Genomic DNA, 230,686 nt, shown 5'->3' with positions numbered 1-230,686 from the left:
TGTTGTGGTCATCGTAGCGATCGCGTTCCGGGAGTGGATCATGAAGTGGGTGGGAGGCTTATTCAAAGGGGCCGATACGCAGATCAACCAGCAGACGACCATCGATGGCAGCTCGATCCGTCCATCTGCATCTGCCACTCCTTAAGGGCGATGAAGCGCAGATGCCGGCTGATGGGGAAGAGGAAGTGGATCGAGTCGGAGGAAGGGAGCCTGACGATAGAGGCATCGTTCGTTTACCCGATGATTCTGCTGGCCACCCTTTCCATGATAGGCTTTGCTCTTTTTGCTTACGGCAAAGCGTCCCTTGCCCTCACGGCCGAAACCGCTGCGGAGAGAACGGCTTATGTCTGGGACAATTCCCGAAAGGATTGGGAGACGGGTGCTTCGATCCCTGGGGAGGACGACGGCCTGTACTGGAGAACCTTCGGGGACAGTGTGACGGATCTGTTCGGTCTTACCGGCAGCGGGGGAACCGAATGGTCACTGGGGGATTCCGGGGAAACGCCTACAAGCGGCCCGGCTGGTAAAATGGCAAAAGCCGCTTCCATCTTCCCCCTAGAGGTGACAGGAGAGCTGAGGTTTACCAACAAGTGGGTGGAACGAAAAGTGGAAGCGCGGGTAAAGCAGCCCTTTCATCAGGGAAATCTCTTCCAGCCCTTTGCGGATGGGGATCACTATTCAGCCGAGGCCGCCTCTTATGTCACCGATCCCGTTGACTTTACCCGCAATGTTGATTTGCTGGCCGAATACTCCGGCCGCCTGAAGCAATTTTTCGATTCGGGACGCACGGCCAAGGACATTCTGCTCAGCGGCGAAGAGAAGCCCGCTCTTGTGATCCGCTCCGAGGCGGAAGCGAGCCAGTACATCCGGCGTCTGGTGAACGGGAAGTCGGTGGTCCTGGAGACGGATACCGTGGGACAGAGCCGGAAGATCGATGCCTTGGATGGAGACGGCATCGCCCACGAGGCCAAATACACCGTCAATGAAGCGGATGCCCGCCAGCAGATCCAGAAAGACGTAGAGCTCATCAGACGGGGACTCATTAAAGGGGCGGTCTGGCATTTCTTCCGGCATGCCCGCAAAGGCACGGTTGCCTTATCTCCGGGCCTCCGGCAGGAGCTGGAAAGAAACGGGATCCTGGTCGTTATTCATAATTAAGGAGGTACATCTTGCGTCGCTTTTGGTTCAGCTCTAAAGGATCCGTTTCGGTTTATTTGATCATGATTCTGGTGCCGGTCTTCTTCTTCCACGCCGTCTTGATCGATTTGATCCGTATCAAGCTGGCGGAAAGGGAGACGGAGACGGCCGTTAAGGCCGGGGCGCGTTCTCTCCTATCGGAATATGATTCTTCGTTAAGACCGTACGGCCTGTTCGGAAGAGACCGGGACCAGGAGGCTATGCTGTCTTTGTTTACGGAGGTTTTCCATAATAATCTGTCAACCCCAGCTGACACCTTCTCTTATCTCGGCAATAAAGCCTCGGACGGGGATGGCTACCGGGTGAAAGACCTGTACACGCTGGCGAACCAGGAAGTGTTCCGGTCACAGGTGCTGCAGGATATGAAATACCGGGCACCCGTGGAATTCGGGCTGGAATTTGTCGACAAGTTTAAAAAGAACGGAGTGGACAAAAATCTTGCCGCGGCTTCCGATTTCTCGGAGAACGCCGCCAAGCTGCAGGCAAAAGCCGATGCCGTCGACGAAGCGTTGGATCAGGCATGGGATCAGGCAATCGTCCTGTTAGGGACGGCTAAGGTCGCGAACGGCAAATATGCGGGCAGGCTGTCGGAGCTTTACCGGCTCGCTGGCCTGATCGGTCTGCATACCGTGGAGGAAGTGAGGCAGTCCATTCTGGATACCGAACAGGAGCTGAAAAGGGCAGGGGAGACCCTGCAGGAGCTTAGCCGATCCTTGGAGAGCTCGCAAGCCTCTCTAAAGGAGTGGGCTGCCGAGGCTAAAGAAAATGCCTCCCGGATTGAGGAGATCTCCGCCTCCATTCAATCGGTAGAAGCGAATATCGAGCAAGTCCAGACGGAGATAACGGAGTTTACGGCCAAAAAAGTCGAGCTCCAAAAATTATTGGAGAACCTGTTGAACTATGCCGCTCTCCTGCAAACCTCCAGATGGGAGATTCGTTTGGACTATGAGCAAATGACGGGAGAATATGACCGGCTTGCTGAGAAGCTTATGGAAGCTCAGAAGGTTAACGATGAGCTGCGTGGGGAGAAAGCGAAACTCGTGCAGGAAACGGCATGCCCGGCATCTCCCTGCCCCATTCTCGATATTTACAGCTCGGTACCGGTTCGCAACGACGATTATTTTTCCTTGTACAAAACGGAAGCCGGCAAAATCACGGCGACCTTCAGCGGAATGAAAACCAATTGGGAAAGCACCCTGCTGTTCATTGGGGCGGATTACGAACGTCTCGTGCAAGCGAACGAGGCTCTGGCTAGCCAGGCGGACGCCTTCAAAGCCAGCCAGGGAGCGTTGGAGGAGAAACGGAAGGCGGAAGCCAAATGGCTCAACGGCAGCAAGGAGGAGCAGAAGAAGATCACAAAGGGAGCATTCGGCGAAGCGAGAAAAGCATTGGGAGGATGTGGCCTATGGGGCACCTCGGACCCTTTTACCGGGTACTACCACACCTTGGAGCAGCAGGGGGAGAACGGCACACCTGGTTTGGCTTTCAAGTATTGGAGCTACAACCGGGAGGAAGCTATTGGTCCGGTGGAGGGGGCCTATTCCATTGACGAGAAAGACATTTCGGCAAGGCAGGCTTTATCCATGGCCAAGAGGCTGACGGGGCTCTTGGAGGGCTTCCGCGATGAGCTGTACGTCAATGAATATGCCCTGACACGGTTTACCTTCCGCACGGACCAAGCCGTCAAGACCAGCAGCCGTCCTCTGGACCGACAGGAAGCGGAGTACATTCTGTACGGGCTGAATTCGTGTGCTTCCAACTATTCGGCTGCCTATTCCGAAATGTTCATGCTCCTGTTCTCCATCCGTACCATGGAAGCTCTGGTTGACCCGAAAAAGGAGCTCCTGCAAGCAGGCTCCCCCCTGCTGGTTCTGCTGGCCGCCGCCGCTCAGGGAGCAGGAGAGGCAGTCAGCGATATGAACCGCGTAATCCGCGGGGAAGCCGTGCCTCTTCTTAAGAAGGCTGTGTCTTTAACCGTCGATTACAAAGAAATGCTCCGGCTTTTCTATGTCCTTCACAGCGAGAACGCCCGGATAATGAGCCGCATGCAGGCTTTGATCGAGCTTAACACGGGCAAGGATTTGGCCGGACAGGCGACCTATGTCCAAGCCTCGGGAGAATCGAGCATCAAGCTCTGGTTCCTGCCTGGAATAGCGAGATCGCTTAACCGAACGGGAATCCTTCCCTGCCAGGTTAGGGATGGATGGTGTCAATTCACCGGAACGGCGGTGATGTCCTATTAACCGGTTTAGGCGGGAGCAAGGCGGGGGGATTGTTCTGGAGGCGGCTCTTATCCTGCCCGTCTTCCTCGCGTTCCTTCTTATTCTTAACGGTTTGGTTCAGCTTTCGATTGTGGAGGCCAGTGTGCGCAGTGCGGTGGGCGAAACGGTCAAAGTGACGGCCGCTCATATGGGGCCGGTGGAGACGCTGTATGTTTCCGCCAAAGAAAAGGCCTCCGAAACGAAGCCTGCGATCCTGCTCGGGGAAGTCTTGTCCCGAATTCGCAACGCCCGGGATACAGTCGTCGGTGCCGAGGAATCGGCGGCTAAGTACGAGGAGTGGATACCGGATTCGGTGTTGGCCGTAATCGAGTGGGAGAAAGAACAGCGGGAGCATTGGGAGCAGGAGGGGAAAGACGGGGTGGATCAGGTCATCGACCAAACGGTTACTCCGATGCTGAACAAGGCCTTCAAGCCGGTTGTGCTTCATTACGGAAACCGGAAAATCCTGAAGGAAGAAAATCTCGAAATCGTGAAAATAAGCTTTCCTGAGCTCGGCAATCATGCCCGCGCCGGCTTTGGGATCGAAGTTTCTTACGCCTTCCAGCTGCCGGTTCCTTTTTTTCATAAAACGGTTATGATTCGCAAGAAAGCGTACGAGCGGGTGTGGGTGGGCCAATAAAAGAACACTGGAGAAAGCAGGAGGAATGGAAATGCTGGAATGGGGAATGGCTGCGATGCTTCTGGCGGCCTTCTACACCGATATACGATATTGCAAAATACCAAACTGGCTGTGCGCGGCCGGAATTTTAGCGGGAGGATCCTTTCAGGCTGTTTTTGGCGGCGTGCAGGGAACGCTGCAGGCGGCGGCCGGAATGGCTGCGGGCTTGGCGGTCATGCTTCTTCTGTATTTGCCCGGGGCTATCGGAGCGGGCGACGTTAAGCTTTTTGCAGCGCTTGGAGCCTTTAGCGGACCCGCTTTCGTCATGCAGTGCGCGGTCTATTCCATTTTATATGCAGGGGTCATCGGGGTAGGAATCCTCTTGCGGCGGAAGCTTGTGAAAGAGAAGGTATGGCTGGCTTACAGCGGACTGCTTTCCTTGAGAATGGGCGGAGAAGAGCATAGGTTTTATCCGGAGTCCCGGCAGGAGATGATCCGCTTCCCTTTCATGTATGCGGTCGTACCGGCGGTCCTAACCATTTGCCTGGAGAAGCTGGTATGAGAGAGGGTGTAGCCGAATGAATCCGCTGATGGGGCTGACCTATACCCGGGACCATTCCCAAGGAAGCTACCTGCTGCTGACTAAGGATCCCTTCCTGACGATAGAGGATCTGGTGCCGGTTGAGATGAACATGCTGCAAAATTACCCGATTCCCGGGCTGCTCCCGATCGAATTCGAACAGCTGGACCATTCGATCACCCTCCGGTATAACGTGGCGGTCCGCAGACCGTTATCGTTGTGGAGCCGAACGGACGCCTTTGAAGAGAAAGCCTTCCTCAAGGTCCTGCATGCCGTCTGCCGACAATTGGAGGACAGCAAAATCTACATGCTGAATGAGCAGAGGTATGTGCTGGATCCGGACTATATATTTATAGGAAAAGACGCGGACGACTTGGCCCTTCTCTATCTGCCTCTTAAGGAAAATCCGAGTCCCCTGACCCTCCATCATAAGCTGATTTGCCTGGCCGAAAAGCTGATTTCTCCGCTTAACGGGAGGTCTCTTGCCGCAAAAGCTTGGCTGGACAGCCTGCGGAACGATCCGTTTAACCTGCGGGGGTGCAAGCGTTCTTTGAACGAGGCGCTGGCCGGTTTACAAACCGGGGAAACCCAAACGGAGGGAAGAAAAGACCTTTTCCCGGTCAGCGAGCAGGAACGCATCGTCTCCGTCTCTGAATCTCCCGCATCCTTCGAATTTACAGGACCGGAATGGGAGGGACTTTCCGAGGAGCCGCAGCCGCGGAAAATCACGACAGCCCATAAGCTGTCCGCGGCTTTGGCGGTTACGGTGCCGGCGGTCCTGTGGGGAATGTATGGGACCGCCCCTTCTCCCGGACTGCTTGCGGCCGCCATCGGCTTTACCGCTGCCACGGCAGGGGGCGCCTATGTCCTCTGGAAGAAAGGCGGAGTCAAGCTGCCGCTTCGTAAGCCGAACTGGCCTCTCGCGGATGAATCGGTCGAGCTGCCGCTAGATGCGGGAAGAACTCAAGAGGCTCAGCCGGTTCCGGAGAGGAATCCGCTTTATTCGGCAAAAGGGGATACCCCTCCTTACAACGGGAGAAGTGCCGAAGAGCTTTCCGGCTATTACGACCGGCTTCCCGATAAGACCGTCCTCCTCGGAAAATCCGATGCCACCGTTCTGCTCGCTCCCTATCCGCCCACCGCTTGGTCCCTGCGGCTTGAAATTGACAAGGAGGGAGTGAAGGAGTACACCGAGATGGTTACGGAAACCTTTCGGATCGGCCGGGAGGCCGGAACCGTTCAGCTTCTGCTGGAAACGGCAGGGATCTCCCGCCAGCATGCCGAAATCGTCCGCACGCCGGAGGGTGGTCATCTGGTCCGCGACCTCGGCTCCAAGAATGGAACGCTGCTGAACGGGGAGGTAATGGTCCCCTTCCAAGAGTATGAACTCAAGGATGGGGATTGCCTGGAAATGGCGGGAGTGCGGGTCACACGGACAGACAGCTCTCCGCCTGGTGAAGCAGGCAAAATACAAGTTTCCTAATCCTGTCCGTTGATGATATAATAAGTCGTTAACGAGAGAACACAGAGATAGGAGCAATCGAAACTTACTATGAGCCTTTTAACCGTAGAAGATTTGAGTCACAGCTTTGGCGGACGTGTCCTTTTCAAGAACGTGTCCTTTCGCCTGCTGGCGGGAGAGCATGTGGGCCTGGTGGGCGCCAACGGGGTGGGCAAGTCGACTTTGATGAATATATTGACGGGCCAGCTCCTCAAGGACGAGGGAAAGGTCGAGTGGACGCCTAAGGTTCACTATGGCTATCTGGACCAGCACTCCAAGCTAACCCCCGGTAAAACGATCCGGGACGTGCTGAAGGATGCCTTTCTCCCTCTGTTCGAGCAGGAGAAGGAAATGATGACGATTACCGAGAAGATGGCGGACGCTACACCGGAAGAGCTGGAAAGTCTACTCGAGGAGATGGGCGAAATCCAGGACCGGCTGGAAAACAGCGGATTTTATCTGCTCGACATGAAAGTCGATGAGATGGCGAACGGGCTCGGGCTGGACGCCATCGGCCTGGACCGAGACGTGGCTTCTCTAAGCGGCGGACAGCGGACCAAGGTGCTGCTGGCCAAGCTGCTTCTCGAGAAGCCGACCGTTCTGCTCCTGGATGAGCCGACGAACTATTTGGATGTGGAGCACATTCAATGGCTGACCCAGTACCTGCAGGATTATCCCTACGCGTTCATGCTGATATCCCACGATACGGAATTCATGAACAAGGTTGTCAACGTCATCTACCACCTGGAATTTGCGAAGCTGACCCGGTATTCCGCCAATTATGAGAAATTCCTTACAATGGCGGACATCAACAAGTCCCAGCATATCGACGCCTATGAGAAGCAGCAGGAATACATCAAGAAGCAGGAGGATTTCATCCAGCGGAACAAGGCCCGCTATTCCACCTCCGGCCGTGCCAAGAGCCGTCAGAAGCAGCTTGAGCGAATCGAACGGATCGACCGTCCCGAGGAAGCGCCCAAGCCGACCTTCGCCTTCAAAGAATCCCGGGCGAGCGGACGGATTGTTTTCGAAGCGGAGAATCTGGAGATCGGGTACAACTCTCCCCTTCTGCCCAAGATGAACATGTCGATCGAACGAGGCGAGAAGATCGCCATCGTGGGCTGCAACGGCGTGGGGAAATCGACTCTTCTTAAGACCATCCTGGGCAAAATCCAGCCGTACAGCGGGAAAACTTACCAAGGGGACTTTCTATTCCCGGCATACTTCGAGCAGGAAGTTAAGGGAGCAGGCAATACGCCGATCGATGAAGTATGGAACGAATTCTCCCATCTGAACCAGCATGAGGTTCGCGCGGCGCTTGCCCGCTGCGGGCTGACCAACGAGCACATTACTCGCCCGATGAGCATGCTGAGCGGGGGAGAGCAGGCGAAAGTCCGGCTATGCAAGCTGCTGATGCGGGAGAGCAACTGGCTCCTGTTCGACGAGCCGACGAATCACTTGGATGTGGTGGCAAAGGAGGAGCTCAAGAGAGCTTTGAAGGAATACAAGGGGACGGTTCTTCTGGTCTGCCACGAGCCCGACTTCTACGAAGGCTGGGTATCCCGCGTCTGGGACGTCGAGAAATGGTCGATGGATAAAGACGCGGCAGCCTCCCGTTAATCGTCTTCCGGTTAGCCTTCGCGGGTACGTTTCCCGGCTAACCGGTTCTTTTCTCTCCCATGGGGAGCATTCAGGAAGCCAAAGGAGACCGACCGATGATTACTCATATTGTTTTCTTTCGTTTGAAAGACACGTCCCCGTCCGGGATTGAAACCACCCGCCAGGTTCTGCTAAACATGCAGGGTCAGATCGAGCAGCTCCAGCATCTGGAGGTCGGAGAGGATCTTCTGCATCAAGCGAGATCATACGACCTCGCTTTGATTACGAAGTTTCATTCGTTAGAGGATCTGGACGCGTATCAGGTTCATCCGGTGCATCAGAAGGTAGTGGAGCATATGAAGGAAGCGCTGAGGGAGCCTTCGGTTTGCGTCGATTTCGAGTCGGCTGGCTAGTGAAAGAATCGATCCATAACACGCACTTGTTACGCGGGATAACCGGCGAACAGGGCGTGTTCTTTTTTTCAGGAATTGGAATTATACAAACATTTGACGAATGGGCAAGGTTGAGGTATTATATAGGCATAAAATTCTTACTTACTTTTTTTCCATAACTTATAGAACATGCAAGGAGTGGATTTGTTATGGCTTCGGATAAGAGGAGAAAACTCAGACTGGATATGCTTCAGGAGCTTTATCAATTTCATCTGTCGGAGAGAGGCAAAAAAGCCCTGATTCCCGGCAACCTGGAAGACCGCAATCCGGAGAAGTTCTTTGCTCTGGAGTATTTGGCGGATAAAGGAATGATCCGCTTCAAGGCGGAGGATGGAATGTTTTTTGCGAAGATTACGCATTACGGCATCAATTTCATGAAGTCGCTCAGCTTGGGCAGCGGCGGTCCTCTCAGCATGGCTTAAAGGCATTAAGTCAGCAGGAGAGGTTCCCGTCTGCTTGAAATAGACCGAATTGTCTGAGAACGGGACTTTGACCCACCTTCTTACCCGCTAGCGGCGAAACGATAGCTTTGAAATCCAGTTCAACGAGCTGAGCGTTCGGCGTAGACTGTTACCAAAGCTGGGGCTTGACCACCATAAACCAAAGCATGACCAGCATAAGCACAATGTAGAGCGCAAGACTGAAGCGGAGTTTGTTGACGAGCGCGTCCCGGTTCTCATGGGGCTGCTGAAGCTTGCGAAGGGTCGGAGAGAACGCCCGCGCAATAAAATAAAGAGAACTTACCATAACCACAATGGTGAGAACGACCCAGGAAGTTCCCCAGCTCCATTCTCCCAACCACATGAGCAGAATGCCGGAGACAACCAGAACATGGCCGGCATGCTTGGAAAGGCGTACCGAACCGGCGAAGGTAGGAAGATAATAATTCAATTCTTTCTCGTCGGCCTGCCGAAGCTTGCGGATGAGCGGGATCAGAATGAAGAACGGACCAACGGAAACCAACACGCTGACCACGTGAAGAAATACAAGCAATCGATACAAAGGGACAACCTCCCGGCGTGTTTGAAAAAAACAGGAAAACAGTGTAGTATCCATTAAGGAGAACTACACTGTTTTTGTTGTGTGCAATTCTTAATAGGCTTTACACAGGGCGAAATTCATGAACCCACACGCGTGCATGGGGAATCCACGGCATTCCTTTGTGCATGGATAGAATATATTCCTTGTAGCTGTTGAAATCGTCGAAGCCTTCGGCTTTGGCGTCTTCATCCGTGATCTCGCCAAGCGCCTGGGAGTAAACCTTGTGAACTTCGAACCGGCGTCCCTCGAGCTCCATAATTTCACCGGGATCGGCATAACGGCCGTTTCGGCGGGTGGCGGTTTTGGTTCCATCCAGGACGCGGGCCACATCCTCTTGTACCGTAACCAGACGATCTACGCTGCATGTTTTAGGGGGCAATGCTTCGGACATGACGGAGTTCCTCCTTCAGTTAAATGATTACGATTGGTATTGTACCAAGTTTTGCCCGCAATCGCAAAATAATGAAGGAAAAGGGAGTCGAACAATGAAAGCTTTTGCCGATCCATCTTATGTTCTCGGTTTATTGGAGGACCTCTTGAACATCCCCAGCCCAACGGGATATACAGGGGCCATCATGAAACGGATCGAGGAAGAGGCGGAACGATTGGGTCTATCCTGCGAAAGAACCCCTAAAGGGATGGCCATCCTCACCCTTCCCGGGGAAAGCCAGGAAACGCTCGGTCTTACCGCGCATGTGGACACACTCGGGGCCATGGTCCGCTCTGTCAAGGAGAACGGCAGGCTTCGTCTCACCCCACTCGGGGGGTATGCCATGAGCTCCATCGAGAACGAATATGTCACCATTCACACGAGAAGCGGCGAATCTTATGCCGGGACTGTCCTAACCACCCACCCTTCGGTCCACGTCTTTCCCGATGTCCGGGACCAGAAGAGGGAAGAGGCCAACATGGAAGTTCGCATAGAAGCCGATGTGACTTCCCGCAAGGAAGCGGAAGCCATGGGGATTCGGGTGGGCGACTTCGTGTCCTTCGACCCGCGGGCCCAGCTTCTTGAGAACGGCTGGATCCGGTCCCGCCACCTCGATGACAAAGCGGGGGTCGCTTCGGTGTTCGGGCTTCTTGAAGCGCTGATCCGGATGAAGAAGAAACCGGCCAAGACGCTGAAGGTATTCATCACCAACTATGAAGAGGTCGGACACGGGGCGGGCTGGCTTCCCTCCGAGGTAAACGAGCTCCTCGCCGTCGACATGGGCGCGATGGGGGATGACTTGACGTGTACGGAGAAGCAGGTATCGATCTGCGCCAAGGACTCCTCGGGTCCCTATGACTATGAGATGGTCTCAAAGCTGATCCGTTTAGCGGATCGAGAGGGGCTGGCTTACGCGGTGGATATCTATCCCCAATACAGCTCCGACGCCTCGGCTGCCCTTAGAGGCGGCCAGAATGTGAAAGCGGCTCTGATCGGTCCCGGGGTGCATGCCTCCCATGGAATGGAGCGTACCCATCGGGAAGCGCTGTGGAACACGATTGCTCTGCTTGCGGCCTATGTGCTCGAAGCTTGATTGACCATAATGGAATGACCATCCGGGGGACGGAAGAATGAATATTTTATCAGTGGAACAGGTAACGAAAACCTATGGGGAAAAAGTTCTCTTCGACAGCATCTCGTTTACGGTTTCCGACCGTCAGCGGATCGGCCTTATCGGTGTGAACGGGACCGGCAAATCCTCTCTGCTCCGAATTATCGCGGGGCTCGATTCACCGGATTCCGGAAAGCTCGTCCATGCCAATGATTTTCGTGTGGAGTATTTGGCCCAAAGTCCGGAATTCGAAGAAGGGACCACGGTGCTCGAGCATGTTTTCCGAGGCAGCTCCCCTCTCATGACGGCGCTTCGTTCTTATGAAGAAGCGCTTGTCCGGCTAGAGGCGGAGCCGGGGAACGAGCGCCATCAAGAGGCGCTGTTCCGCGCCCAGCAGCCGATGGATGCTCTGAATGCCTGGGAAGCGAGTACGCAGGCCAAGACGATTCTGACGAAGCTCGGGATAACCGAGTTTCATAAGCCGGTGGCCCAGCTGTCCGGCGGGCAGCGCAAGCGTGTTGCGCTCGCCTCGGCTCTCATCCAGCCGGCGGATCTGCTGATCCTCGACGAGCCCACCAACCATATCGACAACTCTACGGCTATGTGGCTCGAGGAGCAGCTGGCGAAATATCGCGGGGCCCTGCTTCTCGTTACGCACGACCGGTATTTCCTGGACCGGGTGACGAACCGGATCCTCGAAATCAGCCGCGGCCGGCTGTACAGCTATGAAGGGAACTACGGCGTATTTCTTGAGAAGAAAGCCGAGCGCGAGGAGAAGGAGGCGGCGTCCGAGGACAAACGCCAGAATCTCCTCCGCCGCGAGCTCGCCTGGCTGCGGCGCGGGGCCAAGGCCCGTACCACGAAGCAGAAGGCCCGGATTCAGCGAGTGGAGGAGCTGCGCGACCGGGAGGTGGACGGCCCTGCGGAAACGGTCGATATGGCCGTGGGCGCGAGCCGGCTCGGCCGAAAGGTCATCGAAATGAAGGATGTCGGCAAGACGGTCGGCGGCCGGCAGCTGCTCCGGGATTTCAGCTACATCGTCCTCCCGAGGGACCGTGTCGGAATCATCGGACCGAACGGCGCGGGCAAGTCGACGCTACTCAACCTCCTGGCTGGAAAGCTGCAGCCCGACGAGGGGACGATCGAAACCGGCCAGACGGTTAAGCTTGCCTACTACACGCAGGATAACGAAGAGATGGACGAGAAGCTGCGCGTCATCGAATACATCAAGGAAGCCGCCGAGGTCATTCGGACGGCGGACGGGGAAACGATCACCGCTTCGCAAATGCTGGAGAGGTTCCTGTTCAACGGATCGCTGCAGTGGACGCCGATCGCCAAGCTCTCCGGGGGCGAGAGACGCCGCCTGTACCTGCTTCGAACGCTCATGGGCGAACCGAACGTGCTGCTTCTCGATGAGCCGACCAATGATCTGGATATCCAGACGCTGACCATTCTGGAGGATTATCTGGATCATTTTCCGGGCGCGGTTATTACGGTCTCGCACGACCGGTATTTTTTGGACCGGACGGTGGACCATCTGTTTGCCTTCGAGGAGGAGGGACTGGTGGCGTTCTATGGCAACTACTCCGAATACCTGGAGCACAAGGCGATGGAGAGCCAGCAGGAACAGAGCAAGGCGGCGCCGGAAACGGACCGTTCCAAGGGGCGAACGCCCAATGCGAAGGCAGACGTGCCTGTCGATGAACCCTCGGCAGGCGGGGGGCGGGGCCAGAACCGGCCGCGCAAGCTGTCTTTTAAGGAACAGAAGGAATGGAACGAGATCGAATCCGTTATCGCCGGGCTGGAGGAGCGGATCGCCGCACTGAAAGAAGAGATTGAAGCGAGCGCAGCCGATTACGACAAGGTCCGGGAGCTTTACGAGAAAGAACAGAAGGCGAGCGAAGAGCTGGATGCGGCCATGGAAAGATGGACGGAGCTTTCGGAGCTGGTGGAGGAGATAGAAGGAAATTCCCACAAGTAACTCGCTGTGTTATAATGGGTAACCATAATGGAGATAAAGGCGGTTAGACAATGATCAGTACGAGCAATATCACGCTTCGTTACGGAAGCCGTGCTCTTTTTGAGGACGTTAATATTAAATTCACCCCCGGCAACTGCTATGGCTTGATCGGGGCGAACGGAGCGGGGAAATCCACGTTTCTGAAAATTCTCTCCGGGGAGATCGAATCCACCCGGGGCGAGGTTCACATTACACCGGGCGAGCGAATGGCGGTTCTGAAGCAGAACCATTTTGAATATGACGAATACGAAGTGTTGAAGACGGTCATCATGGGGCACGCCAAGCTCTATTCGATTATGGAAGAGAAGGATGCGATCTACTCCAAATCCGACTTTACGGATGAGGACGGAATGAGAGCGGCTGAGCTAGAGGGCGACTTCGCGGAATTGAACGGCTGGGAAGCGGAATCGGATGCGGCGGAGCTCTTGATCGGTCTCGGCATTCCGAAGGCGATGCACGAGCTGAAGATGAAGGAACTGGGCGGGAACGAGAAGGTCCGCGTCCTGCTGGCGCAGGCTCTGTTCGGCAACCCGAACATTCTGCTCCTCGATGAGCCTACGAACCATTTGAACCTGGAATCCATCAACTGGCTGGAGAACTTCCTGGCCAAATTTGACGGCACCGTCATTGTGGTGAGCCACGACCGTCACTTCCTGAACCAAGTTTGTACGCACATCGCAGACATCGATTTCGGCAAAATCCAGCTGTACGTCGGTAACTATGACTTCTGGTATGAGTCCAGCCAGCTGGCCACGAAGCTGTTGACCGACAAGAACAAGAAAATCGAAGAGAAGCGCAAAGAGCTGGAGGAGTTCATCCGCCGGTTCAGCGCGAACGCCTCGAAATCCAAGCAGGCGACCTCGCGTAAGAAAACGCTGGAGAAGCTTACGCTGGAAGACATCAAGCCTTCCTCGAGAAAATATCCTTATATCAACTTTAAAGCCGACCGCGAGGCGGGCAAGCAGCTTCTAACTGTGGAGAACCTGTCCAAGACCGTAGACGGCGAGCCGTTGCTGAACAACGTCAGCTTCACGATTAACAAAGGGGACAAGATTGCCTTCGTCGGGCCGAACGGCCATGCCAAGTCGACGCTGTTCGAGATCCTGATGAAGGAGCAGGAGGCAGACTCCGGGAGCTTCACTTGGGGGGTTACCACGTCCCAGGCTTACTTCCCGATCGACAACTCCAAGTATTTCGACGGGGTGGAGCTGAACCTGATCGACTGGCTGCGCCAATATTCCAAGGAGCAGGACGAATCCTTCCTCCGCGGCTTCCTCGGCCGGATGCTGTTCTCCGGAGAAGAGGCCTTGAAGCAGGCGAGCGTCCTGTCCGGTGGAGAAAAGGTCCGTTGTATGCTTTCGAGAATGATGATGGTGGGGGCGAATGTCCTTATTCTTGATGAGCCGACGAACCATTTGGACCTGGAGTCCATCACGGCTTTGAACAACGGGCTCGTGGATTTCGACGGAACCGTCCTGTTCGTTTCTCATGACCATCAGTTCATTCAGACGATCGCGAACCGGATCATCGAGATTACGCCGAAGGGCTTGATCGACCGCATGATGACGTTCGATGAGTACCTGGAGAACCCGGACGTGCAGAAGCTTCGCCAGGAGATGTATGCATAAGTAAAGGGAATAGGAAGAAAACCCATAAAGGGAAGGGGAAAGAGCTGCGGAGAAAGGCGCCGCGGCTCTTTTCTTTTGCGTTCGAAAAGACTTCGCTGCGGCCTAACCACCGGTAACAAAAAAAGACGGTTACCCGTCTTTTTCGATCCCGAGCCTGGCCATACGGTCTTGCTTATCCTTAAGGAGCAAACTCCCGTAAGTCAGCTTTCACGCGGACGAACCGGCCTGCTCTAGCTGCCGCCTGTCCGGCGGCGCTGGTTGTTGACCTTCTTGGTCATTTGGCTTTTGGCCTTCATATTACCGGCACGCTGCGGGTTGCTGCTGTCGTTCTGCTGCGCTTGCTTCTTCTGGGCGAGCTTGTTGCGCACGGCTTCCGCCAGGCTGATCTTTTTGGGCTCACCCTCCATGTTATCGGGGGTCTTTGATTCCGTCATGTCGACACCTGCCTTGATTGGTATACCTCTTATTTTAACGGCAGCGGGAGGGACAGGCAAGCTGGGAATGCGGAAAAAACAATTATAACGGGGGGACCCAAGAGAAGGCTTGCTATCGGCGTGGGGATGCGAGAAAATATAGGTGATTTGATCCTATTGCCATATAAGGGAAGGATGGAAGCATGTTCGATCCCACCATTTATGAAAACCTTAAGGTGGTAGCGGAGGGAGCGGTCTACGACCTGGATTTGAAGGGCGAGCTCCTTATTTTAGGCCGCAGCGACCGGGTGGAGCTTGCTTCCATGTCCCGTGCCTTTGCCATCCGTTTCCGGCTTCCGGACAAGCCGGAAGCGTCGGCCGAATTTCGGCTGGAGGCGGACACCTACGATTTGTCCGCCGAGATTCTCGAGAAGCGGGAGGCCGTTCCCGGCTGCCGGCTTGAGCTTTTTTTTCAACTTACCGTGAATGAGGTGGAAAGTCAGTGTCTCGCCATCCAGAGTGCCATGAGGGAAATTTGGGGAACGGAATGCCGGATCCGGCAGCAGGTGACCTTCGACTTCGATCATCAGGATAAGGGGTACCGGGTAGAGGCGTCGGTTGACTTCGGGCGCAAATTCGGGGAAGAGGTTATCGGGGACTTACAAAGCCTGCTTGAGCACATGGCGGTCACCCTTCGCCGTTTGGCGGAGCTCACCGGTTAACAGGCTGTGGAAACGGGATGCCCCTTCGTCCGTATACCCTTACTAAGCCAAGGATACCAGCAGGAAGGAGAGCGTGATATGTACCAACGAGACTATATTTTACGCATGATCGAACAAATCACGACCGCCATAGCGACCATTTCCGGTCTTCGCAAGGAACAAAAGCAGCAGCAGGCCTTCGACCTTCTGGAGGAACTGCTAAACCGTCATTTCCGGTTGAATTCCAAACTCCTGACAAGCTTAAGCGAACGGGACATCATCGGCATTCTGCAGAAGGACGGTGTGGTCGAAAGCGAAAAGGTGCTGATTCTCGCGGCTATGCTTAAGGAGGAGGGGGATTTGTATGAGAGCTTGGGCGAGCAGGACCAAGCTTACCTCCGGCACTTGAAGGGGCTGCAGCTGGGGCTTGCCGCTTCCGAGAACAACGTGGAAACGTCGGCTCTCGATTATCATGCGGATATTCAGGCTCTGATCGACCGCCTGCGCACGTATGAGCTTCCTCCTCAGATGAAAGCGCGGTTGTTCGTCTATTATGAGAAGGCAGGGCAGTATGACCAGGCCGAGAACCTGCTCTATGAGCTGCTTCCGCTCAATCCGGAACAAATGCGTGAGATTGGCATCCGCTTCTACGAGAACCTGCTGTTGAAATCTCCGGAGGAGAGAGAGGCAGGAGGTCTTCCGGGAGAAGAGGTGGAGGAAGGTCTGACCGACTGGCTGCAGAAGACGGCGGGAGTGGAATCGGTGTGAGGACTTCGTTATGAAGGAATGGACGCCGAAGGAGCTGGAGCAGGCCTTGTGGCGGCGCGAGGACGCGATTGTGTTCTTCTATACCCCCTTGTGCGGAACCTGTAAGCTGGCCGAACGGATGCTCGGTATTGTCGAGGTCATGCTTGACCGCCTTCCCTTGTCCAAAGCCAACGTCAATTTTCTTCCCGAGAGGGCGGCCCAATGGGAAATTACCTCCATTCCTTGCCTGGTGGTGCTGAAGGAGGGAAAGCCGGTCCATAAGCTGTACGCCATGCATTCCGTGGATGACCTCTACCGTTTCTTAAAGCCTTACCAGAGAGAGTAAGAGGCGGTAGGACCGATTGTTCAAGACGAAGAGCACTCATTTGGAGGAAGGAGGGAATAGAATGGAAGCAGGAACCCGCGTCCATGCCGCCTACAAAACGGGCGAATACATAGGGGAAGTGGTGGAGGTGACTCCCCGTAAAGCAGCGGTTAAGGTGCTGGCCGTCGTGAAGCATCCCGACCAAGGGGATCTTCACCAGCCGACGATGGCGGAGGTGGCGTTCTTTCATCAGAGAAGAGCACTCTCGGAAGGGGAAATTGCGCTTATGCCGCTTGAGTCGGTGCGCCCCTTTGCCGGGAACGTTCCGGATTACAAAAGCTCGCTGCGCGACGCGATCCGAAGGGAAATGGATGCCCTTCAAGGCTTCGTCCGCTATGCCGAAAGATCCTTGGAGGAGCTGCGGCAGCTGAAGAAAGATTATTTTCCGGAAGAATAAAGAGGAGGCCAACCAATGAATGCTCATGAAATTGACTATCGCATTATGGGGAATGAAATGCAGTGCGTGGAGATCGAGCTCGATCCTCAAGAAAGTGTAATAGCGGAAGCGGGGAGCTTCATGATGATGGACGACGGCATTCAAATGCAGACCATCTTCGGCGACGGAAGCTCGGAGAACAAAGGCTTCATGGGCAAGCTGATGGGAGCGGGGAAGCGGCTTCTGACAGGCGAAAGCCTGTTCATGACGGTCTTTACGAACGGGGCCAGCGGCAAGAAAACCGTCACTTTCGCCTCCCCTTATCCCGGCAAAATCATTCCGCTTGACCTGAGCGTTCTCGGCGGCAAAATCGTCTGCCAGAAGGATTCCTTCCTTTGCGCGGCCAAAGGGGTATCCGTAGGCATTGATTTTCAGCGCAAGCTCGGCACGGGCTTCTTCGGGGGAGAGGGCTTTATCATGCAGAAGATCGAAGGAGACGGACTGGCTTTCGTCCACTCCGGCGGGATGGTACTGGAGAAAACGCTGCAGCCGGGCGAAGTCATCCGGATCGATACCGGGTGTCTGGTGGGCATGACGCAGGATGTGGATTATGACATTGAATTCGTCAAGGGAGTCAAAACCGCCTTGTTCGGCGGAGAAGGCCTCTTCTATGCTACCCTTCGCGGACCCGGCAAGGTATGGATCCAGTCCCTTCCGTTCAGCCGGATGGCGGACCGCATCTTCGCCGCTTCCCGAGTGGGCGGGAAGAAAGAGGAAGGAAGCCTCCTGGGCGGAATCGGCAACCTGTTCGACGGTGACTGATTTAATCCGTATACGCCAAAAACCTCCGGAGCCACCGCGTGCGGTTCCGGAGGTTTTTGAGTTGGGCAGAAATAGGGAGCCGCGGCTTACGGTTTCCCGGGGGCGGCCGCAAAGTCCCGAATCATTTGCTCGGTCACCATTCGGCGTGTGGGAATGATGCCTTTCTTGGCCCGTTCGTTGATCTCAGCCGTGACCCGGTTGATTTCGGCAACGGAGAAAGGCTCTCCGCGGCGGCAAAGGTCCAGCGCTTCCTCGATAGACTGTTCCCGTTTCCGGTCCAGTTGGAGAAAAGCTTCAATTTGTTGGTTCTGGCGGCGGGAATGTTCGGAAATGGCATGATGAACGCTCATTCGGTTGCTCCTTTGGGGTCTTTTTGCTAGAAAATAGCGGTGAAAGTTCAGTTAGAACTATGATACTATAGGGTGTATCGGTTGTACAATGGAGCAGAACATTCAACAGGTGAAGGAAGGCTGACAGAGGTGAACTGGGAGCTATTCAGCTTGATTGGAACGATTGCTTTTGCCGTGAGCGGAGCGATTGTTGCCATGGAGGAAGAATATGATATTCTGGGGGTATATGTCCTGGGTCTGGTCACGGCGTTCGGAGGCGGCGTTGTCCGCAACCTTCTGATTGGGGTGCCGGTTACGAGCCTCTGGGAGCAGGGGATGCTCTTCCGGACCGCACTCGTTGCGATGACCTGCGTCTTTCTCCTTCCGGCAGGGTGGATTGCCCGGTGGAAGACGTGGGAGTCGTTCTTCGATGCGATCGGCCTGTCCGCCTTCGCCATTCAGGGGGCTCTATACGCGACACGGATGGGGCATCCGATGAGTGCCGTGATCGTAGCGGCTGTCATGACGGGAATCGGGGGCGGGATTATCCGGGACGTCCTGGCGGGCCGCAAGCCGCTTGTGCTGCGGGATGAGATCTATGCCGTGTGGGCCATTCTGGCAGCGATTGTCGTAGGCCTCGGCGGGGCGGCCATCAGCCCGTTAGGGCTGGGGATGCTTTTCGCGGCCGTCATTATCATGAGGATGCTTTCCGTCTTCTACAAATGGAAGCTGCCGCGGCGGACGCTCCGTCTGTCTCACCCCCCAAGCAAGACCGAGAATCAACAGCTTTAACCGTACAGATAGAAAAGGCGGACAAGGGGTCTAAAATGGGCTGGAGGGATGGAAATGAAAATAGCGGTTTCCGGTGGAACGGGTTTTATCGGCGGTCGTCTGATCCGGCATCTCAAGAATCGGAACCACGAAGTGCTTCTCATTTCCAGACACCCTCGTGAAGAGAAAGACGGAGTAAAGACCGTCACGTGGGACCAGATGCAGCAGTCGCCAAGCCTGCTCGAAGGCGTGGACGCTATCGTTAACCTGGCGGGCGAGTCGATTAACCAGCGCTGGAACGAGGAGGCCAAGAAAAGGATCTTGGACTCCCGACTTACGGCAACCCGGCGCATTGCCGAGCTTGTAGACCGGCTGAAGCGCAAGCCCGCCGTCGTGGTAAACGGCTCGGGCATGTCCATCTACGGAACCTCGGAAACCGGTGACTTTGATGAACGCAGCCCCAAGCATCTGACCGACTTTCTCGCGGAGGTGGTGGAGCAGTGGGAAGAGGCGGCCGATGAAATTCGCGGAACGCGCGTCGTTAAGCTGAGAATCTCCATGGTGCTGGATAATAAGGAAGGAGCGCTTCCTCCCATGATGCTTCCTTACAAAATGGGCGGGGGCGGCCGAATCGCAAGCGGAAGGCAATGGTTCTCATGGATTCACATCGAGGACATGGTGCGGGCGATCGTTTTCTGCCTGGAGAACGAGAGCGTTACCGGTCCTGTCAACGCTTCCGCGCCCTATCCGGTGAGGAACGATGATTTTGGCCGGGCTCTCGGCAAGGCGCTTCACCGCCCGCACTGGTTTCCGGTTCCGGAATTCCTGCTCCGCGCCCTCTTCGGGGAAATGTCGGTGCTGATGGTCCAGGGCCAGCGGGTCAGGCCGAAGGCTCTGCTGGATCACAGATTTTTCTTTCAATACGATACGATAGAGAAGGCGTTAACTGATTTGCTGAAGAAAGACTAGCTTAACCGCTGCAAGGTCGAAAGGGGCATAAGCATGAGCGAATCCCTTGTTTCTAAAGGAAAAGCGCGACGGGATAAAATCCTGAGCGCCTTGAAGCAGAATGGAAGAATTACTGTTCAGGAGGTCGTGGACTGGTTCGACTGCTCGGAAGCGACCGCACGGCGGGACCTGGATTCTCTTGAGAAAACGGAGCCTATCATTCGCACGATTGGAGGCGCCCTATACGACGGCTTCAACTCGGCGAGGGAGGTTTCCTTTACGGAAAGAAAGAACTTTTCCTGGATCGAGAAGGAAGCGGTTGCGGTCAAAGCCGCGTCCCTGATCGAGGAAGGGGATATCATAGGTCTGTCGGGAGGAACCACGACGTTCCTGATCGCCAAGGCCTTGAAGGCGCGGCAGGGAATTACCGTGGTGACCAATGCCGTGAACATTGCCATGGAGCTCGCGGACAACGATTCCATTCAGGTGGTGGTGACCGGAGGAATCATGCGCAACAAAAGCTTCGAGCTCTGCGGACCGTTGGCGGAGAAGATGGTAGAGGGGCTCCATATCGGCAAAATGTTCCTCGGAATCGACGGCATTACGGCGGCTCAGGGGCTGTCTACCTATTCGGAGCTGGAGGCGGAGATAGCCAAGGTGCTCATCCGGCGATCGGCCGAAACGATGGCGGTCTTCGACCACTCCAAGGTCGGCAAGACGTCACTGTTCACCGTAGCTCCTCTGGAGTCCATCACGGCCTGCATCACGGACGCTCCGCTGACGGGAGAACTGGCGGATGCCATGGAGCGGGAAGGGATCGCGGTTCACGTGGCGGAAGCGGCCTACCGGAGCTGACCCGTGCATTGGGGCGTCCTCTGGACGAAAGGTCAGACAGGCTTATGAGACCATTTACAATAGACAAGGGAGGAAGAAAGATGCTGAAATGGAATGGGCATACGCACACCCCCTATTGCCGGCACGGAAGTCCGGCGGATGCGGCTGATTACCTGGAACAGGCGATTCGTCTCGGTTTCGACCGCTACACGTTCAGTGAACATCCTCCTTTGCCACAAGGCTGGGTAGACAACGAGCCGCTGATGCGGGAGCTGGCGATGGATCTTCAGGAGCTCCCCTCGTACATGGATTACGTAGAAGGACTTAAAAGAAGCTACGCCGGTAAAATTGAAGTAACCGTCGGCCTGGAGCTGGACTACCTGCCCGGAAGAACGGATTTCGCCGATGAGTTGATCGCGCCTTATGCCGACCGGCTCGAGGATCTTCTGGTCTCCGTGCACTACTTGCCCGGAAAGGGCGGAATGCGGTGCCTGGATTTTACGCCGGCCGATTTCAGGGAAGGCATTCTGGAATACTATGGCTCGATGGAAAGGGTCGTGGAGGAATACTACGATCATGTCGAGCAGGCGCTGGAATGGGCGGCTTACCTGCCGGTACGCAAACGGCTCGGCCACGTCCAGCTGATCGAGAAATTCCGAGATGCTCTGCCGCCGATCGACGACAGCCAGATGAACGAGAGGTTGACTCGAATCAAGCCTAAGCTATTGGCGAGCGGAATGGGACTCGATGTCAATACGGCGGGGCTTCGTGTGGGGACTTGCGGAAAGGCGTATGTTCCCGTGTGGTTTTTGCAGGATTGCCTTGCTTTCGGGATCGAATGCGTATACGGGTCGGATGCCCACAAACCGGAAGACGCCGGCGCCGGCTGGGATTGGTTTGAGAAGGCCATCGGGCAGTGATAGAGAGAAAGCAGACAAATCCTTGGGTTTTATAAAAGCGCTATAGAAAGAAAAAAGGGTAGAAGAAATTGGCCAACGACTCCACAAAAGGACAATTGTGGAGTCGTGTGGCTTTTTTTGTCTTTTATTAGGCTGTTTCAACATACTTGGAAAAGGTGTAAAGAAAAGTGTTGCGGTTTTTATGGGAAAACGTAAATAACCGTCAAATGAAACCGTTGACAAAAGCGTTTTCATGTAGTTTAATGAAATCAACGCTTCACAATCCCACAAAGAAAACAACATAAAACTTCAAGTGAAGATGTGTTACCCGTGGGTGCAACAAATCCATATCATCGGGAGGTCAGTTGTAAATGAAGAAAGTGAAGAAGACCGGTTTGCTGCTTATGTCCGTGGCATTGGGGGCAACAACGCTGTTGTCCGCCTGCGGCAAAAGTGATACCGCCGCTCCGTCGAACAGCCCGGAAGGCAGCGTCAAGCCGAAGGAGAAAGTGGAGCTTGATTTCTGGACGTTCTGGGGATCGGAAACAAGACGTCCGATTATCGAGAAAATTATCGATGATTTCAACAAGTCTCAAGACCGCATTGTTGTCAAGCATACGTACTACCCGTTCGGCGATATTTGGACCAAAGAGCTGGCCGCGGTGGCAGCCGGCAATCCTCCCGATGTAATCGTCAACGATATTAACGCTACCCCACAACGGGCAAGCAAGAACCAGAACACGAACTTATCCAAATACTTGGCTAAAGACAATATCAAAGACCGGTTCTTCCCGGAACTGTGGAGTACGGTGCTTTACAAGAATGAAGCCTATGCGCTTCCGTTCAATACCGATACCCGCGTGATGTTCTACAACAAGAAGCAGTTCAAGGAAGTAGGGCTGGATCCGGAGAAATTCCCGAACACCTGGGCGGAACTGGAAGAGGCCGCCAAGAAGCTCGACAAGAAGAATGGCGACAAGTATGAGCGGATCGGATATGCCCCTCAATATGCCGGCTTCGACTGGGGAAGCATTGCGATGAACTTCGACAAGGGCATCAACTGGTTCGACAAAGACGGCAAGCCGGTAATCAACGACCAGGCCCATCTGGACGCTATGAACTATGTCTTGAGCTTCACGAACCGCATCGGCCAGAAGAACCTCGACGCCTTCAAGGCGGATTTCGGCAGCAAGCAGGCTAATCCGTTCATCGCCGGTAAAGTTTCCATTTGGCCGGACGTCGGAACGTTCTATACCCAGATCCGCGATTACGGACAGGGAATGGAATTTGGGGTAGCACCGATTCCGGAGAAGGAGCAGGGGTCCGGTCACTGGAGCGTAGGCGGAGGCTTCGTACTGGAGATTCCTAAAGGTGCCAAGCATCCCGACGAATCCTGGGAGTTCATGAAGTACATGACCGACAAATCGGCTCAGCTTTATTGGGCTCAGAAGAACTTCGACAACGTGGCCAACAAGGATGTGTCCAACGATCCTGAGCTGAGCAAGGACCCGGTTTACAAAATGCTCGTGGATAACATGAAAGTAACGAAGGTGTTCCCGGTGCCGCTGAATGCTCCTGACTTCCAGAAGCTTGTCGATCCGCAGCGTGACGCCGCCATGCTGGGCAAGACTCCTCCGAAGGAAGCATTGGACAAAGCTCAAAAAGACGTCGAGAATTTGATCCAACAAAACACGAAGTAACAATCAGGAGGTGGAGCGGTTGAAGGACAGCCGCTCCATCTTTTATAAGGTTAGAAACCTTTAGTAATCTCCCCAACGAATGGAAGGAAGGTGAGTTCTTTGGCTGCCGCAACCAAGCCTAGAAGAGGTTCGCTGGAACGCCGCGAAGCCAGACAGGGCTTCATGTTCGTTTCCCCGTGGATCATCGGGTTTCTCGTATTCACGGCCGGACCGCTGCTGTTTTCCCTGTATGCCAGCTTTACGAACTACGACATCACGTCCCAGATGGACTGGATAGGAACTCGTAATTACCGCAACATGTTCTACCACGATCCGCTGTTCTGGAAATCCCTTAAGAATACCTTGTTCTATGTGGCGTTCAGTGTTCCGCTTACGACCATCGGCTCTCTGCTGCTGGCCGTGGCGTTAAATCAGAAAATCCCCGGAATGAGATATTTCAGGACGGTCTTCTACCTTCCCGCTGTCCTTTCCGGTGTCGCCGTATATATTCTCTGGTCGATGCTGCTTACGCCGGGAACCGGTCTCGTAAACGTCGCCCTTAGCTGGGTGGGGATCGAAGGACCCGCCTGGCTGCAGGATCCCAACTGGACTAAGCCGGCCATCGTTCTCATGAAGCTCTGGGGAGTAGGCGGCGGCATGCTGCTGTATCTCGCCAGTCTTCAAGGGGTGCCGGAGCAGCTGTACGAAGCGGCTGAGCTGGATGGGGCCGGCACCTTCCGCCGGTTCTGGCATATCACCGTTCCGATGATTACCCCGGTTCTGTTCTTCGAGCTGGTGACTCATATCATCGGCGGCTTCCAGATTTTCCAGGAAGGGTATGTCATGTCGCCGGATATGAACTCGCCGGGGTCTCCTATGAATTCGCTTCTATTCTTTAACCTGCATATGTATTTGAAAGCCTTCAAAACGTTCGACATGGGGTATGCCATGGCCATGGCCTGGTTCCTGTTCTTCATCGTTATTATTCTGACCATTATCAACATGGTCCTGTCCAAGTTCTGGGTTCACTATGAAGGGGGGGACAACCGATGAGCACATCGGTCGCGGTTCCGACAGCCAAAACCCAATACTTCCAAAGCCGCCGCCGAAAAGAACGGATCAACAAAACGATTCTGCTTATCGTCTTGTCCGCGTTCGGCGTCATTATCCTTGCTCCGCTGTGGTGGATGGTTTCCACCTCGCTGAAGTCCCTTCAGGAAATCATGCAGTATCCGCCTACGTTCTATCCCAAGGAACTTCATTGGGAGAACTACAAGCTGGCCTGGTCGAAGGGGAATTTTACCCGGTATACGCTGAATACGCTTCTGCTGGCAGGAGTCGGCGTGGTATCCCATGTGGTCTCCAACTCTTTTATCGCTTATGGCTTTGCCAAAATTAAATTTCCGGGGCGGAAGTTCCTTTTCTCCCTGATGCTCGGGACGATGATGATTCCCGGTTTCGTTACGCTGATTCCGCAATACATTCTTTTTTCCAAAATGCATTGGGTGGGAACGTACCTGCCTCTTATGATTCCCGGCTTCTTCGGGGCCGCTTATCAAATCTTCCTGATTCGCCAGTTCTATATGTCCATCCCGAACGACCTGATCGAAGCGGGCAAAATTGACGGCGCGAGTCATTTCTACATCTGGTGGAAGATCATGATTCCGCTTGCCAAGCCGGCTATCGTCGTCATCGCCATCTCCACCTTCCAGGGAGCCTGGAACGACTTCCTTGGCCCCTTGATTTACATCAGCAAGGAATCCATGTTCAACCTGCAGATCGGTCTGCAGGCATTTAAAGGGCAGGAGACTACCCAGTGGCATTATCTGATGGCCGGTTCGCTTATGGTTCTGGCCCCGGTTATCGCTATGTTCTTTATTTTCCAGCGTTACTTTATCGAAGGAATGAACATTTCGGCCGGAACGAAAGGCTGATCCCGGTTCTTCAGCCGGTGTTCAAACCATATAAAAAGGTCCTGAAAAGAGACCCCACCTGGGAGTGCAAGCCTCATGAGTCAACCGTACCGCGTTATTCTTTATCATCATACCCACTGGGACCGCGAATGGTGGGCCACCATGCAGGATTTCCGGATCCGGCTGGTTGAGCTCATCGATGAGCTGTTGGATTCGCTCGAGGCTGACCCGGAGTTCCGCTGCTTCCTGCTCGACGGGCAGACCATCGTCCTGAAGGATTATTTGGAAATCCGCCCGGAGAATCAGGAAAGGCTGCTTGGCCATATCCGTTCCAACCGCATCCAGTGCGGACCCTGGTATATTCTGCCGGACGAGTTTCTTGTCAGCGCCGAGGCTCATATCCGGAATCTGTGGCTCGGGGAGAAAATGGCCGAAAAGCTGGGCTTTACCAACCAGGACATCGGGTATATTCCCGATACGTTCGGCCACATTTCGCAGATGCCCCAAATCCTGCAGGGATTCGGCATCGACAATGCTCTTCTCTGGAGAGGAACCGGCGGGCCGGCCGAAACCTTCAAGCAGGAGTTCCTATGGCAGGCTCCTGATGGAAGCCGGGTGCTGACCTACTGGTTCCCGGACGGGTATTACGTCGTCGACTTCCTGCATTTTGACAACCCGCTCAAAACTTATGAAGAAACCTACGGACGCGTAAGGCGTTCGCTTGAACGCTTTGCGGCACGGGCCACAACATCGAATCTGCTCATGCCTTACGGCGGAGACCACCGGCTGACCGATAAGAGAATGCCGCGTCTAATCAAGCAGATGAATGAGGATTTGAACGATTATGCCCAGTTCGAATTTGGGACGACCAAGGCCTTTATGGACGCCGTAAAAGCGGCCGGTCCCAAGTTGGAGGTACGGCATGGTGAACTGCGTGGCTTCGGGGAGGATCTCCCCCATGTTCTGCCGGGTGTTTTGTCGGCGCGGCTGTATCTGAAGCAGCTGAATTTCCACGGACAGGCCAGCCTGGAGAAGTATGCCGAGCCTTTCTCGGCTCTCGCCTGGAGGGCCGGCAAGCGGTATGAATCGTCTCTTCTCTGGACGTCTTGGGAGCTCTTAATCCAGAATCATCCGCATGACAGCATATGCGGTTGCAGCATCGACCAGGTGCACCGCGAGATGCTGCCACGGTTCGACCAGTCGAAGCAGATTGCCGAAATCGTTACCGAGAAGAGCGTGCAGCACCTGAATGCCCGGATCGACACGAGCGGGCTAGCGGACGGAGAGGAAGCGGTGGTTGTTCACAATCCCCTTGCCTGGACGCGAACGGATACCGCCTGCGTCTGGTTCCTCCGCAGCCGGGGCATTCACCCGCGGACGTACGTGCTCCGCGATGAAGAAGGAAGGGAGGTTCCCTTCCAGGCAGAGGATGCCGAGGGCAGGGTGCCGATGACCGACCAATGGTTCTATACCAATGTGCGGTTCACGGCCCAAGAAGTGCCGCCGCTTGGTTATCGGACCTATCGCCTCGCCGTAAGGGAAAAGCCCCAAGACGACAAGATGACCTATTGGAATGCCATTATGCCTTCGGCCAAGTTCAAAGGAAGTGAGAGGACGACCGATCTTCTTATCGGGGCGGGAGTCTTGGAAAACCGTTTCCTCAAGGTGGAGGCACAGCCGGACGGCAGCCTTAAGGTCACCGACAAAGCATCCGGCCGTGTGTATGAAGGCCTGAACGTGTTCGAGGACGGGGGAGACGCAGGCGACACTTACAACTATGCTTACCCTCTTAATGACATGGTGCTTCGGTCCGACCGCAGTGCGCGGGCTCACGTCTCGGTGGTTGACAGCGGCTATGCCAGCGCGACTTTGAGGATTGATCTCGATTGGGAGCTTCCTCGCGCCATCACAGGCGATCGTCTGAACCGGAGTGCCGACTACGTTCCATTCCGGGTTGCGACCTACGTGACGCTTGCTTCGGAATCCAAACGAATCGATGTCCGCACCGAGTGGGACAACACGGTGCAGGACCATCGGCTGAGGGCGCTGTTCCCGCTCGGTAGTCCGGCAGCCGTTTCCCATGCGGAAAGTCACTTCGACGTAGTCGAACGGCCGGTCGCTATTGCGGAAACGGGACACGGATGGCCGGAAACTTTCGTGCCGCAAAAACCGCAGCAGGGCTTTGTTAGCGTCAACGCGGTAGGCAAAGGCTTGACGGTGGCCAACAAAGGACTGCCCGAATTCGAAGTGCTGGATGACGGGCACACGACGGTAGCCCTGACTCTGCTTCGGGCGGTAGGCTGGCTGTCACGTGAGGATACGCTCGTCCGCCAAGGGGGAGCCGGTCCGCAAAGTCCGACACCGGACGCCCAGTGCCCCGGACGGCATGCCGTGGAATACAGCCTGATTCCTCACGAAGGCGATTGGCTTGAGGCCAAAGCTTATGAACAAGCCTACGAGTATATGACTCCCTTCTATGGTTCGGTCACCGGCCGCCACGAAGGAGAGAAAGCTTGGAAAGAGGGCTTTCTGTCCCTCGAGGGAGACCATACGCTGCTCCTCAGCACCTGCAAGAAGGCGGAGCGCTCGGATGCTCTCGTTCTTCGCTTCTGGAACACGGCGAAGAAGGAAACCTCGGCCCGGGTCCGCTTGACCGAACGGCCGGAAGAGGTAAGGCTGGTTAACCTGAAGGAGGAACCGGCTCCGGAAGGGGAACTGGAGCTGATGGATGACGGAAGCTTCCTGCTCCAAGCCGGGGGAGCTCAGGTGATAACCGTTCAGATCCTGTTTCCCAAGCAGGCGGCAGCAGCCGGAGACATTAGGCAGAAAGGCGGAGAATAGCATGCCCAAGCTCGCTATCATTCATACTACACCGGTAACGGTGGATTCCTTGAAGACCCTCGCGGCGGAGGTGATCGGCGACGTTCAGGTGATCAACTTCGTCGACGACTCCATCCTGCCGGAGCTCTCGGCTAATGGCGGCCAAGTCGAAGATGTAGCGGAACGCTGGCTGCATTACGCCCGATTTGCCGAACAAGCCGGAGCCGATGTCATTCTCAGCGCCTGCTCGTCCGTCGGAGAGCTTGCCGCCCGGGCGGCAAAGAGCTCGAAGGCTCCCGTCCTGAGGATCGACGAGGCCATGGCGGAGGAAGCGGTCAGCCGGGGAACCCGGGTAGGGGTGGCGGCTACCTTGCCGACGACGCTTGCCCCGACCACGGCTCTGATCAAGGCCAAAGGGGAGGAAGCCGGCAAGCCGGTCGTGCTCGTCCCCGTTGTGGCGGAAACGGCCTACCGCAAGCTTATGGAAGGGGACAAGGAAGGACATGACGAGGAGCTGGCCGCCGTCCTGGCTAAGCTGGCTGCCGATACGGACGTGGTCGTGCTGGCCCAGGCTTCCATGGCCCGCGTTCTATCGAAGCTGCCGGAGAAGGACCGGTCCCGGTTTCTCAGCAGTCCCCGCTCCGGAATGGAAAGAGTCAAACAGGTGTTGGAGAAGACGGTACGATGAGCCTGCTCGGGATCGATATCGGAACCACCCACTGCAAAGCGGGGGTGTTCCGGGAGGACGGCAAGGCGGTTCGTATAGCCTCCCGGCCCACGCGTACCCGGCAGGATGGCCTCGGCCGTTATTTCTATGATCCCGGCGAATTATGGGAGACCGCAGCCGCCTGCATCCGTGAGGTGCTGAGGGAGGGAACCCAGGACGTTCAGTCCATCGGGATCGCTTCTATGGCGGAAAGCGGGCTTCTCGTCGATTCCCGGACCGGGACAGCCAAGACGGCGTTTCTTCCCTGGTTCGATTCCCGCTCCATGGATCAGGCGGAGCGGATCGGGAAGGAAGCCGACCCGTACGAGCGTTTCCGAATCACCGGCCTCCGCAGCAGCTACAAAAACGGCCTGGCTAAGCTGCTTTGGCTGAAGGAGCAGGATCCGGACATTCTGAATCATGCCGTCTGGCTCTCCGCCTCCGACTATGCCGCTTTCCGGCTGACGGGAACGATGGCGACGGATTATTCGCTCGCGGGCCGCACCTTCGCTTTCGATATCAACAAGCGGGAATGGGATTCCTCCTGGATTTGCCATTTCGGGCTGAATCCGGACCTCTTTCCAGCGGCGCTTCCTGCCGGAAGCCGGCTGGGATGCGTGCATTCCGGAGCATCGGCCGAAACGGGGCTCCCTCCTGGGACGCCTGTAGCGATAGCCGGCCACGATCACGTATGTGCGGCTCTCGCGGTCGGTGCGGTTCGGGAGGGCGACATGTATGTCTCCGCCGGTACGGCGGAAACGCTCGTCGGCATTCTTCCGGATTCGGAGCTTTCCCAGCGGGAATATGATTCGGGCCTCTCCTACGGCCTTCACGCGGTTCAGGGGCAGCGGTTCTGGATGGGCGGAATCTCGGCGTCCGGAGGCTCGGTCGAATGGCTAAGGGGGCTGCTGGGGGATGACGGCCTCTCTTACCAAGAGCTGATGGGTCTGCTGGAGAGCGGAAGGAAGGAGCCGACCGGCATTCTGTATTTCCCCTATTTGTCGGGAAGCGGCGCCCCCTGGCCGGACGCGGGTGCAAGAGCGGCGTTCGTGGGGCTGACGAAAGCCCACGGAAAGGCGGATCTGCTCCAAGCCGCGCTGGAAGGAACGGCTTATGAGCTGGAGGCCATCCGCCGGTCGGCCGAAAAGACCGGCTGCCCGCCCTTTACAAGGATGACAACCGTCGGAGGCGGAACCCGAAACCGGAGATGGATGCAGATCAAGGCCGATGTGACCGGCTGCCTCATGGAGGTTCCCGCTATCGAGGAGGCCACTCTGCTGGGAGCCTCGCTGACCGCCGCGGCGGGCTGCGGAATCTATTCCGATGAGAGGGAAGCGGCAGCGGCTGTGAAGCCGGAAGCCTTCACCCGTTACAAGGCGGATCCCGAAAGGCACAAGCAATATTTGGACTTATACGAAAAAGGGTATCTAGCCCTGCAACCGGCTCTTCGTCAGTTTTATCATACTTACTAACCTAGCTTTAAGGAGTGATCGGCATGAAATTGCAGAATAAACCCGCCAACGTCATAACCCTCAAGAAAGGGTTGGAACAGGCCGAGAAGGAGGGATACGCCCTCGGTTCCTTTTCTCCCCGTTATACCCCTATGATTGCGGCTGTCCTGCGGGCCGGCCAGAAAGCGAACTCTCCCCTGATCGTTCAGATCTCCAGCAAGGAGCTGGTTCGGTACGGCATTACCCCGAAGGAGTTTGCCGATGAGTTCTACAGCCGCATAGAAGCCGAGAACATCACGGTTCCGGTTGTCCTTCATCTCGACCACACGAAGGACATGGCCGTCATCCGCGACGCTATCGAGGCTGGCTTCACCTCCGTTATGATCGATGCATCCGAGAAGGAGCTTGCGGCGAATATTGCCGATTCCAAGGAAGCAGCGGATTACGCCCACTCCAAGGGAGTTTCCGTCGAAGCGGAATTAGGCATGATCGGAACGACGGATTTCGTGGAGACGGACAAAGACGAGGAATTGTATACGGATCCGAAGGAAGCCGAGCAATTCGTAAGGGAAACGAACGTAGATGCCCTGGCCGTATCCTGCGGGACCGCGCATGGAGTCTACATGGTGAAGCAGCCCAAAATCGACTATGAACGGCTGCAGGCGATCCGGTCCCTCACCCCGGTTCATTTGGTTCTGCATGGGGGATCCGGGGTTCCGGCCGACATGATGGCGAAGGCGATCCGGCTGCCGGGCGGCGGCGTAAGCAAGGTGAACATTGCGACAGACTTGGAGCTTGCCTTTCTCGGTTCCCTTGGACGGGAGGAACGGATGACGAACGAAGAATGCCGGAACCTGCCGGCCGACCAGCTGGAGAAGGGCCGTGCCGCCGTCGAAGCGACGGTTCTGGACAAAATCACGAACTTTTTGGGAAGCAAGAACATGGCGGACCGCTTCGATTTCTAAATCGACCGGTCTTGAAGTTATCTAACCAAAGAAAGCAGGAGTTGATGGAACATGGGGAAGCCGGTTAAGCTGTTTGACCGGTTCTATGTCATCTCGGGCGACAAGCTGTCCCATCCTTGGGATGCCAGCGCCTATTTTATAGCGGGAGAGGACCCTACGCTAATTGATTGCGGCAGCACGAAGGGATATCCGGCGCTTAAAGAGAATTTGGAGGAGCTCGGCTACCGGCCCGGCGACATCCGCCGGGTGCTTGCCACCCATTCGCATTGGGATCATCTATCCGCCATGGCCCTGCTGAAAGAGGAGAGCGACGCTAAGCTTTACATTCATGAAGCCGCGGCCGATGCCGTGGAGCAAGGAGACCCGGTTCGCACGGCGGCTTTCTTGTACGATGAGACCTTCCCGGCCGTCAAAGCGGATGTGAAGCTGGAGCACGGCGACCGGCTGGAGGTCGGAGGCTATGAGATCCACGTCCATCATACGCCGGGTCATACGCCGGGCTGCGTCTCCTTTTGGCTGGAGGTAGGCGGGATGAAACTGCTGATAGCAGGGGACACCCTCTGGGGAGGGTACCATCCCCGGATCGGCTCCTCCCTTGAGGATTGGGAGCGGTCGCTCGATCATTTGCTGACGTTGGATTTTGACGTGATGACAACCGGTCACATCCCGCCGACCCTTGTATTCGACGCGAAAACGAAGGTGGAGGAGGCCCGCCAGCAGCTCGGGGTGTATTTCAACCCTTGGTTCAAGTCCTTTCACTTGAAGTTCCGCTACTGACGTATCAAACGAAGAAAGAGATAACCAATCGATTCGAGAGGAGCACCACCATGCCGCAAAAGAACAACAAACCGAAGCTTCACATGATCGGGAACGCCCACCTCGATCCCGTCTGGTTGTGGCCCTGGCAGGAAGGCTTTCAGGAAACGAAGGCGACCTTCCGTTCGGCGCTGGACCGCATGAAGGAATGTGACGATTTCCTTTTCACTTCGAGCTCGGCCGCGAGCTACGAATGGGTGGAGAACAATGACCCAGCCATGTTCCAGGAGATCAAGGAGCGCATTGCCGAAGGCCGCTGGCAGATCGTCGGGGGTTGGTGGATCCAGCCGGATTGCAATCTGCCGAGCGGGGAGTCGTTCGTTCGCCAGGGCCTGTACGGGCAGCGTTATTTCAAGGAGAAGTTCGGAGTCACGGCTAAGGTCGGGTACAACGTAGACAGCTTCGGGCATTTTGGCATGATGCCGCAGATCCTGAAGAAGAGCGGAATGGATTACTACGTAATGATGCGTCCCATGCCGAATGAAAAAGGGCTGCCCGGCCGCCTGTTCCAATGGGAATCCGACGACGGCTCCCGCGTCCTTACGTTCCGGATCCTATTCGAGTACTGCACATGGGGCAAGGATCTTGAGAAGCATGTCCGCCGCTGCGCAACCGAGCTGAAGGCGCCGTTCGACGAGCTGATGTGTTTCTATGGCGTCGGCAACCATGGCGGCGGGCCCACGAAGGAGAACCTGGAGAGCATCCGGCGGATGCAGAACGATCCGGATCTGCCGGAACTGGTCTTCTCCCAGCCTAATCAGTTCTTCGAGGAAGTGGAAGGCCGCGAATTGCCGTTCCCGGTCGTGCATGACGACCTGCAGCATCACGCGAGCGGCTGTTATGCGGCACACTCCGGGGTAAAGCAGTGGAACCGCAAATCCGAGAACCTCATGATCGCCGCCGAGAAATATTCCTCGGTCGCCCAGTGGACCACGGGTCAGCCGTATCCGGTTGATTTCGGGCGGGCGTGGAAGAACATTCTGTTCAACCAGTTCCATGACATTCTGGCGGGAACGAGCATTGAGTCCGCATATGAGGATGCCCGCAATGAATACGGCGAGGCGATGGCGATTGCGTCCCGCGGCTTGAATTACGCCGTTCAGTCCCTCTCGTGGAACATCGGAATTGAGCAGGAAGAGGGCATGAAGCCGTTCGTGGTGTTCAACCCGCATTCCTGGCAAAGCCGGGTCAACGTAGAGGTGGAGGTAGGCGGATTGAAGGAAGAGCATGTGCTGGTCGACGAAGAAGGCCGTGCTATCCCCTTCCAGCGCGTCCAGCCCGTTGCCACGTCCAATGGACGATACCGCGTAAGCTTCCTGGCGGATCTGCCTCCCCTAGGGTACCGGGTGTACAAGATGACCTTAAATCCAGCGGCTACGAAGCCTTCCGCCACGGCCATCAAGGCCAACGATTATTCGATGGAGAACGAACGGTTCCGCCTTGAGTTTGATCCGAAGACAGGGTGGATCTCCTCTCTGTTCGACAAGAAGGTGAACACGGAGGTGCTCCGCGGGGACGGCGCCAAGCCGGTCGTCATCGAGGACAAGACGGATACGTGGAGCCACAACGTGTTCCATTTCAATAACGTTATCGGGGCCTTTACGGCAACCAGCGTGAAGCTGGTTGAGCATGGTCCGGTGAAATCCGTCATCCGCGTTACGAGCGAATACGGCCGGTCCCGGCTCGTTCAGGACTTCACGATGTACCGCGAGCTCGACCAGATCGACGTGAAGGCCGTCGTCGACTGGCGGGAACAGTTCAAGATGCTCAAGCTGGTATTCCCGGTTAACCTGATCTTCACCAGACAGTCCTACGAGCAGCCGTTCGGTTATATCGAGCGCGAACATAATGGGGAAGAAGAGCCGGGCCAAACCTGGGTCGATTATTCCGGGATTGTCCGGGAAGGCGGCACCGTGTACGGCTTGAGCCTCATGAACGATTCGAAATACAGCTACAGCATCCACAACAAGGAGCTCGCTCTGACGGTGCTAAGAAGCCCTATTTATGCGCATCACGATCCGCTGGTTCCGGACCCGGACGGTCACTATTCCTTCATTGACCAAGGCATCCAGCATTTGAACTATTCCCTTTTTCCGCATGAAGGCGGCTGGGAAACGGCAGGGACCGTGAAACGGGCGGCGGAGCTGAATCAGCGTCCGACGGTCATTATCGAGACTTATCATGAAGGTGAGCTGCCGCAAACGGACTCTTTCCTGTCCATCGACCAAGACAACATCATCATGAGCGCGCTTAAGCAGGCCGAGGACAATGATGACCTCATTCTTCGCTGCTACGAGACAAGCAAGATCGCGACGAAAGCCGTCATTCGCCTTCCCAAGTGGAACCGGACGATCGAAGCGGACTTCGGACCTTGCGAAATCAAGACCTTCCGCATTCCTAAGAATCTTGGCCTCACCGTAACGGAAACCAATCTGCTGGAGTGGTAAGAGAGAGATCAGGAAGGAGGAAGATCCTATGCTGAAGAAGGAAGAGGCCGTCCGGCAGCTGAGGGAAGTCGGCCGCTATATGATGGACCATGAGCTGGCGTGGGGAAACGCGGGGAACATCAGCGCCCGGACAGGGGAAGACCGGTACGTCATTTCGGCAAGCGGCACCTTTCTCGGCGAGCTGGGGGAGGACGATCTTGTCGAGTGCTCCTTCCACGGGGGGGCGACTCTCCCCGGCGCCCGTAAGCCTTCTAAGGAGCAGCCGATGCACAGGGCGGTTTATGAAGCGCGGCCGGACATTCATGCCGTGCTTCATGCCTCCCCTTTTTACAGTACGCTGTTCGCCTGTTCGGCGGCCCAAGTCCCGTCGGATCTGTTCGTGGAAACCATGTATTATCTCGAGAAAACCGCGAGGGTAGCGTATCATCATCCCGGCTCCGAAGCTTTGGGTGAAGCCGTTCGGGAAATGGCGCGGGAAGCGGATATCCTTCTGCTGGAGAATCACGGGGTGCTCGTCTATGATTCGAGCATTCCGGAAGCAAGAATGGCTCTGCAGACGCTGGAAATGGCCTGCCGCATGCTCTTGACGGCCAAAGGCTGCGGCATACCGCTCACTCCGCTCCCCGGAGAAACCGTCCGCGATTTTCTCGATAACGCCGGCTACAAACCCAAAAGGAAGTGGACGTCATGATCGGCATAGCGGCTGATGACGTAACGGGGGCCAATGATATCGGCATCATGTATGCCAAGGCCGGCCTGGTGACGGACGTTTACTCGTACAATGGCCTAGAGCCTTTGGTAATGGCCTCTCACCCGGATGTTCTCGTGCTCGATACCGATTCCCGCTTCTTGCCGGGGAAGACGGCTTACGAGCTTGTCTACCAGGCTGTCAAAGAGCTGGAACAGGCCGGCTGCACCCGGTTCTACAACAAGACCTGTTCCGTTTTCCGCGGCAATATCGGAGCCGAGTTCGACGCCATGCTGGATGCGCTTGGGGAGGACTTCGCGGTAGTGGTGCTCGGCTTTCCCAAAAACGGAAGAACCACGATCGATGGTATCCATTATGTGCGGGGGCGGAAGCTGGAAGACTCCGAGTTCCGGAACGATCCCATGCATCCGATGACCCAATCGAATCTGGCGGAGATTCTCCAGGCGCAGACCCGCCGAAAGGTGGCGGTCCTTTCATATGAGACCATACGCAAAGGACCTGTCGCCCTTCGGGAGGAAATCGGCCGGATGCGGAGTCAGTGCTCTTATCTCATTCTCGATGTGGAGAATCAGCAGTCGCTGGAGGTTATTGCCGAAGCGGTGGAGGATGAAAGGGTCTTGGCTGGAAGCTCGGCCCTGGCCGAGGAGCTGGCTAAGAGGCTTGCGGTTTCCGGCCGGCAGGAGGGTGAGCAGACATTCGAACCGGCACCGATGCGGAAAGAGACAGGGATTCTTTGCACAGCCGGAAGCCTCATGCCCCAAACGGCGGAGCAGATTGCCTTTCTTCAGAAGGAAGGCAATCCGTCCTACAAGCTGGATACCAGGAAGCTGTTCGACCGGCTTCACCGGGAGGAATTGATCGCCTGGTTGACCGAAGCCATCGTTTCGGACCTGCTGACCGGCCGGGATGTGCTGCTGTACTCCGCGAACGAGCCGCAGGAAGTAGCCCTTACCAAAGCGGAAGGGGCCGGGAGAGGGCTTTCCTCAGCCGATGTTTCGCGCCTGGTGTCCACTTCCCTGGCCGAGGTGACGGCGCAAGTTCTGGCCCGGACCGGACAGACCCGCCTCCTGGTGGCGGGAGGAGATACGTCCGCCTCCCTGTGCGCCCGTCTCGGCATCCGGGGAATGAGGGTATGGAAGGAGATCGAGCCCGGTCTTCCCTCCTGTCTTTCCTTAACAGGCGGTTCTCCGCTTTTGCTAGTCTTGAAATCGGGAAGTTTCGGTAAACCGGACTTTTTCAAGCAGGCTTACGCGCATTTAAAGTCGAATTGATATAGGATATACTGGTTAGCAACCAGGTTAATCCCGCATTTATCTTGCAGGAAGGGGGGAGATTACATGATTGTCGTCCAAAGGCGCAACAAAATCAAAGAAATTTTGTTTCAAGAGCGCAGTGTCAAGGTTTCGGATCTCGTCAAAGAATTCCAAGTTTCCGAGGAAACGATCCGCCGGGATCTGAACCGCTTGGAAGAAGAAGGTTTGATCGTCAAAAATTACGGAGGAGCCATCCTTGCGGACGAGCTTCAAGTCGCGATGACCCAGATCCCCCCGCTCAAGCAGCGGCAATTCGAGCATTTTGAAGAGAAGGATGCCATTGGCCGCAAAGCGGCGGAGCTGGTAGGGGAGGGGCAAATCGTTATCCTCGATTCGGGCTCGACAACGTGGTGTGCGGCCCGGCATCTGAAACCGATCCCGCAGCTCATGATTATTACCAACGGATTAAATATAGCGGAGGAATGCAGCACATCCGATGAAGCCTCCATTTACCTGATCGGCGGGAAGCTGATCAAGAAATCCATGAGCCTCGTGGGCCCTCAGGCCGAGGTGGAGATGCAGAAGTACAATGCCCACTACGTGTTTCTGGGCACCTCCGGCATCTCCATGAAGAAAGGGTTCACCTCTTCCGATCTTTATGAAGCGGAGATCAAGCGTGCCATGATCTCTACAGGACAGAAGGTCGTGATTCTGGCGGACCACAGCAAATTCCATCGTCAGGCGCTGCTTTCCTTCAGCAGCTTTGCCGACGTGGATATTCTCATTACCAGTGATTTGACGGATCCCGAGATTCTAAGAGAGATTGAGAGTTTCGGAGTGACGGTAGTGGCCGTTCCGGTCAAGAAGAATGAAATGGCCGAATAATAGGCAAGGGGGTAGAGGAATGGATAACGTTTGGACGAAGCTGGTCCGCAACTATCCGGAGCTGGACGTTTGTTTGTCCGATATCCAAAAAGCGGCGGACACCATCATCCATACTTACCGCCGCGGCGGGATGGTGCTTGTCTGTGGGAACGGGGGAAGTGCCGCGGATAGCGAGCATATCGTCGGAGAACTGATGAAGGGCTTCATGCTGAAAAGACCGGTTGGAGCAGACATGCGGGAGAAGCTGGAGGACGCTTTCCCCGGTGAAGGCGAAGCGCTTGCCGATAACCTTCAAGGGGCTTTGCCCGCGATTTCCCTTGTCAGCCACACGGCGCTCGCCACGGCCTTTGCGAACGACGTAGCACCGGATATGGTTTTTGCGCAGCAGGTGTTCGGGTACGCCCGGCCTGTGGATACGGTCATCGGGATCAGCACCTCCGGCAATTCCTCCAATGTGGTGAAGGCGCTCCAGGTAGCGCGAAGCTTAGGAGCCGCTACGATAGGCATGACCGGAGGCCATGGCGGCCGGATGAAGGAAATCTGCGACACGACGATCTGCGTACCTTATGACAGCACACCGGATGTTCAAGAGCGCCACCTTCCTATCTATCATGCCATCTGCATCGCAGTAGAGGAGGAGTTTTTCGAATCATGACCATCTTGGCGGGTATCGATATTGGAGGAACCAAATGCGCGGTCTGCCTGGGAAGGCTGACGAGTGATGGGGTTACGGTGATCGGTAAACAAGCGTATCCCACTCCCTCCACTCCCGAGTTGGCCATGCAGAGCTTCATCCAAGGCTTGGAAACACTGGCCCTGCAGCACGGCGTGGAACGCTTCGCCTCGATCGGCATCTCCTGCGGAGGCCCGCTCGACAGCCGGAGGGGACGCGTCCTGTCCCCTCCGAATCTTCCGGGCTGGGATGACATCGATGTCATCACTCCGTTGAAGGAACGCTTCGGTGTCCCCGTTGCCGTTCAGAACGATGCCAATGCCGGGGCCTTGGCCGAGTGGAAGTGGGGAGCGGGCAAGGGCTTTAGCAACGTCATTTTCCTGACATTCGGTACCGGCATGGGAGCCGGGCTGATTCTGGACGGCCGCCTGTACTCCGGCACGAATGATATGGCCGGTGAGGTAGGGCACATGCGTCTGGCGGAAGACGGGCCCGTGGGCTTCGGCAAGGCCGGCTCATTCGAAGGCTTCTGCAGCGGAGGAGGAATCGCGAAGCTGGCGCGTTCGATGGCCGAGACGAAGCTGGCCGGAGGGCCCGGGCCGCTTTTTTGTCCGACGAAGGAAGAACTGGACGCCATTACCACGCTGAAGGTGGGACAAGCCGCCCAGCAGGGGGACGTAATGGCTCTGGAGGTTTTCCGTATCGTAGGCCGTCAGCTCGGCCGGGGACTTGCCCTTCTGGTGGACATTCTGAATCCGGAGAGAATCGTGATCGGCAGCATTTACGGGCGGCAGCAGAATCTGCTGGAACCGGTCGCGCTGGAGGAGCTTCGCCGGGAAGCCTTGTCTCATTCGACGGCGGTCTGTGAGGTGGTTCCAGCCGCCTTGCAAGAGAGTATCGGGGATCTTGCCTGCTTATCGGTTGCTCTTAACGTCCTTAATGGTTAAGATGGTTAAGGAATGAACGATAAGGAGGACACCCCATGTATTTCACAGATAAGAACCCGGAAGCGCATCAAGCGCTTTATTCTCAATTGACGGAGCAGTATGATGCCGATGACGGGGCGTTCTCGGCCGCCTGCTATCTCGTCTCCTTACCGGCTGTATACGGTTCGGTTCCAGAGGGGAAAACAGGGAGCAACCCGCTCAGCTGGTATTGGGGGCCGTTTGATCCGGTGCTTGACCGGAGAGGGGAATCCGCTGCCGTCGGGAGTCTCCCGGCGGGACTTAAGCAGCTCGTCCGGGTAGGGGCGGAGCTGTTCGCCGGACGCAGCCTGCATTTCCAACTGGCGGAAGCTCAGAAGGTTTGGTCGGAAGACGAGTATAGGGTATTTGTACAGGCTTTGGTAATTTACAGAGCCGGATGCCCATTTCCCGCAGAATAGGTAAGCACACAGGCGCCCTTCCGCGTTTGACATAGGATATGGTGTGTACACATCAGTCTATGACAATCAAGGGAGAGATCAAGATATGGAAAATTACGGAATGCCAAAACCGATGACGCTTCCGGCGTCGATATCCCCTCTTGCCAATACGCCTGCTCCGCAGGTATCCCCTTCTGCCTATATGCCGAACATGAACATGCCGGCACCTATGGCCGTTTCTCCTGCGGAAATGTACCCGATGGAAATGCATCATTATCATCATCATCAAGTCTACACCTCCGCCGTGACTCCCTGCTATACCGGCGGCGGCTGGGGCGGCTCGATCGGGGTTATTCTGGTGCTTTATATTCTTCTTGTCATCATCCTTACCTCGAGGGCGTTTGTGTAATCTCCGACTCTTCCGCTTCTTAGGGTAAACGAATCTTCTCCGGGCCGCCGGATCACCGGCCGGTCCTCTTTTTGTTGTTTGGCGGGGTTTGGGATTCGGTTCTTTCGTTCAAGCTATAGGAGGATACCCATAACCCCGAAAGGATGATCCTAATGATCAAGCAGTATTTTACCGAATTGAAGCTGGATGACGAGGTCACGTTAAGCGAAGGGCTGCAGCAGCTGGTGGAAGAGGCGGAATCCGCGTTTCGTTCCGAATTCATTGAGGTCACTCATATTGTCAAGCACGACGATCAGCATTATACGGTGGTCGTGAATATTGACTTCGATCTGGAGGATGGGGACGAGGAAGAAGGAGAGGAAGAGGAGGAAGAAGAAGAAGAGGAAGAAGAAGGCGAGGGCGGCAGCAAAAAAGAGGAATAGAAGGGTTCCCCTCCAGGTAGTGTTCGAGCCGCCATGCACCCGCAAGGGCGTGACGCCATGCCGGTAAAATTGAAACGGGCAGGCGCAGCCATTATAATGGTACCAAATGGGGGCTCCTGTTCCCGTTCGAATCGAAATCGACAGGAGGAGACGCATTGAGAATAGGAGTCGTCTCGGATACCCATATGCCGTCCCGTGCCAAAGGGCTTCCCGCGGCCTTGGTTGCCGGGCTGAAAGGGGTCGATCGGATTCTTCATGCCGGTGATTTCACCTCCCCGGATGTGATCGCCATGCTGGAAGAGCTGGCTCCGCTGGATGCCGTTATGGGGAATAACGACGGAGAAGACATTTACCGGCGGTTTGGCCGGCGGAAGGTTCTGGAGCTGGCCGGTTACCGTATCGGCCTCATTCATGGCGACGGATACGGCCGGACAACCGAAGAACGGGCGAGAGCCGCTTTTTCCGAGGATCCGCCCGACGTCATTATCTTCGGACATTCCCATGTCCCCTATAAAGCCGTCGACCAAGGAGTGCTGATGTTCAATCCGGGATCGCCTACCGACAAGCGAAGGCAGCCGGCCTTCTCTTATGGTATTCTGGAACTGGGAGACACCCTTACGGCCGAGCATTATTTCTATACCGATAAATCCTAGAGAGGGGAAACCAACATGGCCAAATGGAAGGAAATCACTACGCTGGAAGAATGGCAGGAGGCCCGCGAACGTTCGGCAGAGCACGGAGTTGTTATCCTGAAGCACAGCACGTCCTGTCCTGTCAGCTTTAACGCCCTGAAGGAATACGACGAGTTTCTGGCAAAAGAGGCGGACGGGGAAATTGAATATCTTCTGGTTAAGGTGATCGAGTCGCGTCCGGTCTCGAACCAAATCGCCGCCGATACGGGCATCACCCATGCTTCTCCCCAGATCATCTATTTGAAGAACAAGGAATCCTACTGGAACACGTCCCACTGGTCCATTACCTCTGAACACATAAATGCGGTTCTAAAATAATCCCGATGGAACGCCGTCCTGCTTCCCAGCAGACGGCGTTCTTTCGGCTTTACAGTTGTTAGCCAGCTATTCGATCGGGGAGAGACCGGTGGAATCCTGGGTCAGAATCCTCATGCGGAAGGCATTTCTCCCCGTTTCGCCCAGCTCGTCCAGGAAGCTGAAATTCGCCCAGGCGCCGACTATGGCCCCCAGACCGGGAACCAGCTGGAGCAGCTTGCGGAGATCGATGGAGTCCCGGTACTCCTGCTGAAGGGCCGTCCAATCGATGGTCTGCAGGTAGCGGTCCCCGGGAGGGAGCGTCTTTACGTAAGCATCCCACTCTTTAATCGTCCGGTAAACACGGATACGGTGGTTCTGCCCCGAGAAGGCAAGCTGAAACACGTGAAGCAGAAAAAGCCGTTCCCGCACATCGGAGGTGTCGTACCCGTAGAGGTGAGCCAGTTCAAAAAGAAATTTCATCTTGATAGCGAGGAGGGCCGGGAAATCCACAAGTCCGAGCACCCACCCGCCGGCGCCCGTACCGGCCCCTTCCGCAGCGGCTATCTTTTGGAAATCGGAGATGAGCTTCCCAGCCCTGCGGTCGCGTTCCTCCAACGACAGGCCGACCAATACTTTTCCCTTTGGGGTCAGCTGGGCGCCGGCGAGGACGGTCCGGACAATGCCCTGAACGGCCGCCGTGAGGGCCTGGTGCACCTTAACCGGAACGATCCGGTTGATTCGGCCGCTGATCGTTTTGGATGTTTTCTCGAGCATACCGGGCGGCTTGTGGAGCGAAGCTTCCCAGCTTTGCAGCTCTAGGGCTACTTTCTTCTCATAGGTCATGCGGATTTCCCCCTTACGTCTTCGTTGCATTATTGAGGTTCAACTCTCTATGTCTTAAATATTGGCCGGTTCTTGTGGTATAATCAAGCGCATCATGATCAAGGAGTCCCCCCGATGAAAAGAATCATTGTCCTTCTTGCCCTTTTGATCCCGGCCGCTTTTGTCTCGCTGTTCTATTTCAGCCGCACCCAGGCGGATTATGAAGGGACGGCCCGAAACGTTCAGGAAGCAACGCTTGATCTGCAAACGAACGAGTCCGCCGTCACTATTCACCTTACGGAGAATACCATCATCGGTTTCAGCCGGAAGGATGCCAAGTGCGCCGCCGAGCTGACTGAGGGAGATCATGTGAAAATATGGGTGAACAACCGGAGTGAGAACCGGGCGGATAAAATCACTATCGTAAGCCGCTGCGGAAGCACTCCCTAAGTGACCTTCAGACAAATGAAACGTCAGAGCGGCGGGGGTCCTCAGCGCCTCGCTGGGCGGCCCCGTCCGGTCAAGGCTGACGCCAAATGCTGGAAAGGTGCCGGAGACGGTCCTACCCCGGTCATTTGTAACGAATAATATGGAAATGATAAGCTAATAACCAACGGAAGGATGACACAGCATGAAGGTAACGGAGAACCCGATCGTCGTCTCCTTGGAGCCCGGTTTAGAAACCGACTATCATCAGCTCATGAAAGAGTATTTCAGCGCGTCCGAGAGGAACAGCCGGGCATCCTCGATTGAGGAGAAGAAGCAAATCATGTCCACCAAGGACAAAATGGCGCTTCTGTGCAACCGCAATCCGGGGAAGCTGGAGGCGTTGAAGTCCATTATTCGCGAGGTCGAGACGGCCAAGGAGAAGCTTCTGATTGTCACCCGCTCCAGTGCGGTCGCTCTGGAGCTATTGACTGAGCTGAAAGAGGAGGAAAACCCGAACCGCACCTTACATATTCATGGCGATCTATCCATCCACCAGGTCAACCAAATGAACGACCGTTTTACCAAAAGCCCTGCATCGCCGGTCCTGATCTTGACCGATACGGTGAATGCCGGCCTGGACCTGACCGCGGCCAATCATCTGGTCCATTACGATTACCCCATCCGCTATTCCGATATGATGCAGCGGAATCACCGGGTGACCCGGCAGACTTCCCATCATACGGAAGCTTCTCTCTATTATTTGATGACCCGGGATTGCATTGACGAGTTCGAATTCCAGGAATGCATGAGGGAAAAGGCCTCGATTCTGGGCGCAGGCACGACAGCCTGATCTATTAGCCGTAAGGCGTCTCCGCCGTAAGTGTGCCTCCCTTTCCACTTTCGTGTACTAATCGAATGAGTACCAAAAAGGACCTCAGCCTCCACATAACCGTGGATCTGCAGGTCCTTTTGTTGAGAAGAGGCTAGTCCCGTCCCGCACGAATGCCTTCGCGTAAGAGCGGCGACCGGGAAAAAGCCGCTCGGCGAAACCCGATCGGCTATCAGCCGTACTAAAGCTTCTGGTCTTCCTCGTTCTCGACGCCGGTAAACGCAGCCGTCAGGTTGTCGATGATTTCGGCTACCGCGTCGGCGACCGGATCGGTCACGGCCTGGTCTTGATGGTCCGGAGGAGTGTTGATTCCTGCCGCCGTATTTGTCGTATCGTTGAAAAAGTCGCTCATCTTCCGCCTCCTAAACAGGGAAATGGGAACAGTCTTTACTATAACCACAGGCGGGGGAGGGCTATTCCCTGGATTTCCATTGAACCTTGCCGTGCATCGTATTATAGTTAAAGTTAATGTTTTGTAAAATCTGGGGAGTCACCCGAAAGGAGGGAGAGTCATGCCTCGGGTCCGGACGGCCTGGAAAAGCCCTTTTGTGTTTTTTACCGTTCTTATGCTTCTCAAAATTTATTTGGCTTCCTTCGTTCTTTTCGGCTTTCAGGATGCCTGGATGCCTCTCGTGACGGGGATTCCTCCGGTTTGGGCCGCCTTCGGACTGGTGGAGTGGCTTTCCTCCCGCCGTAAGCTGCTGAATTACTGGTGGGTCAGTCTGCTGCTGACGTCCGTTTATTTTGCCGCCATCATGTACTATAAATACTACGGCGTGATCGTGACCTACCACGCTCTCCAGATGGCGAACCAGCTCACTCAGGTCAAGGGCAGCGTCACCTCTCTGATGCATCCTTATTACCTGCTCGTCTATGCCGATTTGGTCGTGATGATCGTCCTCTACCTGGCCGGGAGCCGTAGGCGGAGCTGGGAAATGGCTCATCGGACCGAACGATGGAGGAGAGGGCCAGCGGGAGTTCTGCTCCTTTCGCTTCTTGCTTGCTTCGCCCTTATCTGGCCCAATCGTTATAGCATGAATGAGCTCAAGCAAACCCAGCAGATGGGCATTCTCAACTACGAAGTGTTCGCCCTGTTTGATACCCGCAAAAATTGGAACTTCCTTGACGGGAACGAGGAGCTCACGCCGGAAGCCGTTATGGCTTTCAAGGGGGAGGAAACCGCCAGGCCGGAGCAGTATTGGGAGGCCGCGAAGGGGCGGAACGTCATCGTCCTCCAGCTGGAGTCTTTCCAGAATTTCCTTCTCGGACTTAAGATTGACGGCCAGGAGATTACGCCGGTCATGAACAAGCTCATGGGAGAAAGCTTCTACTTTCCTCATGTTTATCAACAGGTTGGCCAGGGGAACACGTCGGATGCGGAGTTCGTGGTCAATACTTCCTTCTTCATTCCGCCTCTCGATGCCGCTGCGCTGGAGTATGCCGATCGCGAGCTGCCCAGCTTGCCCCGTCTCTTCCGGGAGAAGGGCTACCAGGCGTTAACGTTTCATACGAATGACGTGATTTTCTGGAACCGGGGAGAGCTGTATCAAGCGTTAGGGTTTGACCGCTATTACGACAAGGCCTTCTTCGGTGAAGAAGACACGGTTCACTTCGGAGCGTCGGACGAGGTTCTGTACCGAAAGACGGCGGAGGAGCTGGGCCGGCTGAAGGCCGAAGGAAAACCGTTCTACGCCCAGGTGATTTCGATGTCGGCCCACCATCCGTTCAATCTCCCGGAGGAGAAGAAGCGGATTACCCTGCCTGAGCGGTACCACGGATCCTTCGTGGAGGAATACCTCGTCTCGCAAAACTATGCCGATTACGCGATCGGCACGTTTATCGAGGAGCTGAAGAAGCAGGGGCTCTGGGACAACAGCGTCCTCTTTGTATATGGGGATCATCTCGGGCTTCCCTTGTATTCCATGACCAAGACGGACAAAGCCCTTCTCAAAGAAATGACGGGAAGGGAATACGGGTACTCTGATATGATGAACATTCCGCTTATCATTCAGGCCCCTGGCGTGACCGGGCCGAAGCAATGGCCCCAGCTGGGCGGTCAGGTGGATTTTATGCCGACGATTGCGAATCTATCTGGAATCTCACTTGAAGGTCATCCTTATTTTGGGCAGGATTTGCTCAACTCTACGTCCAATCTGCTGCCCCAGCGGTATTATTTGCCTTCCGGCTCTTTCTTTACCGGCACCGCAATTTTTATCCCGGGAAAAGGCTTCGAGGACGGAACGACCTTCCCTCTTCCTTACGCCGATGAGCAAAGCGATCCGCCCACCCAGGAGGAATACCGGAAGGCTCTGGAGCTGCTAGAGCTATCCGATCAATACGTGAACGGGCTGCCGCTTCGAAGCCCGTCCGGCAGCTCCGCTAATCAACAGGACTAACATTGGAGGAGAATTCAGGTGGCACAGCTTTATTTTAAATACGGAACGATGAACAGCGGCAAATCTTTTGAAATTATTAAGGTGGCCCACAATTACGAGGAGCAGGGCAAGCCGGTGCTGATCTATTCCCCGTCGATCAGCGCAAGGGGAGGGGCCGAGCTGGTGGGGTCCCGCGTTGGGTTCAAGAGGGCGGCCTATCCGGTGGACGATCAGACGGATCTGTTTGAAAGCGTGAAAGCGAGGATCGCCGCAGCGGAGCCCAAACGGATTTACTGCGTGCTGGTGGACGAAGCCCAGTTTCTTAAGAAGCATCATGTGCTGGAGCTGACCCGAGTAGTGGATGAATTGAACATTCCGGTGATGGCCTTCGGATTGAAGAACGATTTCCGCAATGAGCTTTTTGAAGGGAGCTACAATCTCCTCGTTCAAGCCGACAAGATCGAGGAAATCAAAACGATCTGCTGGTTTTGCGACCGCAAGGCCACCATGGTCATCCGGTATGTGGACGACCGGCCGGTGCAGGTAGGACAGCAGATCCAAATCGGGGGCAACGAGGACTACAAGCCGGTGTGCCGCCGTTGTTATAACGAGGTGTTCCGGGAAGGAACCGATGCCCCGTGAATGGGCAGCGGGATCCGGTCTGCAAAATTTTTGCTAATGGAGGAATGAAGCTCCTCCCTGAGGGGACATACTAGAGGCAGAGCGTTGGGGCTATGGCCGTGATTCACCACCCAGCTCTTTACGATTCTTATTGGGGATTAGCCAAGCGGTAAGGCAACGGACTTTGACTCCGTCATGCCAAGGTTCGAATCCTTGATCCCCAGCCATCCGAACAGACCAATCCCCGCCTGGGCCAGGCGGGGATTTTTGGCGTTCTCTTATGTCTGCCGCCCGTCGACGGTTAAGGCCAGATGGTCTCCGGCCAATGATTCTGGAGCTTGCGGAGGAGCACGATTTGACCGCCATGGAAGGAATCATGCGTAACCCAGTAGGTCAGGGAATCCCGCAAGGTGTAACCCTCTCCGATAATGGTTTCCAGCTGCTCCTCCGTGACGGTGGTGAGGGCCTCCCGGATCTTGCCGGCAAGCTCGAAGGCTCTGGCCGTCGTTTCCTTCCAGCCGGCTTCATCCTCCGGGTTCCCCGGCTCACCAAACGTCTGGGTGTTGGTGTCGGTTTCCGGAAGGGCGCCTCCGGTCAGCCGGCCCAAAATCCGCTCATTGTAGAAGCTCATGTGATTCACGGTCTGCCAGATGGTGTTGCCGCTGCCGGGAGGAACCCAAGCCGCTTCCTTGGCGCTTACTCCTTCTAGAGCTCTTCTTAGCGGGACGACCCATTCATCCTTATCCCATGTTGAAGTAAACTGCTCCAGAATGACACGGGCAAACTTACTCGGTTCGTTCATCATTCCGCCTCCTTGGTTTGGTTGTAACCATCTTAAACGATAAAGAACGTTACGTCCACAAAATTTTTCCTTTCTGGAGGAGCAGGGGGGAGGGGGCCCGGTTGATTAGAGGAAGGACCGGCCGATATGCTATTATTAAAGTAAAGAGAACGTTTGTAACCATCTTATTAGAAATAAGGAGGTTACTTTTCGGGAGAGCGGAATGGGGACAGCGGGGGATGAGCATGGAGAGACTGTGGATTGATTTTTTGAACAGCGACTGGCATGATTGGAGGGGCTCGGGAAAGTCGGCGGATCGGCTCGACCAGCCGGATTATGTTCTTGCCTTTGCCCGGGATCAAGGGTACGGCCAGCTGGCCTATCCCCTTCCCGAGGAGCTTGCTGACCTGAAATCGCTTAGGGAGCTTCTAAGAAGACAGGCCCTTCGGATGGCCGATGGAAAGAAGCCGGAAGAAGGGATTATGAAGGAGCTCAATCAAGTGCTGGAAAAGGCCGCTTACACCCGCAAGCTGGAGGAGAACGGGGAAGGCGGCTGGCAGGTGGTTTCCGTCCCCGTACAGTCCGGCTGGAAGCACATCAAGGCCGACATCGCGGCTTCGTTTGCCGAGACGATCCGGAACGGGGAGGAATCCCGCATCCGCATCTGCACCAACCCCGACTGCCTGTGGGTGTTCACGGATTTTACCCGCAGCCGGACGAAGCGGTACTGCGATGACAAGTGCTGCGGCAACCTGATGAAGGTTCGGAGATTTCGGGCCCGCCGTAAGGAAGAGTCGGAGAGCTGAAGCATCCGGCCGTTTCTTAGACCACGCACCGGAAAGAAATTCACATTTAAAGGGGATTCTATATGCAGCCGATTGACCCGAAGGAAGTGCAGCGTTATCTCGATGACCATCGGGAACGCGATTTATATATTCATTTGGAGATGACGACAGGAGCCTATGCCGCTCATCTCGACCAAAGCCGGCATCCGGCCGCGACGTTTCTGACCAATGCCGTGATCCGGTATTCGCGCGGTTCCATTTCCGGAAAAACTCCTTACCGGATCGGGCTTAAGACCGCCCAGGGATGGGTTTATTCCGAGGGCCTTACCCACTGGGACGAAGCACGCCGCGGCGATTTGATTCTCGCGGGGCACGATGCCGCAGGGAAGCTGGTTGTCTCCCTTCAGCTGAGCCCCAACCCATTCTAAAACAGAAAAGAGAGAACCATATGGATAAACGTATTCTGGTCGTTCTGCCTCATCCCGATGACGAGGCCTTCGGGGTTTCCGGAACGCTTGCCATGGCTATAGAAGAGGGGACCCAAGTCACCTATGCCTGCCTGACACTCGGGGAAATGGGACGGAACATGGGCATCCCGCCCTTCGCCAACCGGGTGACGCTTCCTCAGATCCGGCGGATCGAGCTGGAGGAATCCTGCCGCGCCATCGGGATCCAGGATTTGCGGATGCTCGGCTTTCACGATAAAATGGTAGAATTCGAAGATCCGGCCGTGGTTCAAGCGGCTGTTACGGCGTTGGTGGAGGAGCTGCGCCCTGAGCTGGTTATTACCTTCTACCCGGGCTTCAGCGTCCATCCCGACCATGACGCAACGGGAGCCGCCGTCATCGGGGCAATCGCCCGCATGCCTGCCGGGAAGAGGCCGACGGTGCACGCCATGGCCTTCTCCTCCAACTGCCGGCAGGTGCTCGGGCCGCCGGATATTGTCCGGGATGTAACGGCCTATCTCCCGCAGAAAATGGCCTCCATTCAAGCCCACCGCTCCCAGTTTCAGGCGGCGGAGCTTCTCGGAAGCAAGGAATTAAGCGAAGAAGAGCTGATCGGACGGTACGGGACCGAGCGCTTCTGGACGTACCGATTCGAGGACGAACACGAATAACCAATTAGGAGGATCCCAATGGATTATGCAGCTTATTTTGCCAAGCATCGTGAAGAGCATCTCGAGGAACTCAAAAGCTGGCTCTCCATTCCCAGCATCTCTGCGCTGTCCGAGCACAAAGAGGATGTGCTGAAAGCGGCGGAATGGCTCGTAGAGGCTCTCAAGAAAGCAGGTCTCGAGAATGTCGGCATTCACCAAACGAACGGGTACCCCGTCGTCTACGCCGATTATTTGCACGCCGAAGGACGCCCTACCGTCTTGGTCTACGGACACTACGACGTGCAGCCGGTCGATCCGCTTCCCTTGTGGAAAACCCCTCCCTTCGAGCCGGATATCCGCGACGGAAAGCTGTTCGCCCGCGGGGCGACGGACGATAAGGGGCAGTTATTCCTTCATATCAAAGCGGTGGAAGCCCTCCTGAAGGAAGAGAAAGACCTGCCGGTCAATATTAAATTCTGCATTGAAGGGGAAGAGGAAATTACCAGCCCCAACCTTCCGTCTTTCTTGGAAGTGAACAAAGAGAAGCTCGCCGCCGATGCCGTTCTCATATCGGACACTTCCCTCGTGGAAGACGGCGTGCCCGCCATCTGCACGGGGCTTCGCGGGCTATGCTCGCTTGATGTCGCAATCCGAACGGCCAACACGGACCTTCATTCCGGCTCGTTCGGAGGCGGTGTCCCCAATGCCCTGCACGCCCTGGTGGAGCTGATGGCCTCCCTGCACGACGAGAGGGGGCGTGTGGCGGTCGACGGATTTTATGACGACGTACCCGAGCTTTCTCCGGTTATGAAAGAGGAGTTCGACAAGCTGAACTTCAAGGAAGACAAGCTGAAAGCGGAGCTCGGCCTGGATGCCTTGTACGGAGAAGAAGGCTACACCTTCGTCGAGCGCATCGGAGCCCGTCCCACGCTGGAGCTGAACGGCATCTACGGAGGCTTTCAAGGAGAAGGCACGAAGACGGTGCTTCCTTGCGAAGCCCATGCCAAAATCACCTGCCGGCTGGTGGGCAAGCAGAATCCGGAAGACATCCTCGATAAAATCGAGCGCCATCTTCTTTCTCATGCCCCAACAGGTGCGCGAGTGTCGGTGGACAAACGGGAAAAAGGGAATCCGTTCTCGATCGACCCGACCGATCACCTTCTTCAGAAAGCGGCGGATGCTTACGAACAGGTTTATGGCAAGCGGGCTGTCTTTACCAAAGACGGAGGCTCCATCCCGATTGTGGAAGCTTTTTCCCGAATCCTTAACGTTCCGGTCGTCCTGATGGGCTTCGGCCTTCCTAACGAGAATCTTCATGCTCCGAACGAGCATTTCAACCTGCACAACTTCGACAAAGGGCTTCTGACCATTGTCGAGTATCTCAAGCGGATATAGCCCTTCCGGCCATAAGGAAATATACCATATACCGGAAAGGAGTTTGCTGATGCCGCAATTGACCTTTCGGGGTGTTCATCCGGACAGGCTGATGCCGGTCAGCTCTTCTCTCGTGGAAGAGCTGGCGGGCATTTGCGGATGCGGACCCGGCGAATTTACTTTGGATGTTCTTTCCATAACCTCCATCGGGAACGGCGGCCTTGTGCCCGTTTATCCGTTCGTGGAAGTGGCCTGGTTCGAGCGCGGGACCGCCGTGCGCGATGCTTTCGCTGCCACGGTTGCGGGTCATCTGCGGGAAGCGGGAGTTCCCGAGATGGAAATCGCGTTTAAGGTCTATGAACCGGATGCCTATTATATCAATGGCGTCACTTGTGCAAAATAAACCAGGAGGAATCACCGGAAGCGGCCGTAAAGTGCAGAAAGGGCCTTGGCGGTCTGCCTCCAGCCGAAATGGCGGACAGCGGTTTTGCGGGCGTTGTGGGACAGCTCGGCTTGAAGGCTGCGGCTGCGGGCCAACCGGATCAGATAGCGCGCAAATTCCTCGGGGTGCGTATACTTGCGGACCAGGTATCCATTGTGCTTATGCTTGACGATCTCCCCGATCCCGCCAATGTCCGAGGCAATGACGGGAATGCCCGTGGCCATCGCCTCCACATTCACGAGGCCAAAGGCTTCATGCTGCTGGGAAGGGCAGACGAAGCAGTCGGCTGCGCCGTAAGCCCGGTGTATGGACCGGTGCGATATTCTCCCGGCGAACACGACCGGCAGCTTCAAGCGGGAAGCCTCCGCCTTCAAGCTCTTCATGTAGGGGGAAGAGCCGCTTCCGACGATGAGAAGCTGCACATCCGGTACCTTTTCCCTCAGGAGGGCGGCTGCCTTCAGGAGCACCGGAACCCCTTTCCGGGGGATAACCCGTCCCGCGAAGAGGATGGTATACGCATCTTTTAGCCCCAATCGGGCTTTAAGCTGTTTTTTGCTCTTTCTGTCCGGGGGATGAAACCGGTCAAGATCGACTCCCAGGTGGACGGTGCGGATCGAAGACCGGCTTGCCGGAAAGCGGTGGCTCAGCCGCTCCTTAAGGGAATCGCTGTTGGCGATGATCAGATCCGCTTTGGCCAGGCAGGCGGCAACAGCTTTGGTTTGGGGCACGAAGGTCAGAGAGTGCAGGAAGAGGGTCACGGGTGTGCCCGGAAACCGCTTTTTCACCTGCGCCATATAGGAAGGACGGTTGTCCACCTGGATGAGGTCGAATTTTTTTTTCTTCAGATTATCCTTCAGGTAGGTAAGAATAGACCTTAGGTACGTTTTGCGGTCTCCGGACGGAATACGTTCAACGGTTACTCTCCCATACCGGCTGACAGCAGGGTAAGCCGAGCTCCGGCGGCTGAGAATCGTAACGTCATGATCACGCGAAAGCTCGCGGGCAATGGACAGCATGCAGATTTCAACCGATCCGCCACCGGGTACCGGTATGGCTTCCGGAGCGATCATAAGGATACGCAGAATGGACACCCCTCTCTACAGGTTTACTATAGCTTTCCTCTTACTCTATGCGGATGGACGGCCGGCCGATAGGGATACTTGAGGGGAGAAGGAAGACTATTTTCAAAGATTGCTAGGTCCATGCATAACGAAACAAAGCCTTGTTTGGAGGGACACCCGTCACATGAATCTCTCATTTTCCTTAACCCGTGCTTTTGTGCTTGGTCTCCTGTCAGCGGCGGGGTTCGCTTTGTTTGCTCTGCTCCTCGGCTATAACCGAATCGCTTGGTTCGATAACCGGATTATTTCCCTTGTGGGAAAGATGGAATCACCAGGAATGACCAGTGTTATGAAGGGCTTTACCTTTATCGGGTACGGCAAAATGGTGCTCCTGCTGTCCCTCACAATCCTCTTTCTCCTGCACCGAGTGTTCAAGCACCGGCGCGAGCTGGTCCTGTTTGGCGTTGTGGTCGTGGGATCGGGGATCCTCAACTTCGTCCTGAAGAGCATTTTCCACCGGGAAAGGCCCACTTTGCACCGCATGATCGAGGAGCCGGGCTTCAGCTTCCCAAGCGGCCACTCCATGGCGGCGTTCGCTCTGTATGGGATCAGCGCCTACTTGCTGTGGCGCCATTTCTCGTCGACCCTCGGAAAAGCCATCCTTATCACCGTGTGCGCTTTTATGATTTTGGCGATCGGAACAAGCCGCATCTATCTCGGTGTTCATTACCCTAGTGATGTGGCGGCCGGTTTTTTGGCCAGCGGGGCGTGGCTCGCCCTGTCCATTTATTACTTCGAGAAGGCGGAGGAGCGGAGAAAAAAACGGATCGGCCAGAGCGGAGCTTAACCGGCTCTGCTCCGTTTTTTGGAAGATGGGGGGAAGGGAAGGATAGGATTGACAATCCTAACTGTATTCATTATAATAACAGTAAGGCGCACGGGAGGAGGGAAGACAGGTGAACAGCGAATTTACCATTGCGGTACACAGTCTCGTTTTCCTGGCTTACCAGCCTGACCGGATGGCCAGCAGCGATCGGATCGCTCACAATGTCAACACCCATCCGTCGCGTGTCCGCAAAGTGATGAGCTGCTTGAGAAAGCAGGGTTATGTTGCCGCCAAGGAAGGGATCGGGGGAGGATTTATTCTGTCCTGCGATCCGGAGGAAGTTACTTTGGCCGAGATTTACCGTGCGACCTCGATGGGGACTTTCAAACCGTCCTGGTGCTCGGGAGACACCGGGGGAGAATGCATGATCGCCTGCAACATGGCGGAAGTCATGGAAGGAATCTTCGGGGAAGCCGAGGAGCAGATGATGAAATTCTTCGAAAGACAGACGATTAACGGTGTTCTCGACAGGGTAAGAACCCTTCAGAAGGAGAGAACCTGATCCTGGGGCGTCCGGCATGAAATCTTATCGCTAGTTAAGCTGCCGGCAGGCTTATGGCGCCTAAACTGTCATCAATTTGATTTCAGTTTGAGGATTATAAAAAAAGCAAGGGGTGAAGGGAATGAGGGAAGAACAGAACCGGGACTGGAAAGCAGGAGATTGGGTAAGCGGAGTATCCACACTGGATGAGTTTTTCATCGGTTATCTTGATTCCGCCTCGGAAGGCCAATTATGGAAGGTATGGGTCACCCAGTCCGATCATGAGTCAATCGTAGGGGAGCGGGTGGAGGCCCGTTCAAGCAAGCTGAAGAAGCTGCCTGAAACCTCCGCCTTGACGGCGGAAGACCGCCGCGCTCTGATGGAATTGGCCTTACTGACACATGATAAGGAATGGTTCCAGGCGCTGGCGGAACAGCAGGAGCAAGCGGCATCACCCGCTGCTGCACCAAGCGCAGGAAAGCGGGGGAACCGGCCCGTTAACCGGTTGTTCGGAACCATTCCCCCCGACACGACTTATTAATCCAGCCGGTGCAAGCCGGCCTAACCCATCCGAAGGAGTGATAGAAATGGCGATTGTTAATATCAGCGACGCACAATTTCAAGAAACCGTTAAAGAAGGGGTCGTTCTGGTCGACTTCTGGGCACCTTGGTGCGGTCCCTGCAAAATGATTGCTCCGATCCTTGAAGAGCTGGACGGCAAAGTCGGAGGCAAGGTGACCATTGCCAAAGTCAACGTGGACGACAACCCGGAGAAGGCTTCGGAATACGGCGTTCAGGGGATTCCGACTTTGAAGCTGTTTAAGGACGGAGTGAATGTCGGCACCTACGTCGGGGTGCGCCCGCTTCACGAGCTGGAAACGGAAATCAACAAACATCTGTAAGCTGGCGACCTGACCGATTTACGGGGCGAGGCTAAAAGGGGACTTCTCCATAGGGAGAGGTCCTTTTATCTGTGCAGGATTAACTTGTTATCCAAGGAAATAATACCTTTGGCGTGAAGCAGGGAACGGGTTGATGGGCGAGAGAAGGAAAATCGAGATGACCGCCGAAGCTTAAGAGACCTGGATTCCTGACCGTACCGATAGGTTAAGAAGGTTGTAGGAGGGATGTTCATGAAAGAATGGAAGCAATATATCGGAGGAGAATGGAAGGAATCCGCCTCGGGCGGGACCTTCTCTGTCTTGAATCCCGCCAGCCTGGAGAAGGTGGCCGAGGTGCCGGACAGCGGGGAGGAAGAAGCCCGCGAAGCGGTGGCGGCGGCGCACCGGGCGTTTCCGGAATGGAGCGGGTTTACCGCTTATGAAAGATCCGAGTATTTGCTCCGCTGGTATGCCTTAATGATCGAGAAGGAAGATATGCTAGCCCGGATCATGACCGAGGAGCAGGGCAAGCCCCTGGCGGAGGCTAGGGGAGAAATCCGGTACGCTGCCAGCTTCCTTCAATGGTACGGGGAGGAAGCCAAGCGAATCTACGGCGATATTATTCCATCCGGCTCAACGGCCAAACGGATGCTTGTCATCCGTCAGCCTGTTGGAGTGGTGGCGGCCATCACCCCGTGGAACTTCCCGGCGGCCATGATCACCCGCAAGGTGGGACCGGCTCTAGCCGCTGGCTGTACTTGCGTCGTGAAGCCGGCGGAGCACACACCCCTCACCGCCCTGATGCTTGCCGAGCTGGCGGAGGAGGCGGGGATTCCGGCAGGAGTGGTGAACGTGGTGACCGGGGATGCCAAAACGATTGGAGATACTTGGCTTGGGGATAAGAGGGTGGCCAAGATCACCTTCACCGGATCCACGGAAGTAGGGAAGATCCTGATGGCATCCGCCGCCAAAACCGTCAAGCGGGTTTCGCTTGAACTCGGGGGCCATGCGCCGGTTATCGTCATGGATGATGCCGATCCGGAGCTGGCTGCGGAACAGACCCTGCTTTCGAAATTCCGCAATGCCGGGCAAACGTGCGTATGCGCCAACCGGATCTATGTCCAGCGAGGCATCCGGGAGGCGTTCGAACGGATCCTGACGGACAAAATCCGTGGGCTTAGAGTGGGCAGCGGATTCGAGGAAGGAGTCGAGATCGGTCCTATGATTAACGAAGCCGGTCTGAACAAAGTGGAGGAGCACGTTCAGGATGCCCTCTCCAAAGGAGCCAGACTTCTTACCGGGGGACAGCGGGCGGAAGGCACCGGATGCCCGGGGTATTTCTACGAGCCCACTCTCTTGACGGGCGTTCAAGCCGGCATGCGGATCCTGCAGGAGGAGACCTTCGGTCCCGTCGCTCCGATTATCGAAGTAGCGGACGAGGAGGACGCCATCCGGCAGGCGAACGACTCCGAATACGGATTGGCCTCCTACGTGTTCACCCGTGACATCAGCCGCGCGGTCCGGATTGCCGAACGTCTTCAATACGGGATCGTCGGAGTGAACGACGGTTTGCCGTCCGCGGCACAGGCCCCCTTCGGTGGGGTCAAGGAAAGCGGCATAGGGCGGGAAGGCGGACGCTATGGACTGGAAGAGTATCTGGAGTACAAATACATTTCGCTTGGCGTATAGGAGAGCAGCTTTGACGCTTAAGCGATGAATAAACCAAAAGCCCGCGCCAGGAAATCCAGGAACGCGGGCTTTTGGCAGGAAAAGGGGGCGCTGGAAGCAGAGAGGCGCTCCCTCTTCCTGTGTACGGGGAGATGTCATGCGGCTAGGCTGCGAGTAAAGCGGTTGGTGCGCTTCCCGTTCTTCGTGTTGCCGAACGGGCTTGACGGAGAAGCTGCGTTTGGACGGCACGTACGGCGGTTCCCGGGGGGACGGCATCCATTTGGGCCAAGTGAACGACACGGTCGACATCTTCGCTGCGGATGGCAGCCGCCAAGGAGCGAAGGAAGGCTTTCATGTCCTCTCCCTCTTCGGAATGCTCAGCCTCCAGGGCCACATCCTCCCGCACCTTGCTGAGGGAGAGCCTGGCGCGGTGAAGCGCGGCCTTGACTGCCCCTTCCGAGGTGTTCAGAAGATGGGAGACCTCCAGGCTGTTATAGCCGTAAACATCTCTCAGCAGGAAGACCACCCGCTGCAAAGGGGATAGATGGTGGACGAGCGAGCGGACCATCGCATCCAGATCGTCAAAGGGCTCCTCGGTGAACGAATCGCTCCGGGTCAGCTGATGCAGGATACGACGGTAAACGGTTTTTCTTCGGCCTTGGTCAATCCACGTATTTTTGGCAATTCTCCTTAGCAGGGCTTCCGGGTTACGGTGAGCGGCCGTTCCTTGGGCAAGCGCCATGGCTTTTATCCACGTGTCCTGAGCCAGGTCCTCGGCATCCCACGTCGATCCGGTAATGGCCAGGCAGTAACGGCTAACAGCAGAATGAAGCTGCTCTAGGCTTTTGTTATCGGCAGGGGCTTCTTCTGCCGGGTTGACGGTCCAATGGATCATGACAAGAACCTCCTGTTCTCCAATATCTTCTATCATAAACGAATAAGCGGCCTTTTAGGATACGGGGTCACCAAAAAAAATCTTCGTTGGATTAGACGCCCCCTTCTTCGTATCTCCTTCCGGTCTTCTTTCGTTTAAGGGGTGAAGAACGATTCCATGCCCCATTAGGCCGTGGAGAAGGAGGAGATCAGCATGACTTATATTCCTTACGTGGTGGAGCAAACCGGTCGGGGAGAAAGATCGTACGATATCTATTCCCGTCTGCTGAAGGACCGGATTGTCTTTCTTGGAGCCGCCATCGACGACCAGGTGGCGAACAGCATCACCGCCCAGCTTCTGTTTCTGGCGGCGGAAGATCCCGAGAAAGAAATTTCGCTTTACATCAACAGCCCCGGGGGCTCTACCTCGGCAGGCTTCGCCATCTATGACACGATGCAGTTTGTGAAGCCGGCGGTACACACGATCTGCACCGGGTTTGCGGCCTCCTTTGCCGCAATCCTGCTCCTGGCGGGAGAGAAGGGCAAACGTTTTGCCCTTCCGAACAGCGAGATCATGATTCACCAGCCACATGGAGGGGCTCAAGGACAGGCAAGCGACATTGCGATCAGCGCGAAGAGGATTCTGAGCATTCGGGCCAAGGCCAATCAGATCACGGCCGAACGGACCGGGCAGCCGCTGGAGAAGGTGGAGCGCGATATGGACCGCGATTATTTCATGTCGGCGGAGGAAGCCAGGGAATACGGGATCATTGACGAGGTCATTACCACCTTGTAACCAGGCGGGATAAGGCGGCTTCCTTACGTCAAGTGCGAAGAGAGTGAAAAGGATGGAACGGCTCGGCGTTTATGGCGGGGCCGTTCTTTTTTGGGCTGCGTGCTATAATAAGCGTAAGAATCAAGGGCTAAGGGGGAAAGGTAAAATGGAATGCCGTACCGGATGCGCCGCTTGCTGCATCGCCATTTCGATCTCATCGCCCATTCCGGGAATGCCGCAAGGAAAGCCGGCAGGCGTCCGATGCGTCCAGCTTACCGAGGATAACCGATGCAAGCTGTTCGGCCGGGAGCAACGTCCCGCCGTTTGCAGGAGCTTGACCGCATCGGTTGAGATGTGCGGAGCGTCCGACGAGGAGGCCTTCCAAATTCTCGCCCAGCTTGAGAGAGCTACGGCTCCGGCGACCCGTTGACGCCAAGCTCACTCGTTATAATAAAGGTCCGTAAATAAGACTTGTCTTTCCGGAAGGAGAATCTTTATGAAACAGGTATCGGTCGGATGTTTAATAACGGACGGGAAAGCGTTCCTGGCCTGTCATTCCACCGGCAATTCCTTCTACGACCTCCCCAAAGGACTTCCGGAGCCCGGGGAGACTCCAATCGAAACCTGCTGCCGGGAAGTCGAGGAGGAAACCGGGTTAACTCCGGACCCGAGCCTGCTTGTGGAGGAAGGGGTCCACGCCTATCTGAAGAACAAAGATCTTCACCTTTTTGTTTGGCCCCAGACTCCTTTGCCGGAGGTGCGCACCCTTCATTGCCGTTCCACCTTTCTCCATCCCAGAACCGGTAAAGCCTTGCCGGAAGTCGACGGGTACAAGCACGTGCTCTTCTCCGAGGCAGACGCTTATATGGCCAAAAGCATGGCAGCCGTTCTCCGAACCTTGAATGGCAGCCGGCTGCTGCCTTAAAAGAGTTTCCTTAAAGGGCCTTACGTGCGGGAGAACATAGTCAGAACCAGCAGGAGCCACTGCCTTACACGGCTTCGGCCCCCATCGGCCCGAACCTCCTCTTCCAGCTCTCCGCGTCTGTTCCTCATGTCCTGCTCCAGTTCGAACGAATTCATTTTCACCGACCTCCTTTTTTCTATATCATAAGCTGGTGAAAGATGAATAAAAATTGTAAAATATCTCTCAAAGACTTCATCTTTTGAGGAGGGGAGGAACGGGCATGATCATCGAGAGCCAATATTTGCTTCTTCGCGGGCATTTTCCGGGGGAGGAAGAGCAATCCGTTACCCTCGAGGGACTGACGGAAATCTTCGAGTGCTCCGGCCGCAACGTCAACCTGATCCTTCGTAAAATGCAGGATCAGAACTGGATAGATTGGCTGCCCGGCCGGGGACGGGGAAACAAATCCCGCATTCGGTTCCGGCTGCGACCGGAATCGCTCGTCCTGCAGATGGCGCGGGACCAGGTGGAGAAAGGCGCTCTTCAGCAGGCCTATGAACTGATGGACCGGTATGAAGGAGTTTACCCTCAGTTGAAAGAGCAGTTCTCAATTTGGCTGACGGCCAAACTAGGGTATCAGACGGTAACCAAGAGCGGCAGTGTGGAGGACGTGCTGCGCATCCCTTTTCAGAAAAGGATCTATTCGCTGGATCCGGCCTGCTTCGCTTATTGCATGGAAGGGCAGATTATCAAGCATGTCTACGACCGGCTGGTCCACTATGATGCGAAGACCGGCACCATCCTTCCCCAACTTTCCTATTATTGGAAGCCGCTCGAGAACGGAGCGGTCGGATGGACCTTCTACCTACGCAAGGGCGTTCTCTTCCACAACGGCAGGGAGTTAACGGCGGAAGATGTGAGATATTCGCTGGAGCGCATTCGCCGGGGAGGGGGAGCTTCGCCGTATAAATGGCTTCTTGAGGATGTCAAATCGATAGAGGTTCTGAGCCGTCACCGAATCCGTATCGAGCTCTACGAGCCGAATCATCTGTTTATGCGGTGCCTCAGCTTTGATCCGGCCTCGATCGTCCCGGCTGACTATTTTGGGGGAGCCTACGACGCCAGCCTCCCGGTCGGAACCGGGCCTTTCCGGGTCATTCAGAATGACGAGAACAAGCTGGTGCTGGAGGTGTGGCCGGACTATTTTTCTACCCGGGCCCATTTGGACCGGATTGAAATGTGGTTTATGCCCTACGATCGGGAAGGTAGCGACTCCCTACAGGAAGACTACCAGCTTCTGCGAAGCTCCTGCGGCGGAGGTTACAAGGGACAGCCCATCACCGATTGGGAGGGGGTGGAGACCGTTCAGCGAGGCTCCCGCCTTCTTGTGTTCAACACGGTTAAGGAAGGACCGTCTCAACGGGAAGCCTTTCGCAAGGCCCTGCATTACGGACTGGACCGGGACCGGCTGATCTCGATGTATGCCGCCGAAGTGGAGCCGGCTTTCGGCTTCGTGCCCGAGCAGTCGCCGAGATTTCCGAATCCTTACAATCCGAAGTTGGCCAAAACCTATTTGGAGGAATCCGGCTGTGCCGGTATGACCATCCGGCTTGGAATATATGCCGGCAGTGAAACGGATGCCCAATGGTTCACGGAGTCCTGCCGGGAGCTGGGCTTGAAAGTGGAAGTAATCGAGCTTCTTGGGAATATAACGAGCAGCGACAACCGGTTGAGTACGGATCTTTTTATCAGCGAGCAGGGGGTAGAGGACGATCTCGCTGTCTCGATGCTGGAGCTGTTCCTTTCGGAGAACGGCTGCTTCCGGATGTTCCTGCATCCGGATATGATGGAGAAAGCCGGTTCCATCATCCGCCGGATGAGACGGGAAACGGCCAAGGAAGCCCAAGAAGCATGCGCCCTTGAACTGACCGAGTGGATCCGGAGCCGGCACGCGGCGATCTTTCTGTTTCACCGCCACCAGCGGACGAGTTATCATCCCTCCTTGAAGGGCCTGCAGCTGAACGCCATTGGCTGGTTCGATTTCCGCGAAGTTTGGTTTGAAACCGGGAAAGCCGCCGGCGAGGACAACGAAGAGCGGCAGGATGCCGTGTATTGGGGAGGAGAAGCGGGATGAAGGAACTAGTGGGACATTGTGTGCTTTGCGGCCGGCCGGTTTACTGTGACAGCGGGTTTCTGGATGGGGTGGTGCGGGACGACGGCAAGGTTCAATGCCGGTCCTGCCCGGAGGAAGAAGAACCCCCGTCCAAGCCGGATGCCCCTAAGGCTCCTTAAGCCGCTAGTCAGCATAAAACAAATCCCCCCGTCCGGATGGACGAGGGGATTTGTTTTTGGCAACACAGGAGTATCGGCGGATAACCGAAAACTCACTTATTGGGAAGAAGGGGTTAGACGGCTTTCGATCATCGTCACCATCCGGTCCGCAAAATGAACGGCGGATTCGAGACCGGACCAAAAGAGCTCCATTTCCGCTTCGATCTCTTCCATCACACTGAAATCGGTGAACAGCTCGTGAAGGAAATGACTGTTGACGATCCGGCTTCCCTCAATGTTGAGCGGGGTAAGCTCGGTTGGGCTGTAGACGGCGTCGTTGACAGGCTGCAGCACCGAAAGAAACTTGTGCTCCCGGCTGATGCGTTCTTGGATGGCCGGATCAAGCGCCGTTTTGAGAAAACGGATAGCCAGCTCCTCTTCCTCTGAAGCGGCCGGGATCATCATTGCGTTGGCGATGAGCAGAGAGGCCTTGCGCTCCCCGAAAGGCATGGAAGCGACCATGGGCTCGAACGGAAGGGTCTCCTTGCGCCATCCGGCCAGCTCGATGGAGGTGGTCAGCACCATTCCCGCTTTCTGACGGATAAAGGCTTCCGAATTGATCAAATACCGGGGAGACAGGGTAGCGATCCGGTAGCGGTACAGCAAATCGTGAATAAAGGTGAGCGTCTTCACGAGGCCCTCCCGGTCGATCGATCCCGTAAAATCGACGCCATTCTGCAAGGCAAGCAGAGGCCAGCGGTTAAGGGAGCAGGAGAGAGTCAAGCCGTATTGGTCAATAATGCCGTCTCCATCCGTATCGATGGTCAGACGCTGGGCGGCTCTCAGAAAATCCTCCTTGGTCCAGTCATGCTTCGGAAGCGGAATATCGTGCTTGTGAAACAGCTTCGGGTTATAGACGAGATAGACCGGCGAGAAGGTAACGGGAATGGCAGGCATCTGCATCCCGGACTCGAAGGTTTTGCGCAGATCCGGATAAATCTCGGGCAGCACATCCTTAAAGGGCTCCCTCAAGTCAAGGAAAGGGCCGGCTTCCTCCATCTCGCTGAATTGGCGGTCCCCCGCGAAGACAATGTCCGCCTGAAGACCGATCTGGCTGCTCGAGCGAATGGATTCCCAGAAGTCGCTTGTCGGAAAGCTCAGGCATTTGACCTCCACATGCGGATTCTGCTTCTCGAATTCTTCGATAATGAAAGGCATGCACGAATCCATGAAATGGGACGGAGAGGTCGCCAGGATGCGCAGAACCTTTTTGTTGGACGGTTCGATGGCCAGGTCGGGGGAAACGATGGTTCCTTGACCGACCTTCTTGACGATCAAGCCTTCCTTCAGCAGCTCCTCCAGCGATTTGCGCACGGACGTGCGGCTCATGGCGTAGTGGCGGCACAACTCGTTCTCGGACATCAGAAACTGCCCGGGCTTGATATAGCCGGAGAGGATCTGCTCCCTCAGAATGCCGGCCAGTTTGGTATAGCGAAATTCACTCTCACGTTTCATCTATCGGTTCAATCCTTCTTTTTCTGGGATAGGTAAATTTTATAGGAACTCTTTTCTTAATACAACTATAATACCACCGGGCAGGCCAAAAAGCGAACGGGAGGCACGAACGTCTTACCCAATCCCCTAGAATAAGGTAAAATACTAGAATAGACTAAAGGAAGAGGAGTCCTGCCAGCCATGTCCGCATCGCCACCGCAAAAAAACCGTCCCTCACTAACCGAGGGGCCTATCGCCCGCACCTTGCTTTTCTTCTCGCTGCCTATTCTGCTCGGAAATGTTCTTCAGTCGCTGAACGGCTCGATCAATGCCATCTGGATAGGAAATTTCCTCGGGGAGACGGCTTTGGCCGCCACCTCCAACTCGAACCTCATCATGTTTTTTCTGATTAGCGCCATTTTCGGTCTGGCTATGGCCTCGGTCATCCTGGTCGGGCAGAACCTGGGAGCCCGGCGGGTCGACGAAGCGAAGAAAGTAGTCGGCACGAGCACCGTATTCTTCCTTATTCTTTCCTTGATCGTAACCGGAATCGGCTTGACGTTCTCCCACTGGATTCTGCAAGCGATGAACACTCCTCCCGATGCCCAAGCATTAGCCGTCGCTTATACCCGGGTGCTGTTTGCCGGGGTTCCGTTTATGTTCGGGTTTAATCTGGTCATGGCGGTTTTGCGGGGATCGGGAGATGCCAAAACTCCCTTTTACTTCCTGCTGCTCTCAGCCGTTCTGGATATTGCGCTGAATCCCCTGCTTATTGAGGGGATCGGCCCCTTTCCGAGAATGGGGATAGCCGGTTCCGCCACGGCTACGTTCATCGCCCAGCTGGTCAGCTTTGCCGCGCTTATCCTTTTTCTATACCGCCGGAAGTATTTCCTGCGCATCACGGCCGAGGAGCTGCATCTTCTGCGCATCAATTGGACAATCGTCAAGACGACGGTCAAAAAAGGGGTCCCCATGGGCCTCAACATGATAGTCGTTTCCCTAAGCAACCTGGTGCTGATTCATCTGGTCAATTCCTATGGCTCCGAAGCGGCGGCCGCCTTCGGCGTGGCGGGTCAGCTGTCGAGCTACGTCCAGATGCCGGCTATGGCGGTGGGCGGAGCGGTGACTTCGATGGCGGCCCAGAATATAGGAGCCGGGCTCTGGGACCGTGTGTCCCGGGTTACCTGGACGGGAGTTGCCTTCAACATTACCCTGACGGGACTGCTGGTCCTTATCCTTCACCTCTTCAACCGTCAGGCACTGGGTTTGTTCCTTCCCTCGACCGGAAAAGCGATGGAAATGGGCATGGTTATCAATAACTTGACCCTCTGGTCGTTTATTCTGTTCGGTATCTTCAATGTCGTGGCGGGAGTGGTTCGTTCGTCGGGCTCGGTTGTCGTGCCGCTGGTCATCTCGTTTATCGCCCTGCTGCTCGTCCGCAATCCGCTCGCGGTATTCCTCGGACACCATTACGGCTTTGAGGCGATCTGGTGGAGCTTTCCGGTCGGATTCGCGGTCGCGGCCGGCCTTAATTTGCTCTATTACCGGTTCGGCAGCTGGAGAAAGGCCCGGATGGTCGCAGAGCCCCGACCGGCATAACTAATCCCAATGGGGTGCCCTTCTCGCTACGCTTCTAGGGTTGGAAGAATTACCTGGACTTGGATTCCGATAAAGCGTATCCTGTATTCGACAAGTATTGCTATGAGAAGGAAGGGGATTGTTAGATGGAACCGATTTCCTTGGAAACCCGGCTGGTTTCCTCACTTGTTAAAGTTTTTGCGGATGAGGAGCTGAAGGCCGAGCCTTGGATGGCGGGGACCGCCTTAAGGAACGAAACCTACTCGTTCCAGGTCGCTTACCGGTGCGGCCACTTGACCAAGCCTCTATTCGTCAAGGCCTCTACGAGCGGCGGCTCGAGCATCACGCTTCGCGAAATTGGCCTGGTGCCATCCGAGATGCCTTGCTATCACCGGCATGACGAGGGAATTCTGCGCAGCACCCCCGGCTTGTATCCGGATCCTCTTCTTCCGATAAAGGAAGGCCGGGTAGTCGGTCCTCCCCAGCAGTGGAGATCGGTCTGGGTGACCGTTCATCCTGGCGGGGAAAGCAAGGGCGGGGAAGAGGCCATACATATTGTCTTCACCTCCGGGGACGGAGAAAAGGCTGCAGAGGAGACCTTTACCTTGACCCGGCTCGAAGCCGATCTGCCGAAGCAGCGGCTCCTGCATACCGAATGGTTCCATGCGGACTGCCTCGCCACCTATTATGGGGACGAAGTGTTCAGCGAGAAGCACTGGGTCCGGATCCGGCAGTTTATTCGCACGGCGGCCGAGCACGGAATGAACATGATCCTGACTCCTTTGTTTACGCCCCCGCTTGATACCGAGGTGGGAGGAGAACGGCCGACGGTTCAGCTGGTCGACGTGAAGAAGACGGGCAGCGCCTACAGCTTTGGCTATGAGAGGCTGGAACGTTGGATCTCCCTATGCGAAGAAGAAGGCATCCCTTATTTGGAAATGTCCCATCTGTTCACCCAATGGGGAGCCAAGCACGCCCCCAAAATTATAGCGGAAGTGGATGGAACCCTGCAGCAAATCTTTGGCTGGGACACCGACGCGGCCGGTCCGGAATACGAAGCTTTTCTCGATGCCTTTCTCCCGGATTTGATCGCTTTTCTTCAGCGGACCGGATGGGAAGACAAATGTTATTTTCATATATCGGACGAACCGAACTTGTCCCATTTGGAGTCGTACTCCAAAGCAAGCGCTCTCATCCGGAAGCATCTGGACCAATATCCCATTATCGATGCTTTGTCGGACGCAACCTTCTATGATAAAGGACTCGTCAAGCAGCCCATTCCCGCCAACAATCATATCGAGCCTTTCGTGGAAAGAAAGCTGGATGAGCTGTGGACCTATTATTGCTGCTCCCAGCATATCGATGTTCCCAACCGGTTCTTCCATATGCCGTCTTCGCGAAACCGGATCATGGGCGTTCTGTCCTACGTCTATAACCTAAAAGGCTTCCTGCATTGGGGCTATAATTTCTGGTATTCGCAGTATTCCAAGTATCCCATTGATCCTTACCGGGTGACCGATGCCGGACATGCGTTTCCTTCCGGGGATGCCTTCCTCGTTTATCCGGGAGAGGATGGGCCGGTTGAGTCCATCCGGCTGGAAGTGATGTCGGAGGCGCTGCAGGATCTGCGCGCGCTGGAGCTTCTTGAAGAAACGCGGGGCAGGGAGAAGGTGCTTGCCTTGATCGAGCAAGAGCTGGGAAGCGGCTTAAGCATGACGAGCTATCCGCTTGAAGAACGCGCTCTGTTGAACTTCCGGGAGAAGGTTAACCGCGAAATTGCCTCGGCATCCTAATTCTGTACCTCCAAGCCAAACAGCCATCCCAGGCGGGATGGCTGTTTCTTATTCGCTCCGCTGCTGCTTTTTGGATGGTCGCAGAGCTTAGGGGAGAGCGGTTAGATAAACCCGGCCCATTCCACATGGGTTTCGTCCTCGGCCTCGAGGTCCTCCTCGTCTTCTTCCAGTTCGTCGGCTTCCAACGGTTCGACGGTCTCTTTTTCCTTATCCGGCATTAGGGCACCTCCCGTGATTTGTGAATTCTTTTAGTATTATTTTCCGAACAGGCGGAAATTATTATGGGTAGGGAGACCCGTTTGGGTTGTTGAGACCCCGCCCTTTGGTGTACGCTAAGAAGAGTGCATACGGAGCGCTGTTTCGCTTCGTTACCGTTCGGGTAATGGTTAGATGTTCCATAGGCACAAACTTAAGGGAATGGGATCGACAGGTATCCATGCCTTTACTTGACCATTGGAGGGGAATACCATCGTAACACTGGAGAAAGCCATGAAGATGCTGGCTGATACAAGCCGCACCTTTTATATTCCAATCAGCCGGCTGAAGCCCGGCTTGAAGGAGGCCGTCGCCTCCGCCTACCTGTGCATGAGGGCGATCGACGAAATAGAAGACCATCCGGAGATGGAGGATTCGCTGAAGATTCAGCTTCTGAAGGGCATCGGACAAGCCTTTGAGAAAGAGGGCGAGCAGGAGATTTATGCGGCGCTGGATGCTTTTCTGGCCCCTTACCGGGACTCCATCCCGGAGGTCAGCCTAAGAATCAGCGACTGGGCTTCCTTGTGCCCGACCAGCATCGCTCCGACGGTTTTCCGCTATATCCAAGAGATGTCCCTCGGGATGGCTCATTGGGTGGAACGGAAGTGGGAGATCCGTACCGAAGAGGACCTGGACCAGTATACGTACTGCGTCGCGGGAGCGGTAGGCGAGATGCTGTCCGACCTGTGGGCGTGGTATGACGACACGAAGTCCGATCCCGTCAAGGCGGTCGCCTTCGGACGGGGCCTGCAGTCGGTCAATATTCTCCGCAACCGCTCGGAAGACGGCACCCGTGGAGTCAACTTCTTCCCCGAGGGATGGGGGATGGACGAGATGGTCCGCTACACCCGCCGGAATCTGAAAGCCGCGGACGAATACATCTCCGAGCTTAAGAAAGGACCGGCACTCGATTTCTGCCGGATTCCTCTGGCGCTTGCCCATGCTACGGTCAACATCATCGCGAGCGGCGGCAGCAAGCTGACCCGGGCCAAGGTGCTGGACATCGTCGCTCGGGTCAGGGGCTGAACGGAACGATCGTAGGATGATAAGCAGGAACCAAACAAAGCTAAGCCGCTCGCGGCTTAGCTTTGTTTGGTTTGGTGAGCTTCTGCTTATGCATTCCCAGCGGCGAGGAGTGTGGCGTCACTCGGCCGGCTCCTTGGCCATCCGCTCTTGCAGAGCTTTCCATTCGATTAGCTCGTTCTCCAGCCGGACGATCAGGTCGCCTATTGCGGAAGCCGCGGTCTCCCGGTCGGCCGCTTCCAGCTCCGCTGCGGCCTGAGCCGCTTCCTTGTAACGGAAGGACGAGTGGTCTTCCGCCGCAAGAAGCTCAAGGAGCTTGTCCATCGGAGACAAGAAAGACGGCCCAGCCGGTGAACCGGCAACGGACCCGGCGGAAGATGGCTTCGAAGGGGGAGCCGCTTCTTTCTCCTGGGCATCCGGTACCCCTGTGCCCTGCTTCTCTATCTTGGTCTCTTTAGAAGGCTGGGGCGCGGCGGGCTCTTGCCTCTTGGCCTTGTTCTGCTGACGGATGGACCACGTTTCCAGCAGCTCGCTCCCGTTCTTGTACAGGAGCTTGCCTTTGGTATTGTCGGACAGCTCCTTATCCTTGAACAGCCGGGCGATTTTCTTCACGTCGCTGACCGGCAGCTCGTCCCGTGCGGCGATTTTGGCGAGCGGATCGCGGTATTCGAGCGGAAGATCCTTAAGGGGAAGAAGCTGCTCTTCCGTCAGCCGGTCCTTGCGGATTTCGGAGCCGCTTACGACGAGCTTGCGGACGGAGGGTCCGAAGTTGAGCAGATCCAGCTTGTGCTTGATGTACGTCTCGGGCTTGCCGAGCTTGCTGGAAAGGAATTTAACCGAGGAACTGAATTTGGGATCATTCATCAACTTGTGAAAGGCTTCCGCTTCTTCGACCGGATTAAAGCTCTCGCGGTTCAGATTCTCGGCGACCTGCTCCAAATAAATCTCCAGCTCGTTATCGGCCGTCGAAACGATGCAGGGAATGGAAGGAAGACCCAGTCTCATGCATGCCTTGTACCGGCGGTTGCCGTAAATGATCTTGTATCGGCCGCCTGCGACCGTTCTTACTTTGATGGGGGAGAGCAAGCCCAATTCCTCAATGCTTTTCATGAGTTCCTGGAGGGCTTCCTCATCGAATTGGTTACGGGGCTGATCTTTGTCCTCCTCGATCAAATGGGAGGGGATGTCGATGATTTCCATTATCAGGGCTCCTTACGTAGGATGGATATCCCTTGTGCCAGGGATGATCGGACATAAGGTATTATATAATAAGCCCGCCTGTGTGCAAACCATAGGGAAGAACCGCTGGTCCGACGTTGGGGTGACGAACGACGTTAAGCAAAGCAGCCTTCCGCCGTAATGGCCGGAAGGCTGCTGAGCAGGCACGCACGTTTCTTTGCTTAGGATACCGGGGTTTCGAAAGGGCTGCTGTACCCTTGAATGGAGGAGAGAATGGCGTTCGCCTCCTCGTCGTTCATGGAACCATAACGGTTGACGGCGTCTACGATTTTGGGGAAGAGGTGGACGTCCCCCGCACTCGCAAATCCAGAGATAGTGGGAAAAGAAAGCACAAAATGGACACAGGCGTCGATCACCTTCTGGGTGTCAAAGGGCTCGTACCAAGTGGCATACTCTCTTTTTTGCTCCGGAGCCCAAGGACCTTTGGCGATCGCTTTGATTACCCGCACACTGGTACCGCTTTCTGAAGCGGCTGCGAGCAGCCGGTCGAAATCGGCCCGGTAGGAAGGTATGGAGTAGAGGTAATAATTCAGCGGGAGAAGAACGGTATCGAAAGGAAACCGCCGCAGCGCTTCATAATGAACGGCTGGCGCCTGATGGCCGTGTCCCGTAATGCCGATAGCGCGGATCAACCCTTCTTCTTTCGCCTCCAGCAGGGCTTCGAGCGCGCCGCCCTTGCCGGTACATTGATCGAGATTGTCCATGTCACCAACCGCATGCATCTGAAGCAGGTCGACGGAGTCTACCTGCAGCCGCTCCAGCGACCGGTGAAGCTGGGCTTTTGCCTTCTCCCGGGTTCGTTCCCCCGTCTTGGTCGCGAGGATGATACGGTCCCGGACTTTCGGCATCCAGGGACCCATTCGAAGCTCGGCATCTCCGTAACTTGCCGCCGTATCGAAATGGTTTACTCCCTGCTCCAGGGCGTAAGTGATAGAAGCATCGGCCTCTTCTTGGGAAACGGATCCCAGGCTGGCGGCTCCGAACATAACGGCGGAGCTCGGTTGATTCAGGCAGGGCAGGGGACGCATGATCATGATACATCGACTCCTCTCCATGGATTCTTCTTCAGTATACCTTATCCGCTATCGGCCTGCTTGTCCCGCAGGGCGATTTCCCGGAATTTTCCGGGCGTAACGCCTTCCTGCTTCTTAAAGACCCGGATAAACCCGATATCCGTCGCATATCCGACCATCTGGGCGACTTGGAGAACGGTAAGACGGGGATCGGACAGAAGGTGCTTCGCTTCGCGGATCCGGATAGCGACCAGGTAGTCGGTCAAATTCATGTTGTTCTGTTTTTTGAAGAAGCCCGACACATAGGGGGCCGTCACCCCGAAATGATCGGCAATCGAGGTGAGGCTCAGGCCGTTATCGGCGTATTTTTCTTCGAGGTATTGCTTGATTTGCTCGTTAAGCCGGTCACTCTGGTCCGATTTGGCCTCGCAGACGATGGAGCAGATCATGGTCGACAATTCCTTGATCCGGCGCAGCATATCTTCAGCGGAGTGACTGCTCATGATCAGCTTAACGGGATCTCCGGTGTCGGCGAAGAGCTCCTTCCCGTCCAGCTTCAAGGCATGGAGCACCTTCAGAACCGTGCCAAGCAAGTCAAAGAACAGGCATTTGCTCATTTCCGGCGTCATGCCCTGGGACCTTTCATTGGTCCGGTAAATGTCATCGAGAAGGGCTTCTACACCGGAAGCATCCCCGCTTTTCATTAAGTTCGTAAGCTGGACCTCGGTTTCCATCGGATACTGATAGAACCCCCCGCCCGGCTGTCGGATCTCGTCAAAATGAATGTAGGTACTGATTCCGTGAATGATCCGGTAATCCAACGCCTCCAGCGCTTCGGCATAGCATCGGCCGGCTTCCGGCAGGCCCATGCGAATAGAGCTCGCTGCCGCCGTTATCTTCAACCGGAAACGGCCTTCCACGACCTGCTTAAGCTGGGAAACGAATTCATCGCGCCTAAGTCTAGTTTCTTCAGAGTCGTCCGCTACGTTCATGAGGATAGCAAACCGGTTCCGGTCCGTTTCCGTGACATAGCCGGAATCGCCAATCAATTCGCTGCTTAAGTTAATGAGAATAAAGCGGGCGAGCGCCCACTCCCGCTCAGTGTCCTCCTTCCCGAACTCGCTCAGGTCGTCCACCTCAATCAGAACGACGCAGATGCCGTCATGGGGAAAACGGAGTCCCATAAACTCAAGGGAACTCTCCTTGAAAGCATCGGGATCCGCTTGGCCTTTCAACAGCCTCGTCAGGAAGTGGGCCCGGACAACGGGGGTATGCTCCTCCAGCCTTTGCTTTAGCTGCTTTCCTTCGGCAAGCGTTGCGGTGATGGAAGACTGGATGAATTCATATTCGTTTCCTGAGATGGGAGCGGTTTCACTGCGTCCGTTGAGAAGAGCCGTGACCATGTCTCGGATCGGGCTGTAATTCCGGTAAGCCATCCAGCCGGCAGCCGCAGAGCCCGCGGCCAAGGCGGCGGCCAGGACGAGATACGCCCATTGCTTGATCTGATTGACCCTCTTCAGGACGACATCCTCGGGGACGAGGGAAAGGTATTTCCATCCGCTGGTTCCGGCCGTAGAGGAGAGCATCATGGAATTCCCATCCAGCTCAATGGTCCGGTATTGCGGACTTCCGCTCACCTCGGGAAGTACGCCTTCCGGCAGAGTCCGGTCACCTACCGATGACATGATGACCTGGTTATGGTCGTCCAGAATGTAGATTCTTCCGCTGCTGGCCCATTCGATCTGCTTCAGAATGTTGAAGATCTGCTCCTCGTCAATGAGAATGACAAGCGTGGCCCTGACATTGGCACTTTCGCCCAAGGGAAGGGAGACGGCGCAGGTGATCACGTTCTTGATCAAAGAGTTCTCTATAATCGAAGCGGACGGCCAGAAGGTCTGGAAATGATAGCCGGATAAGACATGGGACCGAACCCAGGCTTCGTCCTTGTCGGCATACGTGCTGATCTTATTCAGATACGTAGAGGTGTCGGTCTTCAGGCTTGGGGAAAGAATAAGATCCGATTCCGCCAATTGGATGTAATAGTTGCCGGCAAAGGTGCTTCCGCTTCGGATATTCTTAAGAATATTGACGGCTTCCGAATATTCCACATAGCGGTCGTTCTCCCGGATATTCCATAAGGTCTGAAGCTTGGGCTGGGTCGCAATCTGGCTGGTCAGCCGGTTGATCTCCTGCATCTGGGTGTCCACGGCCTGCCTGGCCTGCTCGAGCATAGCCAGATTGGAGCGGTTCGCATTCTTCACCATAAGCTGCTCGATGTTGGTATACAACACGGCAAAGATGGAAACGGGGATAAAGAGAATAAGGAGATAGGAAAACCATAATGTGAGGAAAAGCTTCTTGCGTCGTTGGATCAATTCGGTTTCCTCCCCGTGCATTCGTGGCATGACTTTGGTTTGAGTTTAGCACACCTCGGGACCTCCTACAATTGCAGGTTCGGTACAGGTCCGGAGGTGCCGGACAACCGGCATTCCCTTTGGTGGCAGGGCAAATGCTTGCGGGGCAAGGGTTTAAGAACAGGAAAAGAAGATCGGTTGGTCCCGCGAAAATCGGTTTATCCCCCATCTTAAAACCTGTTGGTGAGCCGGGGAACGGATTATAGGCAGCTGACCGGGTATTCTCTATAATCAAATTTGCAGGTTAAATAATTCGCATTTCACTTACAGGAGGGTCCGCCTTATGGAAGGAAGAAAGACGAAGAGACTCACCACCGCTGTTCTGGCCACATCGTTGGTTGCGGTTGCGGCTGCAGGATGCAGCAGCAAGAAAGAAGGAACCGGAACGGCGGCAAGCCCCTCGCCGACAGCCGGTACACCGGCCGAGGTAAGCTATCCGGCGTCGATCAGCTACTGGGTATCGTTGAATCCGAACGCTGCCGCCACGATGAAGAGCTACAACGAGATTGCCGCTTATAAGGAGCTGGAGAAGAAGACGGGCACCAAGGTGGACTTCCAGCACCCGCCGGCCGGACAGGAGAAGGATCAATTCAACCTCATGATCGCCTCGAGCAAGCTTCCCGATGTCATTGAGTACGATTGGAGCGGCGCGCCCAAAGGGGCCGACAGCCTGGTCAAGGAAAAAAGGATTATCCGGCTGAACGAGCTCATTGAGAAATACGCTCCCAATTTGACCAAGGTTCTGAAAGACAATCCGGAATTCCGCAAGATGATTACGACGGACGAGGGCAACATCTATGCCATGCCGTTCCTGCTCGGCGACCCTCAGTTGTCTAGTGTTAACGGTCCCATCCTCCGCAAGGATTGGCTGGACAAAGTGGGCATGCAGGCTCCCAAGACGATCGCCGATTGGGAAGCCGTTCTCACCGCTTTCCGCGACAAGGATCCTAACGGCAACGGAAAGAAGGATGAGCTTCCTTTTGTCTATATGTCCTCGGAGACCGATTTCAACCACTTGTTCATCGGGGCATGGGGAATCACCCAGGATTTCTTCCAAGAGAACGGAAAGGTCAAATACGGCCCTCTGGAGCCGCAGTACAAGGAGTACCTTACGACCATGGCCAAATGGTACAAAGAGGGTCTTATCGATAAGGACTACGCCACGACGGACGGCAAGCTGAAGGATGCCAAAGTAACCGGCAACCAGGCGGGATCCTTCTCCGGCTATGCCGGAAGCGGCATCGGACGCTATATCGGATTGGTGCAGCCCAAAGATCCATCCTTCTCGCTCATGGGAGTTCCTTATCCGGTGCTGAAGGAAGGGGATAAGGCGCTCGGCCAATATACCTACCCCTTCACCGGAATTGGCGCCGCCATCACCTCCTCCGCTAAAAATCCGGAGCAGATCGTCAAGTGGCTGGATTACAAATACGGGCAGGAGGGGCACCTTCTCTTCAACTTTGGGATCGAAGGACAGAGCTACAAAATGGAGAACGGCTATCCTAAGTATACCGATACTATCCTGAACAACCCGGATAAGCTTCCGGTTACCCAGGCCATGGCCAAATACTTCATCGCCTCCTGGAGCGGCCCGATTGTACAGGATAAGCGGTATATCGAGCAGTATTTCGCTTTGCCGGAGCAGCAGAACGCCCAGAAGGCGTGGATGACCGCCGATCATTCCAAGCTGATGCCGCCTGTCACCCTGACGGCTGAAGAGAGCTCCAAAGTCGCTTCGATCATGAATGACGTCAAAACGTACCGCGACGAGATGATCAGCAAATTCATCATGGGCGCGGAGCCGATGGCCAATTACGACAAGTTTGTTCAAACGCTGAAGAGCATGGGAATCGAGGAGGCCATTAAAGCAAGACAGGCGGCGCTCGACCGCTTCAACAGCCGCAAATAAACCGAAGGGATAGGGAAGGCGGCGGAGAATGTCCGGTCCGCCTTCCGGTTTTACCGGTCCCATCCCCATACATTGAACCGACAGGAGGGCTGGTTATGTCAGTAGTCAAGCAGGAAAGGTCGGGAGCGCCCGCTGCCGGTGTTGACAAGAATGCCTTCAGGTACCGCGCCCTTCGCGATCTGAAGCTTAACAAATATGTGTATCTGATGCTGGTTCCCGTCGTGGCCTACTACATTCTTTTCTATTATGTACCTATGTACGGCCTTCAGATCGCTTTCAAGGACTACTCGCCGGGTCTTGGCCTGATGGACAGTCCATGGGTAGGGCTTAAGCATTTTGAAGACTTCTTCCACAGTTATTATTTCGGCCGTCTCCTAAGGAATACGCTGCTGCTCAGCCTGTACGACCTGCTGTTCAGCTTTCCGGCGTCCATTCTGCTGGCCCTGCTTCTTAATGAATTGCGCAGTGCGGCCTTCAAGAAAACCGTTCAAACGATCACGTACATGCCGCATTTTATCTCCATCGTCGTCATCTCCGGGATGCTGGTCGATTTCCTGGCCCGCGACGGCTTGATCAACAATGTGCTGGCCTGGTTCGGCATGGAGCCGGTGGCTTTTCTTCGCGAAAGCGGCTGGTTCCGTACGGTCTATATAAGCTCGAATATTTGGCAGAGTGTCGGGTGGGGCTCCATTATCTACCTGTCCGCCATGTCGAGCATCGATCCGTCTCTATATGAGGCGGCGAAGGTCGACGGGGCGAGCCGGTGGAAGCAGACGTTCCATATCACCCTGCCGGGGATTTCGTCGACGATCATCATCCTGCTCATTCTCCAGATCGGCCATTTCATGTCGGTCGGAACCGAGAAGATTCTTCTCTTGTACAACAGCACCACCTATGAGACGGCCGATGTCATCGGAACCTTCGTTTACCGGAAGGGGATTCTGGAGTCGAATTTCAGCTACAGCTCGGCGGTCGGGTTGTTTAACTCAGTCATCAATTTCGTGCTGCTCGTACTCGCTAACGCCATCAGCCGGCGGACGAGCGATACGAAGCTCTGGTAAAGGAGGTGCTGCTACATGACCAAACGCAGTTGGGGCGAGCATCTTTTTGACGGGTTTAACGTCCTCTTCATGGTGCTTCTGTCCATCGTCACGATCTACCCGTTTGTTTACGTTCTCTTTGCCTCGCTCAGCGATCCGACTTGGGTGGTGCAGATGAGGGGGCTGATCTGGTTCCCGAAGGGGCTGAATTTTGAAGCCTACAAGCTTGTGTTCGCCAATCCCGCCATCTTGACCGGGTACGGCAACACGCTGATTTACGTCGTTCTGGGGACGGCTCTTAATCTTCTTATGACCTCGCTTGGCGCCTACGCGTTGTCCCGGCAAACGGTGATGTGGAAGAACCCGGTCATGTTCATGATCGTGTTCACGATGTTTTTTACCGGCGGGCTTATTCCGACCTATCTGCTCATTGAGAATCTCGGTCTGCTCGACAGCCGGATGGCGCTTATTCTGCCTACAGCCATGAGCGCGTACAACCTGATCATCATGCGGACGGCTTTTGCTGGGGTCCCGGTCAGCCTGGAGGAGTCGGCGAAGCTGGACGGGGCGAATGATTTCACGATTCTATTCCGCGTTGTCCTCCCTCTGTCCATGCCGGTTGTGGCCGTAATGATCCTGTTCTATGGGGTGGGCCACTGGAATTCCTGGTTTAACGCCATGATTTACTTGCGGGACCGGGAGCTGTATCCGCTGCAGCTGATCCTGCGCGAAATTCTGATAACGAACAGCACCGATTCCATGATGACCGGAGTAGGGGGAGGCGACAAGATGCCAATCGGGGAAACCATCAAGTACGCGACCATCATCGTCGCTACCATTCCGATTCTATGCCTCTATCCGTTTCTGCAAAAATATTTCGTGAAAGGCGTCATGATCGGCGCCATCAAAGGATAGAACGCTCAAAGCGGGCAGCTATCATCAAGGTTAACCCGAAAGCATGGTATGGGCTCCTCCCAACAACTTAGATACGCTATCCCATCCCTAAACCTTCAGGAGGTTGGATCGTGAGAAAAATCGTATCTCTGCTCATGGTTGTATTGATGATTTGTACCTTTCTGCCCGTAGGGGCAAGGATTAGCCGGGCCGAAACGGGCTCTGCGAATTTGTTCGCGAACGGGGGTTTCGAGCAGACGTCAACCGTCTCCGGCTGGTCGGGGAATCTCGCTCCGACCGGGTGGACCCGCTATGTTTTCTCCGGCTCGCCTGTCTTTGCTGTGGATAAGAGCGTTTCGCATTCCGGCTCCCAATCGGTTCGGATCGAGGCATCCTCGCCGAGCAGGGGAACGGTCTATCAGCAGATTGGAAGCGTCACAGCAGGCCGGACTTATAAGATCAGCGGCTGGATGAAAACGGAGAACGTCTCCAACCAGGCCCTGATCCGCTATCAGATCGGCCGCACCTCCGGGGGCAATGTCCTCATTAATTTCGTCACGGCAACCGGAACGAAGGATTGGTTTTACTTCGAGAAGACGTTGACGATGCCGGACAATGCCACCTCGCCGGCCTGGCTGAAGCTGGAAGCTTTCCTCGAGACGGGAACCGGGAAGGTGTGGTTCGACGACCTGGCCATCCAGGAATGGACCGGAGTTCAGGGAGTTACGCTTCAGCCTTCCGTTCTGTCTCTTCAGAAAGGGGAAACGGCCAGGCTCCAGCCGGAATTCCTTCCGGCGGAGGCAAGCAACCGCTCCGTAACCTGGAGTTCCTCGAATCCGGATACCGTATCGGTAAGCGCTTACGGCGACCTTCAGGCACTGGCCGACGGATATTCCGTCATCACCGTGAAAACGGAGGAAGGAGGCTTTACAGATCATTCGGTGGTCAGCGTCGGGGCACCGGCCAGCCTATCGGCCGAGCCGTTCTCCGGAACCGTTGAGGAAGACGGGGAGCTGAAAGGGCAGCTGAAGGCTTCGGACAGCACCGGAGCCCCCGTAACCTTCGGCAAAGCGGTGGACCCGCAGAACGGCAAGCTGACCGTCTTCCCGGACGGCCGGTTCCTCTATTACCCTAACCCCGATTTTACGGGAAAGGACGAATTCCTCTTTACCGCGTCTACCGGAATCGGGGGACCGAAGTTTGCCGAGGCGGCCATTCAAGTGACTCCGGTTAATGATCCGCCTGTGCTGGACTTAAGCTGGGTGTCGACGGGCAAGAACAAGGCTCTCACCGGAAAGCTGTCCATCGCCTCCGACCCGGAGAAGGATAGCGCCGCCTGGAGCCTGGTTACAGGGCCGGCTCATGGAACCTTCGAGCTTAAGTCCGACGGAGCCTACACCTACACCCCGAATGGGGATTACACTGGCTACGATAAAATCCGTGTCGCCGCAGTGGACGGCAAGGGAGGACAGTCGGAGGCCGACTTCCGGGTCTATGTTATTCCGTCCGGTGAGGATTTCATCGCGCAGTTCCGTTCCCAGGCAACCTACGGGCAGCATCCCCGTTTGCTGGCGGATAAGCCCGCGATTGAAAGCACGAAGGGGTTAATCGGCAGCGATCCCGATGTGACCCAGTGGTTCGAAACCCTGAAGAAGGAAACCGAACCGCTGCTGGGTACCGCTCCCATGCCTTATGCCCCTAATGGGGCGAATAACGGCGGAATCCGCGACCGCCTGATCCGGCTGGGCGTGTTCTATCAGTTCAGCGGAGATTCCCGGTATGCGGCGCGCGCCATTCAAGAGCTTGAAGCGCTGGCGGCTTTTCCGGATTGGGGAGCGCGGACGAACAACATCCTCGCCATGGCCGAGCTGAGCTTCGGCGTCTCGCTCGCTTACGATCTGGTATATGAAGCGATGACTCCCGAGCAGCGTACGCTGGTAGCGGATGCCATTCGTGTGAAAACGCTCGGAGTCGCACTGGATTGGTACAACGGCGTATTCACGCACAACGGCGAATTCAACAATATTAACTTGGTGGACAATGGTAATTTCGGATTTGCCGCTATGGCCATTGCCGACGAGAACCCGGAAGCGGAGGCGGCCGCAGCAGCCGTTCTGCAGGGAATGTACAAGAAGCTGCAGCAGTCTCTTCGTCATTACACGGCGGATGGGGCTTGGCCGGAAGGTCCCGCTTACTGGCATTACGGCGGCCAATATCTGACGTACATGATTGCCTCCCTGAATAACACAATGGGGAAGGATTATGGGTTATCCGCCTTGGACGGCTTTGAGGAGTCGGGGACTTTCCCTTATCACCTGCTGGGAGAGAAAGGATTCTTTGATTTCTATGACGGCGGAATCTCCATGGCCCAGCCCGAATCCATGTGGTTTGCGGATTTCTTCCAGCGTCCGGAGTTCGCCTGGCATCTCGGCGATCTGTCGCGCCGCAAAGGGGTTTACTCGCCGCTTTACCTGATGCTGTATAAACCGGGCATGTTCGATACGAAACCGGTTGAACTGGATAAGTTTTACTCGGCGGTTGAGTCCGGTTCCATGAGAAGCGCTTGGGACGATCCGGATGCGTTGTTCGCCTCTATGAAAGGACTCAACGAGACGCTGAAGAGCCATAACGATCTCGATGCCGGAACCTTCGTCTTCGATGCCTTGGGCGAGCGGTGGGCGATGGATACCGGGAACGAGGATTACAGCCTTCCCGGATATTGGGATATGAAATACCAGAGATGGACGTTATACCGCAAAAAAACGGAAGGCCACAACACGATCGTCGTCAATCCGGTGGAGAATCCCGTCGTTCAGCAGGACCTGAGCGGCCAGGCGCTCCGGATCCGCGAGGAATCCAAGCCGAGAGGCGCGTTCTCCATCCTGGACATGACCGGCGTCTACCGCAAGGATGCCGTTCAGATGCTTAGAGGCATGAAGCTGGCGGAGGATCGTTCGGAGCTTCTTATTCAGGATGAAATGAAGCTGCGCGAGCCTTCCGAGCTCTACTGGTTCATGCATACGAAGGCCGAGATCGAGATTAGGGAGAACGGGAAAGCGGCCATTCTCCGGCAGGGAGATAAGCGGGTTTACGCCCAGCTGATCGGCGGACCGGCGGATGCGGTCTTCTCCGTCATGGATGCGGTGCCGCTGCCGACCTCACCCAATCCTGATGGCCAAACGCCCAATCGCGGTGTCCGCAAGCTGACCGTCCACCTGAAGGATGTGCTGGAGACGTCGATGGCGGTCCGGTTGGTTCCGCTGTATGAAACCGATCCGCTGCCTGAAACCGTTCCGGCACTCGTCCCGCTTCAGCAATGGTCGATCCCGGATGGCACCCCGGCTCCCAAGCCGGTTCGCCCTCTCCTGGACAGCCTGACGGTGGACGGTCAACCTTTGAAGGGCTTCACTCCGAAAGGAACCTACTATGAAGTGGCGGTTCCGTTCGAAACCGAGTCCATCCCTGTTGTCGGAGCCGGTTCCTCGCATTCCGTCACCGTTCAGCAGGCAGCCTCCATTCCGGGCAGCGCGAAAATTACGGTTCAGGACCGCAACGACCCGAACAACCGGAACAGCTATACCGTCGTCTTCAAGCGTCTGCCGCTTATCGGTACTCCGGAAGGATATACGAAGCTTAAGGTAACCGGAGTGGAAGCGAGTGCCGTGCCGGAAGCCGTACAGGGAAATACGCCTGACAAAACCATCGACGGCGATCTGAATACCCGCTGGTCCGCCGCCGGGCAGCAGTGGATCCGCTACGATCTCGGCCAGCCCCAGACGGTAAGCGCCGTCGCGGTGGCCATCTATAACGGAACTACCCGGAGGGCTTACTATGACATCGAGGCTTCGCTGGACGGGCTGACCTGGACCAAGCTGGAGAGCGTGGAAAGCTCGGGGACCACGGTTCAACCGGAAACGGTACTGGTCGAGCCGGTGCAGGCCCGCTACATCCGGATTTACGGCAGCGGCAACTCGGCGAACAATTACAACAGCATCACGGAAGTGGCGGTTTATGGTCCTCCCGCTGTTTCCGGCATCCAGTTGGATAAGAGCGAGCTGCTCTTTACACAGAAGAACGAGACGGCCGAGCTTAAGGCCGAGGTTCTTCCGGAGGCGGCCGTGAACCGCAGTGTGAGTTGGTCCTCCGCCGATCCCCAGGTGGCGGAGGTGAGCAAGCAAGGAATCGTGATCCCTAAGGGAGAGGGAATAACGACGGTTACCGCCGTGACGGAAGAAGGCGGATTCGCCGCTTCCGCTAAAGTGACCGTAGACTGGACGGGTCCGGAGGTGTCGATCGAGGTGCCGGAACGGATGTGGCAGACCGATTCGGTTGCCGTTCGGGTATATGCTGCCGATTCCGTTACGGGGGTACAGTCGCTGTCGGTCACACTGGACGGGGAAGCCAAGGACCCGAGCTTCACGATTAACCCGCTTGACCTTTCCTCCGGGGAGCATACGATTAAGGCTGTGGCCATCGACGGGGCCGGGCACGAAACGAGTAAGGAAGCCGCTATTCTGATCGACATGAATGCGGAGCATCTTCTTACGGTTGTGAACATGGGATACGACAGGGGATGGATCCGGAATACCGGGATCCGAACCAGTCTCTTGTCCAAAATAGACCTTGCGCTTAAGAAGCAGGAGGACAACCGAAGGAATGACTTAGTTGCATTAAGCAATGAAATCCAGGCACAGGCAGGAACGGGAATCGATCCGCAGCTGGCAAAGCTTCTGCGAGAGGACATCGCCTATATTCTCGAAAGCATGACTCCATAGCCTTCCAGAAGGGGAGCGGCAAGGCTCCCCTTTTTTCTAGTCGCAAGTCCCTTGCAGCAACCCCACCTATGAAGGAGAGAAGCTAATATGTGGAAGACCGCCATTGAAGACGCCATACAGAAAACGAAGCAGAACATCGAAACCCACGGAGCCCTGTTCCCGCACATTACCCAAGGCTCCGCCTTAAAGAGCTACGAGTGGGGAGAAAACAACGATTGGATCGAAGGCTTCTATACCGGAATGGCATGGCTGGCTTATGAATATTCCAAGGACCCCTTTTTCCGGGAGGAGGCGGGGAAGCAGACGGCGGACTACCGCCGCAGGCTGGACCGGAAGGTCAGTCTGGACCATCATGACATCGGATTTCTGTACAATCCTTCCGCGATAGCCTGCTGGATGATTACGAAGGATGAGTCCGCCAAGAAGCTGGCTCTGGATGCGGCGGATCATCTCCTGACCCGTTGGAGACCCCGGGGCCGCTATATTCAAGCCTGGGGTCCGGAAGGAGACGAAGAAAACGGCGGCCGGATCATCATCGACTGTTTGATGAACCTCCCTTTGCTGTATTGGGCTTCCGAGCAGACCGGCGATCCAAAGTACCGGGACATTGCGGCCCTTCATGCCGACAAAAGCAGGCGGTATCTGGTTCGCGGCGACGATTCGTCTTACCATACCTTTTATTTCAACCAGGAAAACGGACTTCCTGTCCGCGGAGGCACTCATCAAGGGTACCATGACGGATCGACCTGGACCCGGGGACAGGCATGGGGCATATACGGGTTCGCCCTTTCCTACCGGTATACCGGCGACCCTCTTTATCTGGAAACGTCCCGCCGGCTCGCCCGCTATTTTGTCGAACGACTTCCGGAGGACCATGTGGTTTATTGGGATTTCGACGTGGAGCCGGCACCTGACACCTACCGGGACAGTTCGGCATCGGCCATTGCCGCGTGCGGTCTTCTCGAGCTGATCGGTCATCTGTCCGAGGACGATCCGGACCGGTCCTATTTCCAGGAAGCGGTGGAGCGTTCGATGAAATCCCTCGTGGACAATTATTCCACCATCGGCCAGCCGAAGGCGGAAGGACTGCTTGAGCATGGATCCTACTATATCAGGGGTAACCGAGGTCCCGACGATTATATCATCTGGGGTGACTACTATTACTTGGAGGCCTTAATCCGCATGGAAACCGGCCGGACAGCGTATTGGTACGAACGGTAAGCAGGCGGTTCCCGGGGGGTCCCAACCTCCCGGGGGCCGTTTTTTATGCTGCAACCTATGGGTTGGGCCATTCCTTCGGACGGGCTATTGTTCCTTTCTTATAATTAAGATAAAGTTACAAGTAAGAAAAGGAAATCAGGAGGGGTCGGGCTTGGACGTTCTGAAATTCCGGAACACGGATACCTTTAAAGGCTCGTTTCCGTTTAACATCAACCGGCATACCGACGGGGAGTTCCGCCAGCCGCTTCACGCCCATGACTATATCCAGATCGCCTATGTGGTGCAGGGCGTCTGCAGCCACTGGTTTCAAGGCAAGCTGCTGACCGTGGGGAAGGGGGATATCTTTCTTATCCCGCCGGGGATTACCCACAGCATCTGCTCTCTGCCGAACAAAGGCTACGAGGTCGTGCTGATCGATTTTCTGCCGTTCTTCGTGCATGATGAGATGAGAGCCTTCTCTCATTCCCTGGATGCCCTGCTAACCCGGAACGAGGAAGGGGAGGGGGCAAGCCGGGTTTTCCAGCCTTGGCTGCATATTGACGGAAGCAAGCAGATTCTCGTGGATCAGCTTCTGCTGGATCTGCAGGAGGAGTTCACCAGACGGGAAGAAGGCTACGAATTCTCCATCCGCATCAATCTGATCAAGCTGCTTATTCTGATGGACCGGGAATACCGGAGGATGAAGGAACCGCAATCGCCCGCACAGGCGGCCCTATGCCCGTCTAACCCGATGAAAGCGGCCGTCCGCTACATACAGAATCACTACAACCGGGATCTTCCACTGGAGGAAGGGGCCGAGGCAGCCGGTATGGCGCCCGCTTACTTCAGCCACAAGTTCAAGAAAGAGACCGGACTCACTTTCGTCGAATATTTGAATGAGGTTCGGATCACCCAGGCGAAAGCGCTGCTCTCCAAAGGTGACGAGCCGGTCACCCAGATCTGCTACCGGGTCGGCTTCCGGCATTTGAGCCATTTTAACCGGACCTTCAAGAAAAGGACGGGTCTTACCCCGACGGAATACAAGAAAGCGTTCACGGCGGCTAAAAATTAATCAAGTTCCATAGTAAAATAGAGCAAGCGCTTCCCGCGCATAGAAGCTATCATGAGTAGTAGCATTCCAAATCATAGCTTAAGAAAGAAGGCGGAAGCATGAGTGAAAAGGTATTGAAGATCGGATTAATCGGATTGGGCCGAAGCGGAAGAAACATACACGGGAATTTGCTCGCTAAACTGCCTGAACTTTATCGCATAACAGCCGCAGCCGATAGTCTCGAAGACCGCCGGAAGCTGGCGGAAGAAGAATACGGCTGCACCACCTACGCGGACTGGAGAGATATGGCCAAGCAGGAGGAGCTGGATCTCATCGTTAATGCGAGCCCGAGCCACCAGCACGTGCCGATTACACTTGAGCTGCTGAACGCGGGGCATAATGTCCTGTGCGAGAAGCCGCTTGCCCGGACGACCGAAGAAATCGACAGTCTGATCGAAGCTTCGGAGCGTTCCGGCAAGCTGCTTGCGGCCTTCCAGCAATCGAGGTACAACCCGGCCTTTACCCAAGTACGCAAGGTCATTGAATCCGGGGTGCTTGGACGGATCGTCCAGATCGATTTCACGAGCAGCGGCTTCGCCCGCCGCTGGGACTGGCAGACGCTCCAAAGCAACAACGGAGGCAACCTGCTTAACACCGGTCCGCATCCGGTCGACCAGGCCCTTCAGCTTTTCGGCGGAGAGGAAATGCCTGAAGTGGTCTGTGTCATGGACCGCGCCAACACGTTCGGCGATGCGGAGGATTACGTTAAGCTGCTTCTTAAAGGAGAAGGCAGACCGACCATCGACCTGGAAATTTCCTCCTGTTCGGTATTCCCGAGAGACGCTTTCGTCGTGCATGGAACGAACGGCGGCTTGAGAGGAAACGGCCAGAAACTGGAGTGGAAATATTTCAAGCCGGAAGAGGCTCCCGAGCAGAAACTGGAGCGCGAACCGCTTATGACTCCTGAGGGAAGACCCGCTTACTGCAGCGAGCAGCTGACCTGGCATACGGGATCTTGGCAGGAATCGCTTCCGGAAGACCGGACCACGTTCGAATACATGACGGAGGAACTGTACCGGATGCTGTACCGGACCCTGGTCAACGGAGAGCCGCTTGAGATCACTCCGCAGCAGGTACGCCGCCAGATGGCCGTTATGGAAGAATGCCGGAGGCAGAATCCCCAAATCTATAAAGAACAGGTTCAAGTATAAAGAAGACGAAGGAAGCAGGTGACGATCATCCGCATGACATTTGAGGCAGAAGCTTATTTGAACCGGATCGGGTATAAGGGGCCAAGAGAGGCAAGCCCGGAGGCTCTGGCCGCGCTGCAGGAGCATCATCTCCTATCGGTGCCGTACGAGAATCTGGACATTCTACAAGGAACCCCTCTATCTCTTGAAATCGACGCCCTTTACGACAAAATCGTCAACCGGGGCAGGGGAGGCTACTGCTTCGAGCTCAATGCGATGTTTGGTCACCTGCTCCGGCAGCTCGGCTACGAGGTGACCGATCTGTTCGCGCGCTTCTGGCGCGACGAGCCGAACCCGCCGCCCAAAAGGCGTCATCATGTGCTTAAGGTCGCCTGCGGGGAAGGCCAATACCTCTGCGATGTGGGAGTGGGAGGAGGCGTGCCGCTCCGTCCTCTTCTTCTCGCAGAGGGCTTGGAGCAGCGGGACGGGCAGGAGGTGTACCGGCTGACGAAGGAGCCGTTGTTTGGCTGGATGCTGGAGGAGAAGAAGGGCGGAGCCTGGAGCCGCCTGTATTCCTTTACCGAGGAGCCGCAGCTGAAGAACGATTTCCTCATGGCTTCCTACTGGTGCGAGCATTCGCCGGATTCCATCTTCACCAAGTCGCCGATGGTGGCCATCCGGACTCCGGAAGGCCGGCGTACCGTAGCCGGGGAGGAATTTCGCACGTTCACCCCGGAGGGAGTCGAGGTTTTCCGGCCCGCTAATGAAGAGGAGCGGCGGGACGCGTTGAAGAAGTTCTTCGGCATTATCTTGTAAGACGGTAAGACACTCTGCCGCAACCGGCCGTGCAAGACTCACTAATAGAAAGAAGGAAGGACCCTGCCTCCCGGGCAGGGTCCTTCCTTGCGTTACAAGAGGAGCGAGGCTGCCGGAGTGATCCGGTGGCCTCCGGTCCTCTTGATGCTTAGGGTGGGAGACCGCCATTGGACCTATGGCGGCGGCTAGGGTTATCCCGTGGTCGGGTTAAACCGCAAAGGAAGGCTCTTCACGCCGTGAACGATAAACCCGCGTGCCGGCTCAAGCGGCTCGTCATTCTCCCGGCGCAGCTCCGGCAGCCGGTCCAGGATGGCGGTCAGTGCCACCTTGGCCTCGAGACGGGCGAGAGGTGCCCCCAGGCAGAAATGGATGCCGTGGCCAAAGGCAATGTGAGGATTGGGGTCCCGGGCAATATCAAAGCGGGCCGGGTCGGCGAACTTGGCCTCATCCCGGTTGGCCGAACCGATCCAAGCGATGACCTTGCTCCCCTTCGGAATTACCTGACCCCGGAGCTCTACGTCTTCCTTCGCGGTCCGGAACATGGCTTGAATGGGGGAGCGGAAGCGAAGGACCTCTTCTATAGTGGAAGCCAGCATGTCCGGGTTCGAGCGCAGCTTTTCCAGCTCGCCGGGATTCTCAAGAAGGCTCAGCACGGCGTTGCCGATCAGGTTCGTCGTCGTTTCGTTGCCCGCGACAAGCAGAAGCCGGCAGAACGAGAGAATATCCGTTTCGCTCAGGCGGAAGGCCCCTTCCTCCACAGCGATCAGGCTGCTGATCAAGTCCTCACGCGGTGCCTTCCGGCGTTCGGCGATGATGCCGCGGAAATACTCGTTCATCTCGTCGTTCGCCTGCTTGCCCTTGTCATGACTCCCGCCGATGACGGCATCGGCCGAAGCGACGACTTCGTCGGACCATTCCTTGAAGCGGTCCCGGTCGTTAGAGGGAACTCCAAGCAGCTCGGCGATCACGATGACCGGAAGGGGATAGGTAAAATCGTGCACCAGGTCGATTTGTCCGGTTCCGGACACCTGATCAAGAAGCTCATGAGTAATCTGCTCGATTCTCGGCTCAAGGGCTGCCACGGCCTTCGGGGTAAACGCCCGGTTAACGAGCGAACGGAGGTCGGTGTGCCGGGGCGGATCGGTGGTAACTAAGCTGAAGCCGTCTCCGTTTGGCGGACCTCCTGCTGCGGCGGGAGGTCCGCCCGGGCCGGAGGAGAAGCGGGCGTGGTCGGACAACACCATTTTGACGTCATCGTACCTAAAGACTGACCATAGTTGAAGCGGTTCCACATACATGACGGGCTGGGCGGAGCGAACCGCCTCGTACATCGGATAAGGATTGCGGAGCATTTCGGGTGAAAACAGATTAAGCATCTCATATTCCTCCCAACGGTAGGTCTCCTGGCTTCGAGCGAAAGCTCAAATTCAGTATGACGGGAGGAGGGGCCAAAGTCAAAATGAAGAGGCCCCGTGCATTAGTCCTCCACCGGCGACCAACCATAATAGTTCGCCGAATCGTCGTCATGCTCCGGCATCCCCGGCAGGATAAGCCCCCCGTCGACCTTCAGGCTCGAGCCGGTTACATAGGAAGCGGCGTCGGAAGCCAGCCAAAGCACCGCCTGTCCGATATCCTCCGGGGTGCCCACTCTTCGCATTGGAATGTGCTCGCCCATCTCCTCGTAAAACTCCTCGCTTCCCTTCTCAATCTCGGTTGCCCCGGGAGCGACGTTATTGACGCGAATGCCGTCCTTGGCGAGCTCAATGGCAAAAGACTCGCTGGCCCTGCGGAGTCCGGCCTTCATTCCGCCATAAATGGCATCCAGCGGGTAGGCGCGTTCCGCCCGGGTGGACGTGATGTTAATCAGGCTGCCCCGGATTCCATGGGCGAGCATATGCCGGCTGACGGCCTTCATTAACAGGACAGGGGCGACAAAGTCGATGTAGATGAAGGGAAGCATGTCCTCCACCCGGATGTCGGTCAGCTTCTCCCGGTATCCGGCTCCCGCATTGTTAACAAGCAGATGAACCTTGCCGAGAGCCGAGATGGCTTCTTCCGCGTACGCTTCAGCGGCAGCGGGATCGGTCAGGTCCGCCTGCACCGCATGAAAACGTCTTCCGTAGGTTTCGGTAACTTCTTTTTCCAGCTCCCGGATCCCGGTCTCATTGGAATGAAAGACCGTCGAAATGTCGTAGCCTTCCCGGGCGAGGACAAGGGAGATGCCCTTACCGATTCCGCTGCTTGCCCCTGTCACGATAGCCGCTTTGCGTAAAGCATTCCCATCTGCCGTGGCCTTTTCTTGTCCTTCGGTTGTCCTGTTTTCTGTCATGACTGCTGCCCCTTTCCTGATGAGGTTTTTTTGGTCCTTATCTTTTTTACCCACCCGCTTAGGGTTATAGTCAGGTTCAGCGGCTGACCGGGTTAAGTTAAACGGGGAGGGTGACGGGGCAGGGCTTTTCTTCCGGCTGTTACCGGATGAATCCGGATAAGGTATGATGGGGATATACTCGTGAACGAAGGAGAGTCCCTGATGGCTATATCCCGGTCCGGTCCCGCCCCGGCGGCCCGCTCGTATTCGCTCAAATACCGGCTGATCGTCATGCTGCTGATCAGCTCGCTAATGCCGCTTGTTCTCATCGGAACCATATCCTACTCTTCCATGTACGCCATGCTGAAGAACAAAGCCGAGGCGGGGTTTCAGAGCCATCTGCACCAGGTCCGCATTTCCTTGGAGAATACGCTGGCCCAGCTCAATCACACGTCCCAGCAGCTCGCTTTTGACGGAAGGGTGGGCAAGAATCTGGAGGGTTACCTCATCGCCGATCCCTATCAGAAAAGAGAGCTGAGGGAAGAGATTCAGAGCCAGCTCAATTTGATTCATTTTACGAACCCGACCCTCGGCTTGATCTTCTATTATCTGGGCAGCGAGAATCAGACGATCTTCGAGAATTTCGCCGTTCCTTCCGTAGACTTGAGCAAGCTTCCCAAGCTGTTCAACTTCAACACCATTACTTATTTCGGTCCTCATCTCTCGCTGAATCCCATCGACGGAAACCAGGTGCTCTCCATTATGCGGCAGGTGGAAATTCCGGGGAGGGAAGACGTCTATGTCTACATCGAAACGAATTTCAAGTTTGCGGAGAGCATTCTCAACCAATCGAGCTTCGGTTCGGGGCTGACCCACCTCATCGTGGACGAAACGGGCCGGATTGTTTACAGCGATAAACCGGAAGACTTTTCGGTAGGCACCGCTTATGCGGACAATCCTCATTTTGGCTCCCATGGAAATTATGTCCGGCTGGAGGAGAAGAGCAACCAGTCGTGGAAAGTCATTGCGGCCATTCCTAATAAGGAATACCGCAAGGAGATCAACCGGTGGCTGGGGCAGTTCCTGCTTGCCGCCGTCCTGACCGTAGCGCTAAGCCTGTTCACCGCCTGGCTGATTTGGCGCACCGTTTATCGTCCGCTTAATCTGCTGAACCTGGATATCCGGCGAATGAAGCACAGCGGGGAGTCTTTCTCCGAGCGGAGGTCCCGGATTACGGAATTTGCTGTCGTTTACCGGGAATTTGCGGACATGAGAAGACGGATTCATGGATTGATCGGAGAGGTCAAACAGAAGGAAAAGAGCAAGGCCAAGCTGGAGGTAGAGAAGCTGATGACCCAGATCAACCCGCATTTTATCCATAACACGCTGGATACGGTGCGCTGGCTTGCCCGGGCAAACGGCCAAAAGGATATCGACCGGCTCGTCTCCATGCTGAACAAGGTCCTTCATTACAATCTAGGCAAAACCGGTCCGGCCCGAATCCGGGATGAGCTGGAAGCGCTTAAAGGTTATGTGGAACTGCAGGGCATCCGGTATAACTTTACCTTCGACGTCTCGATTCAGGCGGAGGAGGAGGCTCTGGACCTGCCCATACCCCGGTTCATTCTCCAGCCGCTGGTGGAGAACGCTCTTTATCACGGGCTGGGGGATAAAGGAGTCATTGAGGTGGATGTCCGGCAGGAGGACACCGGTCACCTGCGGATTTCGGTTCGGGACAATGGGGAGGGGATGACCCCGCATGAAATCAGCCGGCTGCTCGGTGAAGAGACCGAGGAGGGGGAGCGCAAAGTAGGGATGGGTATCGGGCTGCGGTATGTCTTCCGGACGCTGAAATACCAATTCGGCGAAGAGGCGGAAATCCATATGGAAAGCTCGCCGGGAGAAGGGACTTTGGTCACGCTGAAGCTTCCCGTTAAGGGGAATAAGGAGGGAGAGGCATCTTGAGAGTTCTTATCGTGGATGACGATTATCTGGTCCGCAAAGGCTTCATTGCCATGACGCCTTGGAGCAAGTATGGGCTGGAGCTCGCGGGGGAAGCAGCGAATGGAAGGGAAGCCTTGGAGGTGCTCCAAACCACGAAGATCGATCTTCTCATCACCGATCTGGCCATGCCGGTTATGTCCGGGATCGATCTGATGAGGGAGGTTAGGCGGAAATACCCGGCTATCTCCATAGTGGTGCTTACCTTTCACCAGGACTTCGAATGGATCCAGGAGGCTCTCCGGCTGGGAGCGTTGGATTATATCACCAAGATCGAGTTGGAGGATGACAAGCTAGATGAGGTGCTTCAGCGCATCCTGGGACGTATACGGGAACAGGCATCCCCGGCCGTTCCTTCGGTGGATGCCGGAGAAACCGGCCGGCTGGAAAAGCTTCGCCTGCTGGGGGAAAGGTGGGCGAAACCGGAAGCCATACTGATCGATTCCGTTTATCAGAATCTCCTGAAGGAGACCTCGGAGTCGAATGCATCCGGACCAGAGCTCGAAACCTTGTTCCGCCAGGCGGCCGGACAGTGGGAGAAGGTGTTTAACCGGCACATTCCCTTACCGGTCGGATTAACGGCCGGCGGGAGTTGGGCGGAATGGACCGCTTGGCTTGGCCGGGTCAGGACGGAGATGCAGGCCGGCGGGCCGGCAGCGGATTATTCCCAGGAGGTGCAGGCGAGCATCTGGTCGGCGGCCGGGATCGTCCGGCAGGAGCTGCAGGAGGACCTGAGCCTTCCCGAAACGGCCCGGCGGGTGAACATGAGCCGCAGCTATTTCTCGAAGTGCTTCCGGGACATTGTCGGGGTCACCTTTCAGGACTACGTCAGGCGGGTGCGGGTCGAGTACGCCAAGACGCTGCTGAAGGAAACGACACGGATGATCGGCTGGGTGGCGTCCCAGTCCGGTTATCCGAATGAGAAGTATTTCTGCCGCGTCTTCCGCGATGTGACCGGCATGCTGCCTAGCGAATACCGGCGCAAAGAGAAGAGACTGGGCCCGGGTCCGGAATGAGGGGGCCGGTGGTAAGACACCATGCCAAACCATGGTTCGCCCATGAGAGGTTACTTTTTGTCTTATGAAAGTACACGATCGTCTTGCATGGGATAGCGCTTTCAGGAAGATCAGACGATTCGTTCCGGAACCGAAGACGCATCATGACCCGGCCTCCGGCAACTTGGATTACGCTAATGAGGAAGGATAACCAAGGAGGGATCAAGGGATGGGATATCGTAAGAAAGCGGCTGTCCTGCTTGCCGCAACCGCTGTGCTGGTCACCGCTTGTTCGGCCAAGGACAGCGCGGGCCCCAAGGAAAGCGCGTCTGCTTCGACCGGACCAAGCGAGAAGGTCGATCCGTTTCGGCTGCCGAATCCGGTGGAGCTGACCACCTTTAAGTCGGTTACCCCGGGAGCCAAGCTGCCGGAAGGGGATACCGCCGAGAGCAACCAATATTCGCGCTATATTAAAGACAAAGCGAATATTACCGTCAAACTGCTGTGGTACGCCTCCGGACAGGATTACAGCCAGAAGCTTAATCTGGCCGTCGCGAGCAATGATCTCCCCGATGTGATGGTGGTCGATGAAGGAACGTTCCTTAATCTGGCCGATGCGGGACAGCTTGAGGATCTGACGAAGGTTTTCGAGAAGTACGCTTCCCCTTTAACGAAAGAACTGTACGCCTCTACCAACAACAAGGCACTGGAGAAAGCCACCTACAAAGGAAAGCTGATGGCCATTCCGAATATTAGCGTTCAAGCCGATGCCATGAGCTTCCTGTGGGTCCGCAAGGACTGGCTGGACAAACTGGGTCTTCAGCCGCCGAAGACAGTCGATGATGTAACCGCTATCGCGAAAGCATTCGTCGAGCGTGACCCGGACGGCAACGGCAAAGCCGATACGATCGGCCTAACCGGCTATGACAAATCGTTCGATAATGGAGGCAAAGCCAGCTTCCACAACTTCAAAGGTCTCTTTGAAGCCTATAACGCTTATCCAACGAACTGGGTCAAGGATAGTTCAGGGCAGGTGGGGTACGGCTCCATTCAGCCGGAAACCAAGCAGGCGCTCGGCAAGCTTCGCGATCTGTACACTTCCGGACTGTTGGATAAGGAATTTGCGATCCGCAAGGACGGCAACCAGACGGTGGTAGGCGGCAAAGCCGGGCTCTTCTTCGGACCTTGGTGGGCGACGGGCGTCATTGCCGATACGTTCACGAACGACCCGAAGGCGGACCTCATGCCTTATCTGATCCAGGATTCCAAAGGGCAGAAGAACAACCTGATGGTGCCGGTGAGCAATAAGTTTATCGTTGTCAAGAAGGGCGTCAAGAACCCCGAGGCGGCGGTGGTCTATGCGAACAACTTCATTGCCGCCCAGCGGAAGGTGGACCCGGATGCGCTCAAGCTTGATTTTACGATTGACGGGACCTACTGGCCGATCGGATACGCCACTTACGATTACGCGGATGCGGTCGAACGCAAATCCGATATGCTGAAGAAGGCGATGAGCGGGCAGATGAAGCCGGAAGAGCTCACTCCCGAGATGAAGGATATGTTTGATAAAGCGATGAGGGATAAAGCCAATCCCCGCAAGGACGTGAAGGACTGGAAGGGCTATTGGGGGTATACCGTCCCGGCTGAGCTGCTGAAAACAAACTATAACAAAGTATACAGCGAGTATACGGCCGTAACGAAGACGATGGAGCGCAAGTGGGCGAACCTGCAGAAGCTCGAAACCGAAACGTTCTTCAAAATCGTCATGGGCGAGCAGCCGCTCGATTCCTTCGATAAATTCGTATCGGACTGGAAAGCCCAAGGCGGAGATGAAATTACGAAGGAAGTTAGAGAAGAGATCAGCAAAGCCTCCTCGAAATAAGACGGAGCCGGACATTAGCAGACGGGCCGCCTGCCATGAGCGTAAGACGGAAGCACTTCCGAAGCCGGATGTCGCTTCCGTCTGCCTTGTCTGACCTTAGAACCGACAGGAGGGGAACCGATGAACATACGCTCCTACCACAAGCATTATCATCTCATGCTGATCCCGGGAGTCATTCTGCTGATTATTTTCCACGTTGTTCCCATGTTCGGAATCGCCATAGCTTTTCAGGATTTCCGGATCGGGCGGGGGATCACGGGTTCGGAATGGATCGGTTTGGAAAATTTCCAGTACCTGTTTCAAATCCATGACAGCTGGACCATTCTGTATAACACGGTATACATTTCGGTTTGGAAAATCGCGGCTCACCTGGTTATTCCGCTTGTTTTTGCGGTGCTGTTGAACGAAGTGCGGATCATGGCCGTGAAACGCTGGATCCAGACCGTCGTCTATCTGCCCCACTTTCTATCCTGGGTTATCCTGGCCGGCGTATTGATCGACATGCTGTCCTTGACGGGAATCGTCAATACCTTTCTGAAGGGCATGGGCGTAAAGCCCATCATGTTCCTGACCAGCAACAGCTGGTTTCCCGCCATTATTGTAGGCTCCGACATCTGGAAGGAATTCGGCTTCGCGGCCATTGTCTACCTGGCGGCCCTGGCGGGCATCAATCCGGCTCTGTACGAGGCGGCCGAAATGGATGGGGCGGGCCGGATCAAGCAGCTGTGGTACATTACCCTGCCCAGTCTGCTTCCGACGACGGTGCTTCTGGCCACGCTTAGCATTGGGAATATCCTCAATGCCGGCTTCGATCAAATCTTCAATATGTACAATCCGGTCGTCTACCAATCGGCGGATATTATCGACACCTACGTCTACCGGGTAGGTCTCGTTCAGGCCCAATACGGATTCGCTGCTGCCGTCGGTTTGCTGAAATCGGCAATCGGTTTTATTCTGATCGTCATCTCTTACCGGATAGCCTACAAGTACGCCCATTACCGCATCTTCTGACAGGCAGGTGAAAAAGCTATGGTACGCAATCAAACCTGGGGAGCTAAGCTGGGGGAAGCCTCCATTCTGATCCTTATGCTTCTCGTTTCGCTAATGTCCTTGGCACCGGTTCTGCACACAATCTCCGTGTCGTTCAGCAGCAATGCGGCGGCAGCGGGGGGACTCGTCAAATTCTGGCCCGTCGGCTTCAATATCGAGTCCTACCGCAAAATTATCGAGGAGCCCCATTTCATTAATTCCTTCCTGGTTTCGGTCAAGCGGGTTCTCCTCGGAGGCGGCATTAACTTCGTCCTGACGGTGCTGATGGCCTATCCTTTATCCAGAAGCGCCAAGGAATTCCCGCGAAGAAACCTCTACATGTGGTTTATGCTGTTTACGATGCTGTTCAGCGGAGGCATCATTCCTCTTTACTTGACCGTGAAAGCACTCGGGATGTTCAATTCGATCTGGGCGCTCGTGCTTCCGGGAGCCGTTCCGGTGTTCAATGTCATTCTGCTTATGAACTTTTTCCGGAACATGCCGAAAGAGCTGACGGAAGCGGGGTACATCGACGGAGCGGGACCGTGGTACATGCTGCTGCGGATCTTCCTTCCGCTTTCGCTTCCTTCCCTGGCCACGGTTACGCTGTTCAGCGTCGTGGGGCATTGGAACGCTTTTTTCGACGGGATGATCTTCATGCGAAGCGCGGAGTATTACCCGCTTCAGACGTACATTCAACAGCTGGTGGTGCAGCTGAATGTGTCGGAGATCGATTCAACGCAGCAGGAGATATTGGCCAAAATTTCAGATAAAACACTGAATGCCGCCAAAATCGTCGTTTCGATGGTTCCCATTCTCGTCATCTATCCGTTTCTTCAGAAGTATTTCATTCACGGGATAATGCTGGGCTCGGTGAAAGAATAGAACCAGACCCACTCATGAGGTGATTTTAATGGACTGTACAATCATGACGTTCAATTTACGTTACAGCACGCCGAACGACGGGGAGAACGCCTGGCCTTACCGGTTTCACCGGGCGGCGGAAGCCATCCGGGAGCATGCGCCTCTGCTTATCGGAACACAGGAAGGCTACCTGGCCATGCTGAATGAGCTGGCGGAGCAGCTTCCCGGCTATGGCTGGATCGGGGAAGGAAGGTTCGGCGGCGGGGAGAATGAACACAGTGCCATCTTCTACCGCACGGACCGCCTCGAGGTGGTCGACCAGGGGCAGTTCTGGCTCTCGGAAACCCCGGAGGTCATCTCGTCGAAATCGTGGAACAGCTACTTCCCGCGAATCTGCACTTGGGGGCGTTTCCGTCTGAAGGACAGCGGCCAGGAATGGATGGCCTATAACACCCATCTGGATCACGCAAGCGGGGAGGCAAGGGAGAAGGGCGCCGGCGTCATCGGCCGGATGGTGGCGGAACACAGGCAAAAGCTTCAGCTGCCGATCCTTCTCATGGGGGATATGAACAGTTATCCGGCCGATCCGGCCATTCAGCTGTTCGAGCGGCTCGGCCAGGAGGAAGGGGAGCCATGGTTGACGAATGCCTATACCTTAATCGAGGGTCCGGTGGGGTTAACGGCCCACAGCTTCCAGGGAGGGGCGGACGGAGAGCCGATCGATTACATTTTCGCTTCGCGGGAGTTTGTTTTTCAGGAGGTTAAGGTGGACCGGGAGCAGAGGGACGGAGGATACCCATCCGATCATTATCCGATTGTGGCCCGAGTGGGGATCAAGGAGTAAGTGTCGCCAGGAAAAAGGCGCCAGGAGAGGCTACCTCGGGTAAGCCTCTTTTTGATTTGCTGTAAAGAGTTTGGGTACAAATCCTTTGTTGACAGCCAGAAGCCAAACCTCTATGCTGAATAATGAAATGGGAACGTTCCCATTGTGAGAGAAACTACCATTAGGCGGGATTATTCTGGGACCAACGATACATGACGTAGCCCGCTTGGCGGGCACTTCCAAAAGCACCGTTTCCCGGTATTTGAACGGGCATCCGGTGAAGCAGCCCACTCGCGATGCGCTGGAGAAAGCGATCCGTGAGCTCCGTTACCACCGCAATGCTAACGCTCGACGGCTGGTTCTCAACCGCACTCATCTGATCGGGGTCGTGGTCGACGATATCTCCAACATCTTCTACTCCGGAATTCTCAAGGGGGTGGAGGAGACGGTGAAGAGCAACGGGTACAGCTGTATGTTCCTCAGCCGCACTTCTCATTACGACAGGGAATCGGCCTATCTCAATATGCTTCACGAAGGACAGGCGGACGGCCTTATTCTGGTGAGCTTCCGCAAGCGGGATCCGGAGGAGCTTAGGCTAATGGCCGAATCGGGCGTCCCGCTGGCGCTTATCGGGGACGATGGCGGACGGCCGGAGCTGATCGGCATCGATGTGGACAATAAAGGCGGGATCAAGGAACTCGTCGGGTATCTGCATTCCCTCGGCCACGAGCGCATCGGCTTCATAGCCGGTCCGGAATCCGCCTCCGCAAGCGGTGCCCGCTACCGGGGCTACCGGGAAGCGATGGAGGAGAGGGGCTTGCCGATCCGGCCGGAATGGACGGTACCTTCCGAGTGGACGAGCGAAACTGGTTACGCGGCCATGCGGAAGCTGTTGAACGGCCGGGAGGTAAGCGCTGTCTTGGCATCCAACGACGATACCGCCTTCGGAGCCCTTCAAGCCGCCCAGGAGGGCGGACTTCGCGTTCCGGAGGACCTGTCCATCGTCGGCTTCGATGATATTTCGGCCGCCGCCTGGTCGTTCCCGTCTCTGACGACGGTCAGGCAGCCTTTTCGTCAAATGGGTATGCTTGCCGCGCAAAGGCTCCTGGCTCGACTCGAAGGGACGCAGGAAGAGAGCCCCGTCCGTCGTCGGATCCAACCTGCTCTTGTCATCCGCAATTCCTGCGGAAGGCCTGGAACCGGACAAGAGCAGACCCATCGGAAATAGAAGGAACTATATATGATCAAGCGCCTTGCTAATATAAGGCAAGGCGCCCGGGTCGCAAAGGAGAAGGGTATGTTTACGTATATTTCGGATAACCAAAGCATTGCCGTCGAAGGCTTGGGTCAAGTCATGAACGGCTTCCATGTATCCGTCCGGTTGGATTCCCATGCGGTGGAGAAGCTTTCCTACAAGACCTTTCTTACGACCGAGGATACCGGAAAGCTCGGGCCGTACACCGACCATACCTGCTTTTACGGCAATGAGGACGACACGATCAACGTTCGGCTTGTGTTCCGCTGCCAAGAGAATAGTGTTCTGGTGTATGTTCATGGAGAAATCCGCAACCCGAGTGATTTCGGCAGCCAGAAAAGTTTCGCCCCATCGGGAGGCATTCTCGTCAGTATGGACAGCCTGGAGGACGTTCAAAGCCTTTTGGCCAACTACCAGCATAAGGACTGGTGGACCCGCCCCCACTTCGATCCGGATCTGACCCGGCTCCCGGAGCGGACCCAATCGCTCCTGTGGAAAACCTCCCATACGTACTGCCACCTGCTGCCGGTTTGCGGTCCCGTTTTCCGGACGGATCTTGGCGGCACCGAAGAGGGCTTGTCCATCCGGGTTTCCTCGCATCAAGGGGGACTGGTCCGTACGGATGCGTTTGCTTTTATTCTTGGAACCGGCCGTAATCCGTACCAGCTAATCCAGGATCAGGTTCATCGCGCCTTGAAAGAGCTCGATTATTCCACTCTTCCCCGAACCGACAAGACGTATCCGGAGATTCTCGATTATCTCGGCTGGTGCAGCTGGGATGCCTTTTACCAGCAAGTGAACGAAGAGGGACTGCTGGCCAAGGCGGCGGAGCTCAAGGAGAAGGAGCTTCCGGTCCGCTGGTTCATGATCGACGATGGCTGGTCGAAGACGACGGACAACAAGCTGGCGGCCTTCGAGGCGGAGCTGGCCAAATTCCCGAAAGGACTCGCCAATGCCGTCCGCGAGCTTAAGGAGAATTACGGCGTCAACTGGGTAGGGGTCTGGCATACCATCATGGGCTACTGGGGCGGGATTCACCCCGACAGTCCGCTGGCCAGGGAATATGCGGACTACCTTTGGACGACGAGCAAAGGCCATCGAATCCCGTTTCCCGATGCGGGGCGCGGCTTCGGCTTCTGGAACGCCTGGCATAACTTCCTTCGTCTGCAGGGAATCGATTTCGTGAAGGTCGACAGCCAGAGCGCCGTCGGCAACTATTTGAAATATTATCACTCCGCCGGACGCGGCGCCGCAGCGGCTCATCAGGCGCTTGAAGCGTCCGTCGCTCTGCATTTTAACAAGACGGTGATCAACTGCATGGGGATGTCCGCCGAGAATATCTGGCACCGCCCCCAATCCGCCGTATCCCGAAGCAGCGACGATTTCGTTCCACGGGAAGCGGAGGGCTTCCAGGAGCATGCGCTGCAGAATGGATACAACTCTTACTTTCACGGACCGTTCTACTGGGGCGACTGGGACATGTTCTGGACCATCAATCATGATGATGTTCAGAATGCGGTGCTCCGCGCCGTCAGCGGGGGACCGGTTTACTTCAGCGATGCGGTCGGCCGCACCGATCCCGCTAAAGTGTGGCCGCTTATTTACAAGAATGGACGGATCATCCGGTGTGAGGAGACCCCCAATCCTACGGAGGATTGCCTAACGCTAGATCCGGCCCGTACCGCCGTTCCGCTTAAGCTGTGGAACACCTGTCAAGGAGCCGGGGTGGTCGCGGCTTTCCATGTTCTCCTGTCAGAAGGGGCGGTAACCGGGACCATTGGAGGGAAGGACATTCCCCATCTGGCCGAGAGAGAGTGCCTGGTGTATGAGCACTTCTCGGGAAGCACTTTTCTTCTTCAGCCGGGAGAATCCCGGGAAATCACGCTGGAAAAAGGGCAATGTGCCCTTTATCTTCTGCTTCCGCTGACAGGACCGGTTACCCCAATCGGGCTGACCGAGAAATATGTGTCCATCGATGCGGTCCGGGAAGTCCGCACAGGCGATCGCTCGACCTTCGTGTTCCTGAAGGAAGCCGGTCCCTTCACCTTCCAGGCGGAGAGCAAGCCTCAGGAGGTCCTGGTTTTTGGTACTCCGGTGGAGATACAGGAGAAAGGCGATGGCCTTTACACCGTCCATACCGGTGCCTGGGAGGGAGAGGTAGCCGTCGAGATCATACACTCTTAATCAAGACTTGGGAAAGGGACCGCCGGATTCGGCGGTCCTTTTGCGCGGAAAGGCTGAATGGGAAGCTATTCAACGGCGGCTCTGTTTCTAGCGGGGGAGGATTGGGTTAAAAACTGGTAACATCCAGCCTGCCCAGGCGGGCCCCATTCTGAAACGCGGAGGAACCCTAATGAAACCTGTTCCTGTTGTAGAGCATCAGGTAAAGGTCCCCTTTACCGACCCGACGGCCTGCGTCCAGCTGGTGCGGGGAATAAGCGGCTTTCTGTCTGAGCTTCCTCCCGGCAGAAGAATTGTGCTGGTCTGCGTGGGGACCGACCGGTGCACTGGCGATTCACTCGGACCGCTGGTGGGAACGACCCTACTGAAATACCGTTCCCCTCATTTCGACTTGTTCGGAACACTGGAGCGGCCGGTTCATGCCATTAACCTGTATGAAACGCTGTCGGTTATTCAGGAAACGGTCCGAAACCCCTATGTCATCGGGATAGATGCTTGTCTGGGACTGGCTTCCAGTGTTGGCAGCATAGAGGTGGGGGAGGGGCCGGTCCGCCCGGGCGCCGGGGTCAACAAAGAGCTTCCTCCGGTGGGAGACATGCACGTGACCGGCGTGGTGAACGTGGGTGGCTTCCTGCAGCATGCCGTGCTGCAGAACACGAGGCTGCATCTTGTCATGGGAATGGCGGACCTCATTGCCCGCAGTCTGTACCGTTCGGTGACCATGTGGCAGCGTTCCCAAGCGGCAGAGGGGCCGGCCATCGGCGGGCCGGGCGGGGCTCCCCGTGTGGTGGCCCTTCCCGCTGCCCGACGCAAATCACTGGAAGCCGGAAGGATACAATCCCAGCCGATCTAACGCCGGTGAAATCCCAACATTGGGGTGAAATAGACTTTGTACCGCCGCGTGATAGACCAAAAGAAGCCCCCCGCCTGCTGACTTGAGCAGGCGGGAGGCTTCTTTTTTGTGATAGTTGCAGACAGAATTACTTAACCTTGACGGTCAGGCTGCCGGTTCTCTTGATTCCGTTAACCTCAACGGAAGTCGACAGGGACATGGTACCCGTATTATGAGCCTTAAGGCGGTTCGTTCCGTTCACGTTCGCAATGTTCTCGTGGTCAATGAGGTACTGGAAATTCGTCTGGGACAGATCCGCCCGGGTTCCGTCCGGATACAAGCCCTGAATCTCCAGGTCAAAGGTTTCGTTCTTCTGCATGTCGGAGGCAGGCCCGGCAATCCGAACATCCGACAGGTAAAGCTGCTGCCGGGAGAGCGGAATGGTAAAGGCGGCTCCGGCCGCAACATCATAGATAAAGCCTTTGGAAAGATCCTTATCATCGGCGTAGGAGCGAACCAGGGTGATGTCCCCGAGCTGCAGCTCCCATTGGCCGTCCGCTGCAGGTGCTATCCCCTTGATCTGGTATACCGCGTTTCTTTTGCCGTCATTCTCCACATAGATGCTGCGGCCGATCAGGCTGTTGGCTTCCTGCCCCTGAAGATCCAGGTTGACAGTCAGCCGGTTGTCGACCGAGAGCTCCTTGGTAAAGTCGGCGATCGTTCCTTGAAGATGAGCCACTCCTGCGCTTTCATAGCCGGTTCCGACCTTCCCGAGGAAGGCTCCGTCATTGATATAGGTGAAGACCGGCTGGTCGTCCTTCTCGGAATAAATGCCGAAGGAGCCTTGGAACCGGACTTTGCCGTCGATCACATAGACGTTATCGGAGTCGAGGGAGCTGACGATATAATCGGTGCGGCCGTTCGTGAGCTTCACCTTCACAGCCCTAACCCGGTTAGGGTCAGCGGGAGTACCGTCTTCTGTTGCTACCGCCGCCGCGTCAGATGTTTCGACGAAACGAGTCTCTTTGTAAGGCTCGATTACGGAAGTAAAGGTGCTTTGAAGGTTCTCACCGGTGCGGTGAGCGATCAAATACTTCAGGCTCTTCGGATTGCCAGGTTTGTTCTGAGGCGGAACGCCATCTGCGAGTGCCACGTCACTGGAATCCCCCAGCATCGTCAGGCGAACGTGAATATCCTGAGGAGTCTTCAGCACGTTCCAGGTGTCCGTGATATCCCAGTCCACACTGAACTTGGAGGACGGAGCCTCATCCCGTTCCACATTCTGAAGCCAATGGAAGCCGGGACCCATGTATCCTGCACCCGTCACACTGTCATTCGCCGGACGCTTGCCGAACTCCACATTCGGACCGGCGTAGGTGCCCCCTTGCTGGGCCACGAGGTTCAAGCCCTCTGTGGAGACCGGACCTTCGGCGGCATGGAAGCTGAAATGATGGTCCTGTCCGCCGCTGACGCGGAAGAAGTCTACAACGTAGGAGTTGGCGTCGTCCACATGAACCATGGCCGAGGTCCTGCGGTATTGTTCCGTCTGCGAATAGGCTTCCGGTGCTTCGACATCGATCATCTGAACCATGGAGCTGTCGTCATAGTGCAGAGGAAGACCGTCCCACAGCGTTTCCTGCTTCTTCTTATCCACCATGACGGTATTATGGCTGATCGTATTCTGAACCCATTCGAAACGGTTCACATCGGTGGCGTTGGCCTGCTCGGGGTAACCGAGGTCAGGGGCCAGATCGAGCCCGAAGCCGTACAAGCCGAGATTAAGCGTGTCCTTGTGGCCGTGGCCGCCGTTCCGGCCGTAGTACATCCAGGTCCCCCGCCGGGTGTCCGTTCCGTTCTCAAGCTTGCCGTCACGAAGGCCGGCGAAGCCGTAGCCGGTCATGTTGACACTGCCCAGGTTGAGCTCGCCCTTCTCTTGAATGACAGCTTCGATATCCCGGGCGACCTTGTTGGGGTCGGCGGTATAGACATCGGAGTGAATCCCTTCCGTCTTGTTGCCATTAAGCAAATAGGCCAATTGAGCGTACACCGGGTCTCCGAATTTCTCGAATGCTTTGATCGATTGAGCCTTGTCGACCAAAATTCCAGGTTGTCCGGTCGTTCCGCTGTCTCCGATCGATGGGGTATAGCGCCCGATCATCGTAAGGGGATACTGCGCCTGGAACATTTTGCGGAACTTCACGTTCTCGTACAAATCGGCAGCTGGATACTTATCGTAGCCTTCCAACGTATTGGCTGCTTCGAGGTAGGTGCTCAGCCACAGGCGATTGTACCCCGGGCCCGCTTCGTTCCCGTTGCCGTCCCGGTCCACATCATTCACCATGCTGAACAGCACGTTTCCTCCGGTTACCTTACGGGGAATCTGGTTGATGAAACCGCCCGGCTGGAACGTATAATCCAGCCACTGCTTGGTTTCGGGCAGCGTGTCATGAACAACGGCGGCCATAGCCAGGGCGCTCTGATGGAAGCCATTGTTGCCCCGGATCTGGTCCCAGTACATTCCGGGCTGGATCTGGCGCAGAAGGCCGTCTTCGATATTCCGGCGAATCTGGGATCCATTCTCTTTAAGAGGGAGATCATACTGCTTGCCCTTGCCCTTCAGGAAGCCGACGACAACCGGATCGTCCATTACCGGGAAGAAGGCGTCATAGGAGCTGATCAGCTGCTTGACGAGAGACGTTTCCCAGATGGAGCCGACGATCTTGCCGTCCCCCGTACCGCCGTGGGAATTCACATAGATCGCATTGCTGAATTCCGCTACATCCATCGCCGGATAGACATCGGCGATGCGGTCGAGAAGGATGGCTCCGTTCTGGGCATATTTCGTATCGCCCGTGTAAATATAGGCATCTCTCATGGACGTGAGCGCACTCTGAATACTGGCTGTCCCGCTGTACCAGTTGAACCAGTGGTTATAGTAAGCGACAAAGGTATATCGCTTGTTGGTGACCGGTTCCACCCAGCCGTATCCGTCATCGACGCCCCAGGTAGGGCCTTTTTCCGGATAGAGGGTGTTCACCAGCAGGCTGCGGTCGGCGAGAGCCGGGTTGAAATTGCCGTGAGCATCCAGGCCGCTTCGGTAATAAGCGGGGAAATCATTCGTCGGGAACTTGTAGCCGCTGGCCGGATCGACCAGCTTCCATGGCTCGTTCAACGGGTCCGCTTTCCACGGATAATTGCCGTACGCCTTAAGATCGCCCGAGACGGGGCTGAAGTTACCGGTCAATTGATTGACATTGTAGCTGCGCGGAATGGCTTGGGTCACCACCATATTCCAGAGGGCTTCCTTGCCGAGCGCCAGATAAGAATCGGCTTTGGCCACCACCGAGTCCTTCAGGGACATGGCCCAATCATACTGGGCTGCGTTGGCGCGGGCTGCGGCCAGCTTGGCTTCGGTGTAGATGGTGCTGCGGGTTTTGCTGTTGGCCACCGTACCGAGGTCGGTGAGGGTCAGGCGGGTCGGATAGAGGAAGGAGCCCGTTCCATTGCCGGCTCCGTTTCCTTTGGCCGTCATGGTCAGGGTCAGCGTGTGCTTCCCTGCGGTAAGCGGAAGCTGCTGGATGTATTGGTCGGGTCGTGGATACTGACCGGTCACGCTGTAAAAGCCGTATGTACCGTATACTTTGCCGTCAATGGAAACGTTAGCCCGTCCGCCGTCTTTCTGGGCCATTCCGCCGAGGCGGACCAGATACGTCCCGGAAGTATCGACGGAGAATTCGAAGGAACGGGTCGAGGCTGCGGTTGTGGTTTCGACTTTCAGACTGTCTCCCGAAACCGTGACTTTGGGTGCGGCATTAGGATCCCCTGTCGGGCTGACGTTCTTTCCATCGCCTGTACCGAACCGGTACACTAAAGTATCCGGCATGGTGAAGGGAGCGGAGTCGTCTTCGGCTTGAAGAGGGGCAACGGTTGAAAACAGAGAGACAAGCATGGTGAAGATCATGGCGATTGGAAGCGGTTTCTTATTAAATCGTTTCATTCCATTCCCTCCAAGTATCATCCCTATTGACTTGCATTTGAATCAAGGAAAAGACGGTTGGCACTAGGTATGGCGATTAGCTTGAATAAGAGGCCGTTCTGTGGCGAGAATCGTGCCGTTAACCTGGGGATAACGGGGATCTCCCGAGGAAACTTGCTGCTGCCCATGCCTCCTTTCCTCTCAAGTAATAACCTGTATCATAGTGGTAATGACTGGCCTCGAGCCGATTATACCAAAAATTTACGGACGGCGACACCCGTTTTAACAATTTAGGAAGGAATCGGAAAGCATTTGGATTGAGACTCCGTAAAATAAACGTTTAAAAAAAGGTAACAGGTTTGATACAGGGCATAGATCCTAATTTTATATCGTTAGGAATGGAAAGTTAGCCGGCCCTTCTTAATATATTAATAGAAAGAGGAGGGTACGGAATGAGAATGCGCTGGCCGGATTTTATCCGGTTCCGTTCGCTGCGGGGCAAGCTGGTCTGGTCCTTGCTTTTGCTTATTATTTTGCCGGTGGGCTTCATTTTCTACCGGTTTTACATTTCCTCCAAGACCATCCTCGAGAATCAGCTGTATCAATCGGACCAATATTCCATCAACCGCAAAGCCGATGAAATGAACGAGTGGGCCGTCCGTCTTATCAGCGCCACCAATCTATTAATCAACGATCCCCAGACGACCAAATACTTGCGGGAACCGGCCGGGTACGAGGAGAATTACAACTCTTTCCGGCTGATGGACGATCTTCAGAGAAAAATGTACAGCATCCGCGATTTGCTCCTGAACAGTAAGGCTTATGTAGGTCTGCTGGACGAGAGAGGAACCTTGCTGTCCACTTGGGCTCCGCTTCAGCGGCAGGATCCCCCCGAATGGAACCTGGCCTTTCTCGCCGAGGAAACGAAGAGGGAAGGAGGGATGCCCCATTGGTCTATTCATGAATTTCCGGACAGCGAACCGGACGGGCAAAAGCTTCTGGTGCTTTCGCGATACTATAAGGGGGAATTGGAAAAGGGACACGGGGTGGTCCTCGTCGGCATTCCGGTGCCGGCTTTCTTCTACGCGGAAGAAGAACTTATGAACCAGCGGGAAAAAGATACTTATACGCTTGTCCGTACGGGGGGCGGCAAGTATTTCGGTTCTCCGGAACCCTTTCCTGCCGAGCTTTCCCCCCTGCTTGAAACCGCTCCTAAAGGAAAGGAAACCATTCCTATGATGAAAAATGGGGAGAAAGGTTTTCTGGTGCATACGGCCCAGATCCCCCAACTTGGCTGGACTATCGTGCAATACACGGGACGCAAAAGCTTCGAAGCCCAGCTGTCCGCGGAGAAGAACCGTCTGATCGGCTGGGTGGGGCTGTGGTTCCTTCTGTTCGCGGTCGCTTTTGTCGTCCTTATGCTGCGTTTTACCAAGCCGGTTAAGGACCTGGTTCACTCCATGAGCCGGGTCGGGGAAGGGAACTTTGACGCCTCGGTGGATGTTAGGGGGCGCGACGAGATGGCCCGGCTCGGGCACCACTTCAACAAGATGGCGGACCAGCTTAAAGAGACGCTGGCGCGCCTTGAGGCGGAGCAGGAAACCAAGCGTATGGCCCAGTTTCAGGCGCTTCAAGCGCAGATTCACCCCCACTTTCTGCTTAATACGCTTAATTCCATCAAGTGGATGGCTCTCCTGTCGGGGGCCGAGCATGTCACGGACATGCTGACGAAGCTGGGCAAGCTGCTCGGGTATACGATGCGGAATCCGGAGGACCTGGTCACGCTTCGGGAAGAATTGGACTATCTTGGGGTCTATCTTTCCCTGCAGCAGATCCGGTACAACGATAATTTATCGGTCAGCACGGAGGTTCCCGAGGAGCTGCTTGCCTGCCGGCTGTACAAATTCACCCTGCAGCCGTTGGTCGAGAACAGCCTGCAATACGGGACACGCTTTCCCCTTCATCTCGACATAAGGGCCGAAGAAGAAGATGGGGATGTTATGATCAGCCTGCAGGACAACGGGGAAGGGATGACCGAGGAGAGGCTTCGGGAAGTGGAGGCCAGGATGCACCAGCCTCATGCCAAATACAGCGGGATCGGCATCCGGAACGTTCATGAGCGGATCAAGATGCAATGGGGAAGCCGCTATGGAGTCCGTCTGCAGAGTGCGCAGGGGGAGGGCATGCGGGTTATGATCCGGCTGCCCTTTAGGAAGGAGGAAGAGCATGATCTCCGTGCTGATCGTGGATGATGAGATATTGGTCCGGATCGGGCTCAAAACGATCATCCCTTCCGTCGATGCGGACTACCGGATTATAGGAGAAGCCTCCGACGGCAAGGAGGCTCTTGCCCTAATGCAAGCCCATCCCTGCGACATTGTCCTGACGGACATCCGCATGGAGGGAATGGACGGGCTTGAGCTGATGGAAAGAATACATGAGCAGTGGCCGGAAACGAAGGTTATCGTCCTCTCCAACCATAACGACTTTGCTTATGTACGCAAGGCCCTTCAGCTTGGGGCTTCCGAATACCTCATGAAGCTCGAGATGGACCCGAAGGAGCTGATGGGCAAGCTCGGTGTTCTTAAAGAAGAGATCATGCGTTCGAGGGAAAAGAACCGGGAACGCTCCCAGCTGGAATTCCGGCTGAACCGGTACGGCCGGGAGGTCAAGGAAAGAAGGCTCCGGGACTTGCTCACGCAGCACATCTCGCGGACGGAAACGGACAGCTTGTTTAAGGAATTCTCCGTAGCGCCGTTGGCGGCCCCCGTCACCGTTATGGCCGTCCAGATTGAGCGCTACGAGCGGCTGCTTGCCGAGAACCGGTTCAAAAGCGAGAAGCTGCTGCATTATACGACGGCCAATATTATGGAAGAAATAATGGGGAAGTATGGGAACGGGGAAGTCATTGACATTGACGGGGGAGTCTTCGCCCTGATCAAGGACCGGTTTGATCCGGAGATGCTGCGGGAAATGGGCCGGGCGGCCGCCGGCTTCATTAAGGTCTCGCTAGGCTTTGGGGTTTCCCGGCCGGCAGAAAGCCGCTACGAGTGGAGGAGGGCATTCGAAGAGGCGCAAGAAGCCCTCGGATACCGCTTCTATGAAGGCTTCGGGCAGATTCTGTACCACTGCCATCTTCCCCGTGAACCCAGGATCGCCCTTCTTGGATGGCCGGCGGAGGAGTGGACGGGCCTGGTCGTACGGGGAGAGGCAGACGAAATGTCACGCCGGCTGGGGGAATGGACAGGAGAAATCCGCAGGAAGGCTTCCGTTCCTCCGTCTGAAGTAAGGCGCCATCTCGTGCGCCTGCTGGATGGGCTGGCCGCCCTGCTGGCGGGAGAAGAGAACAGCCTGTCTTCCTTGCCATCCCATCAAGGTCAGTTTCCCTATCATATTGTTCGTCAGGGGGAAACGCTGGAGGAAATCTCGGAATGGCTCAGCGGATGGATTCCTGTCTACCTTGGGTATCGCAAAGAGCGGCACGGAATCCGCCTGCGTCCGGAAATCCAGGCGGTGGCCGACCGGATCCGGACAGGGTTTCATCTTCCCCTGAAGGTGGGGGAGCTGGCCGCCGATGCCGGATTCTCGGAGAATTACTTAAGCATTCTCTTTAAGAAGGAAACAGGGCAGACGATTACCGACTACCTGATGCAGGTGCGCATGAAGAAAGCACGGGAGCTTCTGATGGACCCGCAGATCAAAATTTATGAGGTGTCGGAAAAGGTGGGCTACGCCGATCCGAATCACTTCAGCCGAAGCTTTAAGCAGCTCGAAGGCATGTACCCGACTGAGTTCCGCAAGGCCTTTCTCCTTCCTTAAGACATGCGACCCGATGAAAAGCCGCCGGGACGGCCGCTATAAGAAATCTCCAGACTTGTATAAGAATCGTTCATTTCCATTCCACGAAGATTCCCCTACGCTAAGAACGTGACCTGCCGCCGGCATAGGCAGCGGAAGACAATTGTCCATCGAAAGGGGATGCTGTATTGAATCGCAAATGGATTGCTCTCTCGGCCGTTATGACCATCACCGCCGCCATGTCCCTCGGCTGCTCGGGGAAGAACGAGCCGGCCCCGCCGGCCGAAGCCTCCGGCAAACCGGAAGCTTCCACCTCGCCTAAGACCGCGCCGGTTTCCTTGAAATTCTGGGGCGGCGTACCGCCGGAAAGCGGCCCCCAGCAGGTGGTCGACAAGTGGAACAAGGAGCATCCGGACATCCAGGTGGAGTATATCCGCTATGTCAATGACGATACCGGGAATCTTAAGCTCGAAACCGCCCTGCTCTCCAAAACGGAAACGCCCGACTTGTTCATGACTTATGCCGACGAGCGGATCACGAAGCGGGTACAGGCGGGGATGACGGAGCCGCTGGACGACCTTATCGCCAAGTCCGGCTTTGATTTGAACGGGGTGATCGGGGCCGACCGGATCTTCAAGTATGACAACAAGATCCACTACATCCCGGCCTCGCGGAGCATAGGGGCCATTATGATCAACAAGACGGCCTTGGAGGAAGCGGGAGAGAAGCTGCCCGTATCGTGGACGTGGGACGAATTTGCCGCCCTTGCCAAAAAGCTGACCAAGGGAGACCGGAAGGGCCTGGTGCTGGAGCCCGCACAAGGAACGCTGGGCGAATATGTGGCCACTACCTCGAAGCCTTCCGACTGGCTGATTACGGCGGATGGGACATCGAATTTCAACAGTCCCGCGCTTAAGAAAGGCTTGGAGCTTCAGAAAAGCCTGGAGGAGAGCGGGGCGCTGATCAAGTACCCGGACGCGGTGGCGGGCAAAATCACGCTCCAGAACGAATTCCTGACCGGAAAAGCGGCCATGGCGCCGGCAGCTTCTTACCTCATCCGATATATCAAGGACACCAAGAACTTCCCGCATGACTTCCCAGTTGTCTTCGCCCCTTATCCTCAGTACGAGAAGGACGGGAAGGTGAACCCGGGAGGGGGCCTCGGCGATTATCTCTCCATTAACAAGAACAGCCCCCACAAGGAAGCGGCGATGAAATTCATGAACTGGTACCTGACCGACGGGGTCATGGAAATGGTGGCGGGAGGACGGATTCCCTCCAACCAGAAAATCGATTTCAACAAAATCTCCACCCTGCTGATCGGGGACGCCGAGAAATTAATCGACAAAGCCTCCCTGCAAGCGCTCCTGTCCGATAAACTGACCTATCCGTCCTCGAACCGCGTTCCCGCACCGGCAGAGCTTCGCGCCGTATACAAGGAAGAGATGGAGAAATACCTGTTCGGTGTCCAGCCGATCGACAAAACGCTCGAGATCATGAAAACACGGGGAGACGCCATCATCAAAAATGCTAAAAAATAATAGCAGAAGGCAGAAAGGACCAGCCCGGATTCGCAGCAGGCTGGTCCTTTCCTTTGACAGTGGGCCGGAGCCGGGAGGCTGGGGCTTCCAAGCCGAAAGAATTCTCCAGAAAGATGAAGGATGGCTCCATTTCCCGTAACCGGACCCGGACGTATAGTGAAGGGAAACCGAAAGGAGGCCTGCCGCCATGAAGCGGATTCACCAAGCGAAGCTGCACGAGAACCTTGCCGGCTATTTGTTTATTTTGCCCAACCTGGCCGGCTATTTGGTGTTCGTGCTGGTCCCAATTTTGTTCAGCCTGTATCTCGTCTTCCTGGATTGGGATTACTTAAAGGGCTTTTCCGGAATGGAGTGGGTGGGGCTGCAGAACTTCATCCGGATGGGGGACGACCCCAAGATCATCAAATCCTTGACCAACAACACCGTGTATACTATTCTTTCCGTCCCTTCCACCATGCTCATCGGTCTGCTGCTGGCCGTTGTCCTAAACCGGTACGTCTATTATAAGAATGCCCTGCGCACCATGATCTTCCTTCCTTACATAAGCAGCCTGGTGGCGGTTTCCGTCATCTGGAGCATTATGTACCAGGCCCAGAACGGGCCGGTCAATGCGGCTCTGAAGGCGCTCGGGGTGGCCCATCCTCCGGGCTGGTTGTCCAGTCCGAGCTCGGCTCTATACGCCATCATCATCATGGCGGTGTGGGCGACCGTCGGATACGCCATGGTCCTTTATCTCGCCGGTCTGCAGGGGATTCCGAAGGACCTTTATGAAGCGGCGGATATAGACGGGGCCTCGCCGATCCGCAAGCTGCTGCGGATTACCATACCGATGCTTACGCCGACGACCTTTTTTCTCGGGGTAACGCTTCTTATCGGTTCGTTCCAGGTATTTGGCCCCGTGGCCGTTATGACCCAGGGGGGACCGGTCGATTCCACCATGGTGCTGTCGTACCACATTTACCTCCTGGCTTTCCGCTATTACCAGATGGGGTATGCCGCCGCGTTGTCCTGGGTTCTCTTTGCCCTCATTTTCGCCATTACCCTTCTGCAGTGGAAAGCCCAAAGCCGCTGGCAGAATACTTATCTATAGGAAAGGAGAAGCTGCGCTGATGAAAGAGAATTTAGCGGAAACCCGCCATCTGGATAAACCTCGCCTTCATGCCGTTTCCCGTACGGCCGTGAAGCCGGCTGCCCGACCAATTACCGCCGTGCGCCGAAAGCGTTACGGGCTTGAAATCGGCCGCCTGATGATTACGGTTCTGCTGCTTGGCTTCTCCGTGCTTATGATCGTCCCTTTTCTGTGGATGGTTTCCACCTCCTTCAAGGTGAACGCGGATGTTTTCCGCTACCCCATTGACTGGATACCCGATACTTGGCACCTCGAGAACTACAGGCAGGTATGGACGGGGGCCAACCCTTTCTATGTCTATTACTGGAATTCGCTCAAAATCACCGGGTTGACCGTGGCCGGCAACCTGCTGACAAGCGCCATGGCCGGCTTCGCTTTTGCGAAGCTGAACTTTAAGGGACGCAGCTTTCTGTTCCTTCTATACCTGTCGACCCTTATGATCCCGGGGCAGGTCCTGCTTGTTCCGCGCTTTATCCTCTTCGACTGGCTTCATCTGCTCAACACTCATTATGCGCTTATCCTGCCCGGTCTGTTTACGGTACTGGGCACCTTCATGATGCGCCAGTTTTTCACCAGTCTCCCGGGGGAGCTATTGGAAGCGGCCCGGGTGGACGGAGCGGGCTACTGGCGCATGTTCTGGCAGATTGGCCTGCCGCTTACTAAGCCGGCTCTCGTCACCCTGATGATTCTTACGTTTACTTGGCACTGGAATGATTACGAGAGCCCGCTTATTTTCCTGCGCGACAAGGCGCTGTATACGATTCCTCTCGGCTTGACCAATTTCGTGGAGGAATATGGCACGAACTATGTTCTGCTTTTAGCCGCATCGGTATCCGCTCTTGTTCCCGTTCTGCTGGTTGTGCTGGCCGGACAGAAGTGGATAGTGGAGGGGATTGCCAATACCGGTTTAAAAGGATAACCGATTCTACAGGAGGAGGATGGCAATCAAAACCCATGGGGCAGGAAGATTATGGCTCTCCCTGTTGTGTGCGCTATGGCTGATCGGGGCGTTCCGGGGGACTCCGCACCCCCGGGCGTCCGCAGCCGACGGGTATGATGTCGGGGTCTTTTATTTCTCGGACTGGAATCCGACGTTTGGGGCATCGAATGTAAGAAGCACCGAAAGGCTGTACGACAGGCCCAATGACTGGTGGGGAGGGGTGAAGGATCATGTGACGGCTCCGGGGCCTTGGGGCTACGGGCCGTTTCCGGAGAGAGAACCGGTGCTCGGCTGGTACAATGACAGCGAGCAGGGCATTATGGACCAGCACATTCTTCAGGCTTCGAGCCGGGGAATCGACCATTTTGCCTTCTATTATTATTGGAAGGATCAAGGAGGAGGGGATCGGCCCGGACAGAATGTCTACAATTTTGTGCAATCGCCTCACAAGGATTTAATGAAATTCTACCTGTATGTCATAGCCGACGGAACGTGGCCGGCCTCGGATTGGAATTCGCTTATGGTCCCCAAGCTGATTTCGTTCATGAAAGACCCGTCTTACAAAAGGACACCGGACGGACGCCCCATTGTCGGCTTCTATGGGAATTTCGACGTTCGCCTCGGAGGAACCGAGCAGTGGAAGCAGGCCCTCCTGACATTAAGAAGTGAAGCCCAGAAAGCGGGGCTGCCCAACCCGCTGTTAATTGTAAACGGTTACCGGAACTTGGCCGAACAGTCCGCCAAAGGATACGACGGCTTCCTCCCGCTGAATCTGGCCGGAATCGGGCTCGAGGACAATGCCGGCATTCCGGAGGATTACACCACGTCCTACCCATCCGCCTGGAACGATTTCGTCTATGCCAGCTATCCGGCGGGTTCAGGCTTCGAGAACTATGAGAATTATTTATTCATTCCCGGAGGATTAAGCGGCTTCGATCCAAGGCCGTGGCGGGCTATCGGCTATGGGGACCACAACGGGGTGGAAACCTACAACTATTCGGAGCCTTCTCCGTCGAAATTCCGGGTTCAGGTCCAGAATGTAAAGAGCTATCTGGACACCCATCCGCGTTCGATGAACATGGCCACCTTCTATGCCTGGAACGAATTCGGGGAGGGAGGCGGAATCGAACCGACGACGATGTACGGCTACGGTTACTTGAATGCTTTGCAGGAAGTGTTCGGTCTGAGCAATGCCGCTTACCGGACCAAGGTCTCCGCCGGAGGATTGCCGGATCTGGATCCGCAGCTGAGGCTGGAGTTTGCCCCCGAGCACCCAACGTTTACAGATGGCCAGACTCTCAAGGTCAAAGGAACGGTGACAAACCTCTTCAGCAAGACGGTGGGCAAAGCCCAGCTCAGCTTGAATGCGGGGGGAGCGGCGATTCTTTCGTCCTCGGGCACCTTCCAGGAGGATGTGAAGCCGGGAGATAAGCGAACCGTGGAGTTTACGATTCGAACCCCCCAGGCTGCCGATTGGAGCAAGCTTCCGTTAACGGTCACGGCGAATTACTCGGTTAACGGCCGGACCGGCAGCCAATCCATGACGACCCATGCTGTACAGACCCCTGCTGTCTATGGGGTCATCGAGCCGGTCAACCGGCCGGTATTCGCGGGAGAGACCGTTCCGGTTAAGATCAGCATCCGGGATTACTCCTTGCAGGAAGCTTACGGGACTTACCAGGTCGGCTTGCCGGACGGCTGGAGCATGGTCGGCAAGGATCAGGGGTCATTTGCCCTCTCACCGTATGCGGGAGGGGTCGAAACCAACCGGAGGTTTACTCAAACGGTTAACGTGGTCGTGCCTCCCGATGTGGCGGACGGTACGGCTAATCTCAAGCTCGCGATAATGAAGGACGGTTCAACGGCTGAAACCGTTACCCCCGTGAAGGTAGGCAATTATGTACGGAACCCGAGTTTTGAAAGCGATTACGATAACGACGGACTCGCCAACTCCTGGCAGAAGGTGACCGGCAAGGAAACCGTTACCCGGTCCACCTACGCGATGGACGGAAGCTACTCGCAGCAGTTCGCGGGAGACGGCTACGGCAATGGCATCAGCCAAGAATGGTTTAAAGTTATCCCAGGCCAAACGTATATCGTGGAGGCGTGGGTGAAAGTGGACTCCGGTATGGTCAATATCGTGGAAGCAGAAGCGGACGCCGGCTTCCAAACGTTCCTCGGCTATAATCTGCAGCAGAAAGTAACGGCAGGAGACTGGCAGAAATTCACGCTGACGCTCACGGCCAAAGCGAACGCCGCCAACGCGAGCATCCGTTTCCTGACATGGGCGGACGGTCACACGGCTGCCTACGTCGACCGGGTGGTGTTTAAGCCGGCGCCCTAGGAATTCTTCCTCTCCGAACCGTTTCTATAGAAAGCAGGTGTCTTATCCGCAAAGGAAGTAAGACACACCCCGCAAGCTGGCTGCCGGCCCACCGGCAGCCTTTTTAAATTTGTATTGCCAACGGTTTCAGGAAAATATTACAATTCTCTGTAGCGAATGAATGCGGCTTGCCCGGTATTGGTTCGACTATTAGGTAAGAAAGGAGAAGAGGAAATGAAGAAGACAGCCCTCAAGCTGCTGATCATGACAATGCTGGTACCGCTTGCCCTCCCTTCCGTTACGTTAACCGCCGCGGGACAAAAACCGGTAAGCTCCGCAGACTTCCCGGACCTTAAGGATCTGGATGACGCAACGAAGGCCAAATTCGACGCTATGATTCAGGCCGGCGTATTTGATGGAGTGGCGGAGGGGAAGTTTGGTTTGCAGGAGGAAATGAACCGGGCTCAGATCGCCAAAGTCCTGTCCCTTATTATAGGGCTAAAGGTGGATTCCACGGTTAAGCAATCCACCTTTACCGATGTAAAAGCCGATGATCCTGCTAACGGCTGGGCTATCCCCTACATAGAAGCGGTCAAAAATGCCGGCATTACCAACGGCACCGGAGTGGGGACCTTCGACCCCGGCGGCAAGGTAACGAAAGAGCAGCTCGCCGCCTTCCTGATCCGGGCGCTGGGGCAGGAAGAACTAGCCAAGAAGGAGCCGGGGGTCGCAGATTCGACTGTCTCCGATTGGGCCAGAGGCTATGTGGCTCTAGCTTTGCAGCAGAAGCTGCTGGCATCGGCCGGCGACCGGAAATTCCATGGCCCGTCCCCCGCTACGAGAGAAACGCTGGTGCTGAGCTCCTTCGAAGCCCTGCAGAAATACGTTCCTCCCCAGTCTGATCTCTATGCCATTAAGAGTGTGGAGGCCATCGGGGCGAGAAAATTAGCCGTCCATCTGACAAAAGCGGGCAAAGGAACGCCTTTGTCCTTCCAGGTTTCGAAGAAGGGGGAAGGGCTCTCGGCCTCTGCTGTGGAGTGGACCGATCCGATGACCGCCGTTCTGACCATGAACCGGAAGTTCGGGGACGAGCTTTTTCAGGTTTCTTTATCGGGAGATGTTCCGCTTGCAACTGCAGGTAAGAGCAAGTTTGTCCAGACGGTCAAGGAAAAGATCGAAACCATACGGTTCCTTAATCCGTCGGAGTTTTTGCCGTTTGGCGAGGATACGGTCGTGGCCTTTGAAGCGCTCAATCAGTACAAGGAGGTCACGGACCTGACGGCGGAAGATTTCCGGGTCAAAATGACCGCCGGCACAGCCGAGCCGGTGGATGGCCGGCAGGCCTTCCTTCTTAAGCTTAAGAATGCCATGCCGAAGGAGAAGACCGAGATAACGGTTTCTATTCTTTCCCAAGACGGTGCCCAAGCTGTCAAAACCTTCCGGATCGGGCAAAGGCCCATCGCGTCCGCGGTTCAAGTGCTGGGACTGTATGAGGCTTCGGGGCAGCCTGCCGGTCAGCTTACCGGCGGAAGCACCGGCTCCCTGCGGTTCGGCCTTTTGGATCAGTACGGCAATCCTTACCTGAACACGGACCGCCTCGGCGAAACGGTTTCCGTTTCCACCACCAACTCCGTGCTGCAAGCCTCAAGGAGCTACTCTCCACTGGGAGAAGGCCGTTATTCTGTGCTGCTGAGTGCGGCTGGAGTCAACAAGCTGACCAAGGTGACGGTCACGGTATCCACCCCCGCGGGAGGGAAGGATTCGCTGGAGGTTGCCATCGTTCCCGATCCGAAAGCTCCAGAGGACGGAGGGATCTGGCTGCCTTTGCCTACTCCAATAAACAGCCCGACGCCTACTCCGACGCCAACATCAACATCAACACCGACGCCTACTCCGACACCAACATCGACACCGACGCCAACGCCAACCCCGACGACGGAGCCCACATCGCCCCCCGTCCAAGGACCGATTCTTAATGATGTCTCGATTGGCCCGCTTGCCGTAGGGGAAGCCGTCTACGCGACGAGCAGTGTGGACGGAGAGATCTTCCTGGTCGAAACGGGAGTCTGGAAAGACGGCATCACCTATGACGAATTGAATGCTGCGGTTCTGGCGGAGCACGCGGTGCGCTGGAATACCTTAGGCGGCCTGCCCAGCTATCGCAGCACAGAAGGGTTCCTGCCGGGCACCTTTAAGGTAGTGGCAGCGGATTCCCAAGGTAGTCTGTCCGTCTGGCTTTTCCATGTTCTTCTTAAAGAATGGGTGCCTCATGTCACTTACCTTAGAGAGAATACCGACACTCATCAAATCGAAGTAAAGACGGACACCGACGGAAAAGTCTATATGGTTCCCCTGACCGTTTATCGTTCCAATCTGGATCCAGACGGATTTCCCGATGCCGCCAAGCTCGATGAGCTGATCGCAGCCGGGAGCTCAGGTATAGGAAGAATAGACGTGACAGCCAATACGATGGGGTATATGCAGAAATCTCCCGTCATGAACGCCGGCTCCTACCAAATTTTCATAGTGGATGCTCAGGGGAATCTCTCCGCCACCACCGATATTATGCTTTCCTGATAGATTATGCTTTCCTGATAGGGACGAAGGTTATCCAGCCGCCTGCTGCGCAGGCGGTTCTTTGTTTTTCCAATGCCCGGAAAGGCCGTGCTTTCTTCTAATAATATTCGCAAACAGCCATTGACAAAGAAAGCCCTTTCAGACTATGATTTAAATGTATTCAAGCAAATATAAACATATTATTAATGCTAACAAACATGGAGGTGCAGGATGAGAAAAAGGTATGAAGAGGGTAGGAAGAAAGAGAAGAGGAACAGCAAAACAAAAAGGTGGGTACAAGCAACGGCGGGCATTGCCTTATTAAGCATGATGCCATTATTTCCGGGTGCGGCTATTGCCGAGAAGCCTCCTTTGCTGAGCAAGCGCTTTGATCTGACGGCTCAGGCGACCGAGGTCATCCGGGACAAGGCTCTGCATAACGGAACGGTTCTGCAATCCTTTGCGTTCGACAATGCCAACAGCCGGATTTATACGGTCCAGCTTATGGCGGGCGGGCTGCAGCTTCCGGGAGAGGCCGCACCGGTCAGCGGAGGAACAAGGGACGGGAACGGAGACATGGCCTTGACGGAGTTGGATGCCGAAGGAAATGAAACCGGGTACATGTACCTCAAAGGCTTCGGTCACGGCGTTCAGATCGGGGTGGAAACGGTCGGGGATACGTCTTATCTGTGGACGGAAACCGATTCGGTTAAAGAAGGAAGCAGCGGCTGGGGAACCCAGCTTGCCCGGTTCAAGTTCGAGAACGGGAAAGTTCTGACTCCCGCCTCTCCCGAGCTGGAGAAGTTTAAACTGATGGAAGGGATCGACCGTACGACGGTTAATATCGATCCCACTAATAACCTGCTCACGATGCGCTACCGCAAGGACGGATCCTTCCGCTACGGCGTTTATGACCTGGAAGCGGTGAAGCGCAGGGAATTCCAGCCGATCGCCGATGTGGCCCAGCCGACGGTAGGCACCTTCCAGGGCTTTGTTTCGTACGGCGGCTTCCTGTATCTGCTGGAGGGGAACTCCTTCGGTTCCGGGGGATCGACCGCTCCGGTGGGCAACACCTATATTACGACCGTCAACCTGCAAACCGGTGAGGTAGAGGACAAGCAGTTGGTTTCAGCAGGAGCGGACGTGACCTTCCGCGAGCCGGAAGGCATGGCCATCCGGCTTCCGGATGCCAAGCATGGCCAGAAGGCCGAGCTCTGCCTGGGCTTTGCCTCCGACTTTACGCCTCACCGCTTGGCCAATATCTTTGCCTTTGACCAGCTGCTGCCCGATCAGGCGCTGGATAACCGGAGAAGCGGGCAGCCGTCTGCGGAGTAACCGAGAGGTTGCTCATTAGAGCAAACCCTCATCTCGATGTTCATTTGTGCGCGTTTTACAAGCCTGGAGGGACGATGGTTCCTTCAGGCTTTTTCTGCCTGTCCCGCAGTGGATTGTATAGGGGAGGGGGGGTATGATAAACTAAAAAGAAAAAGGAGCCATTTCCATGGAGGATGCCATTCAACCGGGCGCGACGCCGGGTCATGACGCTTGTACAGCCGACGAACGCAAAAGCCATCATTCCGATAAAACCAAAAGCAACCTCATCAACCGCCTAAACCGAATAGAAGGACAGGTCCGCGGACTAAAGGGATTGATTGAACGGGACGTTTACTGCGACGATGTCCTCAATCAGATCTCATCCGTACAATCCGCGTTGAACGGGGTGGGGAAGCTGCTGCTCGAACATCATATGAAGAGCTGCGTGCTTGAGCGGATCCAGGACGGGGAGAACGAAGTGATCGACGAGCTGCTGACGACCATCAACAAGCTTATGAAATGAACAGGTTTGCGGAGGATTCGAGGGAATCCTCTTTTTTTCGTTTGAAGATCGGGCAATTGGGTAAAGTATACTGTGGCCGGCCTTCCCTATAGGGTAGGCAGGTACCCTAAGTTCTAATCGAGGAGGTTCTACCATGAACATGACTCAGCAGCAAGTTAAGCAATGTATCGAAGAGTGCCTTAAGTGTATGCAAGCGTGCAATCATTGCTATGATGCCTGTTTGAACGAAGAGCATATAGGGATGATGAAGGAGTGCATCCGGCTGGACCGGGAGTGTGCGGACATCTGCGCTTATGCGGCACAAGCCATGTCCCGTAACAGCCCGTTTGCCAAGGAGATATGCCGGCTCTGCGCCGACATTTGCGAAGCATGCGGGAACGAATGCAAGAAGCATCAGCATGAGCATTGCCAACGCTGTGCCGAAGCCTGCTTCCAATGTGCCGAGGCTTGCCAGGCGATGGCTGCTTAAGGGGCTGGCCGCCGGGAAGAAGAAGTCCATAGACGTTCCCGAACGATCCCTTTCTCTTGAGGGGATCGTTTTGTCGTGCCGGCATTTTCAGAGGACACGGCTCGGAGCCCTTCCGATATGATATAATGAACGGCGTCCGGTCACATCACCTAGACCGAAATAGGGACGAGAGGAAGCGAATCCGGTGCCGGTTAATCTCGGATATTTTTTATTTTTCTATGTATTCATTTATATGAGCAATGCGGTATATGGAACGTTCATTCCGCTTTATTTCCAGGACGTCGGGTTTACGCAGTCGCAGATTGGAACCCTGCTCAGCTTGGGGCCGCTCGTGGCCGTTCTCGCCCAGCCGGTTTGGGGAACGTTCAGCGACCGGGCCCGGACGAAGAATGGGATTCTTCTTCTTCTCATAGGGGGCACCACTGTGTCGGTGCTGCTTTATCCGCTATCGGACCAATTCGCCTATTTACTGGTTATGATCTCCCTGTTCACGTTCTTTCAAACCTCCATTTTTGCCGTCGGCGATGCCATTACCTTGGAGGCGCTGGACCGGAGAAAATCGGGTAATTTCAGCCATATCCGATTAGGAGGAACGGTGGGCTTTGCCATTATGTCCATCCTCTTCGGCTTGATAGCGAGCAAGCATATCGATCTTCTGTTTGTCGTATATGCCGGGCTGCTGGTGATCAGCTTCCTGCTCGTCACCCGGTTTCCCCGGATCGAAGGGCACCAATCCCAGGGGCGGACCATGCGCATCTGGGTGCTGCTCCGGAACCGTCGTCTAATGCTTTATCTGACGTTTAATTTTCTTATTCAAATTTCTCTCGGATATTATTATTCGTTCTTTCCTCTTTACTTTAAGGAAATGGGCGGCGCGCCATCCTGGCTGGGCTGGTCTATGGTCATTTCTTCCTTAAGCGAGGTTCCGTTTCTTCTGCTGTCCCGCCGGATTTTCGCCCGCATTCCGGTGCCGTTCATTCTTCTGGGAGCCGGCGCGGCCGCGGCCCTTCGCTGGTACTTCTTCTCGGTCATCGGTAATCCTTACTGGACGCTGCCGGTACAGGTTCTGCACGGAGCGATTTTCATCGTGCTTTCGGTCACCATGGCCACCGTCATCAACCGGGAGGTGCCGAACGAGCTTAAGGCGAGCGGACAGACGCTGAACGGGCTGCTCAGTCTGGGGGCGGCCCGGATCATCGGGAGCTTCAGCGGGGGGCTGGCCAGCGAGGCGTTCGGCATGAGACGGGTTTTCTCGTTTCATTTCGGTCTGTCGCTTCTCTGCGTGGCCGGCTTCGCGGTTCTTTTTCTCTTGCAGCACAGGAGGGAACAATCCACGGCTGAAACCGGCACGCTCTAATAGGCCGGGACGTTGGAAGTAAAGGGGGAGGCCGGTTCACCAAATTGTCACATCTGATAGGAAAAAGAAGCCTTAAGCCGCTGACGGCTTTAGGCTTTTTTTGTCATGATAGAAAGCAGAGAGATAATCATACATAGGAGGAGCTACGGATGAGTGAATGGGTGAAAGCCATGATGCTGGGAATGGTGGAAGGAATGACGGAATTTCTTCCGGTGTCCTCCACCGGACATTTGATTCTGGCCGGCGACCTGCTGAACTTTCAGGGAGACGGAGCGCACACCTTTGAAGTGGTCATTCAGCTTGGGGCTGTCCTGGCGGTATTGCTGCTTTATTGGAAGAGATATTGGGCCATTGCGGCGGATTTGATCCGGTTCCGTTTTCCTAAGGACCGATTGAATGCCATTCATATGGTGCTGGCCATGATTCCGGCGCTAGTGGTTTATTTGTTGTTTAAGGACCTTATCAAGACGAAGCTGTTTGGACCCGGGCCGGTGCTTTGGGCATTGATTCTGGGCGGTCTGCTTCTTCTCGTTTCCGTCAAAATCAGGAGAAAGCGAACGGCCGAAACGTCCGACGATCTGTCCTACGGACAAGCCTTGGGGATCGGCCTGTTTCAGTGCCTGGCTCTCTGGCCCGGATTTTCCCGCTCCGGTTCGACCATCTCCGGGGGGATGCTGCTTGGCACCAGCCAGAAGGCCGCTGCGGATTTCACGTTTATCATCTCGGTTCCCGTCATGCTCGGAGCCACGGTTCTGGATATGTACGCGAGCCGCGATCAGCTGTCTTCGGGGGATCTCGGTCTGTTTCTTGTCGGTTTTCTGGCGGCCTTTGCGGTGGGAATGGTCATTGTGACCGCCTTTCTGAAGCTGATCAAGAAGCTGGACCTGTCCTGGTTTGCGTACTACCGTTTCGCCTTGGCGGGCTTGTTCTACTTCTTCGTCATGCGGTGAGTTTGTTCACAATCCCTTCCTTATTGGTGTGACGGCAATCACACTTCCGGCGGCTTTTTCTCCTTATACTTGAACTATAACAAGGAAGAGAAAATACAAGGTAGAGAAAGAGGGTAACCCGCCATGCTGAAACCCGAAACGATTCGTATCATTCAATCCACTGTCCCTGTTCTGGAAGTTTACGGTAACGCCATTACCAAACGGTTCTATGAGAGAATGTTTGCCGAGCATCCCGAGCTGCTGAATATCTTCAACCACGCCAATCAGAAGCAGGGGAGGCAGCAGCAGGCTTTGGCGAATGCCGTGTATGCGGCCGCCAAGCACATCGACCGTCTGGAGGCGATCCTGCCGGCGGTTAAACAGATTGCGCATAAGCACCGCAGCCTTGGCGTCAAGCCGGAGCATTATCCCATCGTGGGCCGTCATCTTCTGGCCGCTATTAAAGAAGTGCTGGGGGAAGCGGCCACCGACGAGATCATAGCCGCCTGGGGCGAAGCCTATGGCATGATCGCCGAAGCCTTTATCGGGGTGGAGCAGAAGATGTATGAGGAGTCGGTTCATCAGCCGGGGGGCTGGGAAGGCTTCCGTTCCTTCCGTGTAGTCAAGAAGGTGAAGGAAAGCCAGCCCATTACTTCCTTCTATCTGGTCCCGGCCGACGGCGGGGGCCCGGCCTCTTTCCTGCCGGGCCAATACATCAGCGTGCGGGTTCAGATTCCGGGAAGCCCGTATACCCACATCCGCCAGTACAGCCTGTCGGATTCGCCGGGCAAGCCGTATTACCGCATTTCGGTCAAGAAAGAAGAGGGAGAGGGAAACCGCCCGGACGGTCAAGTTTCGGTTTACCTGCATGATCAGATCCAGGAAGGAGATACCTTGGACCTGAGCGCTCCGGCCGGAGAATTTGTTCTTGAGAAGGAAGGCGAGAAGCCCGTGGTGCTGATCAGCGGCGGGGTCGGCCTCACCCCCATGATGTCGATGCTTAATTCGCTCGTGGAGTCCAATCCCGGCCGGAAGGTAACCTTTCTTCACGCGGCACGGAGCGGGGAACACCATGCGTTCCGTCAGGCTGTGCTCGAAACGGCCGCGGCTCATCCCCAAGTATCGGCTTACTGGTGCTACAGTGAGCCGACGGACGAGGACAGGGATTCCCGCTCCTTCCATAAGGACGGCTACGTGGAGCTGGATTGGCTGAAGGCCGTTGTGCCGGCGAAAGAAGCATCTTTTTACGTTTGCGGACCCGTTCCCTTCCTGCAAAATGTGTACGCCCAGCTTAAGGAATGGGGAGTGGCCGACCAGGATCTGCATTATGAATTCTTCGGTCCGGCCGCAAGCCTGGAAGCGCCTCAGAACGTCGAGGTATAGGTTGTGATGATTCAGAAGCCCATGGAGCTCCCATGGGCTTCTTTCTGTTGAGGGAAGGGAGAGGTTACTCCAGCTGCGCAGCGGACTTCCCGGCCGACTGCGCCCGAAGCAGGCGGTTGACCGTTTCCCGGCGAAGCCCGATTAGCTGGCCGATTTCCTCTTGGGTCAGAATATCGGTCAAGGCGCCGGCCGGGATATAGGAGGAGAACCAGCTCTGCAGCTTGCGCAGCTTGTCGGCCGGAGCCACTTCCGTCAGCTGGTCGATCCGCTGCTGCATCATCCGAAGCTTCTGCTGTAGCAGAAGCGCGATTTCCCGGCATTGGCCGGCGTCCTCCTTCAGATTCCGGTACCATTGCTCCGTGTCGAGAGCTTCAATTTCGCAGGTAACGAGGGCGGACGCGGTTCCGTAGCAAGAGCTCGGACTGATAAGCGAATGATGGGGGATCACTTCTCCCGGAACGATAATGTTTACCAGGGTGGGGGTTCCGTCTTCGTGGAGACGGGTGATTTTGAGCATCCCGCTGACGAGCCGGTAGAGCGGGCTCTCCTCCCCTTGGCGAAAAAGAATTTCCCCTTTGTGCAGAATCACACGGAACCAATCTCCTTTCTTGTTGAGTCGCTTTTTCTATTATACCAAAGCAAAGGGGGGCAGGCTTCTCCCGGGACGGGGAGACGTCCCCGCCCCAAGTCCAGTCGCTATACCGCCTCCGGCCGGTTCAGGAAATTCCTTCCATGCCCTATAGTGGAATCAAACCATAAGGGGAAAGGATGGGAGGTAAGATGAAGCAGGAGCCGATCAGCAATACAATGCCTTCGGGACAGGGAAGGCAAGCTTGGATAGAGGGATGGTGGAGAGAGGAAAAGCTTCTAATCGTGGCAGGTCTCTTGGGCTTTATCCTCGCCGGCTTGTGCGCCATTTGGGTCCTGCTATTCGGAGGCGAGGTCGCCCCCGGGGGAAACGTATCGAAGGCGGTCTCCTTTAATGCGGCGTTAGGGTTATTCCTTTTGTCCACCGCCATGATCTTGCCGTTCTCTCCGTTGGGCCGGCGCAGCAAGCAGGGATTCCGGCTCGTTTACACAGCCTTGGCGCTTTATTCTTATGGAGCGGAGACCATTCAGAATGTGCGCGGGGTCAATCCCCGGTTCGTCCGGGACGGTTCCGGGTGGGACCAGGCGGTAGGGGCCGGTTTCGCCTTGGTGGCCATGCTGCTTGTGGTGTTTTATGTGGCTCTGGCCATTTCATATTTCCGCCGGAAGGCGTTCCGCAAGGGAGTAGGGATGATATTGGCCATCCGCTATGCCATGGCGGCCGTCATACTCTCCTTTGCCGCGGGAATCTGGATTTCCGTTAATCAGGGACGTTATACGGGAGAGCAGGGAAACATCATTTGGCTGCATGGCCTCGGCTTCCATGCCCTTCAGGCTCTGCCTTTTGCCGCGTGGCTGGCGGGACGGGTGCGGGAACCCTTCCGGACATCAGGCAAATGGATTCATTTGGCCGGCATCACTTACCTTCTTGGCCTGGATTTAATCGCGGTTCAAACCATAAACGGCGCTCCGGTTTTGGAATGGTCGGCCTTTCCTCTCGCTGCTTGTGTGTGCTTTGCCGTTTCCCTTGGAATCGGTGCTCTTCTGCTGGTTAAAGCGTACCGGACAAACGGAGCTGCCCGGGCGGCTTGATTGCCCTAACGCCGGGGAAATACGGAAGTCCTTAAGGGGGAAGATAACTGGTGGGGAAGCCGAACGGACCCAATACCCTGGGTGCCGATGCGGGCGGGGGATACAGGACGGGTCGCTCTCTCCCTAAAAAGCGTCAACGACAAGGGCCGCGGCTAAATGCCGCGGCCCTTGTGACGTCGTTCCAGCGAAACCGCCAGAGTCTTGTATAGAAGAAAATCAATTACCCGTTGGAGAGCTTATCTTCGCGTGTCCTCGGATATAGAAGGACAAACCCGATAAAGAATATAGCACAGAGCAAGGCTAGAAAGCCGTAGCCGCCGAAGATCTCGTAACGGATGGACAGGTAGCCGAAGCCGAGGCCGGCCAGGGCGCTCCATCCATTCTGTCCGAGCGACTGGAAAGAATCGATGGTAGCGCGCATAGGGGACGGGATGCGGTGGTGAAGGTAACCGGCCGCGATGGGCTCCATCAGCCCGGCGGCGAAGCAGACAGCGGCCATGGCGGCGAGTCCCCCCAGGCTGCGGCTGACGGCCATGGCGGCAAAGCCCGCCGCCCCCGCGGCGAGAATGATGGCAATAAGCCGGCCGGCGCCGTACCGGTCCTTCAGCCAGGAAGCGGCCAGACTGCCCGGCAGCTGAATGAGCATGATGGCCGACGACAGGACGCCGAAGGCGTAGACGGGGAAGTGGAGCCGATCCGCATAAAGCTGCCAAAATTCATAAATATAGACCAGGGACGCTCCGGTCACCATTCCGCTCAGCATAACAAGACACACCCGGGGGTGAAGTCGGAAGAAACGAAGCGGCTCGGTCAAGTAAGAGCGCAGGGGCGGCCTGGCCTCTGCCTCGTCAGCCGCCTCATCACGGGAGCCGGGAGCCGGCTCGATCAGAAGAAGCGTGAACGTCAAGGCGATTATCGTGCTGGCGAGAGAAACCCAATAATTGAGGCTCAAGCCGTAGCGCCCCGCCAGCAAGCTCCCTGTCAAGGCGGCGGTCACCGCCCCGACGAAATCGCAGGCGTTCAAACGGCCTAGATGCTTCTCGAAGGAGGAAGCTCGGCCGAGCCGAACCAGCGTATCGTAAAGAAGCGCGTTCTCGGACCCGCTTCTGGCCGAATGGCCGATTCCCGCTATTATCACCACAAGGGCGAAGGAACTGAATCCGGATGCCGGGATCAGCAGCGCAAACTCCAGAGAGGCGAGAAGAGCGCCCGCGACCAGCATTCGTTGACGTCCCCAACGGTCGGCCATGATTCCGGTCGGCACTTCCAGAACAATAATCGTAACGGCATACAGGATTTCCGTGTAAACCACCAGGGGAATAGTCATCCCCCGCTGTTCCCAATACAGGCGTTCGATCACATAAGCCGGAATCAGGCTCGAAAAAAAACGGATGATATACAGCTTCCACACATTTGCCGATAGTTTCAAAAGGCAAGCTCCTTTCCTGCTTCGGATGTCCGGTGATAAGCGGATCCGTAAGCAGGGGGAGCCCGGGCGGAAGCCGGGACATCGGCTTAGCTGGGAGGACGGGCGTAACCATTCATAACGAGGGACTCCTTTCGGTTGTATAGGTTTGTATTCCCATCATAGAGGGGCGGAATCGGGACGTCAACGCTGGCGGAAAATTTTTATTGACCATTTTATAACCATTGGTTATTATATTTACAACGGTTAGTTTACAGTGGTTAGTTAAAAAAAGGAAGTCTAAGAACCTATGCTTCCCCATACAGAGAAGAAGGAGTCGTTACGCCATGGCCGGTCTTAAAGAAAAAAGAGCCGAGGAAACCCGAAAAGCCATTCTCACCGCGGCGGGAAAACTGTTCAAGGATAAGGGCTTCAGCCAAATCTCCATGAGGGAGATCGCCAAAGAGGCGGGCTGCTCCCACACGACCATCTACTTGTATTTCAAGGATAAGGAAGCACTGCTTCACCACTTGTCCGGGCCGCCCCTGGAAAAGCTGCACGAGCAGATGCAAGCGATCGTCTCCGGGGGGGAAGAGGCGGAGGGCGGCCGGCTGAAACAGATGTTCCGCGCGGCGGTGCAATTCAGCTTGGAGAACCGGTCGACCTACTCTATCCTGTTGGGAACGAACGCTACACGGGTGGATACCGAGTCTCCCGGCTCGGAGCTGAATCGGCTGCGCCTGGGTCTTTTTCAGTTAATGAAGCAGGAGCTTGGAAGGACGTTGGAGCTTCCGGATGGGGAAAGGCTTCTGGCGTTCGGCCGGATCTACTACTACCAGCTTCTCGGGGTATCGGGAACCTATTCCGAGTCGGAGGAGAGGACGGAAAGCCTCATGGAACGGCTGTCGGCCACCTTCGATCAAGCGGTGGACGTTCTGCTCGCAGGCTTCCGGGCCCAGCTTTCTAATACGAATGGGAGGGACTAAGAATGAAAATAGAAGCAATCGGAGATAAGGTTTGGAGCCTGCGGGCTTGGCTGATCATTCCCGTGACGGTATGGATAACGGAGGATGAGGAAGGGCTGACCCTGATTGATGCGGGGATCCCGTCGATGGCGGACGGCATTCTGAAGTTTATTGAACAAAGAGGGGTTCCCTTGAAGCGGATTCTTCTGACCCACGGGCATTCCGATCATGTGGGGGCGATTCCCAAAATACTCGCCGTGCACCCCGTTCCCGTCTATGTTCATCCAATCGAGATCCCTTTCATGGAAGGAAGAGAGCCTTATCCGGGACGCAAAAAAGCTGTAGCCTTCACGGCACCCGGCCTGATTCGTCCGCTCGAGACGGACGGAAGCCGTCTCCTTCCGGTCTCTGGCCTGCAGCCGTATCATACCCCCGGGCATTCACCCGGTCATACCGCCTTCCATATTCCGGGTTCCGGTATTCTTCTGGCCGGGGATATGTTCTGGTCGAGGAGAGGCAAGCTCCGGAAGCCGATGTTCACAGCGAATATGCAGCAGGCAATGGAAAGCAGCCGGCTCGTGGATGAGCTGATGCCTACCCACCTTGAGGTGTGCCACGGGAAGCCGGTCCGGAATGCCGCGGGGCAAGTGGAAGCCCTAAGGGCAAGCGTGCTTCCGAAGGAAGACTCCTCTCATGCGGCTAACCATCGCCCGTAAGGCACCGCCGCTTCAACTACGGACAATAGCATCCCGTTTCGGGGTGTTTTTGTTTTTTTGGAAAGAGAGATCGCCAAGGGGCTGGAATTTTCTGTATCGGTTGTAGTAAGCTTTACGGTAATCCCAAAGGAAGAGGAGCAGCTTTCATGTGCCGGAATATCAAACCGCTTTTTAACTTTGAGCCCCCCGCCACCGAGGAAGAAATCCAGGGGGCGTCCCTGCAGTTTGTCCGAAAAATTTCGGGCTTTCCGAAGCCTTCTCAGGCTAACGAAGCCGCCTTCGCAAAAGCGGTCGATGAAGTAGCGGAGGCAGCCCGGCGTTTGCTGGATTCGCTCGTCAGCCAGGCTGCACCCAAGAGCCGCGAGGTGGAGGCCGAGCGGGCCCGTCTGCGCAATGCCAAGCGTTTCGGACCCGCCAAAGAGGGCTGAACGGCCCGGGACGCGTTTCTTAAGCAGGAACTAGTCTTTCGGAACAGCCTTCAGCCGCTGATCGCCCGGTTGGCTTCCAGGATGCGTTCCGCCGTGGCCTCGACCAAGGGAACAGAGGCGAGCACCTCTCGGGAACGGGAGATAATAGAAGACCGGTCCGGAAGGCCAAGGTCCGTCAGGAACGCTTGAAAAGCCGGGAGATGAGCCGGGATCAGCGCGGGAGAATCGGCTAACAGGATTTTATGGCAGCGGGCAAAGGTCGCCCCGATCCAGAAGACCGCCTCCCGATGTTGGCCTGAGTGAACCAGCTCCCGGCTGCCGTCGATGGCGACCGCCCGAGCCTCGGGCGTGATATCGGCGCTGAAGGGGAACCGCGTGCGGGAGACGGCTGCGGCCGCGTCAAAGGAGCGGGAGAGCGCTTCCATGTGAGTGGAGGCTTGGTGGGGTGTCCAAGCTTCACAGCCAAGAAGCTTAAGAAGCTCCGGGTATACCGCCTCCAGCCCATATTCCCGAAGCACGGCGTTTGCCGCCGGGTAGCGCAGCCGGACAGTCGGATTCCGCAGGGCGGCGGCCAGAAGAACATGCGTCGTTATTCCGGCGGGAAAAAGCCAAGAATTGACCAGGTCGGGAAGGGAGGCGTCGGGGTCGAGACCTTGTACCCCGGTTCGGATTTTATTCAAGGCTTGGAGGCAGCGCTGCCGGACCCAATGGCGATCGGCAAACTGCCGGGAAACGTCCCGTTGAAGCTCCTTCAGCCTACCGGAAGGATCGGCTATTACGGTATCCCTGCGGAAACCGCCGGCTAGGTGGTAATCGGCGAGAACCGACTCCGCCGAAGCGAGCCGGTTGAGGGGAAGATGAGTCACCTCTAGCAAGACTCCCTGGTAAAGAAATTTGCCGAGCTTGCCGGGAGGCTCTTCCCGGGAGGTGACCACCATAATGTCCACATCCGAGGCGGGTGGCAGATCAGCGTCCTCCGTGAGATCGACGGTCGAACCGCTCAGGTAGGCCCCGACAAACTCCTCGTGCGGTGCGGCGGCTTCTTTAACCCATTCCGATGCCGTACGGCGTGCCTCTTTAACCTTCATTCGAGAGCCTCCTCGTGTGAATGTAATTTGTAGGGAAAGGATGTGCTTTCTTTGGTTTCTTTTTTATTTGTTGTCGGAATCCTTCAAGTCCTATTCGGCTTGATTATGGGGGTACGGGCTGCCACAGAGCATGACTTTCATCTGCTGCCCGTTCTCGGCTGGTGGATCGGGGGAGTGACGAGCGGAGCCGTTTTCTTTGCCTTGGGCTTTATCCTGGATTCGGTTAGAAGCACAGAGGGCTATGCTTATCAGCTCCTGAGAAATTACAACCGGGATAACCCGGCGCCTGCCGAAGCCCAGAGACCGCTTGGCAATTCGAAGAGCAGCTTGAGCAAGCTTAGCTCGTACCGTATGGGGACGCTGGAGAAGAACGGAGAATCGACGTCTGAATAATAACTCGGAGGCTGCGGGTGATGGATTATCCGTTCCTGACCTCAGGCAAACAGCCCGAAAAAGACCCGAATCAGCCATATCCCCAAGGCGATCCATAAGAGGATAAACAGGGCGCCGGTAAACCAGTTTACCGGTTTGCGTTGTTGGCTTCGTTCTTCGGCAACCCGGCGGTACTCCTCGATAATGGGCCGGGGAATGAGGCGAAGGGCGAGGGCCACACCGAGCGGAACGAGAATGAGGTCGTCCACATAACCGAGAACAGGTATAAAGTCCGGAATAAGATCGATGGGGCTGAAAGCATAGGCGGCTACGCATACAGCGGCCAGTTTGCCGTACCAGGGAACGCGAGGGTCCCGGCAGGCGAGATAAAGCACATACAAGTTCCGTTTGAGGGCCTTGGCCCATTGTTTCAACTTGGCTAGATAGGAATTAGACAACGCTTTCAACCTCCTTCCCTATCCCTGAAAGGGGTCCTGTTCGGGTATAACAAGGGCCCTCTTTTTTTACCTTACCAGATCAGAAGGACAAAAAGAAGAGACTTCACAAAGTCAGAAGGAGAGGGTGAAACATGAAGCCAGAGCGGTCTCTTCCCCGAGCCGGGAACGGAAGCCCAAGGTTCCCGGAGACGGCTGTAGCCGGTTTTATGGACGAATTGGAGAAGGAAGGGCTTGAGCTTCACAGCTTTATGCTTGTCCGGCGCGGTTGTGTGGTGGCCGAGCATTGGTGGGCTCCTTACGCCCCGGAGCTTCCACATATGCTGTTTTCCTTAAGCAAAAGCTTCACCTCGGCCGCGGTTGGCCTGGCCGCAGCAGAAGGACGGCTGTCTCTGCAGGATAAAGTCGTGACTTTTTTCCCCGGACTGGCACCGCTTAATCCTCCGGATCATCTCCAGAAGATGACCGTTCGTGATTTGATGATCATGGGAACCGGGCATGCCCGGGACACTATGGAAGCGTTAAATGAGAAGCCCAAAGAAGATTGGGTAAAAGCCTTTCTGGCTCTTCCCGTCGAGCACCCTCCCGGAACCCGCTTTGTTTACAACAGCGGGGCTTCCTATATGCTGTCTGCCATCGTACAGGAAGTAACCGGGCTTACCCTTCTCGCTTATCTGCAGCTTCGGCTTTTGGAACCGCTAGGGATTGGCGGGGCCGAATGGGAATCCTGCCCGATGGGCAGAAACTTCGGAGGATGGGGGCTTAGCCTTCGGACCGAAGATATCGCCAAGTTTGGGCAGCTGCTTCTTCAGAGAGGCATGTGGGAAGGGAAGCGAATCCTGCCCGAGGGCTGGATGAAGGAAGCGGTGACCAAGCAGATCGAGAACGGAAGCGGTGCCGACAACGATTGGTCGCAAGGGTACGGCTACCAATTCTGGATGTGCCGGAACGGGGCGTTCCGGGGGGATGGCGCGTTCGGCCAATTCTGTGTCGTGATGCCGGAGGAGGAAGCGGTACTCGCCGTAACAGCCGGAACCGGCCGCATGCAGGATGTCCTTAAGGCCGTGTGGTCCCATCTTCTTCCTCCGCTTCGGGGCCAGGAACCCGCTGCTTCTCTTTCAGAAGGGAACGCGTCCAAAGCTTGGCGTCTGGATCCTCCTAAACAGACATCCCGTTCGGTCCGCGAAAGCCTGGTTTCAGACTTGTCCTATCGTCTGGAGCCCAATGTCCATCGATTGACCGGGATCCGTTTCCAGTTCCGCCCGGATTCCGCCGAGCTCGTTATCCAGACGCAGGAACGGGGGGAGCTCACCATCCTTCTTGGCCGGGAACATTGGCTCGAAAGCTTTGCTTCTGTCATTCGGGACCGTAAGGACCGGGTAATGGGCAGTTTCACTTGGCTGTCGGAAGATACCCAGGAGACTACTCTCCGTTTGACGGAAACTCCTTTTTGCTTTACGTTGAAAAACCAGTTTGCCGGTGATCAGCTAAGGATGGAAATCCGCCCTCAAGTAAGCTTTGGCGGGGAAGAGCCGGTAGTCATTACCGGTCATCGGACGGATAGCAGCCCGCTTCATTTAGGTAAATGATTCCGCCGGTAGGCGCCAGGCGTTTCCTTAACGAGGGAACGGAAGAGCCGGTGAAAGTGAGGCAGGCTTGCAAAGCCGCATGTTTCCGCGATGCGGTCGACGCTGGCGTCTGTCGTAAGAAGCAGGTCTTTGGCAAGAGCGATCCGCTTCGCATGAACGTAATCGGTGACCGTTAACCCGGTCAATTGCTTAAAGACGCGGGAGAAATGAGCCGCCGAAACCGGTACCCGGCCGGCAAGCAGAGACAGGCTGATGCCGGGATCCTCATAGTGGCCGTCCAGGTAGGAAAGCGTATCCCGCATCCAAGGCGGCCCGACCAGAATGCCGGCGTTCCGCTCGGAAGCGGCGGCCGCAAGGTGCCGGGACAGCTGGAGAAAGAGGGTTTGGAGAATCAGGCTTGCCGCCTGCCGGTACCCGGCCTTTTGGCCGGTGAACTCGGCTTCCATGCCGGAAAGCTCTTCTTCAAGACAAGCTTGAAGGTTCTCCGGAAGAGGATGCTTGTATCTTCCGTTTCGCCGGGCTTCTTCGAACAGCCTTTGGCCGGAATGCTCGTCCCCATGCGGGCTCGGAGGAATAAGGAAGGGCGAGAAGAAGAGCGCGGTGGAGGTGACCGGCTCGTCTTCGTCCGGCTGCGCCCGGTGAACGGTATTGCCCGGAATGACGAACAGATCCCCGGCCTCCATGGTATAGAAGGTTTGATTGATGAAGAACATTCCCTTTCCGCCGTGTACATAGACGAGCTCATAGCGGTCGTGAAGATGCTCCGGCAGCTCATTCTGCGGGAGCTTTCGGTCTTTGTAGGTGAGGCTGAGGGGAAACATCGGGTCGTCAAAGAACGGTTTGCGGATCGGCTGGATCATGGAGGTCCTCCTGGCATCAAGTGCTTTCAGAATATCAAAATCGGGTAGGTTTTCGCAAGAATCGGTCATTCTATGCTGAATTGAATCCTGGTACAATGTCGCTAATCAATGAAGAAAGCAATAGATAACGCTTACGTGGAGAAGCAAGCAAACGGAGGGATCGGAATGAAAGGAATTGTCTGCGAGGAAGTGGGAAGTTTCGTGATGGTGGATCAATTGCCGGACCCTGAGCCGCAGCCGGGGATGGCGGTGGTGGCCATCCGAAGAATCGGCATATGCGGGACGGACTATCACGCTCATCAAGGCAACCAGCCTTTTTTCACTTACCCGAGAATTCTTGGGCATGAGCTGGCGGGCATTATCGAACAGATCGGGGACAATGTCGAAGGGTTAAAGGAAGGAGACCCTGTCAGTGTCATTCCATACCTGCACTGCGGCCATTGCATCGCCTGCCGGAGAGGACGGACGAACTGCTGTGTCGAGATGAAAGTGCTTGGGGTGCATGTTGACGGAGGCATGAGAGAACGGATATCGGTTCCCGTCACTCATCTCATTCCGGCGAACGGACTCGCGTTGGACGAGGCCGCCCTGGTCGAGCCGCTTGCCATAGGGGCACATGCCGTCCGGCGCTCCGGACTCCGGGAAGGCCAGACCGCACTCGTGATCGGAGGAGGTCCGATCGGGCTCGGTGTCATGGCCTTTGCGAAGAAGACCGGGGCGAAGGTTATCGCCATGGATATTAACGAAGAACGGCTGGCCGTCAGCCGGAAATGGGCCGGCGTCGATCATACGGTCGTGGCCGGAGACGAGGCGCTTTCCCAGCTTCTTTCTTTAACGAACGGGGATTTGCCGGAGGTCGTGTTTGACGCTACGGGGAATGCCCGCTCGATGATGAATGCTTTTGCCTTCACCTCTCACGGGGGAACACTGGTTTACGTAGGTTTGGTAAAAGCCGATATCACGTTCCATGATCCGGAATTCCATAAGCGGGAGCTTACGCTAATGGGCAGCCGGAATGCGACGAGAGCAGACTTCGAGTATGTCCTTGAAGCCATTCGGAGCAAAGCCATTGATGCCAACGGTTATATCACTCACCGTTCTTCTTTCGACGGGATGATCGAGCATTTTGCCGGCTGGCTCAAGCCGGAGTCGAAGGTCATCAAGGCCGTCGTGGAGCTGGGGGAACCGGCATTTTTCAGTGGATGGACCATGGGGGAAACCTAATAAAAGGCTGCAGAACAACCGGTTCTGCAGCCTTTTGCTATGGATAAGCAGGGGAGGGAGGGAGGTGGCGACGGGTTAGGCCGGATTCTCCAGTGCCTCGATGACTTTACGGGCCGTGCTTTCACTGGATTGAGGGTTCTGGCCGGTCACGAGCTGGCCGTCCCGGATCGAGAAATCCGTCCACTTGGGGCCCGAATGAAACTTGGCTCCCCGTTCCCTCAAGGTCTTCTCGAGCAGGAAAGGCATGTGCCGGTCGAGTTGCATCTCGATCTCCTCCTCGTCGGTGAAGGCGCTGATGTTTTTGCCTTTTACGATCGGGGTTCCGTCTTTGTAGGTCGCATTAACCAGCCCGGCGGGGCCGTGACATACGGCGGCAATCACGCGCCCGTCTTCAGCGAAGGTTTGCAGTATATGCTGGAGAACCGGATTGTCCGGGAAGTCGAACATTGTACCGTGCCCGCCCGGAAGGAAGACGGCATCGAAGCCTTGGGCGTCTTCCCTGCTAAGCTTGGCCGTATGGGTAAGCTCCTTTTCCGCTTCCGCCCAATCGGCATTCTTCTCTCCTTCGATGCTGTTCGGATCGAGCGGCACTTCTCCCCCCTCGATGCTCTTTACTTTGACTTCATATCCGTTTTGCTTGAAGACGTTGTAAGGTACGGCGAATTCCTCCAGCCACAGCCCCGTTTTGTGGTCATCGGTGATCGTCGTGTGGTTCGTGACCACCATCAAAATTTTTCTGTTCATCGGTCGTTACCTCCTGATTGGTTGGTGACTTGGCTATTATTAACAAGAATGATTAATCTATTCGCTTGCACAATTAACGCCTGATTATTATAATTATGACATATTATATCAAGCAAATAGAAAGGATAAGAAGTCATGATTAGCCTGTCCGAAAGGCAAAAAGAAATTATTCGGGTCGTGAAGCGGAATGCTCCGATTACCGGAGAACAAATTGCCGAGCTCCTCGGCGTAGCCCGTCCGACCCTGCGCTCCGACTTGTCACTCCTTGTCATGCTGGGGCATTTGGATGCGAAGCCGAAGGTGGGCTATTACCCGGGAGCCAATGCGGCCGAGGTGACGGTCAACAGCATTCTTTCCAGAACGGTACGGGAAGTGCAGAGCCTGCCCGTGCTCATTCGGGAAACGGCTTCCATCCAGGATGCCGTGGTGATGCTGTTCATGGAGAATGTAGGAAGTTTGATCATTACGGATGCCGAAGGAGATTTGGCCGGAGTGGTTTCGCGCAAAGACCTGCTGAAGGTAACCCTGGGCAACTCCCAGGCGGCCGCGATGCCGGTCGGGCTGATTATGACCCGACATCCGAATGTGATCACCGTGTCTCCGGACGATACCGTAGCAGAAGCCGCAAAGAGAATGATCCGCCATCAGATCGACGCCCTGCCGGTTACCGTGACTTCGGAGAGAGCCGGCAAATGGGAAGTTGTCGGGCGCTTGACCAAAACAACGCTCACCAAGCTGCTGGTGGATGCGGAGCAGGGAACAGCAGGGGGGAAAGAAGATGAATAAAACGGGAGGCCAAACGGTAACCATCTGCTCCGATTCGATCGGGGATACGGCCGATGCCGTCGTACAAGCAACGCTTCGCCAGTTTGACTCCCTGCATGTTACCGTCCGCAGGATCGGATATGTGAAGCAGGAGGATGAAATTCGGGCTCTTATGGAGAAAGCGGCTGCCGAAGGAGGCTTTGTCGCCTATACGCTGGTTCAGCCGGAGCTTCGCGAGATGATGAGGGCCGAATCCATCCGCCTCTCCGTGCGCGCCGTTGATATTATGGGGCCGATGATGCAGGCGTATGTGGATACGTTCCACAACGAGCCCCGGCACGAGCCCGGGCTTCTCCGGAAGCTCGATGAAGAGTACTACCGCCGGATCGAGGCTATCGAATTCGCCGTGAAAAGCGATGACGGCCGGGACACGAATGCATTTCTCAAAGCGGATCTCGTTATCCTCGGGGTTTCCCGGACTTCCAAAACCCCGCTCAGCATGTTCCTCGCTTATACCGGAGTCAAGACCGCCAACCTGCCAATCGTTCCGGAGGTCAAGCTGCCGGATGTTCTGAACCGGGTGGAGCCGGGTAAGCTCATCGGGTTGACCATGGACGCCCAGAAGCTCGGGCATATCCGCAAGGAGAGGCTGCAGGCGGTCGGACTTCCGGGAAGCTCCAGCTATGCCGATCTCAGAAGAATAGTGGAGGAGCTGGAATACGCCGATTCGGTCTTCCGCCGTCTCGGCTGCCGGGTTATCGACGTCACCCATAAGGCTATCGAAGAAACCGCCTCAATCATAAGATCCTATCTATAAGGAGGGAATGGAAGATGGAACGGGAACTGGCTCTGGAATTGGTAAGGGTGACCGAATTGGCCGCCCTGGCCTCCGCACGCTGGATGGGGCGGGGGGACAAGAACCGGGCGGACGATGCCGCGACAACGGCCATGCGCGCGATGTTCGATACCGTTTCGATCCGGGGAACGGTGGTGATCGGCGAAGGTGAGATGGACGAGGCCCCCATGCTCTATATTGGGGAAACCGTCGGAAATTTGCAGGGCCCGGAGGTGGATGTGGCGGTCGACCCGCTTGAGGGAACGGAAAGTGTGGCCAAGGGGCATGACAATGCGCTGTCGGTGCTCGCCGTCGCCCCGAAGGGGCACCTGCTGCACGCACCCGATATTTATATGGAGAAGCTGGCCTGCGGTCCGGAGCTTAAAGGCTTCCTGAGCTTGAACGACCCAGCTGCCGTAACGGTCAGAAAAGCGGCGGAACGCCTCGGCAAGCCGTTGTCCGATCTGACCGTCATGATCCTGGAACGGGAACGTCACGCCGGGTTGGCGGAGGAGCTGAGGAGCTCGGGAGTCAGAATCTCCTTCCTAAGCCAAGGGGATGTGTCCGGGGCCATTGCAACGGCTTTTCCGGAAAGCGGGATTGATCTTTATCTGGGCTCGGGAGGAGCCCCGGAGGGGGTACTGGCCGCCGCTGCTCTTCAATGCTTAGGAGGGGAGCTTCAGGGCAGGCTGCTGCCCGCCGACGAAGCCGAACGGGAACGCTGCAAGAAGATGGGGGTAGGTGACATTACCCGGGTATTGACGCTCGAGGACATGGTCGGGCATGACGACGTCTTGTTCTCCGCCACCGGAATCACGCCCGGGGCTATGCTCGGGGGCGTGCGATATCTGCCCGGTGAAAGAGCGGAAACCCATTCGATCGTCATGCGCGCTGCGACCGGAACGGTCCGGTTCATCAAAGCAGTCCACCATCTGCAGAACAAACGGCTGCCGGATAGAGCCTCTTAAACCGGGCAACTTCTCCCCCGCCGTCGCCCGTCTAATTCCATTCTTTAGCGGGTATATTGGCTCTCAAGCAGGACATCAGGAGGAGATGGAGCATGTTTACCTTTGCCTATGAAGGCGCCGTTACCATTATTTGCGGGTTCTTTCTGTTAAGGCTCGCCGGCAAGAAGGTCATCGCCGAAATGACTCCGCTAGAGCTGGTGACCGTTCTATCCATCGGAACCAGATGAAGATATTAAGAATGACCATCGATCAGCTGGAGCTTCGCGTCCGCCAGAAAGGAATCTCCCGCCTATCGGATATTCGGACGGCCACTGTGGAAGTGAACGGACGCTTTGGCTACGAGCTAAAGGAATCCGCGAGGCCCATTACGAGGGGAGAGCTGGAAGATCTGCTTATGCAGCTGAAGCTCCCGGTGTCGTTATCCCAGCCGAAGGACGCCGAGGTCTTTGACACCGTAAGAGATTAGAATATCCCCGCTCCCTTCCGTAGGGAGCTTTCTTTCGTATATCCGTTTTTTCCATTGACGGCCAATGGGGAACTTTCTATAATAGGGGCACATCAGGAAAAGGAGGTGGTAAAGGTGGCAAGGAAAGATTGCCGGATCGGCTCCCACTCATGCAAAGCCTAAGTAGAGGCGATACTTTGCATGGGGCGTAAGAAGAGTGATCGCCCGATAAGCGCGAAATGATCGTTTCTAATATCTGGCTTTGCACCTTATGACATAGAAACACTAAATAAGGGGCTGAGAACGATGAATGAACCATTTATTAGAAACCATGAATATAATTATATCAAGAAACAGGCCGGAGCATACCAGCATGCCCTCCGCACGGCATCGGATCCGAAGGTGCTGGAAACGGTCAAGTACAGTACTATGACGAAGATCGTTGAGCTGTTTCCGGCAGCAACCGCGGAGCAGAAGAGCAAGCTGGAGCGGGTAGCCGGGCTGCAGACGGCGGAGGACTTCCACCAGTATACGAAAGAGCTGGAGGATGACTTGGTGCCCTTCCCGACCGTGACGGCCAAGCAGATACAGAAGCTTTTTCCGAAGAACAAGAAATTGAAGCTTCCGGACCTAGGCTCTCTGGACTACCGTTTCCTATCTTACCTGGGCTGGACGGACATCGCGACCAACAAGCTGTATCTGGTCGTTCCTCTGGACGGACAGCTGGTTGGCGTAGAAGGACGCTTTACCCCGACCAACAAGAGAAGCTTCTGTTTTGCTTGCAACCGGTACGAGGAGCTGGCTTTGTTCTCGGCGATTTCTAAGAAGAGGCCCGAGAATGCATCCCCGGATTATTACAAAGCGGTAGGCAATTATCTGTGTCTGCATAGTCAGGAGTGCAACAAAAACATTACGGACATGGCGGCGCTGCTTCGGTTTGTTGAAACCGTAATCGGTTGACGCGGATCGGATAAACGTCGTACTTTACAGGAGAACCAGAGAATCTAAGGATTCTGTGGTTCTTTTTATTGTTCCTGCTCTGGCGATAGCGTGGAGGTTTTTGGCCTCCGGGTTGACGGGAGGAAGGACGCGGGTTACAATACGTTTAAGAATTTAGTAAATTAGTAATTTAGTAAATGAGTAAAAGGGAACGGAGAGAACCGCCATGAACATTCCAACGACACTTAAGCACAAACCTGTCATCGTCTCCGACAATTATGAGAAGGTGGACGGAAGACTCGCCAACCATACCGATGCCAAGGGACTTTCCCTGGGTCTGGCCCAGTGGAACGACAGAGGCAAGCTTGACATTTCCGCCAAGGTTTGGCGGTACACCGGGGAGAAGTGGTCCCGGCAATCCGAGGAACTGCCGCTGCACCGGGTGCTGGATCTGTCCATTCTCATCTGCCGGGCTATGGAGCATTTTCGGGAAGCCTACCGCTTCGAGCATCTTTATGATCCCGAAGAGCCGGTCCTTGACCGGATAGGTCTGCAGGGAGATGCCATGACGGTTTCCGTGTGCACGAACAACGAGCGGATACAAGAGGATATCCGGCTGTTCAGCCAAGCTTTGGCAGAGGACGATGAATTAATCGGGGAGCGGCTGCGCACGCTGTCCCGCTTGCTGAAGGAGATGGGGTATTGAGATGGATAAAGCCAAGCGCAAAGAGCTGATCGAGGAATTCAAGCAGATCAAGACCTACATGGGGGTTATCCAAATAACCAACCGGACGAACGGCAAGAGATACCTTGCCGCCTTTCCGAACTTGAAGAACAAGTGGGAGACGATCCGGGCTCAGCTGGATATGGGCCGGCACATGAACTCAGGTCTCCAAAGAGATTGGAAGGAGTTTGGCCCGGAGGCTTTCCATTACGAGATTCTGGAACGCAAGGAAGCCGAGGAAATCACGGATATTAAGTGGGAGATGAAGCAGATTCTGAAGCCGTGGATGGCGAAGCTGCAGCCATACGGGGAACGGGGCTATCATAAGGAGCCGGAGGATGAGGCGAAGTAAGAGCGGGGGCGGAGATCCCCCGTTTTTTTGTGTCGAAGACGGCGGGACAGCTATTACAAAAACAACCTCCCCGCCCGGGGAGGCCGTTACAAGCCAAGGTTTTGAATTCGGTCGATTAACCCGGCGGCGTCCTGGATCGTTTGGATGATCTGGGAATTTTGCAGCTTGTCGAGCGCGAGATGGCCGTTATCCACCACGTCATTTATTTGCCCGAGCAGGACCTCGTTCTTGGCGACGAGCTGCTGGTGAAGCTCCTTCGCCGCGGCGGGGGCTTCCAGCCCGTTGAACCGCTCGATGTCCTGTTTCATGCTGTTGAGCCGGTTCTCCAGCTCCTTCTTGGCGTCCGGATTCGTGGCCGCCTCTTTGATTTGCTGGGGGGCTTCCTGTGCAAAATCGCTTAGTCGGGTCAAGTGGCCGGTTGCCTGATTGGCATAGTCCAAGGTCTGATTGGCTGTATCCAACAGGGAGCAGGCGCCGAGCAGGAGGGCGGACAGAAAGACGAGCAGAATGCCGGCGTTCCGTTTCATAAGGATCTTCTCCTTTCCAAGGATAATAGACGGAATGCTCTATTTCTTTGTATACGATTCTTAGTCAGCCGGGTTTCATGAAGGAAAAGGATTCGGCTGGAACCGGATATAAAAAAACAGACTGCCTCGCGGCAATCTGCTTCGATATTCATGCCCTCTATCCCCAAACCTTCAGGCCGTTCTTGTACACGGTTTGGACCTGAAAACGGCCGTCCTTCTGATCCATCAACACCAGATCCGCCGGCGCTCCGGCCGTCATGCCTTGAGAAGCCGGCTGTCCTACAAAAGCGGCGGGCCGGATGGAGGCCATCTCCCAAGCATCGGCCAGCGTGGCCAGCTCCTCCTTCACCAGGTGGGAGATTCCCCACGGCAGCATCTGGGCGGAACCGGCCAGAATCTTGGCATTCCCCGTCAGATGCAGTCGGCCTTCTTCCGTCAACGTAACTTGGCCGCCGATATGACTGACATAATCCCCCGGCTCCATTCCGCTGAAGTGAACCGCGTCGCTCACGAGCATGGCTTGGCGTCCTTTGGTACGCAGCACCACCTTCAGCACAGAAGAGGGGAGATGGAAGCCGTCCGCGATCACGCAGGTGGACAGGCCGTCTTCGGCCAGCTGCTCCCACAAGTAATTCGGATGGCGGGGCAGGGTGAGATGAGCACCGTTGCCAAAATGAGTCGAGAGCGTAGCCCCTGCGCTCACCGCTTCCCGGATCTGGGCCGGCTCCGCTGCGGTGTGGCCGATCGAGACGATCACTCCGCTCTTCGCACATTGCTCAACAAAGGCTGACGTCCCGGGCCATTCCGGCGACAGGGTCACGATGCGGATCTTGCCGTCGGCCGCTTCCTGCCAGGACTGGAACAGGTCCCAATCCGGCGCCTTCGTGAATCGCCTGTCATGCGCGCCGCGTGGGCCGTCCTCCGGGGAGAGAAAAGGACCTTCCAGATGAATGCCCCCGATCCCCGCCGCCGTAACGGGATCCTTCCTGCAGGCTTCCGCAATGGAGCGTACGGCCTGTGCGATGGCTTCATCTCCGTTCGTGATGACCGTAGGGAAGTAGGAGGTGACGCCTTCCTGCCATACCTCTCGCGTAACCTCGCATACTGTGTCGGAAGAGAGAGGGAGGGTATTGAAGTCTTTGCCGCGGAAGCCGTTGATTTGCAGGTCGACCAAGCCGGGGCCGATCCAAGGCAGCTTGCCGCGGCCGGCTGTCTCCTCTCCGGCTTGCAAGGGAGAGACGGAAGTGATGGCTCCGTCCGTTATCCGGACGGCCACCGCATCGCCCGTGGCGTAGTGAAGCCCGTGAACGACTTGGCTGGAGGACTCTTGTGTCGTCATGGCTTAAGCCTCCCCGTAAGAGTCGGTGTCCACGTACAGCGTACAGGCCGGGTGGTTGCGCAGAATGGTTGAAGGGCATTCGGTGGAAATGTCACCGTTAAGGGTGCGTTTGACGGCAGCTGCTTTGGTCGGTCCCGGCACCATGCAGAACAGCCTTCCCCCAGACAGAAGGGCGGGGATGGTCAAGGTGACCGCGTGAGTGGGGACGGCCTCCAAATTCGGGAAGCAGCCGTCGTTCACCTGCTGCTGGCGGCAAACCAGATCGAGCTCGACGCTTTTGACCAGGGCCTTGTCCTTGAAATCCGCCACCGGAGGATCATTAAAGGCCAGGTGGCCGTTCTCTCCTATGCCCAGGCACACGATGTCTATCGGCGCTTCCTGCAGGAGAGACGCGTAGCGGCTGCATTCCTCCTTGAGCTCGTTCGAGCTGTCGATCAGGTTAACGGTGCCCGGCTTGACATGATCGAACAAGCCGTGACAGAGAAAGGTTCCGAACCGTTGGGGGGCATCCGAGGGAAGCCCGATGTATTCGTCCATATGGAAAACGGTAATGCGCTTCCAGTCGATTCCTTCGGCCGTCCGGAGGCTTTCGAGGAATTCATTCTGGGAAGGAGCCGCGGCAAAGATCATGCGAATTCGCTCCTGGCGCTCCAGAAGGGACTTGATTTCCGAGACAGCTTCGCGGGCGGCATCCCGGCCCAGGGCTTTGCGGCTGGCGTACACTTTGACGGCAAGCTGATCTACCTTGTCTTCTTTAAGGGGGGCGGAATTTTCGAACATGGCGGCCTTCCTTTCTTATATCCGAAGGTTATAACTCCATTTGTCCTCAACAAGGACTAATTAAGCTAACGATACCACCTGGTGTCCGCATCGTCAAACCCTTTCTTTCCAGGAAAGGGTTATTCTTTCTCGTACTCCAGAATGACGGCATAGGCGGCTCCAGTGCCGGAAGCGTTAGGAAGATGGGTGAAGGTAAACCCGGTTTGGGAAGCGGGGACGGTTAAGGCTTGATCCTCGAAGCCTTTCCTTACGGCGTCGCAGAAAGCCGGGTAACGCCCATAAGGGGAATCAATCGTTACCGAATGGGGATTGAGCAGATTGACGACTTGAGAGAGGGCAAAACCGACATGGCCCCCCGCTTCGGCCAGGGTACGATTGAAGCGTCCCTCCGCCACCATCGTACCGTCTCCGAGCGCATCGCTCCATTCGCGGCCTTCGTGCCCCAATTGCTCCAGCACGCGGGGAATGCAGACCAGCGCTTCCAGACACCCTTTGCGTCCGCAGGAGCAGCGGGGTCCCTCGCGGTCCACGCACAGATGCCCCACCTCGCCGGCCGTCCAGCTTTCCCCATAATAGAGGCCTCCGTTCAGCAAAATGGCTCCGCCGACACCTTCTCCGATGCGCATATAGAAGGAGCTTTTCCCGCTTTCGAGCCGGGTGGCTTGAACGGGCGCCATAGCGGACGCCTTGACGTTGTTAAGCACGAGAACGGGGACGGGCAATTGGCTGTCCATTCTCTCCTTCAAGGGGATATTCTTCCACTCCAGATGAGAGGAGGACAGCACCCGTCCTGTCAGCGGGTCCAGTAGGGCGGGAACGGCCACCCCGATCCCGATCACATTCGGATAACGTTCCAGCAGCTCACGGCAAAGGGCGACGAGCTCTTCTATGTAATCTTCGGGGGAGAGGCCTTGTACGGACCGCCGGTTTTCCTCCAGAACCAGGGAACCGTAGTCCGTCACGGTGTAGCGGATCGAGGACATGCCTACCACGAGGCCCACCGCTTGGAAGCATCCGGGCACAAGCTGAAGGGGAATTCGGGGGCGGCCCACTCCGCCGGCATCCTCGGGAGCCCCCTCGCGGATGATTCCGCTGCCGATCCACTTCTGGACGATAACGGAGACCGTATTTTTGCTCAGGCCGAGCCGTTCGGCCATTTCCTGCCGGGATAGGCTTCCGGCTGTCCTTAGAAGGCGCAGCGCCTTTTTTTCATTCTGTTGTCTTAGCACAGCCGTCCCTTTGTTCATGCGCTCGATCCTTTCTCCTTATGACTGCTTGTATTATAGCACATCCGTTCGGAATCACACGTTGTCCGCCTTCGTCCCTTTCTTAGCCGGATTGTGCAAAGAAATAGAATAATTAGATAAATCCGATTGCAAAAACTACGGACAAAAGAACAAAGATCAGCGCCCGGGCCCGGTGTATGATGAAGGTAACAACTTGAGTAAACGTAAGATTGTCACGGGCTCATCTGAAGGAGAGGAGGGAACCCTATGCCATTTTCCAACATTGGAATACCCGGCTTGCTGCTGATTCTGGTCATTGCCCTTATCGTGTTTGGCCCATCCAAGCTTCCTGAGCTCGGCCGAGCCTTCGGAAGAACGTTAAGCGAATTCAAAAGCGCCACCCGCGGTCTGATGGCCGGTGACGGGGAAGCAGAGACCAAGAGCGAAAAGACGAAGGAAATTCACTAATCTGAAGGAGAGCTGTTGACGGGAGGCGGGAGCGGTGGAGCAAAAGGAAGAGCATCTTCACGTTCATCTGGAGGAATTGCGCAGACGGATTATCCGGGTTCTGCTGGTTTTTGTGGTCTCGGCCGCCGGGGGGTTCTTCTACGTCAAACCAATGTATGCCTGGCTTGTCCGCGATCTGGATGGGAAGCTGACCATTCTCGGGCCGACGGACATCCTATGGGCCTATTTCATGATTGCCGGAAGCTTCGCGGTAGCTTTTACGATTCCCTATGCCGCCTGCCAGCTCTGGATGTTCGTCAAGCCTGCTCTTTCCGTAACGGAGCGCAGGGCTGCACTGCTCTTTATTCCGGCTTTGGCCGTGCTCTTTCTGATCGGGGTTTCCTTCGGGTATTTCGTGCTGTTTCCGATCATGCTCGCCTTTATGAAGTCGGTTGCCGAAGACACGGTTCTGACCATGTATACGGTCGAAAGCTATTTTCGGTTCCTGATCAACATGACGCTCCCTTTCGGCCTTCTGTTCGAAATGCCCGCGGTGGTCATGTTCCTGACGAGTATCGGCATTCTGAATCCGGTGCGGCTGGCCAAGGCAAGAAAGTTGGCCTATTTCGTTCTGACGGTCCTGTCCATCTCTATCACGCCGCCTGATTTTCTTTCCGATATTCTGGTAACGGTTCCCCTGCTCCTGCTCTATGAGTTCAGCATCAGCCTGTCCAAGAGGGTGTATAACCGGAAGCTGAGAAGGGCTCAGGAAGAGGAGGAAACCGGACTGCCTGCTGCGGGATGACCGGCAAGCTTGCCGGCTGATGGGGTTCCCCTCTTATGACTGAATGGGAAGAAGCGGCCAACGGGGCCGCTTCTTTTCTGTATTCTCCAATCTAGGTCAGCAGCCTGGAGGCCATGGGAAGCTCCCCTATGTAATAAGTTCCTCCCACTTCATAGGATTCGCCGGCTGCCGCCGAATAGTTCTCATACACTTGCGGATAAAGCTTCTGTACGGTGGCATCCCGATGCTGGAGCCAGACGATGGAGCCGTTTGACCGCCGGCCGGGCTGACCGTAGCGAAGCGTTTTGGCGATATCCTGCATGGTCATCGCCACGACCGTATCCGCCTCGCTCGAGCTTCCCGACCCGCTATGCACATAGGCGTAGGATAGAGCCTGGTCGTTCTCGGTCAGGTTGGTGGAGCTGTTATCCGTGGCGGTGGCATCGTAGACGCCTCCCATGCCGGTAATCATTTTGGATGCAAAGAGACCGGCAACCGGGAACATCATCCCGTAGCCTTGAGAGACGGTGACCGCCCTCAGCCAGCGGATCTTCGCTTTGACGGACGCCCCTTGGGAGGTTATCGAATGGACACAATCGATCTCCGCTACGGGGTTGGAGGGATCGCCGGGATGCTTGCCCAGCATCTGCTGGTAAACGGAAACCGAATGGACCGCGCGAAAGGTGCTGTCCGGCGTCCAGGAGGTAATCGGCGTATCATCGAACAGGATCTTCTGAACAACCGTGTACACGGTTCCGATTCCGACGTGTTCGGGGAGCCAATTGGCGGAGAGTCCGGAACCGGTAGGAGCTACGTTCAGGGCGAATTCCTTGTTACTCCACGAATGCAGAACATCAAACAGCTTGCGTGCCGCAAGAGTCGGCTGGTTGCCGTATAGCAGAGCAGTCCGGTAAGGGTTGCTTTTGTTGGAATAATTGGCGGCACAGCGGACCCATCCGCGCGAAGTGCCCGCCCCTCCGGAGGGTGGATGGGCGGGGTCGTCCCCTTGGAAGACGGCCACGACGGTATGGGAGGCGAGTGCCAGACCTCTGGCGACGGGGCGGGTGGCCACGTTGCTCACTATTTGTCCAGCCGGTACCGCGTCGACATGGGTACTGATCCGTAGCGGAGTCTGCCCGTCGACCGTGAACTCCCAGACTCCGCCCCGATTGTCCGTGTAATGCTGAAAATCAAAGCCGGTTCCTTCAAAGGTAAAGGTGAACGTGGCCCCTGTTTCCGTGGTGTATTCATTGGGCGGAAAATTGGTGACCCAGGTCCCGGTCTTCGAGGCGTAATCCGCTGCGCCGATCAGGTTGTAGCTTTCCTCCAAAACCGAAACGGAGCCGTTCATCAGTTTGATGAAATCGTCATTCGGGTCTTTGCTGAGGGCATAGTGCGCGCAGCGGTTTCCCTTGAAAGGAATCAGAACCTCCAGTTTCCGGTCGCCTGTGATCTTGGCATACAGGGTGGCGGGCGTTTCGTTATGATTCCGGAGCAGCTCGACATAATCGGCTTGGGGAACGCTGCCTGCCGTTTCCGCTGCCGTGGTGCTCGGGGTGGAAGCGGACGGGCTGGGGGAAGGACTCGTCTCGCTGGCTCTGGCTTCGGTTCTCCCCAAGGCAGACCCCACCAGCAGGGCTGCTCCCGTTAATCCCATGGAGGTGAGAAGGGACCGGCGTGTCCATTTTGGCCCCATGGAGCCCGTTGCCGAGCTTTCTTTGCTATCCCTCTCTTTCCTTTCTTCCGGTTCTCCGAAATCAGCTTCTTCATAATTGGCCATTCGTCCTAAACCCCTTTCCATAGGAATCTAAAATGATCATACGTCATACGGAGGCGGCAATTCTTTGGACGGCTATTCCTTTTTTTTGCACAAGGGAAAGTACAAAAATACAGAAAGATTGTACAAAGCCGAATGCAAAAAGTTTGGCGTATCCTCCAAATCCATCCGAATGGGTTCCGGCTACAATTACAAAAGAAAGGCTTGGCACTTCAGCGGACCATTCCAGAAGGAGGAAAAAGGATGGATATTGGTATCGTCACCATTATGAGAAAAGGCGTAAACAGCATGGAAAAGGTGAGCGCATTCGGACTGAAGGTTTGCCAGCTGATCGGCTGGAATCCCGAGTTCTGTACGGAAGAGATGGCCGAGAAGATCATTCAGGACTCCCGGGAACACGGCATACGCATCGGAGCGATGTGGGGCTGGGGGGCCGGTCCGGGCAAATTCAATTTTACGGAAGGTCCGGTTACGCTGGGACTGGTTCCGGAGGCATACCGGGAGGAACGGGTGCAGACCCTCAAGAACTGGGCGGACTTTGCCCAACGGATCGGAGCGCCCGCTCTCGTCACCCACTGCGGTTTTATCCCCGAGAATGCAACCGATCCCGGCTACCCGGGAGTCGTGGAAGCCATTCGGGATGTGGCCGGCTACTGCCGCTCGAAGGGGCTTGGCTTCTGGTTCGAGACGGGACAGGAAACGCCGGTCGTGCTGCTTCGGACCATCGAGAGGGTCGGGGAGGAGAATCTGGGGATTAATCTGGATCCCGCCAACCTGATTCTGTATGGCAAAGGAAATCCTATCGATGCCTTGGATGTGATCGGTCCGTACGTGCGCTGTGTTCATGTGAAGGATGGGCTGTATCCGACGAATGGAGACGAGCTCGGGAAAGAGGTTCTTACCGGAACGGGAAGAGTCCGTTTCCCTGAGTTTCTGAAGAAGCTGCGTTCCATGGGCTACGATGGGGACTTGATCATCGAAAGGGAAATTACCGGGGAGCAGCAGGAGCGGGATATCCGAACCACCATCGATAATCTTCACCGCTGGCTGGCCTAAAGCTCCAGCTTCCATCGAACCGAACGCTTCGTTAAGCCTCTAGGTGAGGCCGGCCGAAAGAAGGGAGTGTCCCGTTAAAGCTGTGCAAATAGTCCGAACCAAATCGCAAAAAGGCGTGCAAAAAGACCGGAAGGAATAACAAAGCCACTCCCCCCGCCAGCCGTTTATGATAAGGGCAGAGCTGGCATTTGGGCTTTTTCGGCTCTATTTGAATGGCAGGAAGGGGAGGAAGCCATGAGCAAGAAGGTATCCCGCCGGAAGCTGCTGGCCGGCATGGGGGCGGCGGGGGCGGCCTGGGCGGCGGCAAGGCTGCTGCCGGGCACGGCATCGGCCTCCGTATCCAATCAGGTATACGGTAACGGCTCACTTCAAGAGGCCCAGTTGACCGCTTCGGGCGATTGCTGCGCCTGCACCACCATGGCCGAGCTCCGGTCGAATGCCGCTCCGGCAGCCTACAGCCTATACTATGTGACGGACAAAGGAAGGGAGGGACATTTTGTCTACGATTCTTCGGACACCACATCACCCGACAACAACGGGACGGTGCTGGTCTCCACCGCCGTCACCCCGCAGGCAAGGTTCCGTAGAATCCAGGAAACCGAATCTACCAACGTCAAATGGTTTGGCGCCAAAGGTGACGGGACGGGCGACGACACGGCGGCCATCCAGGCTTCCATTGATGCGGTAAATGCCGCAGGGGGTGGAACGGTCTTTTTTCCATCCGGCACCTATATCGTGAACCCGCGCCGAACCTCCTCCACGTACTCGGCCCTTACGCTTAAGAGCAAGGTGAGCTTGTTAGGCGAAGGTCCGGCCTCCACTCTTAAGGTCATCGACAATCCCGGAAATTACTTTGCCGTTCTTACCTCCAGCTCTTCCTCCGTGCTTCAGGACGTTCGCATTAGCCGCCTGAGGATCGACCAGAATCCTTCGAACAACCCGACCTCCAACATCGATACCGCCAATCCTCCGCCAGGCGGCAACTATTATCAATTTGCCGTCATCAGCTACAACTATGAGAACGTTGTAATCGAGGACGTCCGATTCGACCCGTGCTGCGGGGTGAATGCCGTATCGTTTAATAACGTGGCCTGCCGGGGCGGGACGGTAAGCCAATGCTATTTTCGTTTTGTAAGGGCGGCCGGCTCTCCCACCTATGACAACACGTCGATCTACATCAACGGCTGGAACCATACGGTCGTGGGCAACCAGTTTTACTCGGACGTGACAACGGCCAAGGCGCTTGGCGCGATTGAGACCCACACCGGCCAGAGCACCATCGCCAATAACGTAACCGAGGGCTTCAGCACCGGCTTGAATCTCCAGGCCAGCTCCCAGACGATGTCCAACTGTGACATGACGGTTACGGGGAATACCTTCAGCCAAGCGAACCAGGGCATTCAGCTGTGGGCGCTCGGCACCTATCCGATCAAGAATGTGACCATTTCGGGCAATACGATCCGGGTGGATGGAGCCGCCCATAACCGGTCGACCACGGCGGGGATCTGCTCGGCGGGAAGCTCGAGCGATACAGGGAACTTCGAGAATATTACGATTACCGGCAACACCATTGTTTTCAAGGAAGAGACCGTCTATCGTTCCAACCTGTTTGAATCCTCGGCTTTCGGAATCGGCCTTACGAAGCCGGTAGCCATGTCCAATATCATGATCTCCAACAACGTCATCGTTAACGCTCCGATCACCGGGATTCATATGGGCTGCCCCCTATCGGGCAAGATCAGTACTTTGACGAATGTGGGGATAACCGGAAATGTCATCGTGAATGCGGGCCATTACCCGGGAGTCGCGGAATCTTACCGAGCCGGTATTCTGCTGCGCAATATCGTCTCGAATGCTTATGTGACGGATAACAGCATCATCGATACGTATCCGGAATCGAAGCTGCTGTATTCCATCAAGCTCAACGATTCGGAAGGAACCTACTCCGAGGTGGAGGTTAAGGACAATTTTATCCGGGCGAACCAGGGAGGCCTGTGGCTCGATTTAAGCCCATCCGTCACGCGCAGGGAGGGGGAGACGTTCCTGAAGCTATCCGCTTCGAATCCTCCTTCCAGCGGCTCTTACAATCCGGGGGATGTCATCTTCTGCCAAGCCGCTGCTGCGGCATCCGGAGCCCCGGCCGCCTATTTGTGCACGAAAGGCGGCACGTACGGAAGCTTATCCGGCATTACGGCGACGGGATCAGCCGCTTCCCGCAAGCTAACGGTAAGCAGCAGCGCTTCGCTTAAGATAGGGCAGTGGATCAGCATTCCTACCTCGGCGGGTATTAACGAGAGGCAGATTGTGAGAATCGGGGGAACGGAGGTCCGGCTGGACGCCAACCTGTCAGGCAGCGTTTCGGGCGGCACCCTGAGCTATTTCGCCCCTGCTCTAAAGCCGTTTGGTTCCTACCTTTAGTGCCTTTCTTCTAAGAAAGTTCCGCTTTCAGAGGTCATCGATGGAGCTTAAGCAGGCTTATCTCCAACCAAGTGGCCGGCTAAGAAATTAGTACAAATTCATCGTACGATTGTGCAACGGAATATGCAAAAACTGCGATAAATCGTATAAAGCCTAACCGGAATGTACGCGTTATCATTAGCTTAACAAGCCCAGAAGGAAACGAAGGAAACTTACCATCCAAAGGAGGCCGCTCATGTTGTCAAATGGAAAGCCATCAGCAGAAGAAGTCTCGAACGCCCCGGTTGTTTCGTCTCCTCCGAAGTCCCGCATCACCCGCAGAGAAATGCTCATGTCCATGGGGATGGCGGGAGCGGCAGCTCTCCTGTACACGGTCGGCAGCGGAACCGTCCACGGGGATCCGGATCAAACGGTGACCGGCTCGGTTTATGGCAACAATGGCAATGGAAATGGCAAAAAAGACAATGAGACTCTGCTAACGTTGGCCGAATCGGATTTCTGCGTGGCCGCCACGATTGAAGAGATTCGGGCTCTAACCGCTCCTTCCGCAGACTACCTGTATATGGTCCGAAACCCCGGACAGGAGGGCTTCTTCTATTACGACACGGCCGACACGGCTTCCGCTGACAACATTGGCACCGTGCTCGTTTCCTCCTCCGGCGCCCGCTTCAAACGGATTATCGGCAGCGACGCCTATTCGGTCAAATGGTTCGGCGCCACAGGCGACGGGGTTACCGACGACATGCAGGCGATCCAGAAGACGATTGACACGGTCTCGGCACTAGGCGGCGGAACGGTACTGCTTCCAAGGGGAACCTATATTGTTTCTCCATCGGGAACCGCACGAATTTATCTAAGAAACAACGTAACGATCTCGGGCGAGGGCAGCGGGTCCGTCATCAAGGTGAAGGACAACGCCGGGGATTATGGGATGGTATTCGGGGGGCTCTCCAGCAGCCCGGTGTCCAATGTAACCATTACGAATTTGCGGATTGACCAGAACCCACAGAACAACCTCACTTGCAACATCAGCTCCAGCAGGACCGATTCCTATTACTGGCAGTTCGCCATCGCCCTCTACAATTACGAGAACATCACCATCGACAATGTCCGCTTTGATCCGAACTGCGGGGTCAATGCCATCACCTTAAACAAAATCACCGCCCGCAACGCGACCATCACCAATTGTTATTTTAACTTCATCATGGCCAAAGGCGACGGGCAGTACGACAACTCGGCCATCTACATAAACGGACGCAATCATGTGGTCAGCAATAACATTATCGTCTCGGCCATCGGACAGAAAAGCCGGGGAGGCATCGAAACCCACTGCGGCTCCAGCGTTGTATCGAACAATGTGGTGACCGGTTATTATACCGGCGTTAATCTTCAATCAAGTGAAACCAGCGGCGAATATTCGGACATGACGGTCACGAACAACTCCATCAGCAACGCGAACCAAGGGATTCAGCTCGGTCCCCGCCTCCAGTACGCCATCAAGAATGTAACCATCAGCGGCAATACGATCTCTCTCATTAACTCGGTTCACCAGCGGTATTTGACAACCGGGATCTCCAGTGCCGGAGGGGTTGCCGAGAATGGGATGTTTGAGAATATCACCATCACGGGCAACACGATCGAATTCGAGGAAGAGTTTACCGCCAGACCGACCTTTACGGAGCAGGGGTACGGCATTGGCTTCCTGAAGGAATCCGAGCTCCGGAATATCGTCATCAGCAATAATGTGATCAAGAATGCGCCCATTACCGGCATCCGGATCGGCCACTCCCAGAAGAAAAATACGGCCTACAACATCGTGATTCAAGGAAATTTGATCGTGAACGCCGGCCATTATCCGGCCAACAGCGAACTGTACCGTGCCGGCATCCTTCTTCGTTCCACCGTTAACGGCGCTAAGATTACAGGTAACCTGATTGCGGATACGTATGATGCCGTCAAAGGCATGTTCTCGATCCGGGTGAATGATCTTGACGGAACCTTCAAGGATGTAGAGGTCACGGATAATCTGATTACCACCAAGCAGGGAGGCCTCTGGTTCAGTGTCAGCCCATCCGTCGTCACGGATGCCGTCAAACCGGTGAAATATTCTTCCGTCTTCCCTCCGGCATCCGGAACTTTCAACCAGGGCGACCTGCTCTTCCTGACCAATGCTTCGGTCACGTCGGGGCAGAGCCCGGCCGGCTACAAGGTGACGTCCACCGGAACGGCAGGGACGCTCACCGGGGTGACGGGAAGCGGCGCCACCGGGCAGTCCGTGCTGACCGTGAACGATTCCAGCGGCATTAAGCCGGAGCAGTGGATCCGCATTCAAGCCGGCAGCCAGCTGCGCCGTGTCGTTCGGGTATCCGGTAACGAGCTTCGGTTGAATGCGGCGCTTACGGCAGACGCCTCCGGAAGCCCGGTTTCCTTCGCAGCACCGTCCTTTGAACGCTTCGGCACCGTCGGCAGTCAGGCCGCCCTTCCGGATTCAACAGGCCTGACGGTCGGCCAGCTGGAGGAGGAAGTCAACCGGCTCAAGCAGGCGCTTCGGGATTACGGCGTCTTGAGCTCCACTTAGATAATCTTTACGCAAACAGACAAGGGGGAAGGCAAGCATGGTTAACGGATGGAAGAAATGGCGGGGCAAGGGAATCACGATAATGGCGGCCATGGGGCTGCTGATGTCGGCTTGCAGCGGCGGGACGGAGGAGCCGCCTGCGGCAGCCGGCACCCCATCTCCGGGCGCGAGCACCCCGCCGGCGAAGGCGGCGGCCGACGTGAAAGGGGAAGTCTACTGGCAGTATTTGAACAGCTCCTGGTCCGAGCAAGCGCTGAACAAGATGGTCGCGGATTTCAACAAAACCTATCCGAACGTAAAAGTTCGCTTTAAGGTAGGTGCTCTTGAGCCCATGATCGCTTCCGGAGACATTCCGAATGTGGCGACGAACAGCCGTCTCGAGGTCGGCTGGATACTGGACGGGATGTTCGAGGACTTGAACGCCTACATCAAGAAAGATCCGGACTGGAAGGCGGAATCGTTCAATAAGGTCGTCTATGAGATGCCCCAGTATGAGAAGGGCCAGTACGGCATTCCGATGTACCTGAACCCGACCTATGCCATGATCTACAATAACAAAATCCTCAACCAGTACGGGGAAAAGGTGCCCGATCTCAAGGGCTTGAAGGATTCGGACGAATTCTATAAGAAGTTCTGGGTCATGAAGAACGGCGAGCTGGAAATGATGGGCGAGAATCCGCTTTTCTACTATGGCAATCTCTCCGGCCTGTTCTATGTATCCTACCTGAACGGAGCCGACCCCAAGACGTTCTGGGATCCTGACACCAAGAAAGTCAACTTCAACGATCCCAAAATCGTAGAAGCACTGGACTGGATGGTTCGATTCAACAAAGAAACCGCCGTACCGGATGCCGTGGCCAAGCTGAAAGCCTCGCTCCCCAAAAATACCCATCCGTTCGTCGCAGAAAAGCAGGCCATGGCGGTCGTCACGTCCGGCGATCTGGCCAATTTCCGCAAAGCAAAGCCGGATTTGGATCTCACGGTGATGCCGGCGCAGCAGGCAAGCTTGTGGAACGGGGGAGCCAACCTTGCTATTGTCACCCAGGGCAAGGACAAAGAAGCCGCCTGGGCCTGGATCAAATGGCTGACCTCCACGGAGGAAGGCGCCACGTCCATGTATCAGAACCTTGGCCAAATCACGGCTAAGATGGACAGCAAGTTCATTAAAGACAAAGCAGCCGCTGACAAGGATTTCAAAGTCTTTATGGACATTGCGAATAAGGCGACGAAATACATTCCCCAGTTCCCGGTGGCCTATGATACGGAGTACAAGAAGCTGTTCCCCGATATGATGGCAGGAAAGATCACCCCTAAGGAAATGCTGGACCATGTGAACAAAGACCTTCAGACTAAGATCGACGAGTTCTACAAGACTAAGGCCAAGAAGTAAAGCGACCGGTAAATGGTCTTGGGGGTAGGCGGTAAAGCCGGCGGCGCTCGCCGGGATCCGGCTTTCCGTTCTCCCCGAATACCGTTTAGTCCAATAGCTTGAGAGGAGCCCCGTTATGGCTGGAGTATCGCTGCAGCATCTATACAAAAATTACAGCAAGAACGGACCGTTCGTCGTGAAGGACGTCAATCTGGAGATAGAGGACGGCGAGTTTATGATCTTCGTGGGTCCCTCCGGCTGCGGCAAATCCACCACGCTCCGAATGGTCGCCGGTCTGGAGAGGATCAGCCAGGGAGAAATCTATATCGGGGAGGAGCTTGTGAACAACGTTCCCCCCAAGAAGCGTGACATTGCCATGGTTTTTCAAAATTACGCGTTGTACCCCAACATGTCCGTTTTCGAGAATATGGCCTTTGGCCTTCGTCTAAGGAAAACGGAAAAGCACTTGATTGATTCCTCCGTCAAATCAACATCCCGTACGCTTGAGATCGAGCATCTGCTGGAACGCAGACCGCGCCAGCTGTCGGGGGGGCAGCGTCAGAGAGTAGCGTTGGGCCGGGCCATCGTCCGGCACCCGAAGGTCTTCCTGATGGATGAGCCGCTCTCCAACCTTGATGCGCGGCTCCGCGTCCAAATGCGCAGCGAAATTGTCGACATGCACCGAAATTTGGGTACGACCATGATCTATGTCACGCATGACCAGACCGAAGCCATGACGATGGGGTCACGGATCTGCGTCATGAAGGACGGCATCATCCAGCAGGTGGGGACGCCGGAAGAGGTCTATATGAAGCCGGCCAATCAATTTGTGGCCAACTTTATCGGATCTCCTCCCATTCATTTTCTCGACGGCCGCCTGCTGCAAGATTCGAGTGGCACGGTGTTCTTCGATACCTCCCGTTATTCCGTGCCGGTCGCTCCCCATAAAGCCAAAGCCTTAGTGGAGAACGGGTATATCAACAAAGTGGTTACGCTGGGGATTCGAGCGGAGTATGTTTACCGGCTTGAGCAAGGAGCGGCGGAGAGAAGCGGAGAGAAGGGAACCCCGATTAAAGCGGTGGTGCACTTTTCGGAGCTGGTCGGAGCGGACCGGTATCTTCATCTCAGCGTCGGAGAAGAGAAGCTCCTGATGAGGGTTCCGGCCTTCGACCGCACGCCGGAGGGGACCCGCCTGGAGATTCGCTTGAATCCGGACTATATGCTGTTTTTTAACCGGGATATCGAACAGGCAATTGTTTGATGCCATCTGAATTGCCTACTCGAGCCCGCCCGCACAGACAGGTGGGCGGCCGATCCTGTGTGGATAGGGAGGAGTTATGAAGTTATCCGCTACTAAGGTACGTTACTGGTCCGTTCTCGGTCTGCTTGCCATGATGACCGTCGTTTGGACGGTCCGGGAGGGGACCGCCGCCGGTCAGACGGTCAACGGCCGTCCCGGCGCGGTCGACGTGGAGAAGCTGCCGGAAACCTATGGAGCTTTCTATTCGCAGAAGAAGCTTACATGGGAACAGGAGGGGCGTTTCAAAACGAAAGATATTAAGGTGATTTCGCCCGGAAAGGCCTATGAATCGGTGTCGGATCGGGCCGTCGTAAGCTCCTCCCCGCTGGACGGAAAAAGCTCACCCTTGGTTCTGGAGAAGGACAAGGAGTGGGTAACCTACCGGTTCAACATCCCCGAGGATGGTCTCTACAACCTGGAGCTGACCTACCGGCCGATGGAAGGGTCCTACAGCCAGATTCAGATTGGCGTGCAGGTTGACGGGGACTATCCGTTTAAGGAAGCGCGGACGATTCAGCTTTTTCGCAGCTGGAAGGACGGGAAATACCCGCCGGATGTCAATGAGCATGGCGATCAGATCCGCCCGGCTCAGGCCGAAACGCCCCATTGGTCGACCGTGCGGCTCATGGATGCCAACTCGAGCGCCGAGCCGCTTCTGTGGGCCTTCACCAAAGGAGAGCATACGATCCGGGTGGAGTCCATCCTGGAATCGGTTGCCCTTGATTCGATATCCGTGGTTTCTCCGGAGCCGCTTCCGACTTACGAACAAAAAGCAGCCGCGGCTCCCAAGAAGTCCTTGGTTACTCCTGCCTGGGGCAGCACCCTGGAAGCGGAGCAGGTCAGCGGCAAATCGGATCCGTCCGTTCAGATCCAGGCGAGCAATGACAATCTGGCCTCACCGCCCTCCAACGGAAGAATTACCTACAATATGCTGGGAGGCTCCCGGTGGAGCCGGAGCGGCAACGAGGCGGAGTGGACCTTAGAAGTGCCGGAGGACGGCCTTTACTACCTGTCCTTCAAATTCATGCAGAACTTTACCCGGGACGTCTACACCTATCGTCAAATCCGGCTGGACGGGGTGGTTCCTTTCCGGGAGCTTGAAGCCTATCCCTTTCCTTACTCCCGCTCGTGGCAGATCGAAACGCTATCCGATCCGGATGGAAAGGCATACGGCCTGTATTTGACCAAAGGGCGGCACGTTCTAAGCCTTTCCGCCGTAGCGGCACCCACGGCTTCCATCCGGGAATCGATCCAGACCATTGCGGATGATCTTCAGGCGATCAATCGGACGGTCTCGATGGCCACAGGGGTCAAAAACCGGAGAATGGTGGACCGAAACCGGGATTGGAAGCTCGATGACATGATACCCGATATCCGGGAAAGGGCGGCGGCTCTGGCGGACCGGCTTCAGAGCCAGATCAGCAAGCTGCAGACTCTATACGGAAGCTCCCTTCAGAGTGCAGACGGACTGCGTGCCGTCATCCGCGATATCCGAGAGATCGAAGAGGACCCGAACATCCTCGTAACCCGTCCGCCGGAGATGTGGGCCGGCAACCTAGATAAGATGAGTGCTTTTGTCGACAGCTTGGCCAAGCAGCCTCTTACGCTTGATCAGATCTACCTAACAGCTTCCCCGGAAGTCCCCGAGAAGCCTCCGGGAAGACTGGCCGTCCTTCAGGATACGGTCGTCAATTTCTTCCGTACCTTCCGCCCGGATTACCATTACTCCGGCCGGAACGATCCGGATGCCATCGACATTTGGGTAAACCGCGGACGGGATTACGTGAATCTTATGCAGCAGTTGGCCGACGAATCGTTTACCCCCCAGACGGGGGTTAAGGTCAATATCAACCTGATGCCCAACCCCGGACAGCTAATTCTGAGCAACTCCTCCGGACGAGAACCGGATTTGGCGCTGGGGCTGCCGGAGGGGACGCCCTCGGATTTTGCGATGAGGAACAGCCTGGTGGATCTGAGTACCTTCAAAGATTACAAGGATGTTGTCAAGCCGTTTCACCCGGGAACGTTAATTCCCTTTCAGTATGACGGAGGGACCTACGCCCTTCCCGAAACCGTGTCCTTGAACGTCATGTTCTACCGGACGGACATTCTGGAGTCCCTTGACCACAAGCCGCCTCAAACCTGGGATGAGATGCTCGCCATGCTGCCGACCCTGAAACAGAAGGGCTATGATTTCTACTACAACAAGGCGAATTCCGTTCCGATTTTTCTGCAGAATGGGGTTTCGTTTTATACCACGGACGGCTTGAAGTCAGGACTGAATTCACCGGAAGGGTTCAAGGCGTTCAAGCAGTGGACCGACCTGTTCAATGTTTATGGCTTTCCGACGGAAGTGCCGAACTTCTACCAGCATTTCCGCAGCGGAGACCTGCCCATCGGGATCTCCGATTATAACACCTACATGCAGCTGCTTGTGGCGGCACCGGAGCTGAACGGCTCATGGGAAATCGCTCCCGTCCCGGGAGTGGGAGGGCAAGGGCAGGAACCGGCCCGTTGGTCGGGAGGGAGCTTAACCTCCGGCATGATCTTTAAGTCTACCAAGCACAAGGAAGAAGCGTGGTCCTTCCTCAAATGGTGGACGTCCACGGACACGCAGGCCCGCTTCGGGAACGAAGTCGAGCTGCTAAACGGGGTGGAGTTCCGCTGGAACACCGCGAACGTGGAAGCGTTCAAGAAGCTCCCTTGGCCGTCGGGAACGAAGGAAACCATTCTCGAGCAATGGAGATGGTACAAAGAGATGCCGAACGTACCCGGCGGTTATTTTACAGGACGGGAGATGTTGTTCGCCTGGAACCGGACCGTGCTTCAGGGGTTGAACTACCGGGAATCGCTCGAGCAGGCGATTTTTCAGGTGGACAGTGAGCTTAAGCGCAAGCAGAAGGAATTCGGCTTCCTGGACGAGAACGGGGAAGTCCGCCGGACGCTGGTTGTGCCGGATATTACCAAGCCCTGGGAGGGAGCGCAACCATGAGCAAGCATGCCCCGGCCCTGCAGGCTGAAACGCGGGCGGACCCAGGCAGAAGCCTCCCGAAACAAGGGGCGCTCGCCCTGGTTCGGGAAGAAATCAGGCGAAGCTGGGTCTCCTATATCTTCATAGGCCCGTTCTTTCTTCTCTTCCTGCTGTTTATCGTGCTGCCCATTCTGGCGGCCATCGGGTTGTCGTTTACGAGCTTCAATGCCATCGAGCTTCCCAAATTCGTCGGTTTGCAGAACTATATGGCGCTGTTTACTCAGGATTTGGTGTTCTGGCAGCATGCCATCCCGAATACCTTTCTGTTCGCCATCATCGTAGGTCCCGTCGGGTACCTGCTGTCGTTCGTGCTGGCATGGCTCATCGCCCAGCTTCCCCGGCAGATAAGGGGCGTTTATACGCTTGCGATGTACGCCCCCTCCATGACGGCGGGTATAGCCATGTCGGTCGTATGGCTGATCATTTTCAGCGGGGACCGGCTGGGCTACTTGAACAGCTTTCTGTTGAACATCGGGTATTTGAACGAACCCCGGCTGTGGACGACGGACACCAAATATATTATGGACATCATGATCATCGTCTCTTTGTGGGGAAGCATGGGAGTCGGATTTCTGGCCATGCTGGCCGGCATTCAGAACGTGGACCGGCAGCTTTATGAAGCCGGCCGGATCGACGGCATCCGCTCGCGGCTGGAGGAAATCTGGTACATCACCATTCCGTCGATGAAGCCCCAGATGTTGTTCGGGGCCGTCATGGCGGTAGTCGGGACGTTGAAGGCGGGGGCCATCAGCGTCGAGATCACGGGCAGCAATCCGTCTCCGAATTACGCCGGTCATCTGATGATCAACCACATCGACGATTACGGCTTTATCCGCTTCGAGATGGGCTATGCTTCCGCCATTTCCGTGATCCTTCTCGTTATCATTTATCTGTGCAGCCGGCTGTGCTGGAAGCTGTTCGGATCGAAAGGAGAATAGCCGATGGCCTCTCGGCAGCTATTTCGCAGACGGAGCAAGTTAAACCGGATTACCGGGTTCCAATGGATTCTGACCTTGTGCATGACAGCCCTTGCTGTCTTTATGCTTCTGCCAATTGTGTATTTGTTCGGGAACGCCCTAAAGCCTTACCACGAGCTGTTCCTGTATCCGCCTACCTTCCTGGCCAAGGATCCGACGCTCGATAATTTCTACGACCTGCTGATTGTCACCAAATCTTCCATTGTGCCGGTGACGCGTTACATCTTTAACGGCGTGGTCGTCTCTCTGATGACCATCCTGATCGGAACGGTGATCAGTTCCATGTGTGCTTACTCCTTGTCCAAGCATCAATTTTACGGCAAGGGCAAGCTCTTCTCGCTTATTATTCTTTCGCTCATGTTTGCTCCGGAAACCGTCGGAATCCCGCGGTACTTCGTCATCAGCAAGCTGGGGATCATCAACACCTACTGGGCGCATATTCTGCCGGCTCTTGCGCTTCCGGTCATCGTTTTTCTGTTCAAGCAGTTCATCGATCTGCTGCCGAATGAGCTGCTGGAGGCGGCGCGTCTAGAAGGGGCCAACGAATTCAAGGTTTTCCTGACCATCATCATTCCGCTTTGTTTACCGGCGGTAGCCACCGCCACCATTCTGATCTTTCAATCCAGCTGGAACAACCTAGAGACGTCCGCTCTCTATATCGAGGATGAGACTCTCAAAACCTTGCCCTTCTATGTCCAGACGATGACCAGCGGCCTGGCGAACAGCGTGGCCCGCCAGGGGGTTGCCGCAGCGGTCGCCTTGCTGATGTTCGTACCGAACTTCATCCTCTTCCTGTTCATGCAGCGCAAGGTCATCTCCACCATGGCTCACTCGGGATTGAAATAGGGGATAACCGGCAGGAAGAAAGGAGGAGACCCCATGAAAGGCTGGATCAGGCTCGGTCGGATCCTGCTTGCAGGCGCCGCTCTCGGGCTGGCAATGAAAGCTTCGCCGGCCTCAGCCGAGGTCCCGTACGGCACCCAGATTTATGATTTGAAAGGTGCGGGCTATGAGGCTCAGGCGGCGTACCTTCCCGACCATTTTTACCGGGGGGATCTGAAAGCCCCGGAAGATTTGTTCATCGATTCGAAGGATCATCTGTATATCGCCGACACCGGCAACAACCGAATTGTTCATCTGGATGAGAACGACCGTCTAGTCCGAACGATAGAAGCCAAGCAGGGGGAAGGGAAGCTGAATGAGCCTAACGGGGTGTTTGTCCGTAAGGATGGAACCATCTATGTGGCGGATACGAAGAATGAAAGGATCGCCGTCTTCCAAGAGGATGGAACCTTCCTAACCTCTTATAAGAAACCGGACACCCCGCTGCTTCCGAAGGATTTCGTCTACCAGCCCACGAAGATCGCGGTGGACGACCGGGGATATCTGTATGTGGCGGTACGAAACGGCTACCAGGGGCTCCTTCTCCTGGATCCGGAGGGCCAATTCGACGGATTCTTCGGGGCAAACCGGGTGGACTTCACGCTGACCGACTCGTTAAAACGCCTTTTCTATACGAAAGAGCAGATGCAGAAGGAGCTCCTCAAGCTTCCGGGGAGCGTATCCAATGTTACAAGAGGACCGGATGGATTCGTTTATACCACCTCCGTCTCCGTCAAAAAAGGGCATATTAAGAAGCTCAACTACGACGGAAAGGACCTTCTGGGTGAAAAGGTGTACGGATCCAAAAATCTAAAGGCCCAGCAGCAGAACCAGTTTACGGACATAACCGTCGATTCCCGAGGCTATTTAACCGCCATTGAAGCCCAGTTCGGAACGGTGTACCAATACAACTCCCAAGGAGACCTTCTGTTCTCGTTCGGGGCCAAAGACGAGGGGTATCAGAAGCTGGGATTGTTCAAATCCCCTTCCTCAATTGCGGTTAATTCGGAAGGCGTTCTGTATGTTCTCGATCGCGGATCCCACCTGCTTCAGGCCTTCAAGGCGACGGATTTTGCGAACAAGATCCATGATGCCATGGATTTGTATATTCAAGGGCAGTACGAGAAGGGAGCGGGGCTTTGGAGTGAAGTGCTTCACCTGAACACGAAATACTATCGGGCCCATCTGGGCCTGGCCAAGGCTTATTACAAGCAAGGCCGCTACGAGCAAGCCATGAACGAATACCGCATGGCCGGAGATGTCAAAGGCTACTCCGATGCCTTCTGGCAGGTCCGTTTGAACTGGATGCAGAGACACTTTACCACGCTGGCCGGCAGTCTTGCGGCGGGGATCGTGATCTTTTGGCTGGCATCCCGTATGGCCAAACGGGCGGCCGAAAGGAGGAGGTCCGTTGAAACCGTTGAACATCCCGCCTGAATCAACCGCTCGCCTCCGGGAGAAAGACCGGCCGAGCCGGCAAAGAGAGCTTTCTTCGATGGGGAAGGACTACCTCGGAGCGGTAGGCTTTCAGCTTAAGCAGGCTTTCCGAATCCTCAAGCATCCTTTTGATGTGTTCTGGGACATTCGTTACCGTAACCGGGCTTCGCTGACGGCCTCCGTTGTGCTGCTCGTCCTGGCCTATATCGTCCTGCTGGTATCCGAAAGCTTGACCGCCTATACGTTTAATCCGACGGAGGCCGGAGTCAACCCTCTCCAGCTGCTGGTGCAGTACGGCCTTCCTTGGCTGACCTGGGTCATGGCGAATTACATGATCGCATCCATCATGAAAGGCCAGGGAAGATGGACCGAGGTATTCACAGCAAGCAGCTATTCCCTAATGCCGTTCATTCTGCTCAGCGTTCCGGCTGCTTTAATTACCAATGTCTTGACCTTGAGTGAGAAGGTTGTTTACAGCACCGCCCAGTGGGTGATGATCGGATGGACCCTTATCCTGTTCTTTATTATGGTGAAAGAGATTCATAATTACGACATTCAGGAGACGATCGTCAACCTGGTCGTCACGGTATTGTTCATGATTGCCGTCTGGGTGCTTCTGTTCATTGTCGCCGGGTTGACCTTCCAGCTCTATGACTTCCTTACACAGGTCATCCGGGAGGTGACCTATCGTGCGTAAACGTGCAGCAGCCGGTCTTCTGGCAGCGGTTCTGCTGATTATCTTCCTCGTGATCCAGCAGCCCTGGAAATCGTGGACCCAAGCCGTTCCTGCCAACCGACAGGTAGAGGGGAACGTGATCGACCCGTCCTCGATCCAGGCGGTGTCCTACAAAGCCGACAGCTTCCAGAAATACGCGGAAGCGGACGGTCTGGAGCTTTGGGTCAACGATGCCGGACATCTGAAGATAAGGCATAAGGATTCCGGTAAGGAATGGAGCAGCCTTCCTTCCGAAGCCGCTCTGGCCGCGGAGCCGAAGGGGCTGTGGAGGAACCATCTTCTCTCTCCTTTCCTGGCCGATTATGTGGACGGATCGAAGCAGAATACAAGCGTCACCATCTCGACCGCCAACCTGGACGATTCCAAAACCAAGGTCACGATCCGCCCCGCTTCAGCCGGGGTGGAAATCGGCTATGACCTGAGAACGCTCGGGATCTCCTTCAACGTCAAGGCCGTCTTGGCCCAAGGACACTTGGACATAACCGTTCCGGCTGAATCCATCAAAGAAACGTCCAGCAAGCAGGTAACGTCCCTTTGGCCCTATCCTTTTATGGGAGCGGTCCGCAAGCAGGATATCCAGGACGGCTATATGCTGGTTCCGGCGGAAATGGGAGCCTTGGTGCCGATGAAGGACGAGAAGCAGCTTCCTTACCGGTACACGGCCCTTCTCTACGGGACCGACCGGGCGCTGCCCGACCAGGGAACAGGACGCAGCTTCGATGCCCCGCTTCCGGTATTCGGAATGGCCCATGACGGCCAGTCGTTCCTGGGCGTCATCAAGGAGGGGGAAACAGCGGCAAGTGTTCATGCCACTCCTGCCGGCCTGTACACGTCGTTTCACTGGATTGCCCCGCAATTTCACTACCGCCAGTCGTATTTCCGGCAAACCAGCCGGTTAGGAGCCGGTTACAAAGCGATGGAGAAAGAGCTGCTCCGGGAAGACCGGGCGATTCGGTATTATTTCCAGACGGCCGAGAAGGCGAATTACGCCGGAATGGCAGCCGATTACCGGACGGACATAATGGAGACGTACGGTTTGAAGCAACGGCAAGGAGCATCCGACCCGCGACTGCAGCTGACGATCTACGGAGGGGCGGAGGAAAAAGGCTTGTTTCAGCCCCATTTCGTGACGGCCACGACGTTCGACCAGGCGTTTGCCATCACCGAGTCGCTGCATAAAGCCGGGGTTGGCAAGCTGGACGCGACCCTGGTCGGATGGTCGGAGGGAGGAGAGGAGAGCCGACTCCCCGCTGTCTTGCCCGCGGAGAAGAAGCTGGGGGGGATGGAGGGGCTGAAAAGCTTTATCAAGCGTTCCCAGGCGTTAGGGGACCGAATCCTTCTGCAGAGCGATTATTCCCAATCCCGGAACAATGACCGCTTCGTACCTTCCCGGGATGCCGTTAGAAATCGGAACAACCGGACCCTGGAAGGCGACTACAACGGAAAGAAGATGTATGACAATCCATCGGATGTAGCTTTGCGCCTGTTTCAGGAACAGGTTCAGCCGTTGAAGCAGCTGGGGATTGACGGGGTCGTGCTGAAAGGGATTGGCCACTTTGTGTTCTCGGATAACCGCAAAGGCCATGAGGTGTCCCGCAGACAAGCGGCGGAGGAACTGGCACAGATTTTCCGACTGTCCAAGGAAACCTTTCCGCTTACCCGGACCCTACACGGCAATGCGTACAGTCTGGCGGGAGTCAACGGGATCGGCACGCTGCCGATGGGCGAAACCTATGATCTGGTTGCCACCAAAAGCGTTCCTTTCTACCCGATGGCCCTTCATGGACTGGTCGATTACAGCGGTTCCTTCCTTAACTTGAGCAACCGCAAGGCTTATCTGAAGAGCGTGGAATATGGAGCCAGCTTGTCCTATCTGCTTACGCATGAAAGCCCGGATGTTCTCCGCAAAACACCGGGCGCCGGAATTTTCAGCAGCCGCTATGAGGAATGGAAGGATACGATCGTGCAGGATTACAAGCATTGGAATGAAATTCTCGGGCCGCTCTCGAACCGCTTCATGACCGGTCACCGTGAGCTTGCGCCAGGAGTAACCGAGACACAGTATGACAACGGCAGCCGGGTTGTGGTGAATTACAATAACGTGCCTTACCGGGATGGCGCGTTTACGGTTCCGCCAGGGGATTATGCCTTACGGGAAGGAGGGACAGGAAAATGATCGGAACCTCTAACCGCAAGCGGGTCCGGCTCTCGGTCGAGAGCCAGCAGGCGATCTCGGGCTACCTTTTCCTGCTTCCCTGGCTGGTCGGGTTGGCCGTCTTCGTTTTTTATCCGCTCGGCTATTCCCTGTACATGAGCTTTCATAAGATCCGCTTCACGGGAACGGGAATGAAGTTTGAGTGGAAGGGCTTCGAGAACTACACGTATGCGTTTCTGTCCGATAATACTTTCGTTGCCGCTCTGTTGAGCATTCTTAAGAACTCGGTTCTGGTTATCCCGATTATCGTCGTGTTTTCCTTGTTCGTCGCGGTGCTGCTTAACTTGAAATTCAAAGGCCGGATGGCTTTCCGGGGCATTTTCTTCCTGCCGGTTATCTTCAGCACCGGTCAGGTGCTCACGGAGATCTTCAACCAGAAGGCCGGCAGCCTCGATCTTCTTAACAATTACGACGTGGCGGGGTTCCTGGCGGCGAATCTGCCCAAACTATGGGCGGATCCGATACTGGCCGTCCTCAATATGTTCGTCGTCATTTTGTGGTATTCGGGCGTGCAGATCCTTCTGTACCTGGCGGGACTGCAAACCATCAGTACGAACGTCTACGAAGCCTCCATGATCGATGGGGCGACGCCTTGGGAAATCTTCTGGAAGATTACCCTGCCCGCCTTGACGCCTTTCATTTTGCTAAACGTGATTTATACCATCGTCGACATGTTCACCCTGCCGCTTCTGAATCCGGTTCTCAGCATGATCACGGCGAATATGACCAATCCGAATCTCGGGTACGGGTATTCGGCGGCGCAAGGCTGGATCTACTTCGTCATGGTGTTTCTCATCCTTCTTCTCGTGCTGGCTGCGGCGAGAAAGACGGTTTACAACGGTGCGGAAAGGTAGGTGTTCGGGAGATGAGACATTGGATGAACCGGGCCCGCACCCTGCTGCTCGGCGATATGGAAGGGATGGGGGTAATTGCCCTGCTGCTCCTCTACCTGCTGCTGGTCGATGTGGCTTTGATGTACTTGAACCCGTTCCTGTATATGCTCTCCACCATGTTCAAAACGACAGCGGATCTGCTGGATCCGACGGTCAAGTGGATTCCCACTTCCATGGAATGGGCGAATCTGAAGCTGGCTTGGGATGGCCTCCAGTTTCCCAAAGCCTTAAAGAGCAGCCTGACCATTTCACTTGCTTCCGCTGGGGGGCAGATTGTCGTCTGTTCCCTTGCCGGCTATTCCTTCGCCCGTTTGAAGTTTCCGGGGCGCAACCTGCTGTTCGGGCTCTTGGTATTCAGCTTCTTGATCCCGCCGCAGACGCTGATTATTCCGCTCTACGTGCTGTACCGGAAGCTGGATCTGCTCGGCTCCCCGATGGCGATCATCACACCGGCTCTGCTAGGGCACGGGCTTCGCGGCGCCTTGTTCGTCATCATCTTCCGGCAGTTCTTCTCCACGCTGCCTAAAGAACTGGAGGACGCGGCCCTTATTGACGGGGCCGGGCCGTTCCGGGTGTATTGGAAAGTTATGGTTCCCTTGGCCAAACCGGCCGTTCTTGTCGTCTTTCTCTTTTCGTTTGTATGGCATTGGAACGAAACCTTCATTACCGGACTCGTGCTTAACGGAAGTGATCTCCCCTTGTCCGTCAGTCTGTCCCATCTTGACAAAGTCTTGAGGGGAATGTACGGCGGGGATGGCACCGAGCCGAGCTTCGACTTGAACGAGACCATCCGCATGGCGGCCAGCTTCCTGATCATCATGCCGCCGCTGATCGTCTATTTGATTGCCCAGCGCTGGTTCGTGGAAGGCGTGGAGCGGACCGGACTGGTTGAATAATCGCCCATGCGCGAAAAGGAGATTACAGGCTAGATGCCACAATCTGAAGAAGCGAGGTGTAAGGCATGTCTAATCGAATCTTCGGCATTATCGGCTGCCAGCACGGCCACATTGCCGGCTTTCTTACGGAAATGCTGCGGTTGGGTCACCGCTGTGCAGGGATTAGCGAAACGGGGGAGCCGGCTCTGGCCGAGCGGCTTTCCCGGCAGCACGGCATTCCCCTGGTGAAGGAGGCGAGAAGGCTGCTCGAGGACCCAGAGGTAAGTGTGATCGGGTCGTCGGCCGTGAATGCGTTCAAGCTGGACGTGATCGAGCAGTGCGAGGCTTACGGGAAGCACGTCATGCTCGACAAGCCGATTGCGGTCAACCGCCATCAGCTGGAACGCTTGGAAGGGGTGATCGGTAGAGGAGGCATCCAGATCGGGATGATGCTAACCGAGCGGTTCCGCCCTGTCCTCTATACCTTGAGCCGGATGCTGGAGAGAGGAGAGCTAGGCAAAGTGGTCAGCCTCACCATGCGCAAGCCGCATAAGCTGACTCCTTCTTCCCGCCACGCCTGGCATTTCTCGAAGGAACAGAACGGAGGCATTGTCATTGATTTGTTTGTGCATGACTTCGACCTTCTCCGCTGGCTGACCGGCCAGGAAATCCGTTCCGTCCAGACGGTCGTCACGAAGAACGGCATGCCCGAGTATCCGACCTTCTATGACACCGCCTGCGCCCAGGTGGTCATGGACGGGGGAGCGCTCGCCCAGCTTTATTCCGATTGGCACACCCCCGAAGCCAGCTGGACCTGGGGAGACTGCCGGATTTTCATTACCGGAACCGCCGGGGCGGCTGAGCTCCGCTTAAGCGGAGACCCCGCCATAGCGAAGGAAGAGCTCTTCTTCCGCATCCTTCATGACTCGCCTTATGAGCGGGTGGAGTTGGAGGCGCCCCCGTGGAGCCTGACGGAGGATTTCCTCAGGCGCCTGGAGGGGAAGGACTCACGCTTAACCCATAAGGACGTGCTGCAGACCTGTCGGGCGGCCGTGGAGGCCGACGAGAAGGCCGTCTTTCTGAACAACGTCCATCAACCCATCGGCTAGTGGTCCTAATGCAGTAACTAAAACGAAGTGGAGGAACCAGATGAATACCGGAAAAGTAAGATTTGCCGTTGTCGGCTGCGGGGGTATCTCGGCGAGTCATTTTCAAGGAATTAATGAAACGGAAGAGGCGGAGCTGGTCGCCGTTTGCGACGCCAATGAGCAAAGAGCCGAGGAGACGGCCGCCAAATACGGCGTACGCGCTTATACACGGCTGGAAGTCCTGCTTGCCCAGCCGGATATCGATGCGGTGTGCATTTGCACACCTAGCGGGCTGCATGCCGAACAGACGATAATGGCAGCCGCCGCTGGCAAGCATGTTGTTTGCGAGAAGCCGATGGCCATCGTGCTGGAGGATGTGGAGCAGATGATCGAGGCCTGCTCGCAGGCCGGCGTCAAGCTGACCACCATCTTCCCGAGAAGAATGTCTCCTGCCGCCGTATTCGTGAAGAAGCTGATCGACGAGGGACGGCTCGGCCGCTTGAGCCTCTGCTCGGGGTATGTGAAATTTTACCGGAATCAGGCTTATTACGACAGCGCCGGCTGGAGAGGGACTTGGGCCATGGACGGCGGCGGAGCCATGATGAACCAGGGAATTCATACGGTCGACCTGCTGCAATGGCTCGCCGGACCGGTCGAGAGCTTGAAGGGATTCGCCCGCAACGTTCTGCGGGATATTGAAGTGGAAGACACGGCGGTTACCGCGCTTCAATTCTGCAATGGGGCACTTGGAACGCTGGAAGCCACCACCACGGCTTATAAGCAGCCGGATCATCAGATTATCATCCATGGGGATTTGGGGACGGTTGTTCTGACCGGAGACCAAATTACTACCCTTGAGGTCATGGGGGAACCCATCGAAATTCCGGATTTTCCGCCGTTTCAGGTCATCCCGGACGGGCACCGCATGCAAATAAGGGACATGTCACGGGCCATCCTCGAGAATCGTGAACCGCAGGTCACGGGGGAAGACGGCCGCCATTCGCTCGAGATTATCCTCGGAACGTATGAGTCCCACCGCAGTCACCGGGAAATCCACTTCCGGAACCCGGTGCAGCAGGCTTAACCATCAGTGGGGCCGGTAACGGCTGAAGCCGGCCCTTAAGGATTTGGCATACTCGGAGGGCGTCATTCCGGTCGCTTTCTTGAAGTGGCGGGAGAAGTAATGCACGCTGCTGTAGCCGAGAAGCTCGGAGATTTCGGTCAAGTTGTAATCTTCCTCACGGATCAGAACCTTGGCCTTTTGGATTTTGAGGTCGTTGGAGTGCTCCATGACTCCACGTCCGACTCTTTTCTTGAACAGAATGCTCAATTGGGTTCTTCCGATGGTAAAGACTTCGCACAGATGGTCGAGCGTAAGGTTCTGGCCGATGTTCTCTTCCATATAGGCGAGGATTTTATCTGTAGTGTCCATCTCCTGCTTCTCCCTTGCGGCGGAAGAAAGCTTGTAGACAGGCTGAGGAGAGGTGCTGTTGCGGATTAGGCGGATGAGCAAGGTCTCAAGATTTATGCGGAACATCTGCTCGCTGCCGAAGGGAGCGTTCTCTCGTGCGCTGAGGATCCGTCCCGTATGAAACGGATTAACCCCGAAGGCGTTAAACCCTTCCTTCATCATCTGGGACAGCAGGGACCGCTCGTAATCCCCCAGGTGAAACAGCTTCTGCTTAAGGAAAAAGGACATGGGCGAAGAATCGCATTCGAAGGTGACGATGAAGACGTTGCAAGCCACGACACCGTTGCTGCGGGGGCTGTGAAACTCATTCGGCTCATGAAACAGCAGATCGCCCTGCTTCAGGTTGAAATGGCCGAAATCCGTCTCGATGGACATTTCGCCCTTATCCACATAATAGAGCTCCCAAAAGTCATGCTTCTCTCCGGCATACCGGTAATTTTTGGCCAATTCGAAATAGTAGCATGTAATCAGCTTGTTGATGGAAATGACATTCTGGATCTCATAACGCATCAATTTCAAGTTATAATTCCCCCCCTTTTTTTGTTAAGAACCCATCCCCTACCTAGTTCTCCAAAAGGGTTGAAAATCCTCCAAAGAATGGGTGGAATAACAAAATTCGTACAAAAATATAAAGAAATGTGCAAAGAAATAAGCGAAGGAGGAGACGGAAACGATCATGCTGAAAGCCGGACTAATTGGAATCGGGTTTATGGGGAGGACACACCTGAAGAACTATATCCGCCTGGAGGAAGAAGGCTTTCCCGTCCGCCTGACCTCCATCTGCGACATTGACTCCCGAAAGTTTCAAGGGATCTATACGGAGGGAAATATTCAAGTGCCGAGTGCGGACATCGATTATAGCCGGTATCGGCAGTACACCGATATCGACAGGATGCTGGAAGAGGAGGAGTTGGATTTCGTCGACATCGTTCTTCCTACTTACCTGCACAAGGAGGTCACCCTAAAAGCCCTTAGGAAAGGCCTTCATGTCCTGTGCGAGAAGCCCATGGCCTTAAACAGCGCGGATGGCGCGGAGATGATTCGGGTTTCGAAGGAAACGGGACGGAAGCTGATGATCGCTCACTGCCTCCGGTTCTGGCCGGAATACGAGTATTTAAAGGAAACGGTGGCAAGCGGACGGTATGGCAAGGTTCGTTCCGCGTCCTTTTACCGGCTCTGCAGTCCGCCCATCTGGACCTACGAGAATTGGATGATCCGGGCGGAGACGAGCGGGGGAGGCCTGCTGGATTTTCATATTCACGACATCGACATCATCCATTGGCTGTTCGGACGCCCTCTCGCGGTAACGACGGTTGGCGGAGACGTCCTGCCCGAAAGCACACTCGATGTCCTGTCGGCCCAATACCTGTACGAGGACCGGAAGGTGGTCACGGCCCATATGGACCGATCCATCGAAGGGGACGTCGGCTTCGAGATGGCGTACCGGGTCACCTTCGAGGGAGGGACCCTGCTCTTCGAGAAGCGGGTGCTTAAGGATCATCCGAAGGACGGCCGGGGCTTTGTGCCCGAGCTTTCGAAGGATGCGGGCTATTACCGCGAAATAAGGTATTTCGCCAATGCCATTCGGAACAACACCCCGGTCGATGTCGCGAATCCCGAAGATACGTTAACCGCACTGCTTATTGCGGAAGCCGAAAGGCAGTCTGCCTTCGAGAAGGGAACGCCTGTCCCCATTGCCACACCAAGCCTTTCGGTATAAGCACGGTAAGAGGAGTCCAGTCGTCCGAACCGCCGTTCCTTATCCTTAACCCAAAAGCCCGGCAGGCTTGCCTTAAGCCTGCCGGGCTTTTGAATGACTGTCTTACCTGCTGCTGGTTGAGACGGTTCTTAACCTGGTGACGGGGGAAACCTTATTCCTCGTAGCCTTCCCGAAGCAGGCCGCCATAAGGGGCGAGCGTTGCAGCAACCACTTCCTCATAAGCTCCTAAATCTCCCTGGCCGTAAAAGGTTTGAAGCGCCTGCTCCAGGGCTGAAGCCATTCGGCCGTCAAAGGCTTTCAGTTCCCGGTAAAGATGCTTTCCCTCTGCGATCCACTGCTTATTGACCCGTAGATGGAATTCCGACAAAACGATGGTCAGCCGGTGCAGCGCAAACCACTGCTCTACGGAGCAGGAGGCATCCTTTACATCCTCCCATAAATCGGTAATCCAGTACCTCTGCGCATCCCTCTCACCTGACGACCAGGGCATGGGGCCGGCCGCGAGGTCGTCTTGGGCTTCCTTCAGAATTCTCTCGGCCGCTTCCTCGCACCGGAGAAGTACCCCTTCCGTCAGCATTCTTTGAAGGGTAGGGTTGGCCGCGTGAACCCCCGCATCGAATAGATCCCTGAAGCTGTCGGAGGTAAGGACGAACTGCTCCACCAGCCAGTCCTCCTCCCGAAGCGTTTTGCGGTAAGCCCATGGTGCCTCGTCATCCACGATAACCAAATCGAGGTCCGATCCGGCGGTGTCCTGCCGCCGGCCTCCGCTGCCACCCAGAACCGCAAGCGTACAATGTGGATGATGGCGGAACACAAAGCGCTCCGCCGCTTCCAGCCCTGTCAGTCTCATGCTTCCTCCTCCTTTGGGCATTTGTTACTGGGGCATTTATCCAATCAAACCGAACACCCGGTACATAGCTTATAGTAAGTTATGCAGAAGGTGGTGATTACTGTGAGTTGTGCTAGAGGGTTTGGCTTCACTTCGATTGGGATAGTTCTCGTTCTTTATATCCTGCTCGTGATCGTCCTGTCTGCTGGCTTCTTGATCTAATCCTGCCTAGGGAAAGAAGTGCCTCCTGCTGCGTCGGGAGGCCTTTTTCATTTTTTATGCACTTCCTTAATGAATATTTGTAACCGGGACATTCATCCAAACAATCCGAACACCCGGCGCATAAGTTATAGTAACCTATGCAGAAGGTGGTGATTGCTGTGAGCTGTGCAAGAGGGTTTGGCTTCACTTCGATTGGGATCGTTCTGGTTCTTTATATCCTGCTCGTGATCGTCCTGTCTGCTGGTTTCTTGATCTAATCCTGCGTAGGGAAAGAAGTGCCTCCTGATCCGTCGGGAGGCCTTTCCCCTTTTTATTGTGGGTAGGACCCAAGTACTCCTCCGATGCCCCTCCATAAGGAAATTTGTTACCGGGACTTTTATCCAATCAATCCGAACATCCGGCGCATAGCTTATAGTAACCTATGCAGAAGGTGGTGATTACTGTGAGTGGTGTTGGAGGGTTTGGCTTTACTTCGATTGGGGTAATTCTGGTTCTTTATATCCTGCTTGTCATCGTCCTGTCTGCTGGCTTCTTGATCTAATCCTGGCAAGGGAAAGTGCCTCCTGATCCGTCGGGAGGCCTTTCCCATTTTAGTCGGATAGAACCCAAGTTCTCCTCCGATGCACTTCTTCAAGGGAAGGTACATAAGCTGAGGTAACCCTATTGCGAAGGCGGGATCTTGATGGAATACTTGGAAATGCTCTCCCGGCTGGGACTCGGAAGCGCTCATCCCGGAGGCTTCTCCGAAACCGTGGAGCAGTTTACTAAATTTCCGCTGGCCGCAGACTCCTCTATTCTGGAGGTGGGATGCGGGACGGGAAGAACGGCTTGTTATTTGGCGGAACAAGGCTACCGGGTAACGGCCGTCGACCTTCATCCTCAAATGGTGGTCAAAGCCAAGCGGAGAGCCGAACAGCTGGGGGTTACGGTTGACTTCCGGCAGGCGGATGCCCATGCGCTGCCTTTTGACGATCAGTCGTTCGATGCGCTGCTGGTGGAATCGGTCACCAATTTTACCCAAGCCCCGGTATCGGTGGCGGAGTATTATAGGGTACTGAAGCCCGGCGGGGTTCTCTATAACCGCGAAATGTTCGTTAAACCATCCGCCGCAAAAGAAATTTTGAAAGATATTCAAGAATTTTTCGGGATGCCGCAAATTCTTACCCAACCGCAGTGGACGGATTTAATGACGGCTTCCGGCTTCGAAAGAATAGAAATGCTTGAGGTGCAGGAGATTACGGATGAAAAGCTTGAGAAGCAGCATGATCAGCCCGACCAGTATCAATGGATGGATGAAGGGGTTATCCTGGATTTCAGTCTTCTGGAATGCGGGATTCGTTCGTCCCAGCTGATCTCAGAGAACCGGGAGCATTTGGAATACGGCATCATGAGGGCTTTCAAAGGCGGCGAAGAATAGTCCGATTGGGAATCAAAACCGCGACTTTCGCGGTTTTATTTTTGTGTGGGGAGAAGGGGGGCGGAGTACCCAGTCATTACCTATCCGGCTGGCAAGGAGGTTGCGGGTTAGCCGGCGGTTGCTTATCCTATTAAGGAACCGTCGGAAATTCCAGGTTCCCTATTGGAAATACAGCTTCCATCCTAGTCCGAATGCGGACCCTTTAAGGAGAAGGTCAGAATGCTTTCCTACTTAAGAAACGTATACGAGAATTGGATCGATTATCCCTGCCGGCCAGGAACCGTTCTGAACGGTTATCGCCTTGTTAAATTCGTGGGCAGCGGGAGCTATGGACTGACTTATCTGTGCCGGGAGATGGGAACGGGCCGGTTAGCCGCCCTCAAGCATAACAAGCCGAGCAAGGCGGAGCTGGGGATTCAGCTGCTGGAACGGGAGGCGGCTATCCTGCGGCAGCTGGATCATCCCCGCATCCCCGGCTTCCGCGAGCTCTTCACCGCTGACGGGAAACGCTGCTTGATTACCGACTATGTCATCGGGCTGAACGTGGAAGAGGCTTTATTCGCGGGGAGACGGCGGTATTCGGAGGAGGAGAGTCTAGGGATCCTGGCCGAGCTGCTTGAGATGATGGAATACATCCACAGCCGGGGAATCGTGCACCTCGATATCCGCATTCCGAATGTCATCTTGAACCATAAGGGTCTGAATCTCCTGGATTTCGGACTGGCCCGGCCCATAGGAGACCGCGATGCCGGGCCGTTTCCCGACGAGGAGACCCGCATGAGGCGAACCCCCGCGGTGTCGAGTGATTTGTACGCGGCGGGCCATTTTCTCCTCTTCCTGCTCTACTCGATGGTGGAGGACGAGCCGGGAAAGGAGCAAGCCTCAGAGGGATGGCAGGAGGAGCTGCCCGTATCGGACGGAACAAAAAGGCTCATCCGCCGGCTGCTGCAGGTGGACAAGCCTTATGCAAACGCGCGGGAAGCCTCCTGCGAAATCAGGCGGCTGCTGGAGCGTTAGCTCGAGTGGCTGCCGTATTTGTTTTTGTAGTAGGGTTTGCCGTAGTTGTTGTGTTTGTAGGAGGAACCCGGGGGGCGGCGGTAAGCGGAGGACGAGCTGCGCTTGTAGCCATAACCTCGATGCTTGTCTTTGGATCCGAGAACCGAATGAAGCAGCTTGGAAAGCAGGTGTTTGATCACAATTCAACCTCCTGTAACAGGATACCTTACCCTACGTACAGAAGGCGGCTTGGTTTCAACCGGCTTAATAAATCATCGTCCCGAGAGGGCCGTCTTCCCGGATATAAGGCTGGAGCGAATAGACAGAGAGGGGAAAGTAAGTAAAGCCATAGACATAAGCGGTTAATTCATACAGCTGGAAGTAGACCACCAGGGCTTTATCCGCGATATAGAAATCCTGGTCGGGCCGGATGGTTTTGAACTCCTCGAGCAGCGGAATTTGACGCGCCATGATTTGCTCTTCTATTTGGCGGTTAACAATCCGGATGTAATCGGTTTCGGGCTTGAACAAATCCTTGAGGCTGTACTTTTCTCCCGTTTGGATAGCAAACGTAAGAGACCTCTGAAGGGTAATCCCGTGAGCCCCTCCTGAGTAGGCATAGGAAAACAAAGAGAGGCTGAGCACTCCCCGCTCATTCGTTTTGATCTCATAGTAGCCGGTGACTTCCGTGTCGGGATTAGCCGGATAATCCTGTGCCCGGAGCATGGCCCTGACCTCTGTTAGGATGGCTTCGTTGATCTTCCTCTGGACCTCGGGATGAGGAAGGCTTTCTACGACAGGATAAACCACATTCAGCTTTCGGCCGGTCAACCGGTGCGAAATGACCTTCACGGGATATAGAATAAGGCTCATGCCCGCCCTCCTATAACGTTTTTAAAAGCTTATTCCAAGGCTGGGCGGATGGTGTATACTTAATTCCATAAACTGGTTCCCGGCTCCCCCAAAAGGGAAGCAGGTCTTTGCAGGCTTATTTTCGATTCCTCTTGGGGGAGCTCCCGGAAATCCAAAGATTTTCTCAAACTATGTGGAAAAGGATGGTTAGCCGTGACGGAAGGAAACCAAAAAATCAGGGGAATCGCCCACCGGGGATATCCCGGGAAAGCGCCCGAAAATACGCTGAAGTCGTTTCAATGGGCTATCGACTTGAACTTCTCCCACCTCGAGCTGGATGTTCAGTTATCCAAGGACGGGGAAGTCATCGTCATGCACGATTGGACCGTTGACCGCGTATGCGGCGAGCCAGGCACCGTTCGCGATATGACGCTCGCTGAGCTTAAGCGCTTACGTGTCGGTGGGGTGGAAGAGGTCCCTACGCTGGAGGAAACGCTGGAGCTGTGCCGGGGCAAGCTGATTGTGAGCATTGAGCTTAAGCAGGGAGGAGATTATTATGCCGGACTCGAAGAGAAGGTCGTCGAACGGGTTCGCCGTCTGAGGATGACGGATCAGGTGTATATCATTTCCTTCGACCAGTACTCGGTTGTCAAAGTGAAGCAGCTATGCCCCGAGGTGGAGGTAGGCATAATACTTGGAGGGAACAGTCCCTTTCTTTACCACCCGCTTCAGCAGATGGGAGCCTCTTATTTGGCCGTTCCACTTAAGTATTTGAATGAGGATGCCGTCGAGCAGTGCTCGAAGCATGGGCTGCAGCTAATCACCTGGCCCGCGGATAATGCCGAACAGATAGCAAAAGTTACCCCATACCCGGATGTCCTGGTTACCACGAACGAACTGGAGATTTGGCGGGACCATGCGATCCGAACCGGCCAATTTTGGACCGGAAAATGAATCCCTTTCTCCCATACCCCGTATTACCGGGTGAATCTTAGGAAGACAGTGGAGGGATGAAGCTTGTTCAATAAGTTTTTGGCCAAAATCGGGATAGGGTCGGCGGAAATCGATACGGTGCTCGAACAGACCCACTATACGCCGGGAGACGAGGTCCGCGGAGAGATCCGGCTTAGGGGAGGAAGCGTCGAGCAGCAGATCGAAACGATTGCGCTCTCTGTCATGACGGAATATATCAAGGAAAGCAACGACAACAAATATCATCAGCGCGCAGAGATCGCGAGGATTCACGTAACGCCGCCTTTCCTTCTTCAAGCAGGGGAAGGTAGAGAGATTCCATTCTCGTTCCGGCTGCCGGCTCGGACTCCGCTAACGCTGGGCCGCACTCCCGTCTGGATCCGGACCGAGCTGGAGATTCAAGGGGCTGTCGATCCGAGTGATAACGACCGCATCGAGGTCTATCCGTCGGCCGAAATGCGAACCGTTCTGGATGGGGTCGAAGAGGCAGGCTTCCGTTTCCGCAAGGCGGAATGCGAATATACGGCTCATCTGGGCGGAGGTCTTCCCTTCCTGCAGGAGTTCGAATTCACTCCAACCGGAAGATTCCGCGGCCGGCTGGACGAGGTGGAAATCATGTTTGTGGGACAGGATGAGGGTGGCATTGATCTCCTGCTGCAGATTGACCGGAGAGCGAGGGGATTGTCCAGTCTCTTCGCCGAAGCCTTCGACATGGATGAATCCTTCGTCCGGCTGAGGCTGTCTTCCGGAGAACTCGCCGGCGGTCCTCACGCGGTAGCCGGAACCCTATCCGGAATTATCGAGCGTTACGCCAAGTAACGGGTTGGAGCAAGGGACCCATGGGGCCCTGCTGGCGAAGCGCGGCGTCTTCGCCAGCCTGTCCTTCAGTCCGTTGGAATACCAAGCTTAAGCGGTACCCGGTCACCGGCCTTCCCCTCACGCGGGAAGGCCGGTTATTTGTGGTTTCTTACCAAAATGGACGGCAGAGGTAGGATTTTGTTAAACGAAGACGAATAATACAACAGTAATACAGGTTTGATACAGGATTCCGCGGGGGGGGGACAGTATGCCTCTCGGGTTACCTAATGGACGCCTGAGCCTTAAGCGGGCAGGCGGGATGGGAGGACAACGAATGACATGGCTGAACAAGCTCCGGCCGGTATCGTTCCAGCGGAAACTTCTGGGGTATTCCTTGATTGTAAGCATTGTTCCGGTGCTTCTTGTCGGCTTGCTTTCCTCGTTCCTGGCATCACGAAGCCTCCAAAATGAGGTCAACGGAAATCATAAGTACATGCTGGACCAGGTGGAGAAGCAGCTTTCGCAATTTATCGCTTCCCTTCGGGTATCTTCCATCAACATAGCCACGAGCTTGGCGGTGGAAAGAACGGTTCGGGACGGCCCATCGATCGACAACCTCACCAATTCGCTGGAAATGAATGAAACCATCCGGCGGATCCGCAGTTCCTCGCCTATTCCTTATAACGTATCGATGATTCTAAGGAATCACCGCAATTATTTGTATTCGAACGCCTTTGAAACGAGCAGCCGTCCCATGCAGCGCCTGGCCCCCATTCTCGACACTTGGATGCCGAAAGCCAATGAACCTTTCCTGGTGCCGGCGAACACCTTTGACGATCAGCCGGATATGCTGCTTTATTCGCCCGTGCCGATCCAGACCAGCTACACGCAAGGGGTGCTGGTCTTGCATGTCAACCCCCAGGACATCCTGCGTTTTCTCGGTTCCCTCGAGCTGGCCAACCGGACGAAGCTGATGGTGGCGGACGAGCAGGGGCGTATCGTGATCAGCAATCAGGAAGAGCAGATGGGCAAAAGGCTGGAGGACTTTAAAGATTTGTACGCCAATCGGGAGAAGGCGGTTCTTCAGCCGGTCACGATTGACCTGGAAGGGGTTGCGCACAGGCTGCGGGCGAAAACGGCAGCTTCCGGTGGCTGGACCTACTATGTGATGACGCCGGCCGAGGTATTCTCGCGCCAGGTGAACCGGATTCAATGGATCACCTGGGGGCTTGTGGGGATCCTTACGTTCGCCTGGGGAGGCGTCGCGCTGTTTGCTTCCCGTTGGCTGTACAGGCCGATCGACCGGCTGTCCCGCAAAGTGCTTCCGGTGCGGCCGGAGGCCCCGAGACCGCGTGACGGTCTGGATGCCCTTGATTCCTACTTGCATGAACTGGTTGACACGAACCAAACCCTTCTCAGCCGGTTGAAGGAGCAGTTCCCCTATTTGAAACAGGGATTTTTTCATCAGCTTCTAAAGGGAGAACTATCGGAGAACGACTTCCTAGCCGAGGCGGAACGGTTTCATTTTCGTCCGGCCGGAGGAGCAGTCTTCGTCTGTGTAGCCCAAACCGACCGGGTTGACCTCTTTCGGGAAACGTACCGAGGCAAGGACCGGGGGCTGATTCATTATGCCCTCCTCAAAATGCTGGAGGAAACTTTCCACGCCTTCCCTTCCTGTCTCGCATTCACGCCCGAAACGGGGCAGGTCGTTCTGCTCATCGGTACGGAGGACGATCCCGCCGGCAGGCAGGGATCCGGAGAAGGGGAGATGCTGGAGCGCCTGATCCGGTGCGCGGATGAAGCCCGAGGACATGCGCTGACCTATTTTCGCTTCCCGCTCAGTATCGCCATAAGCTCCAGGCTGGAAGGATATGAAGCCATTGCCCGCGGATACGAGGAGGCACGGAGCCTGCTGAGACACCGTCTCGCTCTAGGCGAGAACGCCACGATCTCGGCCGGACGGCTGGACCCCGGACTCAACCGGTCCACCCAGCAGCTTGTCGAGCTTCAGAAGCGGATCGTGTTTCATCTCGTCCACGGCAACGCGGAAGAGTCCCGCCGTCTGCTTGCCGGTCTCCGGGAGGAATTGACCGCGACCCCGGTCCCGCCCGACACGGCAAGGGCCCTTTTTGCTTACCTGCTGGGAGAGCTCGATTACACACTGCAGCAATCCGGCTGCGATCTTCGGGATCGGTTCGGGCTTGACCCGTACGAGCCGTTATACCGCCTGCAGTCGGTAAACGAGCTGGAGCAATGGCTGTCAGATGAGATGATTCCGGCGGTACAGGAGGCCCTTTCCGAGCAGACCGTTTCCCGGCAGAAGAAAATGGTTCATCAGGTCAAAGCCTTTATCGAAGAGCGGTGCGAGGAGGACCTGTCCCTGCAGATGGCCGCCGACCATTTTGACCTGTCCGTTTCTCATCTGAGCAAAATATTCAAGGAAGAAGCCGGCGTCACGTTCAGCGAATACGTGCTGGAGTGGAGGATGTCCAAGGCAAGAGAATGGCTGGAGCATACGGAGATGCCCATCAAAGAGATCGCCGCCAGGCTGAGCTATGCCAGCGTCCAGACGTTCAACCGGATTTTTAAGCAAACCTGCGGCATGCCTCCGGGAGAGTACCGGAAGCAGAAGCGAGCGGCTTCCTGACGTTTTGCTTTAGCTCTTGTTTTCTTTTGCCGCATCGCTTATGACCCTCCGTAGGAAAGGAGCATTGCCTGGTAGACCGGGGTGCCGCACAATGGAGCCATCTTAACCAAAGGGTGGGAACGCTAATGAGACCGATAAACCGAAAGCGCTTAACAGCCTATGTTTCGCTTGCTGCGTCTGCTACGGTGCTTGTCGCGGGCTGTGGAGGGAAGGAGAAGCCGGGGAATGCCGAGGGAGCAGCGGGCTCCAAAGATCTTCATATTCTGCTTTCGCATTCGAATGCCAAATACGCGATGCAGGTGAAGGAAGGAGACCGTTATATCCAGGAATTGTCCAAGCAGTCGGGCTATAACCTGAAATTTGAATTTCTCGGCCACGGAAATGATTTTACCCAGCAGATGACCGTTCGTTTCGCCTCAGGCGACCTGCCGGATCTGATCCGCACGGACAGCATCAATTCCACCATGCACCCGGGGGCGCTGGACAAAGGGGTGTTTCAGGACCTCACTCCTCTTATTGAGAAATACGGCCCGAACCTGAAAAAGAAGATTCCTAAGGAGGCCTGGGAAAGCCCGCGCGTCAGCAAGGATGGAAAGATTTACGGAATTCCAGCCCTTTCGGCGCTTCCGGCCTCGCGGGTGGTCTATATCCGCCAGGACTGGCTGGATAAGCTGGGCATGCAGCAGCCGAAGACGGTGGACGACTACTTGAAGTTTTTTGAAGCGGTCAAGAAGGAAGATATGAACGGCAACGGGGATCCGAATGACGAGTACGGCTTCTACGTCCGGGAGAATCTTATTTACTCCAACCTGTTCTTTCAGGAATTCGGAGCGGACCCGGGCGCGTGGTATTGGAAGAACGGCAAGCTGGAGCCGGGGATGATTCAGCCGGAAATCAAGGACTCCTTAAAATTCTGGAAGGACTTGTATGATAAAGGCTATATCAACCCGAACCTGTTCACGAACAAATCGGCGGATTGGGAAGCGGGCATCAAGCAGGGGAAAGGCGGCGTCTGGATTCATGATGTGACGAATTACAACTCCAACTGGGGACTGCCGGAGTTCTACGTTAACCAGAAGGGGGCCAAGGTCAGTATGCTGGAAGCTCCGCAGGGTCCTAAAGGAAAAGGCCTATCGGTACAAGGAGACCAGATTTACTTCGTATGGACCGTGCCGACCCAGAAGAAGAACGCGGAGGAAGTTATCAAGTTTCTTAACTGGGCTTGGTCGGATGAGGCGGATCCCTTCTTTGCCCTCGGCATCAAGGATTACAACTATAAGGAAGAGGGCGGCAAGCCGAAGTGGGATCTGAATGAACCGGCCAATAAAGAGAATGACGCTTCCGTCTTCTATCAGCTTTCCATCAACCCCCGGGGTGACGGACGAATGGGATCGAAGCTGCTGGATGTTATCCCCAACTCCGAAGCGATCAAAGCCGGAATTAAAACGGCGGCGGCCAATGTGGTGCCGAACGATGCTTTGCATATGCCGACGCTCGAAAATTTGAAAACCCATCCGGAGCTCGTGCCGGGTACCGGGGCGGGAACCCTGTTCCTGGATATGTTCGCGAAAGTCATTACGGGCAAAGAGCCGGTTGACAGCGGCTTCGATAATTTCGTTAAGGAATGGCGCCGCCGGGGCGGCGATGACGTGATCAAGGAAGCGACCGATTGGTACAACGGCTTCCACAAAAAGTAAGGAGAGAAGGAACCGCGGCGGGAACTCCTTCCGTTTAGGTTCCCTTCCTCCCATCCTGACTGCTGGAGGGGAGCACGTTGGTCCGTATCTATCATAAGCTTACTTCGAATGATGCCCTGCTGCTGCTTCTTATCGCCCTGCCCGGCATCCTGCACTTCCTTATTTTCCGCTACGTGCCGCTCTTGGGTAATGTTATTGCCTTTCAGAACTATAACCTGTTCGCAGGCATGGCCGACAGCCCGTGGGTGGGCCTGAAGCATTTCCAGAACATGTTCACCTACGCGGAATTTTACCGAATCCTGCGCAATACGATGCTTCTCAGCCTCTATTCCATTATTTTCGGATTCCCGGCGCCCCTAATCCTGGCTCTGCTCTTGAATGAAATCCGGCAAAAATGGTTTCAACGGCCGGTTCAAACGCTGCTTTATCTTCCGCACTTTCTCTCCTGGGTCATTGTAGGCGGTTTGTTCGTTAACCTTCTTTCCATCGACGGGTTTCTGAACACCATCCTGGGCTCGCTTGGCTTGGCCAACCGGGATTTTCTCACCATCCCGGAGTATTTCCGCAGCATCCTGGTATCGATCGGCATCTGGAAGGAAATCGGATGGGGCATGATCATCTATTTGGCGGCCCTGTCCGGCATTAACCCCAGCTTGTACGAAGCCGCTATGATGGATGGGGCGGGACGATTTCGCCAAATGTGGTCGATCACCCTTCCCTCTCTGCTGCCGGCCATCACCGTTCTGTTCCTGCTGCGGATCGGTCATGTGCTGGACGCCAATGTGGAGCAGGTGCTGATTCTGCTGAACCCGCTCGTCCGGGATGTCGGGGAAGTGATCGACACGTACGTCTACCGGGTCGGCCTGCTCGGGGCACAGTTCAGCCTGACTACCGCCATCGGCATTTTCAAATCGCTGGTCGGCCTTATTCTGGTCGTCGGATTGAATGCGCTCAGCCGCAAAACAACCGGTGAGAGCATCTATTAACACCTGGTCGGACTCCAGGAGAAAGGAGGCGGCCATGCCCGCTTACCGGTCGGACCGTTGGTTTTCTTTCATCAACGGGACCTTTTTTATCGTGCTCTGTTTGACGATGATCTCTCCTTTAATCCATCTGGCCGCGGTCTCGCTAAGCGAAGCCCGCTACGCCAACGCCAAGCTCGTCTATTTCTGGCCCAAGGGCTGGAATACCGAAGTCTATTCGATGATCCTCGGGATGGATAACCTGTGGAGGGCGATGGGGGTAAGCGTCTATATTACCGTCCTTGGAACACTGATTTCTCTCGTCCTGACGTCTACCATCGCTTATGCCTTATCCCGTCCGTCCATGCCGGGGAGAAAAATCGTGCTTCGCGGGATCGTCGTCACCTTTATTTTTTCCGCGCCCCTCATCCCGAACTATCTGCTGGTTCGGTCTCTCGGAATGGAGAACACCCTGTGGGCGCTCATGATACCCGGAGCCTTGTCGGCCTTCTACGTGATCATTATGAAGACGTTCTTCCAGGGCATTTCAAGCGAAATGTTCGACGCCGCCAAGATGGACGGCTGCAGCGAATGGGGAATTTACGCCCGGGTGGCCATCCCCATGTCCCTGCCGGTCATTGCCACCATCGCCTTGTTTCATGCGGTAGGCCAGTGGAACTCTTACTTCAACGCCCTGCTGTATATTCGCAGCAAGGATCTCCTGCCCCTTCAGGTGCTCCTGCGCAATTTGGTCATGGAGGAGCAAGCTAGCAATATGGCCAGCAGCGCCGAGGTGTCGCTTGTCATGACGCCGGAGATGCTGAAGGCCGGCATCACGCTATTTGCCACGCTGCCGATTCTGATCGTCTATCCCTTTCTGCAAAAGTATTTCGTGAAAGGGGCCTCGCTCGGTTCGTTAAAGGAGTAAGCCACCTGCGAAAAGAAGGAGCTGACCTCAATAGAGGCCAACTCCTTTTTTTATGTTCCGCTTTCAGGAGATGGGGTACGTAACACGCACCGAAGCGGTGATGGAAATCTGCCCGGGCTGGATCGGGGTGGCCGCTTCGCTTTTGGCATACAGGGCGGCGGAGTAGGGGACCGGGCCGGAAGCGGGCGGAAGCTCCTGAACTTCACAGGGAAGGGCCGGAAGTGGAATGCGCAAGGTCACCGCGATTGCTTCCGCTTTCTGCCGGGCGTTGCGGATGGCGAGGGACAATGCCTCCTGAACGTAGGCCTCCCGGTGCTTAACATCAAAGGAAATGCTGCTTACGTTGTTGGCTCCTTGCGAAACGGCGGTGTCGACGATTTGGCCGGTCAGGCCGATTTCCCCGTTCTCGATTCGAAGCAGATGCGTTACCTTATAGCCCCGGAACACGGCCTTGCCGTCGGGGTAATCGTACTGGGGCTCAATCCGGTAGTCCGTCGTCTGGATGTTTTCGCGCGGAACGGATAAGGCCAGCAGGGAGCGGATTATGGTCGAAACGGTAGCGGCATTCTCGGCCTGGACCTTTTGCAGCTCCAAGCCTTGCGAGTCCACGCCAAGTACGATCACCGCCTCGTCCGGAACCGCATTCACCTTGCCTACCCCGATCACCTCTATCACATTCGGGCAATGCTCTTTCATCTGGGGACTCCTTTCGCCATGGACCTGGTCTATTTAAATGTATGGGGAGAACAGGCGGCTCATTCAAGGGCTGGTAAATCCGTTTGTTAACGGGAGTTTAATCTTTTGTGCAGGGCCACGAAAGGAGGTAAAAATTCTACACGGGATGTAAAGATGTTATTCTAGCCCGGTCCACCGGACTTCGTCTACACTAGCATCATATCCCAAATTGAAAAGGAACAGGGGGAATATCATTTGAAACGTTTGGCTTATCACGCTGCCCTATTGGCAGGAACCATGCTGGCGGGGAGCCTCCTGGGCGCTTGCTCCCAAGGGAACGAGGAGAAACAGAGCGATGCCGCTCCAACGGAGCAGAAGGATCCCAATGCCAAGTTCGATCCGCCGATCAATGTAAGAATGGTCCTGTCCCAGGCCGTTAACACGACTTTCCCGGAAGGCGATTCCATGAGCAACAACTTGTGGACGCGCACGCTGCTGGAGGAAACCGGCATCCAGATCAAGAGCGACTGGACGGTGGACGAGACGCAATATAACGAGAAGCTGAACGTGGCTATCGCTTCCGGTGAGCTTCCGGACGTCTTCCAGGTGACCCCCACCCAGCTGCAGCAGCTGGTGGATTCGGATATGTTGGCCGATCTGACAAAGGTCTACAAGCAATACATATCTCCGCTCGCCGACGAGAAGCTTCGGGAAGACGGCAACATCGGCATCAACTCCGCGACGTTCGACGGAAAATTGATGGCGCTTCCCTATACGACGGCGGCAATGGACGGAGCAACCATGGTGTGGCTCCGCAAGGACTGGCTCGACAATCTGGGGATTCCCGAGCCGAAGACGATGCAGGACGTTCTGGCGATCTCCAAGGCCTTCAAGAACAACGACCCCGACAAGAACGGCAAGAACGATACGGTGGGGATCGGCTTCCGCAAGGATATCTTCAGCGCTTTTGGCGGGATGACCGGGTTCTTTAATTCGTACCATGCCTACAAGAACATGTGGATCGCCGATCCCAAATCGGGAGGGCTTGTCCAGGGCCTGATTCAGCCCGAAATGAAGCAGGCGCTCGCCAAGCTTCAGGAGCTGTATAAGTCGGGGGAGATCGAGAAGGAATTCTCCGTCAAAGGAACCCCCCAGCTTCAAGAAGACATTGCCACGGGACGCGTGGGGCTGGTGTTCGGGGCCATGGCGGACCCGCTGTCTAACCTGAACAAATCGATGAAGAACGACCCGAAGGCGGTCTGGGAATGCTATCCGCTGCTTTCCATTGACGACAAGCCCGTCAAACCGCAAATCTCTTCCTCGCCTCCGGTTTACTTCGTGGTCAACAAGAACGCCAAGCATCCGGAAGCCATCATGAAGATGATGAACCTCTGGGTGGAGAAATGCTTCGGCAAAACCGCCGACGGCAAATTCGATTACGACAACGGGTTTCCGTCCCACAAGTATTTTACCGTTCGGACTTACGGCGCCCGAAAGAATCTGAATAACTACTTGAATATTCAAGAGGCTCTGAAGACGGGAGACACGAGCAAGCTTAACCCGGGACAGCAGCTCAATTACGATCAGGTTAAGAAATACCTGGGCGGGGACAAGAGCTACTGGAACTACGCCAAAATCTTTGGACCCGAGGGCTCGCTTGGAATCGTTAACAAGTATTTCAACGAAAAGCTTCTTCTTCCTGACGCTTATTACGGCATTCCGACCAGTACCATGGTCAAAAGAAGCAGCACGACCGGGGACTTGGTGGAGCAGACCTTCATGAAGATTATTATGGGTGCTCCGATCGATACCTTCGATTCGTTCGTCGAGAACTGGAATAAGCTCGGAGGCGCGGAAATCACCAAAGAGGTTAACGACTGGTACGCGAAACAGAAGAAATAAAGGAGGCGGGCAACATTCGTACAGAGGTTAAGGCATGGCAGTCAGGCAGCCGAACGGCGCGGATCACAAGGAGAGGCTCCTTGTATTCGCGCTGGCCTCTTCATCTCATGTTCTTACCGGGGGCCTTGCTGCTATTAATTTATCATTACGTTCCCGCCTTCGGGTTCGTTATCGCGTTTCAGAACTTTGTACCGGCCAAGGGCATCTTTCATTCGAAATGGGTAGGCTGGGATAATTTCACTTTCCTGCTGCAGCTTCCCAATTTCTATCAGGTCGTGTTCAATACGCTGTATATTTCCGTCATGAAAGTGATCGCCGGCCAAGTGGTTCCGATCGCGGTTGCGATCCTGCTTAACGAGATGAGGCTGAGATGGGTTAAGCGCAGTGTGCAAACGTTGATTTATTTGCCGCATTTTATGTCCTGGGTCATCCTGGGAGGGATTCTGATTGACATTCTGTCCCCCACCAAAGGAATCGTCAACCAGGTGATCCGGGCGTTCGGTGGAGAACCGATCTTCTTTCTGGGGACCCCTTCCTTGTTTCCCTATGTGCTCGTAGGCTCAGACTTATGGAAGGATTTCGGCTTCAGCACCATTGTTTACCTGGCCGCCCTGACGAGCATCAACCCCAACCTGTACGAAGCGGCCGTGGTCGATGGAGCAAACCGCTGGAAGCAGATCGTGAACATCACTTTACCGGGGATGGCCCCGGTGATTATTTTGATGGCCACCTTAAGCCTCGGCCAAATTCTAAATGCGGGCTTCGAGCAGGTCTTCAACCTGTACAGCCCTACGGTTTATGAGACCGGCGATATTATCGACACGCTCGTCTACCGGATGGGTCTCGTACAAGCCCAATACGCCCTCGCGACGGCGGTCGGCTTCTTCAAATCCATCGTCTCGCTGCTGCTTATTTCCACCTCGTATTATCTCGCCTACCGGTTTGCCAACTACCGGATTTTCTAGAAAGGAGGAGCGGACTTGGTTGAAACCAAATCATGGACGGGAAGAGTGCTTTCTACCGCCAACTATGTTTTGATGATCGCTTTGTCGCTGTTATGCATCCTTCCCTTGATCCATATCGCGGCCATATCGTTCAGCTCCAATCTGGCGGCTTCCTCCGGGCAGGTGAGCTTGTGGCCGGTTGATTTTACTACGGATGCGTACCATTTCGTGCTGGGCAAGCCGGATTTTCTCCACTCGCTGGCCGTTACCTTGAAGAGGGTTGCTATCGGCGTGCCGATCAACCTTCTGCTCACCTTGCTGATGGCGTATCCCTTGTCGAAGGAGCAGAGGGTGTTTCCCTGGCGGACGGCCTATGCCTGGTTCGTCGTCTTTACGATGCTGTTTCACGGGGGGCTCATTCCGCTGTATATGACGGTCCGCGAAACAGGGATATTGAACACCATCTGGGCCCTGATTCTGCCTGGGGCGGTACCTGTCTTCAACGTGGTGCTCGTGCTCAATTTCTTTCGTCAGCTTCCGAAGGAGCTGGAGGAGGCGGCCTTTATCGATGGGGCCGGCCACTGGACAATGCTCGCGAAAGTCTTTGTGCCGCTGTCCCTGCCCGTCTTGGCCACGATTACCCTGTTCTCCACGGTCGGCCACTGGAACGCCTGGTTCGACGGGATGATCTTCATGAAATCACCGGAGCATTACCCCTTGCAAACCTATTTGCGCACGATTATCATCAAGCTGGATTTTACTTCGCTCGGCTCGGAGGACGCGATCCGGGAAGCGGAGAATATTTCCGAGCGGACGACGAGGGCGGCGCAAATCTTTCTAGGTTCCCTGCCGATCCTGCTGGTCTACCCCTTCCTGCAGAAGTATTTTATGAAAGGGATGGTCCTCGGCAGCGTCAAAGGATAAAATAGGAAAAGAAAAAACACCAAGGAGAGAAACGGTCAGATGAACTCAGTGAGAACCGAATGGCACGCCCATTGGATATGGGGCGGAACGGAGGAGAGTCCGCGCAATCAATGGCGGTGCTTCCGCAGAACCTTCGAGGTACCCGTTGAAGGCTGGAACGAGGGAACCTTATCGATTTCGGCGGATTCCCGCTATGTTCTCTATGTGAATGGAGAGCAGGTCGGCCGCGGGCCCTCGCGCAGCTGGCCGAGCGAGCAGTCCTATGACACTTATGAGGTCGGTCATCTGCTCCGGCCCGGACAGCCGAATACGATCGCCGCGCTCGTTCAGCATTTCGGGGTTTCCACCTTCTATTATATTCGGGGAAGGGGAGGGCTTCTCTGTCAGCTGGAGCTAACAGGTGAATCCGGCAACAGCTTCCGGATCGGAACCGGTGAAGGCTGGCTTACCTCCCGGTACCTCGGTCAGGATGAAAGAGCACCGCGGATGTCCTGCCAGCATGCTTTTACCGAGAAGGTGGACGCCCGGGAGTGGGACAGCGGCTGGATCCAGCCTCACTACGAGGACAATCACTGGGAACTGGCCTCCGTCATAGGCGAGGTAGGGATGAAGCCTTGGGATTCGCTCGTCCCGAGATCCATTCCTCAGCTGACAGAAGAATCCGTCCATCCCTCTCGCATTGAATCGTTAAGCCGGGTCGTTCCCGTGCCATGGTCAGGATGCATCGATATGCGGAATCAGATGATCCCGGGAAGTGAGAGCGATGCAAACGCTTACCGTTACGCGGGCTATGCCGGAACCTCCATACGGGTGCGGGAAGCGTGCGAAGCCGTCATTGTCTTCTCTTACACTCCCCCTCATTTTCAGGGGATGGTGCTGAATGGTAAGCGATATGGAAAAACGGATTTTGAGGCTGTCCGTTCGGAGAAATGGGTACGGGTTGCTTTGGAGAAAGGGGACAATCTTCTCCTCATGGCCCTGGCCGGTGACGACCACGGTAGAGGGATTTTCATGGGCTTGGACTGCCCGGTTCCGTTCGAGCTGGTCTCCCCGTTAGAAGACCCGAGTCCGGGCCTGTCTCCTTTCTTCTCGATAGGTCCTATGGTCAGCTACGAATACATCGACCATCAGTACAGCCAGGAGGATCGAAGAAAGCAGGCCCTCATCACCGCCTGCGGACGGAACGAGCTTCCCGGGCCGGAATATGGGGAGGAGGGCAGTCGATTGGTTTCGGCTTACCTTGCCGCCGGGCAAGCGGCCAGCCGGGAGGAGCTGTCGGCTTTCCGGGAGTGGATCCGACCGGTTCCGGAAGCCTTCGTGAGCCAGGAATCGCTGCGCACGCTCTGCTCCTGGAAGAAGGAAGAAGAAGCGATGCCCGTTCCCGCTCAACTTCAGTCTATCGTGGCCGCCAATTCGGCCCCGGGCGTGATTCCTGTCTATGAAACGGGGGATACCGAATTCATCGTTGATTTCGGGCGCCAGTTGTCCGGATATGTAACCTTTGAGGTGGAAGCCGAGGAAGGAACCATTCTGGATCTGTACGGCTTCGAGTACATGAGGGACGGTTGGATTCAGCATACCTATTACCTGGAGAACACGCTGCGCTATGTATGCCGGGAAGGCCGCCAGCGGTATACCTCCCCCATCCGCCGGGGCTTGCGTTATTTGATGGTCACGGTGCGGGGAGCGGGCAAGCCGGTCCCATGCTACGGCATCCGCATGGAGCTTAGTCATTTTCCGGCACCGGAGATCGGCAAGTTTCACAGCTCCGACTCTGCACTAAATGAAATCTGGCGGATCAGCCGGCATACGACGAAACTGTGCATGGAGGATACCTTTGTCGACTGCCCGGCCTATGAGCAAACGTTCTGGGTAGGTGACAGCCGCAACGAAGCCCTTATCGCTTATTACCTATTCGGGGCGGAGGAAATCGTTAAGCGCTGCCTGGAGCTGGTTCCCGGCTCGAAGGACCAGTCGCCTCTCTTTGCCGACCAGGTGCCTAGCGGATGGAGCAGCGTTATTCCGAACTGGACGTTCTTCTGGGTTAACGCGTGTGTGGAATATTACGAAAGAACAGGTGATCTTGGCTTCGCGGCCAGCATTTACCCGCATGCCGCCTACACGCTGGATCATTACCTGATGAAGCGGGACGAGCACGGGCTTCTTTCCCTCGATGCGTGGAATTTCCTGGACTGGGCCCCAATCGACCAGCCAAGAGAAGGGATCGTCTCCCACCAGAACATGTTTCTGGTCAAAGCCTTGCAGGGAGGCGCCCAGCTGGCTTCCCTGGCCGGTGATACCGCAAAGGAAGCGGAATATACAACCGCCGCCCGGAATCTTGCGGAATCGATCAACTATCATCTGTGGTCGGAGGAGAAGCAGGCTTACCTGGATTGTATCCATGCGGATGGAAGGAAGTCCACCATCTTCAGTATGCAGTCCCAGGTGGTAGCCCTGCTCTGCGGAATTCCGGAAGGCGGAAGGAAAGCGGAACTCGAACGGATGCTGCTTACCCCGCCTGAGGACTTCGTTCCGATCGGCAGTCCGTTTATGTCCTTCTTCTACTACGAAGCGCTTGACCAGGCGGGATTATACAAGACGATGATCGAAGACATCCGCCAACAGTATGGCGAGATGCTGGAATACGAAGCGACCACCTGCTGGGAGATGTATCCCAAGAAGAAGGACGGCCGGACGGATGAACACAACTTGACGAGAAGCCACTGTCATGCCTGGTCAGCCGCGCCTGCCTACTTCCTCGGCGCCGTGGTACTGGGAGTTCGAAGTTCCACTCCGGGATGGCGCAAAGTCATCGTGGAGCCGAACCCTTGCGGACTCACATGGGCACGGGGCAGTGTTCCGTTGCCTGAAGAAGGCCGAGTGGATGTATCCTGGAAGGCCGGGGCCGACGGCAAGCTGCACCTTCAGGTATGGGTTCCGGAGACCGTAGATGTGGAGGTGCGCCTTCCCGATGGGGTGGAGGGCACCGTTGAAGTCCATCGTCAGAGCCGCAGGACGTAAAGGGCGAATGGCCGATTCTGCGTAAGGACCATGAAACACAGAAGGGAATGTCCTCGCCTAAACAGGACATTCCCTTTTCGTATGGAAAGGGTAACGGAAGGGGGGAGACCGTGAAATTACCTGTTTCGCTTTCCAGCCTGTACGCCAAGCTTATTCTAGCCTTTCTTGTTGTGTTGACCCCCGTCTATATCATCAGCTTGAAGATGAACGAATACGGAGAACTGACGGTTCGCAAGGAGGTGGAGAATTCCATGAAATCCCGGGTCCACTTCTACATTCGCCTCCTGGAGAATGAATTCACCCGCATCGTTCATATGCAGAAAGAGTTCATTAACGACCGGGACCTCCGCAAGGCGAGCATGGCTTTCTCCATCATGAGCGACATCGAATTCAGGGAAACGGTTTATGCGCTTAACGCCCGGTTGAAGGCCATGATGAATTCCAGCGTGTACATGTCGGATGCCGACTTGTTTCTTCCCGCTGAGAGCCGCCACCTGTCGGCCGTCTCCTTCTACGACAAGCTTCCTGTGGAGGAGTATGAAGCCTTGAAGACGGTAAGCCGTCATCCCCATAATCCTTTTGTTTATTGGAAGAACCGTCTGTTCGTAAGCTTTCCTTATTCGGATCTGGCCTTAATCAACGAGGAAGAGCCGATCTTCCTGCTAAGTGCGGAAATTTCCCAAAGCGAGCTGACCGAGGTTCTGAACCGTATGAAGATTGACAGCGGCGGCGGGGCGATGATCATGGGCAGCGGGGGAGACTGGTCGGTCACCAGTGACGATGCCAATCCGGAAGCAAGAGAAACGGTGCTCCCGCTGCTGCAGCAGGATAAGGAGCCGGAGAACGAGTTTCGCGTTGTGGAGATGGGTGGCCGGCGGAACTGGATGGCTTATGAGAAGTCGCCGACTCTCGGGATCACCCTATTCATGTACATGCCGGAGGAAGACATGCTCGGGTCCCAGGCGAAATACCGGCAGTGGTTCTGGATGCTGTCCGGTATCTCGATTCTGGTGGTCATTTTCTTCTCCTATTGGATTTTCCGGCAAATTCATCTGCCGATGAAGAGGCTGGTCCGTGCTTTCCGGCATGTGGAAGAGGGGAACCTGACGATCGAAATCCGCAACAAACGCTCGGATGAATTTCATTACCTGTACGGGAAATTTAATGAGATGGTTCGAAGGATCAAGGAACTGGTCCACGAGGTGTACGAGCAGAAATACCGGGCCAACCTTTCCGAGCTGCGTCAGCTTCAATCGCAAATCAGCCCCCATTTTCTGTATAACAGCTTCTTCATTCTGTCCCGCATGGCCAAGTACGAAGAATATGAGAGCATCCGAAGGCTTTCTCAGTATCTGGGGTCCTACTTTAAATTCGTCACCCGAACGCATATGGAGGAGGCACCCTTGGACGAAGAAGTGAATCATGCCCGTACTTATGTCCAGATCCAAACCTTCCGCTTCGAGGAACGGATTCAGGTTAGTTTCGGCGAACTTCCCGAACGCTTGGCGGGGATGAAGGTTCCGCGGCTGCTGATCCAGCCTCTCGTGGAGAATGCGTACGAGCACGGCCTTAAGAACAAGATGAGCGAGGGGCGGTTGTCCGTTGAATTTGTGGATGAGGAAGAGCGGTTGATCGTAAAGGTGGAAGATAACGGGGAGGGTCTATCGGAAGAGGACTTTGCCGTCCTTAACGCCAAGCTCACGAACCTGGATGAAGATATGGAGACGACCGGCCTGGTCAATGTTCACCGGAGGCTTGTCCTTCGATATGGAACGCCAGGGGGACTCCGGCTGACCAATTTCCAGGGAAAGGGCTTCGGAGTCGAGATGATCTTACCCAAGGAGGCGCCTCTTGTATAACTTATTGATTGTAGACGACGAACCGAAAATTGTTCATCTGCTGTATGAGCAGCTTCAGGACTGGCGGGGGGCGGAGCTGGAGGTGTACCGCGCCTATTCGGCACCGGAAGCGCTGGCTCTCATCGAATCCATTAAAATTCATATTGTCCTGACGGATATTCACATGCCCGGCATGGACGGATTGGAGCTCCAATCACGAATCGCCCGGCTGTGGCCGCGCTGCAAGGTCATCTTTCTGACCGGCTACAACGACTTTGAATACGCCCAACAGGCGATCCGCAACGGTGCCTTTGATTTTATTCTCAAGATTGAAGACGACGACGCCATTCTCGCCTCGATCAACAAAGCCATTAACGCACTAAAGGGAGAAATGGTGATCGATCAATACATGTACAAAGCGGAACAGCAGCTGAAAGCGGCAAGGCCGGCACTTCAGAAGGAATATCTCTGGAATCTCCTTCAGGGAGAGCTGCCGGCTTATCACGTTCATGAGGAGCGATTCCGCGAGCTCGGGCTTCCGCTGGATCCTCATGAAGAGGTCCTCTTGGTCACCGGGCGGGTGGACCGCTGGCCGGAAGGGATCTCTTCCTCCGATAAAACGCTCCTGATGTATGCGGTCGAGAATATCGCTTCGGAATTTATGACGGAGACGCGGCATGCCTTCTGCTCCTACCAATTCCAGCCGTGGGCCTGGTTCATTCAAGCTTCGCCGGCGGAGAATTCCGGACATCCGGTGGATTGGGCGGCCTGTATGACCCGGGTGCTCGGGTCGTTGTCGGACATCCAAACTGCCTGTGAGCAGCTGCTCAAGCTTCCGCTTTCGCTGGCGGTCGGAAAGGCTCCTTGTCCTTGGTCCATGGTCCCGGTTACCTATCTGCAGGCCCAGCGAAAGCTGTGGCGTGGGTTGGGGGTCGGGAAGGAGCTTGTCATCCAGGAGGTAGGAGGCGACGATTCGGCAGCGGAATCCCCCGTCAGGGAAGACAAGACCAGGCAGGAGCTTATTCTTCATGTGCGTAAAGCGGGAAGGCTCCAGGATCACCTGGAAAGCGGTCAGCGGGAGGAATTTTACCGGGTGCTTGGGGAGGTTGCGGAGTTTGCTCATACACTCATGGGTATAGAAGAGGGCAAGCCTCTCTTGGTCGAGCTTCAGCTCGCTCTGTGTGCTGTGCATCTTTCCTATCTTAACCAGACGGATATGTTTAGCGAAGTCTCTCCGCATTATAACCTCGCCCCCTTGATCGGCCAAGCGTCTTTCCGCTCCTGGGAGGAGGCAGAGCTCTATTTCGCCAGGCTGGCGGAATTGCTTTTCTCTCTTAAGGGCAGCGAGCAAAAGGACCGCACGGGGAGAATTATCACCGCCGTACATGACTACATCGAAGCCCACCTCGACGACAACCTGTCCCTTGATGTACTCGCGGAGCATGTCTATCTTCATCCGGCGTACCTTTCCCGGCTATACAAGCAAGCGGCGGGGCAGCGCCTTTCCGATTATATCAAAAGCGTCCGGATCAAGAAGGCGAAGGAGCTGTTAACCGATGACCGGCTCAAAATCCATGAGGTGGCGGCACGGGTAGGCTTTGAGACCTCCTATTATTTCTCCAAGGTGTTCAAAAAGGAGATGAAGGTAACTCCGCAGGAATACCGGGACCGTCTAGCCAAGTAAGAGGGAAGGAAAAGATGTAAAAATAGTACACAAGAAGTTAAAAGGTTAATCTACAGCCTCCCGGACAGGGGGGCTATACTTTCGTTATACCGAAGAAAAGGAGGTGACCAGGGAAAGGGATGCAGGAGCAACCGGGTAATCGGCAGCGAAAATTTGTGAGCGGTTACACGTTTTTTGAGGAGGTGGCGAAGCAGAATCCTAACGGGCGGATTGCCGTCGCAGGTCATTTGAATATTGAAGGAGAGTGGATCTCCGTTGAAGCGAACCAAGCGAATGGAGGGGGAAAGGATGAAGGCTGCGCAAGGAAAGAGTAAGCGCCGGTTCTTACGTACGGCAGGGTTAGTTCTTTCGTTACTGGTGGCATGTCCGGTTGGGATGGTTCCCGTCTATGCCGATGGGAATACGGCTCCTGTCACACCGGCAGCGAGTGTTTCCGTCCCGCCTGTGCTCGTTACCGAAATTGTTCCGGATTCCGTCGATGTCGAGGGGCCGACAGGTACTAAAGAAGACGCCTTTGAGTACATAGAAATCTATAACAATTCGGATAAGGCGATGAATCTTAAGGATTACCAAATCCTTTACCGCTACCCGACCGGTCCGCAGGATGATCTCGTATTGGCAACGGACCCTTCGGATGTCGTGCTTCCGCCCGGCAAAACGCTCCTCATCTGGCTGAAGAACGCGACCAATGCGAATCTGACCATGGAGGATTTCAACCGCCATTTCGGGACGAATTTGGTGCTGAATACCGATGTAGTCCGGGCCTCGGCAGGTCTCCACAGCGGCAGAACCCGCTGGATTGTCTTGGCGACCAACACCGGACGCGAGCTGGTCAGCGCGGTTTACAACGATGGCGTCCATGATGTCATGAGTGATATGGGGGTAGTGTATGGTTACCCCAAGGATGGCACCAACGAAATGATCAAGCTAAGCTCCCGAACGGTCCGGGCTACGCCCGGCAGCCTGGATCCCGGGCAGGTGCCCGATTCTTATACCGCCATTCCGGAGGATAAGGTCGCGCCGGTGATTATTAACCACACCGGGAGTGGAGGGGAGCCCGCAGCGCCGGCAACGTTCGAGGTTCAGGCAGAGGACAGCTCTCTCGTCAAAACGGTAACCCTGTTCTACAAAACCAACAAGCAGACCACCTATACGCCAGTGAATCTGAAGCAGGACAAAGAAACCTTCCGTTACGGTTATACGCTGGACGGCCTGAAGCTGCTCGGAAGCACGTCGGTGGATTATTATTTTACCGCGTCCGACGGGTTCCAGGAATCCAGGAGCGAAACGTTCCGTTACCGCATCGCCGTCCCTTCCGTCAGTCCCCGGCTTAACCTGTCGAGTGGGGAGACCGTGAAAGGAAGCGTGTGGGTCAAAGGGACCTCCAATGAAACCGGTCCGGACACCCTCTCCCTCGCGATAGACGGTAAGACGGTAACGCCAGTACAGAGAGGACAAGAGGGGAAAGCTTATTTCACCTTCGAGGCAAACGGGGTAGACAACAACTACCAAAATATCGTCAAGCAAGGCTCCAACGTGGTGCACGAGCTTAATTACAAGGTCACCGGCTTCAACACGGTAACCGTTCCGGTTGATGGAATCGTGCAAGGGGAAAATCAATTCTCGCTTACAGCCGGCTCCTACACGGCTCCGTACGACGGCACCTCTACCGAAAATCTGGATGATTTCGATGTGCGGAACATCCGGCTGATCCTGGCCGACGGAACAGTTTTGAGAGATCCCAAGTACAGCAACGCGTCAACCGCCTTGGACATGGGGGACAACGGCCGTTTCCTGCCGGTGGTCAACTTCACCTTCAGCTTGACGGAGGAGCAGGCACGCTCACTGGTCTATTCGTGGGACACTTCGTCTGTTACGGACGGAGTCCATCAAGTAACCGTGACGCGAAATGACGGAAAAACCGCCCAGGCAGCCGTTCGGGTAGATAACCATGGGCCTGTCATCACGACCACCCTGGAGGATGGCAAAGAGTATAAAGGAACGTTTACCGTGGAAGGAACAGTCGTCGATGAAACGTCGGGGGTGGAATCGACCTCCGTTCATCTGGACGGCAAGCCGGTGACCTGGCCGCTTCGAACCTCATCGGCTGAATTGGAGCCGGGAACCCATGTGCTCCAGGTTCAGGCAGTTGACAAGGCAGGCAACCGCAGCGAGCGTACCGTCACGTTCAAGACCGTGGAAGAAAATCCTTATTCCCCGGAGCTCGTTTCACCGGCTAATGGGGCAGAAGGGGAAAGCCTGAGTCCTCTCCTGGAAGTAAAAGTCACTGATCCGACCGGGGATGCCCAAGAGGTTTCGTTCTTCCGAGGATATTCGTATCCTGCTGATGCTCAGGAGCGGACCGCCGTTTACTCCGGTGCCTCCGAGACGGAGCCGCCTCTCATCCTGGAGCCGGAAGGGGAGCGTTCTTTGACGCAGGAAGAGATAGCAAAAATCAAGGGTGTAGATCAAAGTTATCTCGTAAACGATTCCGTAAACAAGTTTCCTTATTTGCGTTACGAGGTTAAGGTGGAGGATTCAGTCACTCCTCAGGACAACGTGGAGCTGGTCTGGAAGGGCCATTCCCTGCCCGGCCGCAAAGTTTCTTTGTATGCCTGGGATTACCAGGATAGCAAATGGAAGACGTTGGATTCGGTAACGGCGAGCTCCGAAGAGGATTTTGAGCTTAGAGGGAAAGCTCCGGCAGACCGCTATGTCCGGAACGGCACAGCGAACCTTCTTATTCAGGATCAGGTGGAAGCGGAGCCGCAGGAGGACTATACCTTCGTGTGGATGTCCGATACCCAGTACTACTCCCAAACGTATTCTCATATTTACGAAGCGGAAGTGAACTGGATCCGCGATCATGCAGAGGAGAATAACATCCGGTATGTCTTCCATACGGGAGATCTGGTGGAGAACTGGTTTCAGGATTACCAATGGAAGAACGCCGACCGTTACATGAAAACGCTGGAGGAAGCTAATATTCCATACGGAGTGCTGGCGGGCAACCATGATGTTTCAAGTACTAACGATTATGCAAACTATTCGAGCTACTTCGGGGAGAGCCGGTTTGCCGGCAAGCCGTTCTACGGCGGCACTTACAAGGACAACCGCGGTCACTACGACCTGATCTCCGCCGGAGGAACGGACTTTATTATGGTTTACATGGGCTGGGGAGAAGGGCCGGAAGAAGTGGAATGGCTCAACCAGGTGCTGGAGCAATACCCCGACCGTAAAGCCATTCTGGGCTTCCATGATTATGTGACTCCGACCGGAACGATCTCCAAGACCGGTCAAATGCTTCTCGACCAAGTGGTGAAGCCTAACCCGAACGTCTTCCTCGTCTTGAGCGGACACTATACGGGAGCGGCCTTGACCCCCATCCAGCTGGATGACAATGGAGACGGATCGACGGACCGCACCGTCTATCAGCTTCTGTCGGATTACCAAGGGCTTGGGGAAGGCGGAGACGGATACATGAAGCTTCTCCGGTTCCATCCCGCCGACGGAACCATACAAGTTCAAACCTACTCGCCGTACAAGGACGATTACAATTACTACGATCCGGTGCAATATCCGAATAAAGACGAATATGACCTGACCGTTGACTTGTCGCCCCAGCTGAAGAGAGTGGCCACCGATTATGTGGAAGCCCGCCTCTACTCGAGCGAAGCCATCGGGGGACCGGTTTCGTCGGCCAGCGGATCATCCGCCCAAGTCCGCTGGGAAGGGTTGGAGCCCGGCCAACGCTACTTCTGGTATACGGAATCGCGGGACGCCTACCAAGGCCGCACCGTTTCCGATCTATGGAGCTTCACAACGGTGAACAAACTTCCCACACCGCAAAATCTTAGAGTGACCGGGACAACGGAAACGGCCGTTTCCCTTGCTTGGGACCCGGTTACAGCGGGCTCCCGCACCATCTCTTATGAGGTATACGGAACCGGAGTGCCGCTCGGCATGGCGAGTACTCCTCTCTACACTCTCTCCGGTCTCCAGCAGGATACCGAGTACCGGGTGTACGTGACGGCGGTTGACGAGCGGGGAACCCGTTCGGAGCCAAGTGAAGCCGTCACGGTCAAAACCAATGTAACCCTGGAGGTCATCCGGGCATGGGTCAACCGGTATACCGAATCCGGGGATCTGAAAGGACCGCTTACCCAGCCGTTGTCGAATGCCTTGGACCAAGCGGAGCATCAGCTTCAGAAGGGCGACAGGGCTAAAGCGGAGAAGCATGTGGAGGATTTCATCGGCCACCTGAACAATAAAGCGTTAGGCCCCTTTGCATCCGACTCCGCCAGGGACACATTAACCAAGAAAGCGGAGGAGTGGCTGGCTTTGGAATAGCCGTTCCAGTGGAATTGGCTTAGACGTAAGGAACGAAGAGGCCGCGGAAATGCGGCCTCCTTTTTTTGATTCAGCTCAAGAAAAACCTTTGCAGAACCGGTGCCAACACAGAAGGCTTCACGATGTGCGTTTGTCCGGGCAGGGTCTCCAGTTGAGCGGAGGGAAGCGTATGGGCAAGAGAATGCATAGCATTACGCATCCACTGGGGGCTTTTTCCTCCCGCCATGACAAGAGAAGGGACGGATAAGGACGCCCACCTCTCCAGTGACGCAGCCGAACCTCTTTGATGCTCCATGGTCAACAGCGTGTCATACGGAAGCGTATGGGCAACCGCTTTTAGCTTCGACCATGCAGGCATTAGCGGCATGATGGCCACCAGCGGAGCCGGCAGGCCGACGCCTGCTCTCATAAAATGCTTGACCGCAGCGCTCCGTTTTCCGGATGCCAACAGGCTTTCCATCCGCTCCCTATAGGTGGCGGGAAGGGGAGCCCGGCTATCATCGACAATAAAGGGAGCCTCGTAGAGCGCCAGCTTCTTAACCGAAGACAGCCGGTTCGCTGCCTCAAGCGCTAAGGCGGCCCCGGACGAGATTCCATAAAGATGAACCGTGCCCCCGGCTTCCCGGATCAAAGCCTCAAGGTCCTGGATTTCATAATCAATCGAATAGGAGGAGGAGTTCCCGCTGCCGCCGCGTCCTCTCCGGTCATAAGTGTAAACCGTAAAATGCTTCTGCAGCAAAGCCGCTAACGGCCCATTCGGTCCTTGGGAACGGCTGCAAAGAGCGCCGTCAACGAGAATCAAAGCAGGACCGTCCCCTTTCTTCTCATAAGCGATCCGCGTTCCATCTTTGGTGGTTACGGTATTCATATGTCCCTCCTGTAAATCATTCTTATTTATACAACGAACGGCAAACGGTCCGATCGACAGACAAGCGGATGTTTTCTGTTCTTTTTCGATGACTACTGCTCAATTTCCTACCGAGCCGAGAAACTTGCTTCATAGAATCGCGTGACGGTTGGCAGATAGGCTTTATCACCTGCTTTATCCGTTACCCCAACCGCAAGATCGTCCTAATGATCCTAAAAAGTGCAAAGCGGAACAGCTACCGCTCAAAAACCTCCTATAGCCGGAAACCGGCAGCTTGGGTAAAGTAGGAAAGGAAGGACCTTATGGAAAGGAGAAGCGAAATGACATCCATCCCGCTGGAGAAGCAGTTCCTTGACCCGTCAGAGGAATATACCCCGATTCCTTTCTGGTTCTGGAATGATGAGATTACGGAAAAAGAACTGGTAAGGCAGATGGGGGATTTTGCGGATAAAGGGGTGACCGGCTTCGTCATCCATCCCCGGATGGGCATACCGGAAACGCTGCCTTATCTCTCCGATGCCTATCTTAGCTTGGTCCATACGGCTGTGAAGGAAGCGGCCGCAAGAAACATGCAGGTCATTCTCTACGATGAAGCGATGTATCCCTCCGGCTCGGCCGAAGGCAAGGTCGTGGAAGGAAACCCGGAATATGCAAGCAGGGGACTTATCATGCGGGAGGTCACCGCAACTCAACCTGTCCATCTGCCCTCCTTTCTGGAGGCAGGGGATTCCCTCGTTTCCGTGCAAGCGGTACGGAAAGCCCCCGACGGCTCCCTCGATCCGGCTGAAACGGTTTTGCTCAGGCCGAGCGGGGGCAGCGTTTCCCTGGAGGGGCTCGAGGGAGGGGAATGGACCATCCTCTTGTTCATCGAGACCTTTACCAAGGGGACGATCCGGGGCATTCACTTCGGGGAGGATGACGGGGAGGCGAATGCGCCGGCCTCGGCGGATCTGCTGAATCCCGTCGCCACAGCCAAATTCATACGGCTGACGCATGAAGCCTACTATGAACGGCTGCAGAGCTATTTCGGCACGACCGTGATCGCGATGTTTACGGACGAGCCCGACATCATGGGCAGGGGCCACCGCAGAGGGCTTAAAGCCTGGACACGGGATTTCCTGACCTTGTTCATAGGTAAAGGAAACCGGGAGGAGGATCTCCCGCTTTTGTGGCTGGAGGACCCCGCCGGGCGGGCATCGTCCGTCCGTTCCCGCCACCGCAAGGCGGTGCAGGAGCGGCTCGTCTCCGCATACTACAAGCCCTTGAGCGAATGGTGCGAAGAGCATGGCATTGCGTTGACCGGCCATCCCGCCGGAAGCGACGAGATCGGGCTGCTGGAGCTTTTTCAGATTCCCGGACAGGATGTGGTCTGGCGCTGGGTGGCTCCGGAGAACAGCCTGGGGGTGGAGGGCCGGCACAGCACGGCGGCCAAGTGTTCCTCCGATGCGGCCCGGCACCGGGGAAGGCGGCGGAACCTGAATGAAGTCTTCGGCGTATGCGGTCCGAATAACGGATGGGACCTGTCCGCCGGCGACATGAAGTGGTACCTGGATTGGCTTTTTGTGAGGGGAGTGAACCTGATCTGCCCGCATGCTTTCTATTATTCCGTGGACGGCCCGCGCCGCTACAACGAGAGACCACCGGATGTCGGCCCGAACAATATTTGGTGGCCGCATTATTCCCTCATCTCCCGGTATATCAAAAGAATGAGCTGGCTTATGACCGACAGCCCGAACACCACTTCATTGGCCATTCTCTGCCGGGAGGATGAGATGCCTTGGCGGATCGCCAAGCCCCTCTATGAGAGCCAAAGGGAGTTTAATTACCTCGAAGAGGCACTGCTAAGGGATGTTAGTATTATACAAGACGGCAGGATCCACCTAGCGGACAATGCCTATTCGATCGTTCTTGTGGAAGAAGACCTGGGCCTGACCCCGGAAACCGTGCGCCGGTTAGACGAGTTTTCCCTTCAGGGAGGAACGATTATCCGGCTGCGGAAGGGAGGAGATGAAGACCGGGTCAGCCTGGAGAGAGCCTCCGCGATTAGCGAACCCGATGAAGTGGTTTCGGTTCTGGATAAGCTAATCGGTCCTACCGTGCTTCTCACTCCCCGGAATGCCCGTCTTCGCGTGAGCCATGTCATGAAGGAAGGACAGCCTTTCTTTCTTCTTGTGAATGAAGGGGAGGAGGCCTACGAAGGAACGGTTACTTTGCCGGTTATAGGGAAGGCGGAAGCTTGGAAGGCCTGGAGGGGAGAGATAACCGGCGTCCCGGCCGTTTCGGCGGATGACAGCGGGTTGACCCTGCCGGTTGAGCTCGGCCGCAGGGAGAGTATCCTTTACCGGATCCTTCCCGACGAAGATCCGGTGATCTCAGCGGCTAAGAAGTCCCCGCGGCCTCCGAGTATAGAGCATTTGCAGGAGGGCTGGATGGCGGAGGCCCCATCCTTTCCCACTGCTCCTCCCTCCCTTGGTTCCTGGTCCGGGCTCGAAAAGCTGAAGCACGTTTCCGGTACGGTTACCTACCGGAATTCCTTTGATAGGGAGAGGGGAGCGCAGGACGAAGGGATTAGGCTCGACTTGGGCGAGGTTGGAGAGATAGCCGAGGTCCGGGTGAACGGGCAGGAGGCCGGTGTGCTGTTGTGGGCCCCTTATCGCTTGGACATTACCCCTTATCTGAAATCCGGCAGGAATGAGTTGGAGATCCGGGTCACGAACAGCTTAGCGAACCGGCTGGATGAATCGCCTCTTCCGGCGGGCCTTATTGGGCCGGTTGTTTTAGAGACTTACCGATAAGCGGAGCCCATTTAGAAACTTATTACTTCTTATGGTTATTTTTTATGGGCTCAAGACAAAGAGGTTCTTCTTATTTAGGAAGGCCTCTTTGTTATGAACAAGGGGCCATGGGAGAAGGTTTTTGGGGGATTCGTACTTTATAGCCAAGCCAATCGGTTTCCTGTGTGCAACGACCCTATAAAATCGGCAGAAATCGCCTATATGCGTTGCAAAGAAAACCTGTACATTGGTAGAAAGGATCATTTCTTTGGTGGAGGGACGGCCAGTGAGACAGCCTGAGAAGCATATTCGATATGCAGGGGGGATCACCGCCCAGTTGGATTATCATCATGGCCAGCTCCGGCCTGTAGTCGGCGTGCAGACTAGACAAGTCACAAGGGCTGTCCGCACACCCGGTCAGGACGGGGAGGAAGGATGGACCTACAATCACGCGCCTATGCTCGCTTACTGGAAGGGGAGTTTTTATCTTCATTATTTGAGCAACCCGGTCCACGAGCACGTGCCCCCGGGCCGAACCCTTCTTACGGTTTCGCAGGATGGAAGAAACTGGGGGGATCCGGTTGTTCTGTTTCCTTGTTACCGTCTGGAACACGTGCACCGGTACGAGGACGGCGAAGTGCTGCCCGAAGGAACGTACAGTGTGATGCACCAGCGGATGGGCTTCTATTGCGCTGGGGACGGCCGTCTGCTTGTTCTTGGGTTTTATGGCTTCAGTCCAACACCAAAGGTCAGCCCGAACAACGGGAAAGGCATTGGCCGTGTCGTTCGGGAAATCTATGAGGACGGACGGCTCGGTCCTATCTATTTCATCCGGCTTAACCGGCATGCCGGCTGGACGGAATCGAACGTGTCTTTCCCGATGTATACCGAGTCGGAGGACGAGGGTTTTCGTCAGGCATGCGAGGAGCTTCTCCAAGACCGGCTTGCCACCCTGCAGTGGTGGGAGGAAGACCGCAGCCCGGACGGGTTCTATGCGGTAGAAGGAGGAACGGCCTTCCATCACTACCGTTTACCCAACGGAGAGGTGGCGGGGCTGTGGAAGCATTCCCTGACCGCCTTCACGGCTGATGAGGGAAAGACCTGGTCCGTTCCGGAACGCGCCTCTTCCCTTATTATGGCGGGCGGGAAAATCTGGGGAGAGCGCACGTCCGATTCCCGGTATGCGCTGGTGTATAATCCGTCTCCCATCGGCAACCACCGCTGGCCGCTTGCCCTCGTCACGGGGGACGATGGGCTTGCCTTTGACGACATGCTCGTTGTTCACGGGGAGGTTCCTCCCCGGAGATATTACGGGCAGCACAAAAACTACGGGGCAAGCTACACCCGCGGCCTGGAGGCCGGGAGTGAGTCTCCGCCGGGCGGAAGCATGTGGGTGACGTACAGCATGAACAAAGAGGACATCTGGGTAAGCGAGATTCCGGTTCCCATTCGCAGCCGGGTCTCGGAACTGGTAGCGGATTTCTTTACCGACATGGAGACCGGCGGAAGGGTGAAGGATTGGAATGTCTACAGCCCGTTATGGGCAAGGGTGGCCGTTGCCGACTTCCCCTCCCCCGAGGATAAGAGCTTAGAGCTTCGGGATGAGGATCCGTACGATTACGCCAAGGCGGAACGGGTCTTTCCCGAGTGCGCGTCCGCCCGCGTCCGCATCCGGCTGATGCCCATGCAGGCTGACCGGGGCCAGCTCGACATCGAGTTATGCGATGGAAGAGGAGCCTCCCCCATCCGCTGCCGGTTAGACGGGGACGGAGGAATTAAGCTTCTACAGGCCGGGACGTGGATGGAGCTTCAGAGGTACGAGCGGGAGCAATGGCTGGAACTCGAGCTCCGGTATGAAACGGATAAGCAGCGTTTCTCTTTGACGGTAAACGGACACAGCCACGCAAAAGCGTATACTTTCTCCATGCCGGCTTATACGCTGGAACGGCTTTTGCTGCGTACGGGGGAGAGCCGGCGGGAGCCGAACGTCGAAACACCGATTGTGACACCCGATCTCCCGAATGCCGGCGTCCGGACCCTTCCGGTCCACTATTACATCAACCGTGTCCATATTCAGCCTATTGAAAGGGGTCATGCGCAATGAGGATGAACCAAGAAGTCGCTCCAGACCCTATGCCGTTTGAGATGCTGGCCGTGGAGGTGCCGGTTTTTCCCGAACGGACGGTTTCCATTGCCGATTACGGAGCCGTCGGTGACGGAATGGCTCTGAATACCGAGGCCATCGCGTCTGCGATCCGAGCCTGTTCCGCCGCAGGAGGCGGGACGGTTCTTATTCCGCCGGGGATGTGGCTGACGGGTCCAATCCGGCTTGAGAGTGGAATCCGTCTCCATGCGGAGGCCGGCGCCGTGGTCGTGTTCAGCAAGAACCGGGACGATTATCCGCTTATCGCGACCAGCTACGAAGGGCTGCGCACCGTCCGCTGCCTACCCGCCCTTTATGGAGCGGATCTGACCAATATCGCCATAACCGGGGAAGGAATCTTTGACGGATCCGGCGAGGTGTGGAGGCCGGTTAAGCGCATGAAGCTGACTGAGGGGCAGTGGAAGCGGCTTATCGAATCCGGCGGGTACGAGGAAGGCGGAACCTGGTGGCCGACCGAGCAGTCGCTGAAGGGAAGCTCGCTAGTCAAACGGCTGATTCAGGAGAAAGTCACCGATCCGGCCGCCTTCGAACCGGCCCGCGACCATCTGCGCCCAACGCTCGTGCAGTTCGACCGCTGTACCCGGGTGCTGCTCGACGGTCCGACCTTCCGCAACTCGGCGGCATGGAATGTCCATCCCTGGCTGTGTGAGCATGTCACGATTCGCCACGTGGCCATCCGCAACCAATGGTATGCCCAGAATGGGGACGGCCTGGATCTGGATTCCTGCCGTTTCGCGGCCATTCACGATTCCCTCTTCGATGTAGGCGACGACGCCATCTGCATCAAGTCGGGAAAAGATGCGGATGGGAGGGAGCTTGGCAGGGCGACGGAATATGTAACAATAAAGAACTGCCAGGTGTATCACGGACACGGAGGATTTGTTATCGGCAGCGAAATGTCCGGAGATGTACGGAAGATTCACGTTTCGGACTGTACGTTTATCGGCACGGACACGGGGCTTCGCTTCAAGAGCACACGCGGCCGCGGGGGCGTAGTGGAACAAATCCATATCCGGAACGTCCGCATGAAAGACATCGCCAAAGAAGCCATTCTGTTCAGCTCCTATTATTCGGGCAAGTACAATTCCGAGGAGACGCTTCCGGTAACGGAAGAAACTCCGGTATTCCGGCAATTTCAAATCAGCGATACTACCTGTTTCGGTGCCGGTAAGGCCGTGCTTATTAAAGGTCTTCCGGAAATGCCGGTGCAGGATGTCGTTTTCGAACGCGTGCGGATAACGGCACGGACGGGAGTCTCCTGTACCTATGCCAAGGATATTCATTTTCGGGAGGCAAGCATCATTCCGGAAGAAGGACCGGACTTTACGCTGGCGGACACCGAGGGCGTTGTGGTACATTCCTAATTCATTTTGCCGGCGAAAGAGGGGATAAGGCATGCTGGATTATATAACAATTGGATACGACTTACAGGCTTCTCCCCGGGTGCTTCTAGGGATCCGTTTGCTGAGGGAAGGCTTAAAAAACTGCGGGTATATCGTTCATGAGAAGCCGGGGGCCTGGAGCTGGGACCACTACCGGACTACGGGAGGGCGAAAGCTGTATATAGGGAACCGGCAAACCTCCCCCCTGCTCTCCGAGCTGGAAGAACGCGATGTGCTTCTCTATCATACGGAGGAACCGGGAGAGGAGGGCTTCTATCTGGCAACCCTTCCGGGAAGGCTTCAGGTGGTATCCGGAGGAGATGACAACGGGGTTCTTTACGGGTGCCAGGAACTCGCCGGAATGATCCGGGAGGCCGGCGCGCTGCCCCTGGATCTCGCCTGCGGGGATTATCCCCGCTTCCGGTGGAGGGGGACGGCCGTAGGGCTGCAGAATTCCCAGCTCGAAGCCCCGCGGCAAGCGTATGAATATCCCCTAACCCCCGAGCGGTTTCCCTGGTTCTACGATAAGGCCATGTGGCTCGATTATTTGGACAGACTCTTCGAACACCGGGCGAATGTTCTCTTTCTTTGGAACGGCCACCCCTTTTCCTCCCTGGTGCGGCTCCCCGACTATCCGGAGGCTCTTGAGGTTAGCCCGGAGCAGTACCAGTTGAATCGCAAGATCCTTATGTGGCTGATTGAAGAAACGGACCGACGGGGCATTCGCCTCTTTCTATCCTTCTATAACATACACGTTCCCCACGCGCTTGCGGACAAGTACGGGCTGGCTTACAGCCAGACCCGACCGGTTCCCGTTACGTCCGACTATTACCGCAAATCGCTTGCGGCCTTCGTCCGCGATTTCCCCCAGGTGGGGCTCATGGTGTGCCTCGGAGAGAAGCTGAAGGGCCAAATGTACGGCGCGGAGTGGCTGTGCGAAACGATTCTGACCGGGATTAAGCAAGGGCTGGACGGACAGCCTCTCCCTGACCCGCCTCCCGTCATCGTAAGGTCGCACGGGATCAATGTGGAGCAGGTAATGGAGGAGGCGGACCCGCTTTACCCGAACCTGCACACCGAGATGAAATATAACGGGGAGTCGCTCACGACATGGACTCCAAGGGGGGAAGTCCAGAAGCTGCACCAGAGGCTCGGGTCCCGCCGTGGCATCCACATGGCCAATGTTCATATGCTGACCAATCTCGAGCCATTCCGCTGGGGCGCCCCGTCCTTTATTCAGAAGTGCGTTCAGGCGGCCAAATACCGGCTGAACGCAAACGCTCTCCACTTTTACCCGCTCTCCTTCTGGGGATGGCCGTATTCGCCGGATCAGACCGAGCCGCGCCTACGGCAGGTGGACCGCGACTGGCTATGGTACGCTGCCTGGCTGCGCTACGCCTGGAATCCGGGCCGGGATTACCGGGCGGAGAAAGAGCATTGGGTCCGGCAGCTGGGAGAGCGGCACGGGAGCCCCGAGGCGGCCCATGCTCTGCTGGAAGCGTTGGAAGCCGCCGGCCAATGCGCTCCGAAGCTTCTGCGCCGTTTCGGCATTACGCAGGGGAACCGTCAGACGATGAGCCTGGGGATGACGATGAGCCAGCTGACCAATCCGGACCGCTATACCCCCTGGTCAGCCCTGTGGGAGTCTCACGCCCCGCAAGGGGAACGGCTGGAGGATTATGTTCTCAAGGAGCTCGCCGGAATGCCCCATGTGGGGGAGACTCCCCTGGATGTGGTGGATGACGTGGAGAGACTCGCGGGGGAAGCGGAGCGTGCGGTTAAACGCGCAAGGACCGCCGCTTCGAAGAACAAGGCGGAGGTGGACCGGCTCGTCTCGGATATCGAGGCCATCCGGGCCATGGTCTGCTCGTATACCTATAAAGTGAGAGGTGCCCTGCTTATCCTGATGTATAAGCATACGTCGGCGGGACGGTATTCGGAGGCGGAGCCGCTGGAAGAAGCGGTCGAATGGATAGAGAAAAGCATGACCAGCTACCGGCGCTTGACGGCCCTGACAGAGAAGCAGTACCGGTATGCCAACGGCATGCAGACGCCCCAGCGCAAAATTCCTTTCCGGGACGGAATGGCCTACTCTCACTGGAGAGATTGTCTGCCCCTGTTCGAAGAAGAGCTGGATAACCTCCGGCAGCACATAGCGGAACTAAAAGCGGGTATTGCACCGGCGGCTCTCCACCTCGAAGCCTCTTCCGGTCAGTTTAAGCCGTTTGAGGGAGAGGAATTCCGGCTGCTTACCGAATCCGCCGAGGTCTACCGGATCGAGAAGGGGGCCCGCGTGTTTACCGACGGAGACATTCCCATTATCGGCTGCGCGGAGGAGCTATACGGGCTGAACGGAATCCGGTTCAGCCAGCTGGAGGCGGTCCACGGCGAGGTATCGGTTGAAATCGAGCTGGACGCACCCGCTAAGGTCCTCATCGGATACTTCCATTCGCCGGAGAGCCAGTGGCTGCAGCCCGTGAAAAGCGGGAAGGGAGCGGAAGAGCCTTCCGCCTCCGGGAGCCATTTTCCGGTCATCCGAAAAGGGATCCGCTTGTTCTCCTACCCTTCCGCGGATATCCATGCGGTAAGCTATGCGGCTGGGCGCCATACGCTTTGTTTTGGCAAGGGAGCCTATTTGATTATTGGGGTGGTGAAAGCCACCCAGCCGATGACTCCAAGGGAATACGATCCGAACAAAGATGACCGTACCACGCTGGACTGGCTGTATGAGAAGGCCCGGGAGGTGACGGTGCTATGATGGCTGGCAGCGGCACAGCCGCGCGGCTTAGGGAAAGGGTAAGGAAGCATGCCGATCTCCTGCTGAAGCATGCTTCCGACCCCGAAGGAGAGTCGCCACTGTTCGTCAACGCTCTAGATGGCCGGTCCCTGCAGTCCGTCTCTTATGATCCGGATCATGTCAACCGCAAGGCCCTGCTCTCCAGCCCGGCGAGCCAATCCCATTGGTTCAAGCTGCTGGACGGCTTATCGGACGTAACAGGGCTTCCCCGCTATGCGGAGCGGACGAGAGAAGTTTACCGTTACCTGCTGGGCGGGCAAACGGATGAACAAGGGCTTCTCTATTGGGGCGGCCATACCGCCAACAATCTGGAGACCGGAACCCTCGAATTTGCCGGGGATAAAAGCAAGGTCCATGAATTGAAAATGCATTATCCCGATTACGGCCTAATGTGGAAAGCCGACCCGGCCGGTACCAAACGGTATATCGAAGCGATATGGAATGCCCATATTCTCGATTGGGGAACCCTCGATTTTAACCGGCACGGGCCTTACGGAACGGAGCGGGGGCGGATCTGGGAGAATGAATACCAAGGAGGGGATGTATTCTTCTGGGGCAAAGGACTTACCTTCGTCAACGCCGGAAGCGATCTGTACTATGCAGCGGCTATGCTGAGCAAGCTGTCCGGTGAGCAGGCTCCTCTCGATTGGGCAAAGCGGCTGGCCTCCCGCTACGTGGAGACCAGACAAGAGGGCGTCGGCATAAGCGGCTACCAGTTCAGCCAATCCGCCGGCTCCTGGTGCGATGGGCCAGCGGTACGCGGGGACCGGGCCCAGTACCAGATAGCCCCACTCGTCCCGGAAGGGCATCTGGTTTATGAAGGGACCCTCTTCAAGCCGAGACCGGCGGTTCAGCGCTGCCAGCTGGCCGTAGGGGGGATGCTGGGAGAGGAAGGCGAAGGTTTCATCCGCTGGGCGTGTGAAGAGATGACGGCCTGGGGGAGAACGGCATTCCGGGAGAAGGACTGCTCTTACGTCCCCATGCTGACCGACGGCTTCTCTCTGGAGGGGCTTGTGTTGGACCGCAAGGGCTACTTCGGTCCCGCGGGAACCGTCTTCCGGGCCATGCCGTTAAGCGGGGACGATTTCTGGATGTATGCCTACGGTTACCGATTGTCGAAGGATCCCTTTCTATGGGAAATGGCCCGCTCGATTGCTAAGGGGATAGGGCTTGGGGAGCTTGGTTCTCCGCAGGGAGAGGGGCGGAGCCTGCGCGACTCCGGGTCTGCCAGCGATTACCGAGTCCTTTATGCCCTGCTGGATTTGTACCGCGCTACGGAGGACCGGCGGTTCCTGGAGACGGCAGCCGGCCTGGGGGAAGGAATGGCAGAAGCCTGTTTAGGTCCTTCGGGTGCTATTCAAGCCGGGGAGACCATCCTCACGGATCATCCTCTTCCCTTGGCCCTTCTGCATCTGGCGGACGCATGGGAAGGCAGGGCATCCACGCTTAGACCGGCCTGGAAATAGCAGGGGGGAATCCACACCTCTAAGGTGTGCATGATGCCCCTATAGGAAGGTCGGGATGACCCACGTATTGGGAATGCGGTCTTTCTATAATAACCAGTAACGGCATCACGGCTTGCATCATCCGAGAATAAGAAAGGGAAGGCCGATAAGTCAAGCTGATAGCGCTTCCACTGGAAAGACGGAGGCCAGCCTTCCCGCCAGCCGTTATAGGATGAATAAAAGGGAGGAATCAAGTTATTGTGTTACGACCAAAGCTTTCATTAATGCTGTCCTCTGTGATGTCCCTGTCGTTATTGGCCGCTTGCAGCTCGGGGGGAGGAACGACCTCACCGACGGATTCGGCTGCATCCAATCCGTCCCCGGCCGGGACCGTAGCTCCGGTTAACCCCGACGAGCTGACCGCTAACTTGACCTGGTTCGGACTCGCGAGCCAGAAGGATTTTGAGGACCGGTACGGCCAGTACATCAAGAAGAAATTTCCTAAGCTCTCTATTACTTATATCAACCAGACCGATCAGCAGAAAATGGAACAGGTCATAGCCTCCGGTACCCCGCTCGACATGTATCTTTCTTCGGCCGGGGAGCTTAGAGAGGACTGGCTTCCGGCCAACATGGCCCAGGAATTGGACCCTTTAATGAAAACACACAATGTGGATATCAGCCCGATTGAGCCGGCTTATCTGGAACAGGTTACCATCGATAAGAAGCACTACCTGCTGCCTCTCAGCGACAATAAATTCGTGATGTATTATAACAAGGACATTTTCGACCGGTTCGGCGTCAAGTATCCGTGGGACGGCATGACATGGGACGAGGCCCTCGATCTTTCGAAGCAGTTGACCCGCAACGAAGGGGGCAAGCAGTATATCGGACTCTGGATGTCACCTAAGCATTACATTAGGGTTACCCAGAATTCATCCAATATGGTGGATGCCGCCACGAACAAGGCAACGGTCAATAACGACAACTGGAAATTCATTTTTGAGAAAATCTTCTATAACTTCACGCGAGATCCCGGCTTACAGCAGCGGGCCAACGAGAAATGGCTGGCTCATGCCGATTTCAACAAGGATTTCCTAGTCGGAATGTATGTCTACACCTCCGGATGGATGAACTCCGCGGACACGTCGCTCGCCATGAACTGGGATATTGCGGCCGTTCCCCAGTTTAAGGAGTACCCGGGTCTGAACACCCAGCCGTATGCCACCTATGCCGGGATCACCTCGACCTCAAAGAACAAGGATGCCGCTATGGAAGTCCTTAAATATCTGATCTCGGAAGAATACCAGACCATCATGTCCAAAAGAGGGGTGGTTACACCTCTTACCACCAAATCCGTACGGGATGCGGCCTTTACCGATTATCCTTTTGCCAAATCCAAAAACATCAAAGCCCTGTTCTACGGCAAGCCGGCTCCTGGACGGGTGATGACGGAATATGACGAGCTGGTTATCGAAAAAGCCTTCGACGAGGACGTTGTCAGGGAAATCGCCAAAGGAAAGATGGACGTCAACAGCGCCCTGCGGAAAGCGGAGGAAACCTCCAACAAGCTGATTCAGGAACAGCTAACCAAAAAATAACAAACCGGGTCGAGAAGAGGGGACGAAAGTTCCCTCTTTTTAATGAGCCTGTAAGGTTTGGGACAAGGGGAGAAGCACAGTGGGATTGGCCAAGTGGGAAACGGTTCAAGTCAATACGTTCGACGTCCGCGGCCAGCTGCCGCTCTATGTGGAGGAGGCGGCCCGGGCGGCGGCGGAAGCGGGGGCGCGGAAAAGGGACGCCATTGTGGATCCGGAAGCGCTGAAAGCCCGGCAGCAGTATATCCGGGAATCCCTGGAACGGTCGCTGGGGGGGTTCCCCTCCTCCGATCATCCCCTGCGACCGGTGGTCACCGGGGAAACCAAAGGCAATGGCTTTCGCGTCGAGAACCTTATCTTTGAATCGCGGCCGCATGTTTATGTGACAGGTAATTTCTATATCCCAGATGGCCGGACGGCGCCGGGAGGGGCGGTGCTGCTCCTGTGCGGACACCGGGAACAGGCGAAGCATTGTGACGAATACCAGACCGTCTGCCACTATCTGGTCCACGCCGGTCTTGCGGTTCTGGCGATCGATCCGGTCGGCCAAGGGGAACGCTTCGGTTACTATGACCCCGAAACCGGCAAAGCGGAGGTTACCAGCGTATGGGAGCACGAACGGGTGGGCCGCCAGTGCTTGACGGTGGGCGATAATCTCGCCCGTTATATGCTGCATGACGCCATGCGGGCGGTTGATTACTTGCTCACGCGTCCGGAGGTGGACCCGACCCGGATCGGCGTTACCGGGCATTCGGGAGGCGGAACCCAGACCTCCCTTATGATGATGGCGGACCCCCGGATCGCTTGCGCCGCACCGGGAGGGTTTATCATGAACCGCCCCTACTTCCGCATGACGGGAAAGACCCAGGACGCCGAGCAGAAATGGCCCGGCTTCTCGGCTATGGGCCTCGACCACGAAGACATTCTGGTAGCCATGGCGCCGCGTCCGGTTCTGGTGCTGGCCACTACCTACGATTCCGTTCCGATTGAAGCGCCGAGGCAGGTGGTCGAATCGTGCCGCCGGTTCTGGACGCTTCACGGGCGAAGTGAACAGCTTCAGCTGTTCGAGGATGCGGATGTGCACCGGTTCACCATTCCGCTTGTTAGAGCGGCGGTTGCCTTCTTCACCCGGCATCTTCTTGGGAAATCGGTTGTTCCTTCCGACGGGGAGATTCATCTGCTGGAGCCGGAGGAACTCTGGTGCACGAGGAGCGGGCAGGTTATCGGGGAACGGGAAGGGGCACACAGTGTACGGGACGAGAACCGGGAGCGGCTGTCCGAAGCGGCAAAACTAAGAAGCCGTCCGGGTGAAGCGGAGCAGCGTCGCAGGGGAGTGGAATGGCTAAGGGAACGAGTCATGTATAATCGGCATCCCTATCCTTTGAACCCCAGGTACTACGGCGCGGGAGAAAATGAACTCCTTAGCGCCACCCGTACCCTTTGGTGGAGCCAGAAGGGAATCATTAATATGGGCTATCTCTTCCGGGACCAAACCCTGCAGGGCGCGAAGCTTCCGGTTACCGTTGCGGTTTGGGAGGGAGGGATTCATTCCTTGTCCGCTCATGAAGAGTGGATCGTGAAAACCTGCCAGTCGGGCCGGACGGTCCTGGTGGCCAATCTAACGGGGGTCGGCCCGCTTCTCCCTTATCGCAACCAGCCTCAAGACGATCCGCATCACCCCTTCGGCGTGCTGGATAAGCATACCGACGAGCTGATGCTGCTCCAGGACAGCATGGCCGCTCTCCGTACCTATGATGTTCTGCGGGCGGTCGAGCTGGCGGCCGGATTGGACGAAGCGGATGGAGAAGACTTGCACCTGTACGGATCCGGACGTTATGCCCTATATACGGGGCTCGCCGCCTTGCTCGAACCGAAAGTCCGAAAGGTGCGGATGGAAGACCGTCTAGAGAGCCTGGAGGAATGGGCGGGCCGAAGGGAGTATGACATGACGGACTCCCTCAGCTTCCTGCTGCCCGGCATGCTGCGCTACTTCGACCTTCCCGAGATGGACGGCTGGCTGCGGAATGAGGGGCGATTGGACTCTTGATGATGGGTTATCCGCCTTCCCGGCAACCGGGTGGGATTGCCCTATAAAAAGACTGTTCTCCCCGCTAAATGTTGGCAGCAATCCCTTTATACTGGTAGAGGAAGTTAACATTATAAAGCTGTAACAGAAGGATCGGGGGGGACGTCGATTGCAGCTTGATCAGGAGTTAAAAGCGGGCAGGAAATCGCTCCGGACCGTTCCGGGCGGTTTGCTGCTCGGTCCGACAGGGGCCCGTCTCTGGGCGGATTATGTGGAAGCGCGGCCCGGCTTCGCCGGCCGGTTTGATTTTATCCACAAGGTGAACATTCCGCTCCTGTTTACGGTAACGGCGAACGGCCGGGAATGGCTGCTGGATACGGCGGAGAGCGAATGGATGCCGAGCCAGCTGCACTTGTCCTGCACGAACGATTATTTTACCTTCTCGGAAACGAAATTCATCAGCTGGGACGATTGCGCGGTCTCCTGCCAAACGTGGACTAACCCGGGGGAAAGGGAGCTCGTGCTCAAGCTGGCGGTAGATCCGTCCTTCCAGTCTTCCGGTCCCAACGGGATGCGCGGCGGCTTCGATGTTCCTCACCACAGCTTCGACCTGGATGCGGTTGTGCTGGCGAGTGAACCGGCCCTGCTTCACGAGAAAGGCTGGAAGGTTGCCCCGGGTGATAGCGTCTCGTTCGTGATTGCCGCGGCTCTGGGGATCCGTTCCGAGGATAAGGAAGAGACTCTTCGGGAACGGGCTCTCCATTATGCCAGGCCAGGGCGGGCCTTGTCTTCCGTGAGAGAGGAGCAAAGGATAGACTACCAAGCCTGGTTCGATAAAGCCCCGCGCTTTCAGTGCAGCGACCCGCTGATTAACCGCACCTGGATCTACCGGTGGTTTGTGCTGCGTCACAATTTATCGGATCCCCGGTACGGCCTGCTTCAGCATCCCTTCTTCTGCGAAGGGCGCTCGCACAAGAAGAGCAAGGCCCCCTATTCCAAAGGGGGGTGGGAATTCAGCAAGCTGATCAATCTATCCGTTCCGCTTCACTTGTCGGATGCCCGGTGGTATCCGGATCTTTCCGCCTGTGAAGGTGCCATTCGGAATATGCAGAATCACCCGGATGAGAACGGCATGTACAGCTGTCTTATGGTGGACGAGAGGATGCATTCCTTCGCGAACTTTCTGTGCTGGGCGGCTTACCGGCTCTATCTGGTTCATCGCAATGAGAGCTTTATGAGAGAAGCCCTCCCCGGTTTGAAGAGACAAATCTCCAGTTGGAAAGAGGTTTACGGCAATGAGCGGGACGACCTGATGACCGAATACTGGCATACCCGCACAGGAAAGGAATACCAGCCGAGCTACTGGTACTTTCACGATTACCCGAGAAATCCGAAGGACCGGGAAACGTATACCCACGTCAAAAGGGTGGACCGTACCGTTTATCATTACCTTAACGTTCTAGGAGTGGCGAGACTATGTGAGGCGTTCGGCGACGCGGATGCCGACACCTACAAGCAGATGGCGGAACGGATCAAAAAGGATGTCCTGGAGCTGATGTGGGACAACGAAACCGACTTTTTCTACGATCTGCACTATCAGACCGACGAGAAAGCATTGGTCAAGAACATCGTCGGCTTCTACCCCGCTTGGGCGGAAATACTGGACGAGCGGCATGATGGGCTGATCCCTCATCTGCTGAACCCTGCGGAATTCGCGACCCGATGTCCCTTTCCTACGGTCTCGGCGGACAGCACGGCCTATTCCCGGGAGGGAGGCTGGTTCGGCCAGTTCGTTAAAGGACGCAACGGCTGCATGTGGAACGGCCCTGCTTGGCCCTACACGAATTCCATTGTCCTGGATGCTCTTGCACGGGAAAGCCGGCGCCATCAGCATGCGTATGACGAAGCCTTCGGCCGGGCGTTGAGGGAATATTCCTTTCTGCACTTCCGGGACCGCGATTTAAACCAGCCCGGTCTGGTTGAGCATTATAACAGCGCAACGGGAGAGCCGCTTAGTGATGAACAGGAGTATAACCACTCCTATTACCTTGACCTTGTTATCTCTCACGTTGCCGGACTATCCGTGGAAAGCGACAAGCTGGTCTTCGATCCGCTCGACATCGGATTGGATTACTTTGAGCTTGAGGGGGTGAAGGCAGCCGGACATACTTTGCGCATCGTGTACGGCAGGCCGGGGCATCACCGGTTTCCGGAGGGAGTGGAAGCGGGATACCGGGTGTATCTGGATGGGGAGCTTGCCTATAGCTCGGACCGGCTGGCCCGGACGGAGCTGTCTATACCAAAATCCTAAGAAGAGAAGGAAGGCGTGTAAGGGATGGAACGATTTAATGGAAAGCTGCAGCAGTCCGAGCATGATCCGGGGGTAACGGAGGCGCTGCTGCCGATTCGGTACGAACCGGACAGCCATTCGGCGAATCTGCTTGAGCTTGACAACGGGGATCTGCTCTGTGTGTGGTTCTCCGGCAGCGGGGAAGGAAACCCGGATACGAATATTTTGATGTCCCGGCTGCCGTCGGGTGGCGACCAATGGACGGAACCGGTCGAGCTTGCCGCCGATCTGGAGCGTTCCGAGCAGAATCCGGTTGTATTTCAGGCTCCGGACGGCAAGGTCTGGCTGTTTCACACCTCCACGGAGCCCCATGATCAGCGGACCTCCCGTGTTGTCTACCGGGTGTCCGCCGATCAAGGTTATTCCTGGGAGCCTCCGGCCGTTCTGCATGAGGGACCGGGCTTGTTCCTGCGCCATCCGGTCGTTGCCATGAGCAACGGAGATTGGCTGCTTCCGTGCTATTATTGCAAAGCCGGCGGCCATTACAGCGTGGTGCTCGTCTCGTCTGACGAGGGGAAGTCCTGGCAGGAATATGAAGTGGCGGGAAGCCTGCACCGCGTCCAGATGAGCGTGGTGGAGAGGGAGGACCACACCTTGTATGCCCTCTTCCGCAGCCGCCAGGCCGACCGGATTTACAGCAGCGTATCGAACGACTTCGGAAGAACGTGGAGCGAACCGGTCAAAACGGTGCTGCCGAACAACAATTCCTCCGTCCAGCTGACACGCCTTGCCGGCGACCAACTCCTGCTGATCTATAATGATTCCACGATGGAAAGAGACCAGTACCGCTGGGTGGAGAGCAAAGGAGAGTTCCGCAAGAAACCGCTCCGGACGCCCCTGACCGTTGCTTTGTCGGAGGATGGGGGAGCAACCTGGCCCTATATCAAAAACGTGCAGCTTTCCGATCTGGAATACAAAGAAAAGCAGACCGGCTATTCCTACCCGTCGATTATCGCGGCAAGCGATGGACGAATTCACGCCGCCTATTCCTATTTGAGAAAGGCCATCAAATACGTCCGTTTTGAGCCCGAATGGATAAAAAAGGACGCCAGAACCCCCGTTTAAGCAAGTTTCGACAGCATTCGGCAAAACTTGTAATCGCTTACCTGACCTATTTTTGATAAAATGATCGAGGCAAACACGTTCATGTTACCACCTATCTCCTATCACGAGGTGAGAGTATGAATTGGCGAATCAAGAAGCTGAGCGGGGATCGATTTTTCGAAACAGGGTTCGATATCTTCATCAACCGGGAAGAAGAATCCTTTTCGCTTTCCCAGCATACCCACGATTTCATTGAAATCAGCTATGTGGAGGAAGGAAGCGGGTATCACTATATAGAGGATCAGATGATCCCAACCAAGCGGGGGGACCTGTTCGTCATTCCGATCGGGACCTCGCATGTCTTCCGGCCGTCCTCGCAGGATAAGCAGCTGGTGATTTACAATTGTATTTTTCGTCCCCGGCTGCTGGAGACATTGGCCAGCGTCATAACGGAGGACTCCAAGCTGCATCGTTTTCTGTATGAGCCGGTGAAGGGCCCTTCTCCCTGGCTTCAGTTTCAGGACAAGTACGATCAATTTCTGACGATTATGTACGGCATGTACAGCGAATTCCTGAAGAAATGCCCCCATTATGAACACCTTATGCTGGGACAGCTCGTACAAATCCTCGCGATGCTGCAGCGTTATGAAGGCGACGGAAGCCTGGTTCCGGTCCAGTCCAACAATTTGGAGGATGCCGTCCAGTACATACATAGTCAATACGCCAAGAGCATTACGGTTCAGCATGTGGCGGAATATTCGTATATGAGCCCGAGCCATTTTCAACGGTTGTTCAAGAAAACGACGGGTGTGACTTTCATGCAGTACCTCCAGAACGTCCGCATCCAGCGGTGCTGCGAGCTGCTGAAATCCACCTCGATCCCCATCCAGGAGGTGGCCAATCAAGTCGGCTACCAGGATATGAAATTCTTTCACGCCCTCTTCCGCAAAAAGACCGGCGTCACCCCCCGTCAATACCGGCAAAGCAGTCAAAGCGACGACCTTCATCTCGCCAGCGTTTAAGCTGAAAGAAGCATTCTCCTTATAGGGGAATGCTTCTTTTTATGGGTAAGCGAAGTCCGGGACCTCGGCTTGATGCCCCTATAGAAACGGCAAAAACGCCCTATATTGCCCTTAAGGGGGCATTGTATAATGAGGAAAATTTATGGAAACGGTTACCCCCTATAACCCATATCCCATCCGGAGGTGCCGCCATGGGGCGCATTTTGCTGAATCATATTGAGAAGCGTTACGGCAAGGACATGCTGTATGCCGTCAAAGACTTTCATCTGGAGATCCAAGATGGGGAATTTCTGGTGATGGTGGGTCCGTCCGGCTGCGGCAAATCGACGACGCTCCGCATGATCGCCGGATTGGAGGAAATTACATCCGGCGAGCTGTATATCGGGGACCGGCTCGTCAACCATCTCCCTCCCAAGGACCGGGACATCGCCATGGTTTTTCAGAATTATGCCCTGTATCCGAATATGAGCGTATTTGAGAACATCGCGTTCGGGCTGCGCTTGCGCAAGCTGCCGAAGCATGAGATCGAGCTTGCCGTCCGCCGGGCCTCCCGCATTCTGGAAATTGAGCCTTACCTGGAGCGCAAGCCGAAACAGCTGTCCGGCGGCCAGCGTCAACGGGTTGCGTTAGGAAGGGCCATTGTCCGCAATCCGAGCGTCTTCCTGATGGACGAGCCCTTGTCCAACCTGGATGCTAAGCTGCGGGTCCAGATGCGGACGGAGATCATAAGGCTGCATAAGCAGCTGGGTGTGACCACTGTTTATGTAACGCATGATCAGGCGGAGGCCATGACGATGGGCAACCGGATCGTCGTGATGAAGGATGGGGTCATCCAGCAGGCGGCTCCTCCGAGGGAGATCTACAACAACCCCTCCAATATGTTTGTCGCCGGCTTTATCGGAACCCCGCCCATTAATTTCCTGGAAGGAAAAGTGCTGGAGGCGGAAGGGGGAGGGCTGGAGTTTCATACCCAGCGTTATTACCTCCGTATCCCGGAGAAGCAATCGGCCCAGCTGCGAAAGCATAACAAAGTAAACCGGCAGGTCGTGCTTGGAATCCGATGTGAGCACGTCTTTGCCGAAGGGGAGAAAGCCGCCCTTCATCCGAAGAGCCAAATCCCCGGTTCCTTGATCATTACGGAATTAATGGGGGCCGACATGTATTTGTATATAGACATCGGTGCCGGGAAACCGTTGATCGCCCGAACGATACCCGGGTTTGACGGCCGGGAGGAAGAGAAGCTTACTTTGTCGCTCGATATGCAGAAAGTTCTCTTCTTTGACAAGGACACGACCGAGAACTTGATGACCTAATATGAAACCGGAGGAAGAAATCATGCGGTGGACGCTTTCCCCTAGAAGAGCTGCAGTTCCGCTGACTTTGGCTCTTACCTTGCTTATCCCTTCGGCAAACGGCTTCGCGGATGGGACCTCCCCGTCTACAAACCCCCAGCCTTCGAGCTCCCGTCAGGCTGCGGGGTCCGTGGAGGATAGCCAACCATCTTTCAGCAGCAAGCTGGAGGAATGGAAGAAGAGCGGAGCGAAGGCCGGCCATTCCGGCCGGATAACCGGGTCGGCTTCCGGATATGCCCGTAAATCCGACAATGCCCACATCCAAGTCGGGAAGGTCGACGGTCGTTCCAACGTGCTCGATTGGTCGGCGCAAGGGGAGGAGTGGGTGGAATATGATGTGACCGTGGCGGAGGCGGGCCTTTACGGGATCGATCTGACCTATCGTCCCGTGACGGATGATAAACACAGGCGACCGGTCCTCCTCCAGGTTATGGTGGATGGAAAGACGGACTTTCTCGAAGCCAGGTCGATCCAGCTGGACCGGCACTGGCAGGATCCGTTTCCTGCCGCCCTTGACCCTAACGGAGATGAAGTCCGTCCGATCGCCAAGGACGTCAGCGGCTGGATGACCGCTTCCCTGCGGGATGCCGGCGGGGCCTTCGCCGAACCGCTTCAATGGTTCCTGACCCCGGGACGCCATACGCTTCGATTCTCGACTACCGAGCCGGTTGCCTTGGAGTCCTTTGTTCTGGCCCCGCCGGTGCCTCTTTCCGATTACGCGGAGGTTCGCAAAGCCAAGCCGGCTCCAGCGCCGGCCATCAAGGGAGCCCCCATTGTCCTGGAGGCCGAGAAGGCGGACTGGAAGAGCGATTCCTCCCTGTCGCTTCGCTATGATAACGATATCGGGACGACCCCTGCCAAGCGCGGGAGCATTACCTTTAACACGGTGGACGGCAAACGGTGGGCGAGCGGGAACCAGCAGCTTGCCTGGACCTTTGAAGTGCCGGAGAGCGGTTACTACAAAATAGGCATGCGGGTCAAGCAGTCGTATTCTTCGAACCGGTCCACCTTCCGGTCCATCCTCATTAACGGCAAGGTTCCTTTCTCGGAGATGCAGGCCTACCGTTTCCCTTACGATTCCGCCTGGCAGGGAATCCAGCTGGCGGACAAGGAAAACAAACCGTATGAATTTTACTTGGAAAAGGGAACGAACACGATTTCGATGCGGACCACGCAGGCCCCGGTGAAACCGATGATCGAAACCTTGGAATCGACCGGGAAGAAGCTGATGGGGCTCACCGACGAGTTGAAAGCCCTTACCGGTGGATCGACCGACCCGAACCGGACCTGGACGATCGCCAAAGACCTCCCCGGGTTTACGGACGATTTTAAGAGCATCGCCGATTCGCTTGAGGATATCCAGAAACGGCTGACGGTCGTGAACGGACGAGACGACGCCGTCACGCAGGGAATCCTGACGACCGTGAAGGACATCCGGGCCCTGCTGGCCAGAGAAAACGACATTCCTTACAAAACCGACCGGCTGGTCACCATGCAGGGGAAAATGGCGGATCTGGTCCAGCAGCTCAAAAGCCAGCCGCTCCAGTTGGACCGTATCTACATCGTTCCCGTACAGGAACCTCTTCCCCGGATGGTAGCCCCTTTTTATAAGCGGGTAGAGGGGGCAATGATCAATTTCCTGTATTCCTTCAAGTCGAAGGAGAGGCTCAGCAGTTTGGACGACGATGTGCTGAATGTATGGGTTTTGCGGGGGCGGGATTATGTCAATCTTCTGCAGCAGTTGTGCGATGAGATGTTTACTCCGCAAACCGGAATCAAAGTGAAAGTGAATCTTCTTCCGGACACGAACCTTCTCGTGCTCATGAACGCCGGGGGGATGGCACCCGACGTCGCCTTGGGCCTGCCGCAGGAGCTTCCTTTTGATTATGCCATCCGCAACGGGCTATATGACCTTACGACTTTCTCGGATTTTGGAGAGCTGTATAAACGGTTTGCGCCCGGCTCCTGGACGCCCTTCTATTACGACAAAGGCTATTACGGCGTACCCGAGACCCAGAGCTTCTCGATGCTGTATTACCGTAAGGATATTCTGGACAGGCTCGGGCTGAAGGTTCCGAATACGTGGCAGGATGTGTACGATATGCTTCCGGTGCTGCAGCAGAATAACCTGAATATGATGCCCGTGCAGCATATGCCTTTCTTCTATCAGAATGGAGCGGAATATTTTAGCAAGGACGGGTTCCACACCGCCCTCGGGACGGAAAAGGGCTATCAGGCGTTCAAGGAGTGGACCGATCTCTATAACGTCTATGCGGTGGACCAGCAGGTGGCGAGCTTCTACCAGTCCTTCCGCAGCGGAACCGTTCCCATCGGAATAGCTGATTTCAGCATGTACATTCAGCTGATGGTGGCGGCTCCCGAGCTGAACGGATACTGGGGAATCGCTCCTATTCCCGGGGTCCGGCAGGCGGATGGGGATGTGGCCCGCTGGATGGGCGGCGGTCTCCAAGCTTCCGTTATGTTCAAGCAAACCAAGAAACCGGATGAAAGCTGGGCCTTTATGAAATGGTGGACATCGGCCGAAGTGCAGGAGCGTTACGGAACGGATCTGGAAATGCTGAACGGCCTATCCTTCCGGTGGAACACTTCCAATATTGAAGCCTTTGTTCATCTGCCGTGGAAACCGGACGATCTGAAGAGCATTCTGGAGCAATGGCGCTGGTTTAAGGAAATTCCGAATGTGCCCGGCGGCTATTTCCTGGAACGCGAGCTGCAGAACGCCTGGAACCGGACCGTGGTGGACGGCATGAATTACCGGAGCTCACTGGAGTCTTCTATTGGAGAAATTGAACGGGAGATGCAGCGCAAGCTGGTGGAGTTCGGCCATGTCGACTCCGGTGGACGCGCCCTTCGCCCAATGGAATTGCCGGAAGGGAACAAGCCGTGGGAAGGGGTGAAGCCGTATGTCCAAAACTAACACTCAGGCCCTGCAAAGGGCATACGCGGACGAAGGACTGCTCCGGCGTACCCGGACCCGAGGCCTGGAGCTGCTCCGGCGGATCTGGCAGTACCGGCTGTCCTATCTGTTCGTCGCCCCTTTTATGATCTGTTTTCTAGTCTTCATTATGGTTCCGGTTATCTGCGCCTTCCTGCTAAGCTTCATGTACTTCAACTCCTTGGAGGCGCCCCGGTTTATAGGCTGGGAGAACTTCCGGTACATGGTATCCCAGGATCTGCTGTTTCTGAAGTATGCGCTGCCGAATACGTTCAAGTTTGCAGTGATTGCGGGACCGGGAGGCTATGTCGCCTCCTTCCTGCTCGCCTGGCTGATTTCCATTCTGCCCGGGACTTGGCGCAAATGGTTCGCGCTTGCCATGTACTCCCCGTCCCTCACGGGAGGCATTGCCATGACGATCGTTTGGCTCCCGCTGTTGAGCGGAGACCGGATAGGCTACTTGAACAGCTTTCTGCTTAATCTCGGGCTGATCAAAGAACCGGTGCTTTGGGTCACAAGCAAGGAGCATCTGATGACCTCGATGATTGTCGTCACCCTGTGGTCCAGTATGGGGATAGGGTTCCTGGCAATGATGGCGGGTATTCTCAATGTCAATCCCGAGCTGTACGAGGCGGGGAGGCTGGACGGCATCAAGTCGAGGCTGGAGGAGATCTGGTACGTCACCATTCCCTCCATGAAGCCCCAAATGCTGTTCGGGGCCGTCATGGCGATTGTGGGGACATTCAAGGCTGGGGGAATCGGGACCCAGCTGTCGGGCATGAATCCGACTCCCCAGTATGCCGGGCACCTGATTATGAACCAAATCGAGGATTACGGCTTCATTCGGTTTGAGCTCGGCTATGCTTCCGCTTTGTCGGTTTTCTTGCTGCTTCTCATGTACCTGTCCAACAAATTCTGCTGGGGCTTGTTCGGCTCGAAGGGGGATGAATAACATGCAAATGCCGGCCTTGCTCCAAAAAGCGGGTCTCAGGAAACGCTCCAAGCTGTTCCGGATGAGCCGTTTTGAGAAGCTCGTGGTCTTCCTGCTTGTGTTGTTCAGCGCCTTTATGCTGCTGCCGCTGGTGTATATTTTCAACCATGCCTTCAAGCCCTACCAGGAATTGTTCGTTTATCCGCCGACTATCTTCGCGCGGCATCCGTCCATCCAGAATTTTATCGAGCTGTTCAATACGACATCCGATTCCATTATTCCGGTTTCGCGCTATCTGTTTAATTCCTTGGCCGTGGCCGTTCTGAGCGTCTTCGTCGTAACCGGCGTCAGCGCGCTCTGTGCTTATCCGCTGTCCAAACATAAGTTTCCCGGTCATAAGTTTGTGTTCGGCTCCATCATTCTGACGCTGCTCTTTGCGCCGGAGACGGTTTCGATTCCCCGTTATCTGGTGGTTAGCCATCTGGGCATTATGAATACATACTGGGGGCATATTCTCCCCATGGTGGCCGTCCCGGTAGGCGTCTTCCTCATGAAGCAGTTCATCGATCAGCTGCCGAACGAGCTTCTGGAGTCGGCGAGGATGGATGGAGCCCGAGAATTCACGGTCTTCCTGCGGATCGTCATTCCGGTCATCCTGCCGGCGGTAGCCACGATCGGCATTATTTCCTTTCAGTCGGCATGGGGGAATACGGAAACGTCCACGCTGTTCATGCAGGATGAACAGATGAAGACCTTCCCGTTCTTTATTTCGTCCCTTACGGCCAACATGGCGAATAACGTGGCGAGGCAGGGGGCGGCAGCGGCGGCGGCTCTGTTTATGTTCATCCCCAACCTGGTCATCTTCCTTGTTTTCCAAAGCAAGGTAATCGCCACGATGGCCCATTCCGGCATTAAATGATCCCATGGGAGGAAATGCTATGAAGCCGGCGAGAACCTTATTTGTTCGTCTTCTGTGGAGCCTGCTTTCGGTCCTTCTTGTGGTCGGAAGCGTTCCAGAGGAGGCTTACGCCGATTATCCTTACTCGACGAACTACCGAAACAAATCCGGAGGGCTTGTTTGGACGCAGGCTGCTTATGCCCCCGAGCGTGTGCTGGGTCAGGATATTTTTATTCCCGATCCCAAAAACCCGGGAAAGACTGTCCGTTCGCCTCTTCAACAGCCCGGCGATCTATTCCTGGATGCCCAGGACCGTATCTACGTGGCGGACACGGGGAACAACCGCATCGTCATGTTTGACCGCGGAGGAAATTTCGACCGGGTGATCACGGCGGCTGGAACTCCGCTTAACAAGCCTCAGGGCCTCTTTGTCGACGGGCAGGACAACCTTTACGTGGCGGATACAGGAAATGCCAGGGTCGTCAAGCTCGACACGCACGGCAAACTGCTGAAGGAATTCAAGCTGCCGAAATCCCGGTTTATTCCGGAAACCTACCGTTTCGAGCCGATCAAGGTCGCCGTCGACAAGCGGGGTTTTCTGTTCGTGAACTCGCTTGGGAGCTACAACGGGCTGATGCAGCTCGATCCGGACGGCAAATTCGTCCGGTTCTTCGCCGCCAATGAGGCGCCGTTTACCGTTCTGGATTCCCTGAAGAGAATGATCTACACAAGAGAGATGTATGAGAAGCAGCCCAGCAAGCTTCCTCCTGCCATCAACAACGTCGATATCGACAGCCGGGGCTTCCTCTATACGGTTTCCTACGGAGAAAACCTTACCAGCGGCCAGGTGAAGAAATTAAACAACGCCGGGAAGAATTTTCTCGGGACGGACAGCTCGGTCGGCGGGGGAAACGATTCCTTCGGAGAGGTCCGCTTCCGCAGGGTGGAGGAGAAGGGAAGTCTGAAGGATATTGCCGTGGACGGCAACGGGAATTTCACGGTGATTGATTCCGTTTCCAAGATGGTCAGCCAGTACGATGCGTTTGGCAGCCTGCTGTTCTTCTGGTCGGGCGACGCGAGTCCCAATACCACCCAGCTCGGCATTGTGAAGAGCCCCGCGGCCGTCGAAACCAATTCCACGAACGATTTGTTCGTCCTCGATGACAACGCGAACCTCATTCAAATGTTCCGCCAGACGGAATTCGGGGCCCTCGTCTATAAAGCGAATAACCTGACATTGGATGGCAAATACAAAGAAGCCGAAGCGCTGTGGCGCGAGGTTCTGCACCTCAACGCCTACTATACCCCCGCCATGCTGGGGCTCGCCCAGGCAGCCTATGGACGGGGAGATTATGCGGAGGCCAAACGGCTCTATTATGACGCGGGCCTGCAGGACGGATATTCCAACTCCTTCTGGCAAATCCGGCTGGGCTGGTTTCAAGAACGGTTTGGGTTGTTCATGAACATCGTGCTAGGACTTGGCTTGCTCTATCTCGTGTTCCGGGCTATCGCCAAGCGTTACCGGTTAAGTTGGGGAACACCCCGTTTTCTCCAAAGGCGCTGGCCTTTGGCGGCCCAGCTGAGGCATGCGCTGTACATTCTGAGGCATCCGGTCGACGGATTTACTGCGCTCCGTTACGAGAGCAAGGGAAGCGTCGCGAGTGCCGTCATTATTCTGGTACTAGCCTATCTCTCCTATGCCGTGTCCCGAACCCAAACCAGCTTTACCTTCAATGCGGAAGCCATTAGACCGGCTGGAGCGGCAACCATTTTCCTGCAATTTTTTCTGGTGTGGGTGGCTTGGATTGTTTCGAATTATTTGGTCAGCTCCATTCGGCGGGGGGAAGGCCGGTTCGTCGACGTCTTCGTCGGCAGCGCCTATGCCCTCACCCCCTTGATTGCAGTGGGGCTCCCGCTTACCTTCCTGTCGAACGGCATGACCCTCAGTGAAGCATCCATTTTTAACTTTCTTCACAGCGGCATGGTCGTATGGGTCGTACTGCTTCTTATTTGGCAGGTTCAGTCCGTGCAGAATTACAGTGTGGGCGAGACGGCTGTTAACCTGCTGTTTACCGTCGGAACCATGATCATACTGGGAGTTTTGTGTTTTATCGTGTTTGGGCTATCGGCGGAGCTCCGAAACTTCCTCTATTCCATTCTTCAGGAGGTGTCCGTCCGATGAGCCTCAAACGAAAGCTTCTTTCCTGGGCAGGGGTCACCGCGATTACAGCCGGCGCCATCCTCTATGGCTGGCTGCATTCCGGCGGGCAAAACGGGGCGTTGGTTCCGGAGGCAAAGGCCAAGGTATCCATTCCGTCCAATTTGAAGCCGGCCGTCAGCACGAAGGGCGACCTGCCGAACGAAGCGGATTTTCAGCTCATCGCCGAAAGCAGCCTGCTGCGTCTCTATGCCGACCCTAACACCGGGCATTTTAAGGTAGAGGACAAAAGGGACGGCCATCTGCTGCGGTCGTATCCGAATCCGGAAGAGTGGGCCCGGGAGACCATTACGGGTACCTGGCGCAGTCATCTGCGGTCTCCGATCCTACTCGAAACGGTCGATCTGACCCGCAAGGCGGCAAAGCCCGAGGTGAAAGTAAACAGCCTGCTTTCTTTAAATGGAGGCATAACGAATTGGAAGAAAATAGATGGGGGCTTTGCCCTCACGTTCGTTCTGCCATCCATTGAGATGATGGTGCCGGTGGAAGTGCGTCTTAAGGAGGATTATGTAGAGACCAAGGTTCTGGATGAGGGCATCGAGGAGGGAAAGGATTCCCTTCTGAATATGAAGCTGTATCCGTTTCTCGGATCGGCCCAGCCGGGGGAACAAGAGGGATATCTCCTGTTGCCGGATGGCTCGGGAGCTCTCTACCGGTTTAAGGAAAACCTGACGAATGACAAGACCGTCTTCCGCGAAGCCATTTATGGTAGCGATATGGCTTTCCAATCCGTTTTTACCAACCGCCAAACGATTGCGATGCCGGTATATGGGATCAAGTCGGGCGGAAGCGGGGTCCTCGCTGTGGCGGACAAAGGAGCGGAATTCGGCTATATCTTTGCAGCGCCCTCGGGCGTGTACAGCCGGTACGCCTGGGCCACCGTGGAACATGACTACCGTCTTCAATATTTTCAGCCGACCAGCCAGGATCAGAAACAAGGCTTTCAAACCTACAGCAAAATTCGCTTTGACGGGGACCGGAGCGTCCGGTATTACGTGCTTCCGGGAAGCCAAAGCGATTATGCGGGCATGGCGGCCAAGTACCGCGAGTATCTCCTGGCGGAGCAAGGGTTGAAACAGCCCTCGGGCGAATCCTCGTCCTTGCCTCTGTTCGTTGACCTGGTTGGGGGTGACGTGGAAAAAGGCTTTCTGACTAACCGCTATATTACCGGCACGACGACCGAAGAGGCGAAGAAGCTGGTAGACCGTCTTCACGGTCAGGGGATTCCCCAGCTGGTGGTCACTTATAAGGGCTGGCAAAGCAAAGGGCTTTCCACCCTCGGCTTCGGAACTACCACGGACGGGCGTCTCGGAGGGAACGAGGGGATGAAAAGCTTTGCCGCTTACGCCCGTTCTAAGGGAGATTCCGTCCTGCTCGAAGCGGACTATACACTTAACAACGACAACAAGGGATTCAAGCCGAAGCAGCAGGGCATGCAGAACCAGGCGGGAACCGTACTCGATTTTCGCAATATGCGGACCGACAACTCGATTACTCTTGTGAGCCCCCTCATTTCCCAGAGCAAGCTGAAAGAAGCCCTCCCCAAGATTGCGGCGCTAGGAGTCAACGGCTTGCAGCTGGATGGGATCGGGCAAACGCTGTTCAGCGACTATAACCCCCGTTACCGGGCGGACCGGGACAAGGCGGCCGCCATCCAAAGCAGCATGGTTGAGGAGGCCGGCTCCCAGCTGGACCTGGTCACCCTCCTTAGGGGGAACGCTTATGCCTGGAAGAATACCGGGGCGGTCCGTTCCCTGCCCAATGACTACTCTTACGATCTTTTCATGGATGAAGCGGTACCTTTCGCGCAGATCGTCCTTCACGGCGTGCTTCCCTATACGCTTAACTGGGGGAACACAAGAGACGAATACCGCAAGGATTTCCTGCGGGCCATCGAGTACGGCGCGGCTCCTTCCTTTCTCGTGATGAATGCCAAAACGGAAACCATGAAGAAAGCCTTCACGGTTTGGCAGTACAGCTTGAATTATGAGGAGTGGGAGAAAACCATTGTGGAGGAATACAACCGCTTCGCAAGCACTCTGGGTGATGTGCAGAATCAATACATAACCGGGCATCGGACGGTGGCCGTGAATGTAAAGGAAACGGCTTATGCCAAGGGCAAACGGGTTCTCGTCAACTACAACACCACTCCTGTTACGGTGGAGGGACGGGAAATTCCCGCTCAGGATTTCATTGTGATCGAAGGGGGCGGGAAGGGATGAACGCATGGATCCGCATGAAGAACACGCTCTCGCATAGATACGAAGGTATCTTCCTAATTCTACCCTGGATAGTCGGATTTCTCTTATTCGTGTCCTTTCCGCTGGTGTATTCCTTGTTCATGAGCTTTCACAGCGTCCGGATAACCGGAACCGGCATCACGAACACGTTCGTCGGGCTGAAATACTATCACAGCATTCTGTTTGAGGACGGCAGCGCCCTTTATGATTCCCTGCTGCCGTTTCTGCGCCAGGTTCTGTTCATGATTCCGATCATCGTGATCTTTTCGTTCATGATCGCGATCATGCTGAACCAGCGGTTCTGGGGAAGGAGCTTCTTTAGGGCGGTGTTCTTCCTCCCGGTTATTTTCTCTTCCGGGAACGTTATCGACCGGTTTCTCAGCCAGGGCCGCGGACAGCTCGGCTTCCTGGAGCAGTTCTCCTTGTCGACTGCCATAGCCCAGTATTTGCCGGCCTCCTGGGCCACTCCAATCTTGAGCGTCCTGAATTCCTTCGTGCTTATTCTATGGTACTCCGGCGTTCAAATTCTGCTCTTCCTTGCCGGAAGGCAGACCATCTCGGCTTCGGTGTACGAGGCGGCGCGCATCGACGGGGCCAATCCTTGGGAAATGTTCTGGAAGATTACCCTGCCCGGCATGATGCCGTTCGTGCTTCTGAATACCATCTATACCGTGGTGGATCTGTTCACTTTCCCGGGCAATCCGATCCTCGCCGCCGTTAACCCAACCCAATACGGGCCGACAAGCGCGCTTATCTGGATCTATTTCCTTATCATTCTGTTTTTTCTCGGCGTCGTCTTTCTGCTGTTTGCCAAGGCATCCCGCAGCACGGCTCAAACTAGGTAAGGGGGGAGTAGTATGGGGAAGGTCATTAACGCGCTTCGGAATAAACCCATCCGGCCTATGCTGATGGGAACAGGAGAAAGAATCCGGCTGATTCTCTTCGGGAAGGAGGCTGACAAAGGCCTGCTTTTCCGGTTGTTCTTGTATGTCATTCTGATCGAAACCGCCTATCTGTATCTTAATCCGATTCTGTATATGGTGACGACCATGGTGAAGGGGCTGCAGGACCTGCTGGATCCTTCCGTAAACTGGATCCCCCGGTCGCTTTACTGGGGGCATCTGAGCAAGGCGTGGACCCTGCTTCGATATCCGGTTTCCTTCAGCGTGAGCTTCGGGCTTTCGATCGTAGCATCCCTTTTTCAGCTGGTGGCCTGCGCCATGGCGGGCTATGCCTTTGCCCGGGTGGCGTTCCCCTTCAAGCGGTTCTGGTTCGCCTGCCTGATCTTCACCTTTGTGATCCCGCCGCAGGTAACGGTTCTACCGCTGATTCTCATGTACCGGGAAGTCGGCTGGGTCGATACCTACTATCCGATGATCGTGCCCGCTTTGTTCGGTCACGGACTGAAGGGAGCCCTCTACGTCATCATCTATCGCCAATTTTTCTCCATTCTGCCGAAGGAGCTGGAGGAAGCGGCCAAGATCGACGGGGCAAGCCTCTATCGGGTATTCTTCAAGGTCATGCTTCCGATCGCCACGCCGGCGATTGTGGTCGTGTTCCTGTTTTCCTTCGTTTGGAACTGGAATGACAGTTATTATCCCATGATGTTCTTGTTTAAGATGCAGGATGTTCCCTTGTCCATTGCGCTCACCAAAGCGACGGCGGACCTCAGCACGGAGGAAGGACAGCTCTTTGCCAAATCCCTCGATATGGCGAAGTCGTTCCTCGCGGTCATGCCTCCTCTCATCCTTTATCTCTTCTCACAGCGATGGTTTGTGGAGGGCGTGGAGCGTACGGGACTGGTGGAATAAAGACCGAAAGGATAGGGAGAGGGTAGAGAAAGATGACAAAACTCGGGAGTATCGAGCAAGTAGAGCGTTGGGACATTTTCGAGCTGACCCTGGACGGCCCGTCAGACGGGAACCCGTATGAAGAGGTGTTCCTTGCAGCGCGTTTTCAATACCGGAATGACAAGATGGAAATCGAAGGGTTCTACGATGGAGAGGGATCCTACCGGATCCGATTTATGCCGGACCGGGAAGGAATCTGGCGTTACGAAACGATAAGCAATGTCCCGGAACTGAACGGCATTACCGGACAATGGGAATGCACGACCCCTCAGCCGGGAAACCACGGACCGGTTAAGGTGCATAACGGTTACTATTTCGCTTACGAGGATGGAACCCGCTATATGCCGTTTGGCACCACGTGCTACCACTGGACCCATACAGGGGATGAAGGCCATGAGGAGATGACCTTGAAGGAGCTCGCCCAGTCGCCCTTTAACAAAATGCGCATGTGCCTGCTTCCGACCCGGGATATGCGCCCGCCTATGGTGGCTTTCAGCGGAACCTCCCCGGAGGACGCGGATACGTCCCGCTTCAATCCCGCCTTCTTCCAGCATCTGGAGAAACGGATTCTGGATCTAAGGAACCTCGGGGTGGAGGCGGATCTGATCTTGTTTCATCCCTACGACAAGCAAGGGGGATGGGGCTTCAACAGCCTGACACGGGAGCAGGATTTCCACTTTCTGCGCTATGTGATCGCGAGGCTGGCCGCCTTCCGGAATGTCTGGTGGTCGCTGTCCAATGAATATGATTTCAACAAGGCCAAAACGGTGGAGGATTGGGACCGCCTGCTGCAGTACGTCCAGAAGAAGGATCCCTATCAGCGGCTGCGTTCCATTCACAACGGGACGAAAATGTATGAGCGCTCTTCCCTTTTTGACTTTGGCAAATCGTGGCTGACCCATCAGAGCATTCAGCATTGGGATGCGGAGCTGACCACCGCATGGAGGGAAGCGGTCCGCAAGCCGATTACGATTGACGAAATTTCCTATGAGGGCAACATTTCCAGAAGATGGGGGAACATCACCGGGTTGGAATTGGTCAGCCGCTACTGGGAGGGGTTCACGAGAGGCGGCTTCGTCGCTCACGGGGAATCGTTCGAGAATACACCGACCCGCGCCTGGATATCGAGCGGGGGCAAGCTCTACGGGGAAAGCCCGGAGCGCATCCGGTTCCTGCGAACCATCATGGAAGAAGGCCCCGAGGATTGGATACAAAAAAGAAGGGAAGGGGAATATGCCCTGATCTATTTGGGGAAATACCGTCCTTCCTATTATGAGCTTGACTTAAAGCCGGACCGGCATTACCGGGTAGAACTTATAGACATTTGGGAAATGTCCATTCAACCCCTGGAAGGAACCTTCACAGGGACATCTCGTATTGATCTGCCCTCGAAGCCTTATAAGGCGCTTCGGGTGCAGGCGGTTTGAAGGAGGGGCGTATGAATTCGTTTACGGATCGTGTAGAGCGTTGGGGACTATTTGAATGGAAGCTCGAAGGGACAGAATCGGATAATCCTTCCGGAGAGGTCAGGGTCCGCGCCGAATTCCGGAAGGGCAGCCGCTATTTTGAAACGGAAGGTTTCGATGACGGGAAGGGCTGTTACGTTATCCGGTTTATGCCGGATGAAGAAGGAGTGTGGAGTGTTCGGACGGTGAGCGAGCAAGCTTCCTTTCATGGGCTTGCCGGGGAATTTCAATGTCTACCTGCATCGGACGGCAATCATGGGCCTGTTCGTGCAGCCGGACTGCATTTTACTTATGCCGACGGCACACCATTCCTACCGTTTGGAACGACGTCGCTTGCCTGGCATGTGCAGGAAGAGCGGTATGTCGAGCAGACGCTCCAAACACTGGCGGGCGCGCCTTTTAACAAGATCCGCATGAGTCTGCTTCCCCCGAGAGAAGCGGTTACGGGACAGGAAAGCATCCCTTTCGCCCTGCGCGAGAATGGATCCGCTGATCCGGAGCGGTTGAATCTCGCATATTTTGCCAGACTGGAAAAAGCGCTGACGGCCCTGCTGCGTCTCGGCGTTGAGGCGGAGCTGATCCTCTTTCCGGCGATTTCGGGAGAATGGGGTCTGGAAGCCATGACCCTGGAAGAGAAGAACCGATATGTCCGCTATGTGGTGGCGCGGCTTGCTGCTTACCGCCATGTGTGGTGGACGCTGGAGGAGATCGACAGCCGGAGTTATCCCGCCGGACAGGAGGATCGCGAGGTGCTGCTGCGGACCTTGCGGGAATGCGATTACGCGGGTCACTTGCTCACGGTTAACGGACGGGTGGACGGGTATGATTGGGGGCGGCCGTCGATCACCCATATCAGTCTCCGCCATGAGGATGTCAAGGTGGCATCGGAATTCACGCAAAATTACGGGAAGCCGGTTGTTGTCGACGTCTGCGGATGGGAAGGAGACGGCGCGAGCCGCTGGAACAGCTTAACGGCCGAGGAAATGGTGTACCGGCTCTGGGAGGGCCTGGCTCGAGGCGGCTATGCCTCACATGGGGAATTCCTCCTGCAGCCTGGGCAGCTCCGCTGGTCCGTTCACGGGGGAACGCTTCTTGGAGAAGCTCCGGCCCGGCTCGCTTTCCTAAAGGGATTGTTACAAGACGCGCCAAGCGGGTTGACGTACAGCCGGGAACGGCATGATGCCTCTACCCTCGAACGTAAAGGAGAATATTATCTTCAATATTTCGGGCCTCATCGCTTTTCCTCTCGTACCTTTGCGATGCCGGAAGGAAGGTACGGGGCCGAATTGATTGATACCTGGAACATGACCATAGAGCCGCTGGAGTCCGCTTACGAGCACCGGTTTCAAATTGTGCTGCCGGGAGAGCTGTTCCATGCGCTCCGCCTTCAGAGGACGGGAGAAGCCCAAACGGAAGCACCGGTGGAAACCGGGGAGGAGGTAGAGGAGAATGACGACTAAAGGCATTGGCTGCCGGCTGCAGAGCGAGACGTCGAAC

199 protein-coding genes and 1 tRNA gene (2 of these 200 running past the window's edge) are annotated in these 230,686 nt (G+C 55.8%); 166 read left to right on the top strand and 34 right to left on the bottom strand.

All coding sequences use genetic code 11. The features are described from left to right. The 9 genes from MJA45_RS15905 to MJA45_RS15865 form a co-directional block, all read left to right on the top strand. A protein-coding gene (locus tag MJA45_RS15905) for a Flp1 family type IVb pilin (protein WP_315602900.1) crosses the window boundary here: on the top strand, positions 1-145 show its 3' portion. The gene continues 86 nt to the left of window position 1, outside the view; only the last 145 of its 231 coding nucleotides appear in the window; the start codon falls outside the window, past its left edge; its stop codon occupies positions 143-145. Positions 146-171: 26 nt separating this feature from the next. Continuing rightward, positions 172-1,158 (top strand): hypothetical protein, encoded by a 987-nt coding sequence (locus MJA45_RS15900; RefSeq protein WP_315602899.1) that lies wholly within the window; start codon positions 172-174, stop codon positions 1,156-1,158. A gap of 11 nt (positions 1,159-1,169) precedes the next feature. Then, positions 1,170-3,440, top strand: coding sequence for a DUF5702 domain-containing protein (locus MJA45_RS15895; protein WP_315602898.1), 2,271 nt, complete (start codon positions 1,170-1,172; stop codon positions 3,438-3,440). Positions 3,441-3,561: 121 nt separating this feature from the next. Beyond that, positions 3,562-4,098 (top strand): hypothetical protein, encoded by a 537-nt coding sequence (locus tag MJA45_RS15890; RefSeq protein ID WP_315602897.1) that lies wholly within the window; start codon positions 3,562-3,564, stop codon positions 4,096-4,098. Positions 4,099-4,129: 31 nt separating this feature from the next. Continuing rightward, entirely contained in the window at positions 4,130-4,639 is a 510-nt protein-coding gene (locus MJA45_RS15885) for an A24 family peptidase (protein WP_315602896.1), read from the top strand. A gap of 16 nt (positions 4,640-4,655) precedes the next feature. Further along, on the top strand, positions 4,656-6,140 hold the full coding sequence (locus MJA45_RS15880; RefSeq protein WP_315602895.1) for a DUF6382 domain-containing protein: 1,485 nt from the start codon (positions 4,656-4,658) through the stop codon (positions 6,138-6,140). 69 nt (positions 6,141-6,209) lie between these two features. Next, complete coding sequence (locus MJA45_RS15875) at positions 6,210-7,778, top strand: ABC-F family ATP-binding cassette domain-containing protein (protein ID WP_315602894.1); 1,569 nt, start codon at positions 6,210-6,212, stop codon at positions 7,776-7,778. A gap of 95 nt (positions 7,779-7,873) precedes the next feature. Continuing rightward, a complete protein-coding gene (locus MJA45_RS15870) occupies positions 7,874-8,170 on the top strand; it encodes a Dabb family protein (protein ID WP_315602893.1) in 297 nt (98 codons plus the stop codon). A 188-nt stretch (positions 8,171-8,358) separates the two neighbouring features. Beyond that, positions 8,359-8,631, top strand: coding sequence for a hypothetical protein (locus tag MJA45_RS15865; protein WP_315602892.1), 273 nt, complete (start codon positions 8,359-8,361; stop codon positions 8,629-8,631). A 148-nt stretch (positions 8,632-8,779) separates the two neighbouring features. Here MJA45_RS15865 and MJA45_RS15860 read toward each other — a convergent pair whose 3' ends face one another. Together MJA45_RS15860 and MJA45_RS15855 are read right to left on the bottom strand one after the other, a co-directional pair. Continuing rightward, positions 8,780-9,265 carry a hypothetical protein gene (locus MJA45_RS15860; protein WP_315602891.1) on the bottom strand — a complete coding sequence of 162 codons (486 nt, stop codon included), beginning with the start codon at positions 9,263-9,265 and terminating at the stop codon, positions 8,780-8,782. A gap of 46 nt (positions 9,266-9,311) precedes the next feature. Next, the gene (locus tag MJA45_RS15855) at positions 9,312-9,641 is read right to left on the bottom strand and encodes an ASCH domain-containing protein (RefSeq protein ID WP_315602890.1); all 330 of its coding nucleotides are present in this window, start codon (positions 9,639-9,641) and stop codon (positions 9,312-9,314) included. Between the two features lie 94 nt (positions 9,642-9,735). Here MJA45_RS15855 and MJA45_RS15850 point away from each other — a divergent pair, with 94 nt between their 5' ends. The 3 genes from MJA45_RS15850 to MJA45_RS15840 are packed head-to-tail and all read left to right on the top strand — an operon-like array spanning position 9,736 to position 14,439. Further along, positions 9,736-10,773: a M42 family metallopeptidase gene (locus tag MJA45_RS15850; protein WP_315602889.1), complete on the top strand. Its 1,038-nt coding sequence runs from the start codon at positions 9,736-9,738 to the stop codon at positions 10,771-10,773. A 37-nt stretch (positions 10,774-10,810) separates the two neighbouring features. Next, a complete protein-coding gene (locus MJA45_RS15845; RefSeq protein WP_315602888.1) occupies positions 10,811-12,772 on the top strand; it encodes an ABC-F family ATP-binding cassette domain-containing protein in 1,962 nt (653 codons plus the stop codon). 50 nt (positions 12,773-12,822) lie between these two features. Continuing rightward, positions 12,823-14,439 carry an ABC-F family ATP-binding cassette domain-containing protein gene (locus MJA45_RS15840; RefSeq protein WP_315602887.1) on the top strand — a complete coding sequence of 539 codons (1,617 nt, stop codon included), beginning with the start codon at positions 12,823-12,825 and terminating at the stop codon, positions 14,437-14,439. A 230-nt stretch (positions 14,440-14,669) separates the two neighbouring features. Here the strand turns inward: MJA45_RS15840 and MJA45_RS15835 are convergent, their stop codons facing one another. Next, entirely contained in the window at positions 14,670-14,873 is a 204-nt protein-coding gene (locus MJA45_RS15835) for a hypothetical protein (RefSeq protein WP_315602886.1), read from the bottom strand. 182 nt (positions 14,874-15,055) lie between these two features. Between MJA45_RS15835 and MJA45_RS15830 the strand changes: the two genes are divergently transcribed. The 5 genes from MJA45_RS15830 (at position 15,056) to MJA45_RS15810 (ending at position 17,883) form a co-directional block, all read left to right on the top strand. Beyond that, positions 15,056-15,574, top strand: coding sequence for a hypothetical protein (locus MJA45_RS15830; protein WP_315602885.1), 519 nt, complete (start codon positions 15,056-15,058; stop codon positions 15,572-15,574). A gap of 78 nt (positions 15,575-15,652) precedes the next feature. Further along, the gene (locus MJA45_RS15825; protein ID WP_315602884.1) at positions 15,653-16,321 is read left to right on the top strand and encodes a DUF6483 family protein; all 669 of its coding nucleotides are present in this window, start codon (positions 15,653-15,655) and stop codon (positions 16,319-16,321) included. Between the two features lie 10 nt (positions 16,322-16,331). Then, positions 16,332-16,646, top strand: a complete 315-nt coding sequence (locus tag MJA45_RS15820) for a thioredoxin family protein (protein ID WP_315602883.1) — start codon at positions 16,332-16,334, stop codon at positions 16,644-16,646. 61 nt (positions 16,647-16,707) lie between these two features. Continuing rightward, on the top strand, positions 16,708-17,082 hold the full coding sequence (locus MJA45_RS15815) for a kinase-associated lipoprotein KapB (RefSeq protein ID WP_315602882.1): 375 nt from the start codon (positions 16,708-16,710) through the stop codon (positions 17,080-17,082). 15 nt (positions 17,083-17,097) lie between these two features. Continuing rightward, positions 17,098-17,883 (top strand): TIGR00266 family protein, encoded by a 786-nt coding sequence (locus tag MJA45_RS15810; protein ID WP_315602881.1) that lies wholly within the window; start codon positions 17,098-17,100, stop codon positions 17,881-17,883. Between the two features lie 86 nt (positions 17,884-17,969). On the opposite strand, the gene MJA45_RS15805 is transcribed toward MJA45_RS15810, so the two are convergent. Beyond that, a complete protein-coding gene (locus MJA45_RS15805; RefSeq protein WP_315602880.1) occupies positions 17,970-18,233 on the bottom strand; it encodes a DUF2533 family protein in 264 nt (87 codons plus the stop codon). 129 nt (positions 18,234-18,362) lie between these two features. On the opposite strand from MJA45_RS15805, the gene MJA45_RS15800 reads away from it, so the two are divergent. The 23 genes from MJA45_RS15800 to ytxJ all read left to right on the top strand — a co-directional run bounded on the left by MJA45_RS15800 (position 18,363) and on the right by ytxJ (position 41,185). Beyond that, on the top strand, positions 18,363-19,004 hold the full coding sequence (locus tag MJA45_RS15800) for a trimeric intracellular cation channel family protein (protein ID WP_315602879.1): 642 nt from the start codon (positions 18,363-18,365) through the stop codon (positions 19,002-19,004). 54 nt (positions 19,005-19,058) lie between these two features. Next, positions 19,059-19,952, top strand: a complete 894-nt coding sequence (locus MJA45_RS15795; protein WP_315602878.1) for a TIGR01777 family oxidoreductase — start codon at positions 19,059-19,061, stop codon at positions 19,950-19,952. A 33-nt stretch (positions 19,953-19,985) separates the two neighbouring features. Further along, a complete protein-coding gene (locus MJA45_RS15790) occupies positions 19,986-20,786 on the top strand; it encodes a DeoR/GlpR family DNA-binding transcription regulator (RefSeq protein ID WP_315602877.1) in 801 nt (266 codons plus the stop codon). Positions 20,787-20,866: 80 nt separating this feature from the next. Further along, complete coding sequence (hisJ, locus tag MJA45_RS15785) at positions 20,867-21,685, top strand: histidinol-phosphatase HisJ (RefSeq protein WP_315602876.1); 819 nt, start codon at positions 20,867-20,869, stop codon at positions 21,683-21,685. A gap of 350 nt (positions 21,686-22,035) precedes the next feature. After that, positions 22,036-23,364, top strand: coding sequence for an ABC transporter substrate-binding protein (locus MJA45_RS15780; protein WP_315602875.1), 1,329 nt, complete (start codon positions 22,036-22,038; stop codon positions 23,362-23,364). Between the two features lie 90 nt (positions 23,365-23,454). Then, positions 23,455-24,396: a carbohydrate ABC transporter permease gene (locus MJA45_RS15775; protein ID WP_407083046.1), complete on the top strand. Its 942-nt coding sequence runs from the start codon at positions 23,455-23,457 to the stop codon at positions 24,394-24,396. Next, positions 24,393-25,277 carry a carbohydrate ABC transporter permease gene (locus MJA45_RS15770; protein WP_315602873.1) on the top strand — a complete coding sequence of 295 codons (885 nt, stop codon included), beginning with the start codon at positions 24,393-24,395 and terminating at the stop codon, positions 25,275-25,277. The genes MJA45_RS15775 and MJA45_RS15770 overlap by 4 nt, the downstream gene beginning before the upstream one ends. Positions 25,278-25,352: 75 nt before the next feature. Beyond that, complete coding sequence (locus tag MJA45_RS15765; RefSeq protein WP_315602872.1) at positions 25,353-28,097, top strand: alpha-mannosidase; 2,745 nt, start codon at positions 25,353-25,355, stop codon at positions 28,095-28,097. A gap of 1 nt (position 28,098) precedes the next feature. Then, positions 28,099-28,764 carry an aspartate/glutamate racemase family protein gene (locus tag MJA45_RS15760; RefSeq protein WP_315602871.1) on the top strand — a complete coding sequence of 222 codons (666 nt, stop codon included), beginning with the start codon at positions 28,099-28,101 and terminating at the stop codon, positions 28,762-28,764. Further along, complete coding sequence (locus tag MJA45_RS15755) at positions 28,761-30,254, top strand: FGGY-family carbohydrate kinase (protein WP_315602870.1); 1,494 nt, start codon at positions 28,761-28,763, stop codon at positions 30,252-30,254. Before MJA45_RS15760 ends, MJA45_RS15755 begins: the two co-directional genes overlap by 4 nt. A 23-nt stretch (positions 30,255-30,277) precedes the next feature. After that, positions 30,278-31,198, top strand: coding sequence for a class II fructose-bisphosphate aldolase (locus tag MJA45_RS15750; protein ID WP_315602869.1), 921 nt, complete (start codon positions 30,278-30,280; stop codon positions 31,196-31,198). A 51-nt stretch (positions 31,199-31,249) separates the two neighbouring features. Next, the gene (locus MJA45_RS15745; protein WP_315602868.1) at positions 31,250-31,975 is read left to right on the top strand and encodes an MBL fold metallo-hydrolase; all 726 of its coding nucleotides are present in this window, start codon (positions 31,250-31,252) and stop codon (positions 31,973-31,975) included. Positions 31,976-32,025: 50 nt separating this feature from the next. Then, positions 32,026-34,461 (top strand): alpha-mannosidase, encoded by a 2,436-nt coding sequence (locus tag MJA45_RS15740; protein ID WP_315602867.1) that lies wholly within the window; start codon positions 32,026-32,028, stop codon positions 34,459-34,461. Positions 34,462-34,489: 28 nt separating this feature from the next. After that, positions 34,490-35,152, top strand: coding sequence for a class II aldolase/adducin family protein (locus MJA45_RS15735; RefSeq protein WP_315602866.1), 663 nt, complete (start codon positions 34,490-34,492; stop codon positions 35,150-35,152). Beyond that, entirely contained in the window at positions 35,149-36,441 is a 1,293-nt protein-coding gene (locus MJA45_RS15730) for a four-carbon acid sugar kinase family protein (RefSeq protein WP_315602865.1), read from the top strand. Before MJA45_RS15735 ends, MJA45_RS15730 begins: the two co-directional genes overlap by 4 nt. 66 nt (positions 36,442-36,507) lie before the next feature. Next, positions 36,508-37,308, top strand: coding sequence for a DeoR/GlpR family DNA-binding transcription regulator (locus MJA45_RS15725; RefSeq protein ID WP_315602864.1), 801 nt, complete (start codon positions 36,508-36,510; stop codon positions 37,306-37,308). 19 nt (positions 37,309-37,327) lie between these two features. Then, positions 37,328-37,963, top strand: a complete 636-nt coding sequence (locus MJA45_RS15720; RefSeq protein ID WP_315602863.1) for a D-sedoheptulose-7-phosphate isomerase — start codon at positions 37,328-37,330, stop codon at positions 37,961-37,963. After that, the gene (locus MJA45_RS15715) at positions 37,960-38,928 is read left to right on the top strand and encodes an ROK family protein (protein WP_315602862.1); all 969 of its coding nucleotides are present in this window, start codon (positions 37,960-37,962) and stop codon (positions 38,926-38,928) included. Before MJA45_RS15720 ends, MJA45_RS15715 begins: the two co-directional genes overlap by 4 nt. A gap of 35 nt (positions 38,929-38,963) precedes the next feature. After that, positions 38,964-39,365: a hypothetical protein gene (locus MJA45_RS15710; protein WP_315602861.1), complete on the top strand. Its 402-nt coding sequence runs from the start codon at positions 38,964-38,966 to the stop codon at positions 39,363-39,365. Positions 39,366-39,465: 100 nt separating this feature from the next. Beyond that, positions 39,466-39,753 (top strand): hypothetical protein, encoded by a 288-nt coding sequence (locus tag MJA45_RS15705; protein ID WP_315602860.1) that lies wholly within the window; start codon positions 39,466-39,468, stop codon positions 39,751-39,753. Between the two features lie 152 nt (positions 39,754-39,905). Beyond that, positions 39,906-40,175, top strand: coding sequence for a hypothetical protein (locus MJA45_RS15700; RefSeq protein WP_315602859.1), 270 nt, complete (start codon positions 39,906-39,908; stop codon positions 40,173-40,175). Between the two features lie 155 nt (positions 40,176-40,330). Beyond that, on the top strand, positions 40,331-40,828 hold the full coding sequence (locus tag MJA45_RS15695) for a metallophosphoesterase family protein (protein ID WP_315602858.1): 498 nt from the start codon (positions 40,331-40,333) through the stop codon (positions 40,826-40,828). Positions 40,829-40,843: 15 nt separating this feature from the next. Further along, a complete protein-coding gene (ytxJ, locus tag MJA45_RS15690; protein ID WP_315602857.1) occupies positions 40,844-41,185 on the top strand; it encodes a bacillithiol system redox-active protein YtxJ in 342 nt (113 codons plus the stop codon). Positions 41,186-41,251: 66 nt separating this feature from the next. Here the strand turns inward: ytxJ and MJA45_RS15685 are convergent, their stop codons facing one another. Continuing rightward, the gene (locus MJA45_RS15685; RefSeq protein WP_315602856.1) at positions 41,252-42,007 is read right to left on the bottom strand and encodes an EcsC family protein; all 756 of its coding nucleotides are present in this window, start codon (positions 42,005-42,007) and stop codon (positions 41,252-41,254) included. Between the two features lie 114 nt (positions 42,008-42,121). Between MJA45_RS15685 and MJA45_RS15680 the strand changes: the two genes are divergently transcribed. Together MJA45_RS15680 and MJA45_RS15675 are read left to right on the top strand one after the other, a co-directional pair. Further along, positions 42,122-42,436 carry a hypothetical protein gene (locus tag MJA45_RS15680; RefSeq protein ID WP_315602855.1) on the top strand — a complete coding sequence of 105 codons (315 nt, stop codon included), beginning with the start codon at positions 42,122-42,124 and terminating at the stop codon, positions 42,434-42,436. Between the two features lie 181 nt (positions 42,437-42,617). Continuing rightward, on the top strand, positions 42,618-43,265 hold the full coding sequence (locus tag MJA45_RS15675; RefSeq protein ID WP_315602854.1) for a C-terminal helicase domain-containing protein: 648 nt from the start codon (positions 42,618-42,620) through the stop codon (positions 43,263-43,265). A 220-nt stretch (positions 43,266-43,485) separates the two neighbouring features. On the opposite strand, the gene MJA45_RS15670 is transcribed toward MJA45_RS15675, so the two are convergent. Continuing rightward, the gene (locus MJA45_RS15670; protein ID WP_315602853.1) at positions 43,486-43,656 is read right to left on the bottom strand and encodes a hypothetical protein; all 171 of its coding nucleotides are present in this window, start codon (positions 43,654-43,656) and stop codon (positions 43,486-43,488) included. 160 nt (positions 43,657-43,816) lie between these two features. On the opposite strand from MJA45_RS15670, the gene MJA45_RS15665 reads away from it, so the two are divergent. The 3 genes from MJA45_RS15665 to MJA45_RS15655 all read left to right on the top strand — a co-directional run bounded on the left by MJA45_RS15665 (position 43,817) and on the right by MJA45_RS15655 (position 46,527). Next, positions 43,817-45,700, top strand: coding sequence for an LTA synthase family protein (locus tag MJA45_RS15665; RefSeq protein WP_315602852.1), 1,884 nt, complete (start codon positions 43,817-43,819; stop codon positions 45,698-45,700). A gap of 18 nt (positions 45,701-45,718) precedes the next feature. Continuing rightward, positions 45,719-46,321: a thymidine kinase gene (locus MJA45_RS15660; protein ID WP_315602851.1), complete on the top strand. Its 603-nt coding sequence runs from the start codon at positions 45,719-45,721 to the stop codon at positions 46,319-46,321. 131 nt (positions 46,322-46,452) lie between these two features. After that, positions 46,453-46,527, top strand: a tRNA-Gln gene (locus MJA45_RS15655). 74 nt (positions 46,528-46,601) lie between these two features. On the opposite strand, the gene MJA45_RS15650 is transcribed toward MJA45_RS15655, so the two are convergent. Continuing rightward, the gene (locus MJA45_RS15650; RefSeq protein WP_315602850.1) at positions 46,602-47,102 is read right to left on the bottom strand and encodes a DinB family protein; all 501 of its coding nucleotides are present in this window, start codon (positions 47,100-47,102) and stop codon (positions 46,602-46,604) included. A gap of 218 nt (positions 47,103-47,320) precedes the next feature. Between MJA45_RS15650 and MJA45_RS15645 the strand changes: the two genes are divergently transcribed. The 5 genes from MJA45_RS15645 to MJA45_RS15625 all read left to right on the top strand — a co-directional run bounded on the left by MJA45_RS15645 (position 47,321) and on the right by MJA45_RS15625 (position 50,739). After that, positions 47,321-47,887, top strand: a complete 567-nt coding sequence (locus tag MJA45_RS15645) for a CGNR zinc finger domain-containing protein (RefSeq protein WP_315602849.1) — start codon at positions 47,321-47,323, stop codon at positions 47,885-47,887. A 62-nt stretch (positions 47,888-47,949) separates the two neighbouring features. Further along, positions 47,950-48,294, top strand: coding sequence for a YojF family protein (locus MJA45_RS15640; protein WP_315602848.1), 345 nt, complete (start codon positions 47,950-47,952; stop codon positions 48,292-48,294). A gap of 20 nt (positions 48,295-48,314) precedes the next feature. Next, the gene (bshB2, locus tag MJA45_RS15635) at positions 48,315-48,983 is read left to right on the top strand and encodes a bacillithiol biosynthesis deacetylase BshB2 (RefSeq protein ID WP_315602847.1); all 669 of its coding nucleotides are present in this window, start codon (positions 48,315-48,317) and stop codon (positions 48,981-48,983) included. An 18-nt stretch (positions 48,984-49,001) separates the two neighbouring features. Next, a complete protein-coding gene (locus MJA45_RS15630; RefSeq protein WP_315602846.1) occupies positions 49,002-50,357 on the top strand; it encodes a dipeptidase in 1,356 nt (451 codons plus the stop codon). A 49-nt stretch (positions 50,358-50,406) separates the two neighbouring features. Then, positions 50,407-50,739 (top strand): DUF1904 family protein, encoded by a 333-nt coding sequence (locus MJA45_RS15625; RefSeq protein WP_315602845.1) that lies wholly within the window; start codon positions 50,407-50,409, stop codon positions 50,737-50,739. Between the two features lie 11 nt (positions 50,740-50,750). On the opposite strand, the gene MJA45_RS15620 is transcribed toward MJA45_RS15625, so the two are convergent. Then, positions 50,751-51,869, bottom strand: a complete 1,119-nt coding sequence (locus MJA45_RS15620) for a glycosyltransferase family 4 protein (RefSeq protein WP_315602844.1) — start codon at positions 51,867-51,869, stop codon at positions 50,751-50,753. Between the two features lie 154 nt (positions 51,870-52,023). Here MJA45_RS15620 and MJA45_RS15615 point away from each other — a divergent pair, with 154 nt between their 5' ends. The 5 genes from MJA45_RS15615 (at position 52,024) to MJA45_RS15595 (ending at position 55,776) form a co-directional block, all read left to right on the top strand. Then, positions 52,024-52,686 (top strand): phosphatase PAP2 family protein, encoded by a 663-nt coding sequence (locus tag MJA45_RS15615; protein ID WP_315602843.1) that lies wholly within the window; start codon positions 52,024-52,026, stop codon positions 52,684-52,686. Positions 52,687-52,795: 109 nt separating this feature from the next. Beyond that, positions 52,796-53,227: an RrF2 family transcriptional regulator gene (locus MJA45_RS15610; protein ID WP_315602842.1), complete on the top strand. Its 432-nt coding sequence runs from the start codon at positions 52,796-52,798 to the stop codon at positions 53,225-53,227. Between the two features lie 121 nt (positions 53,228-53,348). Next, positions 53,349-53,747 carry a hypothetical protein gene (locus MJA45_RS15605; protein WP_315602841.1) on the top strand — a complete coding sequence of 133 codons (399 nt, stop codon included), beginning with the start codon at positions 53,349-53,351 and terminating at the stop codon, positions 53,745-53,747. Positions 53,748-53,793: 46 nt separating this feature from the next. Then, positions 53,794-54,108, top strand: coding sequence for a thioredoxin (gene trxA / locus MJA45_RS15600; RefSeq protein WP_315602840.1), 315 nt, complete (start codon positions 53,794-53,796; stop codon positions 54,106-54,108). A 231-nt stretch (positions 54,109-54,339) separates the two neighbouring features. After that, the gene (locus tag MJA45_RS15595; RefSeq protein WP_315602839.1) at positions 54,340-55,776 is read left to right on the top strand and encodes an NAD-dependent succinate-semialdehyde dehydrogenase; all 1,437 of its coding nucleotides are present in this window, start codon (positions 54,340-54,342) and stop codon (positions 55,774-55,776) included. A gap of 142 nt (positions 55,777-55,918) precedes the next feature. Here MJA45_RS15595 and MJA45_RS15590 read toward each other — a convergent pair whose 3' ends face one another. Further along, complete coding sequence (locus MJA45_RS15590; RefSeq protein WP_315602838.1) at positions 55,919-56,650, bottom strand: RNA polymerase sigma factor; 732 nt, start codon at positions 56,648-56,650, stop codon at positions 55,919-55,921. Between the two features lie 192 nt (positions 56,651-56,842). On the opposite strand from MJA45_RS15590, the gene clpP reads away from it, so the two are divergent. The 3 genes from clpP (at position 56,843) to MJA45_RS15575 (ending at position 58,328) form a co-directional block, all read left to right on the top strand. Beyond that, the gene (gene clpP, locus MJA45_RS15585) at positions 56,843-57,424 is read left to right on the top strand and encodes an ATP-dependent Clp endopeptidase proteolytic subunit ClpP (RefSeq protein ID WP_315602837.1); all 582 of its coding nucleotides are present in this window, start codon (positions 56,843-56,845) and stop codon (positions 57,422-57,424) included. 145 nt (positions 57,425-57,569) lie between these two features. Beyond that, positions 57,570-57,833: a YkgJ family cysteine cluster protein gene (locus MJA45_RS15580; RefSeq protein ID WP_315602836.1), complete on the top strand. Its 264-nt coding sequence runs from the start codon at positions 57,570-57,572 to the stop codon at positions 57,831-57,833. Positions 57,834-57,899: 66 nt separating this feature from the next. Beyond that, positions 57,900-58,328: an NUDIX domain-containing protein gene (locus tag MJA45_RS15575; protein ID WP_315602835.1), complete on the top strand. Its 429-nt coding sequence runs from the start codon at positions 57,900-57,902 to the stop codon at positions 58,326-58,328. A 20-nt stretch (positions 58,329-58,348) separates the two neighbouring features. Here MJA45_RS15575 and MJA45_RS15570 read toward each other — a convergent pair whose 3' ends face one another. After that, positions 58,349-58,483 carry a hypothetical protein gene (locus MJA45_RS15570; RefSeq protein WP_315602834.1) on the bottom strand — a complete coding sequence of 45 codons (135 nt, stop codon included), beginning with the start codon at positions 58,481-58,483 and terminating at the stop codon, positions 58,349-58,351. A 104-nt stretch (positions 58,484-58,587) separates the two neighbouring features. Between MJA45_RS15570 and MJA45_RS15565 the strand changes: the two genes are divergently transcribed. Both MJA45_RS15565 and MJA45_RS15560 read left to right on the top strand, forming a co-directional pair. After that, positions 58,588-60,441: an ABC transporter substrate-binding protein gene (locus MJA45_RS15565; RefSeq protein ID WP_315602833.1), complete on the top strand. Its 1,854-nt coding sequence runs from the start codon at positions 58,588-58,590 to the stop codon at positions 60,439-60,441. Next, positions 60,438-60,599, top strand: coding sequence for a hypothetical protein (locus MJA45_RS15560; RefSeq protein ID WP_315602832.1), 162 nt, complete (start codon positions 60,438-60,440; stop codon positions 60,597-60,599). The genes MJA45_RS15565 and MJA45_RS15560 overlap by 4 nt, the downstream gene beginning before the upstream one ends. Positions 60,600-60,695: 96 nt before the next feature. Here MJA45_RS15560 and MJA45_RS15555 read toward each other — a convergent pair whose 3' ends face one another. Then, positions 60,696-62,093: an extracellular solute-binding protein gene (locus MJA45_RS15555; RefSeq protein ID WP_315602831.1), complete on the bottom strand. Its 1,398-nt coding sequence runs from the start codon at positions 62,091-62,093 to the stop codon at positions 60,696-60,698. 180 nt (positions 62,094-62,273) lie between these two features. On the opposite strand from MJA45_RS15555, the gene MJA45_RS15550 reads away from it, so the two are divergent. From MJA45_RS15550 to MJA45_RS15540, 3 genes are all read left to right on the top strand, one after another. Next, positions 62,274-63,671: an MATE family efflux transporter gene (locus MJA45_RS15550; RefSeq protein ID WP_315602830.1), complete on the top strand. Its 1,398-nt coding sequence runs from the start codon at positions 62,274-62,276 to the stop codon at positions 63,669-63,671. A 125-nt stretch (positions 63,672-63,796) separates the two neighbouring features. Further along, the gene (locus tag MJA45_RS15545; RefSeq protein ID WP_315602829.1) at positions 63,797-65,443 is read left to right on the top strand and encodes a DUF4091 domain-containing protein; all 1,647 of its coding nucleotides are present in this window, start codon (positions 63,797-63,799) and stop codon (positions 65,441-65,443) included. A 489-nt stretch (positions 65,444-65,932) separates the two neighbouring features. Beyond that, on the top strand, positions 65,933-66,724 hold the full coding sequence (locus MJA45_RS15540; RefSeq protein ID WP_315602828.1) for a squalene/phytoene synthase family protein: 792 nt from the start codon (positions 65,933-65,935) through the stop codon (positions 66,722-66,724). A 117-nt stretch (positions 66,725-66,841) separates the two neighbouring features. Here MJA45_RS15540 and MJA45_RS15535 read toward each other — a convergent pair whose 3' ends face one another. The 3 genes from MJA45_RS15535 to MJA45_RS15525 all read right to left on the bottom strand — a co-directional run bounded on the left by MJA45_RS15535 (position 66,842) and on the right by MJA45_RS15525 (position 71,348). Beyond that, positions 66,842-67,921 carry a ParB/RepB/Spo0J family partition protein gene (locus MJA45_RS15535; RefSeq protein ID WP_315602827.1) on the bottom strand — a complete coding sequence of 360 codons (1,080 nt, stop codon included), beginning with the start codon at positions 67,919-67,921 and terminating at the stop codon, positions 66,842-66,844. A 200-nt stretch (positions 67,922-68,121) separates the two neighbouring features. Then, positions 68,122-68,994 (bottom strand): aldo/keto reductase, encoded by an 873-nt coding sequence (locus MJA45_RS15530; protein ID WP_315602826.1) that lies wholly within the window; start codon positions 68,992-68,994, stop codon positions 68,122-68,124. A 41-nt stretch (positions 68,995-69,035) separates the two neighbouring features. Further along, positions 69,036-71,348 carry a helix-turn-helix domain-containing protein gene (locus tag MJA45_RS15525; protein ID WP_315602825.1) on the bottom strand — a complete coding sequence of 771 codons (2,313 nt, stop codon included), beginning with the start codon at positions 71,346-71,348 and terminating at the stop codon, positions 69,036-69,038. Between the two features lie 322 nt (positions 71,349-71,670). On the opposite strand from MJA45_RS15525, the gene MJA45_RS15520 reads away from it, so the two are divergent. From MJA45_RS15520 to MJA45_RS15485, 8 genes are all read left to right on the top strand, one after another. Next, the gene (locus tag MJA45_RS15520) at positions 71,671-73,296 is read left to right on the top strand and encodes a type 2 periplasmic-binding domain-containing protein (protein ID WP_315602824.1); all 1,626 of its coding nucleotides are present in this window, start codon (positions 71,671-71,673) and stop codon (positions 73,294-73,296) included. Between the two features lie 95 nt (positions 73,297-73,391). Continuing rightward, positions 73,392-74,357 carry an ABC transporter permease gene (locus MJA45_RS15515; RefSeq protein ID WP_315602823.1) on the top strand — a complete coding sequence of 322 codons (966 nt, stop codon included), beginning with the start codon at positions 73,392-73,394 and terminating at the stop codon, positions 74,355-74,357. A gap of 15 nt (positions 74,358-74,372) precedes the next feature. Beyond that, a complete protein-coding gene (locus MJA45_RS15510; RefSeq protein ID WP_315602822.1) occupies positions 74,373-75,251 on the top strand; it encodes a carbohydrate ABC transporter permease in 879 nt (292 codons plus the stop codon). Between the two features lie 110 nt (positions 75,252-75,361). Further along, positions 75,362-80,005, top strand: coding sequence for an Ig-like domain-containing protein (locus MJA45_RS15505; RefSeq protein WP_315602821.1), 4,644 nt, complete (start codon positions 75,362-75,364; stop codon positions 80,003-80,005). A gap of 87 nt (positions 80,006-80,092) precedes the next feature. Beyond that, positions 80,093-81,226 (top strand): glycoside hydrolase family 88 protein, encoded by a 1,134-nt coding sequence (locus MJA45_RS15500; RefSeq protein WP_315602820.1) that lies wholly within the window; start codon positions 80,093-80,095, stop codon positions 81,224-81,226. A gap of 151 nt (positions 81,227-81,377) precedes the next feature. Then, a complete protein-coding gene (locus tag MJA45_RS15495; protein WP_315602819.1) occupies positions 81,378-82,277 on the top strand; it encodes an AraC family transcriptional regulator in 900 nt (299 codons plus the stop codon). A gap of 98 nt (positions 82,278-82,375) precedes the next feature. Next, the gene (locus MJA45_RS15490) at positions 82,376-83,467 is read left to right on the top strand and encodes a Gfo/Idh/MocA family protein (RefSeq protein ID WP_315602818.1); all 1,092 of its coding nucleotides are present in this window, start codon (positions 82,376-82,378) and stop codon (positions 83,465-83,467) included. A gap of 33 nt (positions 83,468-83,500) precedes the next feature. Further along, positions 83,501-84,262 carry an arylamine N-acetyltransferase family protein gene (locus MJA45_RS15485; protein WP_315602817.1) on the top strand — a complete coding sequence of 254 codons (762 nt, stop codon included), beginning with the start codon at positions 83,501-83,503 and terminating at the stop codon, positions 84,260-84,262. 191 nt (positions 84,263-84,453) lie between these two features. On the opposite strand, the gene MJA45_RS15480 is transcribed toward MJA45_RS15485, so the two are convergent. Together MJA45_RS15480 and MJA45_RS15475 are read right to left on the bottom strand one after the other, a co-directional pair. Further along, entirely contained in the window at positions 84,454-85,638 is a 1,185-nt protein-coding gene (locus tag MJA45_RS15480) for a cytochrome P450 (protein WP_315602816.1), read from the bottom strand. A gap of 101 nt (positions 85,639-85,739) precedes the next feature. Continuing rightward, a complete protein-coding gene (locus MJA45_RS15475) occupies positions 85,740-86,591 on the bottom strand; it encodes an SDR family NAD(P)-dependent oxidoreductase (protein ID WP_315602815.1) in 852 nt (283 codons plus the stop codon). Positions 86,592-86,792: 201 nt separating this feature from the next. Here MJA45_RS15475 and MJA45_RS15470 point away from each other — a divergent pair, with 201 nt between their 5' ends. The 9 genes from MJA45_RS15470 (at position 86,793) to yyaC (ending at position 98,453) form a co-directional block, all read left to right on the top strand. After that, entirely contained in the window at positions 86,793-88,535 is a 1,743-nt protein-coding gene (locus MJA45_RS15470; RefSeq protein ID WP_315602814.1) for a sensor histidine kinase, read from the top strand. After that, positions 88,532-89,587 (top strand): response regulator transcription factor, encoded by a 1,056-nt coding sequence (locus tag MJA45_RS15465; RefSeq protein ID WP_315602813.1) that lies wholly within the window; start codon positions 88,532-88,534, stop codon positions 89,585-89,587. Before MJA45_RS15470 ends, MJA45_RS15465 begins: the two co-directional genes overlap by 4 nt. A 208-nt stretch (positions 89,588-89,795) precedes the next feature. Further along, positions 89,796-91,448: an extracellular solute-binding protein gene (locus MJA45_RS15460; RefSeq protein WP_315602812.1), complete on the top strand. Its 1,653-nt coding sequence runs from the start codon at positions 89,796-89,798 to the stop codon at positions 91,446-91,448. A gap of 120 nt (positions 91,449-91,568) precedes the next feature. Then, positions 91,569-92,459 carry an ABC transporter permease gene (locus tag MJA45_RS15455; RefSeq protein ID WP_315602811.1) on the top strand — a complete coding sequence of 297 codons (891 nt, stop codon included), beginning with the start codon at positions 91,569-91,571 and terminating at the stop codon, positions 92,457-92,459. Between the two features lie 18 nt (positions 92,460-92,477). Further along, entirely contained in the window at positions 92,478-93,362 is an 885-nt protein-coding gene (locus tag MJA45_RS15450) for a carbohydrate ABC transporter permease (protein WP_315602810.1), read from the top strand. A 43-nt stretch (positions 93,363-93,405) separates the two neighbouring features. Continuing rightward, positions 93,406-94,185: an endonuclease/exonuclease/phosphatase family protein gene (locus tag MJA45_RS15445; RefSeq protein ID WP_315602809.1), complete on the top strand. Its 780-nt coding sequence runs from the start codon at positions 93,406-93,408 to the stop codon at positions 94,183-94,185. A 169-nt stretch (positions 94,186-94,354) separates the two neighbouring features. Then, positions 94,355-95,392: a LacI family DNA-binding transcriptional regulator gene (locus MJA45_RS15440; protein ID WP_407083162.1), complete on the top strand. Its 1,038-nt coding sequence runs from the start codon at positions 94,355-94,357 to the stop codon at positions 95,390-95,392. A gap of 69 nt (positions 95,393-95,461) precedes the next feature. Beyond that, the gene (locus MJA45_RS15435; RefSeq protein ID WP_315602807.1) at positions 95,462-97,603 is read left to right on the top strand and encodes a Sip1-related alpha-galactosidase; all 2,142 of its coding nucleotides are present in this window, start codon (positions 95,462-95,464) and stop codon (positions 97,601-97,603) included. Between the two features lie 169 nt (positions 97,604-97,772). Continuing rightward, positions 97,773-98,453, top strand: coding sequence for a spore protease YyaC (gene yyaC / locus MJA45_RS15430; protein ID WP_315602806.1), 681 nt, complete (start codon positions 97,773-97,775; stop codon positions 98,451-98,453). A 127-nt stretch (positions 98,454-98,580) separates the two neighbouring features. Here yyaC and MJA45_RS15425 read toward each other — a convergent pair whose 3' ends face one another. Beyond that, entirely contained in the window at positions 98,581-102,429 is a 3,849-nt protein-coding gene (locus MJA45_RS15425) for a heparinase II/III domain-containing protein (RefSeq protein WP_315602805.1), read from the bottom strand. A 431-nt stretch (positions 102,430-102,860) separates the two neighbouring features. Here MJA45_RS15425 and MJA45_RS15420 point away from each other — a divergent pair, with 431 nt between their 5' ends. From MJA45_RS15420 to hmpA, 13 genes are all read left to right on the top strand, one after another. After that, the gene (locus tag MJA45_RS15420) at positions 102,861-104,660 is read left to right on the top strand and encodes a cache domain-containing sensor histidine kinase (protein ID WP_315602804.1); all 1,800 of its coding nucleotides are present in this window, start codon (positions 102,861-102,863) and stop codon (positions 104,658-104,660) included. Beyond that, entirely contained in the window at positions 104,635-106,227 is a 1,593-nt protein-coding gene (locus tag MJA45_RS15415) for a response regulator (protein WP_315602803.1), read from the top strand. The genes MJA45_RS15420 and MJA45_RS15415 overlap by 26 nt, the downstream gene beginning before the upstream one ends. A 167-nt stretch (positions 106,228-106,394) precedes the next feature. After that, positions 106,395-107,747 (top strand): ABC transporter substrate-binding protein, encoded by a 1,353-nt coding sequence (locus MJA45_RS15410; protein ID WP_315602802.1) that lies wholly within the window; start codon positions 106,395-106,397, stop codon positions 107,745-107,747. 187 nt (positions 107,748-107,934) lie between these two features. Next, positions 107,935-108,837 (top strand): carbohydrate ABC transporter permease, encoded by a 903-nt coding sequence (locus MJA45_RS15405; protein WP_315602801.1) that lies wholly within the window; start codon positions 107,935-107,937, stop codon positions 108,835-108,837. A 19-nt stretch (positions 108,838-108,856) separates the two neighbouring features. Then, positions 108,857-109,795, top strand: coding sequence for a carbohydrate ABC transporter permease (locus tag MJA45_RS15400; RefSeq protein ID WP_315602800.1), 939 nt, complete (start codon positions 108,857-108,859; stop codon positions 109,793-109,795). A gap of 19 nt (positions 109,796-109,814) precedes the next feature. Beyond that, positions 109,815-112,160 (top strand): glycoside hydrolase family 99-like domain-containing protein, encoded by a 2,346-nt coding sequence (locus tag MJA45_RS15395; protein WP_315602799.1) that lies wholly within the window; start codon positions 109,815-109,817, stop codon positions 112,158-112,160. 213 nt (positions 112,161-112,373) lie between these two features. Continuing rightward, positions 112,374-114,716, top strand: a complete 2,343-nt coding sequence (locus MJA45_RS15390) for an S-layer homology domain-containing protein (protein WP_315602798.1) — start codon at positions 112,374-112,376, stop codon at positions 114,714-114,716. Positions 114,717-115,022: 306 nt separating this feature from the next. Continuing rightward, positions 115,023-116,030: a phage baseplate protein gene (locus MJA45_RS15385; RefSeq protein WP_315602797.1), complete on the top strand. Its 1,008-nt coding sequence runs from the start codon at positions 115,023-115,025 to the stop codon at positions 116,028-116,030. Positions 116,031-116,196: 166 nt separating this feature from the next. Next, a complete protein-coding gene (locus MJA45_RS15380) occupies positions 116,197-116,532 on the top strand; it encodes a metal-sensitive transcriptional regulator (protein ID WP_315602796.1) in 336 nt (111 codons plus the stop codon). 139 nt (positions 116,533-116,671) lie between these two features. Then, positions 116,672-117,001 (top strand): four-helix bundle copper-binding protein, encoded by a 330-nt coding sequence (locus MJA45_RS15375; protein WP_315608034.1) that lies wholly within the window; start codon positions 116,672-116,674, stop codon positions 116,999-117,001. A gap of 184 nt (positions 117,002-117,185) precedes the next feature. Then, complete coding sequence (locus MJA45_RS15370; RefSeq protein ID WP_407083045.1) at positions 117,186-118,358, top strand: MFS transporter; 1,173 nt, start codon at positions 117,186-117,188, stop codon at positions 118,356-118,358. Positions 118,359-118,507: 149 nt separating this feature from the next. Further along, on the top strand, positions 118,508-119,308 hold the full coding sequence (locus MJA45_RS15365) for an undecaprenyl-diphosphate phosphatase (protein ID WP_315602794.1): 801 nt from the start codon (positions 118,508-118,510) through the stop codon (positions 119,306-119,308). A gap of 123 nt (positions 119,309-119,431) precedes the next feature. Next, the gene (hmpA, locus tag MJA45_RS15360) at positions 119,432-120,670 is read left to right on the top strand and encodes an NO-inducible flavohemoprotein (RefSeq protein WP_315602793.1); all 1,239 of its coding nucleotides are present in this window, start codon (positions 119,432-119,434) and stop codon (positions 120,668-120,670) included. Between the two features lie 64 nt (positions 120,671-120,734). On the opposite strand, the gene MJA45_RS15355 is transcribed toward hmpA, so the two are convergent. Then, a complete protein-coding gene (locus tag MJA45_RS15355) occupies positions 120,735-121,259 on the bottom strand; it encodes a Crp/Fnr family transcriptional regulator (protein WP_315602792.1) in 525 nt (174 codons plus the stop codon). Between the two features lie 191 nt (positions 121,260-121,450). Between MJA45_RS15355 and MJA45_RS15350 the strand changes: the two genes are divergently transcribed. Continuing rightward, positions 121,451-122,350 carry a hypothetical protein gene (locus MJA45_RS15350; RefSeq protein WP_315602791.1) on the top strand — a complete coding sequence of 300 codons (900 nt, stop codon included), beginning with the start codon at positions 121,451-121,453 and terminating at the stop codon, positions 122,348-122,350. 220 nt (positions 122,351-122,570) lie between these two features. Here the strand turns inward: MJA45_RS15350 and MJA45_RS15345 are convergent, their stop codons facing one another. Further along, complete coding sequence (locus MJA45_RS15345) at positions 122,571-123,779, bottom strand: MFS transporter (RefSeq protein ID WP_315602790.1); 1,209 nt, start codon at positions 123,777-123,779, stop codon at positions 122,571-122,573. A 323-nt stretch (positions 123,780-124,102) separates the two neighbouring features. Between MJA45_RS15345 and MJA45_RS15340 the strand changes: the two genes are divergently transcribed. The 3 genes from MJA45_RS15340 (at position 124,103) to MJA45_RS15330 (ending at position 125,864) form a co-directional block, all read left to right on the top strand. Next, positions 124,103-124,741, top strand: coding sequence for a TetR/AcrR family transcriptional regulator (locus MJA45_RS15340; RefSeq protein WP_315602789.1), 639 nt, complete (start codon positions 124,103-124,105; stop codon positions 124,739-124,741). 2 nt (positions 124,742-124,743) lie between these two features. Next, a complete protein-coding gene (locus MJA45_RS15335; RefSeq protein WP_315602788.1) occupies positions 124,744-125,436 on the top strand; it encodes an MBL fold metallo-hydrolase in 693 nt (230 codons plus the stop codon). 146 nt (positions 125,437-125,582) lie between these two features. Next, positions 125,583-125,864, top strand: coding sequence for a DUF2277 domain-containing protein (locus MJA45_RS15330; protein ID WP_315602787.1), 282 nt, complete (start codon positions 125,583-125,585; stop codon positions 125,862-125,864). 50 nt (positions 125,865-125,914) lie between these two features. Here the strand turns inward: MJA45_RS15330 and MJA45_RS15325 are convergent, their stop codons facing one another. Further along, positions 125,915-126,952 carry a hypothetical protein gene (locus tag MJA45_RS15325; RefSeq protein ID WP_315602786.1) on the bottom strand — a complete coding sequence of 346 codons (1,038 nt, stop codon included), beginning with the start codon at positions 126,950-126,952 and terminating at the stop codon, positions 125,915-125,917. A gap of 51 nt (positions 126,953-127,003) precedes the next feature. On the opposite strand from MJA45_RS15325, the gene MJA45_RS15320 reads away from it, so the two are divergent. Continuing rightward, on the top strand, positions 127,004-127,345 hold the full coding sequence (locus tag MJA45_RS15320; protein WP_315602785.1) for a hypothetical protein: 342 nt from the start codon (positions 127,004-127,006) through the stop codon (positions 127,343-127,345). A gap of 41 nt (positions 127,346-127,386) precedes the next feature. Here the strand turns inward: MJA45_RS15320 and MJA45_RS15315 are convergent, their stop codons facing one another. After that, complete coding sequence (locus tag MJA45_RS15315) at positions 127,387-127,782, bottom strand: YkvA family protein (RefSeq protein ID WP_315602784.1); 396 nt, start codon at positions 127,780-127,782, stop codon at positions 127,387-127,389. A gap of 131 nt (positions 127,783-127,913) precedes the next feature. Here MJA45_RS15315 and MJA45_RS15310 point away from each other — a divergent pair, with 131 nt between their 5' ends. Beyond that, positions 127,914-129,368, top strand: coding sequence for a serine hydrolase domain-containing protein (locus MJA45_RS15310; protein ID WP_315602783.1), 1,455 nt, complete (start codon positions 127,914-127,916; stop codon positions 129,366-129,368). Here MJA45_RS15310 and MJA45_RS15305 read toward each other — a convergent pair. Next, positions 129,353-130,228 carry an AraC family transcriptional regulator gene (locus tag MJA45_RS15305; protein WP_315602782.1) on the bottom strand — a complete coding sequence of 292 codons (876 nt, stop codon included), beginning with the start codon at positions 130,226-130,228 and terminating at the stop codon, positions 129,353-129,355. The two genes, MJA45_RS15310 and MJA45_RS15305, sit on opposite strands and share 16 nt — an antisense overlap. A gap of 165 nt (positions 130,229-130,393) precedes the next feature. Between MJA45_RS15305 and MJA45_RS15300 the strand changes: the two genes are divergently transcribed. Beyond that, entirely contained in the window at positions 130,394-131,452 is a 1,059-nt protein-coding gene (locus MJA45_RS15300; protein ID WP_315608033.1) for a zinc-binding alcohol dehydrogenase family protein, read from the top strand. Between the two features lie 75 nt (positions 131,453-131,527). On the opposite strand, the gene MJA45_RS15295 is transcribed toward MJA45_RS15300, so the two are convergent. Further along, positions 131,528-132,196 (bottom strand): type 1 glutamine amidotransferase domain-containing protein, encoded by a 669-nt coding sequence (locus tag MJA45_RS15295; protein WP_315602781.1) that lies wholly within the window; start codon positions 132,194-132,196, stop codon positions 131,528-131,530. A 135-nt stretch (positions 132,197-132,331) separates the two neighbouring features. On the opposite strand from MJA45_RS15295, the gene MJA45_RS15290 reads away from it, so the two are divergent. The 8 genes from MJA45_RS15290 (at position 132,332) to MJA45_RS15255 (ending at position 137,224) form a co-directional block, all read left to right on the top strand. Next, positions 132,332-132,982, top strand: coding sequence for a helix-turn-helix transcriptional regulator (locus MJA45_RS15290; RefSeq protein ID WP_315602780.1), 651 nt, complete (start codon positions 132,332-132,334; stop codon positions 132,980-132,982). Beyond that, entirely contained in the window at positions 132,975-133,778 is an 804-nt protein-coding gene (locus MJA45_RS15285) for a pyruvate, water dikinase regulatory protein (RefSeq protein WP_315602779.1), read from the top strand. Before MJA45_RS15290 ends, MJA45_RS15285 begins: the two co-directional genes overlap by 8 nt. A 14-nt stretch (positions 133,779-133,792) precedes the next feature. Beyond that, complete coding sequence (gene glpX, locus MJA45_RS15280; RefSeq protein ID WP_315602778.1) at positions 133,793-134,764, top strand: class II fructose-bisphosphatase; 972 nt, start codon at positions 133,793-133,795, stop codon at positions 134,762-134,764. A gap of 92 nt (positions 134,765-134,856) precedes the next feature. Then, entirely contained in the window at positions 134,857-134,991 is a 135-nt protein-coding gene (locus MJA45_RS15275) for a DUF421 domain-containing protein (protein ID WP_315602777.1), read from the top strand. After that, positions 134,988-135,230, top strand: a complete 243-nt coding sequence (locus MJA45_RS15270) for a YetF domain-containing protein (protein ID WP_315602776.1) — start codon at positions 134,988-134,990, stop codon at positions 135,228-135,230. The genes MJA45_RS15275 and MJA45_RS15270 overlap by 4 nt, the downstream gene beginning before the upstream one ends. Before the next feature lie 285 nt (positions 135,231-135,515). Next, positions 135,516-136,169, top strand: a complete 654-nt coding sequence (locus tag MJA45_RS15265; protein ID WP_315602775.1) for a FusB/FusC family EF-G-binding protein — start codon at positions 135,516-135,518, stop codon at positions 136,167-136,169. Positions 136,170-136,374: 205 nt separating this feature from the next. Next, positions 136,375-136,854, top strand: coding sequence for a DUF6530 family protein (locus MJA45_RS15260; RefSeq protein WP_315602774.1), 480 nt, complete (start codon positions 136,375-136,377; stop codon positions 136,852-136,854). Between the two features lies 1 nt (position 136,855). Continuing rightward, entirely contained in the window at positions 136,856-137,224 is a 369-nt protein-coding gene (locus tag MJA45_RS15255) for a GIY-YIG nuclease family protein (protein WP_315602773.1), read from the top strand. Between the two features lie 86 nt (positions 137,225-137,310). Here the strand turns inward: MJA45_RS15255 and MJA45_RS15250 are convergent, their stop codons facing one another. From MJA45_RS15250 to MJA45_RS15235, 4 genes are all read right to left on the bottom strand, one after another. Further along, entirely contained in the window at positions 137,311-137,751 is a 441-nt protein-coding gene (locus MJA45_RS15250; protein ID WP_315602772.1) for a DUF6376 family protein, read from the bottom strand. A gap of 157 nt (positions 137,752-137,908) precedes the next feature. Continuing rightward, positions 137,909-139,090: an N-acetylglucosamine-6-phosphate deacetylase gene (locus tag MJA45_RS15245; protein WP_315602771.1), complete on the bottom strand. Its 1,182-nt coding sequence runs from the start codon at positions 139,088-139,090 to the stop codon at positions 137,909-137,911. Between the two features lie 3 nt (positions 139,091-139,093). Further along, entirely contained in the window at positions 139,094-139,870 is a 777-nt protein-coding gene (locus MJA45_RS15240; RefSeq protein WP_315602770.1) for a glucosamine-6-phosphate deaminase, read from the bottom strand. Between the two features lie 119 nt (positions 139,871-139,989). Next, positions 139,990-141,117 (bottom strand): ROK family transcriptional regulator, encoded by a 1,128-nt coding sequence (locus MJA45_RS15235; protein ID WP_315602769.1) that lies wholly within the window; start codon positions 141,115-141,117, stop codon positions 139,990-139,992. 246 nt (positions 141,118-141,363) lie between these two features. Between MJA45_RS15235 and tatA the strand changes: the two genes are divergently transcribed. Beyond that, on the top strand, positions 141,364-141,564 hold the full coding sequence (tatA, locus tag MJA45_RS15230; protein ID WP_315602768.1) for a twin-arginine translocase TatA/TatE family subunit: 201 nt from the start codon (positions 141,364-141,366) through the stop codon (positions 141,562-141,564). Positions 141,565-141,598: 34 nt separating this feature from the next. Continuing rightward, positions 141,599-142,348, top strand: coding sequence for a twin-arginine translocase subunit TatC (gene tatC, locus MJA45_RS15225; protein WP_315602767.1), 750 nt, complete (start codon positions 141,599-141,601; stop codon positions 142,346-142,348). Between the two features lie 91 nt (positions 142,349-142,439). Here the strand turns inward: tatC and MJA45_RS15220 are convergent, their stop codons facing one another. Then, on the bottom strand, positions 142,440-144,107 hold the full coding sequence (locus tag MJA45_RS15220; protein WP_315602766.1) for a hypothetical protein: 1,668 nt from the start codon (positions 144,105-144,107) through the stop codon (positions 142,440-142,442). Positions 144,108-144,347: 240 nt separating this feature from the next. On the opposite strand from MJA45_RS15220, the gene MJA45_RS15215 reads away from it, so the two are divergent. The 15 genes from MJA45_RS15215 (at position 144,348) to MJA45_RS15145 (ending at position 166,043) form a co-directional block, all read left to right on the top strand. Beyond that, positions 144,348-145,160 (top strand): sugar phosphate isomerase/epimerase family protein, encoded by an 813-nt coding sequence (locus MJA45_RS15215; protein WP_315602765.1) that lies wholly within the window; start codon positions 144,348-144,350, stop codon positions 145,158-145,160. Positions 145,161-145,394: 234 nt separating this feature from the next. Next, entirely contained in the window at positions 145,395-147,578 is a 2,184-nt protein-coding gene (locus tag MJA45_RS15210; RefSeq protein ID WP_315602764.1) for a glycosyl hydrolase family 28-related protein, read from the top strand. A gap of 235 nt (positions 147,579-147,813) precedes the next feature. Next, complete coding sequence (locus MJA45_RS15205; RefSeq protein WP_315602763.1) at positions 147,814-150,156, top strand: glycosyl hydrolase family 28-related protein; 2,343 nt, start codon at positions 147,814-147,816, stop codon at positions 150,154-150,156. A 37-nt stretch (positions 150,157-150,193) separates the two neighbouring features. Next, positions 150,194-151,546 carry an extracellular solute-binding protein gene (locus MJA45_RS15200; RefSeq protein ID WP_315602762.1) on the top strand — a complete coding sequence of 451 codons (1,353 nt, stop codon included), beginning with the start codon at positions 150,194-150,196 and terminating at the stop codon, positions 151,544-151,546. Positions 151,547-151,661: 115 nt separating this feature from the next. Next, positions 151,662-152,786 (top strand): ABC transporter ATP-binding protein, encoded by a 1,125-nt coding sequence (locus MJA45_RS15195; protein WP_315602761.1) that lies wholly within the window; start codon positions 151,662-151,664, stop codon positions 152,784-152,786. Positions 152,787-152,862: 76 nt separating this feature from the next. Further along, positions 152,863-155,817, top strand: coding sequence for an extracellular solute-binding protein (locus MJA45_RS15190; protein WP_315602760.1), 2,955 nt, complete (start codon positions 152,863-152,865; stop codon positions 155,815-155,817). Then, positions 155,814-156,794, top strand: coding sequence for a carbohydrate ABC transporter permease (locus tag MJA45_RS15185; protein ID WP_315602759.1), 981 nt, complete (start codon positions 155,814-155,816; stop codon positions 156,792-156,794). The genes MJA45_RS15190 and MJA45_RS15185 overlap by 4 nt, the downstream gene beginning before the upstream one ends. A gap of 3 nt (positions 156,795-156,797) precedes the next feature. Beyond that, a complete protein-coding gene (locus MJA45_RS15180; RefSeq protein WP_315602758.1) occupies positions 156,798-157,679 on the top strand; it encodes a carbohydrate ABC transporter permease in 882 nt (293 codons plus the stop codon). A gap of 33 nt (positions 157,680-157,712) precedes the next feature. Beyond that, positions 157,713-159,152 carry a tetratricopeptide repeat protein gene (locus tag MJA45_RS15175; RefSeq protein WP_315602757.1) on the top strand — a complete coding sequence of 480 codons (1,440 nt, stop codon included), beginning with the start codon at positions 157,713-157,715 and terminating at the stop codon, positions 159,150-159,152. Then, a complete protein-coding gene (locus MJA45_RS15170) occupies positions 159,127-159,849 on the top strand; it encodes a Yip1 family protein (protein WP_315602756.1) in 723 nt (240 codons plus the stop codon). The genes MJA45_RS15175 and MJA45_RS15170 overlap by 26 nt, the downstream gene beginning before the upstream one ends. Beyond that, a complete protein-coding gene (locus MJA45_RS15165) occupies positions 159,842-162,064 on the top strand; it encodes a DUF5696 domain-containing protein (RefSeq protein WP_315602755.1) in 2,223 nt (740 codons plus the stop codon). The genes MJA45_RS15170 and MJA45_RS15165 overlap by 8 nt, the downstream gene beginning before the upstream one ends. Continuing rightward, on the top strand, positions 162,061-162,957 hold the full coding sequence (locus MJA45_RS15160; RefSeq protein WP_315602754.1) for a carbohydrate ABC transporter permease: 897 nt from the start codon (positions 162,061-162,063) through the stop codon (positions 162,955-162,957). The genes MJA45_RS15165 and MJA45_RS15160 overlap by 4 nt, the downstream gene beginning before the upstream one ends. 11 nt (positions 162,958-162,968) lie before the next feature. After that, complete coding sequence (locus MJA45_RS15155; RefSeq protein ID WP_315602753.1) at positions 162,969-163,892, top strand: carbohydrate ABC transporter permease; 924 nt, start codon at positions 162,969-162,971, stop codon at positions 163,890-163,892. Between the two features lie 65 nt (positions 163,893-163,957). Then, entirely contained in the window at positions 163,958-164,980 is a 1,023-nt protein-coding gene (locus tag MJA45_RS15150) for a Gfo/Idh/MocA family protein (protein ID WP_315602752.1), read from the top strand. A 40-nt stretch (positions 164,981-165,020) separates the two neighbouring features. Then, positions 165,021-166,043, top strand: a complete 1,023-nt coding sequence (locus tag MJA45_RS15145; RefSeq protein WP_315602751.1) for a Gfo/Idh/MocA family protein — start codon at positions 165,021-165,023, stop codon at positions 166,041-166,043. Positions 166,044-166,046: 3 nt separating this feature from the next. Here MJA45_RS15145 and MJA45_RS15140 read toward each other — a convergent pair whose 3' ends face one another. Next, positions 166,047-166,940: an AraC family transcriptional regulator gene (locus MJA45_RS15140; RefSeq protein ID WP_315608032.1), complete on the bottom strand. Its 894-nt coding sequence runs from the start codon at positions 166,938-166,940 to the stop codon at positions 166,047-166,049. Positions 166,941-167,106: 166 nt separating this feature from the next. Between MJA45_RS15140 and MJA45_RS15135 the strand changes: the two genes are divergently transcribed. After that, positions 167,107-168,150: a Gfo/Idh/MocA family protein gene (locus MJA45_RS15135; protein ID WP_315602750.1), complete on the top strand. Its 1,044-nt coding sequence runs from the start codon at positions 167,107-167,109 to the stop codon at positions 168,148-168,150. A gap of 151 nt (positions 168,151-168,301) precedes the next feature. On the opposite strand, the gene MJA45_RS15130 is transcribed toward MJA45_RS15135, so the two are convergent. Next, positions 168,302-169,000 carry a nucleotidyltransferase family protein gene (locus MJA45_RS15130; RefSeq protein WP_315602749.1) on the bottom strand — a complete coding sequence of 233 codons (699 nt, stop codon included), beginning with the start codon at positions 168,998-169,000 and terminating at the stop codon, positions 168,302-168,304. Positions 169,001-169,102: 102 nt separating this feature from the next. Here MJA45_RS15130 and MJA45_RS15125 point away from each other — a divergent pair, with 102 nt between their 5' ends. From MJA45_RS15125 to MJA45_RS15105, 5 genes are all read left to right on the top strand, one after another. Beyond that, positions 169,103-169,201: a YjcZ family sporulation protein gene (locus tag MJA45_RS15125; RefSeq protein WP_315602747.1), complete on the top strand. Its 99-nt coding sequence runs from the start codon at positions 169,103-169,105 to the stop codon at positions 169,199-169,201. Positions 169,202-169,359: 158 nt separating this feature from the next. Then, positions 169,360-169,458 carry a YjcZ family sporulation protein gene (locus MJA45_RS15120; protein WP_315602747.1) on the top strand — a complete coding sequence of 33 codons (99 nt, stop codon included), beginning with the start codon at positions 169,360-169,362 and terminating at the stop codon, positions 169,456-169,458. Between the two features lie 185 nt (positions 169,459-169,643). Continuing rightward, on the top strand, positions 169,644-169,742 hold the full coding sequence (locus MJA45_RS15115; RefSeq protein WP_315602746.1) for a YjcZ family sporulation protein: 99 nt from the start codon (positions 169,644-169,646) through the stop codon (positions 169,740-169,742). A 141-nt stretch (positions 169,743-169,883) separates the two neighbouring features. Further along, positions 169,884-170,618 (top strand): class I SAM-dependent methyltransferase, encoded by a 735-nt coding sequence (locus tag MJA45_RS15110; RefSeq protein WP_315602745.1) that lies wholly within the window; start codon positions 169,884-169,886, stop codon positions 170,616-170,618. 219 nt (positions 170,619-170,837) lie between these two features. Continuing rightward, on the top strand, positions 170,838-171,635 hold the full coding sequence (locus MJA45_RS15105; protein ID WP_315602744.1) for a serine/threonine protein kinase: 798 nt from the start codon (positions 170,838-170,840) through the stop codon (positions 171,633-171,635). Here the strand turns inward: MJA45_RS15105 and MJA45_RS15100 are convergent. Then, positions 171,632-171,814, bottom strand: coding sequence for a hypothetical protein (locus tag MJA45_RS15100; protein WP_315602743.1), 183 nt, complete (start codon positions 171,812-171,814; stop codon positions 171,632-171,634). The two genes, MJA45_RS15105 and MJA45_RS15100, sit on opposite strands and share 4 nt — an antisense overlap. 64 nt (positions 171,815-171,878) lie before the next feature. Next, positions 171,879-172,487, bottom strand: coding sequence for a DUF3298 and DUF4163 domain-containing protein (locus MJA45_RS15095; RefSeq protein WP_315602742.1), 609 nt, complete (start codon positions 172,485-172,487; stop codon positions 171,879-171,881). A 192-nt stretch (positions 172,488-172,679) separates the two neighbouring features. On the opposite strand from MJA45_RS15095, the gene MJA45_RS15090 reads away from it, so the two are divergent. The 6 genes from MJA45_RS15090 to MJA45_RS15065 all read left to right on the top strand — a co-directional run bounded on the left by MJA45_RS15090 (position 172,680) and on the right by MJA45_RS15065 (position 180,470). After that, a complete protein-coding gene (locus MJA45_RS15090) occupies positions 172,680-173,420 on the top strand; it encodes a glycerophosphodiester phosphodiesterase (RefSeq protein ID WP_315602741.1) in 741 nt (246 codons plus the stop codon). Between the two features lie 63 nt (positions 173,421-173,483). Then, entirely contained in the window at positions 173,484-174,257 is a 774-nt protein-coding gene (locus tag MJA45_RS15085; RefSeq protein WP_315602740.1) for a sporulation protein, read from the top strand. Positions 174,258-174,570: 313 nt separating this feature from the next. Next, on the top strand, positions 174,571-176,883 hold the full coding sequence (locus tag MJA45_RS15080) for a helix-turn-helix domain-containing protein (protein WP_315602739.1): 2,313 nt from the start codon (positions 174,571-174,573) through the stop codon (positions 176,881-176,883). A 125-nt stretch (positions 176,884-177,008) separates the two neighbouring features. After that, positions 177,009-178,580: an extracellular solute-binding protein gene (locus MJA45_RS15075; protein WP_315602738.1), complete on the top strand. Its 1,572-nt coding sequence runs from the start codon at positions 177,009-177,011 to the stop codon at positions 178,578-178,580. A 77-nt stretch (positions 178,581-178,657) separates the two neighbouring features. Beyond that, on the top strand, positions 178,658-179,566 hold the full coding sequence (locus tag MJA45_RS15070) for an ABC transporter permease (protein WP_315602737.1): 909 nt from the start codon (positions 178,658-178,660) through the stop codon (positions 179,564-179,566). A gap of 34 nt (positions 179,567-179,600) precedes the next feature. Continuing rightward, a complete protein-coding gene (locus tag MJA45_RS15065) occupies positions 179,601-180,470 on the top strand; it encodes a carbohydrate ABC transporter permease (protein ID WP_315602736.1) in 870 nt (289 codons plus the stop codon). A gap of 63 nt (positions 180,471-180,533) precedes the next feature. On the opposite strand, the gene MJA45_RS15060 is transcribed toward MJA45_RS15065, so the two are convergent. Continuing rightward, complete coding sequence (locus MJA45_RS15060; protein ID WP_315602735.1) at positions 180,534-181,166, bottom strand: SIMPL domain-containing protein; 633 nt, start codon at positions 181,164-181,166, stop codon at positions 180,534-180,536. A gap of 234 nt (positions 181,167-181,400) precedes the next feature. Here MJA45_RS15060 and MJA45_RS15055 point away from each other — a divergent pair, with 234 nt between their 5' ends. The 8 genes from MJA45_RS15055 (at position 181,401) to MJA45_RS15020 (ending at position 195,808) form a co-directional block, all read left to right on the top strand. Continuing rightward, positions 181,401-183,047, top strand: coding sequence for an extracellular solute-binding protein (locus MJA45_RS15055; protein ID WP_315602734.1), 1,647 nt, complete (start codon positions 181,401-181,403; stop codon positions 183,045-183,047). 107 nt (positions 183,048-183,154) lie between these two features. Continuing rightward, positions 183,155-184,012, top strand: coding sequence for an ABC transporter permease (locus MJA45_RS15050; protein ID WP_315608031.1), 858 nt, complete (start codon positions 183,155-183,157; stop codon positions 184,010-184,012). 15 nt (positions 184,013-184,027) lie between these two features. Next, positions 184,028-184,915, top strand: coding sequence for a carbohydrate ABC transporter permease (locus MJA45_RS15045; protein ID WP_407083044.1), 888 nt, complete (start codon positions 184,028-184,030; stop codon positions 184,913-184,915). A gap of 39 nt (positions 184,916-184,954) precedes the next feature. Next, on the top strand, positions 184,955-187,936 hold the full coding sequence (locus MJA45_RS15040; RefSeq protein WP_315602733.1) for a family 78 glycoside hydrolase catalytic domain: 2,982 nt from the start codon (positions 184,955-184,957) through the stop codon (positions 187,934-187,936). A gap of 110 nt (positions 187,937-188,046) precedes the next feature. Beyond that, positions 188,047-189,795 carry a sensor histidine kinase gene (locus MJA45_RS15035; RefSeq protein WP_315602732.1) on the top strand — a complete coding sequence of 583 codons (1,749 nt, stop codon included), beginning with the start codon at positions 188,047-188,049 and terminating at the stop codon, positions 189,793-189,795. After that, entirely contained in the window at positions 189,788-191,458 is a 1,671-nt protein-coding gene (locus tag MJA45_RS15030; RefSeq protein WP_315602731.1) for a response regulator, read from the top strand. Before MJA45_RS15035 ends, MJA45_RS15030 begins: the two co-directional genes overlap by 8 nt. 155 nt (positions 191,459-191,613) lie before the next feature. Continuing rightward, a complete protein-coding gene (locus MJA45_RS15025; RefSeq protein ID WP_315602730.1) occupies positions 191,614-191,772 on the top strand; it encodes a hypothetical protein in 159 nt (52 codons plus the stop codon). Positions 191,773-191,833: 61 nt separating this feature from the next. Then, positions 191,834-195,808 (top strand): FIMAH domain-containing protein, encoded by a 3,975-nt coding sequence (locus MJA45_RS15020; RefSeq protein WP_315602729.1) that lies wholly within the window; start codon positions 191,834-191,836, stop codon positions 195,806-195,808. Positions 195,809-195,878: 70 nt separating this feature from the next. Here the strand turns inward: MJA45_RS15020 and MJA45_RS15015 are convergent, their stop codons facing one another. Further along, the gene (locus tag MJA45_RS15015; protein WP_315602728.1) at positions 195,879-196,676 is read right to left on the bottom strand and encodes an alpha/beta fold hydrolase; all 798 of its coding nucleotides are present in this window, start codon (positions 196,674-196,676) and stop codon (positions 195,879-195,881) included. A gap of 320 nt (positions 196,677-196,996) precedes the next feature. Here MJA45_RS15015 and MJA45_RS15010 point away from each other — a divergent pair, with 320 nt between their 5' ends. The 21 genes from MJA45_RS15010 to MJA45_RS14910 form a co-directional block, all read left to right on the top strand. Then, a complete protein-coding gene (locus MJA45_RS15010) occupies positions 196,997-199,471 on the top strand; it encodes a glycosylhydrolase-like jelly roll fold domain-containing protein (RefSeq protein ID WP_315602727.1) in 2,475 nt (824 codons plus the stop codon). A 265-nt stretch (positions 199,472-199,736) separates the two neighbouring features. Beyond that, positions 199,737-201,554, top strand: a complete 1,818-nt coding sequence (locus MJA45_RS15005) for a hypothetical protein (RefSeq protein ID WP_315602726.1) — start codon at positions 199,737-199,739, stop codon at positions 201,552-201,554. Continuing rightward, positions 201,551-202,978 carry a glycoside hydrolase family 28 protein gene (locus MJA45_RS15000; RefSeq protein ID WP_315602725.1) on the top strand — a complete coding sequence of 476 codons (1,428 nt, stop codon included), beginning with the start codon at positions 201,551-201,553 and terminating at the stop codon, positions 202,976-202,978. The genes MJA45_RS15005 and MJA45_RS15000 overlap by 4 nt, the downstream gene beginning before the upstream one ends. Before the next feature lie 31 nt (positions 202,979-203,009). Further along, the gene (locus MJA45_RS14995; RefSeq protein ID WP_315602724.1) at positions 203,010-205,754 is read left to right on the top strand and encodes a hypothetical protein; all 2,745 of its coding nucleotides are present in this window, start codon (positions 203,010-203,012) and stop codon (positions 205,752-205,754) included. Beyond that, on the top strand, positions 205,751-207,259 hold the full coding sequence (locus MJA45_RS14990) for a hypothetical protein (protein ID WP_315602723.1): 1,509 nt from the start codon (positions 205,751-205,753) through the stop codon (positions 207,257-207,259). Before MJA45_RS14995 ends, MJA45_RS14990 begins: the two co-directional genes overlap by 4 nt. Positions 207,260-207,522: 263 nt before the next feature. Continuing rightward, on the top strand, positions 207,523-208,839 hold the full coding sequence (locus MJA45_RS14985; protein ID WP_315602722.1) for an extracellular solute-binding protein: 1,317 nt from the start codon (positions 207,523-207,525) through the stop codon (positions 208,837-208,839). A 79-nt stretch (positions 208,840-208,918) separates the two neighbouring features. Then, positions 208,919-210,883 (top strand): alpha/beta hydrolase family protein, encoded by a 1,965-nt coding sequence (locus MJA45_RS14980; RefSeq protein WP_315602721.1) that lies wholly within the window; start codon positions 208,919-208,921, stop codon positions 210,881-210,883. 148 nt (positions 210,884-211,031) lie between these two features. Next, on the top strand, positions 211,032-213,173 hold the full coding sequence (locus tag MJA45_RS14975; protein ID WP_315602720.1) for an MGH1-like glycoside hydrolase domain-containing protein: 2,142 nt from the start codon (positions 211,032-211,034) through the stop codon (positions 213,171-213,173). A 24-nt stretch (positions 213,174-213,197) separates the two neighbouring features. Next, positions 213,198-214,277, top strand: coding sequence for a sialidase family protein (locus tag MJA45_RS14970; RefSeq protein WP_315602719.1), 1,080 nt, complete (start codon positions 213,198-213,200; stop codon positions 214,275-214,277). Between the two features lie 116 nt (positions 214,278-214,393). Further along, positions 214,394-215,278 carry a helix-turn-helix domain-containing protein gene (locus MJA45_RS14965; RefSeq protein ID WP_315602718.1) on the top strand — a complete coding sequence of 295 codons (885 nt, stop codon included), beginning with the start codon at positions 214,394-214,396 and terminating at the stop codon, positions 215,276-215,278. A 191-nt stretch (positions 215,279-215,469) separates the two neighbouring features. After that, entirely contained in the window at positions 215,470-216,591 is a 1,122-nt protein-coding gene (locus MJA45_RS14960) for an ABC transporter ATP-binding protein (protein ID WP_315602717.1), read from the top strand. 169 nt (positions 216,592-216,760) lie between these two features. Next, on the top strand, positions 216,761-219,568 hold the full coding sequence (locus MJA45_RS14955) for an extracellular solute-binding protein (RefSeq protein ID WP_315602716.1): 2,808 nt from the start codon (positions 216,761-216,763) through the stop codon (positions 219,566-219,568). After that, positions 219,555-220,538 carry a carbohydrate ABC transporter permease gene (locus tag MJA45_RS14950; protein ID WP_315602715.1) on the top strand — a complete coding sequence of 328 codons (984 nt, stop codon included), beginning with the start codon at positions 219,555-219,557 and terminating at the stop codon, positions 220,536-220,538. Before MJA45_RS14955 ends, MJA45_RS14950 begins: the two co-directional genes overlap by 14 nt. A 1-nt stretch (position 220,539) precedes the next feature. After that, the gene (locus MJA45_RS14945) at positions 220,540-221,436 is read left to right on the top strand and encodes a carbohydrate ABC transporter permease (RefSeq protein ID WP_315608029.1); all 897 of its coding nucleotides are present in this window, start codon (positions 220,540-220,542) and stop codon (positions 221,434-221,436) included. Between the two features lie 19 nt (positions 221,437-221,455). Then, positions 221,456-223,597, top strand: coding sequence for a YIP1 family protein (locus MJA45_RS14940; protein ID WP_315602714.1), 2,142 nt, complete (start codon positions 221,456-221,458; stop codon positions 223,595-223,597). Continuing rightward, positions 223,594-225,855, top strand: coding sequence for a DUF5696 domain-containing protein (locus MJA45_RS14935; protein ID WP_315602713.1), 2,262 nt, complete (start codon positions 223,594-223,596; stop codon positions 225,853-225,855). Before MJA45_RS14940 ends, MJA45_RS14935 begins: the two co-directional genes overlap by 4 nt. After that, positions 225,852-226,718 carry a carbohydrate ABC transporter permease gene (locus MJA45_RS14930; protein ID WP_315602712.1) on the top strand — a complete coding sequence of 289 codons (867 nt, stop codon included), beginning with the start codon at positions 225,852-225,854 and terminating at the stop codon, positions 226,716-226,718. Before MJA45_RS14935 ends, MJA45_RS14930 begins: the two co-directional genes overlap by 4 nt. Positions 226,719-226,730: 12 nt before the next feature. Continuing rightward, positions 226,731-227,684, top strand: a complete 954-nt coding sequence (locus MJA45_RS14925) for a carbohydrate ABC transporter permease (protein WP_315602711.1) — start codon at positions 226,731-226,733, stop codon at positions 227,682-227,684. A 32-nt stretch (positions 227,685-227,716) separates the two neighbouring features. Beyond that, entirely contained in the window at positions 227,717-229,150 is a 1,434-nt protein-coding gene (locus MJA45_RS14920; RefSeq protein WP_315602710.1) for a DUF5060 domain-containing protein, read from the top strand. Between the two features lie 11 nt (positions 229,151-229,161). Next, a complete protein-coding gene (locus MJA45_RS14915) occupies positions 229,162-230,649 on the top strand; it encodes a DUF5605 domain-containing protein (RefSeq protein WP_315602709.1) in 1,488 nt (495 codons plus the stop codon). Continuing rightward, positions 230,639-230,686: the 5' portion of a glycoside hydrolase family protein gene (locus MJA45_RS14910; RefSeq protein WP_315602708.1), read on the top strand. The gene runs 2,076 nt beyond the window's last position; 48 of the gene's 2,124 nt are visible here — the first part of the coding sequence; the start codon lies at positions 230,639-230,641; its stop codon lies off the right edge, out of view. The genes MJA45_RS14915 and MJA45_RS14910 overlap by 11 nt, the downstream gene beginning before the upstream one ends.

The organism is Paenibacillus aurantius, from assembly GCF_032268605.1.
Taxonomy (GTDB): Bacteria; Bacillota; Bacilli; order Paenibacillales; family NBRC-103111; genus Paenibacillus_AO; species Paenibacillus_AO aurantius.
Note: the sequence above shows the minus strand (reverse complement) of the source record. Positions and strands in the feature narration are given on the sequence as shown.

What these genes read in the sequence shown, in the direction of transcription:
- MJA45_RS14995 (WP_315602724.1), top strand. Translation starts at nt 203,010, where the DNA reads ATGCTGGATTATATAACAATTGGATACGACTTACAGGCTTCTCCCCGG.
- MJA45_RS15745 (WP_315602868.1), top strand. Translation starts at nt 31,250, where the DNA reads ATGGGGAAGCCGGTTAAGCTGTTTGACCGGTTCTATGTCATCTCGGGC.
- MJA45_RS15520 (WP_315602824.1), top strand. Translation starts at nt 71,671, where the DNA reads ATGGAAGGAAGAAAGACGAAGAGACTCACCACCGCTGTTCTGGCCACA.
- MJA45_RS15845 (WP_315602888.1), top strand. Translation starts at nt 10,811, where the DNA reads ATGAATATTTTATCAGTGGAACAGGTAACGAAAACCTATGGGGAAAAA.
- MJA45_RS15540 (WP_315602828.1), top strand. Translation starts at nt 65,933, where the DNA reads ATGAAGATGCTGGCTGATACAAGCCGCACCTTTTATATTCCAATCAGC.
- MJA45_RS15815 (WP_315602882.1), top strand. Translation starts at nt 16,708, where the DNA reads ATGGAAGCAGGAACCCGCGTCCATGCCGCCTACAAAACGGGCGAATAC.
- MJA45_RS15300 (WP_315608033.1), top strand. Translation starts at nt 130,394, where the DNA reads ATGAAAGGAATTGTCTGCGAGGAAGTGGGAAGTTTCGTGATGGTGGAT.
- MJA45_RS15240 (WP_315602770.1), bottom strand. Translation starts at nt 139,870, where the DNA reads ATGTTCGAAAATTCCGCCCCCCTTAAAGAAGACAAGGTAGATCAGCTT.
- MJA45_RS15260 (WP_315602774.1), top strand. Translation starts at nt 136,375, where the DNA reads ATGAACATTCCAACGACACTTAAGCACAAACCTGTCATCGTCTCCGAC.
- MJA45_RS15820 (WP_315602883.1), top strand. Translation starts at nt 16,332, where the DNA reads ATGAAGGAATGGACGCCGAAGGAGCTGGAGCAGGCCTTGTGGCGGCGC.
- MJA45_RS15685 (WP_315602856.1), bottom strand. Translation starts at nt 42,007, where the DNA reads ATGACCTATGAGAAGAAAGTAGCCCTAGAGCTGCAAAGCTGGGAAGCT.
- MJA45_RS15700 (WP_315602859.1), top strand. Translation starts at nt 39,906, where the DNA reads ATGATCAAGCAGTATTTTACCGAATTGAAGCTGGATGACGAGGTCACG.
- MJA45_RS15065 (WP_315602736.1), top strand. Translation starts at nt 179,601, where the DNA reads ATGCCCGCTTACCGGTCGGACCGTTGGTTTTCTTTCATCAACGGGACC.
- MJA45_RS15160 (WP_315602754.1), top strand. Translation starts at nt 162,061, where the DNA reads ATGATCGGAACCTCTAACCGCAAGCGGGTCCGGCTCTCGGTCGAGAGC.
- MJA45_RS15850 (WP_315602889.1), top strand. Translation starts at nt 9,736, where the DNA reads ATGAAAGCTTTTGCCGATCCATCTTATGTTCTCGGTTTATTGGAGGAC.
- MJA45_RS15390 (WP_315602798.1), top strand. Translation starts at nt 112,374, where the DNA reads ATGAAGAAGACAGCCCTCAAGCTGCTGATCATGACAATGCTGGTACCG.
- MJA45_RS15485 (WP_315602817.1), top strand. Translation starts at nt 83,501, where the DNA reads ATGACATTTGAGGCAGAAGCTTATTTGAACCGGATCGGGTATAAGGGG.
- MJA45_RS14930 (WP_315602712.1), top strand. Translation starts at nt 225,852, where the DNA reads ATGAACGCATGGATCCGCATGAAGAACACGCTCTCGCATAGATACGAA.
- MJA45_RS15670 (WP_315602853.1), bottom strand. Translation starts at nt 43,656, where the DNA reads ATGAGCGACTTTTTCAACGATACGACAAATACGGCGGCAGGAATCAAC.
- MJA45_RS15235 (WP_315602769.1), bottom strand. Translation starts at nt 141,117, where the DNA reads ATGAACAAAGGGACGGCTGTGCTAAGACAACAGAATGAAAAAAAGGCG.
- MJA45_RS14925 (WP_315602711.1), top strand. Translation starts at nt 226,731, where the DNA reads ATGGGGAAGGTCATTAACGCGCTTCGGAATAAACCCATCCGGCCTATG.
- MJA45_RS15305 (WP_315602782.1), bottom strand. Translation starts at nt 130,228, where the DNA reads ATGATCCAGCCGATCCGCAAACCGTTCTTTGACGACCCGATGTTTCCC.
- MJA45_RS15790 (WP_315602877.1), top strand. Translation starts at nt 19,986, where the DNA reads ATGAGCGAATCCCTTGTTTCTAAAGGAAAAGCGCGACGGGATAAAATC.
- MJA45_RS15475 (WP_315602815.1), bottom strand. Translation starts at nt 86,591, where the DNA reads ATGACAGAAAACAGGACAACCGAAGGACAAGAAAAGGCCACGGCAGAT.
- MJA45_RS15050 (WP_315608031.1), top strand. Translation starts at nt 183,155, where the DNA reads ATGTTCTTACCGGGGGCCTTGCTGCTATTAATTTATCATTACGTTCCC.
- MJA45_RS15530 (WP_315602826.1), bottom strand. Translation starts at nt 68,994, where the DNA reads ATGATCATGCGTCCCCTGCCCTGCCTGAATCAACCGAGCTCCGCCGTT.
- MJA45_RS14985 (WP_315602722.1), top strand. Translation starts at nt 207,523, where the DNA reads ATGCTGTCCTCTGTGATGTCCCTGTCGTTATTGGCCGCTTGCAGCTCG.
- MJA45_RS15710 (WP_315602861.1), top strand. Translation starts at nt 38,964, where the DNA reads ATGTATTTCACAGATAAGAACCCGGAAGCGCATCAAGCGCTTTATTCT.
- MJA45_RS15190 (WP_315602760.1), top strand. Translation starts at nt 152,863, where the DNA reads ATGAAGTTATCCGCTACTAAGGTACGTTACTGGTCCGTTCTCGGTCTG.
- MJA45_RS15560 (WP_315602832.1), top strand. Translation starts at nt 60,438, where the DNA reads ATGAAGGAACTAGTGGGACATTGTGTGCTTTGCGGCCGGCCGGTTTAC.
- MJA45_RS15480 (WP_315602816.1), bottom strand. Translation starts at nt 85,638, where the DNA reads ATGCTTAATCTGTTTTCACCCGAAATGCTCCGCAATCCTTATCCGATG.
- MJA45_RS15175 (WP_315602757.1), top strand. Translation starts at nt 157,713, where the DNA reads ATGAAAGGCTGGATCAGGCTCGGTCGGATCCTGCTTGCAGGCGCCGCT.
- MJA45_RS15450 (WP_315602810.1), top strand. Translation starts at nt 92,478, where the DNA reads ATGGTACGCAATCAAACCTGGGGAGCTAAGCTGGGGGAAGCCTCCATT.
- MJA45_RS15145 (WP_315602751.1), top strand. Translation starts at nt 165,021, where the DNA reads ATGAATACCGGAAAAGTAAGATTTGCCGTTGTCGGCTGCGGGGGTATC.
- MJA45_RS15405 (WP_315602801.1), top strand. Translation starts at nt 107,935, where the DNA reads ATGAAGCGGATTCACCAAGCGAAGCTGCACGAGAACCTTGCCGGCTAT.
- MJA45_RS15630 (WP_315602846.1), top strand. Translation starts at nt 49,002, where the DNA reads ATGGATTATGCAGCTTATTTTGCCAAGCATCGTGAAGAGCATCTCGAG.
- MJA45_RS15640 (WP_315602848.1), top strand. Translation starts at nt 47,950, where the DNA reads ATGCAGCCGATTGACCCGAAGGAAGTGCAGCGTTATCTCGATGACCAT.
- MJA45_RS15335 (WP_315602788.1), top strand. Translation starts at nt 124,744, where the DNA reads ATGAAAATAGAAGCAATCGGAGATAAGGTTTGGAGCCTGCGGGCTTGG.
- MJA45_RS15825 (WP_315602884.1), top strand. Translation starts at nt 15,653, where the DNA reads ATGTACCAACGAGACTATATTTTACGCATGATCGAACAAATCACGACC.
- MJA45_RS15255 (WP_315602773.1), top strand. Translation starts at nt 136,856, where the DNA reads ATGGATAAAGCCAAGCGCAAAGAGCTGATCGAGGAATTCAAGCAGATC.
- MJA45_RS15285 (WP_315602779.1), top strand. Translation starts at nt 132,975, where the DNA reads ATGAATAAAACGGGAGGCCAAACGGTAACCATCTGCTCCGATTCGATC.
- MJA45_RS15095 (WP_315602742.1), bottom strand. Translation starts at nt 172,487, where the DNA reads ATGAGCCTTATTCTATATCCCGTGAAGGTCATTTCGCACCGGTTGACC.
- MJA45_RS15385 (WP_315602797.1), top strand. Translation starts at nt 115,023, where the DNA reads ATGATGCCATTATTTCCGGGTGCGGCTATTGCCGAGAAGCCTCCTTTG.
- MJA45_RS15750 (WP_315602869.1), top strand. Translation starts at nt 30,278, where the DNA reads ATGAAATTGCAGAATAAACCCGCCAACGTCATAACCCTCAAGAAAGGG.
- MJA45_RS15675 (WP_315602854.1), top strand. Translation starts at nt 42,618, where the DNA reads ATGAAGGTAACGGAGAACCCGATCGTCGTCTCCTTGGAGCCCGGTTTA.
- MJA45_RS15325 (WP_315602786.1), bottom strand. Translation starts at nt 126,952, where the DNA reads ATGAAGGTTAAAGAGGCACGCCGTACGGCATCGGAATGGGTTAAAGAA.
- MJA45_RS15735 (WP_315602866.1), top strand. Translation starts at nt 34,490, where the DNA reads ATGCTGAAGAAGGAAGAGGCCGTCCGGCAGCTGAGGGAAGTCGGCCGC.
- ytxJ (WP_315602857.1), top strand. Translation starts at nt 40,844, where the DNA reads ATGGCCAAATGGAAGGAAATCACTACGCTGGAAGAATGGCAGGAGGCC.
- trxA (WP_315602840.1), top strand. Translation starts at nt 53,794, where the DNA reads ATGGCGATTGTTAATATCAGCGACGCACAATTTCAAGAAACCGTTAAA.
- yyaC (WP_315602806.1), top strand. Translation starts at nt 97,773, where the DNA reads ATGAAACCTGTTCCTGTTGTAGAGCATCAGGTAAAGGTCCCCTTTACC.
- MJA45_RS15375 (WP_315608034.1), top strand. Translation starts at nt 116,672, where the DNA reads ATGACTCAGCAGCAAGTTAAGCAATGTATCGAAGAGTGCCTTAAGTGT.
- MJA45_RS15760 (WP_315602871.1), top strand. Translation starts at nt 28,099, where the DNA reads ATGCCCAAGCTCGCTATCATTCATACTACACCGGTAACGGTGGATTCC.
- MJA45_RS15860 (WP_315602891.1), bottom strand. Translation starts at nt 9,265, where the DNA reads ATGGATACTACACTGTTTTCCTGTTTTTTTCAAACACGCCGGGAGGTT.
- MJA45_RS15140 (WP_315608032.1), bottom strand. Translation starts at nt 166,940, where the DNA reads ATGCGTTATGAGATCCAGAATGTCATTTCCATCAACAAGCTGATTACA.
- MJA45_RS14965 (WP_315602718.1), top strand. Translation starts at nt 214,394, where the DNA reads ATGAATTGGCGAATCAAGAAGCTGAGCGGGGATCGATTTTTCGAAACA.
- MJA45_RS15265 (WP_315602775.1), top strand. Translation starts at nt 135,516, where the DNA reads ATGAATGAACCATTTATTAGAAACCATGAATATAATTATATCAAGAAA.
- MJA45_RS15900 (WP_315602899.1), top strand. Translation starts at nt 172, where the DNA reads ATGGGGAAGAGGAAGTGGATCGAGTCGGAGGAAGGGAGCCTGACGATA.
- MJA45_RS15805 (WP_315602880.1), bottom strand. Translation starts at nt 18,233, where the DNA reads ATGAGCGTTCATCATGCCATTTCCGAACATTCCCGCCGCCAGAACCAA.
- MJA45_RS15730 (WP_315602865.1), top strand. Translation starts at nt 35,149, where the DNA reads ATGATCGGCATAGCGGCTGATGACGTAACGGGGGCCAATGATATCGGC.
- MJA45_RS15555 (WP_315602831.1), bottom strand. Translation starts at nt 62,093, where the DNA reads ATGAAACGTGAGAGTGAATTTCGCTATACCAAACTGGCCGGCATTCTG.
- MJA45_RS15715 (WP_315602862.1), top strand. Translation starts at nt 37,960, where the DNA reads ATGACCATCTTGGCGGGTATCGATATTGGAGGAACCAAATGCGCGGTC.
- MJA45_RS15245 (WP_315602771.1), bottom strand. Translation starts at nt 139,090, where the DNA reads ATGACGACACAAGAGTCCTCCAGCCAAGTCGTTCACGGGCTTCACTAC.
- MJA45_RS15195 (WP_315602761.1), top strand. Translation starts at nt 151,662, where the DNA reads ATGGCTGGAGTATCGCTGCAGCATCTATACAAAAATTACAGCAAGAAC.
- MJA45_RS15590 (WP_315602838.1), bottom strand. Translation starts at nt 56,650, where the DNA reads ATGATCCATTGGACCGTCAACCCGGCAGAAGAAGCCCCTGCCGATAAC.
- MJA45_RS15135 (WP_315602750.1), top strand. Translation starts at nt 167,107, where the DNA reads ATGCTGAAAGCCGGACTAATTGGAATCGGGTTTATGGGGAGGACACAC.
- MJA45_RS15765 (WP_315602872.1), top strand. Translation starts at nt 25,353, where the DNA reads ATGAGTCAACCGTACCGCGTTATTCTTTATCATCATACCCACTGGGAC.
- MJA45_RS15575 (WP_315602835.1), top strand. Translation starts at nt 57,900, where the DNA reads ATGAAACAGGTATCGGTCGGATGTTTAATAACGGACGGGAAAGCGTTC.
- MJA45_RS15215 (WP_315602765.1), top strand. Translation starts at nt 144,348, where the DNA reads ATGGATATTGGTATCGTCACCATTATGAGAAAAGGCGTAAACAGCATG.
- MJA45_RS15650 (WP_315602850.1), bottom strand. Translation starts at nt 47,102, where the DNA reads ATGAACGAACCGAGTAAGTTTGCCCGTGTCATTCTGGAGCAGTTTACT.
- MJA45_RS15870 (WP_315602893.1), top strand. Translation starts at nt 7,874, where the DNA reads ATGATTACTCATATTGTTTTCTTTCGTTTGAAAGACACGTCCCCGTCC.
- hisJ (WP_315602876.1), top strand. Translation starts at nt 20,867, where the DNA reads ATGCTGAAATGGAATGGGCATACGCACACCCCCTATTGCCGGCACGGA.
- MJA45_RS15510 (WP_315602822.1), top strand. Translation starts at nt 74,373, where the DNA reads ATGACCAAACGCAGTTGGGGCGAGCATCTTTTTGACGGGTTTAACGTC.
- MJA45_RS15755 (WP_315602870.1), top strand. Translation starts at nt 28,761, where the DNA reads ATGAGCCTGCTCGGGATCGATATCGGAACCACCCACTGCAAAGCGGGG.
- MJA45_RS15740 (WP_315602867.1), top strand. Translation starts at nt 32,026, where the DNA reads ATGCCGCAAAAGAACAACAAACCGAAGCTTCACATGATCGGGAACGCC.
- MJA45_RS15350 (WP_315602791.1), top strand. Translation starts at nt 121,451, where the DNA reads ATGAAGCAGGAGCCGATCAGCAATACAATGCCTTCGGGACAGGGAAGG.
- MJA45_RS15080 (WP_315602739.1), top strand. Translation starts at nt 174,571, where the DNA reads ATGACATGGCTGAACAAGCTCCGGCCGGTATCGTTCCAGCGGAAACTT.
- MJA45_RS15570 (WP_315602834.1), bottom strand. Translation starts at nt 58,483, where the DNA reads ATGAATTCGTTCGAACTGGAGCAGGACATGAGGAACAGACGCGGAGAG.
- MJA45_RS15795 (WP_315602878.1), top strand. Translation starts at nt 19,059, where the DNA reads ATGAAAATAGCGGTTTCCGGTGGAACGGGTTTTATCGGCGGTCGTCTG.
- MJA45_RS15470 (WP_315602814.1), top strand. Translation starts at nt 86,793, where the DNA reads ATGGCTATATCCCGGTCCGGTCCCGCCCCGGCGGCCCGCTCGTATTCG.
- MJA45_RS15515 (WP_315602823.1), top strand. Translation starts at nt 73,392, where the DNA reads ATGTCAGTAGTCAAGCAGGAAAGGTCGGGAGCGCCCGCTGCCGGTGTT.
- MJA45_RS15490 (WP_315602818.1), top strand. Translation starts at nt 82,376, where the DNA reads ATGAGTGAAAAGGTATTGAAGATCGGATTAATCGGATTGGGCCGAAGC.
- MJA45_RS15615 (WP_315602843.1), top strand. Translation starts at nt 52,024, where the DNA reads ATGAATCTCTCATTTTCCTTAACCCGTGCTTTTGTGCTTGGTCTCCTG.
- MJA45_RS15885 (WP_315602896.1), top strand. Translation starts at nt 4,130, where the DNA reads ATGCTGGAATGGGGAATGGCTGCGATGCTTCTGGCGGCCTTCTACACC.
- MJA45_RS15565 (WP_315602833.1), top strand. Translation starts at nt 58,588, where the DNA reads ATGATCATCGAGAGCCAATATTTGCTTCTTCGCGGGCATTTTCCGGGG.
- MJA45_RS15010 (WP_315602727.1), top strand. Translation starts at nt 196,997, where the DNA reads ATGACATCCATCCCGCTGGAGAAGCAGTTCCTTGACCCGTCAGAGGAA.
- MJA45_RS15535 (WP_315602827.1), bottom strand. Translation starts at nt 67,921, where the DNA reads ATGGAAATCATCGACATCCCCTCCCATTTGATCGAGGAGGACAAAGAT.
- MJA45_RS15455 (WP_315602811.1), top strand. Translation starts at nt 91,569, where the DNA reads ATGAACATACGCTCCTACCACAAGCATTATCATCTCATGCTGATCCCG.
- MJA45_RS15705 (WP_315602860.1), top strand. Translation starts at nt 39,466, where the DNA reads ATGCCAAAACCGATGACGCTTCCGGCGTCGATATCCCCTCTTGCCAAT.
- MJA45_RS15780 (WP_315602875.1), top strand. Translation starts at nt 22,036, where the DNA reads ATGAAGAAAGTGAAGAAGACCGGTTTGCTGCTTATGTCCGTGGCATTG.
- MJA45_RS15550 (WP_315602830.1), top strand. Translation starts at nt 62,274, where the DNA reads ATGTCCGCATCGCCACCGCAAAAAAACCGTCCCTCACTAACCGAGGGG.
- MJA45_RS15810 (WP_315602881.1), top strand. Translation starts at nt 17,098, where the DNA reads ATGAATGCTCATGAAATTGACTATCGCATTATGGGGAATGAAATGCAG.
- MJA45_RS15075 (WP_315602738.1), top strand. Translation starts at nt 177,009, where the DNA reads ATGAGACCGATAAACCGAAAGCGCTTAACAGCCTATGTTTCGCTTGCT.
- MJA45_RS14915 (WP_315602709.1), top strand. Translation starts at nt 229,162, where the DNA reads ATGAATTCGTTTACGGATCGTGTAGAGCGTTGGGGACTATTTGAATGG.
- MJA45_RS15500 (WP_315602820.1), top strand. Translation starts at nt 80,093, where the DNA reads ATGTGGAAGACCGCCATTGAAGACGCCATACAGAAAACGAAGCAGAAC.
- clpP (WP_315602837.1), top strand. Translation starts at nt 56,843, where the DNA reads ATGACTTATATTCCTTACGTGGTGGAGCAAACCGGTCGGGGAGAAAGA.
- MJA45_RS15130 (WP_315602749.1), bottom strand. Translation starts at nt 169,000, where the DNA reads ATGAGACTGACAGGGCTGGAAGCGGCGGAGCGCTTTGTGTTCCGCCAT.
- MJA45_RS15150 (WP_315602752.1), top strand. Translation starts at nt 163,958, where the DNA reads ATGTCTAATCGAATCTTCGGCATTATCGGCTGCCAGCACGGCCACATT.
- MJA45_RS15015 (WP_315602728.1), bottom strand. Translation starts at nt 196,676, where the DNA reads ATGAATACCGTAACCACCAAAGATGGAACGCGGATCGCTTATGAGAAG.
- MJA45_RS15770 (WP_315602873.1), top strand. Translation starts at nt 24,393, where the DNA reads ATGAGCACATCGGTCGCGGTTCCGACAGCCAAAACCCAATACTTCCAA.
- tatA (WP_315602768.1), top strand. Translation starts at nt 141,364, where the DNA reads ATGCCATTTTCCAACATTGGAATACCCGGCTTGCTGCTGATTCTGGTC.
- MJA45_RS14950 (WP_315602715.1), top strand. Translation starts at nt 219,555, where the DNA reads ATGTCCAAAACTAACACTCAGGCCCTGCAAAGGGCATACGCGGACGAA.
- MJA45_RS15110 (WP_315602745.1), top strand. Translation starts at nt 169,884, where the DNA reads ATGGAATACTTGGAAATGCTCTCCCGGCTGGGACTCGGAAGCGCTCAT.
- MJA45_RS15875 (WP_315602894.1), top strand. Translation starts at nt 6,210, where the DNA reads ATGAGCCTTTTAACCGTAGAAGATTTGAGTCACAGCTTTGGCGGACGT.
- MJA45_RS15445 (WP_315602809.1), top strand. Translation starts at nt 93,406, where the DNA reads ATGACGTTCAATTTACGTTACAGCACGCCGAACGACGGGGAGAACGCC.
- MJA45_RS15200 (WP_315602762.1), top strand. Translation starts at nt 150,194, where the DNA reads ATGGTTAACGGATGGAAGAAATGGCGGGGCAAGGGAATCACGATAATG.
- MJA45_RS15295 (WP_315602781.1), bottom strand. Translation starts at nt 132,196, where the DNA reads ATGAACAGAAAAATTTTGATGGTGGTCACGAACCACACGACGATCACC.
- MJA45_RS15865 (WP_315602892.1), top strand. Translation starts at nt 8,359, where the DNA reads ATGGCTTCGGATAAGAGGAGAAAACTCAGACTGGATATGCTTCAGGAG.
- MJA45_RS15105 (WP_315602744.1), top strand. Translation starts at nt 170,838, where the DNA reads ATGCTTTCCTACTTAAGAAACGTATACGAGAATTGGATCGATTATCCC.
- MJA45_RS15625 (WP_315602845.1), top strand. Translation starts at nt 50,407, where the DNA reads ATGCCGCAATTGACCTTTCGGGGTGTTCATCCGGACAGGCTGATGCCG.
- MJA45_RS15365 (WP_315602794.1), top strand. Translation starts at nt 118,508, where the DNA reads ATGAGTGAATGGGTGAAAGCCATGATGCTGGGAATGGTGGAAGGAATG.
- bshB2 (WP_315602847.1), top strand. Translation starts at nt 48,315, where the DNA reads ATGGATAAACGTATTCTGGTCGTTCTGCCTCATCCCGATGACGAGGCC.
- MJA45_RS15380 (WP_315602796.1), top strand. Translation starts at nt 116,197, where the DNA reads ATGGAGGATGCCATTCAACCGGGCGCGACGCCGGGTCATGACGCTTGT.
- MJA45_RS15415 (WP_315602803.1), top strand. Translation starts at nt 104,635, where the DNA reads ATGATCTCCGTGCTGATCGTGGATGATGAGATATTGGTCCGGATCGGG.
- glpX (WP_315602778.1), top strand. Translation starts at nt 133,793, where the DNA reads ATGGAACGGGAACTGGCTCTGGAATTGGTAAGGGTGACCGAATTGGCC.
- MJA45_RS15580 (WP_315602836.1), top strand. Translation starts at nt 57,570, where the DNA reads ATGGAATGCCGTACCGGATGCGCCGCTTGCTGCATCGCCATTTCGATC.
- MJA45_RS14945 (WP_315608029.1), top strand. Translation starts at nt 220,540, where the DNA reads ATGCAAATGCCGGCCTTGCTCCAAAAAGCGGGTCTCAGGAAACGCTCC.
- MJA45_RS15840 (WP_315602887.1), top strand. Translation starts at nt 12,823, where the DNA reads ATGATCAGTACGAGCAATATCACGCTTCGTTACGGAAGCCGTGCTCTT.
- MJA45_RS15435 (WP_315602807.1), top strand. Translation starts at nt 95,462, where the DNA reads ATGTTTACGTATATTTCGGATAACCAAAGCATTGCCGTCGAAGGCTTG.
- MJA45_RS14970 (WP_315602719.1), top strand. Translation starts at nt 213,198, where the DNA reads ATGGAACGATTTAATGGAAAGCTGCAGCAGTCCGAGCATGATCCGGGG.
- MJA45_RS15270 (WP_315602776.1), top strand. Translation starts at nt 134,988, where the DNA reads ATGAAGATATTAAGAATGACCATCGATCAGCTGGAGCTTCGCGTCCGC.
- MJA45_RS15645 (WP_315602849.1), top strand. Translation starts at nt 47,321, where the DNA reads ATGAGCATGGAGAGACTGTGGATTGATTTTTTGAACAGCGACTGGCAT.
- MJA45_RS15725 (WP_315602864.1), top strand. Translation starts at nt 36,508, where the DNA reads ATGATTGTCGTCCAAAGGCGCAACAAAATCAAAGAAATTTTGTTTCAA.
- MJA45_RS15545 (WP_315602829.1), top strand. Translation starts at nt 63,797, where the DNA reads ATGGAACCGATTTCCTTGGAAACCCGGCTGGTTTCCTCACTTGTTAAA.
- MJA45_RS15595 (WP_315602839.1), top strand. Translation starts at nt 54,340, where the DNA reads ATGAAAGAATGGAAGCAATATATCGGAGGAGAATGGAAGGAATCCGCC.
- MJA45_RS14990 (WP_315602723.1), top strand. Translation starts at nt 205,751, where the DNA reads ATGATGGCTGGCAGCGGCACAGCCGCGCGGCTTAGGGAAAGGGTAAGG.
- MJA45_RS15220 (WP_315602766.1), bottom strand. Translation starts at nt 144,107, where the DNA reads ATGGCCAATTATGAAGAAGCTGATTTCGGAGAACCGGAAGAAAGGAAA.
- hmpA (WP_315602793.1), top strand. Translation starts at nt 119,432, where the DNA reads ATGCTGAAACCCGAAACGATTCGTATCATTCAATCCACTGTCCCTGTT.
- MJA45_RS15400 (WP_315602800.1), top strand. Translation starts at nt 108,857, where the DNA reads ATGAAAGAGAATTTAGCGGAAACCCGCCATCTGGATAAACCTCGCCTT.
- MJA45_RS14920 (WP_315602710.1), top strand. Translation starts at nt 227,717, where the DNA reads ATGACAAAACTCGGGAGTATCGAGCAAGTAGAGCGTTGGGACATTTTC.
- MJA45_RS15060 (WP_315602735.1), bottom strand. Translation starts at nt 181,166, where the DNA reads ATGAAAGAGCATTGCCCGAATGTGATAGAGGTGATCGGGGTAGGCAAG.
- MJA45_RS15040 (WP_315602733.1), top strand. Translation starts at nt 184,955, where the DNA reads ATGAACTCAGTGAGAACCGAATGGCACGCCCATTGGATATGGGGCGGA.
- MJA45_RS15020 (WP_315602729.1), top strand. Translation starts at nt 191,834, where the DNA reads ATGGTTCCCGTCTATGCCGATGGGAATACGGCTCCTGTCACACCGGCA.
- MJA45_RS15605 (WP_315602841.1), top strand. Translation starts at nt 53,349, where the DNA reads ATGAGGGAAGAACAGAACCGGGACTGGAAAGCAGGAGATTGGGTAAGC.
- MJA45_RS15830 (WP_315602885.1), top strand. Translation starts at nt 15,056, where the DNA reads ATGTTCGATCCCACCATTTATGAAAACCTTAAGGTGGTAGCGGAGGGA.
- MJA45_RS14935 (WP_315602713.1), top strand. Translation starts at nt 223,594, where the DNA reads ATGAGCCTCAAACGAAAGCTTCTTTCCTGGGCAGGGGTCACCGCGATT.
- MJA45_RS15340 (WP_315602789.1), top strand. Translation starts at nt 124,103, where the DNA reads ATGGCCGGTCTTAAAGAAAAAAGAGCCGAGGAAACCCGAAAAGCCATT.
- MJA45_RS15205 (WP_315602763.1), top strand. Translation starts at nt 147,814, where the DNA reads ATGTTGTCAAATGGAAAGCCATCAGCAGAAGAAGTCTCGAACGCCCCG.
- MJA45_RS15185 (WP_315602759.1), top strand. Translation starts at nt 155,814, where the DNA reads ATGAGCAAGCATGCCCCGGCCCTGCAGGCTGAAACGCGGGCGGACCCA.
- MJA45_RS15420 (WP_315602804.1), top strand. Translation starts at nt 102,861, where the DNA reads ATGAGAATGCGCTGGCCGGATTTTATCCGGTTCCGTTCGCTGCGGGGC.
- MJA45_RS15210 (WP_315602764.1), top strand. Translation starts at nt 145,395, where the DNA reads ATGAGCAAGAAGGTATCCCGCCGGAAGCTGCTGGCCGGCATGGGGGCG.
- MJA45_RS15330 (WP_315602787.1), top strand. Translation starts at nt 125,583, where the DNA reads ATGTGCCGGAATATCAAACCGCTTTTTAACTTTGAGCCCCCCGCCACC.
- MJA45_RS15395 (WP_315602799.1), top strand. Translation starts at nt 109,815, where the DNA reads ATGGCAATCAAAACCCATGGGGCAGGAAGATTATGGCTCTCCCTGTTG.
- MJA45_RS14960 (WP_315602717.1), top strand. Translation starts at nt 215,470, where the DNA reads ATGGGGCGCATTTTGCTGAATCATATTGAGAAGCGTTACGGCAAGGAC.
- MJA45_RS15720 (WP_315602863.1), top strand. Translation starts at nt 37,328, where the DNA reads ATGGATAACGTTTGGACGAAGCTGGTCCGCAACTATCCGGAGCTGGAC.
- MJA45_RS15310 (WP_315602783.1), top strand. Translation starts at nt 127,914, where the DNA reads ATGAAGCCAGAGCGGTCTCTTCCCCGAGCCGGGAACGGAAGCCCAAGG.
- MJA45_RS15855 (WP_315602890.1), bottom strand. Translation starts at nt 9,641, where the DNA reads ATGTCCGAAGCATTGCCCCCTAAAACATGCAGCGTAGATCGTCTGGTT.
- MJA45_RS15155 (WP_315602753.1), top strand. Translation starts at nt 162,969, where the DNA reads ATGAGACATTGGATGAACCGGGCCCGCACCCTGCTGCTCGGCGATATG.
- MJA45_RS15250 (WP_315602772.1), bottom strand. Translation starts at nt 137,751, where the DNA reads ATGAAACGGAACGCCGGCATTCTGCTCGTCTTTCTGTCCGCCCTCCTG.
- MJA45_RS15180 (WP_315602758.1), top strand. Translation starts at nt 156,798, where the DNA reads ATGGCCTCTCGGCAGCTATTTCGCAGACGGAGCAAGTTAAACCGGATT.
- MJA45_RS15425 (WP_315602805.1), bottom strand. Translation starts at nt 102,429, where the DNA reads ATGAAACGATTTAATAAGAAACCGCTTCCAATCGCCATGATCTTCACC.
- MJA45_RS15290 (WP_315602780.1), top strand. Translation starts at nt 132,332, where the DNA reads ATGATTAGCCTGTCCGAAAGGCAAAAAGAAATTATTCGGGTCGTGAAG.
- MJA45_RS15275 (WP_315602777.1), top strand. Translation starts at nt 134,857, where the DNA reads ATGTTTACCTTTGCCTATGAAGGCGCCGTTACCATTATTTGCGGGTTC.
- MJA45_RS15000 (WP_315602725.1), top strand. Translation starts at nt 201,551, where the DNA reads ATGAGGATGAACCAAGAAGTCGCTCCAGACCCTATGCCGTTTGAGATG.
- MJA45_RS15460 (WP_315602812.1), top strand. Translation starts at nt 89,796, where the DNA reads ATGGGATATCGTAAGAAAGCGGCTGTCCTGCTTGCCGCAACCGCTGTG.
- MJA45_RS15680 (WP_315602855.1), top strand. Translation starts at nt 42,122, where the DNA reads ATGAAAAGAATCATTGTCCTTCTTGCCCTTTTGATCCCGGCCGCTTTT.
- MJA45_RS15880 (WP_315602895.1), top strand. Translation starts at nt 4,656, where the DNA reads ATGAATCCGCTGATGGGGCTGACCTATACCCGGGACCATTCCCAAGGA.
- MJA45_RS15665 (WP_315602852.1), top strand. Translation starts at nt 43,817, where the DNA reads ATGCCTCGGGTCCGGACGGCCTGGAAAAGCCCTTTTGTGTTTTTTACC.
- MJA45_RS14940 (WP_315602714.1), top strand. Translation starts at nt 221,456, where the DNA reads ATGAAGCCGGCGAGAACCTTATTTGTTCGTCTTCTGTGGAGCCTGCTT.
- MJA45_RS15835 (WP_315602886.1), bottom strand. Translation starts at nt 14,873, where the DNA reads ATGACGGAATCAAAGACCCCCGATAACATGGAGGGTGAGCCCAAAAAG.